A 208,453-nucleotide genomic window follows, 5' to 3' on the forward strand; every position below is an offset into this window, starting at 1 on the left:
ATCGAGGGGTTTCGTCTAACAAATGCCATTGGCAATTCAGCGGGTTTCTAGCTCGTATCGAGCTGGCAATGGGAGTATATTTAGTTATATCTTGAGTTATCCTATGGCGGATTGCCCAAGACAAGAAGAGAAATTGTTCTAGGGAGAGNANCATGAAGAGTGTTCAGAACGCGCTGAACCGTCGTAAGAAGGGCGAGAAGGGCTTCACCCTCGTGGAGCTGCTCGTCGTGGTCATCATCATCGGCATCCTCGCCGCTGTGGCCGTCCCGATCTACCTGAACCAGCGTAAGTCCGCGTGGCGTTCCTCGGTCCAGTCCGATGTGAAGAACGCATCGCTCGCACTGGAGACCATTTCCACTGAGAACAACGGCAAGATTAAGATCCCAACCGGCGGTCTGACATGCAACGCACCGTCTTGCGTCATTAGCGTCAATGCTACCACCGGTGAGTTGGCTACTGGGGGTACAACGGGTGAGACAATCACTGTTTCTAAGGACAACGGACTGAAGATTACCGCTGGTACAGACGCCAATAGCTATCAGATTGATGGTTGGAATACGAATCTCAGCGGAAGCGCATCCAGCCCTAACGTGAAGTACAAGTCCTCAAACGGCACGCTGTCCAACGCCAAGTGATTATCTCAGTCGGATTGGAATGCGCGGCAGTTTGTCACGCAAGTGAATGACCTGTATTGAGAGTTTGGCCCCGCACGTTACATGACGTGCGGGGCCAAACGTTGTTCTGAACGCTGTTGGCGACGATTCATGTCACCCGCCCATATACCCATACCGTCAGCAGTGCACGCGAATGCGCGGTAGACTGCTAGAAGGCCGGCAATGGAGTCCGGCAGAGACACGGAGGCGTTCTCATGGATGAGACACAACGCGCAAGCATGCGCACCACCGCTGAATCAGCGGCATCAGACGTATCAGACGCTACCGTCAAGGCGGCGGCAAGCACGCACCAAGCCGCACAACAACAACCCCCGGCAGACACGACTGCAACCAGCCCGCAATCCCTACCCGGCTCCAAAATTCGCGCATTCGCCATCGGCCAGTTCGGCTGGGCGCTCCTGTCCGGCATCATCTCCAACTGGCTCGTGTACTTCTATCAGCCGGACGCCGAAACCATCCGCCAAGGCCAAACCGTCTTCGTGCCGCAAGGCCTCGCCATTCTCGGCATCGTAACCGTGGTCGGCGGCATCACCGCCTTCGCACGGTTCTTCGACGCGTTCGTCGACCCGGCAGTCGCCAGCCTGTCCGACCGATGCCGGTCCCCGCGCGGCCGCCGCATGCCGTTCCTGCGCCTCGCCGCGCTACCGCTCGCCATCATCACCGTGCTCGTGTTCTGGAGCCCGATCAACGGCACCAGCTGGCTGAACGCGGCCTTCTTGTTCGTCGCCGTCATCGCCTACTACGTGGCGCTCACCTTCTACTGCACACCGTACAACGCGCTGATCGCGGAACTCGGCCACAATTCCAAGCAGCAGCTGGCCATTTCCACCGCCATCTCGTTCACGTGGGTTGCCGGTACTGCGCTGGCTTATGTTGCGCCCGTCATCTGGGGTGCGTTCGTGCCGATGATGGGCCGCGTGCCCGCCATTCGGCTCACCTTCACGTTGATGGCGATTGTCGCGTTCATCTGCATGCTCGTGCCGCCGCTCGCCATCGACGAGAAACGCTACGTGCGTTCGCAGCCGACCAGCGAATCGACCATCGAATCGTTGAAACAGACCTTCGGTGACGTGCAATTCCGCCGTTTTGTCGGTTCCGACGTGATCTACTGGGTAGCGATCACCACATTTCAAACCGGATTGCCGTTCTTTGTGACCAGCCTGCTGAAACTGCCCGAATCCGTAACCACCGTGTACTTCGTGCTGATGACCGCGGTATCCGTACTGTTCTACATGCCGGTGAATGTGCTCGCCAACCGCGTAGGCAAGAAGCGGCTGCTGTTGGCCGCGTTCGTGATATTCACGGTCGCGTTCGCCTTCGCAGGGTTGCTCGGCTCCGGCGTAATCAGCGCGATTCCGCCGATGGCGCAGGGCGTGCTGCTGTCAGTGGTCGGCGCGGTGCCGATGGCGGCGTTCGGCATTCTGCCGCAAGCGATCGTCGCGAACATTGCTGATGCCAGCGCCAAAACCACCGGGCAGGACCGTCAAGGCATGTTCTATGCTGCCCGCACCTTCGCCATGAAGATGGGACAGAGCGTGGCGATGCTGCTGTTCACCGGCGTGAGCACCATCGGTGCGGCGGCCGGGACCGGGTACCGTGTCGCGGCGATCTGCGCGGCCGTGTTGTGCGCAATCGGCGGCTTCATCTTCGCATTCTACGACGAGCACAAGGTGCTGGCTGTGCTGGAATCGTGAGTGTGGCGGCGGTGTGGATGTGTGCCGCGTTGCCGTTGTGCCGCGTTGCCGTTGTGCCGCTGCGTAGACGTGCCGGTGTGCCGTCATGCTGGATACCCACCCGCCGTGCGACTGTGTGGTTGCACGGCGGGTGGATTGGTTTGGTTGCCGGAGTGATTGGCGGGGTATCTGGCTGTGGTGCGGCTGCTGTGTTGCATGGCGGACAGGTAGGGCTGGTTTGGGGTTTGGTCGTATCGGTATCTGTCTGTCGTGTGACTGCGCTGTCGCACCGCGGACGATTGCATAGACAAGACTGACCGGTTGGCTGGCTCGGTGCTGCATCGTGTGAGGATTGGCTCACATAGTGCCGGTCTGGCGGTCGGAATCAACCCGCTTGTTGGTCCGAAAGTGTCTCCGTGTGAGGATTCGCTCGCACGGTGCCGGTCCGGCGGTGGGAATCAGCTGGATTGTTGGTCTGGGAGTGTCGTTGTGTGAGGATTGGCTCGCGCTGTGACGGTCAAGACCCCGCGGTTCCTGTAGCCGGGCGATGTCGGGTGTCACTGTGTGAGGATCCGCTCACACAGCGCCGGTCGGTGTGTCCCGTGAGCCGAACGGCTGGGATCTGAGTGGGAGTCAGCGGGACGCGCCCTGGGTGCTGGCGCCTGTCGGCATCGGTATCTCGCCTATCTGTAGTACGTCCCGAGACGCATCTGCGCTATCTGTGTTCGTCATTGCCCGATACCGTGAGTATGATCCGCGGAATATCAACGGTCGTACCCCAGATATCGGCCCGCGGTGAACCCTGATAAGCGAGATACCTTCCGGCAGGTACTACAAATACCGCAGATGCCAACAATTCCACGCGTGGTTTCCCGCTATGCCACATCGGCAATCGGCGAGATGGCGTCCGCGTTGCCCGTCATCAGCCCCGCGTCCCCTGCACTCGTCGTCAACGCGGCAGCTCACAGTCTCCCCAAAACCGCAGTATTTCAGGCGACACGCCGGAGTGTCTCCGATATCGGCGGATTGTCCCGTAGTTACGTCATGAGGAGCGGCGCCATGAAGTCAACAAGCGGCATCGCCCGACATGGAACCTACGGACTAAGGAGAAACTGATGGCACGCAATATCAAAGTCTGCGAATACTGGATTGAAATCCCCGATGGTGGTACTCGTCGTTACATCTGCCCGTTGGATGACGGGTACGGTATTACCGATTCCTTCGGCGACAGGGTTGTGTGGGAAGATTGCCGCGAAATGGAGAGCGTTCTCGACCAGCTTCGAGAACAATACGGCGAGTGCTACGAGTTTGGTTCTGGAATGGTCGAGCTTGATCCGAAGCCGAAATCATGGAATGATAACCCCGAGCCCGTGCCGGACATGCTGCAGCCGTACTACGAGCCGCTTCCCCCACATCATAACGGCACGGTCCATTCGACAACCCGCGCCGCACGCAACGAGACCGCTTTCCGCGACATGCTCAAGAACTCGGGCTCTCGCATGCGGAAGACCGCTGACGGCACGCCGAAGCCGCTTTCGGAAAACACCCAGAATCGGTATTGCTCGGTTCTGGCGCATTCGCACGCCGCTCTCAGCCGCATGGGATGTTCCCGCCGGACGATGAACGCCGTTCCCGACTCCATTCTCTCGTGCAGGACCCTGGATGATGTCCTGCGGGTCAGTGCGGTGCTGAATGCCGACAAGCATTTCCGCGAGCACAGTCGCGACATTGATCACAACAATCTGCGCACCGCGTTGGGCTGGTTCATTGAGTGCGTGAAGCTGGAAGGCCGCCGGTAGAACTGCGCTGTACGGGAGATGCGCAGTGGATGGGAGATGTGCAGTGGGCGGGACGTGCAAGGTGCGTTGGTCGCGAGGGATGGGCGGGAGACAAGCTGCGGGATTGGCATATGGCAATGGGGCAATGGTTTGCCGCGAATGGTGACGGTTGCTGACAACCATGTCAATGTTGCGGTTAATGCGCGAGGTGTCGGGACAAGCAGCGGCTGGGTGCGTTCAAACTCAGTGCATCAGCTGATGTCGCCCTACCGTGGGCGGAAGCTGCGGATTGTCCCGTAGATATCGGTGGCGGCGCTGATGGCTGACTGGTTGATGGCTGGTTGGCTGGTTGTTGTCGCCGCCGCGGCTGGCCCGAGGGGCTGTGCCGGTTGGGACGGCCTGTTGTCGTGTTCCGGGTTGGGAGTTATGCGACTTCGGGTTGTCTAGCCGGGGGATTCTGGTTGCTGTGTGACTGTTGGGTTGCATGGCAGCCGGATACCCGGCTTTACTCTTGGAATTTGGCGGTTATCCGCCCACTGGGCGACTGGGCTGTTGCACGGTGCGCGGGTACTGCCGTGATTTGGCCCACCGACTGGGATATCTGTCTGCCGTGCGACTGGGCGGTCGCACGACGGCCGGGTATCGCCGTGATTCGGCTCGTCGGCCCACTAAGCCCGCCGGACACCGCCCCACTAAGCCGCCGGCCCGCAACCGCCTCGCTCGCTACGCCGCAATCATCGGCCACAGCAGGTCGGTCATCTTCACCGCCCAGGATGCGCTCGTCTCTTCGGTGAGTGCATGGTTCGCCATCATCGAGCCGATGATGGTCGCGAAGATGAAGCTCAGATCCAAGCCGCTCCGGAACACTCCCGCCTGCTGCCCACGGGTGAAGAAGTCGCTGACGTGCTGCTTGACTGGCTGAATCACCTGCGCGACAATCTGCTCAAAATACCCGTTGCTCGCCGACAGCACCACGCCGACGGCTTTCAACCCGATTTCCTCATCGAACTGGCTGGTGATGGATTCGAGCATGCGACGCAGATTGCCACGATTCGGCTCGAGATCCGCGGTATCGAGGATGCTCTCGGGCCATTGCATGGTCCGCAGACGATGCAGCATGTCGTCGGTGTTGCGATACCGGCGGTAAATCGTGGTTTTGGCGACTCCACTACGCCGCGCCACTTCCTCGATGGTCACCGCACCGATGCCTTGTGACGCCACGATTTGCAGTGTCGCTTGCAGGATTTTCCGGTCGGTTTCCTCACGACGCCGTTCGCCGCGTTGCAAATGCGCTTGAATATGCGCTCGCGACTGGGCTCGTTGCGCCGCCCGTTCCGGAGTCTGCGCCGAAGCCACCGCCGTGACGGTCGCCTGTTCCAACGTGGTTGACGCGTCAAGCCGTCTCGATGCTGACGAATTGTCGTCCATGATGTTTCTCTCCCGCTCTCTTCTTACTCTCTGTTCGCTCGTCCGCCTGCCGCACGCTCCACCGTGCGACCGTCGCGCGAGCTGCCGTACGTTCCACCACGCGACTTGCCACATGACCTGCCGCGCGAGCCCCACGTACGGACTCGGTCTCCGCATCACCTACTGCGCATCACCTACTGGATGACATTGGTCGCCTCGAGCGTGTGCGCGTACCAGCGGTTGAACCGCATGACCGGCTTGCGGATCACCAGCCCCACCAGCAGCGCCGGGATGATGAACAGCGCTAACTTGCCCATGGCAATCCAATAGTCGTTGTTGTAGATGCCTGCAATCGCCGCTCGCATCGCCATAATCGAATGCGTGGCCGGCAGGAACGGGCTGATCCACGTGATGAAATCAGGCAGTACCTGCAACGGGTAGCCTCCACCGGAGCCGGAAATCTGCATGGCGAGCATGATGACGCCGATCGCCTTGCCGACGTTGTAGAAGCTCACGACCATCGCATACATGAAGAACGAGTAGACCAGCGAGCTGAGCCACCCGCTGAGCATGAACAGGAGTGGGTGCACGGCATGCACGCGCAGGAACAATAGCGTGCCGCCGCATGAGAAGGTACTTTGCAGCAGCCCCAGCACCGCGAACACTCCGTAATGCCCGAAGAACAGGACTCTGGGTTTCGGGTCGCCAAGCTCTTTGCGGATGCGCGCCGACACTTGCGTCTTGAGGGTCACCGCCATCAGCAGCGCGCCGACCCACAGGGGCAGGAAGGTGTAGAACGGCGTGAGTCCAGTGCCGAAGGTCTCCACAGGGAACAGTGCCTTACGGTTGAGTTTCACCGGTGCCGCAAGCGACGCGGCCAGCGTTTCCGGATTATTGCCGAGCACGCTGCGCACCTCGCTCATATCACCGCTGTTGAGCGCCTGCGCCAGCTTGCTGTTCAAATCATTCAGTTTGGTGCTGTTCTTCTCGAGCAGTTGCGCGGTGGATGTCAGCACGCTGCGCATGTTGGACAGCGCTTTGCCAGCAGTTTTTGACGTGGAATCGAGGTCGCTGAGCGTGGAGTCCAAAGTGTCCGATCCACTGGCGAGCGTGGATGTCACGCTGGAGATCGAATTGTTGATTGATGTGATTTGTGGCCTGATTTCCTTGGTATAGCTGGTTTTCAGGCCGCTGATGGACTGCTTGGCTTGTTTGGCGAGTCCGCTGATTTCGGCGCGTTTCGCTTCTGCATCGGTTTTCCCGGTGTCGATGGCGGTCGCCGCGGTATTGATGGCGTTTCGCACTTGGGTTTGCGCGCTGATCGCCGTGTCAAGCTGCTTGACGATGTTGTCGCGGGCGGTGACGAGCCGGTCGTGCGCCGCGGTGTCGGACATGTCGGGCACGGTGATGCCTGCGATGCTGTCCCTGAGCGCTTGGAATTCCGCGATTTGCTGGTCGACAATGCCCGCCTGTCGTTTGAGCCCCGCGGACGCGTCCGATGCACCTGTCCCCGCACTGTCGAGCGTGGAATCGATGGAATCGGCGACGGCCTGATAGCTTGAACTCGAGTTGGTGAACGCCGTGGTCAGGGCTTTCGACGCCGTGTTGAGAGCGCTGGTGATGTCGCTGATGCCCTGCTTGGTGTCTTTCAGCGAGCTGCTTGCGCTTTTCGCGCTCGCAGAGACGCTGTCCACGAGTTGGTCGGAACTGGAAATCAAGGATTGCGCGGTGTCAGTAAGCCCGGCGAAGGTGTTGAGCATGGATGCGGCGTCGCCCAGTTGCGTCGCCATATCGCCCACATTCGCGTTGAATGTGGTAAGCAGTTTCGATGCCTTTTCGCTGCCAAGTTCATCGGACAGGTCGCTGGCGACACTCAGCGCGACCGTAGCTATGGTCTGCGCGAAGGTCTGGTTGACCTGCGCAGCCACCTGATCGGCACCCTGTCCGGTGATTTTCGGGGCGACGGCGTTGATTTTCTCGTTCGTGTAGTAGGTGAGTTTCGCATGCTGCACGTCGTCGGAGAAGAACGTCATCATGTCCTTGCTGAAACTGGAGGGGATGACTACGGCCGCATAATATTTGCCGGATTTCGCTCCGTCAATCGCATCGTCCTTGGTGGTGATGGTCCAGTCGAGCTGATCGTTGGCTCGCAGCGCGTTGACCACGCTGTCACCGACAGTGACCTTCACCGGGACAAGGCTGCTCTTATACCCCTTGTCGGTGTTCGCGACGGCGATTTTCAGCTGATTGAGGTTGCCGAACGGGTCCCAAGCAGCGGCGACGTTGAACCAGGTGAACAGGCCGGGGATGACGACAAGCCCAATCACGATGATCACCGAGACAACATTGCTGAACATGCGCCGCATATCACCGGTGAAAAGTTTCCATGCTGTTTTCACTGTTTTCATGCGGAATGCCTTCCTATGCGGCTCGGGCGGCTGTCCTGTTCATCGAGCAGGATTTGCTGAATCGCCTCTTCGTCAAGATTGCCTAGGCGCGTCTGCCGTTCGATGTTGTCTTTGATGAGTTCGATGGTCATAAGGAATCCCATGATGAGCAGAATCCAAATCAGCCAGATGACCATGGCGTTGACCTTGCTGCTCGGCGTGAGAATGGACAGCACAACGGCGAGAATCACCGGCACGGCGATACCCGTGATGAGTGCGGCCCGCCTGAGTTTCGGGTACAGCATGGTGAAGCGGGCGGCTCTGCGTTCGATGCGCTCGCGGTACTCGTCCCGTCCGGCCAGTGCGCGGATGATTTGTGTCAGACCATACGTGCGGCCAGGCATCTCCATCTTCTCACTGACGACCATGTCGCCTTCCTCAAGTTCGCGCGTGAACAGGCGGTTGAGATTGGCGGTTTTCGGCCGCAACCACAGGCCGAGAATGAAGAACGCGACGGCGAAGATCATGAGTTTGGCAATGTCGTCGAGCCATTGACCGTCGTAGAAGCCGGCGATGCATTCACGCAGCGCGCCGATCGCGTAGGTGAACGGGAACAGCTGATACACCTTGCGGAAGAAGCTCGGCATCATCTCAATAGGATACAAGCCGGTTCCGCCCGGAATCTGCACCATAACCAAGGCGATGGCGATGCCTTTGCCGATGTGGAGGAAGGTGGTGGCCAGCGCGTAGATGATGCTGTGGTAGACGAGCGCGACGATGATGCCGGTGCCTACGAACGCGAACGGATTGACCGCCTGCACGCCGAGCAGCATTTCACCGACTGTCGTGGTGATGCCTTGCCCGGCGGCGAGGATGGCGAGCAGCAGCCATCGGCCCCAATAGCGTTCGCCTGGGGTGATGTTTTCGATGCCGTCGTCATCGGCTTCGGTGCGCAGAATCACGGTGAGCGCGAAAGCTCCCACCCATAGGGCGAGCGCGGTGAACAGGGGCGCCATGGCTGAGCCGTATGAATTCACCGGGAAGAGGGTTTTTGTGGAGAGCACGGTGGGGGAGAGCATGAAATCGGAGATCTTCTTGGCGTCAAGTTTGCCGTTCTCCCCGAGGATGTTGCTCAGCGCGTTGGATGTGCTCAGCGCGGTCAGATCCGTGGCCAGGGTGTCTACTTTGTTTTGTACACGGTCAAGGCTGTCGCCGGCGCTGCTGATGGCGCTGCGCGTGCTGGCAGCGGACTGGTCCAGCTGGTCGAGCACGGTGTTGACTTGTGTGATTAGTGAATCCTGCCCGGTGACCAGGGCACTCAGGGTTGCGCTGGTCGAGGCGAGGCTGCTTAGCCCGCTGTTGAGCTTTGGCAGGGCCTTCGTGTTGATGGTGTTGCGGGCTTTGTCGGTTGATTGCAGCGTGTTCTGCGTGGCGTCGTTGAGCGATTGTGATGCCGTAGTGCCGGCGGTGACCGTGTCGTTGATGTCGCGGTTCAGGTTGTTCAAATCGCTGATGGAACCTTGCAGATTGTCGTTCTGTTGTTGGAGGCGTTTGAGCGCTGCGGTGCCGGCGTCGGTGGCGACTCCGGCATGGTTCAGGTCGGTGTTCAGCTCAGTCAGTTCTGTGATGATGGTGGCGTTCGTGTCGCTGACGTTCTGGGCGGCGTCGAGCGCGGTCTGGACCGAGCCGTTCGCCTTGGTCAGCGCCGTGCCGAGGGCGGCGACGGTGAGACTGGTCTGCGAACTGGCTTGCGACAGCAGGCTTGAGCTGGTGTCAAGCGTGGTTGAGGATTCCGATGTGAAGGTGTTGATGCTGGTCTGCGTGGTTTTCAGTAGTTGCGAGGTGCCTGTCAGTCCGTTGCCGGCTTGGGCCGCCAGCTGGGTTGCGGTGTTTAAGGACGCGCGTGCTGCCGACGTTTTCGTGGGTACCTGCGCGAGTGTCGTGTCAAGGTCGGTCATGGTCTGGCGTATGGTCGCCAGGTTGTTGGACGTGGTCCTGAGATCTTTGGCCGCGCTCCCGCCTGCGGTGGACGCCTGGTCGTCGATGGTGTCGGCGGTTTTGTTGACGATGTTGACAATCGCTTTGCTTGCTGTGGACACGAAATTGCTGTTGATCTGCTGATCAAGCGTGTTGGCGCCGGTGTCGGTGACTTTGGTGGCCACGGAGTTGGCTTTTTCGTTGACGTAATAGCTCAGTTCGGGCCTATCGCCGCTGCCGGTGACCACGTTGACGAGCGAATCGCTGAAATCGGACGGGATGATGATCGCCGCATAGCAACGTTCGGATTCGACGCTTTCCAAGGCGTGGCTTTCGCTCATGAAGGTCCAGCCGATTTGCTTATTCTTCTTCAGCTCGGCCACGACCTGTTTGCCTGCGTTCAGGTTGCCGGTAAGCGTGCTGGTGGTGCCTTTGTCTTTGTTGGCGACGGCGACTTTGATGCCGTTGGTGTTGTTGTACGGGTTCCAGAAGCCGCGCACGTTGAACCACGCGTACATCGGCGGAATGAGGCACAGGCCGAAAGCAATCACCCAAGCAGTGGGGGCTTTGATCCAGCGCAGCAGATCGCGGCGCAGGATTTTCAACGCATTCCTCATATGGCGGCCCCTTGCTTGTTTGACGTGCATACCTTAATGGTAAAAGCGATACGCGACACGTAGCGCTACGAGATAAGTAGCGTAACGGCGGGTGTGGAAGAGTTCGCTGCCGGATTGACGCTTCTGCGCGTGTCGTCTCGGTGTGTCTAGATATGCTGCGTCCGGTTCTGGGGCTGATGATTTGTTCCGGGGTGGGTTCGGTGGGACTGATTCGGGGATTGGACTCCGAAATCGGATTTGGTCCGAGGAAAACACTGGAATCAATGTGCACCTGGCTGTGCGGCCGGTTGGCTGTGATCAAAGAGCCTTGGTGTCCCGCTGTTTTCGTGTGGACGCGGTTGGAACCGTCTGCCGCAGTGGCCGCTACCTGTGGACCAGTTCGGAGATTGGCCGTCGAGATTGGATTTGGTTCGGCTTCGGGGCTGTGGCCGGTTTGGCGGCTGGCTGATCATGGTCCGAGAACCGCGGGATTCCGCCGTTTCCGGATTGATACGGATTGCGTCCATCTGCCGGACCACCTGTTTCCGTGGACTGATTCGGGGATCGGATCTCGAGATCGGATTCGGTACGAGGGGAACACTGGAATCAGTGTGTGCCTTGCTGCACGGCCGGCCGATTTTAATCGACGAACCGCGGGATTCCGCTGGTTCCGGCTGTGTACGGGCGGCGATTGTCTGTCGCAGGCGCCGCTGTCTTGGACTGGTTCGGAGATTGGACCTCGAGATTGGATTTGGTTCGGCTTCGGAGCCGTGACCGGTTTGGCGGCCGGCTGCTCATGGTCTGGGAACCACGGGATTCCGCCGTTTTAGGATGAATGTCGATTGTGTCCGTCTGCCGAACCGCCTGTTTCCGTGGACTGATCCGGAAATCGAACACCGAAATCGGATTCGGGCCGAGGAGAACACTGGAATCGATGTGTGTCCGACTGTGCGACTGATCGGCGATAATCAAAGAACCTTGGTATTCCGCCGTTCTCGGCTGGGTACGGTTTGCGGGCGCGTGTTGCGACGGACGGCCGTGCGGACTGGATTGGGAATCAGACGTTGAAACCCGATCCAGTCCACGACGGGAGTGCGGCGGATATTGACGCATCTGAGCCCTGGTGTCGCAGCGAAGGTCGACGGCCTTGAGAACTGCCGCAGTCATGCGGATTCGCAGTCGCTGAAATCGTATAGTCGTGCGGTCTATGCAGACATGCAGATTGCACAGTCATGCAAATCATACAGTCGTGCGGATCATGCAGTCGCGTACGCCGTGCAGTCGTGCATATCGTGCAATCGCGCAGATTGCACAGTCATGCAAATCACGCAGCCGCGGCGCGCAATCGTGTGGACCCGCGCAGCCGCGTATTCCAAGGGGCCGCGTGGCTCGCATAGCCCGACCGCTCACTTGCGCCCGCCCACTCACTCACATGCTGCCGGTGTCGTTGAAGATGCTGCTTCCGCCAAGTCCGAGTCCAAGACTGCTGTCATCGCTGGACGAGCTTGAGCCGTCGCTTTCGGATCCGTTGCTTGATCCGCTGCTCGGCCCGGACCCGGAGCCGTTCGAGCTGCCCGGCATCATGCGCCCGTAGCTGTACGGCTGCACGATTTGCTGCTGACGACTGGGCGTGGCCGCGCGCACGATGAATCCGCCTGCAACGCCGCCGAGTAGTCCGCAGATCAGTGCCGCCACGGCCGCGAACACGATGGTGCCGGTGTTGAGACTGGCGAGGAAGGTGCGGATTTTTGACGGCTTTTTCGGCTTCTTCTGGGTGCCCGTCGGTGCGGGGTACGCTCCGGGAACCCCGTACGGCGACTGATATTGCGGTTGCTGTGGGTAGGGCTGCTGCGGGTAAGACTGGGGTGCATACCCGTACGGTGATGCTTGCGGCGGGACCTGCGCCTGACCTGCACCGGCTGCTTGACCCGCCCTAGCCGCTTGGCCGGCGCCGCTCACTTGTTTGTTCTGCTCTGGCGCCGGCGATGGCCGATGAGGCTGCCCGCCCGGGGCCTGCCGTGCCTGTGCTGAGGCTTTGGCGACGGCATCTGCCGGTTGCGCTTCGCCGCGATGCGTGGCAGCCCAGTTCCAGGAAACCCCGTCGATGCCCGGGGCTTCTGCGGTGTCGCCGTTCGCCGTGACACCGGTATTCGTCGTCTTGCCGTTGGACGGTTTGCCTGCGGGCGCATTCACGACGGATGCCTTGCCGCCGTTGGTTTTCCCGCCCGTTACAGATGCCTTCGCGTCGGTGATCGGCTGTGTCTGCTGCACGTCCTGAATCTGCTGGGTTTCCTGTGCGTCTTGGTTCTGCCGGTCTTGCGGATTCTGCTGATCTGCACTCATGCTATGTTCCCTTCAATGTCGGTTCGCTGTCCTCGCCGTGCCGCGGTAGTCGCGACTTGTCGCGGACCGCCGAGCCATGTTACCCGGCTTCCATATTGATTTCAGCTAACCTCATCAACCCTTGGATGCACTGCCAATCGGCGTATGAGCATCCCAAAAGTCGCACACGGCGGTCTGCCAAAATCATGGAGGAAACCTGAAAGCGCGGGATTGCCAGTGCTGGCGGCTCACTGGGCGAAACCGGTTGTCGCGCCGACGCAAACTGTCTACTCTGGGGGCATTGTCAGCGAAACCGGTTTGTGGGGTGATGCAATATTTCGCGCAATGTTGAGAACTAAGTCTGAAAATCTCTGTTCGCCGGCCGATTTTGCAAGATATTGAGAATTTCGCGTCTGTCTGGCTGGTCGCGCATGCGTCGCACAGTAAGGGCCGGGATGATGTTACGTTAGAAACAGTTACAACAACTAGGTACGCTGGCAACAGATGCATCGTGGCGACGCAGGCCCTTGCGGATTTCGGTTGGACGATTGGCTGGATAGGAGCAGCATATGGCAGGAACTGACAACGCCGGTCTTCAAATGGCGGGTGCGGATGGGGCGTTGTTGGTGAGCGGCTCCGACAACACTGCAAACGTATGTGATACCGCCGGCAAGGGCGATGATGGGGCAGTTGCTGGCAACGCCCCCAGCTCGACTGGCACTTCTGCAACCGCCGCCCCTGCAACCCTGTCCGCGGTATCTGGCGCCATCGCCGCGCTCACGATCTCCGACGCGACCCGCGAGGCGACAGCCAACCAATTGAGCGCCGACGAGGAATCATCCTCCCTGCTTGACGATGGCAAACACACGCTCCCGTTCATCACCCGTCTCTACGGCGGCTTGGTCATGCTGCTCGGCGTGTGCGCCATCCCGCTGATCATCTACGAACTCACCTACAGCATCCGCCAGATTCTTGACGGCAAGGTCACCATCGATGCGCTTGCGCTGCCGTTCATCCTCTCCTGTGTCGAAGTGGTGGTGCTGATCGCCGACGCCGCATGCATGGCGGTGTTCGGCATCCAATTGCTGCGCAGCCGCCGGCGTCATGCCGCCCGCTGGGCTTATGCGCTGATGCCGCTCACCCTGGCGCATGGCATGTTGTCGCTTGCATTGGAAGGTTTCGGCACAAACCTGCTCGGTCCGTTCATCCAGATGACTATCTTGGTCGCCCTGTCGGTGACGCTTGACCCGGCGCTGTTGCAGGAACGCCAGCTGCAATGGCATCTCAAACGTATGGACGACCATGAGGCGTATGACAAGGCCGTCCAAGAGAATATGCTCGGCCGCGACCAGAGTGGCAAAGGCTATATTTCCCTTGACTATTTCAATATTTTCTGGCTGTTTGTCGTCGGTTGCGTGGTGGGGCTGATTATCGAGACCATCTACCATTTTGCGCTTGTCCACGAATATCAAGATCGCGCGGGTCTGCTTTGGGGGCCGTTCTCTCCGATTTATGGTTGCGGTGCGGTGATTTTGACGGTGTGCCTGAACCGGTTGTGGCGTAAGAATCCGGTGCTGATCTTCTTCGCGAGCGCGGTGATCGGCGGCGCGTTTGAATTCTTCGTCAGCTGGTTCATGGAGGCGGCGTTCGGTATCACCGCATGGGATTACACCGGTCAATGGCTGTCGATTGGCGGGCGCACATCGGGTAAGTACATGGTGTTCTGGGGTTTGCTCGGGCTCGCGTGGATCAAGTTCGTGCTGCCGTACCTGTTGCGTCTGATCAACAGGATTCCGTGGAAGATCAGGTATTCATTGACCGCGGTGTGCACGGTGCTGATGCTGGTTGACATCGTGATGACGCTGATGGCGCTGGACTGCTGGTACAGCCGTGTTTCTGGCGTGCCGCAGAACGCTCCGGTCACGCAGTTCTTCGCCCAGCATTTCGATGATGCGTATATGCAGCATCGGTTCCAGACGATGACGATTGATCCGTCGAAGTCCGGGCGTATTGCCTGACTTCGACGGATCTGCGGCTGCGGGTTCTGACGTTCGGATTCCGACCTAGAAATCCCAATCGTCGTCGTCGGTTTCCTCGGCCTTGCCCATCACGTAGGACGAGCCCGAACCGGAGAAGAAATCGTGGTTTTCGTTCGCCGAAGGTGACAGCGCGGCCAGGATTTCCGGGCTCACCTGGGTTTCCTCGGCGGTGAAGCGTGTGGGATAGCCGAGGTTCATGAGTGCCTTGTTCGCGTTATATCGCACGAACGCAAGCACATCGGGCAGGAAGTCGAAGCCCGCGTACACGTCCTTGGAATACTCGATTTCCAGATCGTAGAGGCGGTCGAGCAGGTCCATCGTGAAGTCGTGCAGCATCTGCTGGTCTTCGGCGCTGCGGGTCTCAAGTCCGCGCTGGAACTTGTAGCCTGAATAATACCCGTGGATCGCCTTGTCTCGAAGAATGAGACGAATCATATCAGCGGTGTTCATCATGGTGCCGCGGGCTGCGAAATACAGCGGCAGGTAGAAGCCCGCGTACAGCAACAGCGACGAGAGCAGTGTGGCGGCGACCTTGCGTTTGAGCGGGTCGTCGCTCTCATACTGTTCGAGCACCGTATCGACGCGCTCCTGCAGGATGTCGTTGCCCACGGCCCAACGGTACGCCTCATCAATCTGCTCGCTGGAGCACAGCGTGGAGAAGATTGACGAATACGAACGCGCGTGAATGGACTGCATGAACGCGATATTCGTGTACACCGCCTGCTCGTGCTCGGTGCGCGCATGTTCGATCTGGCAGATTTCGCCGATGGTCGCCTGCGTGGTATCAAGCAGCGTGAGACCGGTGAACACGCGCACGGTAGTGGTGCGCTCGCGCTCGCTGAGCGCTCGCCAGTCGGGCACGTCGTTCGATAGCGGTACTTTCTCGGGCAGCCAGAAGTTGGCGACGAGGCGGTTCCACACTTCGAGATCCTTGTCGTCGATGATGCGGTTCCAGTTGATGGGGCGCACGCGCGAACCGTGATGGTATCGGTATTGCGCCGGGGTGATGGACGCGTCCATCATCGCGTCATCGGCGATGCGGACAGTGCGGGGTGCGGCGGGGGTGGTGGTCATGATGTTCCTTCGGTCGGTTCAATGGTTCATTGGTTCATGGGACAAGGATTGGCGGAATGACGCCGCTCACAGCATGCAGCTGACGCAGCCTTCGACGTCGGTGCCTTCGAGCGCCTGCTGGCGGATGCGGATGTAATACAGCGTCTTGATGCCCTTGCGCCACGCGTAAATCTGCGCCTTGTTGAGATCACGCGTCGTGGCGGTGTCGGGGAAGAACAACGTGAGCGACAGCCCCTGGTCCACGTGCTTCGTGGCTTCGGCGTAGGTGTCAATAATCGCCTTCCAGCCGATTGTGTACGCGTCCTCGAACATGCCGAGATTCTCGTTGGTCATGTATGGCGCCGGGTAATATACGCGGCCGGTCTTGCCTTCCTTGCGGATTTCGATGCGCGCGGCGATCGGGTGGATTGAGCTCGTGGAATGGTTAATGTACGAAATCGACCCGGTCGGCGGCACGGCCTGCAAGTAGGCGTTGTAGATGCCGTCGCGTAGCACTTGGGCTTGCAGCTCGCGCCAATCGTCGGCTGAAGGGATGGTCACGCCGAAACGATTGAACAGGTCGCGCACGGTGTCGGTCTGCGGTTCGGTGTGGTATGTGCCGTCGACATACTTGTCGAAATAGTTGCCTTCGCCGGCCGGTTTGGCATACGCGCTGTCGTCGAACCCAGCGAAACGGGTACCGCGTTCGGCGGCGATCGCATGCGAGGTGCGGTATGCGTGGTAGGCGACCGTCATGAAATACATATCCGTGAAATCAAGCGCTTCATCACTGCCGTACCGCAGGCCTTCGCGGCCGAGGAACCCGTGTAGGTTCATCTGCCCCAGGCCGATCGCGTGGCTTTCCTCGTTGCCGCGCCGGATGGACGGCACACAGTCCAGTCGCGTGTGGTCGCTGACTGAGGTGAGCGCGCGGACGGCGGTTTCGACACTCGCGACAAGGCCCCCGTCCATCGCCTTCGCGATATTGAGTGACCCCAGATTGCAGGAGATATCACGGCCCACATGCTCGTAGCCAAGGTCCTCGCGGTAGGTGCTCGGCTCCTGCACCTGCAGGATCTCGGAGCACAGGTTGCTCATGGTCACGCGGCCTTTGAGCGGGTTCGCGCGGTTCACGGTGTCCTCGAACAGCATGTACGGGTAGCCGGATTCGAATTGCAATTCGGCGAGCGTCATGAAGAATTCGCGCGCATCGATATACGTCTTGCGGATGCGGTCATCGGCCAGCATCTCGTCATAGTGTTCCGTGACCGAAATATCGGCGAATGGTACACCATAGACACGCTCTACATCGTACGGACTGAACAGGGCCATGCGTTCGCGGCGTTTGGCCAGCTCGAAGGTGATGTCCGGAATCACCACGCCGAGGGCCAGCGATTTGATGCGGATCTTCTCATCTGCGTTCTCGCGCTTGGTGTCGAGGAAGCGCATGATATCAGGGTGATGCGCGTTGAGATACACCGCGCCGGCCCCCTGGCGCGCCCCCAGCTGGTTCGCGTAGCTGAACGAGTCCTCGAGCAGTTTCATGACCGGGACCACGCCGCTTGACTGGTGTTCGATGCGCTTGATCGGGGCGCCCGCCTCGCGCAGATTCGTCAGCAGGAGTGCTACGCCGCCGCCGCGCTTGGACAGTTGCAACGCCGCGTTGATACCGCGCGAAATCGACTCCATATTGTCTTCGATACGCAGCAGGAAGCAGCTCACCGCCTCGCCGCGCTGCGCTTTGCCAAGATTCAGGAAGGTCGGCGTGGCGGGCTGGTAGCGGCCGGAAATGATGGCGTCCGCGTACTCGATCGCACGCTGCTCGTCACCGTCCGCAAGCTCCAGAGCGACGGCGGCACAACGCTGTGGGAAATCCTCCAGATACTGCGAGCCGTCAAACGTCTTGAGCGCGTAAGATGCGTAGAACTTGAACGCGCCGAGGAAGGTCTCGAACGTGAATCCCTGATGTTCTACATGGTCGTAGAAGTTGTCCAGAAAATCGTCCGAATACTGGTCAAAGACGCGACGGTCGTAATATCCCTGATCCAGCAGGTAGGCGAGGCGCTCGCGGGTGGAGACGAACCGCATGGTGCGCGGCTCGACCTGGTCTTGCATATACGCGTCGACAGCCTGATGGTCAGCATCGAAGCGAATGCGGCCGTTGTCATCGTATAGGTTGAGCATCGCGTTGAGGGCGTGATAGTCGGGAGCCGCCTGCGGAATGGTGAATTGGGGCGATGTGGCGGTTGCGGTCATGGTTGGCCTTTCTGGTTGGTGCGGTGATTGTGGATGAGGTGGGGGAGATGAGTGATGGTGGGGATGGTTGATTGGTTGCGGAGCTTTCAAGGGTTTCAGTCGGACCGGTCGGTTTCGGCCGCCGCGAGCCGCAGAAAGAAGCCGCGCAGCCCCTCACGGACCTTGCGCATGTCCTCGGGTGTGCCGGTCAGTTCGAAGGAATACAGGAACGGCACGTGGCATTTCGCGGCGATCACGTCACCCGCCGCGCAGAACGCATCGCCGAAATTCGTGTTGCCGGACGCGATGACCCCGCGCAGCAGTCGGCGGTTGCCGCGGTCATTGAGAAAACGGCGAACCTGCGGCGGCAGGGCTTTCGAAGTGTCGCCACCGCCGTACGTCGGCACGACGATCACGAACGGTTCGTTGACAACCAGCGGGGCGCTCTTCGGGCGCAGCGGGATGCGATACACGTTGAGTCCGGCCTCGGGTAGGTGGCAATTCGCGATGAATCTCGCGGTGTTTTCCGACGCGGAGGAGAAGTACACGACCGCGCCGATGTGGGTAGCGGTTGCGCTTGATTCCGGGGCACTCGGGCTTGGTGCGCCGGGTGTCGCGATACTGGAACCCAAGTCGTCCGTCATGCATGCGGATGTGTCGGTCATGCCCGGTTCCCGTCGATCGCTAGGGCGGATTGCGTGTCTGCGTTTGCGTTTGCATTCGTGTCTGTTGCCGTGTCTGCGGTCGCGAGCGCTCCGGCGAGCTGGTCGATGAGGTCCGGCCGGTATCCCGACCACGCGGCATCCGGCGTAATCACGACGGGCGCTTGGCGGTATCCGGCCTGGACCAGCTGCTTCAGCGTCGCGGGGTTCTCGCTCAAATCGACGGTTTCGAAGGTGATCTCGCGGTCGCGCAGGCGGCGTTTGGTCGCTTCGCACTGCTGGCATTGCGGTTTGGTGAACACGGTGATGGTCAACTGTCCTCCTTGGTCGAAAGCGTCATGACGGAAGCCGTCGTGGCGGTGTCGGAACTGTTACGCTACACGACTGGGTAGGAACAAAAAACCACCATCGCTAGTGGCGTGTCGAGCGTGTCGCTACTATATCTAGTGATTTCCGGAAGCCGTCCATCATAGTCGGGAGAACGATTCCGGGGTGTGCGCGTTCTGGGCGGCGACGATGCCGACCGGCAATCGAAATGTGAGGTATCCGACAAATCCGTGGTTCGGACTTGACATGTCCGTGTGCACGAGTGCGGGTATCGCGGACGCATCTCGTGTTTGCTGCCGTCAGGGCAATCCGCGGTACTGCTCAGGGCGTATTCGTGGAACGCAGTGGGCACTCCGCCCAAGGCTCGCGATAGACTGACAGCTGATGTACGCGGCGAACAGCCGCGCCTGCGAATGAACGCGTATGAACGTGTCATCGAACCTGTCATCGGACTTGGGAAAGGTAACGTAATGGCCGTAGAAGCTACTGCAAATATCGGCGTCGTCGGACTGGCGGCAATGGGCTCCAACCTCGCCCGCAACCTGGCGCATCACGGGAACACCGTAGCCGTGTATAACCGGCATTACGAGCGTACGGAAAAGCTCATCAACGAGCATGGCAACGAAGGCAAGTTCGTGCCGTCGAAGACCATCGAAGAATTCGTCGCCTCGCTCAAGCGTCCGCGCACCGCGATCATCATGGTCAAAGCGGGCGGCCCGACCGACGCGGTGATCAACGAACTCGCCGACGCCATGGAACCGGGCGACATCATCGTCGACGGCGGTAACTCCTACTTCGAGGACACCATCCGCCGAGAGAAGGAGATTCGCGCTCGCGGTCTTCACTTCGTCGGCTGCGGCGTGTCCGGCGGCGAGGAAGGCGCGCTCAACGGCCCGTCCCTCATGCCCGGCGGCACCGAGGAATCCTGGAAGACTCTCGGCCCGATCCTCAAGTCCATCGCGGCTGTCGCCGAAGGCGAACCGTGCGTTACGCATATCGGCGAGAACGGTGCCGGCCACTTCGTCAAGATGGTCCACAACGGCATCGAATACGCGGACATGCAGCTCATTGCGGAAAGCTACGATCTCATGCACCGCGGGCTCGGCATGGATGCCGCCGAGATCGGTGACGTGTTTGAAGAGTGGAACAAGACCGAGCTGAATTCGTATCTGATTGAAATCACCGCCGAGGTGCTGCATCAGGTTGACGCGAAGACCGGCAAGGCGCTGGTGGATGTGATTGTTGACCGCGCAGGCATGAAGGGCACTGGCACGTGGACTGTGCAGACCGCGCTGTCGCTTGCGATTCCGGTGACGGGCATCGCCGAAGCGGTGTTCGCGCGTGGCTTGTCCGGCATGACCGAACAGCGCGCCGAAGCGCAGAAGCAGCATCTCGCCGGCCCTGAGCAGAAGCTTGATGTCGCGCCGGCCGAACGTGCCGCGTTCATCGAGGATATCCGCCACGCGCTGTACGCCTCGAAGATCGTCGCCTACGCGCAGGGCTTCGATGAGATTCAGGCCGGTGCCAAGGAGTACGGCTGGAATATTGATTTGGCTGCGGTGGCTCGGATTTGGCGTGGCGGCTGCATTATTCGCGCGCAGTTCCTCAACCGTGTGGCTGAGGCGTTCGAATCTGGCGAGGCTGATATTTCGCTGCTGTTCGCCCCGTACTTCAAGGATGCGATTGCCAAGGCGCAGGATTCATGGCGTCGCGTGGTCGCTAAGGCTGCACTCAACGGCATGCCGACCCCGGCGTTCGCCAGCTCGCTGTCCTACTACGACGGCCTGCGTTCCGACCGTCTGCCCGCCGCCCTGATTCAAGGCCAGCGTGACTACTTCGGCGCGCACACCTACGGCCGTATCGACCAGCCCGGCGCCTTCCACACGTTGTGGGCCGAACCCGGCCGTCCCGAAATCACTGCGTGATTTCAGGACGGTAGGCACGGCCCGGTGGGCCGTGCCTAGGGTTCGGCTGCGGCGCGCGATAGTGCGCGCCGCAGTAAATATTGAGCCCGGCCGTAGGCCGGTCAGTAATTGCAGGGCCGGAGGCGAGCCGCATCGGCCCTTGCAAATCAATGCCTCCAAACTGGTTACGCTGACGACTCTCTCAGCGTAACCAGTTTGTGTAATTGGGGGCTCGTGCATATCGGCGGCTGTGTTGTCTTGATGTCGTTTTGCCTGCTGAACGTTGGCTGGCCCGGGAGTTTATGCTGATAGTCCTTGTCGTGCCCTAATCTCCCAGATTCTGCGGGAGTTTATGCTGATTTAGGCAATTCGCCGCTAAACTCCCGTGCCGGACGCGGGAGTTTACGAGAATCCGGCATTCTCATGCATGATTTCCCAACAAGAACGTTGGAATTCCGCGATTCATAAAAATCGGCTCCGAAGCCGTTTTTGGGAGAACTCCGCCAGATTCATGCTTTCGCGCTAAACTCCCGTGCGCATCCGGGAGTTTGCTGCCCTCGAGACGATTCATAACAGAACTCCCGCATCGGTCTTGGCAATTTGTCCAGCCGCATCCCGTTCCAGTACAGGGCGCTCGATGTCCAGCAGCCAATCTCAATAATCCCAATATTTTTCGGTTCCGCCCTCTCGCAGCGAGATGTTTAGAGAAAAGTCTAAACATCTCGCGTCTGAACGCCATCCGACGGACTATTGCAGATTCCGTGCCCATGCCGTCTCAAGCGCCTGTCTCGAAATCGTTGGAATTCCGCGGTTTTTATAGAATCGGTCGCGCAGGCGGCCATCCCGATTCCTCAATTTCTTCAGGAATCTGTCTTTTCCGCCGAGTTTTCCAGACTGAAATCTGAAAAACTCGTGATTTGCGCCTTCTGAACCGAGATGTTGAGATTTTCCCAAACTGGCTGCCGCAAACTGACAGCGCTCATTGTCCTGTCGGTGCAGCCAGTTTGCGGAATGGAAGACGTGTGCGGAGAGCAGCGCGCAGCGGTGCATAGTCCCCATGGTTTGTGGCCGTCCGCGGCTACTCCAGCGGTGTGCGATCCCACTGGTCGGCGCGTGGAATGGTGCGCAGGCTGCGCGAACTGACGATTAGCAGCATACTGACGAGCATCACCGCCCAGAACACCAGCATCGTCCCGCTGAATCCGAGAGCGGGCAGCAGACTTCCGGCCGTCGCTGAGCAGAACGCGGACAGTGCTTGAGCTGGCACGGTGAGCGTCACGGTGATACGCCCCTGCATCGTGTCGGGCGTCTTACCGAAAATGAACCCGAGTTGCAGCGCGTTGATGATCGGGAACGGCAGGCACATCACGGCGTTGGCGATAAGCAGCACCCAGTAGTTGTCGGTCAGCAGCATTGGCAGCGAAGCGATGCAGATGAACACGAATCCGCAGCATGTTACCGGCCCGACCGGTGCGGTATCACTGATCCGTCCGGCGATGAACGCTCCAGCCAACATCGCGAGGAATACGCCCGTATTCACGAATCCGATGAGCGTCGCGTTCATATCGGTGCGCATCAGATGCAGCTGAATCGCATACTGGAAGCCATTGACCCCGAAATTCGCCAGCGCGGACGACACCATCGTCAACACCAGCATCCTGCGGTGCAGCGACCACGACCATCCTTCGGCGAAATCACGGAAAAATGACGCGCCGCCCGCTTTCCCACCGTCATCGTCGCTATCGCCGTTGCCGCTATCGCTGCCGTTCCGTGGATTTCCGCCGACTCGGATACGTGTCGCAGCCACGCCTGCCAGCAGGTACATGACCGCAGCCGACAGGAACGGCAACCACGGGGCGATGCCGTACAGCAGGCCGCCGACTGGGCTGCCGGCCATGTTGATGGTCGCGTCGCGACCTTCGTTGAGACTGCGCGCTTTCGGATATGAGCGAATATCGACGATGGATTTGAGCATCGCATCCGAGGCGGGGCCAAGGAACCCGTTGACCGCGGACTCGAACACCGCGATAGCGAGCAACACGGGGAAGACCAGCTTGCCGGCCATGAGCAGCACGGCGACTGACCCCCAGCAGATGACACCCATAGTTGCGTTCACGATAATGAGCGTTTTGCGGTCGTGGCGGTCGGCGAATGTCCCGCCGAACACGGCGGTCACCTGCTGTGCGATCGCGGCCAGCGAGCCCAACCAACCCGCTGCTGTGGTCGATCCGGTGAGCTTGTATCCGATCAGAGAGACCGCCAGATACCGCAGGGCCACGCCGATGGCCGTCGCGCTGTCTGCGGTGAACCATGGCAGATAGCCTGGAATATTCCACAACCTGTTCTCGTGCTCGGGGGCAGCCTGGCTGCAGGCCTGTTGAGTCCGCATCTAGAGCCTTACAGTTGCGCAGCCGCGTCGGGCGTGGTGAACCAGACGAGTTCGTCGGTGGCGTCTGCGAAGGATGACGGCCAGGCGGGATCATTGCGCGTGGCGAATACGTGGGCCAGCGCGTCGGCTTTTCCGGCGCCGGCGGTCAGGAACCACATGCGTCGTGTTTGCGCGAGCAGCGGTGCGGTCATGCTCAGACGCAGCGGCGGCATCTTGGGGGAGTGATTCACGCCGACGACCAGTCGATCGGTGACGGACACCTCGGCATGCCCCGGGAACAGCGATGCGTAATGGCCATCCGGACCCATACCCATCACGGCGATATCCATCACCGGCACGACACCCAGCTTGCGGACCAGTTCGCGCTCGTACGCGCGCGCCGCCTCATCGAGCAGCGCATCGGTCGTCGTGTCGTCTGCCGCCGCGATATCCGCAGCATTCCGGGTATCCGCAGCCATCTCGTGGATATTGGACTCGGGGAGCCGCCCTTCGGCGACCAGCCGGTCGAGCAGCATGCGGCGGGCCTGCAACGCGTTGCGGTCGTCATCATCGGCGGCGATGAATCGTTCGTCCGCCCACCACAGGTGCACGCGCGCCCAGTCGATGGTGTCGGTCAACGGGTTGGATGCCATGTATTCCAACGCTTTGATGGTGTCCGAACCGCCGGTGAGCGCTACATCCACGCGGGTGCGGGTCTTACTGCCGGCGAGTCGTTCGCCGAGCAGGTCGGCGATGGCGAGCAGCAGCCGTTGCGCACCGGCTTGGGCGACCGCGTCTTTGGTCGGATATACCACGAGTGTGCGTTGAGCCATAATTCCTCCTGATTCCGCGTGCCTCAAACCAACGGTTGCGTTCGGCGGGCATGTTTTTCGATCTTCTTGCCAGCATAGTCGCAGCGCGGTAACCGGGCGGGTGACTGTCTGCGTGACTGTCTTCGTGGGACCGCCGGATCGCAGCATCCCCAACAGCTGGACGCTCGAAGGACCGGTCGATCTGCAAGCGCAGGCAGACTGGTATCGCAGCCTGTTCGACGCGATGGCCTCGCGTGACTGGGTCCGCGGCTGCGTGCTGTGGAGCTGGCCGCCGGTCCTGTACAGCGCCGACGCTGCAGCCTCCGACCGCTACTACGAGTTCTACAACAAACCCGCCGAATCCGTAATCCGCGAGGCCTTCGCCCGCTGATTGGCGATGGGAGAGCGGATTGATTATGCCGCTACATACCAAGAACGCCCGGTCATACAACACTTGCTCATCAGTGCTATACGACCGGGCGTTCCTGAGCCAGCATGCCTTACGCGGCAGAAATCTGCCTGGCTCAGTGCCAGATCAAATCCCAGCCCTTGTTGATGACGTCCGCGTAAACCTCATCGGGGTCCATTCGGCGCAGCTCCTCGGTCAGGCAGTCTTCGAGCGTACGCACCGGCACGCTGATCGGCTGCGGGGTCTGCCCGGGAACGCTGATAATCGACTGGTCCTCGTGCGGGCGTTCCAGCGACAGCACGCCGCCGTCCTCGCGGGTCAGATACACACCCGTGACTGCCTCCGCGTTCTCGTCGGCATCGAAATCAACCGGCACGTTGAGCTTGAGCCGCAGCCAAGCGCGCAGCAGATCCGCTGGCAGGAAATCGCTCGGCGCGGTGACGCGGGCGTGCACAATCGGGATGTGCGGCGGCTGGTCGACCATGGAGGCGAGCATGGCGCGCCACACGGTCAGGCGTGTCCACGACAGGTCCACATCCTGGGCGGACCAGTTGCGGCGGAGCCGTTCGATGGTGGCTTCCGGATTGCTGGAACGCATCGCGTCGGTGATGCGGCTGGACGCCATGGCGCCAAGCAGATCCTTTGACGGGTTGGACGGCGGGTTTGTCGGCCACCAGGCCACAACCGGCGCGTCCGGCACGAGCAGCGGGATGACGAGCGTGTCGAGGTGATTGACCAAGCCGTTGCGCGGGCGAAGCACGATGACTTCGCCGGCGCCGGCGTCCGCGCCGAATCGTACTTGCGCGTCGAGATTGGATTCGTCGGCCGCGTTTTCGCTCTCGGAGGTCGCTTCGCCCTCTCCGGAAACGATGGAGGCATGCGTGTTCGGCACAATCGCGATCACACGGCAGGGATGCTCACGGCTCGCCGCATTCGCGACTTCCAGCGAGTTCTCAAGCTCGGCGTCGTCGGTACGAATCAGCAGCGTGAGTACGCGCCCGGTCGCCGATTCGCCGCGCTCCTCATGCAGTTCGTCGATTTTCGCGGAGATTTCGCGGGTTCGAGTATTAGGCAGGTCGATAATCATGGCATCCTCCAATGGCGGCCGTCACGGGCCAGCATCTCATCGGCTTCCGTCGGGCCCCACGTGCCGGCACGATACGGCTGCGGCTGGCCGAGCGTCGACCAGAACTGTTCAATCGGGTCAAGGATCTTCCAGCTCAAATCCACTTCCTCGGTGGTCGGGAACAGCGGCGGATCGCCGAGCAGCACGTCAAGAATCAGGCGCTCGTAGGCTTCCGGGGAGCTTTCAGTGAAGGAACGGCCATAGCTGAAGTCCATGGACACGTCACGCACTTCCATCGCGGAGCCGCCGGGGACTTTCGCGCCGAACCGCATGGTCACGCCCTCATCCGGCTGCACGCGGATCACGACCGCATTGCTGCCCAGCTCGCGGACCGCGGTCTGCTCGAACGGCAGGTGCGGGGCGCGCTTGAACACGACGGCGATTTCGGTGACGCGCTTGCCCAGACGCTTGCCGGTGCGCAGGTAGAACGGGACGCCGGCCCAGCGGCGGGTGTCCACGTCGAGGCGAATCGCAGCATACGTTTCGGTGGTGCTTGACTTGTCGATGCCTTTCTCGTCCAGATAGCCGACCACCTCGTGCGAACCCTGCCAGCCGCGGGCGTACTGGCCGCGAGCCGTATTGGCACGCAGATCCTTGGGCAGGCGGACGGCGGAGAGCACCTTGGTCTTCTCGGCTGTCAGATCCTGCGCGGAGAAGCTGACCGGCTCCTCCATCGCGGTGAGCGCCATAAGCTGCAGCAGATGGTTCTGGATGATGTCGCGTGCGGCGCCGATGCCGTCATAGTAGCCGGCGCGGCCGCCGATGCCGATATCCTCGGCCATCGTGATCTGCACGTGATCCACGTAATTGGAGTTCCAGATCGGCTCGTACATTTCATTCGCGAAGCGCAGCGCGAGAATGTTCTGTACGGTTTCCTTGCCGAGATAATGGTCGATGCGGAACACCGAGCTCGGGTCGAAGACTTCGGAAACCACGCGGTCCAGTTCCTTGGCGCTCTGCAGATCGTGGCCGAACGGCTTCTCGATGATGACGCGCCGCCATGCGCCTTCGCTGGAGCGCGACAGGCCGGATGCGGCGAGTTGCTTGGATACGAGCGGGAATGCGCGCGGCGGTACCGACATGTAGAAGGCGTGGTTGCCTTGCGTGCCGCGGTCGCGGTCAAGCTCCTGCACGGTGTTGCTCAGCCGTTCGAATGCGGCGGGATCGTCGAAAGTGCCTTGTACGAAGCGGATGCCCTTGGCGAGGTTCTCCCACGTGGATTCCTTGAACGGGGTGCGGCAACGGGCTTTGACTGCTGTTTTGACGAATTCGATGAAATGCTCGTTGGTCCAGTCGCGTCGGGCGAAGCCGGTCAGTCCGAAGCTTGGCGGCAGCAGGCCGCGGTTTGCCAAGTCGTATACGGCTGGCAGGAGCTTCTTCTGAGCCAGATCACCGGTCACGCCGAAAATCACCAGGCTGCATGGGCCGGCGATGCGCGGAAGACGCAGGTCGCGCGGGTCGCGCAGCGGGTTGGTCCAGATTGGTGTGTTGCTCATGCCTCCATCGTACTTGCCGGGGGTCACGAGCCAAGTGATTGTCCGCGGTATGATGCGGGTTTCACGACTGGCGTATCGATTGCGGCGGGCTGGCGAGCGTGATGGTGAGGGCGTGATGTTCGATGAGATACCACCCTGTTATGCGACCGTTTGACCGCACAGCTGACGGATACCTGCGGATTCCAGTCGTGCCATAGGACAATCACTCCACTGTGTGACTGACGAGTCGCACAGCGTGGAGATATAGCAGGAATCCGGTTCTGTTTGGTGGCTAACTGTCAGCGGTGTGACTGCTGTGTCGCCCAGTGGCTGGATTCGGCGCGATCTCGTCGGACGCATCAACAACCCCGCCGAATGTCGCAACCGTGTCCGACGATCGAAGGTATGGAGACTCATCATCGCGTTGCGGTGCTGTGTGCGCTGCCGCTGGAAGCTGAACCCATTGTCGAGGCCTTGCAAGGCGCCGAACGGAGCCGGCGGTATGGCACGGATCTGGTCACCGGTCAACTCGGCGATGTGCCGGTCGTCGTATGCGTGGGCGGTATGGGGAAGGTCGCCGCTGGCGCCGCCGCCCAGATGCTCATCTGCGAATATCATCCGGAAACCTTGATATTCAGCGGTATTGCGGGCAGTCTCAATCCGCTGTTGGAGATCGGCGACATCGTAATCGGCCGTTCACTGGTGTATTTGGAAACCAACAACGACATCATCGCCGAATGCGACCCCTTCCTGCACACCTATGCGTCCGATGATCATCTTTCCGCGCTCGCCTGCCGGGTGCTGGACGAGCAGGGGTATCGTCGCGTGCCGTCATTGGCTGAAATGGACGGTACCGCCGCTGCTGTTGCCGCCACTGACAACGATCCCAACCGCCGGTACACGCTCGGCACAATCGCAACCAGCGACCAGTTCAACACCGATCCCGAGGTGCTTGATCACACCCGCCGCGTCTGGCATGGCGACTGCGAGGAGATGGAGGGCGCGGCGGTCGCTCACGTGTGCGCCAAAAATCGCGTCCCCTTCCTGGCCGTGCGCGCGATGAGCAACCGCTGCGGCGAGGCTTACGAAGACCTCAACCGTCACCAATCGGACATGACCCTCGCCACCCAAAACGCCGGGGCGGCGGTCCGGGCGGTCCTATCAGCGTTACATGTGGCACAAATCCACCACGCATAAGCCGAACTCTCGCGGAATTACCCGAAATTCACCGCACGCCACCACCCATACGGCCGGTCACCGAGGGAAGCGCAGAATCTGGTAGGCGAACACGCAAGCGGTACCGTAGGACGGGGTGATGGTGACGATGCGGGCGGTGTCATTGCCGTCCGAGCCGATGCTCAACGTGGTTCGCTGTACCTGCTTGTCGTCACACCGTATGGTGCCGCGTTTCGCGGTGCTACCGATTTCGTAATCAACCGTCAGATTTCCCGTGCCGATGCAGTACACCGTCAGCTGATACGTGCCCGCCTCAATCTGGAAGTTCTCCACGTTGTGCGCGACATTGGGCTGCCGCAATCCGTACGTTCCGGTGGAATAGCTGGGCGATGGGCCGAATTGCGTGACAAGCTCTGCGCCTGCGGACTCGCCGTCATCATTTTCGATTGCCAGCTTGCCGGCGTCGAGAGACTCCTCGATCTGTCGCGTATATGATGCCGGAAGCTCCGGGGCTGATGCGCGTTTGCCGCCGGCGCTGCCTTCGGACGCGCCACTCGCTGAGGCAGATGGGCTTGTCGAGACTGAGGATCTTGCCTCCGAGGAAATCTGCTCTTTCGCGACAAGTGCGCTCTGCCCGCCGCGCTCGCCATGTCCGCCGATGATACCCGTCAGCGCGACCGTCGCCGCGATAATCATTGCCGCGACGACTACCGCCGCCAAAGCCGTACGAATTGCTCTGTTGCGGTTGTTGCTGTGCTTGTCGTCCATCTTCGACCCCCACTCCGCGCTTCGGTTGTCGCAGCAATCCTCGGTGATTGCCGCTACGAACATACCGTGGTTGTCACAGTAGTCCCCCGCGGCCCACGTCGCAAGACTCGCCTCGCTTCTTGTCATGCTTATTTGTGTTGTGCAGATTCGCTGTCATCAGTCAGGAACCCGGCAAAATCGAAACAAATCGCCCAACAGCCATCAGGCGGAAGGGAAGGGGGAGTTCTCATCACTCTTGATACAGATATGCGGCCATCCTTGCCGCGTTTTGTATCATTTATTGTATCAACGCAGTTTGGGGAAGCAGTCCCATACGTGGCAGATTGGGGACAATCCTTGCGGGGGAATTTGCTGGATGTGCGGCGAATATACACCACATGCGAACTCAGAGAAAAGTGCCCCCCGTGGGACTCGAACCCACAACCCACGACTTAAAAGGACGCTGCTCTAACCAATTGAGCTAGAGGGGCAACACACGGTATTGTACACCATGCCGCGACCGCCACGCCGGTCATCGTCATGGAAGTGTGCAAGTGGCGGGGCTGTGGCAGGTCAACGCTTGTGACAAGCCGCTCTTCCCGCAGCTGCGTCATCACTGTGGAAAGAGCGGCTCGAGGCGAGCTTATGCTTCGACAGGCAGCGCACCCAGCTCCTGCAGCTTCGCCTTGATGTCGTTGGCCGACGGCTCCACCTGGAACGATCCGTCCGCATACTGGACGACCGGGATGTGCTTCTGTCCGCTGATTTCCACAGCCTTGTCGGCAGCGCCGTCCTCCTGCTCGATGTCGTGCCAGTCAAACGCCGCTCCGAAGCGGTTCAGTGCCTCTTTGGCCCGCTTGCAGTCGCCGCACCAGCTTGCGCCATACACGTTGATATCGCTCATACTTCCTTCTTTCGTTGCTATGATTGCCGAGGCTCCCGTCCGTTTGCCCCGCACATTGGTTGCCTATGCTATGGCATATCAGCGTCGGTTGCAGCTGTTTGATTCCAAGGTTCGCAGTCGGCGCAAAACGGACAGTTCCGCCGACTGTGCCAGTCCAACTGGCCTCGCCAGTCCCGCAGGCAAAAAGCCAGCCCGGCAAGCAAGGCCGTCCCGCCCAGCCGCATCAGCCCGGCCCGACCGCCTCACATTGTCCAGCGACCCCGCAATCAGCTGTGCGCCGCCAACCGCCGCTCGCACCAATGCTGCACCCAGGTGAGCACCGTGCAGAACAACAGATAGATCACCCCGACCTCAAGGTACAACGCGAGCGGCTCGTAATACACGGCGGTGATACGCTGCGCGGTCATGAACATCTCGACCACGGTGATATTCGCCGCAAGCGACGTGTCCTTAACCAGCGAAATAAACGTGTTGAACAGGGCGGGGAACGCCGACCGGAACGCTTGCGGCAACACAATGCGCCGCATGATGGTCACATACGACATATTCGTCGCATACCCGGCCTCGAACTGCCCGCGCGGCACCGCTTCAATCGCTCCACGCAGGGTTTCGGACGCGTACGCGCCCACATTGAGCGAGAACGCAATGATAGCGGAGGGAATCGCCGGGATGGTTACACCGATGGACGGCAAACCGAAGAAGATCACGAACAGTTGCACAAGCAGCGGCGTACCGCGGAACACCCACACGTAGAACTGCGCGATTTGCGTGAGCACAGGCGTGCGCGCCACGCGGGTGAGCGCCACGATAATCGCCAACGCGAGTCCGATGGCGAAGGAAACCAGGGTGAGTGGAATCGTCACCGTGATTCCCGGAATCAGTAGTTTGCCGAACGAATCGACGACAATCTGCCATACCCTGCCGTCCATTGCGGCTCCTTTCGTAATCTATGCCGGAATCCAGTCCTGCGCCGTCCGCGCTACGGTACGGCAATGCTACTTGCTGGAGATATCCTCACCGAAGTATTTCTTGGAGATCTTCTTGAGCGTCCCGTCTTTACGCAGCTTGGCGATGGACTTGTTGATCGCCTGGGTCAGGTCGTCGCTGCCTTTGCGCAGCGGGAAATGCGCGGCCGGGGTCTTCTCGCTCTTCACCGCGATTTTAATGTCGGCGTTCGGCTTCTGCTTGAGGTAGTCGAGCACAGCGAGCCCGTCGTTGACAATCACGTCGGCCCGCCCGGAGGTCAGGGTTTCCACGGCCTGCGAGAAATCGTTGACCTGGACGAGGGTCGCGCCTTTGTCCTGGGCGACTTTCGCCCAGTTGCTGCCGTTCTGCCCGGCGTCTTTCTTGCCTTTGATATCGTCGAAGGATTTGATGGAGTTGTCGTTCTTGCGGGTGACAACCACGCCGTAGGAGTAGGCGTATGGCTCAGTGAAATCGTATTTTGCTTTGCGCTCGGTGGTGACGGTGATTTCGTTGGCCACGCTGTCGGTTTTCTTGGAATCCACGCTGGCGAGCAGCGAGTCGAAGTTCGCTTCGGAGAATTCGGCTTTCACGCCGAGGTCTTTGGCGACGGCCGTGGCGACCTCCACGTCGTAGCCGGTGAGCTTGTTGGTTTTCGAATCATGGTAGCTGTAGGGCGCGTACGTGCCTTCGGTGCCGAAGACCAACGTGCCTTTGTTCTTGACTTCCTGCAGCGCGCTCGTGGACGAGCTGGAGGAGCCGCAAGCGCCCAGCGGCGCGATGGTGACGATTGCTGCGAGCGCTGCCGCGGCGAGCCGCAAGGCGTGGCGTGTATGTGTAGTGTGTGCGGTCATGGTTTCTCTCCTTATGTGTTTTATATGTTGATGTGTGGTTGATGTCGGGTGATGGCCTATGTGATGTCATGCCGGTCCGGGTGCATCTCCGGTATGGGTGCCGGCGCGGTGACCGGGTAGCGGACGGTGCGGTGCGTGTTGCGCGAGCCCGGCGGGTCAGTGGCCGGCTGGACGGACTGCGAGGGGCGTCAGTGTGTCAGGATGCGAAGGATTGCAGGAATTCCGCGGTTCTCGGCTGTGACGGATGATCGAAGATATCGCTTGCCGAGCCCTGTTCCACAATAGTGCCGTGCTCAAAGAACACGACGTGGTCGGAAGCCTCCCGGGCGAACCGCATCTCGTGGGTGACCATCAGCATGGTCATGCCGTCCGAGGCGAGTTGCCGAATGACTTCAAGCACGCCCCCGACCATCTCCGGGTCAAGCGCGGAAGTCGGCTCGTCAAGGAGTAAGAGCTCCGGTTTCGCGGCAATGGCACGGGCGATGCCCACGCGCTGCTGCTGGCCTCCGGACAGGGTGCTGGGGTAGCGGTCGGCGAAATCGGTGAGCCCGACCCGGTCGAGCTGTTCGCGCCCGATGGTTTCGGCTTCCTTGCGTGATTTGCCTTGCGCGTAGATCAACGGTTCGGTCACGTTTTGCAGCGCGGTCTTATTGGCGAAGAGATTGTAATTCTGGAAGACGAAACCGATTCGTGAACGGATGTCGCGAATCGTCGTCTTGTCGCGGGTCGCCAAATCAACAGGACCGTCGCCGAAATCGATGGTCCCCTTATCGGCATGTTCGAGCACGTCAATCACGCGAAGCAGCGTGGATTTGCCGGATCCGGACGGGCCGATGACGGTGACCGTCGCCGCGTGCGGAATATCAAGATCGATGCCGTTGAGCACGTCATGTTCGCTGTAGCGTTTGTGCACGTCACGGATAGTGATCATCGATGCTCCTTTCACGAGGATCCTCACGGCGGATTGCCTCATCCCACCTTAGAGGGTACGCGGGATGTGGGTAGCGGTGCGGCTATATCAATCCCCTATCGCCCGCTATCAACGCGAACGGCGTTCCCGCCCCCGTCCCCGCGCGGGTGTTGATTCTTTCGCGGACGGCGTTTTTTCTCATCCTGTCCCTGTCCCTGTCCCTGCGACGCCGATCCAGCCCATCCCGATGCCGTTCTACAGTGGAATCATGTCTTGTACTACGCTTCTTGTCGGAAAATCCGCGACTATCGACGGCTCCACCATGATCGCCCGCAACGACGATTCCGGTTCCGGCCGTTACGATCCGAAACGCTTCATCGCCGTGAACCCGGCCGACCAGCCGCGGCACTACCGCAGCGAGCTGAGCCACGTGAGCATCGAGCTGCCAGACGATCCGTGCCGCTACAGCATCGTCCCCAACGCGCTGCCCGGCCGTGGCATCCTCGCGGAATGTGGCATCAGCGAGCGCAATATCGCGATGAGTGCGACTGAGACGATTGCGGTGAACGAGCGGGTGCTCGGCGCTGATCCGATGGTCGAATTGCAGGCGGCGCAAGGCGAGCCAGGCGATGACGATTATCGGCCGGAAGTCCCTGGTGGTATCGGCGAGGAGGATTTCATTACGCTCGTGCTGCCGTATGTGCGTTCCGCGCGCGAGGGCGTCCGCCGGCTGGGGGAGCTGCTGGAACGGTTCGGCACGTATGAGGCGAACGGCATCGCCATTTCGGATGTGGACGACGTGTGGTATGTGGAGACTATCGGCGGACACCATTGGATTGCCAAGCGTGTGCCGGATGATTGCTATGCCGCGATTCCCAACCAGTTGGGGCTTGACGATTTCGATATAGAGGATGCGTTCGGCGATGCCCGTAATCATATGTGCAGCGCCGATTTGGTGGAGTTCATCCGTGATAATCATCTTGACCGTGGAATGGGCAGTGGCGGCAGTGGCGTTTGGCGTGCCGGTACGTTCAATCCGCGCACGCTATTCGGCACGCGTACGACGAAGGATCATATTTATAACACGCCTCGTGCTTGGTATATGGAACGCTACTTGAACCCGAGTGAGGATTGGGATTCGCCAGCCGCCCGCTATACGCCGATATCCGATGACATTCCGTGGTGCCGCCGGCCGGAGAACCGTGTGACGGTTGAGGATGTCGCGTTTTTGATGGCGTCGCATTTCGAGGACACGCCGTATGACCCGTACGGTTCGCGGGGCACGGATGAGACGCGGCGCCGCTATCGTCCGATTGGTATCAACCGCACTGGGCAGATGGGATTGCTGCAAATCCGCCCGTATGAGCCGGAAGCGAACCGGTCGGTGATGTGGCTGCAGTATGGTTCGGGTCCGTTCACTACGCTCACGCCGTTCTATACGAATGTGCGTGATACGCCCGCTTATCTGCGTGACACGGGCGCGGAGGTTTCGACGGATTCGTTCTATTGGACGAGCCGGATTATCGCGGCGCTCGCCGATCCGCATTATGTGTCGAACAGCAATGCGATTGAGCATTATCGTGAGAATGTCATGTCGCGCGGGCATGCGCATATCGCTCGCGTTGATGCCGCGCTGCGGGGTGCGACGAGTGCCGGTGCGAGCGCTGGTGCAGGCGCCGGGGCCGGACATGCCGTGAGCTGCGCCGATATCGAGGATGTCGAAGGCATCAAGCATAGCGGGGTGCGCGTGGATACCCCCGTCGGAGCGACCGACGATGCTGCTTCCGGAGAATCCGCCGATTGCCGTACTGCGTGCGACGCCCTCGAGCAGGCGAACCAGCAAATGGCGGATTACTTGCGCTCGCAAACCCAGGAGCTGCTCAGCAAGGTGCTGTACACGTCCAGCAACCTGATGCGTAACGCCTTCGCCATGTCCGACCGCTGACCGCTCCACCTTCTGCCGACGCTGAGTTGCCTGTGGGTGTCGGCAGAAGGTTTTCGTTCTGTTTCTGCCGACGCTGAGAAGGTCGCGAGCGTCGGCAGAAGGTTGCGCCGACACTCACGAGTTCGACTGAATCCGGCTGAATCCGGAGAGAACGGAACGAACGGAGCGAATCAGTTGAAACCGACCACGTGCTCGGCGATGCTGTATCCGTGCCGGATAACGAAGCGCCCGGTCCGCCCGTGCAGGTTGATCGCGCGCGAAACGAGCTTATGCCGCACATCATGGCCGATTTGCGGTGAAGCGGCATCAATCTCATGCCACAGCTGATCCTTCTGGCGATAATTCTCGCGGTCGCGCGACAAAATCAGGAAGACGCTGGTCACTACGCTGTTGATCGACAGGAAGTGGATCATATACCGGTACAGTCCGTCCGGCACAGTGCCGCGTTCGGGTGTCGCCTCGAGCATGAGATGGTTGACGAGCTGCAGCTGCCGCACACGCCTGATCATCACATCCGTTTGCACGGATTGGCCTTCGCGGCCGATGAAGTAGTGGTAGAACGGCGTATCCAAGTACATGAGCCTGCGCACCCACGGGAACGGCTGATACGAGTAGATGAAATCGACGTAGAACGTGTGCTCGGGCAGAATCATGCCGGATTTGCGCACGACCGAGGTGCGGAAGGTCAGCGCATGCATGATCATGTATTGCGCGATGCCGAAATGCCGCAAATCGTCCCAGCCGAGCCTACGGTTCGCATCCATGACGTTGCTGAAATGCACGACATGCTTGTTGCGTTTGCCAACTTTGTCATAGACGTAATCGGTGACCAGCAGGTCGATGGGCTCCCGTTCGAGGCGTTGCGCGCGCAGGGTTTCCATGACTTGGCCGAGTGAAGCCTTGCCGACCCAGTCGTCAGCGTCCACAACCTTGACGTACATGCCGGCGGCTTCGCGAATGCCGGTATTGACCGCGCCACCGTGCCCCTTGTTCGGCTGGTGGATCGCCCTGACCACGCCCGGATGCGCTGCCTGGAGCCGGTCGGCGAGCTCTGGAGTCGTGTCGGATGACCCGTCGTCGACGATGAGCACCTCGATATCGCCGGTATCGGGCGTGTCGAGCAGCGATGCGACGCAGCGTTCGAGGTACTGTTCCATGTTGTATGCGGGCACTACGAAGGTCAATGTTTTCCCTTGCGCGCGTCCCGCAGGCTGCTCGCCGTCATCGACGTCTGCCGACGGAATCGTTCCTCGTTGAAGATCCGGCTGCGGCTGCGGCGTGGTGTCCGTGAAATTGGTCATTGCTCCACCTTCTGTATGTCCCGTGCAAGGCTACCACGAGATGGAACTGCGTGTAGGCGGGATCACCCCATTTGCTGTGAAATCACCATATTCTGCATGATGATTTCACAGAAGCGTTACCGTCGGTTCAGACCACGGCAAGTCCGGGATTATGCCGCGTCTTCCGGGGACTTGGGATTCGCGGGGGTTGCGGGGTTGCGGTGTCTGTCGTGGTTGATTCGGCAGTGTCGGGAACAGTAGGGTCGGCAGCATTGCCGCTGTGCGTGTTGGTGGCGGACATGCCGAATTCGACCTCACCGCGCTGGCTTATCCTCGCCGGGGTCATTGTTGTCGGTGTCATTGTTTCCGTCGCCGGACGTGTCATGCCCAGTGGCGGCGCTATTCGCAGCCATGCTTTTGTCGGCGTCATCGGCTGAATCGTCCCCGTTCTCGGGCTGCTCGCTGTTCCCGTTCGCGCGCTTCGCCTTCTGTTCTGCCTTCTGCTCGGCTTTCTCGGCCGCTTCGCGCGCACGCTTGGCCTTCGTGCCCTCATAGCGCAGTTCCGGCTTGGCTTCGAGGCGGGACAGGCCGTGCCAGGCGAGGTTGACGATGAGCGCGGCGAGCTGTTCCTTGCCGAGCTTGGGTCGGTCGGCCCAATACTGGCCGGTGAACACGGTCATGCCGACGAGCATTTGCGCGTAGTATGGCGCGCTTTTGACGGGAAGATGCTGGCGTTTGAACCATTCGACGAGGATCTGCTCGACTTTTGAGCTCACATCGCCGAGCAGCGAGCTGAACGAACCGGTCGGATCAGTGCTCGGGGAATCCCGCACCAAGACTTGGAAGCCTTCCGGATTCTCCTCGATGTAGGTGAGGAGTGCGAGGGCAGCGCGTTCCACGATTTGCCGGGGATGGGCGTCCGTGTCGCTGAGCGAACCGATGAGCGCGTCGGTCAGTGCGCGCATTTCGCGGTCGACGACCACGGCGTACAGGCCTTCCTTGCCGCCGAAATGCTCGTAGACGATGGGCTTGCTGACTTTAGCGCTCGCGGCGATTTCCTCGACGCTCACCGCTTCGAACCCCTTGGACGCGAACAATGCCCGCCCGATTGCAATGAGCTGCTCGCGCCGCTGATACGACGTCATCCTCGAACTACTTGCCATAGTGTCTAGTTTCTCACTTCTTGTGGATTTCAGCTGTGGGGCAGGGGGATGGGCGGCGGGTGACGCGGCCGTCCGCAGATGTCTTCAGTACCAGCGCCCGACCGGTTCGCTCGGTGAGCTTCCAGGCCTCGCGCCGGCCCAACCGCTTGGCATCGCATCGGCGCCGACGCCGGGCGCCACGCCAACCCCGTTGCCAGGCCTCGCCCCAACCATCACCACTTCGCGCGATTTCACATACGTCACCACCGCGATGACCACATCCACGCAGAACAGGAAACCGGCAATCGCGAACACCACGCCTTGCCCGCCTGTCATACGTTTGCACCGCACCCCGGCAATCACCGCTGCAAGTTCATACAGTCCGCTCGTCACAATCAGCGTCGCATCGGCGACGAAGCAGAATGCCCACACGGTCAGCGTGATGAACGGTATCTTCAGCGAGAGCACAATCGATACCACGGCCAAGGCGAACACCAGCAGATAGTAGGGGATATGCACCAGTTTGATGATCATCGCATTCCGAGCAAGCGTACGGAATTCCCCGCCGCGGCTGAGCCACACGTATACCCCGCCCACGATGACGGTCGCGACAACCCAACAGATTGAAACCCACGGAATCGCGTCGAGGAATCTGCCGTCCTCGTCCAAGTTCATTTCGGGGAACATTACCAGCAGCCAGAACAGGTAGGGTTGCGCGGCTTCGAACACGGTCAGTGCGGTGAGCGAATGTTTGGTGTTCATATCATGTCCTGCCGTCGATGGTCTATATCTCGCGTCACATGCGGCTGTGCGGATACGGGAGCCGACGAAACGCAGCAGCATGGAAATACAGCGATGCGGAATACAACGATGTGCCTTCCGCTTAACCCAGTGTATCAAGGCGAGTCGAAGACGTTGTGCCGGGTGGGATCGGCGGGTGGGGGCGACGGATGCGTCCAGTCCGGTCTGTCCCTTGAAAACCATAGGCTGGGGGTATGGATACTCAACAGATTATCGCGATTGTTGTGGTGGCGGTTATCGCCATCGCGTTGATTGTCGCCGGCGTGCTTGCTGACCGTTCGCGCAAGAAGCGCATCGATGCGGCTGAACAGTCCCGTGAGGACCGTGAGGCTGCGGCGAAAGCAGCCGCCGACAAGGCGATTGCGGCGAAACAGGCTGCCGGTTCCGAAGCCGGATCCGCCGCCGGGACTGCATCGACGCCGTCCGACCAGAAGTCGGGAGCTGAATCGGCTGAATCGATGAAACAAGCCGAATCAGCGCAATCAGCGGCTTCGTCAACCGAATCCGCCGGTTCGGCCCAATCCGCCCAACCCGAGAGCCAGACCTCTCAGACCGCTGAATCCCAGCCGCAAACGCCGGAATCCGCGACCTCGCGTATGACCCGGCTGAAGGCGCGCCTTGCGAACAGTGCGAACCCCTTCGGCAAAGCGCTGTTCAACATCCTCGCCAAGGATCACCTGTCCGAAGCTGATTGGGAGGATGTCGAAGACACGCTGCTTATGGCCGATGTCGGCGCGGATGCCTCCGAACAGCTCGTCGATGAGCTGCGCAATGACGCCCGCATCACTGGCACGCATGACCCCGCCCAGGTGCGTGAGGCCTTGCGTTCCAAGCTGCTTGCGATGGTCGGCACGGATACTGATCGTCGTCTGAACGCCGACAAGCCCGAAGCGCACAAGCCAAGCGTCATCATCATGGTCGGTGTCAACGGCACCGGCAAGACCACGACCGCCGGCAAGCTCGCGCGCCTGTTCGTAGCCGACGGCAAGAGCGTTATGCTCGGCGCGGCGGACACCTTCCGCGCGGCGGCCGCCGACCAGCTGGAAACCTGGGGCGCGAAGGTCAATGTGCCGGTTGTGCGTTCCGACAAGGATGGCGCCGACCCGGCATCCGTCGCGTTCGAGGCGTCGCAGCGCGCGAAGAACGAGAACGCCGACGTGCTGATCATCGATACCGCGGGCCGCCTGCAGAACAAGGCGAACCTCATGGATGAGCTCGGCAAGATCCGCCGCGTCACCGAAAAGAACTTGCCGGTCGATGAGGTGCTGCTCGTCCTTGACGCGACTACCGGCCAGAACGGCATGGAACAGGCGAAGGTATTCGCCCAGGCAATCGGCATCACCGGTGTCGTGCTGTCCAAGCTGGACGGTTCCGCGAAGGGCGGCATCGTGATTTCCGTGCAGAAGGAGCTTGGCGTGCCTGTCAAGCTGGTCGGTCTGGGTGAAGGCCCGGACGATCTGGCGCCCTTCAATCCGGAGGACTTCGTCGACGGTATTCTCGCCTGAATGCAACACTCGGTGCCGCCGTATGCAGTGACGCTACGGCGGCACTACATACGGCTTACGTGTCCGGTTGCGGCCATCGGTCTCCTGATAGCTAGGCGCGGTATCGAGGTATGTGCAGCATCCCGCAGCATCTTGCATATCTGTAGTACGTTGCGGAACATATCGTTGCTACGAGGGTTCGCGGCCGATCAAACCGGCGAGTACAGACAGCGGATTTCCCATGGTTCTCTTGCGGTATTGACGCTCATCGAACCCTGATAAGCGAGTTGCTTTCCGGCATGTACTACGGATAGCGCGGATACACCCGCCGAATCTCGATTCAGCGGGTGTATCATCGGCTGGCCGCGCCGGCAATGGAATCCGGACGGGTCATAACATGTCAGGCGACTGGTGCAGCCATCCCGACCGCGCTGGTGTCCGCCGCCTGCACATCGATGATGTCCGCAGCTTCACTTTCGGTCTCGATGGCGGCTTCTGCCTTCGCGCTCCCAGCCTCAGCCGCATCATCCCGCGCCGGAGCCCCGTGCAACGCAGCCTTCAAGAACAGCGGCGCAATGAGCGTCACCAGCGAAATCGTGAAAATAATCGTCGAATAGTAGTCGTCCGACAGAATATGCTGCGAGAAGCCGATTTGCGCGGTGATCAGCGCCATTTCACCACGCGGAATCATCCCTGTGCCGATGACGATGGAGCTGCGCCCGTTGAACCCGGCCATCCGAGCGCCCAGCCCGCAGCCGACAATCTTCGTAATGACACCCAGCACGGTCATCACCACAATGAACCACACCAGATGCATGTCATGCACGGCCTCGGTGTTCAAACCGATGCTCACAAAGAACAGCGGCACGAAGAAGCAGTCGCCAATCGGCTCGATATCTCGATCCACCTGCTCGCGGTAGTCGCTGCGGCTCACAGCGATGCCCGCGAAGAACGCGCCCACCGCGTAGCTCAGCCCCACCAGCTCCGAGCACCAGGCCATCGCCAGGCAGATGATTGTCGCCATGATCGCAATGCCGCTCGGCGCTTTGAGCAGCGCGGCGAAGGTCATCAGCCACGGCGCCACCCACAGCACCACCACGACGGTCAGCGCGAAGAACGCGACCTGCTTGAGCGCGATCAGCCCGAGCTGCTGGAATGACACGCTGCCCGTGCTGATCAGCGTGCTCATGATGCTGAGCAGAATCACGCCGATCACATCATCCGCGACGGCCGCGCCCAGAATCGACGCGCCTTCCTTCGTGTCAAGACGCCCTGCTTCCTTCAAGACGGCCACCGAGATCGACACGGATGTCGCGGAGAACACGACGCCGATGAACAGTGATGACATGAGGTCGAACCCGAACACCATGCTCACCCCGCCCATGATGAGCACCGGCGCGACCACACCCATGCACGCCACAATGAGCGCCGCTTTGGAATAGCGTTTCAGCAACCCCAGATCGCAGCCCACCCCGCCTAGGAACATGAGCACGATAATGCCGATATTGCTGAACAATTCCGTCGAACTGCTCGGCTGCATCAGCCCGAGGACGGTCGGCCCGAACACGATGCCCACTACGATTTGGCCGACGACCTCGGGCAGCCCAGTTTTCCGGCAAATCGCACCGGACAGCATGGTCAGCACCAGGATCGCGCATAACGTTGCGACGAACACCGCCATCGGAACCTTCCTTCCCGAACGCCTTGGACATTTCGACCGTCGGCGCCCCGTCACTCCCAGCGTACGTACATAGCACATTTCGCGCGTATGATGCGCATGACATACTCGACGCGCATGGCACGCATACATTCAGCCCGTCTGCCGTCAATCGCCCGCAAACCGACATCATATATATGGATTCACTTACGGATTTACTGTAATCTCGCCGCGGTATCGACTGTTACACGAGCGCAATCTACGTGACCTGACCGTAACAAGGCGTGTGTTCCCAAGAAATCCGCCTGTTTAGCATGGTTGCCAGAATCCGGGACGCACAAGAGACGGGTTGAGGCCGGTTCTTCGGACACAGCGTCCACGCCCTTTGGATTCAGACGGTCATCCATAAGAGAGGAAAGGAAGTGGGTGCCATGTCATCGACCAATGTCATCTGGACATTGCTCGCCGCGACGCTGGTGTTCATGATGCAAGCTGGCTTCGCGATGCTTGAGACAGGCTTCACGCGAGCGAAGAACGCCGGCAATATCGCCATGAAGAACCTGATGGACTACTGTATCGGCACGGTTCTGTTCTGGATTTTCGGTTTCGGCATCATGTTCGGCCCGTCCATCGGCGGCATCATCGGCAAGCCTGATTTCTTCGTGACAAGCAGCTACCAGTACAACCAATACGTTCCGACGATGGTGTACCTGATGTTCCAGACCGTGTTCTGCGCGACATCCGCGACCATCGTCTCCGGCGCCATGGCGGAACGCACGAAGTTCTCCGCCTACCTGATTTACAGCGCCCTGATTTCCGCAATCGTCTACCCGATTTCCGGCCACTGGTGCTGGAACTCGGACGGCTGGCTCGCCCAGCTTGGCTTCCATGACTTCGCCGGCTCCACCGTGGTGCATATGGTCGGCGGCATCTCCGCACTGGTCGGCGCGATTTTCCTCGGCCCGCGTATCGGCAAGTTCGACAAGAACGGCAAGGCCCGCGCGATCCCGGGCCACAGCATGACACTCGCCATGCTCGGCATCTTCCTGCTGTGGATCGGCTGGTTCGGCTTCAACCCCGGCTCCACAATCACCGCTGACGGCAAGGACACCTGGGTGGAGATGGGCAGCATCTTCATCACCACAAACCTGGCGGCCGCTGTCGGCGCGCTCACCGCGATGTTCCTCGCGTGGAAGAAGTACGGCAAGCCGGATGTCGGCCTGACCATCAACGGCGCGCTCGCCGGCCTGATCGGCATCACCGCGGGCTGCGATGTGGTCAGCCCGGTCGGCGCCTTCTTCATCGGCCTGATTTGCGCGTTCATCTACGTGTACGCCGCATCCATCGTCGAAAACAAGTTCAAGATCGACGACCCGGTCGGCGCATTCGCCGCCCACGGTTGCTGCGGTGCCGGCGGCACTCTGCTGGTCGGCCTGTTCGCCAAGGACGGCGGCCTGTTCTACGGCGGCGGCTTGAAGCTGCTGGGCGTCGAACTGCTCGGTGTGGTCGTGGTCGCGGCATGGACCACGGTCACGATGATCATCATCTTCTGGGTCATCAAGCACACCATCGGGCTGCGCGTCTCCGCCAAGGAGGAGCTGTCCGGCCTTGATCTGCCTGAACACGGCCTGGTCGCCGCCTACGCTGATTTCGAGCCGAGCGTGCTCACCAAGAGTGAGGACTCCTATGAGGCCCGTATCGCCCGCGAAGCTGAAGCCGAGGCCGCTGGCGCACCGGCGAAGGAGGCCGCCGCCGCCAAGTAGCAAAGAGGCACGTCCTGTGGCCCCGCCACCTGTGGCACGCCGTCGGACAATGCCCACAATGTGGTCATCAAACTCGGCAGGGATTCCTGTCCATGGTTCCCCGCGAAGCGCGGAATTCGGGACAAGTCGCGGATAATTGTACAAGCGCTGTAACGTTGGCGTAACATTCCGTAACGTTTCGAAAACCCGGCGGGCGTTCCATAACCGTGTCAGTTCCCACATGGGGATTACAAGTGAGTGGTTCGCTCGCCCGCCCGCCTCGTCCAAGGCGGGCGCCGGAGAGGGAGGTAATGTATGGACACCGGAAATGCAGCGTGGATGTTGACATCCGCGGCTCTGGTCTTCTTGATGACGCCTGGTGTGGCGTTCTTCTACGGCGGCATGGTCCGCGCGAAGGCCGTCCTGAACATGTTGATGCTGTCGGCGGCCGCGATTTCGGTCACCGCAATCATTTGGACGTTCTGGGGCTGGTCGATCGCTTACGCAGGCAAGGATATCGGCGGGATCTTCGGCGATCCGGCCACCGGCTTCCTGCTCAAGGACTCCATGGTCGCCAAGGACGGCGTGTTCACCGCCGCCAACACGTCCGGGGATTATCCGGGCAGCATTGATGTGGCATTCCAGGCCACTTTCGCGATGATTACCGTCGCACTGATTACCGGCGCGATCGCTGAGCGTGTGAAGTACAGCACCTGGATGCTGTTCGTGGCGCTGTGGATCACCTTCGACTACGCCCCGATGGCGCACATGGTCTGGAACGGCGGCCTGCTGTCCCCGACGGGTGCCATCTCTCAGGCTCTCGGCGCCGCCGCGCATGATTTCGCAGGTGGTACGGTCGTCCACATCAACGCGGCTACCGCGGCTCTTGTCACCGTGCTCATCATCGGCAAGCGCAAGGGCTTCGGCACGCAGCCGATCCGCCCGCACAACGTTCCGTTCGTCATGCTCGGCGCGTTCCTGCTGTGGTTCGGTTGGTTCGGCTTCAACGCCGGTTCTGCGTTCGGCGCGAACGGCACCGCCGGCTACGCGTGGGTCAGCACGACCGCCGCTGCGGCCGCCGCAATGCTCGCCTGGGGCTTCACCGAGAAGGTGCGTTCCGGTCATTACACCGCGGTCGGCGCGGCATCCGGTATGGTGGCCGGTCTGGTCGCCATCACTCCTGCGGCCGATGTGGTCTCCCCGCTGTGGGCCATGGTGATCGGCGCAATCGCCGGTGTGGTCACCTGCCTGGCGTGCGGTCTGAAATTCAAGTTTGGTTATGACGATTCGCTCGATGTGGTCGGCGTTCACGGCGTCGGCGGCCTGATCGGTACCGTGCTCATCGGTTTCTTCGGTGTCGGCACTGGCCTGTTCACCGGTGGCAGCTGGCGTCAGCTGGTCGTCCAGATCCTGGTGGCTCTCGTCGCCATCCTCTACTCCGCTGTGGTGACCTCGATCATCGTCTTCGCGCTTGAGAAGACGATGGGCTGGCGCGTCACCGAAGCCCAGGAGGTTTCCGGCATCGATATGGCCGACCAGGGCGAGCGTGCATATGATTTCGCTGGCACTGCCAGCTCCGTCCTCAAGGAGGTGAAGTGAGATGAAGCTTATTACCGCTATTATTCAGCCCCATAAGCTTGATGATGTCAAGGAAGCGCTCGCTGCTGCGGGCGTGCACGGCCTGACCGTCTCGGAAGCCAATGGATATGGTCGCCAGCGCGGCCACACCGAGGTCTACCGCGGCGCCGAGTACACGGTGGATCTCATCCCGAAGATTCGCGTGGAAGTGCTCTCCGACGATGCCGACGCGGAAACGCTGGTCGGCGTGATCGTGAAGTCCGCGGGCACCGGAACCATCGGCGACGGCAAAGTCTGGGTCACTCCTCTTGACTCCGTCACCCGCGTCCGTACCGGCGAAACCGGTTCGGCCGCCATCTGAAAGCTCCCGTCCCCGGTGCCGCGGTTTCGTCTGTTTGCCGCGGCGCTGACGGTCGGGTATCGATAAGACAGGTCCCCGCACGTGCTGGCGCAGTGCGGGGATTCTTTATACGCCCGTATCTAGGTTCAAGCGGACTGTTGGCGGGCGGCGCGCCAGCGCATTCGTCACCCGTGTGGGGTGGGCCGCGTCTGATGCGTGGTCCGCCCAAATCGCGGGGAATATGGCTCGCTTGGAGGGGATATGGCTTCTGCGGTTGATGGATTGAAACAACGCTTCATGGACGTCAGCAAGCCGGATGACGACGGCGTCTACCGTCACGGCAAGGACAAACGCAAGCAGCGTACGCAAATCGCGATGACCAGCCTGCGCGAACTGTGGAAGGAAGCGGTCGAATCCGTGCCCTTCGACGTGCCCGAACATGGAGTGGGTCTTGCCGCGGTCGGCTCCCTTGCGCGCGGGCAGATCGGCCCGAGCTCCGACATTGACGTCGTGCTCATGGTCGAGCCGCACGCGTTGAAAGACGACCAGCTCAACCAGCTGGCGAACAAACTGTGGTATCCCCTGTGGGACAGCGGTCTTGACCTCGACCATGCGGTCCGCACCCGGCAGCAGTGCGAGTCGGTTACTGACCATGATTTGCCGGCTGCGATGGGTTGGCTGTTCGTGCAGCCGGTCGCCGGGGACACTGAACTCATCGAGAAAACGGCGAAATCCATTCTCGAACGCTGGCGTAAAGCGGCGCGCAAACGATTGCAGGAGTTGCTTGATTCGGCGTCGTCGCGGCTTGAGGAGTTCGGCCGGCTGCCGTACCTCAATCAGCCGGATATCAAGGAGGCGCGCGGTGGATTACGCGACACCGTGCTGGTGTCGGCGCTCGCCGCATCATGGCTCGCCGATCGGCCCCACGGCTCGTATGACGAGGCGGTCGAACGGCTGCTGGATGTGCGCGACTGCCTACACGTGGTCGCAGGTAAGGAAACCAACTTGCTGCTGCCCGCCTACCAGCCGAAGGTCGCCGCGATGCTCGGTCTGGCCGACCCTACCCTGCCGGAAGGCGAGCGTGAGGCTGATGCGGTTGAAGGGTTACAGACCCTGTTGGCCACGTTGGGTCGTCGTATTGCGTTCTCGTTGGATTCCACTGCTTCGCACGCACGGCACACGCTTACCCATGAAAAACCGCGGTTCGCGTTCTTCCAGATGTTCCAGCCCCGGGCGGGCGGCAAACGTGAGGCGCCGACCTTCAAAACCATCGCGCCCGGCGTCGTCGAGCATGAGCAGGAGGTAGCCCTCGCCGTGGGTGTCGAGCCGAGTGAGGACGCGACCTTGCCATTGCGTGTCGGGGTGGCGGCCGCGGAATACGGCCTGCCGATTAACCCGTCAACCCTGCTGAATCTCAAGCATTGCCCGGTCACCGATAAGAGCTGGGACCGCGAGACGCGCGAACTGTTCATCCGGTTCCTGGCAACGGGTCAGGCACTGCCGCCGGTGTGGGAGGAGCTTGATTTCGTTGATTTGCCGGGCAGGTGGATGCCCGAGTGGCTGGGCGTGCGCAACCGGCCGTCCGCGTCCGCGGCGCACCGCTATACGATTGACCGCCATATGATCGAAGTCGTCTCACAACTTGGACGTGAAGCGCCGAGCGGCATGCGCTACGACGACACACAATACGCGACACTGCTGTTGGCAGGGCTGCTGCACGACATCGGCAAGCGGCCGGGCGTACGTGACCATGCGGCCGAGGGCGCAAGGCATGTGCCGGTCATTCTAGGACGTATGGGCTACGACGACCAGGTGGTCAGCCGGGCGACACTGCTGGTGCGCGAGCATCTGACGCTCTCGCAATTCGCCACGGGCAAGGATCCGGAGGATCCCGCGGTTGGCCGCGAGCTTGCTGGGCGTGTTGAGAACGACCCGGTGCTGCTGGACATGCTGTTCGACCTGACGCGGGCGGACGGCTCGTCGCTGGGCGCCACATCCGGCGAAGCGATCACCAAGCAGTACGGCTGGTCGCGCTGGCGCGAAGCGACCGTGCGCATGATGTACCAGGCCGCGCGCGAGGCGATGGAGGACTGAGCGAGATTGGGCTGGGCTGACGGGCCGGGGCTGACGGGCTGGGGCTGACGGGGTTGTTGCGAAGCTTGCCGGAGTAGGCAATAGCCGGGTTGAACGATGGGTCGGCTGGCGGCAACGCTGGTTGGATCGGGCTGGATTGAGCCGGCTGGATTGAGTCGAGCCGTGCGGTGGGCTGAACGGTTGCGGCGGTGTTGGTTGGGTCGGGCTGATTTGATGGTGTTGGGCCGGCCTGGTGATCCGGCTGGCACTGCGTTGTGGTCGGAGCCGCCTAATCGGATCGGGCTGCCAAACTCGCGCAACTGTCCCCGCCCATGCCCAGCGCCCGCCGTAACAATCGTCCATTTTCGGAATTTCTGACGCCAGCGTCAATAATCCCGAAAGTTATGGGCTGTCGGATAGTTGATGTGCCAGTGGCTGGTCTTCGTGGTGTTCATGGGCCGTTGGAGTCTTGCGGTTTGTGGCACGGGTGTGGCCGCTGTGCGTGTGACGGTCGGTGCCCGTGTGGACTGGATTGGTTTTCGGTGCGTGTTCTCCGGTTCGGTCCGCGTTTCGGGTGTCTTTGGCGGTCGCGATGGCTGCGGCTGATTCCCGTGGTATCGGTGACCCCTGGTATTCCGCTGTTTTGCGGTGGTGTCGTGGTTGGTGGCCGTGTGACGGTCGGTGCCTGCGTGGACTGAACTGGTTTTCGGCTCGTGTTCTCTGGTTCGGTCCGTAGCTCGGGCGGGCTGGGCAGCTGATTTGATGGTTGAAGATTGTAGCTCAGCAAGCAGATACTTGGAATTCTGCGGTTTTGCGGTGGTGCGGTGGTTGGTGGCCCCGGTGCAGACAGGTTTGGGTATGGACTGGCTCCGGTTTCGGCTTGTGATTTCGGGTTCGGTCCGCGGGCTCGGGTGGTTGCGTGGCTGGCGCGCCGGTGGCAGGTCTTTGTGGTGTTGGGGGATCCTTGGTATTCCGCGGTTTTGCGGCACGGGTGTGGCTGCCGGGTGCGTGGCGGTCGGTGCCGGTGCGGACTGGATTGGTTTTCGGTGCGTGTTCTCCGGTTCGGTCCGCGTTTCGGGTGTCTTTGGCGGTCGTGATGACTGCTGCTGGTTATCGTGGTATAAGCGAATCCTCGATATTCCGCGGGTTTGCGGCAGCTCCGTGATTGGCGGCCCATTGCTGCCCGTCCCTGTTGAGGACTGATTGCGATTTCATCCCGTGTTCTCAGATTCGGTGCAGAGGCATCCGGCTGTCTGCCTAAATCCCATCCTTCTCTTCGCTGTCCTTTCTCGGTCCCGCCCCGGCAAACAGTCCGGATTGGACGACGAGACTGCCCAGGAAAGTGATGCCGCCATGCAAAGTCAACCTGGCAGAACGCAGACGGCGGCGCTGGTCTCGGTCAGCCTAATTGTGGGTCGGCCGGATTAAGCCGAACCGGCGCTGCTGCCTTGCCTGCGGCCTGACCTAGTCGCACCGCAGATAACCTATTGTTTTCGGAATTTCTAACGCCAGCGTCAATAATTCCGAAAGTTGTTGCCGCCATACAGGGAACGTGATAGTGATGGGCATTTGCGGATGACCGGCCGCAGGGCAGGCGGTGTGGTCGTGCGTTCCGCTGGGATTGTTGCGCATAGCACTTTGACGAGATTGATGCAAGTCGATTTGGTGTGGCCGGCGGATTGTCCCCAAGCTATCCACAGAATTATCCCCAATATGTGGATAATCACATACGTTATCCACACGGTTATCCCCACAATGTGGATAACTCGATTTTCTATCCACATTTCGTAGCATCCGCGTGTCGCACAGGTAAACGGTGTGCGAACCACATGCCGGAACGATGAACCGAAAGTGAATGTAGGCGTATCGGAACCAAAGGTATTGATGTAGACGTTCTGTCTGGTTGCGTATGCGGTGACATACGCAACCAGACAGAAGACACAGAGGAACGACAGAATCGCTTAGCATCTGCCGGCTCGTGTATGCCCAGACATACACCGCCGCGTTGTCGGCATGCGCGCGATTGGCAAACCCGGACCGCACGGCAGCCCGATTACATCCCCTGAGGCGGCGAAGACGCGGGGAATACAAGCCCAACGTCCCGACGCGCTTACCGCCCGCAACGCCTGCGGGGATGATAAGCAATCACTTCGGTTCCTATATGACGAATGCGCAGTCCTGAACATCCACACACCGGTTGTGTGCGAGGATTCGCTCACATACTCACCTCTCGCCGACTTGAAAACGGTTAATCGAACTGACTGACCCGTCATCGTGTGAGGATTGGCTCACGCGGTGGCGGTTCGGGTTGCTGGAATCGGCTATTTGGGACTGCTGGAGTGCCGTTGTGTGAGGATTGGCTCGCACGCCAGCCGCCGGGATGGCGGGGACGGCCATTGGGGCTGACGGAACCGTCACTGTGTGAGCATCGGCTCGCACAACGGCGGGATGGGTGACTGGAATCGTTGGTCGGGTGGCCCGACACCGTCAGTGTGTGAGGATTTGCTCACACACTCACCTCTCATCGACTTGCAGACGACCAATCGAGCTGATGGTACCGTCATCGTGTGAGGATTAGCTCGCACACCGGCCACCTGGGATGGTGGGAAACGGCCATCGGGCTGCCAGAACCGTCATTGTGCGAGGATTCGCTCGCACATTGGCGTACACGCAACCATCTCCTCGCTCCCCGCCCGCACCCGCCGATGACACGCGGGCGCGGGCGGGAGACTGGAGACATCGCACCGGCAATCGGCTTCGCATTGCACGGTTTCCACCACAGCAAACACTTGGCCGCTGATACTCAACGCCCCCTATACTCAAGGGTATGGCTGAAGGAAATCCTTGGGAAAATACCCGCACCGGTCGGCAATCGCAAAACACCGGCTATGTGAAGGGCGAGACGGGCACCCCGGTCCGCGACGCGGTGTTCGACCGCGTGCCCCCGCATGACGATGACGCGGAGATGGCCGTGCTCGGCGGCATGCTTATGAGCAAAGACGCCATCGGCGAAGTTTCGCAGATGATCAGCGTGTCTGATTTCTACCAGCCGAAGCACCAGACGATCTATCAGGCGATCATCGACTTGTTCTCAGCCTCGCAGCCGGTCGACGCCGTGCTCGTCGCGAATGAGCTGATGAAGAACGGGGACCTAGAAAAGGTCGGCGGCGCCGATTACCTCCACAGCCTGGTCGCCTCCGTCCCGACCGCCGCAAACGCCACGTATTACGCCGAAATCGTGCATCAGCGCGCGATTTTGCGCAATGTCATAGCGGCAGGTACGAAAATCGCGCAGCTCGGCTATTCGGCGGAGGGCTCGCAGGCTGAGGACGTCGTGAATATGGCCCAGGCCGAGGTCTACGAGATGAGCGTGGGCAAGGTCCGTCAGGATTATTCGGCCATCGGCCCGGTGGTCCATGATGCACTCGACCAGCTCGACAAACTGCAGAACGGCGAGGTCGAACGCGGCGTGCCGACCGGCTTCCGCGATATCGATGACGTGACGCAGGGCCTGCAGCCGGGCCAGATGATTGTCGTCGCCGGCCGCCCGGCCATGGGCAAGTCCACGCTCGGCGTTGATTTCGCGCGTTCCGCCTCGCTGCACCACAATATGACGACTATCATTTTCTCCCTTGAGATGAGCCGCGTGGAACTTGCGCAACGTATCATCTCCGCCGAGACGAACATTCCGCTGGTCGCGTTGCGCCGAGCGGATGACATCACGCCGGAACGGTGGAACACGCTGAATAATTTCTGGAACAAGATGCAGGACGCGCCCCTGTTCATCGACGACAGCCCGAATATGAGCCTGATGGAAATCCGCGCGAAATGCCGCCGACTCAAGCAAACGAACGACCTGAAACTCGTGGTAATCGATTACCTGCAGCTCATGAGTTCCGGCAAGCAGGTGGAAAGCCGTCAGCAGGAGGTTTCCGAATTCTCCCGCGCCTTGAAGCTGCTCGCCAAGGAGCTTGAGGTGCCGGTCGTTGCGCTGAGCCAGTTGAACCGCGGTCCGGAAATGCGTAACGACCGCAAGCCGCAGCTGTCCGATCTGCGTGAATCCGGTTCGATTGAGCAGGACGCCGATGTGGTGTTCCTCGTGCATCGCCCGGACTTCTACGATAAAGAGGATCGCCCTGGTGAGGCCGATATCATCATGGCGAAGCATCGTAACGGCCCGACAGAAACGTTCCATCTTGCCTTCCTTGGCGCCACATCGAAGTTCAAGGATATGCCGCAGGATTACCAGCAACAGCAGGAGGTGTGATATGACACAGCAGCTTTCTCCGGTATCGGGAGATCGGCAGGATTCCAACGTGACCGCCCAACCTGCGACCGCCCAGTCCGGTCAGCAACAGCCCGTCCAGCAGCAGACCGTGATTGCCCGACCCGCTTCCGCAGCCGAATCGACACCCGCGCCGAAGCGTCCGTGGTACGCGTTCGCAACACCGACAATCGGCAGGGCCGTGAGGCACGCGTCCCGCCTGCTGCATCATGGCGGCAGCGCGCTGCCCGGCAAGGTGGTTGAGCGCATCGACCCAGGCTTCCTCGCCCGCACCTTGAGCTCGCTACCCTACGGGGTGGTGCTGGTGTCCGGCACGAACGGCAAGACCACCACGACCCGCATGGTCGCCTCCATGCTGTCCGACATGGGGTTGCGCGTGTTCACGAACCCGACGGGCTCGAATTTCACGCGCGGCGTGGTTTCCTCGCTGCTCACTCAGGTGAGCACCTTCGGGCATCTGCACGCGGATATCGCGGTGCTGGAGCTTGACGAGGCGTACGCTGTGCATTTCGTCCGGCAGGTTCGCCCCCGCTACGCGCTGCTGCTCAACGTGATGCGCGATCAGCTTGACCGCTTTGGCGAAATCGACAACACGGCCCGCCTGCTCGCCCACGTGGCGCGCGCGACCACCGGGACCGTGGTGCTCAACCGCGAGGATCCGCGTATCGCTCGGCTTGCCAGCGAGGTGCAGCTGGGCGTGCAGGTGCGCTATTTCGGTCTGTCCCAGGCGTTGCGCAGCTATTTCCCATCCGACGACGACATGCACAATACCGATATGCAGGCCGCTGAAGTACAAACTGCTGAAGTGCAGGCTGCCACCTCTTCCGCCACTTACAACCCCGACCGCCTCAATGCCGACGTGACTCTCACCCACGTAGGCGACCACGAAGCCACGTACCGGATCGCCGACCGCGACATCGCCACATCCGTGAAACTCGAAGGCGTCTACAACCTGTTCAATGCAGCCGCTGCCGCGACGGTCGTGCGCGCGGTCACCGCCGACACCCCGCAAGGCGTCGCTTCGGATGACGATCTGATCGCATCGCTGTCCCGCGTGACCCCTGCGTTCGGCCGCGGCGAGACCATCAGCGTCGGCGGCACGCCCGTCGAGCTACTGTTGGTCAAGAATCCGATGGGCTTCCGCCTGTCGCTTGCCTCGTTCCCGCCCGCCGGGCACGACACGATGATCATCATCAACGACGAATACGCCGACGGCCGCGATATGAGCTGGCTGTGGGATGTTGATTTCACCGGCCTGCGTGGCACCGGAGTAGCGGCGGTGTCCGGCACGCGCGCCTGGGATATGGCCCTGCGCCTCGAATACGACCAGGTGCCGGTCAGCCATGTCGATACCGACCTCGAACAGGCGGTCGCTGATTTCGTCGCCGCCGACCCGACCACGCCGAAACGCATCTATTGCACCTACACGGCGATGCTGCGCACGCGCGCGAAACTCTCGCATATCACCGATGTCGCGGACGCGGGCGTCGGCAGATGACCGCGCCAACGACGCCATCGCCATCATGCATAGACGCAAAATGCATGGACGCAATCAGCGAAATATGAAGGAGCTTGTCATGCCAGCAATGAACGAAGCAACCCGGAACCTTGCGGATACCAAGGCCGACACGCGTCCGGGCCGCCGCATTGACGTCGTGTCCCTGTACCCGAAGGATATGAACATCTACGGCGATTGGGGCAACGTGCTCACCGTCATGCGCCGGCTGTCGCTGTACGGCTACGACCCGGTTCTCCACGAATACAACCAGGGCGACCCTTGGCCGGAACATGTGGACCTGATTCTCGGCGGCGGCGGACAGGACAACGGGCAGAAGAAAATCACAGACGACCTGTTCGCCCGCGCGGACACCCTGCGTGCGCTCGCCGCGGACGGCGTGCCGATGCTCATGATCTGCGGCCTGTACCAGCTGTTCGGCGAGTATTTCGAAACCGTGGACGGCACTAGGCTTGACGGCATTGGCATCCTCGGTGCGTACACCGTGGGCCGCGAACACCGCATGATCGGCAATCTGGTCGAGCACAGCGAGGAATTTGGCGACATCATCGGCTACGAAAACCATTCCGGGCAGACCTTCCTGACCGGCGACACCAAGCCCTTGGGCCGCGTGGACGCCGACGGTACCGGCAACAACGGCACCGACCACACCGAGGGCGCGCGGTTCGGCAACGTGATCGGCACATACATGCACGGGTCGGTTCTGCCGAAGAACCCTCGTCTGGCGGACGGTTTGATTCGAATCGCCGCTGAACGGCGGTTTGGCGCGTTTTCCCCTCAGCAGGACGAGCAGCAGTCCACCGAGCTGCGCAGAATCGACGATTTCGCGCAGCATGCTCGGGTTGTGGCTGCATCCCGGCCCAGATAAACGACAGACGGGGATTGACAGATGGAAGGCGGAAACGCCCATCGTCGTCATTCCAGGCCGGATTTTGCCTACGTGACGCGCGAATGGGAGTGTCATACCTCCCGTCCGTGACCTTCGTGGGGTAATGTTGGACGTACAAGGACCTGATACAAGGAGGTAATGATGGCTGACTTCAACTTCAACGACGGCCTGCTGCACAAGGTATTCCTCGCAGGTGTCGGCGCTCTGGCGACTACGGTCGAAAAGAGCCAGGAAATCGTGGATGATCTCGTGAAGAAGGGCGAGATTACCGTTGAACAGGGCAAGGCGCTGAACGCCGAGCTCAAGCACAAGGCTGAGGAAGCGAAGGCTGAGGAAACCAAGCCCGCTTCCGACGAGAAGAAGGACTGACTCCGGTCGGTTGCCATGCCGCCGTCCGCCTTCGTCGCGTGCTATGACATGCGGCAGGGCCGACGGCGGCATGTGGCATGCCCGGCGTCAGGCAGTAGCATATGGCTGATATGGCAGACGATCAACACGAGGTATCGCGCGATGTCGCGAAGCAGGAATCCGGCGGGCCGGTAGCGCCTGAGCCGGAGGAGCGCACGGAAACGCAGGGCGCGTCATCCCGGAGCGACGATGCGGCCACTTCCGGCGCTGCTGCTTTTGGTGCTGTTCCCGGTGCAGTCTCCGACAACGCGACTTCCGAGAACACTGTTCCCGGTGAGACCGCCGCCGGCAACACCGCCTCAGAAACCGCCGCGACTGGTGACGCCTCGCCTGACAATACGCCGCTCGCGCACGATGGTCCCCAGCGGGAGGCCTCGGGCGCCGCGCCCACATACGCCGGCGAAAAAATAGGCCTGTTCAGCGGCCGGAAGAACGATTTCTCCGAAAAATACCATCTCACCCGGCGCGGCAAACTCAAGCGTCTAGACCAGATCATCCGGATCGCCAACCAGTTCGACGCAATCCACGGACTCACGCCGGTCAAAATGCGTCTCATGTTCGAGGCGCTCGGCCCCACCTTCGTCAAAGTCGGGCAGATCCTGTCCATGCGCTCGGAGATTCTGCCGCAATCTTTCTGCGACGAACTCGCCAAACTGCGTGCCAACGCCGACCCGATGCCCTACCAGACCGTGCTGGACACCCTGTCCCACGAGTACGGCAAACCGGTCAAAGATATTTTCAAATCTATTGACTCGACTCCGCTCGGCTCGGCTTCACTCGCGCAAGTGCATCGCGCGACCCTCGTGACCGGGCAGGATGTGGCCGTCAAAGTCCAGCGTCCGGGCGTGCGTGAAACCATGGCGCAAGACGTGTCCATCATGCGCACCATCGCCAGGAGCGCCACGAAAATCATGCACAACGCGCAGGTCGTCGACTTCCAAGGCGTCGTCGAAGAACTGTGGGACACCTTCGAATCGGAGACGGACTTTCTGGTCGAGGCACGCAACTTGCAGGAATTCAAGCGGTTTTGCTCGCGATTCGCCTATATGGACTGCCCGAAACCATATATGGACCTGTGTACCGAACACGTGGTCGTCATGGATTATATCGACGGCATCTCGCTGTCGCATCCGGGCGCGCTTGTCGCCAAAGGCTACGATCTGAAGGAAATCGGCACCAAACTCGTCGATAATTACGCGACCCAGGTGCTGGACGAGGGATTCTTCCATGCCGACCCGCATCCGGGCAATATCATCATCTCCGGCGGCAAGATCATCCTGATCGACTTGGGTATGACCGGCAGGCTCAACAAAAAGACCCGCACGGTGATGAAGGATATGATTTTCGCCGTCGCCAAGCAGGATTCACCGGCGCTTGCCGACGGGTTGCTGCGATTCGCAACGACGGGTGCCGCGGTGGACAACTACCCGGAATTGCTCGCGGATCTTGATTTGATCGTCGAAGAATACGGCACGGTTGACCTTGATGAGCTGGATATCGCCAGTTTCATCACGTCACTCACCCAGCTCGCCCAACGGCATGGCATCGAGGTGCCGAGTTCGGTGACCACGGTCGGCCGGGCGTTGGTGACGCTGGAAGGGCTGCTGGACGAGTTCATTCCGGATGTCAATATGATTGAGATCATCTCCCAGCACATCGCCAACAGCAAGACAAACCTCGCCGAAATCGAGAATGAGGTCCAGACGCTCGGTATCGAGGGGCATAAGGCCTTGCACGGCGCGTTGCAGACGCTCGCCGAGATGAAAACCGCCTCGCGGATGCTCACTCGCGGCCAATTGCGTGCCAATATGCAGCTCGTCGGATTCGATGAGCCGTTCAAACTGCTGAGCGATATGGTCAATCGCTTGACGATGGCGCTGATTGTGGTCGGACTGTTCATCGGCTCGTCGATTGTGTATTACGCCGGCATGAAGCCGATTATCTTTGGTATCCCCGTGGTCGGGTTCATGGGGTATGTCATCGCGTTCATCTTGTCGGTATGGATTGTGTTCGACATCTATTTCAAGGGCCGCAAAAAGAAGCACTGAATCGAGCCGCCCTCTCGGCATCGCCACCCCGTGGCATCCCCAAACTATCTACGCTAGGTGGGCGATCGGCGGCGGGGTTTCTCACGGTTTGTCGGATGGTTACGCTGCGTTCACCGGATTCCTCGATATTGGTTCGGCCGGTACGGTAGGCTCGAATAAGCATGTCCACGAGGAGGAAACATGTCCGGTAATAAGCAACTGACGCATCTGCTGGTCGGCGCCGCCGCCGCGGCCGGAGCTGCGGCATGGGCCATCGCGCCTCGTTCGTTCAATGACAAACGCAACAATTTCGTACCCGTCGTGCCGCACGTATGGTACGCGCATCGCGGTCTGCATGATGCCGGTTCCGGCTTGACTGAGCAGTACGCTGCGGAAAGCGGTGAATACGTGGCGTTGGCGCGCCGCATGGCCATGCAGGCGGGGTACGGCTCGCCAGCGGTCGAAGGTCCGATCGCGCCCGAGAATTCTTTGGCTTCGTTCGCGGCGGCGTGCGAGGCTGGGTACGGTATTGAGCTTGATTTGCAGCTGACCCGTGACGGCCAGGTCGTGGTCGTGCATGACGGCGACCTGCTGCGTGTGGCTGGCGACCCGCGCAGAATCGAAGACCTCACCTATGACGAATTGACGAGGATCCCGCTCTTCCCAGCCCCAGCGGCCCCCGGTGACGCCGCCGCAGAGCGAATTGATTTCGCCGGTGGGCAGCCGTCCACCCCGCAAACCGCGCCGGACGGCTACTACCAGCATGTCCCGCTGTTCGCGGATGTTCTGCGCGTGGTCAACGGCCGCGTACCGCTGATCGTGGAGTACAAGTTCGACGACAACTCCCTGTGGGGCGAGCGCGACGAAGCCCTGATGCAGCGCGGCGACGAGCTGCTGCGCCGCTATGACGGCCAGTATGTGATCGAGTCCTTCAACCCGGCGGCGGTGCAATGGTATCGGAAGCACCGTCCGGAGGTGTGCCGCGGTCAGCTCGCCGAGCCCCCGCAGCCGGGTCAGTCCGACTGGAAGGGCTGGTTCGCTGGCCTGCTCGGTTTCGATTGGATGAGTCGTCCTGATTTTGTGGCCTATGACTGGCAAGGCGGCGACCTTCCGCAGATGCGCGCCACCCGCGCGATGGGCGCGACCGCCGTGTCGTGGACAGTTCGCAGCCGCGCGGAGCTGGAAATCAGCGACCGGTGGTTCGACCGTCACATCTTTGAGGCCTTCGTCCCCGAACGCGCGTCCGACAAGGCGTAACCGCCGATTCATCATCACTGCCGGGCTGAATTACTCCCGGCCGGAATGGACCGCAGTCGGAATGGACCGCAGGAAACGAGAAGCCGGGAACCCTTGCAACAGCGAGGATTCCCGGCTTTCTTAGGTTTCGTGAGTGGTTGTGCCGCTACACTGCCTAGTCAATAACGCCGTACAGACGGTCGCCGGCATCGCCGAGACCTGGCACGATATACGCTTTGTCGTTGAGCTTCTCGTCGACAGCGCAGACGACGACTTTGAACGCGATGCTCGGGTCGATCTGCTCCTGCACGAACTTCAGGCCTTCGGGCGCCGCGATGATGTTGATCGCGGTGATGTCCTTGGCTCCGCGTTCGGCCAGATAGTGGGTCGCGGCGACCAGCGTGCCGCCGGTGGCGAGCATCGGGTCGATCAGGAAGCACTGGCGTCCGGTCAGATCTTCCGGCAGGCGGTTTGCGTAGGTGATCTGCTTGGTCGGATTGTCTTCGTCGCGCTTCATGCCGAGGAAGCCGACTTCTGCGGACGGAATCATCTTGGTCATGCCGTCGAGCATGCCGAGGCCTGCGCGCAGTACCGGCACGATAATCGGGCGCGGTTCGGCGATGTGCTTGCCGATCATCGGGGCGACCGGGGTTTCGATGGGCTTGTCGACCACGTCAAGGTTGCGCGTCGCTTCGTAGGCTTCGAGCATGACGAGTTCGGAGATGAGTTCGCGGAAGGTGCTGGACGGCGTGTTTTTGTCACGCAGCACAGTGAGCTTGTGTTCCACCAGCGGGTGGTTGAGTACATGCAATTCCATGCTTCCCAGATTACCGCCATCTGCGTGATTGAGCGAGCCGGTCCGACGGCGTGGCGAATGACGACGATGCAGAACCTGTGTTGATGCGTGATTCGGCGGCCGTCGCGAAGAAGGGAAAACGAAAGAAATGCGCCGGACCGTGAAAGCGCCTGTCGGCGCAAACGCCGCTCGCAGCGGCAACAAATGGAGCCCGGGGCTTAAGCACGGCTCGACGCACAGCCCAGTATAGCGGTATCCGGAGGTTTTCTGTCACGGCGTGGCGTGCGCATTCGTGCCTATTCCGTGCAGATGCAGATTCCGCCGCACGGGCTGAATCGTTGTGTTACTCCAACCGCCCTCGACGCCACAGGTGCGCGCCCTCATGGAAGTCGCGCGACGTGGTCAGCAGATTCGCCGCGGTGTGCATGAGCCGTGCGGCGCGGGTCTGCGCGTCGTGCGACACCTCTTGTGCCCCTTGCATCCCGCCGTGTGCCGCTGCATCCTTCTGCGCCGCGGTGATCCGGTGCGCTTGAACACGCAACCCATTGGCGATGACATCGGTGAACGCGCTCGCCCGGTCCAACGCCACGGCGAAATCACCGGTGAACGCACCTGACAGAATGGAATCCGCGGTCCGGGCGATATCCTCGGCATCCGGCGTCTCATCGACCCCCACAATGGCGGAAGCCGTGGTCGCCACCGGTTCGCCGAGCCGCCACAATCGCGCTATCTGTTCACGATTGCGTTGCATCCATGTGCGCAGCAGATACAGGCGCCACAGAATACCCGGCAGGGAATCTGGTTCCGCATTGCTCCATAGCTGCGCGATGATATCCACGCCCTCCGTATCCACAAGCGTGATGACACGCCGCACAATCTGCGGATCTTCGGTGTGGTGCACGCGGTCAAGCAGCGCCGCCGCCGAAGCGTGGCTCATCTCGCTGATGACCTCCGGGTCGAGACCGCCCCCCAGATGGTCCAAAATAGCCGGGTCGAGCTGCGCCGGACGGGCTGGCCGCGCCGAGCCTGACGGTGAGGCGAGGAACCCCGATCTGCTGGATTGGATTGATCCGGAACTGGAGGAGTCAGTAGACAAGTGGGCTCACTTTCTGAATATCGATGATTTTTGGGCCGTCGCCCGTTTCGATGATAGCCAAGGCAATCGCGTTGCCGGTGGGCATATACGGCGATTTCGCGATGAGCCGTTTTGCCAAAGCCTCGGACGCGCACATCCCGCGCAGATGAGTGAACATGCCGCCGATGACCGGGCGGTGCATACAGATGGCTGTGTCCATGCCGGTGTCCAGCATTCGGTCGATTTCCTTACGGAACCGCTGCCATGCCGCATCAGGGTTCTCGGCGAACGCATCCTCGGTCAGCTCGTCGGCCGTGTCAACGGTCAGGCCGGTCTGCCAGGAGAAAATCTCGATGGTCTGCATGCATCTCAGCCACGGTGAGCTGACCAGACGGTCAGGGCTGTAGCACGCCAGTTCGCGGTTCAGCGCGAATGCAGCCGCGGCTCCACGCGGGGTAATCGGGCGGTCGCCATCCAACCCTTTCCACTGTTTGCGCGCCTCTGCTTTGCCATGCCTGACAATCAGCAGCGTGCGGCTTTGCGCTGCGCCGGCTTTGACTAGAGCCACGAACTTGTCGAGAATCGTACGGTCGAGGATATGGGTCAGCAGTTTGCGCGCGCGGGATACCGGCACCCACACCACCGTGTCGATTTCGTCCTTGTCCGCGGGCAGGACCGGGCCAAGCGCTGTGTGACGGCGCTTTTCGGCTTCTTCGGTGATTGGCGTCGCCATCCAAAACACGACATGTTTCTGGTCGACGGTTTTGTTTTTCACGCGACGCTTGCGTCGGCCCTCATCCGCCAGCGGGTACTCGATGTCCCCGATCAGCGCCCCCAATTCCACGGCGACGCCGGATTCCTCGCCCATTTCGCGTACCGCCGCGTGCCTGTGGGTTTCGTTGTTCTCCAGTTTGCCTTTCGGCCAGCTCCAGTCATCGTATTTTGGCCGATGCACGACGCATACTTCGATGGCGTCGAGCGCTGATGCGGGATTCGATCCGACGGGCAGTCTCCCGTCATCGGAGAACTTCATCACGCCCGATGCGGCTTGTTGCGGGCGGTAGATGATACCTCCCGCGGCTTCGACGATTCTTGGCATACTGATTCCTTTCCCCTTGACTATCAACGATACCGTCCGCGAGCGCTTGGATTCGCGCGGGTGATGTTTGCGCGCGGCGCGGATGCGATTGCGGATGCGAGTTGGACGTGAACGCGGACACGATTGTGAAAGCGGCTGCTGATGCAGCTACCGATGCGGTCGTGACGGCGAAACCCGCGCGAACAGGGCCCGGACATGAATGATGGCGGCCGAGCGGTTGCAATCGGCCGCCATCATCGTCGTGGTAATCGCAAGGGTGTCGTACGCGGCGAATCCCTCGCATCCCATTTCCTGATTTCCTGCGGGTTTACGCCGGGTGGGCTCAGTGCGCGAGCGTGTTGGTCCCCGGCTTGCGCTGATGCTTGTGAATCAGGTATTCCTGGCAATCGACCAGCGGCCGGCCTTCCTCATCGCGCGAATGCAGCACATATGCGCCGTCAGGCTGCATATGCCACGAAATGGTGGAGTCGGCCATCTGCAAATCGACGTAATGGATGAGCTCCTCCACCTGCTCCGGCGCGGTGATGCGTACAAGCGCCTCCACACGACGGTCGAGGTTGCGATGCATGAGGTCGGCGGAACCGATCCACACCTCAGGGCCGGAAATCGGGCCTTCGCCGATCTGCGGGCCGTCGGAGTTCGCGAAGGCGTAGATGCGGCTGTGCTCGAGGAAGCGGCCAAGAATCGAACGCACGCGGATGTTCTCGCTCAGGCCGGGAACGCCGGGCTTGAGCGCGCAAATGCCGCGCTCGACGATATCAATCTTCACGCCCGCCTGGCTTGCGCGGTACAGCGCGTCGATAGTCTTCTCATCGACAATCGAGTTGACCTTGATCTTAATCCATGCCTCCTTGCCGGCGCGTGCAGCGTCCTCCTCGCGGCGGATGCGCTGGATCAGGCCGGTGCGTACGGTACGCGGGGCGACCAAAAGACGGTGGAAGCTGGACTTCGGCGCGTAACCGGACAACTGATTGAACAGGCGGGTCAGATCCTGGCCGACCACCGGGTCGCAGGTCAGCAGGCCGAGGTCGGTGTACAGGCGGGCGGTCTTCGGGTTGTAATTACCGGTGCCCACGTGGCAGTAGCGGCGCAGGCCATCGGCTTCCTGACGGACCACGAGCGAGAGCTTGCAGTGCGTCTTGAGTCCGACGATGCCGTAGACCACGTGTACGCCCGCACGTTCGAGCTTGCGGGCCCACATGATGTTCGCGTCCTCATCGAACCGCGCTTTGATCTCGACGAGCGCAAGGACCTGCTTGCCGGCGTGCGCAGCGTCAATTAGCGCGTCGATGATCGGCGAATTGCTGGACGTGCGGTACAGCGTTTGCTTGATGGCGAGCACCTTCGGGTCGGCGGCCGCCTGGGCGAGGAACGCCTGCACGGAGGTCGAGAAGGAATCGTAGGGATGGTGCAGCAGGATGTCGCGCTCGCGGATGGCGGCGAAAATGTCCTGCGCATGGCTGGATTCGACTTCCGCAATCTGCCGGTTGGTGATCGGGATGAACGGGCGGTACTTGAGATCCGGGCGGTCGATGGCCTGCAGCTCGAACAGAACCGTCATGTCCAGCGGGGTGGGAAGACGGTAGACCTCGTCGGCGCTGACGCGCAGCTGGTCGGCGAGCAACTGGGAGAGGAACGGGCTTGTCGCGTCGGAGATCTCGAGGCGGATCGGAGGTCCGAAGCGGCGGCGCAGCAGTTCTTTCTCCATCGCGTTGAGCAGGTTTTCGGCGTCGTCTTCCTCGACGTCGATATCCTCGTTTCGGGTGACGCGGAAGGATCGCGCCTCCTTGATAATCATGCCGGGGAACAGGGATTCCAGATGGGCGATGATTAGGTTCTCCATCGTGATGAAGCCGTAGCGTTCCTCGCGGCTCTCCTCATCGGTCAGATCGTCGACCGGGACCAGACGGTTGAGGTTGCCCGGAATCTTCACGCGGGCGAAATGAGTCTTGCCGCTGGTCGGATTCTCGACGAGCACCGCGAGATTCAGCGAGTTGCCGGAAATGTAGGGGAACGGGTGCGCGGGGTCCACGGCGAGCGGGGTGAGCACGGGGAACACCTGCTGGCGGTAGTAGCGTGACAGGCGCTCCTGCTCGGCGGTGGTGAGCTTGTCCCAGCTCAGCAGGACGATATGCTGATCGGCGAGCGCCGGCAGGATATGGTCGATGATGTAATGCGCGTGCTCGTCTTGCAGGCGGTGGGCCTGTTCGCTGATGGCGCGGAACTGCTGGCGCGGGCTCAGGCCGCTCGGCGAGGTGACAGCGATGCCGGTGTCGATGCGGCGCTTGAGGCCGGCCACGCGGACCATGAAGAACTCGTCGAGGTTGGAGGCGAAGATCGCGCCGAAATTGGCGCGTTCGAGCAGCGGAACGTCTTCGTTCTCGGCGAGCTCGAGGACGCGCTTGTTGAACTTCAGCCAGCTGAGTTCGCGGTCGAAGAACCGGTCTGGCGGCAGCGGCTGCTCGCCTTCCTGGGTCTCCCGCTTGTCGTTCTTGTCTGTCTCGGCGATGTGCTCAGCAATCTGGCTGCGCAGAATCGCCTTCGAGGGTGCGTCAAAAATTTGTGCCATACCACTACTCTAGGCACTTGGCTGGGAGTTGTCGCGGCAAAGTCAGGAAAATTTAGCCGGTGTTTACATTTCGGCGTGTTGCGGGTGGGGTGGGTGCGGTGGTTGCTGGATGGTACCTGGTTGTGGTGCGATTGACGGGTCGCATGGCGGGCGTTGCACGGGGTGTTCTGGGACTTGGCGGTCGGTATCGGCCTGTGGTGCGACAGATTGATTGCAGGACTGAGGTATCCGGCGACTTGTAATTGCTGTGTGTTCATATCTGTCGGTCTGCGTATGTCATGGCATGCATGACTTGGAGGTTCCGGTGCGATTGAGCGTCGGTGCGTTTGGTTTCGGCACATGGTGTATGTCTTCACATACGTGAGATTGCCGATATCCCCGACCTGTCGGCAAAGAATCGAGTGACGGATAGCTCGGTGGTCGGCAGAGCATGCCGTCTCGCGCCTCGCTGATTGCTGTAGTGATCCGATGACGTCAATGGTGGAACAGAATGTGCGTTCTGGTACTGGTTTGTGCGGATATGGTTGGTTGGGAGAAGGGCTGCCGGACTGGTGCGACCGGCGTGTCTTTCGGTGCGCACATAATCGCACATGCGAACCGGTTCGATATGCACATGAATCCGCAAGATTGCCGCGTTTGGATGTGCCGTCGAACACTTGCGCAAATAAACGAACAATACCGCCGCAGATGCGATATCGGGTTGCGAGCTGCAAGAATCGGGGCATAATAACAAGTACAAGGAAAACTTAAGAGAGCAGAAGCCCACAGTAGTGTATAGCCACGAAAGGTTGTTACGTTGGACGGGCATTGGAAAGACTTACCGTTACAACGATGGTGTTGTGAAGAGATTCTGCTCATTAAGCCTTGTACGGAAGGCCCGCTTCGGCGGGCCTTCTCGTTTGTCCGAGGCCTTGTTCGATCGTATCCCCAAGCAATAGGCCAGTGTACGTTCAGTGTTTCGGTGGCTGGGCGGTGTGTGTGCCTGCTGCAGTCCTTTTCCCAAACTGGTTACGCTGGGGCGGTCGTTAGTGTAACTAGTTTGGGTGGTGGGATGGTCGGCCGGCACCGGTTTGCGTGTCTGGTGATTTGGTGGTGTCCGTTTGTCGCCGTCCCTTCTGCAAACTGGTTACGCTGGGAGGGTCGTTAGCGTAGCTAGTTTGGGTGGTTGGCCGGAATTGGGTGTGAGGGGTTGTCCTGTCAGGCGTGTCGCGGTTTTAAGTCCTCATGCCGTCACTTTCGAGCGCGGCCAGAGTGTGTGTCCGGAATCAGCGCGGACCTGTTGCGGCGCAAGGCATACGGGCGGTTCGAATGTGCCAGATTGGTGGAACGGGCACTCCGTGATGCCCCCAATGCCACGGCACCCCGACTGACCCACCACCGGATACACATTTTGTCCTATAACCCTCGGGAACGGTCTTGATACACCGCGATACCATGCGCTCGGAGCGGGTATCTGCGGTATCTGTAGTACTTGCCCGGTCGTATCTTGCGTATCTGTGTTCATCGGCGCCCGAGACCCGAAGTAGCGTCGTTGAAATTCCGCGGGTCGTACTCGCGGTATCGGACCTATTCGCACACAGATAACGCAGATGCAATCCGCGAGGTACTACAGCAAGGCGAGATGCACGTTGCCAGGCATCATCAAGTACCGCAAATACGCAAGATACCGATGTCAAACCACCAGTGCGGACCGCAGATGATTGCAAACGCTCCCGTCCGCAGCCTGACTCCGCCATCCGCCAACGCGTGAGAGCATCATCACTTGCGGTCCGTCCCGATTCGCGATACCAAGCGACCCTGAGACGCGCGAAACCATCGGCATCACGTGAGGGACAATCGCCCGCACGCCAGCCAGAAACCCAGCCACACCGCGGGAATCATCTTTCGACCACATTCCCGGTTCGAAGTGGCGCTCGAGCGCCCATACCGTGTTCGATTGGATGGTATGACATCACATACATCGCATATGACACATACAACACACATGAATACGCACCAATCTCAGCAGGTCGCCCGCCCTAACGCGGCGGTCAACGTCCCCTACCGGTCCGGGGCTGATTCGTTCGGCGTTCCATGCCCGTCGCCGGTGTATCGCGCGCCGAATGCGGCGATTGTACTGTCGGCGAGCGGCGGATTGGGCACGAGCACCTTCGCGGCGCTGCTCGCGCAAACACTGCACGGCCTATACGACGACAGGGACTTCGCCTTGGTAGACGCTGACTTGTCCGGCGGCGGACTGGATGTCCTGCTTGGTATGGAAAGCGAGCTTGGCGTCCTGCTCAATGCCGTCACGGCTCCGCTGGGCGAGGTGGACGGCGCTGCCTTGCGTCGCCGGCTTACCACGTGGGATGGCGTTGACGTGCTGTCCAGCCGCCCGTGGATTTGCCCGATGCCGCAGGATTGGGAGATCGCTGTGACGGTCTGCGCGCTGGCCGAGATGTATGACATGGTGGTTGTCGATGCGGGGCGTGCCGGGTATTCTCCCGGTGAGGCGATTCCGTTGCCGCTTAAAGGCTCCGCGATGATTCTGCTGGTTGAATTGTCCGTTCTTGGCACGGTCCGCGCGCAGGCGTGCATCGAGGCGTTGACCGGCCGGGGCAGTCGACGGTCGTCCGATCACCGCGCCGCGCTCGCCAATCGTACCGCTTCGGGAACGGTCACAGAGGACGATATCGCGCTGGTCGGGGTTCTGCCGCCGACCGCCCGTGCATCCGCCCGTGGTGTGATCGGCGTTGACGAGGCGGCGGAATACTTGGGCATCGACGTGCTGTGCAACATCCAGCCTGACACGCGGTTGTGCGCGGAGATACTTGAGGGGACCGGCTTGCTCAAGCCGAACCGGGCGAATGCGAAAGCATTGCGCACTGTGGCATCGTGGCTTGATGCTAGGCGGGCGGGGTCGGCGAGGCCGACGGGGAGTGGGGAGCGGCGATGACTGCGATGAATGCAACAGCGCCGCTAGCGTCAGAGTCAGTCTCGCCGTTTGTGTCAGTGCAAGCGCCAGTATCACCGCCAGTGCCAGTACCAACATCAGCCCCGCTGACAGCAACAACACCAACGGCCACACCAGAGGCCACCACACTGACTCCGCCGCCAGTAAGCGCGCCGGCTCAATTCGCCGCAACGAGGACATCGCATGAATCGTGATGATCCCCGGAACAACGCAAGCGCCAAAGTTGCAAGCCCGGCCAGCCCAGCCAGTCGAGCAAACTCAGCAAACCCAGCAAACCCGGAAATCCCCGCGCCCGCGGCGCCGCGCAGAGCATTGTCCATCGCGTTCGGCCCGTTGCAATGGCTGGCTCAGGACACCCAGATCACTGATATCGCGGTGACCTGCGACGGCGGGGTCTGGGCCGATCGCGGGGCGGGCATGCTTCCGTGTCGCATCGCCGTGCCGTTCCGCTCACCGCAGGTCGTTCGCGATTACGCCGTGCGGCTGTGCGCACAGATGGGTCGTCGTCTTGATGATGCTTGCCCGATTGCGGACGCGTCAACAGCTGACGGAATCCGCGTCCACGCGGTCATCGCGCCGATTGTGCCGCAAGGCGCCTCGATTTCGATTCGTCTGCCGGGAAGCCTGCCGCCAACATTGGAATCGTTGTGTGCCTCCGGCATGTTCCCGCCGGCATGGCTGGCCCTGCTGGACGGCTTGGTCCGCGGCCGTGCCACGATACTCATCACCGGCGGCACAGGCGCTGGGAAAACCACGCTGCTCAAGGCGTTGCTCGGTCGTTGCGAAATCGGCGAGCGTATCGTCAGCGTCGAGGAAGTCCGCGAGCTTGGCGAATTGGCGGCGGTTTCCGGCGGCAATCATGTGTCGCTGGTTGCACGGGAGGCGAATGTCGAGGGCGCTGGGGCGGTGGGCTTGCCCGAGCTGGTGAAGGCGACGTTACGGATGCGCCCCGACCGTGTGGTGTTGGGTGAATGCCGCGGCGAGGAGATCGCTGATTTGTTGCGTGCGTTCAACTCCGGGCATCGTGGTGGAGCCACGACCTTGCACGCCGATGGCGTGGAGCGTGTGCCTGCACGGTTGATATCGTTGGGGTTGCTGGCGGGGCTTGACGCTCGGGCTTTGGGTATGCTCGCACAGGACGCGTTTGATGCGGTAATCCATGTGGAGCGTACGTCGGTCGGGCGGCATATCGCGCAGGTGGGCACCCTTGCGGTGGTTCACGGCGCTTTGGTCGGGGTGCCGTTGTTGGCATGGGATGGTGTCGGCCGGCCGCTCGCGATTGAGGGGTGGCAGGATTTCGCGGTACGCTGGCTTGCGTCGGCGGCGACATCGTGGCAGGGCCATTCGCTGAAGGTGGTGGAAGCATAATGATTCTGTGGCCGTTGATCGCCGCAATCTGCTGTGCGGCGTTGCTGATGTTGCCGGTGTGGGATGGCGTGTCGTGCCGATGGCGGTTGCGCGATGCCGCTGATGGTCGGGCAGTGGAGCCGCCTGCCGCCGCGGGATTGGATGCGGCGCTGGCGATGTTGACTGCCGGGGTGCGTGCGGGAGGCACGTTGGAGGATTCGCTTTCCAGACTTTCCGGGCGGCAATCGGGGCAATCGAGCCAATTGCCAGGCCAGTCAGATCAGTCAGGTCAATCCAGCCGATTATCTGGCCTATCGGGGCACGCCGTGGACCGGTTTGCGGTGATTCGAGCGCTCGCTGCCCACGCTCGGGACGGCGAGTCGGCGTATCTTGAGCGGATTGCGGCGGAAGTGTGTGTCGTCGCGCAGCTGAGCGGTCGCTTGGGTTGCGAACTGGGGTCCTGCCTGGAAGCGGTAAGCGCTTCGTTCCGCCGCTCGGTGGGCCGTGACCAGCTGGTCGCCCAAGCGAGTGCGATGCCGAAGGCAACAGTGAAGCTGCTGCTCGTTTTGCCGTTCGGCACCTGGGGGTTCGGCGCCCTGCTTGGCGCGCATCCGTTGCAGACTCTGCTCGGTTCGCCTGTCGGTGTGGCGTGCCTGTGTCTGGGATTGTCCGGGTATGCGGCTGGTGCCGTGTGGGTGCGTTCCATGGTGCGTTCGGCTTTACAAGAAGCGTAACCGGGCTGCAGGGATGGAAGGGGAGCTGATGGGTGTGCAGGCTGCTGTGGCGTTTGCGGTGTTGGCCTCGTGTTGCGTGTCATTGTTGTTGATGCTGCGTAGGTCGGGACCGTGCATGATTGGCCGGATTGATGCGGCTCGCCGGCTTGCGGATGAGGGGCTACGCCCGAGCGATGCGCTTGTGGTGCAGATGCTTGCGGTCGCGTTGCGTAAGGGCGCATCGGTTCCATGCGCGTTGGACGCGGTGGGCGAGGTGACCGGAGGATTGACCGGGGACGCGCTGTGTACGGTCTCGCGACGGTTGTACCGGGGTACGTCGTGGGATGATGCGTGGCGGATCGGGGACGATGCCGGCATTTCGGTGTGTCGGCTGATTCGTGAGGGCTTGCGTGATTCGTGGGAGCATGGGTCTTCCCCGGTGCGCGGATTGGAATTGACGGTGCAACGCGCCGACCGTGACGCCCGCCATGCCATTGAGCAGGGGGCGGCGGGGTTGTCGGTGCGGATTCTATTGCCGATGGCGTTGTGTTTTCTGCCGGCGTTCGTTGTGATTGGCGTGGTGCCGACCGCGATGTCGCTGATAGGAGGCTGAGCGGGTCGTTTGTTGTTTCGATGGCGCGTTTCGCCTGGCGACTTGACGGAACCCGTCTGGAACCGACCGGAATGAGGGCGGAATCAGTGCGGATGACATGGACGGATGACATGGACAGGGATGTGGATAAGTCAATGTGGATAAGTCGATGTGGATAACAGTCGTCTTTCGACCACATTGCCCGTTCGAGCTTCCCTCGCGAGGTCCCGGTCGGGCACACTGGGGATACCGCCAAGGCAGGCGGTGCCCGGAGCCTCGGGCCATATCAGAAAGGAACAACCATGACCGGCATTCACCAACCCCTGATGCAAGGGAAAACAGGATTCATCACAGCCATGCGGAGCGCTCCGATAGCGGCGGCGCGCAAAGCCAAGGAACGTGCGTGCATGATTGACGCGAAAATCCGCCTGATGGCCGTCGAACCGCAGAAAGGTGCGGCGACCGCGGAATACGCGATGGTTCTCGTTGCTGCCTGCGGTTTCGCCGCCGTGCTGTTCGCGGTCATCAAATCGGATATTGTGAAGAATCTCGTGCTCGCTCTGATCAAGGGTGCTATGGAGTTGAAGAAGGGCTGAAATGGGATACGCATGTGAACGGCCCCGCATGAGGGAAGCCGGAAGCCACGGCGCCGTGCAGGGGATGAACGGCGCATCGGGCGCTCGCAGAAATGCCGATGGGGGATTCGGCGTGTCGGCGGCATGGCCCACTCGGTTGTCGGGGGAACAGTGGCCGGGGGAATCCGGTACCGTGCGAGGCCGTTCTCATGCCCCTGAACAACATGGGCAGCGGGGTGCCATCACCGCGGAATTCGCGATGGTGCTTCCCGTCGCGGCGGTGCTCATGGCGATGTTGCTCTCGCTGACGCATGTGGTGACCACGTCGATGGCGTGTCAGGACGCGGCATCTTCAGCTGTCCGCGAAGTGGTGGTCGCACGGGTGCCTGCGCACGGCGAACAGGCGCGGAACATCGCATCGACGGCTGTTGCCGCGGTCGCGGGGAAAGACGCTACGGCCACAATCTCGGAGGATGGGGGACTGGTCACTGTGCACACGCAGTGCCCGGTTGTGTCCGGGATGAGCAGCGTCTTGCCGGCATCGGTGCATGGGTCTGCGAGCGGAGCGTCCTCGTGACCGGTGTTCGCCGCCATACAACCTGTGAGCCCCATGGATCCCGCGAATCCTCTCCATCCCGCGAACAGGGGTCGGCGGTGGTGCTCATGGTGATGATCATATCCGTCGCATGCGTAGCGGCGCTTGCCGCCGCCGGCGTCGGCCATGCGAGAATCACCGGCAATCGTGTCAGATTGTGGGCTGATGATGCTGCGGTGTCCGCCGCAGTGGCGCTGAGTGAAGGCCATCGCGACCCATGCGCGGTGGCAGGGCGTGTCGTTCGCGCCGATGGGGCTGGTGTCACGGCTTGCACAGTCGATGGCGAGGACGTCACGGTGAGCGTGCGCTACGAATACCGGCAGGGTTTCGGCATGGTGATTATGAAAGCCTCTCGCGCCGGACCCGTGGCCTGTGGGTGAGGCGGTGTGGCGTGTTCTGCCGCAACGCTAGATTGGTGAAAGGGACACTGGTGGTCGCGGTGCGGTAGCCTGCGCCGCGTATGCTTGTAGGGCACGTTTGCGGCCTATGAAGGAGTTGGACATGGCGTTGGCATTGTATCGACGGTATCGTCCCGATACGTTCGACGGGGTCATCGGACAGGATCAGGTGACCGTACCGCTCAGCCGGGCGCTTGACCAGAACAGGCTCACCCATGCGTACCTGTTCTCCGGGCCGCGCGGATGTGGCAAAACCAGTTCCGCGCGTATTCTCGCGCGATGCGTCAACTGCGCGAAAGGCCCCACGTCTCATCCGTGCGGTGAATGCCCGAGCTGCAAGGATCTCGCCACAGGAGGACCGGGGTCCATCGACGTCGTGGAAATCGACGCCGCAAGCCACAACGGTGTCGATGATGCCCGCGAACTGCGTGAACGCGCAGGCTTCGCGCCCGCTCGCGACCGGTACAAGATCTTTATCCTCGACGAAGCGCATATGGTCACCCAGCAGGGGTTCAACGCGCTGCTCAAAATCGTTGAGGAACCGCCGGAACATGTCATGTTCATCTTCGCAACGACGGAACCGGACAAGGTGATCGGCACGATTCGCTCCCGCACCCACCATTACCCGTTCCGCTTGGTCCCGCCCGAAATCATGGGCCCGTACCTCGAGGGAATCTGCGAGAAAGAACAAATCAAGCCGGAGCCAGGCGTGCTCAAGCTCGCCATGCGCGCGGGCGGCGGCTCCGTACGTGACACCCTGTCGGTGCTCGACCAGCTGATGGTGGGTTCCGAGCATGGCGTCATTTCCCATGATTCGGCGGTTGCACTGCTCGGATTTACCCCGGATTCTCTGATCGGAGAGGCGATCGACGCGATTATCGACCGCAACGGTGAACAGCTGTATGGGGTCGTGCAGAAGGTTGTGGTCGGCGGATTCGAGCCACGACGTTTCGTGGAAGATTTGCTGGCGCGTGTGCGCGACCTTCTGGTGCTCACTTTGGGTGGAGACCGTGCCGAAAGTGTGCTCAGCGACGATGCGGCAGTCGAGGATATCGCCGATTTGCACCGGCAGGCGTCCGCCCTGGGATTGCGCTCGCTGACATCCATTGCCGACACGATTAACGACACGCTCGGCACGATGAGCGGTGCCACGTCGCCCCGTATGCGCCTGGAACTGCTGGTCGCCCGCCTGCTGGCAGGCCGTGAGGAAAGCGTATTCGGTCCGTCAGCCACGTCTTCGGCGAATATGACGGCCCAATCCGGTGCCCCGGTTCAGCAGCGCGCCGGCAATCCCCCGATGCACAGCGGTTTCATCGATTCGACCCGCAACAAGCGCAAGGGACAAGCCCAGACTGCCGTGTCAGGCAACACTGCCGCGCAACCGTCAAGCAATGCAGACGCTCAGGCGGCGGCACGCCAGCAGATCCCTGCCGCGCCATTGCCGGACCATGCTGTGACAGGCGTGCGGACGACGGAAACACAGACATCCGGTACATCCGGTACGCAAGCCGACGGCGTGCAGGCGTCTGCTGCACCCGCCACACAGCAGGCCGGTGCACCCACAATGCCGCCGACCGCTGGAAGCAATCAGGTCCCGCACACTGACGGCGCGGCCGCACCCGCCATGCCTGAGCCGCAGGATGCCCGCAGTGTCGAGGAACGTTGGCAGGCCGTTCTGACCAAGTTGCCGTCGGATATCCGCGAATACGTTGACCAACAGCGGGTGCCGTCCGTCCGGCTCATCGCCGGTCCCGCCGGGAAATCCAAGCTCCTCATGACTTTCGCGAAGCCCATCGACCAGCACGCCTTCGCGCTTGCGGTGTCGTCAGATGAAGCGTATGACGGCAAGAAAGCGGCTGTCGTGGTGCAGGATATCGTCAAGGAAATCTTCGGCGATGGCGCGCGCATTTCACCTACGCCGACCGCAGCGAACGGGGAAACTGTCGAATCCATCAGACGCATGTTGCCCGAGCAGGTCAGCCAGGTCAAACGTGAAATTGCGCTCGCGAAAGCGAAACAAAGCGCAGCCACTCTTACCGCGGTGACTGTCGGCATCCATACCGGTCCGACTGGCAAGGAGGCGAAGACTCCGGGGCAGTCCGGCGATGACACGCAGGACGCCGACGACCCCAGCCACCGAGGACGGGGAAGCGCCCAAGCGGCGGCGGTCGCAGCGCCGACGGCTATGATGACTCCGCCCGCGATGACGTCCGTCGCGCCCGCCCCCTCCATGATTCTGGCGGGTTCTGGGCCAATCGCGTCCGTAGATGCGACATTTGCCGAGGATGACCCGTGGCTGCAGCCTTTGCCGGGGCACAAGCCGACAGGAGACAATGGTTCGGTGCCGTCTGCGGGTGGCAAATCCCCGTCAAACCTGGTCGACCAGAGCAGCAGGGTCGGCCAGAGCGCCGCGCAGCCGCATCACGGCAAGCATGTGGCAGTGCCGGACATCAGCGATGGCATCGATCCGTGGGCGACACCTGCCACGACTGCGACACCTGCCACTTCAACCGCTCCAGCCGCGCCGAACGCGTCGAACGTATCCGCAACGCATACCGGACATGCTGCGCCGACAGTACGACTTGCCGCAGGTAACCCGGCATCGCCGTCCGCCGTACAATCAGGCTCGGCAACCCGGAGCAATCCCCGGACCCTGGTGCGCCAGGGCGAAGGCGATGTATGGGGTTCCATGCCGGCAGCAGGAGCACAGACCGCGGAGCCGCAGGACTATCCGGAACCGGTGGAGCTGCAGGACGACCCCTGGGCCCAGCAGCCGGGCGACCTCGGCGCACACAACCCGCAGCCGTACTCCGGTGCGTCGGGCGGCCCGCAAGTTCCCCCGGAGGAAGACGAGTACTCGCTTAACGACGAATCACTTGGAACCGCCACGGCACTCAGCGTCGAAGAGCTCAAAGAACTCTTCGAAGTGAAAACGGTCGAGCAATTCGCCCCCGACGACCCGAAGAATCCGAAGAACCTTCAGCCGCCGAACCGTCACAACGACATGGATGCTTCGTCCCAGAAATAACAGGCGGATAGCATGCAGAACCCCGCAATCGCCTGACCGGCGTATATCGCCGGGGTTCGGCGGGGCACCCGCTCAATCGGCAGATTTATCGTAAAAGGAGCCCAACAATGGCATTGGCATATGACGGTGCGATCCAACGTCTGATCGACGCATTCGCCAAACTTCCCGGCATCGGCCCCAAAGGCGCGCAACGCATCGCTTTTTATCTGCTGTCCGCCAACGACGACGAGGTACGCAACCTGGTCGAGGCGATCACTGACGTCAAAGAAAAAGTGCGATTCTGCGACGTGTGCGGCAACGTGTGCGAGACCAGCCCCTGCCCGATCTGCTCCGACCCAAGGCGCGACCAATCCATGATTTGCGTGGTCGAAGAGCCCAAGGACGTGATGAGCATCGAACGCACCCGCGAATACCACGGCCTGTACCACGTGCTCGGCGGCGCCATCAACCCGATGGCCAACGTCGGCCCGGCGGACCTCAACATCCCCAAACTGCTCGAACGCCTGCAAAACCCGGACATCAAGGAGATTATCCTCGCCCTCGACCCGAATATCGAAGGGGAGGCGACCACCAGCTACCTCAGCCGTCTGCTGTCGCCGCTCGGCATCAAAGTCACCCGGCTCGCCAGCGGCTTGCCCGTCGGCAGCGACCTCGAATACGCGGACGAAATCACCCTCGGCCGGGCACTCGCCGGCAGACGCGAGGCATAACGCGTAAAAACCTTGCCATCATGCCGTTCCGCATGCTGGTCACCGGGTATCCTGCCGGATTGCGTGACTCGTATAATCGTCTCACTTGCGTACAATACGAGCGCAGGACATTCCTTTAGAGAAGATAGGACAATCGTGGCTCTTATCGTGCAGAAGTACGGCGGCTCCTCGGTCGCCGATACTGACTCGATCAAGCGTGTTGCCAAGCGCATCATCGAAACGAAAAACGCTGGCAACGACGTCGCTGTAGTGGTTTCGGCTATGGGAGACACCACCGATGACCTCATCGACCAGGCGATGAGCATCGATTCGACCCCGCCGGCCCGTGAAATGGACATGCTCATGACCGCAGGCGAGCGTATCTCTATGAGCCTGCTGTCCATGGCGATTCACTCCGCCGGTTCGCATGCGTACTCGTTCACCGGGTCCCAGGCCGGTTTCATGACGGACGCGCGGTTCGGTGCGGCGCATATTCGCGCCGTCAAGCCTGACCGTGTCCGCCATGCGCTTGAGAAGGGAAGCGTTGCCATCGTCGCAGGCTTCCAGGGCATCAATGAGGACGGCGACGCCACCACGCTCGGCCGCGGCGGTTCCGACACATCTGCTGTCGCCTTGGCTGTTGCGCTTGGTGCTGACGTGTGCGAGATTTACACCGACGTTGACGGCGTGTTCACCGCCGACCCGCGTATCGTCCCGACCGCCCGCCGCATCCCGGTCATCGATTACGAATCCATGCTTGAAATGTCATCCTGCGGTTCCAAGGTGCTCGCCCTGCGTTGCGTCGAATACGCGCAGCGCTTCGGCATGCCGCTGCATGTGCGCAGCTCCTTCTCCCACCGCAACGGCACGCTGATTCTGCCCGAGGGCGTCAGTCCCGCATCGGTGCCGAACCTTACGCGCAAATAGCATCCGGAGGATTCCGGGGCGCCTGTGCAAGGCGCACGACACACGACATATCCATACCAACACAACTGTCCGCAACACAACCGCAAGTTGCACTGATTCGAGGAAACAATGAACGAGAACGATAACAAATCCATGGGCGACCTGTTCCCCGACCTCGGTCCCGAGACCCCGGTCATCTCCGGTGTCGCGCACGACCGCAGCGAGGCGCTGGTCACCGTGCGCCGCGTGCCGAACGAGCCCGGCATGGCCGCGAAGGTGTTCACCAAGCTCGCTGAAGTCGGCGTGAACGTGGACATGATCGTGCAGGCCAGCGCCTCCACCGGCACCGCCGATATCTCCTTCACCGTCCCGGAAACCGCCGTCAAGCAGGTGCAGGATTTGCTGCAGAACAAGCATGACGAGCTCGGCTACCAGTCCTTCGACGTCAACAAGAGCGTCGGCAAGGTCGCTGTGGTCGGCGTGGGTATGAAGACGCACGCTGGTTTGGCCGCAAAGTTCTTCAATGCGCTGAGCGACGCGGGCATCAACGTGCTGATGATTTCCACGTCCGAAATCCGCATCGCGGCTTTGGTCCCGCTCGACCAGCTCGATGATGCGGTGCGTGCGCTACACACCGCCTACGGCCTCGACGCCGATCAGGTGGAGGCCGTGGTCTACGGCGGCACCGGTCGCTGAATCGCCGGGCTGTGAGCTGCTGAGCCGCAAACTCGGTGATGCTCCTGCCTCGGGGCGGCAGGGTGTAGATGGGGCGAAGGCCCGTTGTCGGTTGTATGCCGGCGGCGGGCCTTTCCTGTTGTGGTTTGGGATTGTGTGTCGTTGGGGGTGGATGTTGAGGATTGTCTGGTGTGTCTGACGCGTCGGGTGTGTTCTGCCCGTCGTGTATGTCACGGCATGCGTGATTTAGACGGAACGGGCTGTTGGGTGGTGGACGTTGCCGTATGTGTCGCGTCGTGTATGTCTTGGCATGCGTGACCGGGTGGTTTGACGTACCAATGCGGCGGACGTTGCCGCATTTGGCATATGACGTATGTCACGGCATACACGATTCAAACGCACGGGTCGCTGGGTGGCAGAATGTTGGCGTATGCGTTGCGTTGTGTATGTCTCGGCATGCGCAACTGATCGAATGGACAAGCTGTAGCAACAACAAACGGCGGTATCCGCCCGCCCGCGTATGCCGTGACATACGTGAGAAGACGAATACCGCCGTTACCGCTGTCAGCAATCGTCGCTACTGAATCTTCATTATTGTCGGCAACCGTCATCGCAGCTGGACTGCAACAGCCGACAGACGTCCACCTGCTCTCAACGCTCGCCGACGCTGGTCTTACTTCGCTTCGATATAGCCGAGCGCGTGCAGCATCTCAGCGCATTCAAGCGCGCCGCCGGCCGCACCGCGCAGTGTGTTGTGCGCGAGTCCGACGAACTTCCAATCGAAAATCGAATCCGGGCGCAAGCGGCCGATGGAGATACCCATGCCGCCCTCGTAATCGACATCCAGCTTCACCTGCGGACGGTCGTCCTCGGTGAGGTACTGGATGAACTGCTTCGGCGCGTGCGGCAGGCCGAGTTTGGCGGCTTCGCTCGTGTAGTTCACGAGACGGTCGACGAGCTCCTCCTTGGACGGGTCCTTGCCGAAGTTGATGAACACGGTGGACGTGTGACCGTTGAGCACAGGCACGCGGATGCACTGCGAGGTGATGCGCAGCGGGCCTTCGAACGGCACAATCTGGCCGGTCGCGTCATCGACGTGGCCGAAGACCTTGAGCGGCTCCTTCTCGGATTTCGCTTCTTCGCCCGCGATGTACGGGATAATGTTGCCGACCATTTCCGGCCAGTCCTTGAAGGTCTTGCCGGCGCCGGAAATCGCCTGATACGTGCTGACGATGACCTCGTGCGGCTCGAATTCCTTCCATGCGGCGAGAGCCGGCGTATACGCTTGGATTGAGCAGTTCGGCTTGACGGCGATGAAGCCGCGCGTGGTGCCCAGACGCTTGCGCTGGTACTTGATCACGTCGAAATGCTGCGGATTGATTTCCGGCACGACCATCGGCACGTCCGGCGTCCAGCGGTGCGCGCTGTTATTGGACACCACCGGGGTTTCGGTCTTCGCGTACTGTTCCTCGATTGCGCGAATCTCGTCCTTCGGCATGTTGACTGCGGAGAACAGGAAATCCACATCCGCGGAGACGCCTTCGACATCCGCCACATCCTTGACAACCATGGACTTGACGAACTGCGGCATCGGGGTTTCCATCTTCCAACGCCCGCCGACAGCCTCTTCGTAGGTCTTGCCGGCGCTGTGCGCCGATGCAGCGAGCGTGACCAGCTCGAACCACGGGTGGTTTTCGAGCAGGGTGACGAAGCGTTGCCCGACCATGCCGGTTGCGCCGAGAATGCCGACCTTGATTTTCTGTGACATTATGGCCTTTCGATTGCAAGGGTAACTGCGCAGTACAATGCCCGAACCTTCGGTCGTGTACGTGTGCGAGCCATGCTAGCAGAACGCATACTCAGCAAGTGTCCGGTTTTCATATCGTGGTCGGTCGGTTTCGGCCCAGCAGTAAGGCTTTGCGCAGTTCGTACCATCGCGTCGTTGCGGTGGCACGAACCGGTTGCCGCAGGTATCAGCTCGCAGGCATCCGTTTACAAGTGTCCGTTCATGCGTGTCTGTCCACGCAGGATAGACACGCGTGAACGCATCGCACGGATTCGTTCACGCGTAAATCACGCATAGATATTGCGTGGACGCATGTCGTCAGGCAGACCGTTGAGCAGTGTGGTCACCGACCTGGACTCGAACACGGAACGGATGCCGGCGGCCAGCAGTGGCGCGACCGACAGGACGGTCATATTGGGCAGGCGCTTGCTCTGGGGCACGGGGACGGTATCCATAAGCACGATTTCGCGCGCCCCGCAGTCCTTGAGTCGGTCGATGGCGGGGCCGGACAGCAGACCATGCGTGGCAACCAGCGTGACGCTCTTCGCACCGGCGTCGCGCAACGTCCGCACAGCTTCGCAAATCGTGCCGGCGGTGTCGATCATGTCATCGACGACGATGCAATCGTGCCCCTCGACCTCGCCGATGATGCCGTGCGCGACCGCGTGGTTCGGGCGCGTAGTGTCGCGGGTCTTGTGGATGAACGCGAGTGGTAGGCCGCCGAGCTTCGCGGCCCACTGTTCGGAGACCTTGATACGCCCGGCGTCGGGGGAGACGACGGTCGCGTTCTCCATCGGCATGGAGCTGCGCACATAGTCAAGCAGCACCGGCATGGCGGTGAGGTGATCGACCGGACCGTTGAAGAAGCCCTGCTCTTGGGAAGCGTGCAGGTCCACGGTCATGATGCGGTCGGCGCCCGCCGTGCGGAACAGGTCGAACATCAGGCGCGCGGTGATGGGCTCGCGGCCTTGGTGCTTCTTGTCTTGACGCGAATAGCCCATGAACGGCGCGACCACGGTGATGGAGCGTGCGGAGGCGCGTTTGAGCGCGTCGACCATGATGAGTTGCTCCATCAGCCACTTGTTAATCGGGTCGGTATGCGATTGGATAACGAATACATCGGCGCCGCGAACCGGTTCGGTGAACCGTACGTACATCTCGCCGTTCGCGAAATCATATGCGGTGGTCTCCAGCAGATGCGTGCCCAGGTATTCGGCGGTTTCCTGAGCGAGCTGCGGGTAGGCGCGTCCCGTGACCACTGCTAATCGCTTGTCCGGTTTGCCTTCGAGAATTGCCGACATCTTGCGCCTTCCCGACCCTTTGGTCGATTGATGGGATTGAAACATCACCTAATATAACAAGGCAGGGGCATAAGACGGTACGGGTGGAGGCGGGATGTGCGTCAAATCCGGGGGAACGCGACAAATCAGGCGTGCCGCGCGACGCATGTCGAAAGTCAGGCATCGGGAGTATGCTGGCATGGTTGTCCGCAGCACCTGCGGGCAGTCGCATACACACTCCTGCCGTGGAAGGTCCACGGCCTTTAGTCCGAAGGAGGTGGGTGATGTCTGCGCATAAGTACGAACTGATGTTCATTGCCGATCCTGAGCTGGATGAGCGCGGTCTGAAGAAGCTGACCGAGCAGTATCTGGAGATCGTCACCAAGGAGGGCGGTTCTGTCGACGGCACCGATTACTGGGGTCGCCGCAAGCTCGCCTATGAGATCCAGGGCAACACCGAGGGCAACTACGTTGTCGTCAACTACACCGCTGAGCCGGCTACGAGTGACGAGCTCGACCGTCTGCTTAACCTCAGCGAGTCCGTTATCCGCACGAAGATTCTTCGCAAGGACAAGTAAGTCGTTCAGCACTGCTGAAGCAAGGCTCAACGAGCCGTCCGATTCACAAGTCCGGTCACATCCGATTCGCAACAGACGAGTCCGCAACAGGTAAGAAGGTAGCGTCATGGCAGGCGAGACAACAATCACCATCATCGGTAATCTCACCGGCGACCCTGAGCTGCGCACCATTGGCAGCGGGGCGACGGTCGCAAGTTTCACCATTGCATCCACACCGCGCTCCTACAACCGCAACAGCGGTCAGTGGGAAGACGGACAGGCGCTGTTCATGCGTTGCTCTGCGTGGCGTGATTTGGCGAACCATGTCGCCCAATCCTTGACCAAGGGCATGCGCGTCATTGCGCAAGGCCGTCTGCAGCAACGTTCTTATCAGGCGCAGGACGGGTCAAACCGTACTGTCGTCGAAATGCAGGTCGATGAGATCGGTCCATCCCTGCGATACGCCACCGCGCAGGTGACCCGTCAGAGCTCCGGCTCCGGGTTCGCTGGCGGCAATCGTGGCGGATTCGCAGGAAACTCGGGGAACGCCGGTAATGGCGGGTTCGCTGGCAACGGTGGCTACCAGGGTGGCGCAGGCTACTCGGGCGGCTACACCGGCGGCGCTTCCGTCGCTCCGGCTGCCCAACAGGCACCCGCCGCTCCGGCAGCGGATCCGTGGGGCACGTCGAGCTCCAGCCAGTCGGGGTCCAGCTTCGGATCGTTCGGATCCAGCGACGATTTCGGCGGCGATTCGGAAGAACCCGAGTTCTGACGCCGGACTTTGCTTCCAGCAGTAAATCAAGTTTGCACTAAGGAGAACATCAGATGTCACGCAAGAGGCCGCAACCGCCGGTCAAGCCGTTCAAGAAGAAGCCGAATCCACTCAAGGCCGCCAAGATCACCGAGATCGATTACAAGGACGTCGCGCTGCTGCGCAAGTTCGTGTCCGATCGCGGCAAGATCCGTTCCCGCCGTATCACCGGCGTGACTGTCCAGGAACAGCGCGAGATCGCGAAGGCCGTGAAGAACGCCCGCGAGATGGCTCTGCTGCCGTACGCCACCACCGGTCGCTGAACAGGAGGATATCGACATGGCTGAAACCAAGATCATTCTCACCCAGACCGTGGCCAACCTGGGCCACGCCGGTGACGTTGTCGAGGTGCGTCCGGGTTACGCCCGCAACTACCTCTTCCCGCAGGGTCTCGCGTTCAAGTGGACCAAGGGTGCTGCCGCTCAGATTGAAGCGATGAAGCGCGCACGCCAGGCCAAGGCCCTCGCCACCCGCGAGGATGCCGTCGCTGCCAAGGCCGCCATCGAGGGCACGGTCGTCGAGATCGCCGCCAAGGTGTCCGAGTCCGGCAAGCTCTTCGGCGCTGTGTCCGCTGACGCGATTGCCTCCGCCCTTGCTGACAAGGCTCCGATCAGCCCGAAGTCCATCAAGGTCGAGACCATCAAGACCACCGGCGAATTCCCCGCCACCGTGGCCCTGCACCCGGAGATCTCCGCTTCCTTCACCGTCAAGGTCGTCGCGGAGTAACCGATTCCAGACTCCGGCCATGCCGCCGATTTCGGCTCATGACATGGTCATAACAGTCTGAGCTTAAGCATGCGAAAGCCCCCGAATCCGGGGGCTTTTGTGTTGTTGCGTGGCGAAGGTCGCTGGGCTGTGTTGGCGGAAGACCGTGGTGCCGGGGCCGTGGGCGGTCGGTGCGGTGTCCTGATTCGGTTTTCGGGGTGTGATGTCGGATTTGGTGCGGGTCGGCGGGTTGTGGTGTGCGTGGGTTGTGGGTGAGATTGTTGGTGTTCTGCGGTTTTCGGTGTGCTGCCGGTCGTGGTGATGGGGCGAGGGCGGCCATGGCCGGGCCTGATTCTGTTTTCGGGTTTCGATCTTGGATTTGGCCCCGTGATGGTGGTTGCTGTGGTGTGGGTTGTGGGTGTGTGGCTTGGGTTTTGGCGGTATTCCGCGGGTTTGAGCATATGACTGGTTTGGGTGTGGGGTTGTGGGTGGTTGGGTCGGTGGCTCGAATCGGTTTTCGGGGTGCGATGTCGGATTTGGTGCGGGCCGGCGGGGTGTGGTGTGCGTGGGTTGTGGGTGAGATTGTTGGTGTTCTGCGGTTTTCGGTGTGCTGTCGGTCGTGGTGATGGGGTGGGGTCGGCCACGACCGGGCTTGATTCTGTTTTCAGGTTGCAATTTTGGATTTAGGCCTGCGGACCTCCGTCAATCATCAATCTGGCATCCTTGCAGCAATCATCAGAGTATGGGATAATCGTAAGGTCTGCACGAACCGTCGCGGCATCGCGGATTTACTTGACACAGCGCGCTTACTTGAAAAGTGCGTCTACTTGGCACAGCGCAGTGTGCTGCGCTGTGCGGAACGGATATGGTGTATCGAGCGTGAGGCGTGCGTGGCCGTATGAAGGGGATGCGTCGCGGCGGTGGCGATTCCGGAAGGGACATGGGAAAGGAACATGGCATGATGACAGACCGTGACGACCTGCCGACGCGCAGTTGCGTACCAGCCGGTCACGTGCAATCGAAATTCCAGCCCCGGTCCCAGTCACAACCCCAACCGGCGCAATCGCCCATACTTCGCTCTCAATCCCATTCCACGTCCCGAACGCTCGCCCGGCGCGTGGTCGCGGCGCTCATCATCATGATGTTCGCCGGCAGCTCCGTTCTGTTGGGATGCTTGGCCGCGTACGCGTGGTATCGCCGCGCACTGGCGGACTGCGTGGAATGGGGAAACACCTATCGGTTGATGGACGAGCATGTCGCGGCATTGTCTGAGCAAGCAACCGGCATCTCCGTTCAAGCCTCCCGTAGCGGGGTTGTGGACCGTGGTGCTGTGCGCAGACTCGACGGCACCGTGGCGCAGGCGGCGCAGCAACGTCGTCGAGCCGGCATATTAGTACAATCCGCCGTCGATGTTCCGTCGGCCTGCCGGGCGAAGCAGTCGCCGCTCATACTCCGAACGCGCGTCAACGCTTATCGTGACGCCGCGTTGACACTCAAGCCGTGGGTGGAAAAGTTGCACAGGGCACAGCGTCCGGTTGCGGCGCGCGTGCTGGCACACGACCGGCAAGCAGTAGATGAGGCCGCCGCCAGAATCCGCGCAGCATTGCCGGGCGTGCGTGAACTGGCCCGGGAAACCACCGGATTGCGAGATACCCACGCCGGTTACGCCTTACGCGTTGCCATTGACGACGCCCAGTCGGCATTGGATGGGGTGAATACGTCATATGGGACGCTGATAGATGTTGAACGGCGGATGTTTGCGGCGGCGGATGCGGCGGTCCGTGCCCGGAATGCCGAACGAGGCATCGACTGCGGCCGTACGGCTTGTGTCGCACTGACATTCGACGACGGCCCGCGAGCCGAAACGAGCCGTCGTGTCGTGCGAACGCTGCGGGACAAGGGCGACCGGGCGACGTTTTTCGCGATTGGCGGGGCAATCAACGATGCCACAATCCCGGTTCTGCGTGATGACACGCGCTACGGCATGCCGGTGGGAAGCCATACCATGTCGCATACGGATCTGCCGGCGATTATGCAGGCGGGAACCGAACGTCAGGAATTCGATGACGCTTCCGCGCGCATCAGCGAAGCGACGGGCCGCCCGGTCAATCTGCTCCGTCCGCCGCACGGCGCCGCGGACGAGGCGAGCCGGCGGTACCTGGCAGATCATCTTGGTGTGGGCATCGCGTTGTATGACGTCGATTCCTACGATTGGGCGGCAGGCGCATCCGCACGGTCTGTCCAGTGGAAGGTCACCGCGCAGGCGAGGCCGGGCTCGATCATCCTCATGCATGACATCCACGAACATACTGCGGCTGCGCTGCCGCATATCCTAGACGCCTTGCATGCCAAAGGCTATCGGATGGTGACCATCGACGAACTGACCGGGCAGTACCCGCGCCCGGGATACGTGTATTATTCGCGTGACAATATCATCCCCTGGTAGCCGGCGTGTCCCACGATGCCACCATGCCGATTCGTCTTGTCCCCGACAATGGTGTATACTCGCATACGCCTCCGCATGGCGTTACGTCACCCAACTCCCCCAGGGCAGGAATGCAGCAAGGGTAAGTGGCCTCTGACGGGTGTGCGGAGGTTTTTCTTTTTCCTCGTCGGCGGAAGCTGGGTGCCCGACAATGTGTCGTCTTTCAACCTTCTACCGACGCTTACGGGGTTCTCTGCGTCGGTAGAAGCAGGAGGGTGAGGTGGCGGTGGCTGTCGACGACCTCCGGATAATTCGGCGCCGGATTGCATGATCCCTGCTGCTGTCTTTTTACATGTCCTGATTGACTTGATGTGCCGCGGTTGTGAACAATCACTGGGAATTGCGCAAGCGTGCAGAAGCGCTGAAGGTATAGTCAGAGACTATGGACGAGAATGCACAAGACTCGCAATCGCAGGAACAGGACGTGATGCAACCGGTTCATGCCCCCGAACAGAATGCCGCACAAGGCGGGGCTGAGTCGCCTGCTGCATCTGCGCAATCCGCGGTACCACCGGCTTCGACCGTGCCTCCTGCCGTACCTGCGCCTGCGCCTCCGGCCGCCTCTGTGCCTTCGGAATATGCTGACTCAGCGCCTGCACCAGCGCCATCGACACCTGCAGCGCCACCGGTGCCGCCAGCTCCCCGCGTTCCTCCGATGCCTCCGATGCCAGCAATACATACCGCGCCTTCAGACCAGTCCGCACAGTTGCATCCCACTTCCGGGATTGCTTCATCGCAACCCGCGCACGATGCCGCCTCCGGTCGCGGAGATACCGTCCACACGGATACCGCGGAACAGTCCGCGGAACACTCACCGTCTCGGTCGGGGGCGTCAGAACGCCTGTCCGGCCCTACCGGCCCATCGCAGACAGCCCCGCAGCAATCGCAGCAGCTGCAGCACCCCAAGTCGTCCATGCTGTTCCCACAGACCGATGACGCGCAGGGCCAGACAACGCCCAGGACGCCAACGAAACCGATGTTCGCGCCGATTCCGGATGATGCCGATGCCGGCGACCTGGCCGATGCGCGCATGCGCAATCTTTGGCCGTCCGACCCGCTTGAAGCGTCTCCGTCATCCAAACGCGGACGCAATGCAGGCGCGCTCACCGGTGCCGGCGATAACGCAGACTCCGGATTATTGGCCGGAATATCAGCAAGTTCCCCGGCGGTTTCAGCAAAGGCTGCAGCCTCGGCGGATAGCGATCTCACGGTCGAAGGCATGGATTCGGGTCTTGCCCGACTTGACCCGCTCGCCGTCCACCCGCGGCTGTCCAGCAGAATTCTGTGCGTGGTGTTCGGGCTGTTGTTGCTCGCCGCGGCCGCTGGCGTGTGGTGGCTTGGCGTGCGCACGGCAAACGGGCAGAATTTCGATGACGAAGTGTGGCTTCGACTCAACACCTCGCTGCCGTCGTGGCTGCAATCGCTGGTGCATCTGCTTGCGGTGTCGAGTACGGTGATCGCCATCAGCGTCGTCTTCGCACTCGTCGGAATCGTTGTCGCCGCGGTCCGCAAGCGGTGGTGGCTGCTCGGCCAGCTAGTCGTATTCGCTGGCCTGTGCTACGGGTCTTCGCTGTTGAAAGGCGTCCTGCCTCGCCCGTACCTGCAGAATATCAATTCTTCAGCCAGCAATACTGCGCCGTCGGGGCATACGTTGCTCGCCGCGGCGGCTGTCGTGGTTCTGGTGTGCGCGGTGCCTCGCGCTTGGCGTGCCGCGTGCGCCGCAGTCGGTTCGGCCTATACGCTGCTCGTTGCGTTGTCCTTGGTCGCCGGAAAGTGGCATCGCCCTACGGATGTGGTGATGAGCCTGCTGATCGTCGGCGGATGGGCGTTGCTGGTGCTCGCCTGCACACGCACATCCGGCATGGATGAAATCGGCACCCGTTCGGCTTCGGCGAGTATCCAGATTGTCGGCAGCGTGATGATCACCGGTGGCATCATGATCAGCTTGTACGGGGCGTATCTCGTGTGGCAGATTGAACCGGGGCTTTCGCTGGGCGCGAGCTGGACGCAATCCGGTGCCTGCGCGGCGACGACCATGCTGGTGTGCGGCGTGTCGATGCTGGTATTCGGACTCGTGCTCGCGATGCGCCAACTCACCGCTTCACCGTTGACAAAACTCGGTCTGGTCGGCGCCCCGCCGGCCCCGCCGTCAAAGTAGCACGGCACACCAGATACGGCGTTGACCATACGCCGTGAGTATTATGGCGTTCCGTAAGCAGTACGTAAGGAGGGGCAATGACAGCCGGCACAAAGCTCGTTATCGTGGAGTCTCCGACGAAAGCGAAGAAAATCGCGGGATACCTCGGGGATGGATATACCGTGCTCGCATCGGTCGGTCATATTCGCGACCTTGCCCAGCCAAGCCAGGTACCCGCATCGAAGAAGGACAAATTCGGCAAGTTCGGCGTTGATGTGAATGACGGATTCGAGCCGTATTACATCGTCGGCCCTGACAAGAAGAAAACCGTGTCGCAGCTCAAGGACGCGTTGAAAAACGCCGACGAGCTCTATCTGGCGACTGATGAGGATCGCGAAGGCGAAGCGATTGCATGGCATCTCGTGCAGACCCTCAAGCCGAAGATCCCCATCAAGCGCATGGTGTTCCATGAAATCACGCCTGAGGCGATCAAGGCATCGTTGACCAACACTCGAGATGTTGACGACCATATGGTGGACGCGCAGGAAACCCGGCGTGTGCTTGACCGTCTCTATGGCTATGAGCTTTCGCCAGTGCTGTGGCGCAAGGTCGGTCCGGGATTGTCGGCCGGCCGTGTGCAGTCGGTGGCCACGCGCCTGATCGTCGAGCGGGAACGCGAGCGTATGGCCTTCGTCAAGGCCCCCTACTGGGATGTCGTGGCGACGCTGTCGGCGCCGGGTGCAGAAGGCGAACTGGTGCGCTTTGACGCGCGTATGGTGCAGCTCGGCGGTAAACGACTCGCTACATCCAAGGATTTCGGCGCGGACGGCAAGCTCACGCCGGCGGGCTTCGCGGACAATGTCTGCCAGTTGGACGCCGAAGGGGCCGCGGAGGTCGCGCAGGTGTTGCGCGAAGCGCCATTCACCGTGGAATCGATGGAATCCCGCCCGTACCGCAGGCGTCCGCTGCCGCCGTTCACCACATCCACTTTGCAGCAGACGGCCGGCAACCGGCTCGGCATGAGCTCCCGCCAGACGATGCGGGCCGCGCAGGGGCTGTACGAGAACGGTTTCATCACATATATGCGTACCGATTCCGTCACCCTGTCTCAGGAGGCGATCGCTGCGGCGCGCAACGCCGTCGAATTCCACTTCGGCAAGAAATTCCTCTCCGACGCCCCGAAACAGTACGCGACCAAGACCGCGGGCGCGCAGGAGGCGCACGAATGCATCCGTCCGGCGGGTTCCAGCTTCCGCGATCCTGACGATGTGGCGCGTAAAGTGCCTGCGGACCAGGCGAAACTCTATCGGCTGATCTGGCAGCGCACCTTGGCGTCGCAGATGGCCGACGCCACCGGTTCGACGGCGACCGTTCGCCTGAACGCAGCCGCCGGGTCCCGCGGCGAGGCGGTGTTCCAGGCCTCCGGCACGGTTATCGAGTTCCCAGGATTCATGCGGGCGACCGGCGAGGGCAAGCATCCCGCGCAATCGGCGTCCACCTCTGTGAGCGGAGCTTCGGCAAGCGGGGCGCAGCTCGCGACGCGCGGCAAGTCGGGCAAAGAGAGCGAAAACGTCTCCTTGCCTCCGATGCACCCGGGGGACGTGCTCGCCGCCGACGATGTCCAGGCGGATGGTCATGAGACGCAGCCGCCGGCCCGATACACGGAGGCTTCGCTGGTCAAGACTTTGGAAGCCAAGGAGATCGGCCGCCCGTCCACCTACGCGAGCATCATCTCCACGATTATCGACCGCGGTTACGTGTATGAACGCGGCCGGGCGCTGATTCCCTCATGGCTTGCGTTCGCTGTGGTCAAGCTGCTGGAGACGAATTTCCCCAAGTATGTGGATTACCAGTTCACAGCGGATATGGAAAACGGCCTCGACCGCATCGCCCGTGGCAAGGAGACCGGCAAGGAGTGGCTGACCCGCTTCTATTTCGGGTCCGGCGACGGTGCGGCGGCGAACGCCGATGAAGCGCATGAAGGCTTGCAACAGCAGGTCGCGCAACTGGGCGAGATTGATGCCCGTGCGATCAACACCATTGAAATCGGTGACGGCCTGCATGTGCGCGTCGGACGTTACGGCCCGTATCTCGAGGATATGAATCATCTGGATGCCGAAGGCAATCCCAAGCGGGCATCCCTGCCGCCGACGCTCGCCCCCGACGAGCTGACCGTCGAGAAAGGTCATGAGCTGATTGAAAGCAACGCCGGCGGTCCGCGTGAACTGGGCACCGATCCGGCGACAGGCGGCATTGTCGAAGTGCGCAACGGCCGATTCGGCCCGTATGTCTCGCTGACCATCCCGCAGTCGCAGGATGCGCAGAGCAAGGCGGCAGGGGCCAAAAGCAGCAAGAAGAGCAGCGCCCCGAAACCGAAGATGGCGTCGTTGTTCAAGTCGATGAAGCCTGAGACCGTGACCTTGGAGCAGGCGTTGCAGCTGCTGAGTCTGCCGCGTGTCGTCGGTACGGTCGAGGAGACGGATGCGAAGACCGGCGAAATCAAGCAGGCGACCATTTCCGCAAGCAACGGCCGCTACGGCCCGTATATGACCAAGACCACGGCCGATGGCGGTTCCGAGACGCGGTCGTTGGGCAGCGAGGACGAGATCTTCACTGTGGATTTGGCGAAAGCCCAAGAGCTATTCGCCCAGCCGAAGTATGGGCGTGGCCGCGGCCGTGGCTCCGCCAAACCGCCGCTGCGTACCCTCGGCAACGACCCGGAGACCGGCAAGCCCGTGACTATCAAGGACGGCTTCTACGGGGCGTATATCACCGACGGTGAGACGAATCGCACGCTGCCCAAGCAGTACACGCCCGAATCAATCGATCCGCAGGAGGCGTTCCGACTGCTCGCCGAGAAACGTGCTGCGGGCCCGTCCAAGCGGCGCACCCGGCGTGGTGCTTCGAAGTCCGGTTCCAAGACGACGGCGAAGAAGACGACGGCGAAGAAGTCTACAGCGAAGACCGCAACCAAGAAGACCGCAACCAAGAAGACCACCACGAAGAAAACCGCAGGCGCCAGCTCATCGGCATCCGGAACGAAGCGCAGCACGAAGAGCGCAGCCGCCACGAAGGAGCAGTAATGACCACACACGCCCCAGCAGGCCTGTTCATATCCTTCGAAGGCGTTGACGGGGCGGGCAAGACCACGCAGGTCGAACGTCTGCGCGACTATTTCGCGGGAATGGGCAGAAACGTCGTGGTGACGCGCGAACCCGGCGGGACCGAACTTGGCGTGCAATTGCGCACTATGCTGCTGCACGGGGGCGATATCGCCCCCAGGACGGAAGCGCTCTTGTTCGCCGCCGACCGTGCCCAGCATGTAGCGGAGATTATCGTTCCGGCGTTGGAACGCGGCGATATCGTCATCACTGACCGGTACCTCGACTCTTCGCTCGCGTATCAGGCGGGGGGAAGGGAACTGACCGTCGATGATGTGCGGGGTTTGAGCATGTGGGCGACCGGCGGATTGCTGCCGCGACGCACATACCTGCTCGATGTCGATCCGCAGGTTTCGCATAGGCGACTCACCCACGGCGAGGATCGGATGGAATCTGCAGGCTATGATTTCCAGCGTCGCACCCGTCAGGAATTCCTGAATCTCGCTCGTGCGGATTCTGCGCGATTCCTGGTGGTTGATGCGTCACAAGGAATCGAGGCCGTCTGGAATACTATTCGTAACGATGCCGAACAGCTGCTCGGGGGAGCGGCGGCATCCACGGGAATGCCGGAAATATCAGGAATTCCGGAAATATCAGGCGACGTACGGCAGACGGGGGAACACAGCTCATGAGTGTATGGGATTCGATTGTCGGGCAGCAGCCCGTGGTCAGTCAGCTGAGTGCGATTGCGGCCGGCGACCCCGCGGCCATCGCCCAATCATGGCTGATTTGCGGGCCTCCCGGATCGGGGCGCTCGAATGTCGCTAAGGCCTTCGCCGCGGCTTTGGAGAGCCCGGACCATGGACTCGGCGACGAACCGACGCGTGCCGCGCATCTGGTGTTGGCCGGAACACATCCGGATGTCACGGTCCTGTCAACCGACAAAGTGACTATCGGCATTGACGAAGTCCGCGAGTTGATTGGCATGTCGGAGCAGATGCCGAGCATTTCGCCGTGGCGCATCATCATCATTGAAGACGTCGACCGGATGCTCGAACGCACGACCAACGTGCTGCTCAAGGAAATCGAGGAACCCGCCGAGCATACGATTTGGCTGTTGTGCGCCCCGAGCGCGCAGGACGTGTTGCCGACGATTCGCTCGCGTACGCGTATTGTGAATCTGGCGGTGCCCTCGAATGCTGCGGTGGCGCGCTTCCTGGAACAGCACGACGGCGTCGATCCCGCCTTGGCGTCCCGTGCGGCGCGGCTCGCTGAAGGGCATATCGGCATTGCCCGGCTATACGCTGGCAATGATCAGGTGCTTGCCGACCGCGATGAGCTCGTGGTCGGGGTGCTTGGCATGCATCGGGCGTCGGACGCGGTGTTGCTCGCCGGACGGCTGACCGACAGTGCCAAGGCGCAAGCGCAGAGTGATGTCGACCGTCAGGCGCAGCAGGACGAACGCGAGTTCAGACGGGTCAACGGACTGGGGGAGAAGGACCGGATTCCGCCCAAGCTGCGTTCCGCCTACCATGCGATCAGCAAGAAGGATGATCTGAAACGCCGTGCCACCAGACGTACGCGTGATGTGCTCGACCGTGCGTTGACCACTGTGGCGAGTGTGTACCGCGATGTCGCCGTCATCCAGAACAACGCTGATGATGCCGTCGGATTGATCAATCTCGAGAATCGCACAGCCATCACCGAGCTTTCGGTCAGATTGACGCGCCGGGATGCCGTGCGGAGGCTGGAGGACATTGCGACGGCTCGTCGCAGACTCGCGGGCAACGGCAATCCGCTGCTGGTGTTCGAGGCGTTGTTCTGCGCTTTGCTCGTTTGAGCCGACTCGGTGTGTTGCCCTGCTAAGGGTTTTCCGCTGTAACGCCCTTTCCGCTCTGGCGCGCTTCCGTTTGCGCCCTTCCCGCGGGATGCTTCCGCCCTTGCGGCCGCCGATCTGCCTACTGCCTAGGCGCTGTTCTTGACGGGTGTTGCCGCTTCCGAGCGCGAAAGTACGCTAGGGTCATGTCAATCCAGGTGGTGTCAATCTGGGCAACATCAACTTGGGCCGTGTCAGTCCAAACAACGCAACCCAAACAACGTCAATCGTCGTTGGACTCGCGGGTGGATTGTCTGGCGATGACGAGGCGGGGGAACATCACATGACGCCCGAGCCGTGCCCCCATCTCGGTGTCGGATCCGTTCGCCTGAGCGTTGGCGATAAGCCGCAGACTCTCTGCAGCCATTTGCTGCAAAGGCGCACGCATCGAAGTCAATGCGGGCATGCTGGATGCTGCTGCCTCGTTGTCCTGCAAACTAACGACTTGAACCTGCCCGGGCACGTTGATGGAAAGCTGCCCAAGCGCGATGAGCACGCCAATCGCCGTGTCCGATGACGAGCAGATCACTGCTTCGGGGGTCTGGTCCGCCCCACGGCCGGCGAACATCCGCATGGTGTCGGAGAACCCACGTTGCACGGTTCCATCGGCGATGGTGATCCACTCGTTGTCGGCGCGCACGTGCAACAAATTGAGTGAGGATTGGAACGCGAGCAGGGTTTCCGCACCATCGCTGGAGGCGACCTCATCGCTCAGATACGCGACGGACGCCGCCCCGCGTTCGACGACATGGGTGACCGCCAATTCGACGGAAGCGCCGTTGTCGATGCTGATCCAATCGTGCCGAAGCAGATTGGTCGATCCGAGCAGTTGGATGATCGGAGTGTCCGTTGTAATGCCTCGGGTGAGCGATACGCCGGCGTGTGGGCATGGCAACACGATGATGCCGTCGGCGGGGTGCCGGCAGAATTCCTTGATTCTGCGGTGCTGTGCGGCTGCGGTGCCGTCGATGCCGACCAATAGTTGCATATGGGAGACGCTGACCGCTTCGCTGATGGCGGTGACCACGCTCGCGGCCATCAGCGTTGAGGTTGCCGGCATGGATAGGGCGATGGTGTTGCTCACGTCGCTGCGGAGTGCGCTCGCCGCGCTATTGGCTGAATAGTTGAGTTCGCGGGCGGCTTTGCGCACTCGCCGCGCGATATCGTCATCTTTGGTTCTTCTGCCTGACAGGACGCGCGATACTGTGGCGATCGAGACGTCGGCGAGGGCGGCGACGTTCGTGATTGACGCGCCGTTCTGTTTGCCGTGTGATGATGCCATGTGTGCTCCAAGTCAGTGATTGCCAGGAATCGGATGTTTTCGCAACCATTCCTTCCGCCGTGTGGATTATAGCGGTTCGAGGCGTCGGCGGTATGACCGTGCTCGTCGCGTTCGGCTGTACCGTGCGCGTGCGGCGGGGCCGCTGCGGTTTCGCGTTCCTATTGCGCGGCAAGACAGCGGTACCGCGGGTGCGGCGGCGCGATGGATGCCGGCATAGTTCCGTCCGCGGTCTGCGTTCCGGGCCGTATTGCCGTATGGCCGTATAGCAGTAAGCCGTCCCGGTATTGGGCGGGACGGCTTACTGCTGGTCGCTGGTCGCGGCTGGTTTAGACATGCCCGAATCGGTGGAACCGCCGGGTGTTGGCCTGCGTTCAGTCCTTGATCAGGGTTGCGACGAGATTGTCGGCGACAGCTTCGGCGTTGTCTCCGTCCACGGTGATTTCGATGGTGTCGCCCTGCTTGATGCCAAGTCCCATCACGGACAGGATGCTGCCGGCGTTGACGGCGTTGCCGCCCTGCTTGGCGATGGTGACGGTGCAGCCGGAAGCGGTTGCTGCCTGGGCGAATTCCGCGGCCGGACGAGCGTGGATGCCGACTGGATCGTTCACGGTTGCGGTACGGGTTGCGGTTGCCATATGAGACACTCCTTTGCGTCATGCGGATGCGGTATGTCATGCGGGTGCTTGACTGCACCTGCTGCACGCCACAACCTTGGCTGTAGCGTTCTGGAGTAATCGTACCACGATTTTCTGAAAAAGAGAAAACGTTTACCGGCGTTGCGTTGCGGATTTCTGGTATATAGTTATGCAGTATAGAAAAGAGACGCCTGCGATGGCGTGAGCGTCTCCCACTACGATTTCCGCCGGCGGAAACCGGTGCAGTACGAAAAGGAGTCCCCATGGTCATCACTGGTGTTGGAATCGGACGCGGCGTCGCTGTCGGTCCTGTTATCCGTATGGCAGCCCCGCTTCCCGAACCGGCGGACACGCCGAGGAACGCAAGTGTGAGCGCCGAAGACGAAATCGATCGCGCGATGAAGGCGCTCAATACCGTCAACGCCGATCTCAACCGCCGTGCCGAAGAAGCCGCGAACGGCGATGAGGCCACCAAGAAAGCCGCCCCGATTCTGCAAGCGATTGCCATGTTCGCCTCCGACCCGTCGTTGGCCGAATCAATCAAGAATCTCATCACTGGCGGTAAGACCGCCGAACGCGCGGTATTGGAAGGTTTCGGCCAGGTTGAGGAGATGTTCAAGGCCATCGGCGGCTACCAGGCGGAACGCGCAGCCGACCTGCATGATGTCGGCCAGCGTGTGATCGCGGATCTTATGGGGCTGCCTGCTCCTGGCGTTCCGCAAAGCGACACGCCGTTCGTGCTTGTGGCTGAGGACCTGTCCCCGGCTGACACCGCTGCGCTTGACTTGGACAAGACCCTTGCCATCGTCACCAGCCAGGGCGGTCCGACCAGCCACACCGCCATTCTGGCGCGTGCCCGCGGCATCGTGGCCGTGGTATCCGCTCAAGGCGCCGATGACATCAAGGACGGGCAGACCGTCGTGGTCAACGCCGCGAAGAGTGCGGTGATTGTCGATCCGAGCGAAGCGGAAATCGCCGAGGCGCATGAAGCCAAGGCGAACGCAGCCAAGGCCAAGGAGCTGCGCGGCAAGCCCGGGCAGACCAAGGACGGCCATCTCATTCCGCTGCTCGCCAACGTCGGCAAACCTGAGGATGCCGATCCGGCCCTCGAATACGGTGCCGAAGGCGTGGGCCTGTTCCGCACTGAATTCCTGTTCCTCGGCAACGAGGAGCCGCCGAGCGTCGAAGAGCAGACTGAGGCGTATGCCAAGCTGCTGAGCCGTTTCCCCGGCAAGAAGGTCGTGATCCGCATGCTGGACGCCGGCGCGGACAAGCCGTTGCCGTTCCTGACCCCTGAGGATGAGCCGAACCCGGCGCTCGGCCTGCGTGGCCTGCGGACGCTGCGCGTGCATAAGCAGGTGCTTGAGGATCAGCTTGAGGCCATCGCCCGTGCCGACGCCCAGACCAACGCGGACCTGTGGGTGATGGTCCCGATGGTCGCCGACCAGTGGGAAGCTGAGTACTTCGTCAAGCTTGGCAAGTCCAAGGGGCTCAAGAAGGTCGGTGTGATGGCCGAAGTCCCGTCGATCGCATTGATGGCGGACAAAGTCGCTCAGGTTGCGGACTTCGTGTCCATCGGCACGAACGATCTGACCCAGTACACGCTGGCAGCCGACCGTACGCTCGGCTCTGTGGCGCACTACCAGACCGCATGGCATCCTGCGGTGTTGCGCGCCATCAAGCTCATCGCCGACGCGGGCAACGCGAACGGCATGCCGGTGGGCGTGTGCGGTGAGGCTGCGGCTGACCCGGATCTGGCGGTCGTACTCGCCGGTATTGGCGTCAATTCGCTGTCGATGACCCCGGTGGCCTTGGACGATGTCCGTGCTCAGCTCGCTTCGGTCACCTTCGAGGAAGCCAAGGCGAAGGCTGCTGCGGCGCTGAATGGTGATTTCTACAAGCCGGAGCAGTGAGTGCTGGATTGAGCTTCTGATTTCGGGCTTCATGCTTGATGCTCCGGATATAGCTTCGGACGGGCCGGTTCCTTCGTGGGACCGGCCCGTTGCGTATATGGGTCGAGATGGGTCGAGAATTGCGCTGACTATTTCTTGTGCTCGCGTGTGGTCTCGAAGTGCCTGTCTTGCGGGGTGCGGGATTCGCTTCGGATTCGTGTTGTGCGTTGGGTTGTGACGTTTGCTGGATGTCGTTTGGAAAGTCGATGGGGGTGCGTTGTCGGCTGGTATCTGTCTGTGATGCGGTTGTATTGTCTCACGCCGCACCGGTAGCCTGTCGCCGGTGCCCGAGCGTGCCCTATCTGCCCGCGGTGTGATGGGTATTGCCGCCCAGTGGTGTTTTGCACGCACGTCATCACGATGCGCGATACTGAAAGCATGAGAATCTCCGCTGATTTTACTGTTGTGCCTGATGATTTCGCCAAGCGCGCGCCCGCCGAAAACCGCGCGGACGGCACGCCGATCGTCTCGTTCCCCTTCTATATCGACGATCTCGCCCCAGACGCGATGTTCCTGCATTGGGAACTTGTCGACCCGGATTCGATTCCGGTGTGCGGCTTCGAATGGATTCATTGGGCGGTCGCCAACGTGCCGGTCGATGCGCTCATGTTTGATTTCAACGATTCGCACGCCCTGCAAATCCCGGCCGACTTCTCCCGTTCGCTGCCTGCGATGATTCCTGAAGCCGTGCAAGGACGTACATCGGCGGCCAGCAAATTCGTCGGAGCCACGAACCCCGCAGTGACCATGCGTTACAACGGTCCGCAACCGCCGGACAAGGATCATGACTATCTGCTGCAAGTATGGGCGACCCGCGAAGAACTGCCCGGGCTGAATCAAGGATTCTGGCTCAACGAGATGCTGCACGGCCTGCGCAAGACCGACAGTCTGGTTGATCAGGGTGGCGCGTTCTTTACTGGCCGCGCGTAACAACCGGCCTGTCTTGCATCCCGCCGCCCGTCGTATGGCCCGCGTGGCACAATGCGCTTGGTAGATGCAATCGATGCAATCGGTTCAATCGCGCAATCCCAAACGTCACACGTCGTGCAATCACACGTTTGCGAAAGCCGGATACGCGCGAAGGCTTGGAAATTCGGCAAAACTGAAAGGAACACCATGGCCTGCACCACGATTTTGGTAGGTAAGGACGCGAGCTATGACGGCTCGACCATCATCGCCCGTAACGAGGATTCCGCCAACGGCGAATTCAATCCGAAGCGTTTCATCGTCGTTCGCCCGAGCGAACAGCCGCGGCATTACCGCAGCGTGCTCAGCCACGTCGAAGTCGATCTGCCGGACAATCCGTTGCAATACACAGCCGTGCCGAACGCTGACACCAAGGAAGGCATTTGGGGCGAAGCCGGTGTCAACGAAGCGAACGTGGCGATGAGCGCCACCGAGACGCTGACCACCAACGAGCGCGTGCTCGGCGCCGATCCGTTCGTCGAATTCGTCCCCGCCACCGGCAAGCCCGGCGAAGACGGGTACGAGCCCGAAACCGCCGGCGGCATTGGCGAGGAGGACTTCCTCACCTTGGTACTGCCGTACATCAAGACCGCGCGCGAAGGCGTGGAGCGTCTCGGCTCCCTGCTCGAACAGTATGGCACCTATGAAATGAACGGTGTCGCGTTCTCCGACGCTCACGAAATCTGGTGGCTGGAAACGGTTGGCGGACATCATTGGATTGCCAAGCGTGTGCCGGACGAGGCATATGTGACCATGCCAAACCAACTGGGCATCGACGAATTCGATTTGGATGATGCGCTGGGAGAGCAAGAGAGCCATATGTGCTCCGCCGATCTTGCCGAGTTCATCGAGCACAACCATCTTGACCTCGCTGTCGAATCGACCTCGCCGTTCAACCCGCGTGACGCGTTCGGATCCCATTCGGATTCCGACCACGTGTACAACACGCCGCGCGCATGGTACATGCAGCGTTTCCTCAACCCGTATGACGAGGTGTGGGACGGCAAGGACGCGGACCATACGCCGGAAAGCAACGACATCCCGTGGGCTCGCCAGCCGGAGCGCAAGATCACCATCGAGGACGTGAAATACGTGCTCAGCTCGCATTATCAGGGCACGCCGTTCGATCCGTACGGGCATCTGGGCGACGAACACACCCGGCATATGTACCGCACGATTGGCATCAACCGTCAGAGCCAGCTGTCGGTCATGCAGATTCGTCCGTACCGTCCGCAGTCCAACCGCGCAATCCAGTGGATTGCCTATGGTTCCAACCCGTTCAACACGCTGGTCCCGTTCTTCCCGAACGTGGATACGACCCCGAAGTACTTCGAGGACACGACTACCCGCGTGACTTCCGAGAACTTCTACTGGGAGAATCGCATTATCGCGGCGTTGTGCGATGCTGCTTTCTCCGACACCGCGAACGCTGTGGAACGCTATCAGGAGAAGACCGGCGGCATGGCCCACCGTCTGATCGCCGCGACCGACGAGCAGGTGTCCCGTCTCGGCGGTGAGAACGAGGCGAAGGCCAGGCAGCTGGAGGACGAGTTCGAAGCGGACAATCTCGATGGCGATGTGGAGCCGCTCGAGCCCGACCAGATCATTGAGGTTGTGCGCGATCAGGAGGTGCGCGACGTGCTCGCCGCCGCGAACCAGACCATGGCCGACCAGATTAAGGAAGAGACCGACAAGCTGCTCGACACCGTGCTGTACATCACCAGCATGAAGATGAAGAACGGGTTCAACCGCTCGGATAACTGACCTACGGTTGCTGCCGTGGCCATGCCGCGGGAATGCCGTGGTTTCCCGGCTGTCTCAGCCAGCCCGCGTGTCTGTGGTGTAGATATGACCACGCCCCGACACGCGGGTTTTTCCGTATCTGCCTGTTCGCCATAAGCGGTGTCTGTTTTCCGGACAACCCGGCGTTGCTGACAGGGCCATCGATTATAGTAAAGACATGCGCAACACGGGCTTGCGCATGGTTTCTTGCTTGTGGCTGTAGCAGCGCGTCTACAGTGTGGACTTGCCCGACCAGACTTGCCGTCGGCGGCCGCCGACGGTGCAGTATCACCGACAGGTAAGGAGACCCCATGACCGGTATCGAGGATTACACACGCCAGTACGGCTTGGTCCGCAAGATTGATGCGTACGGCTACCTCGACTATCTCAAGGCGCATCCCGAAGCGCCGCGCAAGCATGGCAAAATCGTGCTCGTCACCGCTGACACGCCACTGAAGGCATCCCGCGGCGAAGGCAAGACCACCACCACCATCGCGCTGATCGATGCGCTGCGTGCGCGCGGCATCGACGCAACCGCCGTGCTGCGCCAGCCGAGCATGGGCATCACCGCAGCCGGTTCCAAGGGCGGTGCGTCCGGCGGCGGCAAGGCATCCCTGACCCATCCGGAGCTCATCGATTGGGGTCTGTGCGGCGAAATGGCCGCGATCGAGGCGGCTCAGAACCTGCTCGTCTCCTTCGCAGAGAAGGCCGTGGATGAAGGCAAGCTCGACACCGTGCTCGTGCCGCGCGTTTCGGAGGTTCCGTCCCGTTCGCTGCGCAAGATTGTTGTCGACGCAGGCAAGAACAACGTTGCCGAGCGCGTGGTGCTCACCCCGACCTGCGAACTCATGCAGATTGTTGTGCTTTCCCGTTCGCTGGACGAAATCGCCGAGCGTGTCGCCGCGATGATCGCCGGCACGAAGGACGGCAAGCCGGTCAAGTTCGGCGAATTCATTGATTTGTGGCGTATCACCGGCATTCTGGGCGATGCCGTCAAGCCGGCCCTCACCGAGACGGTCAACGGCTCGCCGGTGTATGTGCACGGCGGTCCGTTCGCGAACGTGTCCATCGGCATCCCGACGCTTGTGTCCGTCGAACTCGCCTGCGCGCTGCATGACGTCGTCATCGTCGAAGCCGGTTATGGCGCCGATGCGGGCGCTCAGAAGTGGCTGGATATCGCCTGCCGCGAGTACGGCGCGCAATGGCCGTCCGCCGCGGTTGTGGTTACCCGTGCCACCACCTGGCGCGACGACCCGGCTTTGCAGTGGCGTTATCCGTTCCACGTGCAGCGTCTCGAAGGCTTGAACATCCCGACCTTCCCGCTGATCAACCTGTGGAGCGGCGAAGACGATCAGATTGATTCGCTGCGTGCGACCGCGAAGGACCTGAAGTTCCGCGACCCGATCATCGGCAACCTGTTCCGTGACGGCGGTGCTGCGCTGGCCCCGCAGCTCGATGCATTCGTGGATGTGCTGGGTGTCGGCGACGGCAAGGCTCCGGCCAGCCCGGACAGTCACAAGGGAATGCCGCTGATTGATGACATTCGTTGGGTTGCCGGCAATGCATACGGTGTGCCCGCCGAGCGTGTCGTCAAGCGCGACGGTTTCGACGAGTCGCTGGCTGCGGCCGAGCAGCTGTGCGCTGATGCCGGATTCAGCCTGAATGATCTTGCGCTGGTTGCTGTGAAGTCTCCGGCCACCATGACCGACAACGATTCCGCACCTGCTGACGAGCGTACCGTGACCCTGAAGAAGGTCGAGGTGCATGCCGGCGCCGGTCTGGTGCAGGTCAATCTGACCACCTCGCTGACCACGCCGATGCCGAAGATCGTCTGACGCTCAGATCGGGCTGGTTGTTTGCGGGTCGGCTGTTTGTAGACGGTCCGTCTGCTTGCGGGCCGTCTGTGGACGTTGCGGACGGGCTGTTCGTAGGTCGGCTGTGTGTGGACTGGTCGCTTGACTGAATCAGGTGTGCTGAGTCCGTTGTCCGCGAACCGATCTGCGGGTTGGACGCTTGACTCACGTCGCCGTTGTTACGCCATCGAGTCCATGCTTTGCGCCTGATTCCTGTTCGTGTCACCGCTTGACACGGGACTGGAATCAGACAACCCGGAACCAGTCTGCCGACACCCTGATGAGTGACGAATGCCCCGCGTACCGATTGGTGCGCGGGGTTTCTTATGCGGTGTAGTGATTGCCCAGGCCGGCGGTGGTCTGACTCGGACACCTGACTGGTGTCCGCCCGTGCAGATTGGTATCGGTTCCCGCATTGCGAGGCAATAGCCCGGAATCACCGAAGAGCCGTGGCGGTTCACCGTCTCACCCGTGCACGGATGGCTCCGAACGCCACAGCCTTAGCCGACTGGGAGCGAAGCTCCGTCCACCCGTGTGCGGATGGCTCTCAACGCTCTGTCGCTCGTGCCATCCGTTGTTGTCTGTGTAACCGTCTGCCGATGCTGACAGTGCTCTCAGCGTCGGCAGAAGTTTCTACCGACGGTCAGCCGGTCGTCATCGTCGGCAGAAGCAGAGTCGGATCTGGGGTGGATGTCATCAAGGTGCGACCCAAGTCATTGTCCGATGCAGTGGGTCCGGTGGACGACTGTGCGAGGATTCGCTCACACGCTGCCGGTTTGTGCGGTTGGATTTGTTGGTTAGCGAGCTGGGGACGCCATTGTGTGAGCCTGCGCTCACACGCTGCCGGTTTGGCGGTCGGGATCTGCCGGTCTGACGTGGCTTAGCCGTGGTTGTGTGAGGATTCGCTCACACGATGGCGGTTCGGATGGCGGTGGGTGGTGGTTTCGGTGGTGTCCGGCGATATGTGAGCGCATCCTCACACAATGGCCCCCTCACACCGGGCGGCAGGGACTGGATGGGTGATGTGTTGTGTTGCGTATGCCGGCGGATACGGGTGATGATGGTTGGTGGCGCTTGTCCGGGGTTTTGTCCGATGTGTTGGGTCGTGTATGCCGGGGCATGCGTTGCCCGGTGGTTGGATGTGTTGTTGGGGCTGTTGATGGTGGGTTCTGTCGGGTTCCGTATGCCGTGGCTTGCGGGTGGTGACGGTTTGGCGGGGCCGGCGATGGTTGGCCGGGTGTTGTGTCGTGTTGCGTATGTGGGGACATGCGCTGATTTCCCGATGATCGTTCCGAACGCCGGTTTGTGAGGATTGACTCGCACGATGCCGTTTCGGCGGGCGGGTTTTGCCGGTTCGGTGTGGCTTGACCGTGGTTGTGTGAGGATTTGTTCGCACGGTGGCGGGTGGGCTGATGGGGTTGGCTGATTCTGAGGCGCGCGGCGGTCATTGTGTGAGGATTAGTTCGCACGATGGCGGGTGGACTGGCAGGATTGGCTGATTTGGAGGTGAGCGGTGGCCATTGTGTGAGGTTTTGCTCGCACGGTGACGGGCGGACTGGCGGAATCGGTTGGCTTGGTGGGGTCGGGGTGTCATTGTGTGAGGATTTGTTCGCACGGTGGCGGGTGGGCTGATGGGGTTGGCTGATTCTGAGGCGCGCGGCGGTCATTGTGTGAGGATTGACTCGCACGGTGACGGTTTGGCGGTCGGGGTCTGTCGGACCGATGCGGCTTGACCGTGTCCGTGTGAGGATGCGCTCACACGATGACGGTTCGGGTGACCGGATTGCGGTGGCGACGTCACCTATGGGTGACTGTGTGAGGATTGACTCGCACGATGCCGTTTCGGCGGGCGGGTTTTGCCGGTTCGGTGTGGCTTGACCGTGGTTGTGTGAGGATGCGCTCACATACTGGCGGTCCGGGTAGGCGTGGCTGGCGGGTTGACTGGACCGGGGCGTCGGTTTGTGAGGATTGGCTCGCACGATGGCGGTCCGGGGTGCCGGGGTATGGTTCGGCCCCCGCCCGCATGGTGTGGACGGGGGCCGAAACCGGATTGGGCGCCGCTAGGGACTCAGACGCCGGGGAGCTCGGTAGGAGACGTAACTCAGCCGCCACGGCTCAGTAGGCGGCGCGGGCCTGGACGAGCTTCTCGAATTCCTTGCGGTCCTGGCAGCGTTTCTCGGCGATGTCGAGCTGCACGTCGCCCCGGTTGACCAGCCGCGCGAGGTCCTGGTCCAGGGTGTGCATGCCCAGGTCGCCGCCCGACTGCAACTGCGTGCGCACCTGATGCGTCTTGCCCTCGCGGATCAACGCGCTGATCGCCGGCGTCGCGTACATCACCTCGGTCGCCGGGACACGCCCGTGCCCGCTCGCCTTCGGCAGCAGCGTCTGCACGATCACCGCCCGCAACGTGGACGCGACCTGCACGCGGATCTGCTGCTGCTGGTTCTCCGGGTACACGTCGATCAGACGGTCCACCGTCGACCCCGCGTCCTGCGTGTGCAGGGTCGCGAACACCAGGTGGCCGGTCTCCACCGCCGTCAACGCGGTGCTGATCGTCTCCAGGTCACGCAACTCGCCCACCATGATGATGTCCGGGTCCTCACGCAACGCGTGCTTGAGCGCCTCCGCGAAACTCAACGTGTCCGTGCCCACCTCACGCTGGCTGACCACGCAGTTCTTGTGCCGGTGCACGAACTCGATCGGATCCTCGATCGTGATGATATGGTCGTGCCGCTCCGCGTTCGCCTTGTCCACGATCGCGGCCAGCGTGGTCGACTTGCCCGAACCCGTCGGTCCGCACACCAGCACCAGGCCGCGCGGCAGGAGCGCCAGGTCCGCGATCTTCTGGTCCAGGCCCAACTGGGTGACCGTCTTGATCTCCAACGGGATCGTACGCAACGCCGCGCACACGCCGTTACGATCCTGGTACACGTTCACACGGAACCTGACCAGATCCCCGATCGCGAACGACACATCCAACTCGAGCTCCTGCTCGAACCGCTGCAACTCCTCATCCGTCGTCATCACCTGCACCGCAGCCAACGTCCGCTCCTTATCCCAGACGGACGTGTTCGGTGTGGCGACGAGCTTGCCGTCCACACGCAGCATCGGATAATCGCCGACCACCAGATGCAAATCGGACGCGTTGAACGCCACGAGTTGGCCTATCGCGTTGATGAATTCAGGATCGGCATCCGGATGCTCGGAGTACATGGTCTGCGCGACCAGCTGCGCCTTGGCGATGCGTTCCTTGGTGACCGCGTCGTCTTTGCCCTTGTTATCGGGAACGACGAAGGTCGGCGTCTGCAAGTTGGCGGGCGGAACTACGGGCATTTGAGTCTGAGGCTGTGCCGGGCGCTCCATAGTCGGAACGTTGCCGTGCGGAGCCATGGGGTTCCATGCGCCGCGTTGGCGGGCAAGCTGCGATTCGTCCATGGTCGAACGCAGATGTTGCGCGTCGAGCACGCGTTGCGCCGCCGCCTCTGTTTCGGTCTGGGCCTGATTCATAGCGGATTGCTGGGCGGTCTGCGCGAGTTGATGCCCGCCGAATGCCGCCTGCTGCGCGTACCCAGCTTGTGTGGCTTGTACGGTCTGTACGGACGTCGCAGCTTGCGCCGTTTGCCCCATAGGTGCTGAAGCCTGAGCTACCTGCGCCTGAGCTGCCTGGTTCATCACTGTCTGACCCATCGCAGCCTGCCCCATCTGCGCCGCCTGCTGCATTTGCCGAATCCGTTGCGCCTGCATCATCTGCATCTGCTGCAGTTGTTGCTCCTCACTGAGCTGTTGTTGCTGCACATTGTCCTTTGATTGGGCTTGCGATTGGGCTTCAGCTTGGACTTGTGCGGCTTGCTGTGCTTGGAACTGTTGATAAGCCTGGGCTTGCGCCTGACGTGCCTGTTGCGCGGCCAGTGCTTGCAGCTGTGCTTGCTCCTTGGCTTGAGCCGCCGCAATCGCTTGCAACCGAGCCTGCTTCTGCGCTGCTTCCTGGGCTTTAGCCTGCGCCTCGGCTTCGGCTTTTGCCTTGGCTTCCGCTTCTGCCTTGGCTTGCGCTTCAGCTTGGGCGCGTGCGGCTTCTGCTGCGGCTTGTTGTGCCGCTTCGGCCTTGGCTTTCGCTTGTGCTTCGACTTGATCGATAAATGAGGACGCTGCAGCTAAGGCATCATGGGTGTCTTGTTTGGCTTGAGCTTCCGCTTCGGCCTTGGCTTTCGCCTCCGCCCTGGCGCGTTCTGCCGCTTCTGCGGCGGCCTTGGCCTCTGCAGCGGCCTTCTCCCGCGCTTCCGCTTCGGCTTTGGCCTTGGCAGCGGCCTCAGCACGGGCTTTGGCCTCTGCTTCGGCACGAGCCTTAGCTTCGGCGGCTTCCTTCGCTTTGGCTTCGGCCTCAGCCTTGGCCTTGGCCTCTGCTTCGGCGCGAGCCTTGGCGGCAGCTTCTGCGTCTGCCTTGGCTTTGGCTTCGGCGGCTTCCTTCGCATACCGCGCGGCGGCATCGCTGTTCGCTCGGGCGGCGGGATCGCGATGGTACGCGGCTTGCGCCACGGCATGGTCCATGGCGGCTTCCCAAGCTGATTTCTTAGGTTCTTGCTTGGTGTTCTTGGCTTCTTTGTGATTGTCGTCCGCTGCCGGGGCGGCTGCTTTTGCGTTCGAGTCGTCTTCCGATGATGCCGCTTGGTCGGCCTCTTTCGCCTGGTCCTGCGCATCCTGCTGATCAAGCATCTTCAGCAAGTCGCGCAGATGCGGATCGGAGGTGTCGAAGGTGTTTTCATTGGAGTTGTGTCGGCCGCGGTTGCCGGCATCACCGAACGACGGAGCGGTGCTCGGGATGGTGACGCCCTTGAGCCCGGCTAGATAGCCGTTGCTGTAGGTCCAGTCATCGGCGGTCGCGTCACCGTCTTGCGGCGTGCCCTCCGGTACTTCAGTAGTCCTGTCGTCTTCCATGATGGTTTCCCTCGTCCACAGTGATTCGAGTATTTTCAATTATAGGACATGACCATGATGTTGTGCGTGATGTTCACTTGCGATGATGACGCAGTCTTTTCGGCGATTTTTTCGTAACCATCCGCCCCGTGGCGCTATCTGTGAATCGGCAGGATGCATCGGGACGATTCGGATTGTCCGTTCTCAACAATCGCCGGGGACCGGTTGGGGTGCCGGAAATCCTGCGTCGGCACCCCGAGCGGCAGTCAGAAATTACCGCCGTTCCATCCCCAATCCGTGGTGGCCGTATATCGGATGTAGGTGCGGTCCTTGGGGATTCCCAGTTCGCGTTGCAGTGCATCCATGATCTGCCGGGTCAGCTGCTCCCAAGCGGAGCCGGGAACGCTGGCGCCGAAGACGTTCACTTCGACGTAGGCGGCGGGCTTGTCGTCACTGCCCGCGAAATAGATGGGCATATTATCTTCGAATGGGCACATCAGCCAACCTTCGGACTTACCGGGGACCGCGGTGATGGCCTTGCCGTATGCGGTCTTCAGCGCTTCGCGCTGCTCTTTGGTGGTGGGGACTGAAACATGGGTGTGGATCACTGGCATGGGATTCCTCCTGAAACGTGTCGGCCCGGGAATCGGACCGGCTTGTTGTTTCCAGTCTAGTTGCTCCGATCGGTTCGTCGCGGCGACATCAACACTGGTATCAATACCAACGTCAACGACGATACCAACCGGCGATTGGCTTTGGCATGGCCTTTCTCAAGGGCCTCGCACGCGTACGGATTGGTGAGGAACCGTGAGGATTCCCGGTTCCGCGTGGAATCGTCATCGTACGCGTGTTTAATGGTGGGTTGTGAAAAAACTCATCGAACAGCTCATGAAATTCGGCGTCGTCGGGGTTGTCGCCTTCATCATCGATGTTGGCGTGATGAACCTGCTGATGCGGTTCCTGCACATGCCGAATGTTGCGGCGAGCACGATTTCGTTCATCGTCTCGCTGATTTTCAACTATCTGGCGAGCATGAAATACGTGTTCAAGCACCGCGATGATATGGCCCGTTGGATGGAAATGCTGATTTTCCTGCTGTCCTCGGTGATTGGCCTGCTGATCAATGACGCGATTATCGCGGTGAGCACGCTTGGCATGGCCGCCGACGCCATCGTCACCCAGCACGCCGTATATGTGCTGCGTACCAATGCCGGTAAGCTGGTTGCCACTGTCGTGGTCGCGGTGTGGAATTTCGTCATCCGCAAATGGCTGCTGGACGATACCCATACGAATGCTGTGAACCGTCTGCGCAAGGCCGATAACAGGCTGACTCAGGAGGAGCTGGACGCCCGATGGAAACGCAGTTTCTCCCACCGCCTGGGCATGTGGTCGCTTGAGCATACGCCTGCGGGCTGGCCGAAGTAAGGAATTAAGAAATAACGGCAGGAGTGGGCACACCAAACAGATGTGCCCACTCCCTGCGTATTGAGACTCGCACTTAGGGTACCTAGGGCTGAGGTGATCACGCCCCGAGCCCGCCTCGCTCACACTTCGACTTCGGTTAGGGTGGGCGTTTCCGTACTCGACTTGATTTGCCGTATACCGGTCAGCGCGATGAGCAGCGAACCGATCGCCAACGCGGTGACGACGACGAATCCGCCGTGCGAGCCTGCCTTGTCGATGAACACGCCGGCAATCGCCGATCCGACGGACGAGCCGATGGAATTCATCGCGCCCATCCATGCCATGCCTTCCGTGAATCTTGAGGGCGGCACGAGATGCAGCATGAGCTGGTTGCCGTTGATCCACGTCGGTGCCTGACACACGCCGATCACCAGGTAAATCACCATGATGACCCATAGGTGTTTCGCGAACAGGAACGAGCCGATGCCGAGATTCACCACGGCAAGGCACACATAGAACCGTTTCCACAGCGGTATCATCCAGTCTTTCGCGCCGTAGACGAGCGCGCCGGTCAGGGAGCTCAGCGAGAAGCAAGCGAAAACGAATCCCGTGTACTGCTTCATATCCTGTTCCGTCGCGAATGCGATGATCGAGATGCTCGCGGCCGATTGGAATGCGCCGAGCCCGAACCAGGTCGCGCATACGGCAATCAGGCCCGGCCCCCAGATTGACCCATGCGAGTGCGTGGGTTTGCCTACTGGCTGGTGTCTGTCGGCGTTCGTGGCCGCATGTGCTTCCGCCGGTTGATGTGTCGCGGTGGTGGCATCCGCGTCGGCGGTGTGCGCCGAACGTGCTGTTTGCAGCGCTGCGGCTTTCTGCGCTTCGCGCTCGCGATACTGGGCGCGGGTGAGTCCCGCCTCGCGGGCGAGTTGCGTCTGCGACGGCGGTTCCGTGGTCCGCTCGGTCAGGAACATCAGCGCGCCGACGATCACGCACATGCCGGTGAATGAGAACGCGAGCAGTCCGGAAATCACCGCAAGCGTGGAGGCAAGCGGATTGCCAATCACCCACATGCATTCGTCGAGCACGCCGGAAAGCGACAACGCCCGGTCGGTGCGTGCGTGGTCGCCGCGCAACAGTCGAGCCCACCGCCCGCGGCTCATCGCGCCCCACGGCGGGATTGCGGCCATGAACGGCACAATTGCATACAACACCCATTGCGGTGCATGATGCGTGATTGCGGTGACTAGTGATGTCGAGGCGATGATCCACACGATGATGGTCGGAATCGACACCTGCCGCTGGCCATAGATGTCCACGAGCTTGCCCAGCAACGGCCCGACTAGCGCGGTCGCGATGGCTTGGATCGCCGTGAGCGCGCCCGCGAGCGAATAATTGCCATAATAGTGTTGCACGGAAATCGTGATGGTCATGCCGACCATGGGGAACGGCATGCACGCAATCACCGAGCCGATGGCGAATCGTGCGGTGTGCGGCATGCGCAGCAGCTCGGCGTATCCTCCGAACAGGCGTCGGGCGAGGTCTTTGACCCCGGCGGTGAATGTGGTCATATCGTGCGGCCTTCTGTTGTCGTGTCTTCTATGTGATTGTCGAAGCATTGTCTTCCGGTCTGTCCGTCGTGTGGCGGGGCATTGAGGCGGGGCATTGGGTGTCTGCCGGCCGGGCGTCTTGTGCCTGCGTGCCTGTCTGGCAAGTTGTTGGCGGCCGTGGACGACGGTTTGTCGATGTCTGTTCGCCTGTTGTTTACTGAAGCGCTACATCTATTGCGATGTAAGGTGTTATGGCGCTCCGCTTGTCACTGTTCGGACAGCCATGGCAACTTTAGCCCGGTGCCGTGCATGACACGCGGTACATTGGAAAAGCAGACGCCGGATTTCGGCGTCTCGTTATCGCATCACACCGCATACGCAGGAGGACCACATGCCGTCAACCACCATCCATTTCATCCGTCACGGCAAGGTCGAGAATCCCGATCACCTGTTGTATGAGCGGCTTCCCGGCTTCCATCTGTCTGATCTCGGCCGCCGCATGGCAGAGGCGACCGCCGATTACGCGGCCGCGGATCCTCAACTGTCCGACGTCGTGGCCGTATATTCCTCGCCACTTGACCGGACTCGCGAAACTGCGGGCATTATTCTCGACGCGCTCAACAAGGTCCGCGCTGAACGCGGGGAAGAGCCACTCGAACTGCAAACCGACAGCCGCATCATCGAAGCAGGCAACGAATTCCGTGGCAAGCGCATCGGATACGGCGAGGGGGCGCTGTGGCGCAACGGGAACTGGCGTCTCGTATGCAATCTGTGGAAGCCCAGCTGGGGTGAAAGCTATCAGCATATCGCCGCGCGGGTAGGGGATTTCGCCCAGGAGAAAGTCCGCGAATACGCCGGCAAACAGATCATCGCGGTCAGTCACGAATCGCCGATCTGGTCGTATCGCCATCTTCTGGAAACCGGGCATCCCGAGCATAATATGTTCCTGCGTCATACCGCGCTTGCCTCGGTCACATCCATCACCTATGACAGCGAAACGGGGAAGATGCTGTCCATCAGCTATGCCGATCCCGCGAAGGACGTGCGCTGAGCGCAAAGGCACGGCACGAAGGCAAGAGGCGGCAGAACGGTCGTGCACCTTCGGCGATGACGACAACGTGCTGACACGCCGCGAAAGTCTGCAGAAGCGCGGTAGTGTTGAATAAGTGCGAATATACGCGTTGGAATGTGGGCAAAGGAGCATGAGCATGACCATGATGGACGGACAAGTGCAAGATGCAGTGCGGCGGCTCGCCAGTCTGCCGGATATCCGCGATGCGGCGGGGCGTGGCGCCGCGTTGACGTCCCTATGGCCGTTGACCGATGCGATGATGATGGGCAACGACGCGAAATATGCGGAAAATCTGCAGGTACGGGAAAGTCTGGTGATTGCGCACGTGCTGACGGGGCTCGACGTGACCCGTGCCGATGCGGAATACGTCTATGAGGGCGCGGACACGATTCCTGGCCGTCCGCAGGATATCGTCGACGCGCTGTTGGCGGCGAATGACGCCTGTGATGCGGCTGCTGCATACCGCGGAAAGGCGGATTCTACGGTGTTCGCGGGTGTCGCGCAGGCGTTGGGGGCGTCTTGGAATGCCGAGATTGCGGGCGATATCGCGGATATTGTCCGGCGGGCTTCACAGTTTGCCGCTGATAATGTTGTAGCTCGCGATGGGGCGGATGATGCTGGAAATACAAGTGGCGCCGCCGAAAGCGGCACCGCATCCGAAGTGCTGCGTGTCGCCGGTGACTTGGCGGTATATACGCTTGCGGCAGCGGCCATGCTCCGTCAATCGGATGCCGCGCAGGCGGGTACGGCAGGGGCGTGCGCTGTGCTGCTCGCGTTGAACGAGTGGTGTGACAGCGTATCCTTGCCGCGGTTGTTCTATTCGCAGCAACTGCTGTCACAGCTGATGGATGCGCGTGAGGCCAACGGCGACGGTGTCTCCGACGCGTTCGTTTCGGTTATCGCCCAGGCCGCCGGCGCGGAATGGGCGCAGCATCGCGGCGATGTGCTGTGGGATCCGAAAGAGGCGAAACGTCAGGCGAAAGAGGCTGATGAGCGCCGGAATAAAGCCGAACTGTCAGCGAAATTCTCCAAATAGCATGGCCGACTTCGCCGACGCGTGAAGCGAATGCGCGTGCCGTTTGGTGCTGTGTGATGCCGTTTGGCATTGTGTGCGCACTCGCTTCACGCGGCGGACAGGGCATGTCACGCCTGGCTGTTGTGGCTGTTTTCGCTGTCTTGGTTGTGTTTGTTGTCTTGACCGGGAATGTCCCACGGGGTTGTCGGCGCTGCCGGGGATTGGGCGGTGGTGCTGGCACCGAAATCCGCGAAATTCGTTGGAATCGCTGGCGTGCCGGGGTTGCCCGGGGCCGTCGGTGCCGTGGTCGGCTGACCGGTGAACGGGAACTGCGGCTGTGCGGGGATGTGGACCTCATCGGTGGGGAAAGACACTGATTGGAGGGCCTGAGCCGGGTCGGTCGGCATGACTGGGGTTTGCGGGTCAGGCATGAAGCTGAAATCGGCGTCGGGTGTGTACGTTCCGGTTGGCATCTGGATACCGTGCACGGTCTGCGGCTTGACCGCGGGCATATCAGGCACGCCGAGGGAGGATGGCATGAACGTGACTCCTGGCATCGTGGCAAGGGCGGTGCTGGTGGTGTTCGCTTCGTCCGTCGTGGTCTGTGCGGTTGCCGACTGATCTGATGCTGACTGATTGGCTGCCGGTTGGTCGGAAACAGCGGCTGGTTGGGTGTCAGGCGGTTGCGCCGGTGCGGCCGGAGCTCGGAATGTGCCGTCTGACCTGGTGCTCGGCGTTGGCATTGGCGTGACGGTCCATTCGGCTTGTGCCGTTTGCATGGCCTGCAATTGTTGCGCCGGCGCCCCGAAATCAGGCATCTGTATCTGCGGGATGTTGCCGAACTGTGGGGTATCGCTAGACTGCGGTGTGCTGGCGGATGTCTGTACGCCGAACTGCTGGCCACCCGTAATGACCCCTACGCCGGCGACGGGATTCGCCGTGCCTTGCATATTCGGTGCGGCCGCGGGCATCGTATTCCCGCCACTTGCCTGAGCGGTCGGAGCTGTTGGAACCATTGGGGTCGTAGAAGCTGTCGGAGCGGGAATCGGGGCCATCGGCTGGTACGTCATCCCGGCTTGCATACCGAGATTCGTCGGCGTCACCTGGCTGCTGCCAGGAACCCAGACCATGCTGCTCTTGTCGAAACGCGCGCCTTCCGGCTTCGAGGAACCTGCGAGAAGCCATAGCCATGTTGCCATGGCAAGGATATAGCCAAACGCGAACACCACGACGCTACCGGTCACTGCGAACTCCGAGCTGTTGGGCTGGCTGATTCCTATGCCCAACATCAGTCCCCCAATCAGGCCGCATCCAATCGCCGGAACAGATGGTGCAAAAATCCACCAGCCGGAGCGGTTCGTGTCATGCAAACGCCTGAACGTCAACGTGATGATAGGGAAAACCAACGCGAACATCAGCAAATCAAGCACCAACGCCAGCATATTTTGGTGATGCTTCGTCGCGGTATCCACCGGATAGTAGAACACGGCGCACAAGATGGATATGTACAGGTACGCCCACCAGAATTCGCTTCGCGACGCGCGGCCGGAAAACACGAAATACTTGCGGTACATGCGTGCAATCGCCTTTGGGAACGAGCAGCCGTAGCAGGGCAGCTCTAGTTCCGAGCCTTGGTAGACAGGTCCATGCATCTGATTGAACGCGGCCGGCGACCATGCCGGGCCTCCCATCATTGGGTTGCCGCCATTGGGATTATTGCTTGGATTGCTCATAGGTGTTCCTTCTCTCAAGCCATAGCACAAGTATAAAGGAGAAAACCTGAATTCGATGTAACTTCATGACGAATTCGTGACTTTTTCATAAAAAGTCCGTTCACATGTTCGTTCGTCGTACGTCCCTCACGCGCGGCACAATAGAGCGTATGACCGAAGCTGACAACAAAGAAAGCAAGGATACCAAGCCTGAGCTGCCAAAGGACGTGCGTGTGCGCTTCTGCCCGTCGCCGACCGGCACACCGCATGTGGGCATGGTCCGTACCGCCCTGTTCAACTGGGCGGAGGCACGCCATACGCACGGCACCTTCGTGTTCCGTATCGAGGACACCGACGCACAGCGCGATAGTGAGGAAAGCTATAACCAGATTCTCGATGCGCTCAAGTGGCTGCATATCGACTGGGACGAGGGCATCGAAGTCGGTGGCCCGGACGGCCCGTACCGCCAGTCCGAGCGTACCCAGATTTACAAGGACGTTGCCGCCAAGCTGCTTGAGGCCGGGTACGCCTACGAGTCCTATTCGACTCCTGAGGAGATCGAGGCCCGTAATGTCGCCGCCGGACGCCCGAAGGCATTCGGCTACGACGGCTATGACCGAAACCTGACCGAAGAGCAGAAAGCCGCCTTCCGTGCTGAAGGCCGCAAGCCGGCGCTGCGCATTCGCATGCCCGACGAGGACATCGCTTTCGACGATCTGATCCGCGGGCGTATCGAGTTCAAGGCCGGGTCCGTGCCGGATTACGTGATCGTCCGCCCGAACGGCGACCCGCTGTACACACTCACCAACCCGGTGGACGATGCGATGATGCGCATCAACGTCGTGCTGCGCGGTGAAGATCTGCTGAGCTCCACCCCGCGCCAGATCGTGCTGTACCGCTATCTCATCAAGCTCGGTATCGCCAAGGAAGTCCCGCTGTTCGGCCACATGCCGTACGTCATGGGCGAGGGCAAGAAGAAGCTGTCGAAGCGCGACCCGGAATCCAACCTGTTCCTGCACCGCGAGAACGGCTTCATTCCTGAGGGTCTGCTCAACTACCTCGCCCTGCTCGGCTGGTCAATCGCGCCCGACCGTGACGTGTTCTCGATGGACGAGATGATCGAGAAGTTCGATGTGCGAGACGTCAAGGCGAACCCCGCCCACTTCGACCTGGATAAGGCGATTTCGATTAACGCGGAGCATATCCGCATGCTCGAGCCGCAGGACTTCCTCAACCGTTCTGTGCCGTACCTGCACCGCGACGGCGTGGTGTCCGCCGACAGCTGGGACGCCCTGACCGACCGTGAACGGGAAATCCTCACCGCCGCCGCGCCACTGGTGCAGCCGCGTGTGCGCCTGCTTGGCGAGGTGTCCGGCATGGTCGGCAGCCTGCTGAGCGAGGAGCCCTACATTGAGCCTGCCGCGGATGCGCGCAAGACGCTCAAGGATTCCGCCGGCGACGTGCTTGACAAGGCGATTGCCACGCTCGAGGCCGTGGACGAGGCCGATTGGAAGGCTGAATCGCTGCATGAGACCCTGAACAAGGCGCTGATCGAGGATGCCGGTTACAAGCCGCGTCTGGCGTTCGGCCCGGTGCGTGTCGCCGCATCCGGCCGCCGTGTGTCCCCACCGCTGTTCGAGTCGATGGAAATCATCGGCAAGCCGGTGACGGTGGCTCGTCTCAAGGGGTTGCGCGAGCATCTGTGACACCTGTACGCGGGGCTTGGCATGGCGGCGGCGATCCGAGGCTGGCCGCTAAGCCCTTGCGGCAGTAGTGATTGGGCGGTCTGGAGCATGATGTTCCAGACCGCTCTCCTTATTGCGACACGCCGATGCTGCCAGCGATTTGCGTGGCGGTGTCATCCGCTGTATATTATTCAACTGTTGCGTCGAGAGACGTAAACAGATAACTAAACGCCCCCGTCGTCTAGCGGTCTAGGACTACGCCCTCTCACGGCGCCAACACCGGTTCAAATCCGGTCGGGGGTACGACCGACGAAGCAGTTCCAAGAGCTGCGGCGCCTGCCAATTGGGGTATGGTGTAATTGGCAACACAGGTGATTCTGGTTCATCCATTCTTGGTTCGAGTCCAGGTACCCCAGCCAACGGAAAGCCACTGCAAACGCAGTGGCTTTTTTCGTATCCACCCAGATCAATCGTCAACATGCGTGTCCGCAGCAAGCAAACCGCGAGCACAATCGTCACAACCTTCTACCGACGCTGACTGCATCGTGAGTGTCGATGGAAGCGGGGCATAACCTTCTGCCGACGCTGGGGGATGTGAGCGTCGGTAGAAGCAGATGTATGCAACACGGTGTCGTCAACACGTATGCGGCTGGCGTCCCCGTTCCCAAACTGTCTATGCTGAGCCCTCCGTTAGCGTAGACAGTTTGTACCAGACCACAAACTGGTGACGCTGACGAGGGTATTAGCGTAGGCAGTTTGACAGGCAGGGTTTATTTCTTGCGTAGGGCACGACGCAGACGACCGAGCAATCCGGGTTTGCGCAGCAGGTCCATCGACTCGCCGATCTGGTCCGCCTCGCTTGCAATGGCGAACGTATACGTCTTATGCGAGTTGGGCTTGCCGACCAGATCGCCGAATTCCAGTAATTGCGTGCGCGGATGATACGGGTGCCGGATATCGAATTCGAACAGCCTTGCCGCCACGCGTGCAGGCGCAGGCCCATACGACCCGAATCCGCAAGTCGGGGAAGCGACCATCAGCATGCCATCGACTTCACCAGCGAAACCATTGCGGTGATCATGCCCTGCACAAATCGCGAAATATCGGTCGCCGTTCGCAAGAATCGCGTATTCCCCGCTGTCAGCATCAGGGCAGCTCACGCCTTCGCCCAGATAACTGCCAGGCAAGGTCTTGTCTTCGTCCAGAACATAGCTATGTCCAGAGAACACGCGATACCCTTCCACGGCGTGCGCCGCGTTCGGTGGCACCGATTTGAGCAGCCGGTAATACTGCGGGATGGGGAAATGCTGGAACACCATCATGCGAGTGTGCAGGACATCGGGCATGAGGCCAAGGAATTTCAACGCCGCGTCCGATGGCGAACCATACCCGCCGGAACGGGCATAGTCCCCGGAATCCACCACGGCCAGCCCCAGCACGGTGCGCTTGCGATCCACATCTATCACCGGCAGCGCGAGTGTCCCAGCCTCACACGGGTAGATGCGCTGGTCGGGGAGTCCGGAACTGGAGCGGGTGCGAGGTAAATCAGGCCGCGATGCGGTTGATTCGGCGTTGAGACACCCGGGAAACTCGCGGTAGATGGCGTCCATTTCCTCGCGACTCAGCCCGCACTGGCTGTCGTGGTTACCGTACGTGACCACCCACGGGATGCCACGGTCGATCAGCGGCTGGAGAAACTGCCTGATGCTCTGTCGTACCATGTCGCGCGTATGGTCGAGCTGCTCGCGGTTCGCCTCGTTCTGCCTGATGCGTTCCAGCGGGGTGCGCCAGCTGCGCTTGCGGAACGTATCGGCGTAAGCGCTGTCATACCCGGCGATCTGATTGCCGGTGAAGATGACGACATCCGGGCGTGCGGCATCTGTGGCAGCAGCGATCAGGCGTATCGTATCTCCCGATACCTTCGGGCCGTCTTGGATGTCGGAAAGCTGTAACACCCGGAATTTGCCGGATTCATGGAACTGCAGGCGTCCCAGACGTGCGGACACCGATGTCGGACGGTGTGTGGCGTTGCGTGTTCCATGATTGGGACGGCTGTCGGGACGTTGCTTGTCGCTCATGTCATCCACACTAGTGCACGCCGGCCCGGATTGCATGCCGAGTGGCCTGTTCGGCGAGGCCCAGTTTTGCCGTGGCGGGTCACGGAACCCTGTGCCATCTGGATGCATTTGGTCAGAATGCCCCCTACCGTTGCCCCAGGGGCGATTGCCGTCAGGCTGGACGAACCCGGGCATGAAGCTGAATGATCTGCCATGCAATTGGTAGCGCATACCCAGTGTGCTGCATCGTTGCCCCAGGCATCGGCTGGTTATATAAGAGCTACCGGCAAACGGAACCCCCTCGGAGCGAAGCGAACCGGTGAGGTTTCGTCCGAAGCCCCATAATTATAACTGAACCCTTCTTCTTCTCTTCTCTCTCCTTGGCCCCGGCGGAAACGTCGTGGCTTCTCTTTTGCCGCATGACAGGGCGGCAGACGCGCAATGATGGACAAGAACCCGCTGACGAGATATCTGAGCATGTCTCGGCTGCCATATCGCTTCGTTACCTCCAGCTTTTCCAAACTGGTTACGCCAACGGCCTTGTGGGCGTAACCAGTTTGCGAAGAATCGCGGTATCGTTCGACCACCTCGCCGGCTATCCGGCGGCGACAGTCTGTCAAAGAAAAACCTTCTACCGACGCTGACGAGCGTCTCAGCGTCGGTAGAAGGTTATCGGTGATGCCGAGATATCGGCGGACGGTTGCGATTGTTGGAGACCGTCTGACCAGACGGCAGTCTCTCAGCGCTCGCTCTCAGTCCTCTCCCTCAGCGCTCGCCGCTGGCACGCAGCAGGGCTTCGGTGAGGTATTTGCCGGCGGCCATCACGAGCGGGGCGTACCGGCGGCCAGGGGTCGTACCCATGCGGCCAGTCGGCCCGGAGATGGAAATCGCGGCGATGACCTGGCCGGAGGGGTTGCGAATCGGCGCGGAGATGGAGCATACGCCGTCTTCGCGTTCATTGACGGATTCAGCCCATCCGCGCTTGCGCACGGCGGCAAGCTTGGCGGCGGTGAATTTCGCGTGGCGCAAGCCCTGATGCAGGCGTTCTGAATCTTCCCACGCGAGCAGGATCTGCGCGGCGGACCCGGCTTCCATGCTCAGCAGCGCCCCGACGGGGATGGAATCGCGCAGACCACTGGCACGCTCCACGGCGGCGATGCACACGCGCTGGTCTCCCTGGCGACGGTAGATTTGTGCGGATTCGCCGGTGCGGTCAAGCAGAGTCTGCAGAATTGGGCCGGACGCGGTGAGCAGGCGGTCTTCGCCGGCGGCGGCGGCGAGTTCAGCGAATCGTGATCCGAGAACGAAGCGTCCATGCTGGTCGCGGATTACGAAACGATGGCGTTCCAAAGCAATGGCCAGACGATGTGCGGTTGGTCGGGCAAGGCCCGTTTCGTTGACCAGCTGGCCGAGGGTAGCAGGCCCTGATTCGAGCGCATCCAATATTTTGACCGTTTTGTCAAGTACTCCGACGCCGGAATGGATATCGCTATCGGCTTGCGGCGACTGATTTTGATCGAGGTTGGGACCCATGAAATCCTTGGTGTCAAAGCGTTCCGGTCCCACGGGGACGCGCAATGTGGAAGAAGTCATATTCCGGATTATGCCATCTCACATATCGAAACGCAAAAGCAGACACCCATCGAAAACCGACATAGTGGAGTACAGAGGGCCATGTGGAAACGCATGGCTGAAGTAATTTTAGGGCGAAAACGTTGAAATTCCGCCAAAGGAGACAGCATGGGAACCACATTGGCCGAAAAGGTATGGGCTGACCATCTCGTACGGCAAGGCGAAAACGGCGCGCCGGATCTGATCTACATCGACTTGATGCTGATGCATGAGGTCACCAGCCCGCAGGCGTTCGAGGGGCTTCGTCTCGCGGGCCGCAAGCCGCGTCACACGGATTTGCTGATTGCGACGGAAGACCACAACACGCCGACCGTCGACATCGACCGTCCGAACCCCGACAAGACTTCCGCGCTTCAGCTGAGCACGCTGGAGAAGAACTGCAAGGAATTCGGCGTCCGTCTGCACCCGCTCGGTGACGCCGACCAGGGCATCGTGCACGCTTTCGCCCCGATTCTGGGCCTCACTCAGCCGGGCATGACCATCGTGTGTGGCGATTCCCACACTTCCACGCACGGCGCGTTTGGCGCCCTCGCGTTCGGCATCGGCACCTCCGAGGTCGAACACGTGATGGCCACGCAGACGCTGTCGCTCAAGCCGTTCAAGACCATGGCCGTGAACATTGAGGGCGAACTGCCCAAGGGCGTGAGTGCCAAGGACATCATCCTCGCCATCATCGCGAAGATCGGCACCGGCGGCGGCCAAGGCCACGTCATCGAATACCGTGGCGAAGCGATTCGCAAGCTGAGCATGGACGAGCGCATGACCATTTGCAACATGTCCATTGAGGCGGGCGCCCGTGCCGGCATGATTGCTCCTGATGAGACGACCTTCGAGTACCTGAAGGGCCGTCCGCACGCGCCTGAAGGCGAGATGTGGGACAAGGCGGTTGCCTACTGGAAGACGCTCAAGACCGATGACGACGCCGTATTCGACAAGGAAGTGACGCTCAACGCCGCCGATCTGACGCCGTTCGTCACTTGGGGCACCAACCCCGGCCAGGGCGTGCCGATCACCGGCAATGTCCCCGATCCGGCCAATATCGCCGACGCTGAGCAGCGCGCAGCCGCCCAGTCCGCCATCGACTACATGGGCTTGAAGCCCGGCCAGCCGATGAAAAGCATCCCGGTGGACACGGTGTTCATCGGATCGTGCACCAACGGCCGCATCGACGACCTGCGTACCGCGGCGAAGATCATGAAGGGCCATCACAAGGCCGATTCCATCCACCGCGTGCTCGTGGTGCCTGCATCCTCCCGTGTGCGGCTTGAGGCCGAGCGTGAGGGGCTTGACAAGATCTTCAAGGATTTCGGCGCGGAATGGCGCAACGCCGGCTGCTCGATGTGCCTGGGCATGAACCCGGACAAGCTGGTGCCGGGCGAGCGTTCGATTTCCACCTCGAACCGCAACTTCGAGGGACGCCAAGGCAAGGGATCGCGTACGCATCTGGCGTCGCCCGCCGTTGCCGCCGCAACGGCGATCCGTGGCACGATTTCCAGCCCCGAGGACCTGTAAACCGCAATCCCCACGCCAAACAGGCTGAACAATTTAAGACGCATAAACGCGCAATCCGGCCGCTGACAACACGCCCGCGGCCGATGAAAGGAATCGTTATGGAAAAGCTGACCGTGGTGACCGGAACCGGCGTTCCGCTCCGCCGCTCGAATGTGGATACCGACCAGATCATCCCCGCCGTGTTCCTCAAGCGGGTCAAGAAAACCGGGTTCGAGGATGCGCTGTTCTACGCATGGCGTCGCGACCCTGATTTCGTGCTCAACCGCCCTGAATACAGGCAGGGCAAGATTTTGGTCGCCGGACCGGATTTCGGCATCGGCTCGTCGCGCGAACACGCGGTGTGGGCGCTGCGCGACTACGGTTTCCGCGTGGTCATCTCCTCCCGCTTCGCCGACATCTTCTACGGCAACACCGCGAAGAACGGTGTGCTGGCCGCAATCATGCCGCAGGAAAGCATCGAGCTGCTGTGGAAGTTGCTTGAAGAGGAACCCGGCCGTGATATGACCGTCGATTTGGGTGCGCGTACCGTGACTTGCGGCGACGTGACCCTGCCGTTTGAGGTGGGCGACTACGTGCGCTGGCGTCTGATGAACGGCTATGACGACATCGATCTGACGCTCCAGCATGAGGATGATATCGCCGCCTACGAGAAGATGCGCGCCGAGAAGTTCCCGTTCAAGCCGAAGACGCTGCCGGCCAAGCATTGGCCGGACGTGCCGATCCAGTCCGCGCGTGAGCCCGAGGAGACCAAGCCGTGGGCCGGGCCGATTGGTAGCCGGGAGTAGTCGGGGCATACGCTGTTGGCCGCGGAATTCGTGTGGGTTCCGCGGCCTTTTGCGTTGTTGGCTGATACGTGTGCGGCGGGAAGCCGCGGTTGCGGGGCGCATCTCGGCAATGGTGTATTTGGTGGGTTGCAGGACCTGACAGATGCGTTCGTATCTGCGGGTGACGAGGGCCTGTTGCTGACGGCGGTCCGGTGTTGGGTGGGTATCTTGGGGAGGATGCGGTCGGTCACTTGCGGCGGGTCGCGGATGGGTGTGTATCTTGGGGCTCCTGTTTTCGGCGGGTTGCAGGGACAACGATTTGGTCTTCCGGTTGCTGCATGTTGTGCCGTGTAGTCTGTAATCTGCCGTGTTCTGCGGTCGGCGCCGTGCGGGAACCGGCAGATAGGGCTGCAACGCGCGCTCGCCGTCGAACGGGCGGCGAACCTTGGGGGAGCGGGGAAGACGATGCCGCCGGCTGGCGATTCGCCTCGCCGGATACGGTACGCTTACGGGGACAGCGCAGCCGCATCCGGACGAAACAACCGGAGCGCGTCCCGACCGGATTGGAACAACACATGGCGAAATACGCGAACGTCGAGGAATATCTTGGCTCAATTGCCGATGAGCGGCATCGCGCCAAATTCAAGGAACTGCTCGACTGGGTGCAAGCCACATGGCCGCAGCTGGTCTGCGAAGTCAAATGGAACCAACCCATGTTCATGGACCATGGCACATTCATCATCGGGTTCACCGCGCTGACCAACCATGTGACCGTCGGCTCCGAACAACGCGCATTCGAGCATGCCATGCCGCTAATAGAGCAGCAGCATCTCAAGCGCGGCAAGAAAACCTTCCAGATTCCGTATAAGCGCAGTGACGCGTGGGAGGTGCTCGAGCAGATTATCGAATTCACCATCGCGGACAAGCGCGACGTGCAGACCTTCTGGGATCAGCGCCGTCCCGGATATTGATATCCGCGGTTTCGTGAGGTAAGCCGCGGGATTGCCTGCGTGGGTTGGCGGCGGATTATCCGCGGATTGTCCGCGCAGAACCCTAAGCACACGTCAGCTTTCTGTTTCTGCCGACGCTGAGGGCCTCGTCAGCGTCGGCAGAAACATAAAGCCGGGGGAGCCACAAACAGTATGCCCGTGCTGACCTGCTTGCCCGCTCTGATGGGATTGATCTACGCGGTTTGGTTCACGCGCCGATGGCAGCTTTGATGCGCCGGGCGAGCGTCGCATCCCACATGGCGCCGGTCGCGCTCATCACCGCATCTGCACCCGCCTCTCGGTACGCGAGGTAATGTTCCGGCTCGATGACCCCGCCGACGCCGATGATTGCGAAATCAAGCCCGAGGCGCTCACGAATCGCCGACAGGCGGCGGACCATGTCCAGTCCAGCCCCACGGATCGCGTTTCCGCACACACCGCTGCGGTCGCGCCCCTCGCCGGGAAGCGCCTGATTGCCGGAAGCGTCCACGAGTTTCGCGGAAATCGTGTTGATAGTGGAGAAACCTTGTGCCGTGCCATGTCCGACGGTTTCGCGCACCATGGTCTCGAGCTCGATATCCGAGGGGAAATAGGCGAGTTTGACGATGAGCGGCCGGTCGCCGATCTCGTTCTTGACTGCTTCGGTGATGCGGCCGACCAGATGCGGGTCGTGGCACAGCAGCCGGTTATGGCCTTCGTTCGGGCAGCTCGTGTTCATTTCCATGAGCTGTGCGCCGGTTTCGCATACGAGCCGTGCAGTGGCCACGTGGTCGGCGATGTACTCGTCGGTGCTCATGCCGGCGACGCGTGAGCCTTGGAAACTCGGCACCAACAGCTGTCCGGGGCCGGCGGCGGCGATGGCGTCACGCATATCCGGCTGCCATACATCAGGATCGCGCGACGGCACGCCGAAGGAATTGGAAATGGAAATCGGCAAATCATACTGGGTGTCCGCGAGCACGCCTTCATCGAGTTCGGGGCTGCCGGGGGTGAGCGATCCGTCTGCCGCCTTGGGGTGCACGGCCAGTACGTTCGGGAAAGGATTGCAGCCCCATGCGCGCGACCGTACGGTCTTGTACACAGCCAAATCGAATCCCATACGGAAGGCGGCGGTCGTGAACCGTGAGTTGAGCAGCGGGCCGGCGGGAATGCCGAACGGCAGATTCACCGGGAAACCGAGCACGGTTGCGGGTTCTGTGGGGGTTGCGTGTGTCGCAGCGGTTTCATCGGTTGCCGGAGCCGATTCGGAAGTCGCTGCGGAAGCCATCGTGCCGCTGTTGGACGCTGCAGCCTCGCCTTTCAGTGCCGAAGCCTCACCCGCCAGCGCCTGCGCGAACTGGCCGAACGGCCCGCGCCGGTAATTGTCGTCATAGGTGAGGTTGACGTCATAGAACGGCTCGAATTGCTGGTTGGTCATGCTTGCAAACTCCCGTCATTTGCCTTTTGGCACCCGTATTTGCTCCCAGTATATGGATTGGTGCGATTGGTCGTGGCGATGTGCGGCGCTGGTGAGACGATTTGCGCGGCTGATTCAGAACGACCGATTCGGGTGGTATCCCGAAACCGACCGCGCAGTCGATTCCGACCAACAATCACTCGCAGGCTACGCCGTCGCCATCGCGGTCGAGTTTCCTGGAATACCCCGGTTGCCCTTGATACAGCGGAGCCTTGCCCGCCGCGCGGACGGCCGAGCAGTTCTGGTAGTAGACATCCCCGCCGGATTGCTGCGCTGGAGCTGGAGCCGGTGCAGCCTGTGTCTGTGCCGGTGCTGGTGCCGGTGCGGGTGCGGCTTGTGTCTGCGCCGGTGCGGGCGCCTGCACCGGCTGGCTGTCTGCTTGCGCAGAGGCGGCCACACCGCCGCCATCGGGCACGGTCTGCCCCGGGCAGCCGGACAATACGTTGGTCATCGCGTCTTTCTCAGCCTGCGTCACCCACAGTGCGTACTTGTGTTTCACGCCGATCTGCCGTGCGACATACTGGCAGCGGAACGACTTGTTCGACGGCAGCCAGGACGCCGCGTCGGAATCGGATTTCTGCTGGTTTGCCGGCCCGTCCACCGCGAGCAGATTGTATGGGTCATTCGCCAGTTGCAGCCGCTGGTCAGCGTTGAGCTGCTGCGCGCCTTTTTGCCACGCGTCGGACAACGCGACGACATGGTCGATCTGCACGGCGGTCGACGTGTGCTGTCCGCGCACGAAATTGATGGTTTTCCCGGTGTACGGGTCGTTGAGCGTGCCGGTCTTGACCACGCAATCATGCGTGCCAGATTTGAAGGTCACGTTCGTCATATCGCGTTTGAGGATGTCGTTGCGCGTGTCGCAGCCGTTGTGATCGACGTCCGACCAGGCGGCACCGAATTGGGTGCGCGCGTATCCGGTCTTGGGTGCGCGCCCTTTAACCGGCAGGGTTGCCAGCATGTCGACGGCGGCGCCGGACGCGTTGTACAATCCTGAATTTGCGTCGGATTGCGCGGATGCGTCGTCTGACGGACTTGCGCTGGATTCGGACGTTTCGCTCGGAGAGGCGGATTCGGACGGAGTCGCGCTCTCCGACGCGGAATCGCTTGACAACGCCGATGTATCGCTGTCGGACCCGCCGCACGCGGACAACGGCACCAGCATTGTGCCTGCGAGGATTGCGGCGATCAGCTTGGTCAGCGAACGTCCCCTGGAAAAGACGCCACGCGTGATATTCGAATATTGGCGCTCTCCCGCGCCGCCGGAATTGCTCATGTGATGCTCCTCCACATGCTTGATCATTCCAAATCCCTCCGAAGCACCGCCCGATAGCGTGCTTCAACGAGACATTCTATGTCCGCAGGAAGGCTGACAACCGGCATCTCGCAAGCGTGTCATGGACGGTGTTGTCGTTGTTCTGTGGCGATTGGCGGAAAACCGCTTTTCACGTACGATTCGGCTGGTAGCATGTTCACCGCTTATGCACATGCGGTGTGGCACCATGGTGATACCAACCAGTAGTGTGTCAGCGTCGGCCGCCCATTGGGGCGACAGACGCGTCCGGGCAAGGGAATCGAAAGAGGTCGACGTGGTCGAAGAGAAAGACGATGTGCTCCATGTTGAGGGCGGCAAGCCGCTCCATGGCACGATCAAGGTTCGCGGAGCCAAGAATTTCGTAAGTAAGGCCATGGTCGCCGCCCTGCTCGCGCCCGGTAAGTCCGTCTTGAAGAATGTGCCGGAAATCCGCGATGTCCATGTGGTGTCCGATTTGCTGCGCCTGCACGGCGTGGACGTGAATGTGGACGGCAAGAACGGTATCGTCACCATCGACGCCACCCACGTCAAACTCGCGGATGTCGCCGATGTGGACACCTTGTCTGGCTCCTCGCGCATTCCGATCCTGTTCTCCGGCCCACTCGTGCATCGCTTGGGCGAGGCGTTCATCCCGGCGCTCGGCGGCTGCAATATCGGCGGGCGTCCAATCAACTTCCATCTCGACACTCTGCGCAAACTCGGCGCCGACGTCGACAAGGAACACAAGGACGGCATCCATATCACCGCTCCGAACGGCCTGCATGGCGCGAAAATCCATCTGCCGTACCCATCGGTTGGGGCCACCGAGCAGACCCTGCTGGCGGCTGTGCTCGCCGAAGGCAAGACGGAACTGTCCGGCGCGGCCATCGAACCGGAAATCATGGATTTGGTCGCGGTTTTGCAGAAGATGGGCGCAATCATCTCCGTGGACGTGGACCGCACCTTCCGCATCGAAGGCGTGGAAAAGCTCCAAGGCTTCACCCACACCGCACTGACCGACCGCATCGAAGCCGCTTCCTGGGCTTCGGCGGCGCTCGCCACCCGCGGCGACGTGTTCGTCAAGGGGGCCACGCAGGCCGACATGATGACCTTCCTCAACGTGTTCCGCAAGGTCGGCGGCAAATTTGACATCACCGACGAGGGCATCCGCTTCTGGCATCCGGGCGGCGATTTGCACCCGGTGGCCATCGAGACCGATGTGCACCCCGGCTTCATGACCGACTGGCAGCAGCCGCTCGTGGTCGCGCTGACCCAGGCGAAAGGCCTGTCGATTGTGCACGAGACCGTGTACGAGAACCGTTTCGGCTTCACCAAGCCGCTGGTGCAGATGGGTGCGACCATTCAGCTGTACCGTGAGTGCCTTGGCTCGCTGCCCTGCCGTTTCCAGCAGCGCAACTATAAGCATTCCGCGGTGATTTTCGGGCCGACCCCGTTGACTGGGCGCGATATTGACGTGCCAGATTTGCGCGGCGGTTTCAGCCATTTGATTGCGGCGCTTGCGGCTTCTGGACCGTCCGACGTCCATGGAATTTCGCTGATTGATCGCGGATACGCTGACTTCCGTGGCAAGTTGCTCGCGCTTGGGGCTGATATCGACTGACGTAGGCTTGGTGCTTGACGCTCGGTGCTCTGTGCTCGGCGGCTGGTCGGGTAGGTCCGGGCGGGGATGTTGCCGGGTTAGCTGATTCCGATGGCTGTTGGTACTGATGGTGCCGTTCTCCGATGTGGAGGGCGGCACCACGTGTTTTCGGGCGGTATCTGGCAGTGGTATCTGGGTGTTGTGCGACTCGGCGGTTGCAGGGCAGCTGGGTTGGAGGATGGTTCCGGCGCGGCATCTGGACGCGGTGCGACGTGGAAGTCACACGGCGGGCAGATGACGGATGACAGCAACGAGTCGATACCTATCATCAGCCGCGTGTCGCGATGTTAAGATGGCGCTCAGTTGAGAAGTACAGTCCGGAAGACGAGCGTTGTTGTTCGATAGGGTTCGGGGCGCTGAGACGAAGGGATTCGCCATGTATTGTGGGCACTGCGGATGGAAGAACACCGATGATGCCAAGTTCTGTGCGTCATGTGGCAACCCTCTGCGTCAATCGGGCACGGGGCAAGCAGCGGCGCAAATCGCGGTACAAACCCAGCCCGGTCAGGTGACGGCACCGGGTGGCTCTCCGGCTTCGGCTCCGGATTCTGTGCGTCCAGCAGCGTCGCCATCATCCATCGAACCGAATGTCACTGTGCCGGATGCCACTACGCCGAATACCACTGCGGCTGCCACACGCCGGTCCAAAGCCATCATTGCGGCGATTGTCGCAGCGGTGTTTGTCGTCGCGGCGGGTGTAGCGGCAGGCCTGACATACCATGCTGAACTCTGGGGCGGCAAGACCTTGCCTGATATCGCTGCCGCCAGTGCGAACGCCGGAAAACAATCAGGAAAGGCGAAAGCGGCCGTCACTGCGGATTCCGTGGTCGCGCGGTTGAAGGCCAAAGGCATAACTTCAGCCAAACACAGGGAATTTTCCGGAGCTGAGAAAGGCGCCTTCCTCGGGTATGGCAATGCCAAGGCAGGGCAACGCGTGCGGTCCGGCTCCAGCGTGGTCGTACGTGAATCCGCAGGGCCTGGGGTCCCGAGCAATGTCGAACATGCGAAAGCCAGCACGGCAGTCGCCACACTCAAGACTATGGGCGTGCCGGTCCACACCAAGCAGATCGCAGTGAGCTCCTCCTCGAAACTCGCCAGCGGCACGGTGATCGCGACCTACCCGCTGGCCGGTCAGGAGGTCACCGACGCAACCACCGGCATCTACGTCGGCGTTGCGGCGAAAACCGACGGCAAGACCCCGGCCATCCCCTATGACGCCATCGGCACGGATATCGCCAGTGTGAAAGACACGCTCGCCAAAGCGGGCGTGAACGTCACCGCCAAGCCTCATTTCTCGTCCAAGAAGAACGTCGGCAAATTGGTCTCTTCAAGCCCGGCGCCCGGCACTGTGCTGTCCTCGGGCGAAAGCGTGACGCTGTACTACGGTGTCGGCGCCGACAAGGTGCAGGAGGCGACTGTAGGGCAAAGCAATGCCCCGTATTTCTACGCTTCGGAACTCAACGACGCGGTGACCGGCACGTATTGCAAGAGCACTGTGACCGACGTTGCAAAAGATTGCATCACGCTCGCGCAGGACGAAAACGGCTCGGTATACCGCGTCACGGCGAAAGACACCGGAACAAGCAGTGATGAGCACAGCAGCGAGATACTTACCATGTGCTTCCCCTTCGCGGACGGCAACGCCGGTGACATCGGCACCTGCTCGTACGGCGGCTCACAACTGCCGGCAGGGGAGGGCGGCATGGCGAAGCGCCTGATTGCCAATCAGTGGGGCGCCTTCGATTTCGGCGAGCTCGGCGGCTCACCAAGCTGCGGCACCGCCATGTTCTCCCCGTACGACGAAGGCTGCAACGCCAGCAAACAGGTCGTGCAGGACCAAGACATGTCCGGAGCGACCTTCGACATGCATGACTTCTACGTGTTCTTCGCTGCCGGTGCGAATCTGGATGCCATAGAGAAGAGCGGGTATTTCGATGACAGCGCGCTTGCGGCGGCGAAGAAAAGCTCGAAGCCGGACACGTCTCGTCCGTTCATTCTCGCCCGTGACGCCTCACAATACGACACCACAAGCGTGCCGTACAACAAGGCACCGGTGCCGTCCGGGCAGACGCTGGTGCAGGACCCCTTCGTCCCCGGAGTCGGCGAGTTCTCTGCGTCCGTGAAGTTCAAGCCCGCCCCGACCGACGCGAACGCCTACTATCTCGTCGAATCCGGACAGCCCGACTGGCAAAGCCTGCCCGACTGCGACGCCAACGGCAAGGTATCCGAAGCCGCTGCGCAAGAGCAAGGGTTCTGGCGGCAAGTGAAGGGGAAGTATATATTCTCCGTTGGCGCCGGAGCATGGTCAACCATCATGACGGTTAACGCTGATGGCTCATTTTCCGCAGATTATCACGATTCCGACCTTGGGGTAACCGGCGACGGATACCCGAATGGATCCAGATCAATCGCATCCGGCACAGGCAAATTCACATACACCAAGCGGAACAATGACGGCTCGTTCAGCATGACATGCGACCAAAAGGCGTTCCACCAGAACGGCACCGTCGGCGACGTGACCATCAAGGACGGTGTCCGGGTGGAAACAGTTGACGGCATCTATGGGCTGACCCCGTGCAACACATTCACCGTGTATCCGACCGGATACGCGACCAGCGCGCTGAGTGACGACGTGAAAAGCTGGATGTATGGCGTGATCGGCAATCCGCTCCCATCGACGCTGGCCGGTCCGCTCATCGTCAATGACCGCGGTACGTTCGCCTTCATCTACGACCAGAACTGATGACGGAGTGGCTATCTTCTGGCAGTATATTGAAATCTTTTTTGCACTGATTGGTTCAGAATAATGATTCAAGGATCGGCCAGATTTTTCGTTAGCCCATCGGAACTGGTGAAGCGTTTGTCGATACGAGCATCCGCCTGTTGCGTGGCTTCGACGCTTGTCAGACTTTCCCGTCTGATTTGAACGGCATACCGTTCTCACGGATGGATTGCCGCGGAAATACGCTGAAAGGCAGGTGATATTCCGGGTAGGCCATTTTGCGCGTATTGCGATTCGCTTCCGGAAGATCTCGCGCGGTCCGTCCGAGAATGGGTAAAACTCCCGGATTCTCGCGGGAGTTTACAGCAGATATGCGAATACGGTGCTGTTCTCCCGAAATCGGCTTTTGGGTCGATTTTTCAGAACCGCGGAATTCCAACGTTCCTGTTGGGAGATTATCTGTCGGGGCACCGGATTGCGCTAAAATCCCACGTACCGTGCGGGAGTTTAGTCGCAAATCGCATGATTCGCCGAGTTCTCCCGCAGGAACGTCCCTTTCGGTGGCGACAGGGCAATCAAATCAAACCAAGCCGGCTGAACGCGTGTGCGAAACCGTCATCCTCCACGCTGTCGGTGACCATGTCCGCCGCCTGCTTGATCTCCTCAATCCCGTTGCCCATCGCGACGCTGGTGCCGGCCGCCAGAATCATCGCCATATCGTTGCCGCCGTCGCCGAGCGCGATGGTGTCCTCGATGCGATACCCGAGTGTGCGCGCGACCTGTGCCACGGCGGTACCCTTGTCGACGCCGGGGATCAGCAGTTCGCCGTGGTTGTCTGAAATCTTGCCGTACGTGCCCGGCACGGCGGTAAACCACCGGCTGAGCGCCTTGCATGTGTCCTCGAACGACGTCGGATTGCCACGATCAGCGAAATACGAGCCTTTGCTCGCCCTGATGGAAGCACCGAGGCTCTGCCCGTGTGTGTCGAGATCCTCGATGACATGCCAGCGGGACGCGAACTGCGGATCCTTCCACGCGGAGCCTTTCGCCTGCAGATACTGCATGTACCCGCGCGACACGTACATGCCGTCCGGCCCCTGCCACTGGTAGTTGCGGATGTCGTGCTCCCGGAAGTACGCGGTCGCCGCATCGATGGCCTCGGGGCTGATTAGATGTTCGAACAGTGTGCGGCCGTTGATGTCCGCCCGCGCCCCGGCGACCGAGACCACGCCATCGAAGCCGAGGTCGAGGATGCTCTGCTCGATTTTCATGAGCGACCTGCCAGTGCAGATGAACAGCAGATGCCCATTGCGCTGGGCCTGCCGGCACGCGTCGACGGCCGATTGTGGCACGTGATGGTGCTCGTCGGCCAGCGTGCCATCGATATCGATGAACACGAGCTTGCTGCCGGTAGGCGCATGCTGACCGGATATGCGCGGTTCGGCAGACACCTGTCGGTCGTCCGGTGACACATTGCTGCGATTTCTGCTGTCTTTGCTGTCTCTGTCGCCCTTGCCGCACATGCAGTTCACACAGTCCCTGCTGCCCATGTCGTCCCTGCGGTTCATGCCATTGGCATCACTGATATCGCTCATACCGCCACCGTACCGCCCGCCACAGTCAGATTCCTGGCGATTGAACGCCGGGAATCCGCACAACACCCGGTTTTCGATTGATACTGCGGTCCGCCGCTGACAATCAGTCGAATCCCGACGGATTGGCGGATTTCATGCGCTCGCAGCCCTCAGCCTCCTCTGCCTCTGCCTTGGCCGGCGGTTGCGGCACAATGGTGGTATGACTTCGAAAGGCAAACCATCGCCGCGCAGCGCGGTCAAGCCGCTGAGCGACGAACAGGTCGCGAAACTTGCGCAGCGCCATCATCTGGTCGATCCGACCAAGGAATACCCGACAGGCCCGCGTACCCCGAACGATGCGGAAATCAACGCGCAGAACCCGAAAGCCACCGCACGCCTGCTCAAAGGTGTGTCCGTGGTGCTCAGCCAGCGCAGCAAAGTGTACGCGTGGGGCCTGGAGCATGTTCCCGAAACCGGCCCGTTCATCACCGCCGCCACACACGTGACCATGTACGACGTCTTCGTCCCGATGATGAGCCTGTTCCACCTGGGCCGCCGCCCGCGGTTCATGGCCAAGGCGGAAATGGCGCATTGGCCGGTCATCGGCAAATGGTTCCAGACCGTTGGCATGCAGCCGGTCCCGCGGCGTTCAGGCAAGGCGAAAGCCATCGAAACGGAATCCATCAACATCCTCACCTCCGGCCGACCGCTGACCATCTGGCCGGAAGGCACCCTCACCCGCGACCCGCAGAAATGGCCGATGAGCATGAAATCCGGCGTCGGATACATCGCGCTCGAAGCCTCACGCCGGCTTGGCTACCAGATCCCCTTGTACTGCTCAGTCACATGGGGCGCGGCAAGCATCAACCAGTTCTGGCCGTGGCCGCGCAAGAACGTCGTCATGTGCTATGACGACCGGCTTGATTACGCCGATTTGCTTGCCACGCAGGATTCGTGGGGTGACGAGCCTCCTGTCGAACTCGCCCAGGCGCTCGCCGACCGTGTGCGTGCCCGAATGGAAGAGGTCATGGCCGAAATCCGCGGCGAACAACCGCCGGCCGAAGGATACTGGGATTACCGCACGATGAGCCGCAAGCCACGTCCGCAGATTTCTTTCCGACGCGAGGGCGGCGAGACGCCGTTCATCGCGGCCGCGCAGGGCGCCGCACCGGCTTCAGCCGCGTGATTTGGGCGTTCGCGCACGACTTTCTTCCAGTACTCTCACTTCGCATTCGCGCGTGCATAGGCGGGGGGAGTACCATGAAGCCCAGCACTACGGAGTCCGCCCGCAGCAGGCGGGCTCCGGCGGCGGCAGCGACAACCGCCACGACCACAATCAGACGCCGCAACACGTCTGCAAGGAGATTGACATGACAAACATCACCGTCCTGGGTGCAGGAGCATGGGGAACCGCGTTCGGCCAAGTTCTCGCCGACGCGGGCAACACCGTGACCATGTGGGCGATTGAGCCGGAAATCGTCACGGACATCCACGAGCATCACCGCAACTCGTACCGTCTGCCCAGCGTCGAACAGCTGCCGGCGACCATGGACGCAACCGGTGACCGCGCACAGGCGGTGGCGCATGCGGAAATCATTGTCGTCGCAATCGCGGCCCAGTTCGCCCGCGTCGCGCTCGCCGAATTCAAGGATCTGATCCCGTCCACTGCGCTTGTCGTCTCCCTGATGAAAGGCATCGAACGTGCCACCGGAAAGCGCATGGATCAGGTGGTTCGCGAATCCCTGAACCTTCCCGAGGAGCGGTTTGTCGCGATTTCCGGCCCGAACCTGAGCAAGCAGGTTGCCGACCGCCAGCCTGCGGCCACTGTGGTTGGCTGCGCTGACATCGACAACGCACGCACGGTCGCACAAGCCTGCGAAACCAAGTATTTCAAGCCTTTCGTCACCACTGATGTCATCGGCCTGGAAATGTGCGGGTCACTCAAGAACGTGGTCGCGCTCGCCGTCGGCATGGCTCGGGGAGCCGGTTATGGGGAGAACACGGCCGCGATGATTGAGACCCGCGGTCTGGCGGAATTGACGGCGTTAGGCAAGGCCGCGGGCGCTGACCCGAAGACCTTCGCAGGACTTGCCGGCGTGGGTGATCTGGTCGCCACCTGCGGATCCCCGCTGAGCCGCAACTACACCTTCGGCGCAAATCTGGGCAAGGGCCTGAGCGTCGAGGAAGCCACGAAGGCAAGCAACGGCGTCGCTGAAGGTGTGCCGACCACTGATGCGGTGGTTGCGCTTGGCCGTCAGCTCGGCGTACCGACCCCGCTCGCCAGCGCGATGAGCGATGTGCTGGGCAAGGGCATCTCCTGCGCCGACATGCTGGGCGAGTTGTTCGGCGGCGACATTACTGAGGAGTAACGCCACCGAGGAGTGACATTACTGAGGAGTGACGTCGCCGAAAAGCGACATCACCGAACAGTGCCGCCGCACAGGCAGCGGCACCGTAAAGGTTTCCGGCGATTCGCGCCCGCCAGCGACCGCCGAACCATGGTTCGCGCTATGGTTGCGGCAGACGAACACGCAGCGATCCGCCGCCACGAGGTCTATTCGAAGTCAAGGTGAGAACCGGGCGCCCGCGCGTAGGCGGGGAACAGCCCACAACGTAAAGGATGATTATGACGAAGCAACGCATTATGGTGCTGTACGGCGGCAAGGCCGACGAACATTCGATTTCCTGCATTTCGACCGCCGGTATGCTCAATGCGCTTGATACCGAGCGTTTCGAGCCGATTCCGGTGGGTATCACCAAGGACGGCAAGTGGCTGGTCGGAGGAACCGACCCGCGCACCTTCTCGCTGGACGGCGGTGAACTTCCGGTCGTCCAGGCCAGTGCCGAAGCGCGCGAAGTGGTGCTTGACCCGGCGCGTGGGGCGGATGGGTTCTTCGCCCGCGAACAGAACGGAACGCTGACTTCCCTCGGCCATATCGACGCGGTGTTCCCGGTGCTGCATGGCCCGTACGGCGAGGATGGCACGGTTCAGGGCCTGCTTGAGATGATGGGTGTGCCGTATGTGGGTTGCGGTGTGTTCGCTTCTGCCGCTTGCATGGACAAGCATTTCACAAAGGTGCTGCTCAACGCCGCCGGCATCGCCACGGCTCCGGGCATCACCCTCGACACCCGCGATTTCGATGCGGCCGACGGGTTCGCAGCACAAGGTGAGGCGCTGATCTGCCAGGTACGGGAGGCGGGGCTCGCATACCCGCTGTTCGTCAAGCCGTCGCGCGCCGGTTCAAGCTTCGGTGTGACGAAAGTCGAGCATGAGGGCGATGCCGCCGAACTGGCCGCTGCCGTGTTCGAAGCTTCCCACCACGACTGGAAGGTGCTGATTGAGCAGGGCATCGACGCGCGTGAAATCGAATGCGCAGTGTTCTCGCCCAAGCCGGGCGGACGGCCGCGCGCCAGCTGGCCGGGTGAGATTGTGCTCGACCGCCGCGACGATGGTGAGGACCAGTTCTACGACTTCGACAGCAAGTACATGGACGCGCAGGCATCTCACGTCGAGGTGCCGGCCAAGCTGCCGCAGGAGACGCTCGAACTGGTGCGCAGCACCGCGATCAAGGCGTTCAAGGCTGTTGACGGCGCCGGATTGAGCCGCGTGGACACCTTCGTGACGAAGGACGGCTCGGTGATGGTCAACGAAATCAACACGATGCCGGGATTCACGCCGATTTCCATGTACCCCAAGGCCTGGGCCGCGACCGGTCTGCCGTATGGCGAGCTGATTTCCCAGCTGATTGACGGGGTGCTCAAGCACTGAAACCGTCGTCGTACGCAAGCCGGCGGAACTTGCAACCGCTCGGCTTGCTTCGCGCTTGAAGCATCCCTTGCTATGATGAACCTCACCAGTGCTTTGCGGCGAGGGCTGAGCATGTGGACAGTGGTCGTACAACGCAAGGGATGCTCATGACGTGGATGAATGATAACAATCAGCCGGATGACAGCCAGCAAGGTGGCAGCCAACTGGACAGCAGCCGTCAGGACAACAACGGGACAACGGACTCTTGGCAGATGCCGCAGCCGGAACAGACGCCGCAGCAGGAGCCGGTTTCGCAGGAGCAGATGCCGTCTGAGCCGACGGGGCAGCCATATCCGCTCGCCCCGCACCAAGGGCCGGTGAATTCTGCGGCGCCATTCCCGTACGCTGTACCATATGCTGTGCCGCCGCAGTCACCGCAATCGCCGGTGATGCCAGTTGTTCCCGGTCCGCAGCCCATGGCGTATCCTCCGACGATGGGGTATCCGCCAATTCCACAACCCGCTCCGCAGCAGGTTCCTATGGCTCAACCGTACGGGCCGCAATACCGGGCAATGCCACCGCAATACCCTGCTGTGCCGCCGCAGATGCCGCAGTCTGCACCGCAACCGCAATTCCAGACCCTGCCGCCACAACCCCGGCCAGTGCCACAGCCACAACAAGTGCCGCAGGGGCAGCAAGCACCGCAATTCGAGCAGACGCCACAATCCCAGCAAGCGTCACAGGAACAGCAGGCACCACAATCCCAGCAAACCCCGCAGGGTCAGCAGATGCCGCAGTCATCTTTGCCTCCGCAGCAGCCGTCGCCGTCCCCGCAACCGCCCTATCAGCCGGCATACTCTGGATATCCAACGTATCCAACGTATCCGGCATACCCCACGTACCCGCCGTATCTTCCGCAGGTCTTCCCGCCCGCCCAGTTCGCGCAGATGCTTCCCCAGCAGTGGCAGGCATGGTGGCAGGCGAAACGCCGCACACAAGCGGCGAAACACGACTACTCAATCATCGGCTGGGCACTGATACTCATCATCGGCGTGTGGCTGGTCGGCGCGTCCCTCGTGACCGTCGGTGTCGCCTTGTCCCACAATGGTGAAAACATCTCCACCGGTTTGCTTCTTCTGCTGAGTAACCTGCCGTTGTATGCCATCGCGATGCCTCTGTCGTTGCTTGTGTTCCGCAACGTACCGAGGTTGGCGACCAAGCGGTTCGACATGTCGCCCGGCACATTCATCAAGCTGTTCGTCGCCATTGTGCCGATCATGTATATCGGCGCGATTATCGGCAATCTCGTCTCCGCACCGTTTTCAGGCGACGACCAGGATACGCTCGAATCAGCGTTGGCGAACACGGACTATTTCTCCCTGTTTCTGTTGACCTGCGTGTGCGCCCCGATTTTCGAGGAGTGGATCTTCCGCAAGGAAATCATCGACAGAACCCGCAAATACGGAGAAAAGACGGCGATTGTGGTGTCCGCGCTGTGCTTCGGACTGTTCCACGGCAATGTGCGGCAGTTCTTCTACGCATTCGGTCTTGGCTTGATTTTCGGATACATGTATGTGCGCACGTCGAAACTGTGGTATTCGATGCTCATGCATGCGCTGGTTAATCTCAACGGCGGAGTCATTTCGATTTGGGTGACGTCCCAGATCGACGACAAAGCGCTGATGCGCGCAATGGAGCAGTCCAACGATGCTGTGATGCGTGAGGTGCAACGCCAGATGGGCGGACTGATTATCGTCGGTGTCTATGTGCTAATCATGTTGGCGTTGTTCATCGCGGGCATCGTCATTCTTGTGCGCAACCGCAAGCGTTTCGTCTTCTTTGATGCGCCCGAGCAGCTTGAGCAGGGTACCGGCGTGAAGACGGCGCTCGGCAATCCCGGCATGATCGTGTTCCTCGTCGTCGGCATCCTCATGACCATCAGCGCGTTGGTGATGTCGAAGATTCCGGCGGAGGGATCGTTCGGCGTCGATGACGCGGGTTCGGCAACCATCCTGCTACAGATGCTCGGAGCACTGATCGGCTGAGGGTGCCGGCGTTCCGCCTGTGCCCTGTTGGAGTGTTGTTTGAGCTTGGACCGAAGCTCTGCTGGGTTTCCGCAACACCGTTTTCCCGCAGTTTTGATATCGCTGAAATCAATACCGCTGAACCCCGTTGTGTGAGGATTTGCTCACACACTCACCCCTCTCCGACTTGGAAACGACCAATCGAGCTGATGGCACCGTCATTGTGTGAGGATTGGCTCGCACAACGGCTACCGGGACAGCGGGAAACAGCCGTCAGGGCTGACTGAACCGTCATTGTGTGAGGATTCGCTCGCACAATGGGGGTCGTGGTGGTCGCGTTCTGTCGGATTAGCGGGTTCGCGGGTGGTTGTGTGAGGATTGGCTCGCATAGTGACGGGTCGGCGTATGGGTTTGGCTGGTTGGGTGGTGTTTGGGCGTCATTGTGTGAGGATTGGCTCGCACAACGGCTACCGGGACAGCGGGAAACAGTCGTCAGGGCTGACTGAACCGTCATCGTGTGAGGATTCGCTCGCACAACGGGAGGCGTGGTAGTCGTGCTCTGCCGGATTGGCGGGGTCTCAGGTAGTCGTGTGAGGATTTGCTCGCACAACCGGACGGATGCCTTTCAGCTCATTCCCCGGTCGCGGCGCGCTGCTCGAGGAACTCCTCGCCGGCCAACGACCGGACCGCCGCATCTCTCACGGTGGACGCGAAGATGCCGGGCTTGGCGAACACCATGATTTCGCCCTCGACCCCATACGGGGAGAAGCCGGTGAACTTGACAAGCGGCGGGTTCCCGTCCGCCGCATATTCCGCTGTCGCCTTGCCGACTGTGGCGATCATCCGCATGGAGGCGGAATCGAGGTCGGTTCCTGATTTCAGTGTGAACGGCACGGTGACGCACCCCTCGCTCGCTTCGGTCACGCGCTCGAGCGACGAGGTGTTCAGCACCGAATTGGGGATGACGATTTCATCGCCGCTGCGGGCTTTGACCACCGTGTGCCGCCATGTGATGTCTTTGACTACGCCTGTCGTACCGGCGACGGTGACCAAATCACCGGGCTGAATCACTTTGCCCAGCATCAGCCCGAATCCGCCGATGACATTCGCGATGGTGTCTTTCATACCGAGGGAGATCGCGACGCCTCCAACGCCGAGCGCGGTAATCAGCGTGGTCGGATTGATGCCGAACACCGGTTGCAGCACGATGGTCACGGCAATCACCCAAATCAGGACGCGCGCCAGATTGATGAAAATCGAGGCGCTTGGCACTTGCGAGCGGTTGAGCAGCGTGCGCAGCCCCCGGCTGACGAGTTTTGAGATGATGACCGCGGCGACGATGACGGTCGCCAGCCAGATGAGTTTGCCTGCGTTGGCGCTTAGCCACGCGATGATATATTCGACGATGCTCATATTCCCTCGATTCCCGGGTTGCCAACGCCGATGCAGTGCCGATACCGTATCGGATACCGTATCGGATACCGCATAAATCCGGCAGAAACAATCCGGCAAATCAAATCCGTTCCGTTCCCGTTCCAGTATCTTGTATCTTGCGCCATCGCGTCGCGACTGTGCGCCCGTTCGCGGCCGATTCGCACAGAATCAACGAATTGCCGGCGATCGTGTTGCGGGCATGGCTCGCAGAACTGGAAGAATCGCCGCCATGCCTTGTCACGGTGTCGAACGGTTCTCGATTACGATGATGGTATGGGCAACATCGTCGATTATGTGCGCACCGATTTCCGTACCTTCGCCGAGCATCCGTTCTCCGCTGTTGATTCCTTGGTGCTCAGCGAGCTGTCGTATATCCGCTTGCCGCTGGTGGTCCCGGTGTTCGGGGCGGCGCGTTCGATTGACACCATCGCGTTGACAGGATTGTTGCGGGCGGAGGATTTTCCGATGATGTTCGCCGCCGACTCCCAGCAGGTCAACAGCACTCGTCTTGATTTGCTGGTTGCCGTCGCTGAAAGCCCGAGATTCCGCGGCTTGCGCGTGGGCGAGTACATCCAGCGCGACGATGTCGACCGTGAGCAGCAGTTCGCCGCGATGACCTTCGACCTTGGTGATTGCACCGGAATCCGTGGGTTGTTCGGCCCGGGCGGTCTGTTGTATGTCGCCTTCCGCGGCACCGACGGCACGCTGCTCGGCTGGAAAGAGGATTTCAATATGGCGTTCCGCTGCCCAGTCCCGTCGCAGGAGTCGGCGGCGAAGTATCTTTCCTCAATTCTTGACCGGTCGGCGGGCGTGCCCGGCGGCGATGCCCCCGCCGTGATGGTGGGCGGACATTCGAAGGGCGGCAATATGGCGGTGTACGCGTCGGTTCGTATGGCTGCGCGCGATTTGGATGCCATGCAGTGGCTCGCGGATGAATCCGGCGAATCGCAGTTGCCAATGATTGAGGCAACGTCAATGGCGGGCCGCCGGACATCCGACAAGCAGTTGCGCATCGGTAGCGCCGACCCCGGTGACGCCGGTAATATCAGCCGAGGCGTCCAAGACAACCAAAACCTCCCCACTGACAGCACCACCCAACACGTCCAACCCGCCCAACGCAACCGGTATGCCGCGCGTATTTGCCGGGTGTTCTCCCATGACGGTCCGGGATTCCCCAAGCGGCTCGAATCCGCGGCGTTCGATGCGGTGGCGTCGCGCGTGGACAAAACCGTTCCGCAGTCATCGGTCGTCGGCATGCTGATGGATGACGGTCTGCCGCACCGGGTCATCGAAGCCGATGCCGTCGGTATCATGCAGCATCTGGGCATGTCGTGGCAGGTGCAGGATGGCGAGTTCGTCGCAGCGCCCGGATTGTCGGCGACCGCGATGTTCGCTGGCAGCACGGTCAACGCATGGATGCTCGGTATCGACCCGGCTGACCGTCGGAAGGTGATCGACGAACTGTATGTGATTTTCTCAACTCCCGGCTACCGCAGTTTCGGCGAGCTTGCTGAGCATTGGACGACAGCGCTCCCGGTGATTATCGATGCCGCGCGCAAGACGGACCGTGAGACGCGTCGGCTGGTCGCCGGTGTGCTGGCCGCGTTGCCGGCGACGGCTTGGCGCAACTTGCCGCAGGTTCCGCAACTGGTGATTGATTCGCTGCGTTGACGGTTCGCGATAACGAAACGTTCGTCGCGTCGGCAGCCGAGTCTTGGCAGCTGAGTCCAAGTAGCCAAGTCCTGACAGTCAAGCCCCGCCGGCCCTGTGAGCCGCCGACTATTGGATGCGCGGCGCGGCGGACGGGTTGAACACCCGCTTCCAATAGCCAAGCATGTCGGTTTTCGACAGGCTCAGATACATGCTCATCGCCAAGGCGGCGGTATCGTCGTTGAGCAGGTCTTCCGGCTTGATGCGGCCCGACAGTTCCGGCCAGCGCCGCAGAACGCCAAACATGCCGCCGATGGCGAAGTCAAGCATGAGGTCGGTTTTCAAATCCAGTTGCTGCGGGTCGATTTGCAGGATGCTCATCAGGTTGAGCCGCGAGAAGTCCCGCAGGGATGCAAGCAGTTCCGCCGAACCGTGCGGCCCGGTGACCAGGGACAGCCGGTCAAGCCGTTCGCGTTGCTCCGGCGACTGCAAAACATTGGCGACATTTGTCCGCCAAGCTGTTTCCGGGTCGGTGCCTGACTGCGGCAGCGAAACCGGTGTGTTTTCCACCATGTGCAAGATTGCGGCGTCGGCGAGTTCGGGCAGGCCGCTGAAATGGTAGTAGAAGGAGTTGCGGTTGACGTCGGCTTCGCGCACGATGTCGGTGACGGTGATCTTCCGGTATTCGCGTGATGCGAGGAGGTCCCAGAACGCGTTCTCCATGCGCTCCTTGGCGGGAAGGATTTCCGAGTCTCGGCGTGGCCTTGCCATACGTGCCTGCTCCTTTTCTTGGGATTGTGGCGTCCGCTGCACCACAGGTCACCATTGTCGCATTATTGATTGACGTTGCCGAAGATGGGCAAGAGAGGGGGTATTGGTCGCGACGTACTTGGAATCATGGGCGCATCGGTTGCGAACGTATGCAAATCACTGAAATTTCTGTATCATTCGTCAATCGTTGCACCTGAATGCAGTGCAGACATGTTTGCGTAAACAATCGTTTACACGCGCAAGTTTTCGCCCTGTAAACGTCCAACTCCATGATATACTCAGTTTTATATTGAGACACAACGGGGGAATCAACGGGGGTTCCAAGAACAGCCCCGGTTCCCGTTGCGAAATCGTTTGCATGGCGTGGTACCGGTGTGCGGGCGAGACAGAGGAGAAGAGCAATGGTCGCAGTGCATGGTGATCGTATATCCATCCACTCCGTGTGGAGGGCGGCTGTCGCGGCGTTGGTTGCCGCGGCCACGCTGTTCGCCTGCGCGGTCGTGTCGGCGCCGCAGGCGTACGCGGTTGAGCGCGACCTGTCGCAGTATATCGACAAAGACAACACTGTGGTCTCGATCAGCAAGGACAACGGCAGCACATGGGTGCCTTACTCCGAGGACATGTCGGTCAGTTACAACGACAAAATCAGGGTCTCCCTGCACTGGAAGTTCCCGAACACCATTAGGGTTAAGTCAGGTGACACCTTCACCTACAAGCTTCCGCATGGTCTCAAGCTCAATGAAGGTAAGAAGTACGACCTGTACAACAACGGTGCCGTAGACGGTAACTTCGTCATCAACGGCGACACACTTACGGTGACGTATACCAAAGACGAGGGGCAGGACGTCAGCGGTTTCGCCACGGTTGACGCCAATATCGACCAGTCCGCCGATCCCGATGGCACGGGCGGCAAGAAAAGCTTCGAGTTCCCCGGGTATGGGACGCTCACCTTCAACCTGCCGGCGACCGCGAGTGTATCAGCATCGAAGTCAAACGCGAAAACCGTTCCGGGCAATCCGGACAAATTCGATTTCATCGTCACGGTCACGTCCAAAGGCAAGACCAGCGGCGTGACCCTTGACGATTCGATGGGTGAGCTGCTCACCATCGACGAGACGACGCCGGTTATGGTGTATACGGACGCGAACTGCACCCAGCCATATACGGGGACAGTCACCGTCACCGGTAACACCGCGGGCAGCCGCGCGTTCACCACGGTCATCGATAATATGAACAACGGACAGACGCTGTATGTCAAGTACCGTGTGAACGCCGACCGTGACAAAATCTATGATTCGACGACATCCGACAGCAACGACACTGCCGGCAAGCGCACCAACACCGTGTCCTACTCCTGGAACGGAAACACCAATAAGCAGACGACCTCGAACAAGATTGACATCAACAACACGTGGAGTGTCGACAAAACAGGGAATTACGACAAGTCATCGAAGACCGTGACATGGACGGTCGTACTGCGACCGGGCGATTCCGGTGATATCTCCGGTGCAAAACTCAAGGATGCGCTTGGCAAGGGGCTTGAGTCTCCAAGCGGCAACATCACCATGGACTACTACGACGAGGAATGGTGGAACAATCCGGACCAGCACAAGGGCTCGGTGAGCGTCCCCTGGAGTCAGGTTGCCGATGGAAGTTATGCGGTCCCGTCCAGCGCGGCGGGGCATAAGCGGTATGTGCTCACCTACACCACCAAGGTCGACAACCCGCCATCGGACGATCAGGACGCGAAAACATACGACAACACGTTCACCATCACTCCCGCGCATCCGGCAAACGCGAAGGGGCAATCCAAAACCGGCAATGTGACCATCGGCAATACACAGCCGAAGGCGACGGTGTCAAAGCAGTTCTCGAGTGCCTCCGCGCAGGCCGACGGCCGCACGAAGCTCACATGGAAGACCACCGTCACCGCCAACCGCGATCTTACGAACCCGCAATTCGTCGATGTGCTCTCGGCCAATTCAAACACCGGAACACACAGCTTCGATTGCTCGAATATCGGCAGCGCTTTCACGGTCTCGATGCAGGGTGCCTCCGCGCCGCAATACACGGTCTCGAGCTGCGAGGCGGGCAAGGTCGTGCTGGACTTCGGGTCGACCATCCCCGCGGGCGCCACCATGACCATCACATACTCCACCTATGCCAGCGCTGACACGCCCAAAGGCACTACGGAGACGAACACAGCGGCCTTCGCGGGAATCAGCGCCAGCGCCAACTACACCATCCCGAAGAAGGAACAGCCGACGCTGAGCAAGGCGTTCGTGTATTATCCCGACAGCAATCCTTCTGCCGGCAGGCTTCCATGGAGTCTTAAAGTCAGCAATATCGATGCCAGCGCGAAGAAGGTTACCATCACTGATACGCTCCCGCAGGGCTTGAAATACGTGCCCAATTCGGTGAAACTGTCGAACTGCACCGGTCAGGGTGGTGATGTCCAGCAATGCGTAGCGGACAACATCAGTGTGGCAGCCAACGGCAACACCTTGGTGTTCACCTTGAAGAACCCGTCAATCGCATCCGGCAACAACAGTGTGACCATCACCTATACTACGACGTACAGCGATTTCGCCGCCGCGGCGAAGCAAAACACCGAATATGTCAACACCGCCTATCTGACCGTTGATGGCACCCAGTACGCGCCTGTGTCTGCGAATGTGTGGGCACAGCTGTCATCACTGGTGTCGAAGACCGCGGACTACACCGAGGAAACCGCACCGTACGCCAACTACACCATCGATGTCAACCCGGCGGCCATTCCGCTCAACGATGGTAACAAGCTTGTACTTGAGGACACCATCCCGGACAGCCTCGCCCTAGACGTCACATCAGTGAAAATCGCCAGCACATCCGGTTCGGATCTGCCTGGAGCGAGTTACACGTATAACCCTTCGACCCGTCTGCTGACGGTCACCGTACCTGATTCCACCGACGCCAAGGTCACCTACAGGGCCCGAGTGCTGCTCAAGCCCGGCAGCCAGATGAACGTCGACAACACGGCGGTACTCAGAGGGTACAGCGACGGCGGCGGCAAAAGCACGAAATCCCTGAATGGCTCTGTATACCAAGCCAAAGGCGGCACCACGTCGGACCGCTTCACGCTGAGGATCTACAAGTATGCCGACGGCGACACGAACCATGCGCTTCCGGACGCGGAATTCAGCATCTACCAGCTCGAAGTCAGCAATGGCAAGACCACGAAGCAGACCTTGACCGACACTGAGATCACCGACAAGAACGGTACCGTAGCATACGGAGCATTGCTGCCCAACACGGTGTACAAGATCAGTGAGACGAAGGCCCCGACCGGCTACCAGACCGCCAATCCGCTGTATATCGTCTTCCCTGATACCAAAGATGACATCAGCAAGTATCAGAACCAGACAGTGGACGGTCACCAGCTCATCGTCGCTTCTACTTCTGACGGCGTGGCATTGCAAACCTATTCATGGGATTGCGCCGACAAGGAAACGCCTCGATCCTACCCGGTCACCGTCAGCAAGGTCGATGCAACCGATTCCAAGACCAAACTCAAGGGTGCTCGCTTGCAACTGGTCCGTATGGACAATGGCACTGAAGGAACCGTTGCAGACGAATGGACCACTGATGGCAGCAATGACCATGAGGTGAAGCTCACCTCTTCCGGCGAATACCAGCTCAAGGAAGTCAGCGCGCCGCAAGGCTACGATCTCGCCGCTCCGATTGATTTCACTGTCAACTCGGACGGGACGATTGTGCACAACGGCAAGTCCGTCAGCGCGATTGTCATGACGGATACCCCGAAGACCACGTCGGTGAAGGCGACGAAAGTCTGGAACGACAACAACAACCAGGACGGCAAACGCACGGACGCTACCTTCAGTCTGTACCAGAAGGTCGGCGACGGCGCGGAAAGCAAGGTCAGCGGCAAAGACAAGACCGTGCTCGCCAACGCCACCGGCGATGCACTGACGGTCCAATGGACGGGACTTCCACAGTACGAGAACGGCAAGCCTGTCACCTATTCCGTCAAGGAAAGCACCGCGAATACCAATGGGTACAAGACAACGGTCGAGGGCGATTCCTCCAGCGGATACACCTTCACCAACACGTACACACCGCAGACCACCGCGATCAGTGTGCACAAGGTCTGGGAGGACTCGGACAACCAAGACGGTATCAGGCCGAACAATGTCCACGTGGAACTGTATGCAAACGGAGTAGCCACCGGGCGCACCGCGACCATCACCGGTGCCAACAACTGGACGGTCACTTTCTCGGGACTGCCCGTCTATGATTCCGGTAAGGCAATCGCGTACAGCGTGCGTGAGCAGGCCATCAACGGGTATACGACAAAAATCAGCGGAACCGCGGCAAATGGTTACACCATTACCAACAGCCATACGCCGCAGACCGTCACCATCCAAGGTACCAAGACCTGGAACGACGACAACAACCTGACCGGTAGCCGGCCGAAATCCATCACTATCGACCTGTACGCCGATGGGAAGAAAGTTGATTCGCGGGTCGCCACGGCCAGCGGATCATGGCGTTGGGACTTCGGCGAACAGCCTGCCTACAAGGCTGGAGCGCAAATTACCTATACTGTCGCCGAGGAGCCGGTGCCAGGCTATACCGCGCAAATCGACGGGTACAACGTAACCAACACCGTGACCAAGCACGAGGTCAAACTCCTGAAAACCGACGAATCCGGCAATCCGGTCGCCGGGGCGGTAATGCATGTCGCGACCGCGTCAGGCACCCAGGTCGGCGCAAGCTGGACAAGCGGCTCACAAGCCACGCCCATGCAGCTAGCCGCAGGTGACTACCGACTGGTTGAGGACGCCGCGCCTGCAGGATACCAGCTCGCCACGAGTCCTGTCGCATTCACGGTGAACGCGGATGGGACCGTCAGCGTGAATGGCGCCAAAGCAGATTCAGCCACGGTCACGATGTCGGACAAGCTTGACACCATTGACATCACCGGTGCCAAACAGTGGAACGACAACAACAATCATGATGGCCTGCGCCCCGATAGCGTGACCGTCAAGCTGCTCGCCAACGGGCAACCGGCAACGGACACCGCCGGCAAACAGCGCACGGCGGCTGTCACGGCAAACGACAATTGGAAGTTCAGCTTCACCAAACTTCCTCGTGTTGATGCGTCCGGTAAGACGATCGCATACAGCGTGGAGGAGCAGCCGGTTGCCGGATACACCTCCGCAGTCAGCGGCGACGCCACCAGCGGATTCACCATCACCAACACGCATGCCAACGAGACTGTCGATATCAGTGGTGTCAAGCAGTGGAAGAACGATACCGAAGCCACCCGGCCGCAAAGCGTCACGTTGCAGCTCTATGCAAACGGCACGCCGATGCTCGGCGATGATGGCAAGCCGGTCACTGCAACCGCCAGTGCGAGCGACAACTGGAAGTATGCCTTCACCGGTCTGCCCAAATACAACAAGGGCACCGCGGTGAATTACACGGTGGTTGAGACTTCTTCTTCGGCAAGCGACTACGTCGCCGAGGCAGGAACCGCCGACAACGGCTATGCCGTGACCAACACCTATGCGCCCGGCAAGCGTTCGCTCACCGTGACCAAGCAGTGGGTGGATGCTGCAGGTTCGGCGGATTCCGCGAATCGTCCCGACTCGATCAGCGTGCAGCTGTATGCCGACGGCGCTGCCACCGGCTCCCCGGTGAAGCTTGACGCGGACAACGGCTGGGCCTACACCTGGACCGATCTCGACGCGAAGAAGTCCGGCAAGAGCGTCGTATACACCGTCAAGGAAACGCAGGTGCCAGACGGGTATACCGACTCCACTTCTACGTCGGACGATGGCAATGTCGTCACGCTGACGAACACCGCACGCCGGTATGCAGTCACCATCGCGAAAACCGATGGCGATTCGCCGCTCGCCGGTGCCAAACTTCAGATCACCGACGTCAACGGCGTTCCGGTGTCAGGCAGCTTCACCAGTGGCGACTCCGCCACCGTTCACAACTTGTACCCAGGCGACTACCTGCTGACGGAACTGCAAGCCCCCGACGGCTACCAGATCGCCGATGCGATTGCCTTCAACATTGCGGCAGATGGCAAAGTCACCTACACCGGTGCGGACGGCAGCAAGAAGACCGCCAATAACGGCACCTTGACCATGGTTGACAAGTCCCAGACCACCAGCATCACCGGCAAGAAGGTCTGGAACGACGACGCCGACCAGGCGGGCAAGCGCCCATCCGCCATCACCGTCGACCTGCTTGCCAACGGGAAGGCCGCCACGAAGAACGGCAAGCCCGTCACGGCAAGCGTGAGCGCTGAGACAGGCTGGGCATTCAGCTTCGACGATCTGCCCGTTATGGCCAACGGGTCGGCAGTCACCTACACGGTCAAGGAAGAGCAGGTGACGGGATATACCGCCGACATCAGTGGTGACGCTGCAAACGGTTTCACCCTCACCAACACCATTGACCGGCATACCGTCAAACTCGCCAAAACGGACGAAAACGGAGCAGCGCTGGCAGGCGCGACCATGCGACTGACCGACCCGAATGGCGTCGATGTCGTCCAACCGTGGATTTCAGGCGGGCAGCCTTACGAAACCGAGCTGGCCGACGGGTCCTATGTGCTCACCGAAGCACAGGCGCCAGCACATTATGACATCGCCGAATCCATCCCGTTCAAGGTCAGCGGTGGCAAGGTGATCATCGGTGGCGAAGAACAAGACCAAGCCACGGTCACCATGCGTGACGAGCGCAGCCGCTTCCAAGTCAATATTGACAAGGCCAACGTGGCGGGTACGCGCGTGGAAGGCGCCGTCCTCGAAGTGACCACCTCAGACGGCAAGACCACTCTCGCCCAGTGGACCACGGATGGCGAAAACGCGCACGCGCTGACCCTCGAACCGGGCGATTACCGACTCGTGGAGACCCAGGCACCAGCCTCCGGCATGTACGCGAGCATCGACCCGATTAACTTCACCGTAGGCGATGACGGCACCCTGACTGTGACTGACAGCGACGGCACCCGCACGCTCGGCGGCAACACGATTACCGCGGTGGACAAGTACGCCAGCCACAAGGTGACGGTCTCCAAGAAGAGCCTGACCGAAGGAATCGGCGAAATCGCCGGTGCACAGCTCGAAATCAGTGGTGTGAACCTTGATGGTGAATCCGTTGAAGACCAGTGGACTTCGCAGCAGGGCAAGGACCATTCGACCGAGCTCAAGCCGGGAAGCTATACGCTTCGGGAAACCGCGGCCCCTGCGGGGTACACGGTCGCAGACCCCATCGATTTCACTGTTACGACCGGTGGCGCGCTCGAAATCAACGGCGAACGCCAGTACGGCCGGACCCTGGAAATGGTTGACGAACCGGCGACCACGCCAGTCACTTTGAGCAAGGTCGGCAGCGACAACGTGTCGCGCGAACTGGCTGGGGCGAGCTTGACGGTCACCGGCACGACCTTTGAAGGCGCCTCGTACAAGCACACGTGGACGTCCAAAGGCGATGGGCCGCTCGTGTTGCAGCTGCCCAACGGCACCTACACGATGAGTGAAACCAAGGCGCCGGACGGCTATGAACCTGCCGATCCGATTGATTTCACCGTCAATGCTGGAGTCGTCACCATCAATGGGCAACCGATGTCCGACGATACTGTGCAGATGCAGGATACGGCGGTTTCCAAGACCGCAGTGACCGCAATCAAGCAGTGGTCCGACGGCAATAACCGCGATGGCAAGCGTGCTGCGAGCGTCAAGATGGTGCTCAAGGCGAACGGCAAGACCGCCACAACGGGCAACGGTCTGGTTTCGGACGCCGACAGCGTACGCACGTTGAGCGCCGCGAACAACTGGTCGACCACATGGTCCGGCCTCACGCAAACTGACGCCAAGGGTAAGACCATCCGCTACACAGTCGAGGAAATCACCTTCGACAGCGCCAACTACCACGAGAGCACGCGTCGTGTGCCCCAGTCGGACGGTGTGCGGATTTACGTGACCAATATCCACCAGCCGGACACGGTCGCCATCAGCGGCACGAAGGTTTGGAACGACAATGACAACGCCGACGGCGTGCGCCCCGACCACATCGATGTCGTGCTGTACGGCAACGGGTCGCCGATGGTGACCACAGCCATCACTCCGGATGCCAACGGCAACTGGAAGTGGACCTTCGAAGGCATGCCGAAGAACGACAGCAACGGCAAGCCGATCGTCTACACGATGGCTGAAAAGCCGGTCGACGGGTACACGTCCTCCGTCGGCGGCGATGCGAAGCGCGGGTTCACCATCACGAATACACGCTCGCAGAACACCACCGACATCACCGTGAACAAGGTGTGGAACGACGATGACGATACCGCCCAGTTGCGGCCTGACGCCATCCGCGTGCAGCTGTACGCCAACGGCCGGCAGGTCGGTCGTTCGGTTCGGCTCACCGCGAAGGACGGATGGGTCCATACCTGGACCGCGTTGCCGGTGAATATCGACGGCCAGCCGGTCGTATACACCGTGAAGGAACTCGGCCGCGTGGAAGGGTACGCTAAGCCCGACATCACGGATACCGCAAACGGAGGGTTCACCATCACCAACACCATCGAACGGCATACGGTGAAGCTGAACAAGGCGGATGCGCTGGACAACAGCGTTCGTCTTGACGGCGCCACGTTGGCCGTCACCACGATGGACGGCAAGAGCGTCAAGGACGCCGACGGCAGCGACCTGACTTGGGTCACCGACGCCGACAAGCCTCGTGAGGCGTCCCTGTCTCCGGGTGACTACCTGTTGCATGAGGTCAAGGCGCCGAAGGGCTATCAGCTGACCGGTGACGTGTACTTCCAGGTGAAGGATGACGGGACCATCGACGCGCCGACCGCAGGGTCCGACGGCGTGGTGCTGATCAGCGATCTGAAATCCACTGTCCCACCGGTCATTCCTCCGGTGACGCCGCCGATTACCCCGCCGGTGACCCCGCCGACTACACCGCCAACCACCCCGCCGTCGACTCCGCCGACAATCACTCCGCCGACGCCAGGAACGACAACCACGTCAACGCAACGTCAGGAACAGCGGCTCGCGCAGACCGGTACCGCAATCATCTTGACTGTGGTGTCCGCTGCCCTGCTGGCAATGTGCGGCACCATGCTCATGGTTCTGCGTCGGCGTCGTGAGGGCGATGCGACGAGACACGGTCACGCGCAAACTTCGAGGAGGCAAGCATGAACGCCTACGGACAAACACCGCGACATGGTAATGTGTCGGCGCTCCGGCGCCTGTGGATGCGCCAGTGGCATACGGTGGCAAGGGGAGCGGTCGCCGTGGCGGCCTGTGCGGCGTTGACCGCGGTCGGACTGGTGGGGCAGCCCACCATCGCCGCGGCCAACGCGGCCTCGGCCCCCAAGAGGGCCCCGCAAAGCGATGTCACCGTCGTCGCGTTCCAGCAGTCGTGGAACACCATCGCCAAGGAGTGCACAGAAACCTACGGGCCTGAAGGTGTGGGGTATATCCAGGTCTCCCCGCCCGAGGAATCCATCCAAGGCACACAATGGTGGACCGCCTACCAGCCGGTCAGTTACCGTCTCGACTCCAAGTTCGGAACCGAGGCCGAATTCAAGTCGATGATCCAGCAGTGCAATGCGGCCGGTGTCAGCATCGCCGCCGACGCGGTGCTCAACCATACGACCGGCGCCGACGTAGCTCTGGTCAACGACCAGCAGGGCGTTGCCGGCTCCGCCTACAACGGCAGCTACGGGCGCTATCCCGCCATGGGTGACGGCTTCTACCGGTACAAGGAAAACGGTAACGGCCACCAATACGGCCTGACCACCGACGACTTCCACAACTGCACCGATACTATCGCCGATTACACCAACGCCGACCAGGTGCGCAACTGCCGCCTGTCGACCATGTGGGACCTCAACACCGGTTCGGAGCACGTCCAGAACATCCAGGCGGATTATCTCGCCCGACTTTGGCAGGATGGCGTGCGCGCGTACCGTATCGATTCCGCCAAGCATATCGACCCGTCGGATCTGGCTGCAATCAAGGCGAAACTGGCCAAGAAGATCGGTGTCGCCGCAGCGGACATCCCCTGGGTGCAGGAAGTCATCTATCACGAAGGCGAAGCCGACGCGCTGAACCCGAAGAATTACCTGCGCAACGGCAAAGTCATCGAATTCAGCTACGCTTACCAGCTCAAGCAGGACTTCGCCAGTTCGGTGGCCAAGCTCAAGAACATATCGAAAGGCCTTACGCCGTCCTCGAGTGCCAACGTGTTCGTCAGCAACTGGGATACCGAACGCTCTGACGAAACACTTACCCCAGCTTCGGGCGCACGATACGAGCTTGCGAACGCATTCCTGCTCGCCAACGACTACGGCTCGCCGAAACTCATGTCCTCCTACTGGTACGGCAGTGACGCCGCAGCCGGACCATCCGGCGCGACCGACACGACGGTACCGGATGTCGATATGAACACCGCGTGCAAGGCGGCCACAGGCAATGCCTCCGACCGCTGGCAGGACGGACAGTGGCTGTGCCAGCAACGCTGGACGTCAGTGCGTGGCATGATCGGCTTCCATAACGCGGTTCAAGGCACGAGCGTGGCCAACTGGCAGAACGACGGCGACAACAATATCGGTTTCGCGCGCAGCTCGAACGGCCAAGACCAAGGCTTCTTCGCGATTAACAACACCCTGCAGGCGCATCATGTCAGCTACAGCACGAATCTGCCGGACGGCGACTACTGCAACGTGTACGCTTCGCAGGATTGCTCCGTGCGTGTCACAGTGAAGGGCGGCAATCTCGACACGACCATCGGCGCCCGCAGTGCGGTTGCCATCTACGCCGGTGCAACGCCATCCGCCTGGGTGAACAGCTCCACGGGTGCGACGGATGCCTCCGACCCCGGATACCAAGACACCGCGGACGGCTCGAAGGTCGCTGACCGTTCGCTCACCGTCTACTACCGGGTGGACAAGAACTGGGGCAACGTCAATCTGTACTATTCGCTCGGCGGTTCCGACGCTACAAAGACCTTAGCTATGCGACAGGTTTCCGGTTATGACGGCTGGTACAGCGTGACCATCGCCGATGCCGGATTGAGTGGTGTGTCCTTCCACTTCGGCAACGGTTCTGGTGCGTATGACTGGCTCAACGGCAAGGAAGGAACGTCTTATCAGGCCGAGGCGGGCACGACCGTCATCGCCGTCCAAGGCCACCAGCCGAGCCTTGGGATGCCTTTCGCTACGAAGGGCGAGAACAAGACCCGCTTCACACTGCACGTCTCCGCTGATATCAATGCGACGCACGCGGAAGTGTGGGGAACGGATAAAACCGGCAAGACGCTTGCCAAGAAGAGCTACGCGTTCACAGGAACCGATTCCTTCGGCAACGTACTTACCCATGAATTCGCCGGCGACTACGCGGCCTTCAGCTTCCGCCTGACCGATGATTCAGGCGCAACCGTCATCGGCGGCGACTATTCGGCTGCGGCGCTCGACCATGTCAGCGGTGCCGTCGAGGCATGGGTGGATTCCAACGATCCGTCCAAGGCGTTCACCAGTTCGCCTGCGGCACGCACGGAAACCACAATTCCTACGGCCAACGACCAGAAGAATCCGAAGAACCTGCACGTGATCATCCACTACCAGCGTGCTGACGGGCAGTACCAGCAGTACAACCTGGATGATGACACATGGCAGGGCTGGGACGTGTGGTCTTGGCAGTACAACTCGGCAGGTAGCTCGTACGCGTTCGCCGACCATGATGATTTCGGTGAAATCGCGTCCTTCGACCTGAACTCCGCGAGCGGCGTGCGTGACGTTGAATTTCTGCTGCGAAAGGGCGGTAACGCCTGGCTTGCCAAGGATCCGGACAACTCCTCGAATCGTCAGATTCCCGAATCCCTGCTCAGCGTCGCCGACAGCGAGAACGGAACCGCGGAATTCTGGGTTGTCAGCGGCGACCCGACCCTCTACGCCTATCGTCCGACCACACATCTGGTCACCTTCGACGGCAACGGGGGAGAGCCCACGACCCGCGTGTCGGTAGCGGACCGGGCCTCGCAGGTGGGCACCGGCATCGCCGCGCCATCGGCACTTACCAGAACAGGCTACGTGTTCAGCAAGTGGACCTCCGACAAAGCTGGCAAGCAAGCCTATGACTTCGGCACGCCGGTCACCGACGATATGACCTTGTACGCGCAGTGGGATCCCGCATATACCGTCAATTTCGACAATGACGGATACGATTACCAGCCGTACACCGTGCAGCAGGGGAGCACCGCCACCAAGCCTGCGCAGGACCCGACGCGTGAAGGATTCCTCTTCGACGGCTGGTATGCGGACGCGGGGCGGACTACCCCGTTCGACTTCACCAAACCGTTGACTTCAGACGTCACTCTGTATGCGGGCTGGAAGAGCACGAACCATACGGTGGCCTTCGATTCGCAAGGTGGCAGCCCTGTCGCGCCGCAGACCGTCGTCGAAGGCAAGGCGACAACGGCACCGGCCGCACCGACCCGCAGCGGATACACCTTCGGCGGATGGTTCACCGACCCGCAAGGCGCGCAATCCTACAACTTTGCAGCCCCGGTGACCGGGGACCTCACCCTGTACGCCCTGTGGGTGGACAACGCGAGCCTGCCGCACAGCGTGACCTTCCACGCGAACGACGGTACCCAGAACACCAGCTGGATTAGGGTACCCGCAGGCTCGACGGTGCAAGCCCCGAACCCCGGCCCGACCCGTCAAGACTACCGGTTCACTTTCTGGTCGCTTGATGCTGCTGGCACCCAACCCTACGATTTCAGCACACCAGTGAACACCGACCTTGATCTGTATGCACAATGGGCCGGCATGCATACGGTGAGCTTCGACACTGGCACTGATGCGGGCATCGACCCGCAGCAGGTGTCCGACGGCGCAACCGTCGCCCGTCCGACGGATCCGACGCGTGACGGATATACCTTCACCGGCTGGTCGACTGATAAGGCTGGCAAGAACGTGTTCGACTTCAATACGCCGGTCACATCGGATTTGACACTGGTCGCGCAGTGGGCCGCGAAGCAGCAGACTGTGACGTATGATGCGCAAGGCGGTTCGGCGGTGGCAGACCAGCAGGTGGCCTATGGCTCGTCTGTCGCCCGCCCCGGCGAACCGACGCGTGACGGGTACGTGTTCGAAGGCTGGAGCACACAGACTGATGATCCAGATGGGTCGCATATCTACGATTTCAACGCTCCAGTCACCGGTGATGTCATCTTGTATGCGCTGTGGGCGCCGCAGGAGGCATCCGTGGCAGCCAGCAAGGTGGAAATCGTCATGCATGTCTATGAGGACGTGACCTACCGCGAACATGTGCGTAACGGGCGCAAGGCTGTCAAACCGGTGGATCCGATTCGTTCTGGGTACACGTTCACCGGCTGGACGACCGACAAGGCCGGCAAGAAGCCGTACGACTTCACGGCACCGGTAGCCGCGCCGCTGAGCCTGTACGCTCAATGGTCCAAGAACCCGGATTCCGGTTCATCATCGGATAACGGTGGTGAAACGGGCGGCAAGACGGATGGCGGTACAACGAATGGTGGTGCCACGGATGGGTCTGGATCTGACTCAGGGCAGACCGATGGTAACGGATCCGGTTCAACTGGAACCGCATCCGGTGGCGCAACCTCAGGAGGCACTGCTCCAAGCGCCTCTGGTGTGACCGCTGGTGGTTCGGTGAATCTGGCTCCGGCGGGTGCCGGTACGCAAGGCGGCAACCAGACGACCGGGCCCGCATCGGCCGGCGGCAAGCTCGCCAAGACTGGTGTCGGTGCGGTCACTGTACTGGCGGCGGCACTGGTATTCGCCGGGCTCGGTACCATGCTGCGCGCTGACAAGGCGAAGCATCGTCGGCCTGCAGGTGGACGCCATACCCGCCACTGATTGGCCGGTGGTTGACCTGTGGTTAGCCAGCGGCTCGGCCTGACCGGTTCGATGACAGACTAGTGCCCGGTAATACGCGAGGTATCACCGGGCACTAGTCTGTCCAATCGACATTGTCGTGTGCGTGGCCGGCGTGCCCGAGCGCCATCAGGTCATTTCCCGTGCAATACCGCCAATCAGCGTGCGGGCAGCTAGACTGGAATACGTTTGCATGAGTGCTCGCGACCGTACGCGAAGCAGGCTCGTTTCAGGAAAGGCAGGCGGCATGCAGGTATTGGAATTCGTGGAGCGGCTGTTCCTGACATGGGCGTTGTACAGCTGTATCGGCTGGATTTGGGAGACCGGGCTGTCAATCGTCGTGCGCCGTCGTTTCGTCGACAGGGGTGTTCTGATCGGACCGCTGTGCCCGATTTACGGTTTCGGAGCGCTGCTGGTACTGTTCCTGCTCAACGATGTGACCAATCCCGTCGCGTTGTTCCTCAGCAGCGGCGTTGTCGCATGTACGTTGGAATACATCTCCTCATACGTCATCGAAAAGCTGCATCACGTCAGATTATGGGATTACAGCAACAAGCCGTTCAATATCAACGGCCGCGTATACCTCAACGGCTTCATTGCGTTCGGAGCCGGTGCGACGCTGGTCAAACTCTTCGTGCAACCATGGTTCATGGGGATTGTCCGTCAGTGGACGCCGCTGGCCTTGCATATAGTATGCGGCGTCATCGCGGTGCTGCTCATTGTGGACGTCTCGTTGACCGCGGCATACTCGTGGAGCTTCGACACCAAGCTCAAACGCATCAGCGAAGATGTCAATGCGGTGCATGCCGAACAGGTCGCGAATCTTGACGAGAAGGTGGTCACGGCGAGTGAGCGTTTCGAGGAACGCAGGCGCGCTGTGCTCGATTCGCATGTGTCGCATACGCTCAATTGGCAACAGCGACGGTTGATGCAGGCGTTCCCCGCCATGCGTTCAGTGCGCGACAATGCGATCATCGACCAGCTGCGCGAGAGCATGGAAGGGTTGCGTTCCGGCCGTCGGACGCGCGATACACAGCATGACAGCGATGAATCGCGCGTCGACAAGTAAACCAAGTAACGCTTGCGGGCAGGGCGTCCCGTCGAAACCCCCGTGCAGCGCGAAGCCCAGAGTCGTCAGGCTTGCGCGCCGCCCTGTTCACGGCATGTCTGGCCCAAACGGCGGGACAAGGTGATCGGGTCAAGCAGTTGGTCGAGACGGCCGTCGGGCATGTCGGTGCGCTCGCCGGCGACTTCGCGGACCGTGCGCCTGGTACGCAACGCCTCTTTGGCAATGGCTGCGGCACGCTCATAGCCGATTTCGCTGTTGAGCGAAGCCGAGATAGACGGCGATTCGGCGGCGAACTGGCGCCCCTGCTCGAGGTTGACGGTGATGCCGTCCACGCAGTTGAGGCGGAAGGTGCGCATCGCATTGCCCAGCAGGCGGATGCCTTCGAGCAGCGTATGCACGGCGACCGGTTCGAAGGCATTGAGCTGCAGCTGGCCTTCGGCGCACGCCCAGTTGACGGTCGTGTCCATGCCGAACACGGTGAAGCAGCACTGGTCCACGCACTCTGGGATTACAGGGTTCACCTTGCCTGGCATAATGCTCGAGCCAGCCTGGCGCGGGGGCACGTTGATGTCGTTGAATCCGCAGCGTGGGCCGGAGTTGAGCAGACGCAGGTCGTCCGCCGCCTTCTTCAGGTGCACCGCGAGGTTTTTCAGCGCGGACGACGTGTTGACGAACGCGCTCATATCGCTGGTTGCGGCGATCGGGTCGGGCGCTGCGGTCACCGGATAACCGGTGATTTCACCGAGATGCTCGATTGCGGACTTGCGGAAGCGGATATCCGCGCAGATGCCGGTGCCGATGGCGGTACCACCCAGGTTCATCACCGCGAGTTCAGGCTCCAGCTTGTCGAGGGATGCCTTGTCGGCCTTGAAATACGAGGCGAAGGCGTGGAATTCCTGACCGTAGGTCATCGGGACCGCGTCCTGGAGCTGCGTGCGACCGATGGTCACATCGTTGATGTGCTTGTCGGCGAGCTTGTGGAAGGCGCGGGCGAGCAGCCGGCATTCCTCAATCATTGGCTTGAGTGCGGTGATCAGGGCGAGACGGCATGCGGCCGGGTACGTGTCGTTCGTGGATTGCGACTTGTTCACGTGGTCGTTCGGGTGGATGTACCCGTAGTCGCCGCGCTGGTGGCCGGCGAGTTCGAGCGCGCGGTTGGCGATGACCTCGTTCATGTTCATATTCGTCGAGGTGCCGGCGCCGCCCTGGCGTACGTCCACGGGGAACTGGTCGGCGAGCTCGCCGGCTTCGATGTCACGGCATGCCTGCCGGATGAGTTCGGCGCGCATCGGGTCGATCAGGCCGAGCTCCTCGTTGGCGTCCACGCAGGCGCGTTTGACTTGTGCATACCCGGCGATGAGTTCCGGATGCCTGCTGATGGGCGTGTCGGAAACAGGGAAGTTCTGGATGGCGCGCTGCACGTTGATGCCCCAGTACACATTCGCCGGGACCGGCATTTCGCCGAGGGAATCGTGCTCGATGCGCGCGGGGCCGCTGAACGGCAACGGCATATGGGATACTGTCGCGTCGCGGGGGTCGCGCAGTTGTTCTGTCGCGTCCTCGCTGACCGCCGCTGCGGCGGCTTTCGCGTCGGCGTCGTAGTCGATGCCTTTCGCGGTCGTGATGTCGCCTGCGGCGGCATCCGTGATGTCAATGGTGTCGTTGCTGGTAGCTGCTGTATCCATGGTTTCACCCTAGGCTTTCTTCGTTACCTATGATGCCGCATCGTAACACGACACGCTTGAAGCTGAAACTAGGCGGAAACGTGTCCGGGTGCAGGTGGCCGGTGGGGGGTCGATGTCGCGCATTTGACGGGAGTTACGCGAATCCGGTAGTCAACCTTATGCAAATCTGGAAGTGAGAGTTATGCAGATTCGGTAGTGAAAGTTATGCAAATCTGGTAGTCAAAGTCATGCAGATCCGGTAGAGGGAGGGCAGAAACGTTGGAATATGGCCGATTTCAGATGAGAACGAATCGTTGGAAAAGGTGCTGTAATTATGGGAATCCGGCTGTCTCATCGAAGCATTCGGACTCCGAAGAGACAGCCGGCTAGGCAGCCGGATTCGTGAATCCGCCAAACGGTGGTATTGACGTGCGTTATGCCGCGGTCTCGCTTGCGGTAGCCGAATCGCGCTGCAAGATGAGGAGCACGAGCGCCACGGCGAGCAGCAGGCCGATCGACAGCACGCCGAGTGACGGATTGCCGGTGATTGACGTGGTCGCCGCGACGATGAAGGTGCCGAGAATGCTTGCGGTCTTGCCGAAGATATCGTAGAACCCGTAGTATTCGTTGGCGTGCGACTTGGGGATGATCTTGCCGTAATATGAACGGCTGAGCGCCTGGATGCCGCCCTGGAACATGCTGACCAGAATCGCGAGAATCCAGAATTCGGTGGCCGAACGCAGGAAGAACGCGGCGAAACAGACAATGCCGAGGTAGGCGATGACCGCGGCCATGATCATCGGCTTGCACCCGAACCGCTTGGCGAGCCGGCCGTAGGCGATGGCGCACGGGAAGGCGACGAATTGCGTGACCAGCAGGGCGAGCACCAGCTGCGTGGAATCGATGCCGAGCTGGGTCCCGTACGAGGTGCTCATCGAGATAATCGTGTTGACGGCGTCGATGTAGAAGAAGAACGCGATCATGAACATCCACAGCGGCTTGTTGCGCGAGATCTCGCGGAAGGTGTGGCCCAACTCGGCGAAGGTGCCGCGCACGGCGTCGTGCATATAGTCGGCGGTTTCACGGTAATGGGTCTGGTGGTAGCCGCTGATCAGCGGGATTGTGAACGCGGTCCACCACAGGGCGGTGATGACGAAACTGGCGCGTGTACAGGCCGTGGTGCTCCAGCCGAATGCCGACGGACCGGCGAAAATCAGCGCGATGCAAGCGATGAACGGGATGGTGGAGCCGACATATCCCCATCCATAGCCGTGCGAGGAGACTTGGTCCATGCGGTCGTTGGTGGTGGTGTCGATGAGCATGGAATCGTAGAAGGTGAGCGAACCGTTGAGCCCGATGGTGGCAAGCATGCATACCGCGAGGAACGCAATCCAGCCCAGCGGCAGTGCCATCGCGCAGCAGGCGAGGACGCCGGTGCCGAAGAAGCCGATGAAGAATCTGATCTTCATGCCCTGCACGTCGGCGATGGAGCCCAGAATCGGCATAAGCAGCGCGATGATGAGGGATGCTATGGTCTGCATGTACCCCCAAGTGGACACGATGTTGGATTCGCCGGCGGCTTTGAGCAGGGAGTTCGCGTAGATGGGGATGACGGCGGTGGACAGCAGAACGAATGCGGAATTGCCGACGTCGTACAGGATCCACTGCTTTTCGCGGTGGTTGAAGTGGTTGGTGGTGGCGGCTTGGTCGGTGGCGGCTTGGTTGGCGGCGGCGTTGGAAGCGATGCCGATGATGCCATCCGTCGCGTTGCTGTTGGTTGGTGTGATGAGTGCGGTGGGCGTAGTCGGCACGGTCGCCGATTTGGCCGGTCGTTGCGCGGTGTCAAGAATATTGGTCATGGGGACTCCCGTCTGTCTACCAGAAGGGTATGTTTGCGCAAACAACAGATGGGGTGTAACAGATGAACTACCCATGAACAATGGGTGATTTTCTCGGGTGGCAGGTGACGAGGCGCGATTGGTGATGAGATGCGACCGGTGGTGGGAGATGGCTGGTCAGAGGGGACACCGGTGACGGAAGGCGCCAGGGTTGGCGGCGTCTGTCGTCACCGGTACTGCCGTGAAACCGCCGCTACGCTTGCGCGGAGGTGTCTGTGTCCCCTTCATGCTGTTTGATCAGCGCGATCGCATCCTCGACGGGCGGGCAGTCGGGCACGCCTGCCTTGTTGTTGCTGATGGCAATCGAGGCGGCCGCGTTGGCGATCCGCACCGCGTCAAACAGCGACCAACCTTGGGCGAGCATCGCGCACATCACGCCGGTGTGGCATGATCCGGCGGAACGCGTATGCGTCGATTTCACGGGGAAGCCCTCGAGGTGGATCACTTCGCTGCCGGGTACGCGCACCCACGCACCTCGCGCGCCGGCGCGCAGCACCAGCGGGGCGCGCAACGTGGTGCCGAGCGCGTCGCACAGTGTGGTCATCGCGTCATCGAATCCGCCGCCGATGGTCAGTTCGGCATCATCCGTCGGCGGAATGCCGAGCCGCTCGGCGAGTGTGTTGGCTTCCTGGCGGTTACATGACCATGTCGGGCGGCATAGCACGGTGTCCTCAATCAGGTGGTCGCTGACCAGATGCAGGGAATTCGTAGGATTGAGCACGATTGTGTACGGGCGCTGCTCGGGATTCGCACCGGCACGATGCAGAAATCCTTCAATGCCGGCCGCCGAGTGGTCCATCAAGGTATTCCCGCTGATATGGACGACATCGCCTGCCTCAGGCTCAATCGCGTCGAAGGTGCGCTCGTCGCCTTGCGCTTCGGCGCCGTACGTCGCGATGAAGGTTTTGTGTGATCCGTCGTTGAGCACCAGTCGGAATCCGGAGTCCTTGTCAAGCCGGTCACCGCCGATGTGCTGGATGCCATTCGCCTCGAATTCGTCGCGGATTACGGACGACCACAGTCCCGTGCCGACGATACCCGCGTGTTTGGCGGGCGATCCCGACCGCGCGGCTGCCTGCAACACGCGGAAACTCCCGCCCACCGACGGCGTCACCGAATCGGCGACGGCGAATCCGCCCGGCTGTGGAAGTTCTCCAACGCCCATCATGATGTCGACCCATACCTGGCCGAGCGAAATCACCGATGCTGCGCTCTGCTCCGGCTTGCGCGAGTTGAGGATATCGTGAAGCATACAACCTCCTGACTCATCCTTGTGCGATGCGTATGCGAGGCAACCGAGGCAACGTGGTTGCCGCAGACTCTCACATTCTATCGGTATTTCTGGGATTATTGTGGAGGTTGAAGTTAGACATGTTGCTTGAAAATGCCGGGATTTCGCTGCTATCCACGAATGCGGCACGCAGGTTTGCACTTGATCGGATTTGGTTGTAGTCTTGTGTAGTTGTGTGTTCGGCGGACGCATATGCGGCGGTCGGGCAGACACGACTTGCAAGTCAAAGAAATGTATAGGGAGTCCATCATGGCAGCTCGTTGCGCAGTGTGCGGCAAGGGACCGCAAACCGGTTTCACCGTGTCGCATTCGCATATTCGCAATAAGCGCACCTTCCGTCCGAACCTGCAGCCCGTCCGCACTACCATTGACGGTCAGAATGTCCGCCTGCGCGTGTGCGTGAAATGCATCAAGGCTGGCAAGGTTCAGCGTGTGGCCGCGTGAATCGCGAATGAAGAAACAAGACCCCGGAACTTCAGTTTCCGGGGTTTTTGCTTTTCTGGTGGCGCTGGGTTGGTGGTGATGCCCCGGATTGACGCGGGGGATTATCGTTGCACAGGCTTGCGTGTGATGATGTCCAGGACGGTGGTGTGGGAGTTTGTCGGAAAATCGGTGGGCTGGGGGTGATGTCCTGAATTTCCCGGGAGTTTATCGCGGATGCGTGGATTTGCCGCTGTTCTCCCGGTCTCGGCTTGTTGGTCGGTTTTTCTGAATCGCGGATTTCCAACGTTCCTGTTGGGAGATTATCCGCAGAGTGCCTGATTCGTGCAGAACTCCCGTGTCCTGTGCGGGAGTTTATGCGCGTTTCGTGCGGATCCGGCACTTCTCCCGGGAGCATTTCGTCCTCCGGGTGCTTTCCCGACCGACAAGCCGCGGACGATTCAGTGGCTCACCGGTAAGGGGCATCCTTGGACCATGACACTATGACACGCTTACCGCACAACGCCGACGGGGATGAGCGGTAATATCTGTGATTCCTACATGCCTATCTGCCTGCTGTGAGATTGGGCTGTCGCGCGGCGGTGAGATATCGACGGTTTCCGATGGCTGGTGGGGACTATCTGTCTGTGGTGCGATTGGGGTGTCGCACGGCGTTGGGATTGTCGTTGGCTCGCCCCGAGAAGTCGGGACTATCTGTCTGCTGTGCGACTGCGTTGTCACACTGTGACAGGGTGTCGACGGTTATCGGCGGGTGGTGGGGACTATCTGCCTGCTGTGCGACTCCGTCATCGCACGACAGGCGGGTTCCGTCGCCCTCCCCGCCGCGCAGAACCGAATGTGGGACAATAAGAGGTATGACCGTTTCACTGACCACCCCGCTAGCCAAGCCGTTGACCAACCGTCGTCGGGTCAGCGCGCTGAAAGGCCTTGGCTTGGTCACGTGCGCGGACGTCCTGACGTATTACCCGTTCCGGGTCACTGATCCAGTGCCCCTGCGGGCGGTGCGAGAAGGCCGAATCGGCGAGCCGATGGCTTTCGCCGGTGTTGTGCGCGATGTTCGCGTGATGCAGATGAACGCCCGCCGCGGCTATCGGGTCCAAGCCATGGTCGACGATTCCGCGTTCGCCGCCCAACGCCACGTGCCCGGCTCCGTCACCGCACTCGTATTCTTCTCCTACAAGCAGCAGTACGTCAATTGGCTCAGCGCCCGACTACACGCCGGCGCGTCGGTGGTCGTGTGCGGTACACCCAGCGAATACGACGGCATGCCACAGTTCACCCACCCAGAAGTGCTCACCGTTCCGCCCACCCCAACCGCATCGCAGGAATCCGCCCGCGGCCTGCGTTTCGACGCTGACAGCATCGATGACGCGTTGCGGCGCGTCTGCCGTCCGCGCCCGGTTTACCACGCCAATTCCCGTATTTCCAGCGAGCATATCCACGATTCCATCGTCACCGTGTTGCATGCGCTCGCTGCCGGAGACGATGACGAAGCCGAGCTGTCTACCGCGCAATCCGAAAGAACCGCGCAATCCACACAATCCGGAACACACGGAACGACCGGCACAACCGCAATATCACCGGAACCCGCGGAACCCCAAGAATCCGCACCATCACTATCCCGCGCATCTTCTCTCTCGTCAGCCCCCGACGGCATAGAGACATCCCCCAAAATCCCTACTGCCGCCTTGCGTTGCGCCATTCCCGACATCCTGCCCGAGAGCGTGCGTGAAGCATGCGGCCTGATGCATCGGGCCGAAGCCTTCCTTGCCATACATGAACCTGATTCGGTGGACTCGTTCCGGCAAGCCCTTCACACCTTGCGATATGAGGAAGCGTTCATCTCGCAGACCGCCGTCCTGCAAGAACGCGAGCAAGCGCGCAAAGCCGAGACCTTCCCCTGCACTGACGGCGACATGCGCGAAACTTTCATCGATTCGCTCCCCTTCACCCTGACCGGCGGGCAGACCAGCGTCATCGACGATATCGTCCAAGACATGGGCCGCGACTACCCGATGCAGCGCCTGCTGCAAGGCGAAGTCGGCTCCGGCAAAACCGTGGTCGCGCTCGTCGCGATGCTGCAAGCCGTCGGATCGGGCTATCAAGCGGTGCTTGTCGCCCCCACGCAGGTGCTTGCCGAGCAACACGCCGAAACCATCGGCGGCATGGTCAGCAAGGCGGGACTTGACATTCCGGTCACGCTGGTCACCGGCGGCATGAAGCTTGCGGCACGTCGCAAAGCGCTCGCGGCGGCGGCGAGCGGCGAGCCGGGCATCATCATTGCCACGCACGCCGCGTTCTCGAGGACATTCCAAGCGCCGAATCTTGCTCTTGCGGTTATCGACGAGCAGCACCGATTCGGCGTCGAACAGCGCGAAACCTTGCTGCAACGCGGTGAGAAGATCCCGCATCTGCTGGTTATGACGGCCACGCCGATTCCTCGCACGGCCGCGATGACATGGTTCGGCAGCCTTGATTTGTCGTGGCTGACGGAGCTGCCGGGCGGCCGCAAGCCGATCCGCACCTTCGTGATTCCCGAGGCCGACGGCCCGACTATGGCGAATATGTTCCGGCACATTCGCCGCAGGATTGACGCGGGGGAGCGCGCGTACATCGTCTGTGCGCGCATCGACGAGGATGAGAGCGACGACCAGGCCGGTCAGGATGCCGAACTGTTCGAAGAGCCGGACGATGCCTCCGGCTCGGGGGATGGCACCGGTGGGTCATCGTCCGCCCAACCCAAGCCCCCGCTGCATGCGGTCAGCGAAATCGCTGCGCGGCTTGAAGCACTCCCGCAATTTCAAGGGGTGCGGTTCGCGACCTTGACCGGGCGCGATGATGATGCGACCAAGCAACAGGTGATGGCTGATTTCGCGGCCGGCGTCACACCGGTCCTCGTGGCGACCACGGTGATCGAAGTGGGTGTGGACGTTCCGCAGGCCAGTTGCATCGTGATTTTCGATGCAGACCGATTCGGCTTGTCACAGCTGCATCAGCTGCGTGGGCGTGTCGGCCGCGGCGGCACGGATTCGTGGGCGTTTCTCGTGTCCCGGGCGGAACCGGGCAGTATCGCCGAACAGCGGCTGGCTGTGATTCAGGGTTCGCTTGATGGCGCGGAAATCGCGCAGGCGGATTTGGAGTTGCGCGGCGCCGGCGATGTGCTGGGCGATGCGCAATCCGGCGGAAAATCGGGCCTTAAGCTGCTGCGTGTGGTCAAGGATGCGAAGATGATTGCGGATGCCCGTGCCCGCGCTGAGCAGGTGCTCGCGGATGATCCGGGGCTCGACCACGAGGTGCAGCTCGCCGGAGCGGTCCTCGATTTCACGCGCGGCAACGAATCCCACCTCATTAGCAGCTGACTCTCTGTTTCTGCCGACGCTGGCGGGTGGCTGAGCGCCGGTAGAGGGTTATGCTCCTGCTTCTGCCGACGGTGAGTTGGGCTGAGCGCCGGTAGAGGGTTATGGTTCTATTTTTGCCGACGGCTCAAGATAGATGACCGCGGTTTCGCCGTACGTACGCGCGTCAGCCTCATGCCATCCCGCCGGGGGAGTGAGCGCATCAGACCGCACAGACCGCTCGACTACGATCATTGTGTCCGGGCCTGTCGTCGCTCCCTGCGCGAGCGCATCCAACAGCGTGTTGCATTCCTCGGTCGCATACGCGTACGGCGGGTCGATGAACACCAAGTCAAACGGCGCGCCATGATACGAGTCAACGAACACCTCAGCGCGCCGTCTCATCACCCGTGCAGACAATTCGGGACGCCACGCCTTGGAACGCTTGAGCTGGGCGAACGTGCCGTTGATGAGCGCCGCGGCGGGCCCGGCGGACTCCACAGCCACCAACGACCGTGCTCCGCGCGACAGCGCTTCGATACCGAGCGCTCCTGTCCCGGCGAACAGGTCCAGTACATTGGCTCCCCGCACCAGATTCCACGAGTCGAGATGGGAGAACACCGCCTCTTTGGTGCGGTCGGTGGTCGGTCGGGTTCCCGGCTTCGGCGTGGCCAACGCCATGCCCTTGAATCGTCCTGCAATCACGCGCATACTGACCACTCTACCCGCGCTCCGGTCACTGGCGTGCGTGTGACGTCGCCCACATATTCTGTCAGAGAAAACACGGGTGCCGAACCGGTCCGACATGTACCGTAAAACCAGCAGGACAGATGATAGGCCCGTTGCAACGGTACGCGCATCATCCATCCTCGGCAGCAGTCCGCTGAACCATATTATTCGTATCACCGAAAACCCGGATGACCGGAACACTCCGCAACTCCGCAACCGCCACTTTGGGAGGCACCATGTCCGCTTTTGTTTCCGCGATTTCCGCCCGTCGCTCGCAGTATGCGCTGTCTGACGCTGCCGCGCTGTCTGACGCCGAAATCGTCGATCTTGTCCGCTCGGTCGCCGGCGAAGTTCCCAGCGCCTTCAATTCCCAGCCGCAGCGCGTCATCGTGCTGTTCGGCGCGGAACATCACCGTCTGTGGACGATTGTGCACGACGCCCTGCGCGCCGTGGTCAAGGACGATACCGCGTTCGCCGCCACCGAGCAGAAGATCGCCGGTTTCGACGCCGCGCGCGGCACGGTGCTGTACTTCGATGACACCACCGTCACCACGAACTTGCAGGAGCAGTTCCCCTCCTACGCGGCGAACTTCCCGGTGTGGGCGCAGCAGGCGAACGGCATGCTCCAGTTCGCCGTCTGGTCGGCGCTCGCCGAGGCGGGTATCGGCGCGAACCTGCAGCATTACAACCCGCTGATTGATGACGCGGTCCGTGAGGCCTTCGGCATTCCCGAGAATTGGAAGCTGGTCGCGCAGATGCCGTTCGGCGAGGTCACCGCGCCCGCCGGCCCGCGTGAGCATATGCCGCTGGACGAGCAGGTCAAGGTGCGTGGCCTGTGACGCGGTATCACGGCTGAACTCTGGTAGCCTGCGGCAAATCTACAGCTAACCTACAGCTAACTTGCGGCCTGTCGGGAGTGATTCCGGCAGGCCTTCGTAATATCCCGGATACGTGTGGTGCGGGAATACTCAGCACACCTGGAATATGCAGCACATCTGGAACGCCGGAACGTCCAGAATACGACGGACGGCATGCCCAGTAGTCTAGCCGCTCGGCCGTCTACTCCCGATTCAGCCGCCGCGGATGCTCTGCCGAAACCTCCCAGCCGAGCGCCATCAGTGTTTTACGGTCGGCCTTGCTCAGCTGCGCACAATCCAGCTGTACAATCAAATCAGGCCGAATCGCATCGGTACGTGCCAACGCCTCATCGCGGCGGAAGCGGTCGACTTTCCCGTGGTCGCCCGAAAGCAGCACATCAGGCACGCCCATTCCGCGCCACACCGCCGGCCGCGTGTACTGCCGATGCTCGAGCAGCGCCTCGGAACCCGTATATGATTCCTCCACAATGGACTCCGGGTTTCCCATAAACCCGGGCAGCAGGCGCGTAATCGCCTCCAACATCACCGATACCGCGACCTCCCCGCCGTTGAGCACATAATCACCAATCGAATATTCGCGTACATCCACGCCCTGCGCCCGGTAGTACTCAGGAATGCGCGCGTCATAGCCCTCGTAGCGTCCGCAGCCGAACATCAGTCGTTTGGCGTGACTCAGTTCTGTCGCGTCGCGTTGGGTGAACAGGGGAGCGGAAGGATTGGGGAAGATCAGCACGGTGCCGAGATTGTGGGTGGGAGCCTGTGAATCGCTGTTGGGTACCGTATCTGCCGATGCACTGTCGGATGCCGGCAGATGCTCCGCGTCGCCGGTGCCGTCGCTCTCGGCGGCTGTCACAACCGTGCCGTTGCCCGGTGATCCGCCCGCTGCGGCGCTCGTCGTAACCGTGGCGTCAGCGCCGTCACAGACGCCTGCGCTGGCATTACTATTGCTGTCGCTCTCGCCATCGGCGTTCATCTCGCGCGGTTCTAGCCCGAGCAGATCGTCCAGGCATTCCGCCCAAACTTCCGGTTTCATGACCATGCCGGCGCCGCCGCCGACCGGGGTATCGTCCACGGAATGATGCACGTCATGCGTCCAATCGCGCAGATTGTGGGCGTGGACACTGACGAGCCCCTTGCTTTGCGCTTTGCCGAACAGGCTTAGGTTCAGCACGTCGAAGTATTCGGGGAATACGGAAACGATATCAATCTGCATGCCCACCACTGTACCGGCCTGCCGTCCCAAGACGCGGGAATACCGCCGCCGCGTGTTCAACGGTACCGATGCCGACGATTCGCGGACGGTATCCGTCGGGCGGGCCAGACGACGTGAGGGGTGTGCGCCCGGTTTGGAACACACACCCCTCACGTGTTCTGGTCTCTTGATGTCGCGTGACATTGATGATGACGAGATGCCGATATCATCGGGCGTCATGCGCCGGACGCAGATCGTCAGCCAGTCACAAGGCGGTCACCAGCCGGGAATCAGCCCTCCCGGCGGGTCGAGCGTCAAATACCCGTTCTCGAGGTCGATATCCGGCACCAGCTGGTCGACGAACGGCACCAGCGTGCTGGTTTCGCCGTCCACCGGCTTGGCGAGGCGGATTTTGAGCAGGTATTGGGCGCCTTCGATGACGTCCACGACCTTGCCGACCTTCTGTCCGGCTGGCGCGCCGAGCATGTTGTCCTCGGCGAACCGGGCTTCCAGCCCCAAGAGATCCTTCGGATACCATGCGTCCTCTTCGAGCATGTCCTCCGGATCGTCGGCTTCGCCGTACAGGACGGTGCCGTTGAGGGCTTCGGCGGCGTCACGGTCGTCGACACCTTCGAAATGGATAATCCAACGGTTCTTGAAGGTCCGCGAATGCGCGACCTCGAACTCCTGTTCGCTGTCACGCGTATAGAGCAGGGAACCCGGTTCGAACCGGTAGTCAGGCTCGTCGGTGAACACCTGCACGGTGACTTCGCCTTTGAGCCCTTGAGCGCGGCCGATACGACAGACCCTCAGCAGTTCGCGCTGCTGAGGGTCGTCGGAGTGTTGCTGATGCACCACGCTCTCGCTCACCTGCGTACGTCCATGATGTCGACACGCACTTTGTGGTCGGCGATGGCCTGCACGACCGTGCGAATCGCATTGGCCGTACGGCCCTTGCGACCGATGACACGGCCGATGTCCTCAGGGTTCACGCGCACGCGCAGCAGTTCGCCGCGCGCGTTCTCGTGGGATTTGACCGAAACGTCGTCCGGGAAATCCACGATGTTCTTGATGAGGTGTTCAACAGCTTGGGCGAGCATGTCACTCAGCCTTTTCCTCGGCCGGTGCTTCAGCGGTCTCCTCGGCCTTCTCAGCCTCGGCGGCGGCTTCGGCCTCAGCCTTGGCCTTGGCCTCAGCTTCGGACTTGGCGGCCTTCAGCTTCTGTGCCTGGGCTTCAGCGGCCTCGACACGAGCGGCGGCGTCCGGACCGGCTTCCGGGGTCTTCAGGGTGCCTTCGGCGCCCTCAATGCCCTTGAACTTCTGCCAGTCACCGGTGATCTTCAGCAGCTTGAGCACAGGCTCGGACGGCTGCGCGCCGACACCCAGCCAGTACTGAGCGCGCTCGGAGTCAATCTGGATAAGCGAAGGCTGCTTGTTCGGATCATAGATGCCGATCTCCTCGATGGAGCGGCCGTCGCGCTTATTGCGCGAATCCATGATTACTACGCGGTAGAACGCGTAGAACTTCTTGCCCATGCGCTTCAGACGAATCTTGGTTGCCAAAATGGCTCTCCTTGTATTGATAATGCGGGTTACAGCTTCTGTGTGGGGCACGGAAACCGAACCCACGTGTTCCTCATGACTGCGGAAAGAGAGGGCTCCGCACCCATGAATAACTGAACAAGTATAGCGCAAACCCCACGATGTTTCGGCGTGTCGTGCGCAGTGCCATCTCCTCTCCCACAAACTATCTACGCTAAGGCTCCTGTTTGCGTAGACAGTTTGTGGAGGGGAGGGAGGTTACCGCACACTCAAGGTGACGAGCAGCGCCCGATGATCGGTATCGCGCACGGTGATGGCTTGCCCCGAATGGAAGACCACGCCGCTGCTCGCCAACGCATGGTCGAGCTCGATACGTGGCCACGGCGTCCAAGAGGGGAACGTCAGCGTCGGGCCATGCGCAACATCAAGGCTCGCGTCATGCACTCCGGTGGCAAGTACATCACGCAGGCACCGGTGGTCAAGGCAGGCGTTCAGATCCCCGAGTACGACCACAGGCTCCGGACTGGTCGCGATGGCATCCAGCGCCCGCACGCCGTACGACCATTCCCGGCACCCGCGCATCGGCGATTTCGTGTGTGCGGCGGCGAACGTGACTTGGCGTCCTGGATCGCTTGGAGCGCCCGGTGTGCCGCAGGCGTCCACATCGATGGTGATGGCGGGAACATCCGCCGCGTGGATATTCAGGAACGTCGCAATCCGCCCGACCGGTTCGACACGCGACCAGATCGCGTTGAACCCGCCGTTGTCTCCGGCATGCTGCGCGCCCTGCTGGCAGTAGGGCAGCAGCGTGTTCAAGCCCGCGTGCGAGAGCCGTTCGACGAGCTCGTCAGTGAGTTCTTCAAGCGCAAGCACATCGATGTGCCGCTCCCGGACCAGCCGCACGATGTTCTCGGCATCGGCACGTCCATAGCGGCAGTTGAGCGTCATCGCGCGGATGACACCGTCGGCAGAGGCTCCCGAATGGCCGGTTCCATCGGCCGCGGTGTTCGCCGTTGCCCGCGACGTGTTGGCGGTTCTGCCGAACAGATGCCGATAATACGGGGATTCGCCCGCAATCACCAGAACGAGCAGCACCGCATACAGTGCCGCACCCCACCAGCAGCCGAGCGCCGCCGACCAGACCGCGCCGATGACTGCCGGCACCCACAGATGCCGGTCAAGCGCGGTGCTGTATGGCATTGGCATATGCGCTTCCACGCTCGCAGGCACAAAGCGCAGCAACCACCATATCAGCAACAGGACGGCGATTATCGTCAATACCACGGCCATTCGCGTTCGCTCCATTCACGTCTGTACAGTCCACCTGACCTGTGATGGGCATTATAGGGGAGATGGTGTGATGAGGCCCGCAAGCATCGTAAACGCTTGCGGGCCTCATGAGATTTGCTGATTCAACTGACTGGTTCAATCATTGACGCCGCCGCTGGGCGGTCATGAACCTGAATCGGCGTAGCTTCAGCCGAGCAGGTCGCCCAATCCATTGCCGAGATTCGGCGGCAGATCAGGCATGCCGTTCTCGCCCATCATCTCCTGCAATCCGGCAGGAAGTGCGGGGTTCTGTGGCTTCTTGGCGAATGCGGAACCGCCGGAGCTCTTGCCGCCGCCAGCGAGCCGCTGGCGCAATGCCTTCTCTTCGGCTTCGCGCTTCATCGGATTGCCGGACTTCGAGCCTTTCTTCTTCTTGCCGCCCTTCTTGTTCTTCTTGCCGCCGCCGGGGCCGCCGAATCCGGGGATACCACCCATACCGGCACGGTTCGTCATGCGGCGCATCATCTTGGATGCCTGCTCGAAGCGCTCCAGCAGACCATTGACCGCAGACACGGTATTGCCGGAACCATAGGCGATGCGGGCGCGGCGAGAGCCGTCGATGATCTTCGGGTTGCGACGCTCCTCAGGCGTCATCGAGCGGATAATCGCCTCGGTGCGGTCGATTTCATGCTCGTCGAGCTGCTCCAGTGCCTGACGATGGGCCGCCATGCCCGGAATCATGCCGAGCAGGTTCTTCATCGGGCCGAGTTTGCGCACCTGCTGCAACTGCTCCAAGAAGTCGTCAAGCCCGAAGGTGCCTTCGGACATCTTGGATGCCGCCTCGCGGGCCTGCTCCTCGTCGAACTGCTTCTGCGCCTGTTCGATAAGCGTGAGGATATCGCCCATATCGAGGATGCGGGACGCCATGCGATCGGGGTGGAAGACCTCGAAATCCTTGAGTCCCTCGCCGGTTGAAGCAAACAGGATCGGCTTGCCGGTCACGCTGGCAACCGACAGAGCGGCACCACCGCGGGCGTCACCATCGAGCTTGGACAGGACCACGCCGGTGAAGTCCACGCCTTCGTCGAAGGCCTTCGCGGTCTTGACCGCATCCTGGCCAATCATCGCGTCGATGACGAACAGGATTTCATTGGGATGCACGGCGTCGCGGATGTCGCGCGCCTGCTTCATGAGCTCTTCGTCAACGCCCAAACGGCCGGCGGTATCGATGATGACGACGTCGTACAGCTTGCGCTTGGCGAATTCGATGGAATCGCGCGCAACCTTCACCGGGTCGCCCGTGGTTTGGCCGGGGGCTGCGACCGCCTCGCCGCCGTCGGACTGCACACCCTTCTCGGGGGCGTACACCGGTACGCCGGCGCGCTCGCCGACGACCTGCAACTGGGTGACCGCGTTCGGACGCTGCAAATCGGCGGCGACCAGCAGCGGGGTGTGGCCGGCGTCTTTCAGCCAGTAGCCGAGCTTGCCGGCGAGCGTGGTCTTACCGGCGCCCTGAAGGCCGGCGAGCATGATGATTGTCGGCGGGTTCTTCGCGAAATTCAGCGGACGGTCGACGCCGGCGCCGAGAATCGCGGTCAACTCCTCGTTGACGATTTTCACGACCTGCTGTGCCGGATTCAGCGCCTGCGAGACTTCCTCGCCGAGCGCGCGTTCACGCACGCGGCCGGTGAAGGAACGGACGACTTCAAGCGACACGTCGGCGTCGAGAAGCGCACGGCGGATTTCACGGATGGTGCCGTCGATATCCGCTTCGGAAAGCTTGCCCTTGCTCTTCAAATGCTTGAAGGCATTCGAGAGCCGGTCTGTCAAAGAACTAAATGCTGCCATAATGCATTCCAGTCTAGCCGTGATGCGGGAAAAACCGCCACCCGCGCCCCTCCTGTTTCTGCCGATGCTGGGACCGGTGTGAGCGTCAGCAGTGGGTTGTGCTTCTATTTCTGTCGACGCTGACGGGTAGCTGAGCGTCGGTAGAAGCTTGCATACACAAACTAGCTACGCGTGGGCTCTTGTTAGCGTAGACAGTTTGGGGAGATGGACAGTCATGACTTTGCGCGATTGGGATTCCTAACCTCGTAGGACCTCAAACCTCGCAGGGGTCCTAACGCCGCGAGAATCCAAACGGCGCAGGAACCGAGTCGCTCGGAATCCTGCGCCGTTCGCATCGCCGCATCACTGTGCCGCTTACGCCGTTTGCGTCACTTGAGCGACCAGGTCGAGCCGGACGGCGTGTCCTCGATGGCGATACCGACCGCCGCAAGCTCGTCGCGAATCGCGTCGGCCTTCGCGAAATCCTTCGCGGCGCGCGCGGTCTGACGGGCCTGAAGCTGCTCGGAAACCAAAGCGTCGAGCGCGTCAGCGGCCTTGGAATCCCCGCCGTCTTCGGCACCGGCCCACGGTTCAGCCAGCGGATCGAGCCCGAGCGTATCGAGCATCGCGCGCACGGACACCAACGCCTCGCGCACCTGTGCCTGCACCGCGTCATCGGCATGGTCCTCAACCTGCGACAACAGCGTGTTGCCGGAGCGAATCGTGCTGAAGACAGCTGCGATGGCACCGGACACATTGATGTCGTCGTTCATCGCGTTGACAAAATCAACAGGCAGCTGATCGGCGCCCACCGCGATGATTTCCTCACGGGACGGCTGACCGCCGATGGCGGCGCCGGCGCGTTCGATGAAGTTGCTCACGCGCACAAATGCGGCCTGCGCTTCGGTGAGCGTCTGGTCGGACCATTCGAGCATCGACCGGTATTGCACGGATCCGAGCGCGTAGCGCACCACCCACGCGCTGTGCTCGGCGAGCACAGCCGGCACGGACAGTCCGTTGCCCAATGATTTGGACATTTTCTCGCCCTTGGCGGTCACCCACGCTGAATGCATCCAGCGGGCCGCGGAATTCCAGCCGGCCGCGCGGGTCTGTGCCATCTCGTTCTCATGGTGCGGGAAGCGCAAATCAAGCCCGCCGCCATGGATGTCAAACGCCTCGCCCAGATAACGGTGGCTCATCGCGGAGCACTCGATATGCCAGCCGGGACGCCCCACACCGAACGGGGTCGCCCAGCGCGCGTCCTGCGGATCGGTGGCCTTCGGCGCCTTCCACAGCGCGAAATCACGGGGATCATGCTTGTCAGGGGAGGCATCTGCCGGGTCAACGGGGTTGTATTTGTCGGTGCCTGCCGCGTCCACGCTCGGACCCATGCGGTCGGCGACCGCCGCGGCCTCATCCGCCTCGACGGCGCCCTGCTTCTGATGCGTCAATTCGCCGTAGTGCGGCCAGCTTGCCACATCGAAATACACGTTGCCGGTCGGGTTGCCGTCGGCGTCCTTCACCACGTAGGCGTGCCCGTTGCGGATAATCCGCTCGATGAGCTCGACCATGTCGGGGATATGCCCGGTCGCACGCGGCTCGACTGTAGGCGGCAGCACGCCGAGCGTATCGTAGGCGCGGGTGAACTCACGCTCGTAGTAGTACGCGCGCGCCCACCACTGCTGTCCTGCGGCGGCGGCCTTGTCGAGAATCTTGTCGTCGATATCGGTGACGTTGCGCACGAAAGTCACGTCATAGCCCAGACGCAGCATCCAGCGGCGGACGATGTCGAAGGCGACGGCGGCGCGGATATGCCCGATATGCGGGGAGCTTTGCACTGTCGCACCACACACGTAGATCCCCACATGGCCGGGACGGATCGGCCTGAACGGCGACACGGCATGCGAGGCAGTGTCGTACAGATTCAGCCCGGCGGCGGCTCCTGCGAGCTCATGTGCGCCGGAAATGTTGGAATTCTGCGGTTCTTCGACGTTTCCCATACCCATGAGCGTATTCGATTTGCCAGACAAAATCGGCCGGGTGTTCGCATGTTTACATAGGCAATGCCACAATGGTGTGTATGACGCAACCAGAAGTGCTTATCGTGCAGCATGTCCCGTGGGAGAAGCCGGGGCGTATTTTGGATAGCCTTGAGGACTTGCAAATCCCGACGCAGACCGTCAACATTGTCAAGGAAAAGAAGCCCGACCTGCCGGATTTCAAGGAGCTCGCAGGCGTGGTGATTATGGGCGGGCCCATGGGCGCCCAGGACTATGACGAATACCCGGGTCTGAAGGCGGAGGAGAAGCTCGCGCGAGCCGCGATCAGCGTCGGCAAGCCGGTGCTCGGCATTTGCTTGGGCCATCAGATCATCGCCGGGGCGCTGGGCGCGAAGCTCAGCCATGGCAAGGAGCCGGAAATCGGTTTCGCTCCGATCAAGCGCGTTGACAAGCATGATTACTTCTCCATGTGGGGCAAGGAACTCAACGTTCTGCACTGGCACAACGACGTGGTCGGTCTGCCGGAGGGCGCCCAGCTGCTCGCCCGGTCGGCGAATACGAAAAACCAGGCGTTCCGGGCGGGCTCGGCCTTGGGCTTGCAGTTCCATCTGGAGGTCACGGCCACGCTGCTTGACGAATGGCTCGCCGAACCGGCCATGGTCGAGGGGATGAAGAAGTCGCAGATTGCCAAGATCCGCGATGATTTCGCCGAATACGACCCGCAGCTGCAGCCTTTGGCCGACCAGGTCTTCTCCGGGTTCGCGGCGCGTTGCAACACGTATATCCGCACGTTGCACGGACGCTGATGCCGCTGCCGTGTCATCGGCGGCCGGACTCGTCTGCCCGGGCGTGCCTATGCTGGGCGATACCATGGGGGCATTATGCCGACTTATGATCTTGGATTGGAACACGTTTCGCTTTCGTTCGCCACGAAAACCATCTTCACCGATGTGACGCAAGGGGTATTCGAAGGCGACCGCATCGGTATCGTCGGACGCAACGGCGACGGCAAATCCACGTTGTTGCGCCTATTTTCCGGGGAGCAGCAGCCCGATTCCGGCCGTGTAATCACACGCAACGGGCTGACCTTCGGCATGCTCAGGCAACGTGATCCGCTGGACGACAACGCGACGCTGCGCGAGGCGGCGCTCGAGGGACGCGAAGACTACGAATGGGCGTCCGACACGTCATCGCGCGAAATCGTCGAGGCGCTGCTCGGAGGCATGAGCCTTGACGCCAAAGTCGGCTCGCTGTCCGGCGGCCAGCGCCGTCGCGCCGATCTGGCCCGTCTGTTGCTCAAGGACTGGGATATCCTCGCGTTGGACGAGCCGACCAACCATCTTGACGTCGTGACGATTCACTGGCTTGCCGAACACCTGAAGAACCGTTGGGCGTCCGGTCAGGGTGCGCTGCTGCTGGTCACCCACGACCGGTGGTTCCTTGACGAGGTGTGCGAATCGATGTGGGAAGTGCACGACGGGCTGATCGACCCCTTCGAAGGCGGGTACAGTGCGTACATGCTGCAACGCGTGGAACGTGACCGTCAGGCCGATGTGCGTGAGGAACGCCGACGCAATCTCGCCCGCAAGGAGCTCGCATGGCTGTCCCGCGGCGCGAGGGCGCGTTCGACCAAACAGAAGTTTCACGTGAAACAGGCGCGCGAGCTCATCGCCGATGTGCCGCCGATGCGCAACACGTTGGAATTGAAGCAGATGGCGACATCGCGATTGGGCAAACAGGTCGTCGATCTGATTGATGTGACGCAGATTTATTCGCAGGATGACGAGCGTCGGCTTGATGCCGATGCTGCCGCCGTCACCGCGGCATCCGGGCGTGTGGACGTGGTTCCGCCGCTGTATGCCGAGCCGATTGTCACCGGTTCGGTCCAGCTATCCGTCGACCCGGATGCGCCGATTCCCGGCACAGGGGAACGCGAGACTTCCGCTCATGTGTCCGAGGCAAGCGATGCGGATGGGACGCCGGTCGCCGATACCGCCGCCGCACGTACGGTGACCGTATCCGGGCGCAAAATCCTTGATGATGTGACCTGGCTGATCGGCCCAGGCGACCGATTCGGCATTGTCGGTGCCAACGGCGCCGGCAAATCCACGTTGCTCAAGATCATCGACGGCACCCTCACCCCGACGTGCGGGCACGTGAATATCGGCAAAACCGTGAAATTCGCGGTGCTTTCGCAGCGGCTCGACGAGCTGGAGAAACTCGGCAAATACAAGATCAAGGAAGTGCTCAGCCGATACAAGCCGAGCTATATTGTCGACGGCAAGGAAGTCACTCCTGCCCAGCTTATGGAACGGCTCGGCTTTTCGTCAGCCCAGCTTATGACACCGATCAGGGACTTGTCAGGCGGCCAGAAACGCCGGATGCAGCTGTTACTAATTTTGCTTGACGAGCCCAATGTTCTCATCCTCGACGAGCCGGGCAACGACCTGGACACCGACATGCTCGCGGTGATGGAGGATCTGCTCGACACTTGGCCGGGCACGCTGATTGTCGTATCGCACGATCGGTACTTGTTGGAGCGTGTCACCGACGAGCAGTTCGCGTTGATTGGTGGTAAAGTCAGGCATCTGCCCGGCGGCGTCGGCGACTACCTTGATATGGTCGAACAGGCCAGGAAAGACGGCGATTGGTCGGCGATTCTCGGCACCGGCGATGACCGGAAGGGCGGCACTGGTACCAAGGGTGGCTCCGCCGCCTCGGACGACGGCAAGCAGTCGGATGCCGACCAAGCCAAGCCCCAGACACACAAGCTGGGCGGCAAGGAATTCCACCAGGTATCCAAGCGGGTGTCCGCCATCGAGCGCAAACTGGCGAAACTCGAGGAAAGCCGCGCTGACATCGAGGCGAAGATGGCCGCGCATAATCCCAGTGATTTCGCCGGACTCAACGAGCTCAACACGCAGCTCAACGTAGTGACGGACGAGAAAGACTCGCTTGAAGCTGAATGGCTGGAACTATCCGAAGAGTTGGAAGGCTGACCGGCGGGCAAACGACATCTGAGCTGGACAGTCATCCAGTTCAGATGCTGCATGCCAATCGTTTGGTGGACAGACGGCCCTCCTGCCAGACGGACATCTGCTAGGCGGGCGACCTTTCAAGCAGCCAATCTCGCTTGCCTATGAAACAGCCCCGTGAAACCCAAGGCTTCACGGGGCTGTTTCATAGGCAAGCGTACGGCTCGCACGGATCGTACACTTCGCACAAATCGCTGATAATCAGCGGCCGGTAATCTCCGAACCGATGACCTTCTCGCTCAGCGCCTTCGGACCGCGGGTCACCGCGACCGCGCCGGAACGGACCAGCTCAATCACGCCGTAATGCTCAAGCAGACCGAGCAGTGCGTCAATCTTGCCTTCCGCGCCGGTCGCTTCGATGGTCAGCGACTCCGGGTTCACATCGACCACACGCACACGGAACAGACGCACGATCTCGAGCACGTCGGAACGGTTGGATTCGTCGGCGCTGACCTTGATGAGCACAAGTTCGCGTTCGACTGTGTTGTTCGGATCCAGCTCGACGATCTTCAGCACATGCAGCAGCTTGTTGAGCTGCTTGATAATCTGCTCCAGCGGTACCGCCTCGACATCGGCTGTCACCGTGATGCGGGAGATATCCGGGCGTTCCGTAGGCGAAACAGACAGCGAGTTGATGTTGAACGCACGACGGGCGAACAGGCCGGCCACGCGCGCGAGCACGCCAGGACGGTTTTCGACCAGCACGGACAGGGTGTGACGCTCGGAACCGGGCTGTGATGCGGGATAGTTTGCCATGATGACTCCTCTAAACCTCGATGCCTTCCTTGCTGGACTCACGCCGCGTCCGCGGCTGCGACGGAATTGCCAGTGCTGCCGGCTGCGGCCTTCGCCTGTGCGGCGGGGCTGAGCAGCGGTCGGACACCCGGACGGTAGGCGACCTCGTCGTTCGAGGCACCAGCCGGAACCATCGGCCATACCATCGCGTCCTTCCAGACGCGGAAGTCGATGAGCACCGGGCGGTCGTTGATCGCATTGGCCTTCTTGATTGCCTCAAGCGCCTCATCCTTGGTGAATGCGCGCATGCCGACGCAGTCGTAAGCCTCCGCCAGCTTCACGAAATCAGGCACATCGACGATATCGTCGCGGTTCTCGCCGTCGTTCAGGCTTGTCGCCGAATAATGATGGTCGAAGAACAGGGTCTGCCACTGGCGGACCATGCCGTACACGGAATTGTTGATGATCGCGATCTTAATCGGCGTGTGGTCGAGCAGGGCGGTCGCCAACTCTTCGGAGGTCATCTGGAAGCTGCCGTCGCCGTCGATAAGCCACACCGGCTTGCGTCCGTTGAATTCGCGCTGCGAGCCGACTTTCGCGCCGATTGCGGCGGGCAGGCCGAAGCCCATTGTGCCCAGGCCGCCGGAGGAGATCCACGAATGCGGATGCTCGAAGTCGATAAGCTGCGACGCCCACATCTGGTGCTGGCCGACGCCCGCGACCCAGATGGTCTCGGGATCGGCGTTCTTGGACAGCTGTTCGACAACCCACTGCGGGGAGAGTGATCCGTCCACGGGGGCGTCCTGCGGCTCGTCGTACGTGGTCGGATACTTTTCACGCCATTCGTTGATCTGTGCCCACCACGGCTTGAGGTTTGGCTTGCTGTGGATAGCCTGCTGACGCTTGATTTCGGGGATTAGGTCGTCAAGCACTTCGGCCACGTCGCCGACGATTGGCACGTCTGGCTGACGGTTCTTGCCGATTTCTGCCGGGTCGATGTCGATGTGGATGACGCGGGCGGCGGGAGCGAAGGAATCAAGCCGGCCGGTCACTCGGTCGGAGAATCGCGAACCGATGGCAACCAGCAGATCGCAACGCTGGACTGCACCGGTCGCGGCGATGGTGCCGTGCATACCGAGCATGCCGAGCACCTTCGGATCGGAATCCGGGACGATGCCGCGTGCGGGAAGCGTAGTGACGATTGGTGCGCCCGTCAGATCGGCGAGTTCCTTGACCTGCTTACCGGCGTTGGAGCGGACCGCGCCGCCACCTACATACAGCACCGGGCGGTAGGACTGCGAGAACAGCTTCGCAGCATCCGACAGCACATGGCCATGCGCCTTGGTGGTGGGGTTGTAGCCGGGAAGAATCATCCGCTGCGGCCAGGAGTAATACATCTGGCCGTTTTGCGCGGTCTTCGTCAAATCGACGACCACCGGGCCGGGGCGGCCGGAACCGGCGATGTAGTAGGCTTCGGCGAGCACGCGCGGAACATCCTGCGCATTCGTGACCAGATATGAATGCTTGGCGACCGGGTAGGTGATGCCGACGATATCGGCCTCCTGGAAGGCATCGGTACCGATGGCGCCCACGCCCACCTGGCCGGTGATGACGACCATCGGGATGGAATCCATATTGGCGTCCGCGATGGCGGTGACCACGTTCGTGGCGCCCGGGCCGGAGGTGACGATGCACACGCCGACCTTGCCGGTCGCGACGGCGTATCCTTCTGCCGCATGGCCTGCAGCCTGCTCATGACGGGTCAGCACGAAGCGGAACTTGGTGTGCTGGTTGATGGCGTTGTAAACAGGCAGGATGGCTCCGCCGGGGATGCCGAATACGTCCTTGACGCCCAGATCCTCCAGCGCACGGACCAGCGCCTGTGCGCCGGTCATTTTCTCACCGTCGACGATGGACTGTTTCTCCGTTGCGGGTGCCTTAGGCACGCCGCTGAATGCCTGAAGTGGCGTTGGTGTAGCCATGATCCCTCTCATGTGTGTATTGGTGGTGCTCCGCTGCGGCGTCGCCCCTGGTGAGGCGCAACCCGGTGAGGCTCCTGTGCCGCTTGTCCCGCTTGTGGCGGTCTGGCAGGCAAGATAGTTGTATTGGTCTTATCGTAATCGCCTGTGGAGAGATAATCGCCGGACCGACCACATGATGGTAACGGTTCGGCGATTATCTCTATAGAGGTGTTGTGGCTGGGTGAGGGCGTTGCGGCTGCCTGCGGGGCTGGCCAGCACGTTGCCTGCGGAGACCACCTGTGCGCCTGCCTGCAACGGTGGCGTGTACGGGCCGTCAGGCGGCGTCGGTTGCGTGGTCGGTGCCGGTGGTTGCGGTGCCGTCGTCAGCGTTGCTGTTGCCGCTGATGCCCTTACCGTCGTTGCTGCCATTAACATCTGCGGTATCGCTGGAGCCTGCATGGGCGCGCATACGATTGCAGTCACGTTCGCGTTGTTTGAGCGTATGCCACGCCTGTTCCGCCGCGGCAAGTTGCGCCTTGCGCTTGCTGGTCCCCGAACCGGTCCCCAGCAGCGGGTCCTCGCCTTCCTGCGCGATCGAGCCATGTTCGTCGCGGATCGGCAGTGTCCAGCGCTTGCCATATCCGCCGGGAAGAATGGCCCGGGCGGTGAACTGTTGCGCATATTCCGGACCGCTGACCGACATGCGGTACACCGGCTCGGTCAAATCCATGTGATGGGCGAGCACGGTCAGCGAGGTCTTCCAATCCAAAGCCGGGCCTTCTGTGGCGACTTCCCGGAGCGTATCGTCCACCAGTCGGTGAACCACCTCACGCGCCCCATCGATGCCGTGTTCGACGAAAGTGGCGCCGATCAGGGATTCAACGATGTCGCACAGAATGGAACTTTTATCAGCTCCGCCGGATTCGGATTCGCCGTGGCCGAGCAGAATGAATCGTCCGACATGGAGTTTGTCGCGCGCAATGGCCGACAACGATTCCTCGGACACCGCCTTGGCGCGCATCTTCGCCAGCTGCCCTTCCGTCATGTCGGGATGCGCCTTGAACAGGGTCTCTGTGGAGACCAGTTCCAGCACTGCATCGCCGAGGAACTCCAGCCGCTCATAGTTGGGGGCGCCGGGATGCTCATGGGAGAACGAGCGGTGCGTCAACGCCTGGACGAGGAGCTCAGGGCTGATGGTGGTGCCGAGTGCGTCGAGCAGTTCCTTGGTCGGCGCCTGATCTGCCGCTTCCTGTCCGGAAACGCCGACATGATGCCGTTGCTGGGACATCTCGTCGGTATGGTTTGCGGGCGATGCGCCGGATGGGTGACGCTTGTGTTGGTGTTGATGTTCTGATGTGCCGTCGCGGTTGATAGCCATGCTGGCCCCCTGTCTGTGTCCTGTTCTGCCGTCACGCATGTGCGTGACGGCTCGGCGGCTTCCGGTGTTCTGCTGACGGCCGAATCAGGGGATGTCCCCGTTGTGGTAGCCGGCAGGATGCCTGAAGTCCATGTCTTGATGGCTTGCGCGTCGGGGATTGCTCGTCGGTTGGCAGGCATTCCTTCTGTGCAAGACCTGACCACTATCATACCGGCGGTCGTGATATTGCCGGTCCGCGGCGCAACGCACCCAGAGGGGACGGGTGGGGTATTTGCTTGGTATGCTGCGTCTCGGTCGCAACGCGGGCGGAATCGTCGCAGATACGACAGAACCCTGCCACCCGTCGATGGCAGGGTTCTGATCTACTGAATTACCTCAGCTGCTCCGGAGCGCTCACTTGGTGTGGGCGGACTGGATGGCGTCACGATAGACGCGGCCGCGGAAGGATCCGCAGCTCGGGCAAGCCACGTGCGGCAGCGTCGGAGCGCCGCAGTTCGGGCAGGTGACGGTCTGCGCGGCAGACGCTTTCCAGTTCGCGCGACGCGAATGCGTATTGGCGCGCGAGGTCTTGTACTTAGGCAGTGCCATGGTGTAATCCTCTATTTCGTTCGAACGATTGAGCTTAAGCGTTCAGAATTGTACCGCATAGCTCGTACAACGTCCATCGGGGCGGCATGGCGCCGGTCAGCGATCCTTCGTTTCCCGCTCAAGCTGTTCCTTGAGCCCGGCAAGCGCCGCGAATCGGATGTCTGTGGTGTCGTGCTTGTGTTCGGGATGCTCGTTGAGGTTGATGCCGCATTGCGGGCACAAGCCTTTGCAGTCGGGCTGGCACAGCGGTTGCAGCGGCAGGCTTTCGGCGAAGGTGTCGCGCAGCAGGGCCTCGAGATCGGCGAAGCAACCGTCGGGGCTAAGCGGGTAGGTGTCTTCGGATTCCTCTTCTCCGGCGATGATGTCGGTATCGTCGTCCGTTTCGTCTTCCTTGTAGGAGTAGGGGAAGAACGCGGTGACGTCGGTGCCCCAGTCGTGTTGCAGAGGTTTGAGGCAGCGGGTGCATTCCGCGTGGACGGGGGCGGTGATGTGGGCGTGGAATACCAGGCCGTCAATGATAGAGTCGAATGCTCCGTTCACATGAATCGGCTCACCTTCGGTCACGCCGACAATGACGTCGCCGATTCCGCTCGGGGCGGGGAAGTCCGCGTCCACGGGGGAGCTTTGCCCCGGTCGTGAGGCGACTTGCGCCACGGATACTGCCCATGCTGAATCTTCTGGACGTGCCATATCAAGCCTCCGGATAGTCGTCTGATTGGATGTGGTCAAGCCGTGCGCTCGCTTCGCGTTCGCGCTGGTCGAGTACTGTCAGGCCGCCCCGCACATCTTGGCTGAGCTTGTCGAGCTGGTCTTGCAGACCTTGCATGACATCGGTGCAGTACTGGTTGGCGCCGCTGGTGAGTTTGTCGGCTTGTGTTTGTGCCTGGTCGAGGATAGCACGCGCTTTCTGCTTCGCGATATTGGTGATGTTGTCCTGCCCGGCGAGGAACTGTGCCTGCTCCTGGGCGTCCCGCACGATGTCCGCGGCGCGGCTTTGGGCGGACGAAACGACCGCGTTCGCTTGGGTTTGCGCGTTTTCGAGACGGCGTTCCGCTTCGCGCATCAGCGCCGAGGCGCGTTCCAGCTGGACGGGCAGCATGGCTTTCAATTCGTCGAGTTGGCTTGCGAATGCGTCGCGGTCGATTCTGACTTGGGAAGGGGCGAAGATGCTGCTTTTTGCCTCGTCAAGCTGTTGTTCAAGGGAGTCGATGATGTCGTAGACGGTGGTGAATTCCGCGCGGCTCTGGTCCTCCGGATCGGCGTGCGGGTCAAGGGCGTGCGGATCGGTGGCATGCTGGTCGCGTCGCGAGTTGGCACGCACATCATTGCGACCGGTGGAAGCGTCTGCGCGGTCGTCGTCCCCGGGAGTGTCTGAGTTAGCGCCGCCGTGGCTCGACGGGTCGCGCAAATCCGGCAGGGAGGACATATCGAACGGGGAGAACACCGGTTTCGCCGTCGGTTTCGTGTTTTCGGGGTGTTCTGCGACTTGTGCGGTACGAGTGTTGCCGTCATGGGGGACACCGCTCGGGGCACTCCCCGCGGCGGGTTCGTCTTGCCTGACGTCGGCGGATGGTGCCGATGCCGAAAGCGGTGTGGTCTGGTGTTGTGCGGGAGTCTGGGCGTTTGCTGACATGCTGGCTGACGCGCTGGCTGGTTCGCTTGCCGGATTGCCCGTCTGGCCGTCGCTGGTATCGGTTGCGTGCTGAGGATCGTTGGCGTTGTTGGCTTCCTCGCCTGTCATGCTGTCTCCTTGCTACCTGTGGTGTCCTGTGGCTGTCAGTGCCGGTGTGCGGTCGGTCGCGCTCGCCGCATCCGCAATGTTCTGCTGCCACATTGTTGCGTCTTCCTCTATCGTAGGCGATACGTCGGCGGTGTCGGGATCGTTTGCCGTGGTGTGTTACCGGTTATTTCCCGGCTTGTTGACCCTGTTCTTCCTCATGCAACGCCCGTTCGAGCAGGGGGATGACGCAATCGGGGACCATGCCGGTCACATCGCCACCATGGCGGGCGACATCTTTGACGACGGAACTGGAAATGTGCTCAAGCACCGGGTCGGCGGGCAGAAACAGGGTTTCCACGCCGGCGAGTTTGCGGTTGACGAGCGCCATGCCGAGTTCCGCTTCGTAATCGCCGTTCTGCCGCAGGCCTTTGACGATGACGGTCGCACCCACTTTCTTGCAATAATCGGTGATAAGGCCGTCGGTGGATGCGACGGTCACGTTGTCGCAGGTTCCTCCGAGGGCCTGACGGATGATATCAACCCGGGTGTGTTCTGAAAACATCGGTGTTTTCGCTGCATTGACGGCTACGACCACATGCACTTGCGTGAAGAAACGCGAGCAGCGTCGGATAACGTCAAGATGTCCGGCGGTTACCGGGTCGAACGAGCCGGGGCATACTGCGATAGTCATAGCACAAGCGTACCGCGTTTCCCGCCGGGAGCGTCAGCCGTCTCAACGTCGGTAGAAGGTTGTGCCGACGCTGAGTGGCTGGTGAGCGTCGGTAGAAGGTCGCGCTTCTGTTTCTGCCAACGCTGAGTGGGTCGTGAGCGTCGTTAGAGGGTTGTGCCGACGCTGAGTGGGTCGTGAATGTCGGTAGAAGGTGGCGGGGCGACGGGCCGTGGGCGCTTCCGGCGATGTGCCGCCGCCGTCGGATATCTCGCGTGACTATGATGGTGACATCGACGACAATCCGGTGGAAGGCGGAAACTCATGAACAGGTACGGAGAAAGCATCAGTGGCAACAAGAATATGCTCGTGGAAGAATCCTTCGATACGCTCAAGGCATCGGGCTCAGCGGCAGGCATAGCAACGGGCCAAGCTGCGGGCGCCACGGCCGAATTCTCTGCGGGTTCCGTGGTGGGGCTGATCGCACGCGATGCGGATGAGGCGGTCTCCCCGCTGTCGAATCCGGATTCCGCGACCGGCACGGCGGTGTTGGAGCGCCCGCAGGCGGAAGAGAAGCTCAAAGGCACTGATGACGGCGACGCGGACCGTTTCGCACATTATGTCTCCAAGCGCCGCATGGAGCAGTCGCGCCTGACCGGTCGTCCGGTGGTCGCGTTGTGCGGCAAGATCTGGGTGCCGAAGCATGATCCGTCGCAATATCCGGTATGCCCGGAATGCAAGCGCATCTATGAGCAGATGATGGGTGGCGCCGGCAACGGGGGTGAGTGAGCCCAGTTTCCTGCCGACATGCCTTCCCGCGTGCGAACGATATCAATATGACGAATACGATGGGCCGGCTGTGGGGTGTTGAAACGTCCTCGCAGCCGGCCCATCGTGCATATGGATGCAAAACCATGCGCTGATTGACGTCACCTGCTCACCGCATCGCAGCAACGGCGACAATCATTGCGCTACCAGCACCATCGCAGCGCTGACGACGCCGGTCAACCATCAATCACAGTCACAGCACCGTCGTTTCGGTCGGGATCGCCGGATCGCCCTTCATCAGGCTTTGCGCGGTAATCGGCAACTCGGCCAACGCCTTCGCGCGGTAGTTGTGTGCGTTGACAATCGCGTCATGACCCTGGTAATCATGGTTGATTTCGCCATGATCCACGTACTGCACGAGCAGGTCCTTCCAATCCTCGGGCGCCTGAAAATCGGCCAGCTTGCTCTCGGAACCGGATATGACGTGTTCGCAATCCGCGAGATTGTACTCATAGGAGCGGTAGGCGAGTTTACGCCCGGGCACGGTCGCTTTGTCCTTGGATTTCTTGGCGACCGGCTCCATGATGCCGTCTGCGTTCTCGCGCTCGGTCAGCTTGTAGACCATCGCGCAGGTCGGGGCGCCGGACCCGGTGACGAGCATCGTACCCACGCCATAGGAGTCGACCGGTGCGGTCTGCAGCGCGGCGAGCGCGTATTCGTCGAGGTCGTTGGTGACAGTAATGGTCGTGGAAGTCGCGCCCAGGGCATCCAGTTCGTTGCGCACGCGTTGTGCCATCGCGGCCAGGTCGCCCGAATCGATGCGCACACCGCCGAGATCAGGGCCGGCGACTTCGACGGCGGTTTTCACGGCTTCCTCAATGTTGTACGTGTCGACCAGCAGCGTGGTGCTCTTGCCAAGCGCGTTGATTTGCGATTCGAAGGCCTCGCGCTCGCTGTCATGTACGAGGGTGAAGCAGTGGGCCGCCGTGCCGATGGCTTTGAGTCCGTACAGCTGGGCGGCCAGCAGGTTCGCGGTGCCTTGGAAGCCGCCGACGACCGCCGCGCGTGCTGCGGCGACCGCGGCCCATTCGTTGGTGCGCCTGCCGCCCATATCCATGCAGGGGCGATCCTTGGCGGCGCTGACCATGCGGGAGGCGGCGGAGGCGACGGCGGAATCATAGTTGAGGATGGACAGCAGCAAGGTTTCGAGCAGCGTGCACTCGCCGAAAGTGCCCTCGACTTGCAGGACCGGTGAATTCGGGAAGAACATCTCGCCTTCGCGATACCCCTTGATTGAGCCGGTGAAGCGGAAGTTCTTGAGCCAGTTGAGCGTCTCCTTGCTCACGATTTTGCGGTCGGCGAGGAATGCGAGGTCGTCATCATCAAGATGGAAGTGTTCAAGCGCGTCGAGGATGCGCCCGGTGCCGGCGAGCACGCCGTAGCGGCGGCCTGCGGGCAGATGCCGGGTGAAGATTTCGAAGACGCATGGGCGGTTTGCGGTTCCGTCCTTGAGCGCGGCGTCCAGCATGGTGTATTCGTACATGTCGGTCATCAGTGCCGGTGAGTAATCAACCATGATTTGTCCTTCTCGTGATGTTCTCGTGATTGGGTCCGTTGCCGGTTAGCGTAGTCCGACGGCACTCGCCGTGCAAGCGTCGGTGGAAGGGTCTGCCGACGCTGAGGGGCGGGTAAACGTCGGTAGAGGGTTGTGCCGACGGTGAGGCGGGGCGGGCGTAAGCTGACGGTATGAGATTCATTGCGGGTGTCTGGCGTCTGGCAATTGCCGCGCTGTGCTTCGTCGGCACATACGAGGCGTGGACGATTCCCAATCGATGGGTGTATTTCACATTCCAAACCGGGTTCATGCTCGGCATCGTCATGCTGTGGTCCGGCGCCGCGAGCCTGCTCAAAGGCATCCAACCGCCCGCATGGCTCAAAGGCTGCCTGACGGTGTACGCGATTATCACCGCGCTGGTCGCGTTCCTGCTCATGCCGCCGGATGATCCGCATTACGTGCCCCAAGTGCTCGGCATCATGACCAATACGATGCTGCATCGTATTGCGCCGGTCATGGCCGTGGTTGATTTTCTGTTGTTCGACCCGCACCGGCGGTTCAAACCAAGTTATGTGCTCAGTTGGATGGGCTACTTTCCAATCTATCTCGCCTTTGTGGTGATTCGCGCACAGTTGTGGCCGCATTCGGGCCCGTCGGTTGGCGGCAACCCGTACCCGTACACCTTCATCGATTTGGGGCAGCTAGGGTGGAGCCAGTTCATCGTCAACATCGTGGGCCTTGTCATCGGATTCCTGCTGGTCGCGCTCGCCGTGTTCCTCATTGACCGGATCCTGCCTGAGAAGTCGCTGTTGTGCTCGCAGTGAGCGGTGCCGCACGGTGACTGTCTCGGACATGCGGGCGTTGCGCTGTGCTAGGTTGAGAGCGTATGAAGGATGATACGCCGGTAGGCCCGGCACATTGCAGATAATTGCAGATAACAGAACGCGAGGCAGACATGACACAGACGGATTTGGCGCACAAGAACGAGATGGATACCAAGGATGACGCGCAATCACGGATCGCCTTGGAAGTCGATATGAACCTCACCCGCGCGGACGGGCGGAAAGTCAACGAACTTCGCCCGGTGCACATCACCCGGCATTTCACCGAACCGCCGGAGGGCTCGGTGCTCATCGAATGCGGGCATACGCGCGTCATGTGCACGGCGACCTTCACGCCGTCCGTGCCGCGTTGGCGCAAGGACAGTGGGCTGGGCTGGGTGACCGCGGAATACGCGATGCTGCCGCGCGCCACCTCGGAGCGCACCGATCGTGAATCCGTCAAAGGCAAGATCGGCGGACGTACCCATGAAATCAGCCGTCTGATCGGGCGTTGCCTGCGCGGTGTCATCGATATGAAAGCGCTGGGGGAGAACCAGATCCAGTTGGATTGCGATGTTCTGCAGGCAGACGGCGGCACGCGTACCGCATCGATCACCGGTGCATATGTCGCGCTCGTCGACGCGTTGCGTTGGGCCGAAAAGAACGGGCACATCAAATCCGCTGACAAGGTGATTAAGGATGCGGTGTCCGCGGTGTCTGTCGGCGTGATCGACGGCAAGCCGATGCTGGATCTGCCGTATGTGGAGGACAGCAAGGCGATGACCGACATGAACGTTGCCATGACCGGTTCCGGCGCGTTCATTGAGATTCAAGGCACCGCTGAGCATCGCCCGTTCACGCGCGCGGAGCTCGGGATCCTGCTTGACCTCGCCGAAAAGGGCAACCGCGAATTGCAAGCCGCCCAGGCTGCGGCGCTCGCCCAGGACTGATTGGTTTCAGGCTGATTTTGCCTCAGGCTGGTCGGTTTCGAGCCGATTGGTTCTGGGTGATTGGTTCTGGACCGACCAATCCGGCCGCCGCCGTGCGCAACCCAACCCAAATCGATGAAAGGAATCACGTTGGCACTCACCATCGTCGTCGCCTCGCATAACGAAGGCAAACTCGCGGAAATCCGCCGAATTCTCGCAGAAGACCTCGCTGGCGCGCCGATCGAACTCGTCTCCGCGGGCTCGCTTGGTCTGCCCGACCCGGTCGAGACCGGCGTCACCTTCCAAGAGAACGCGCTGCTCAAGGCGCGGTTCGTCGCACAACGTTCCGGCATGCCCGCGATTGCCGACGATTCCGGGCTGATTGTTGACGTAATGGGCGCGGCCCCCGGCATCCTGTCCGCCCGCTGGGCCGGTGAACACGGCAATGATGCGGCGAACAACGAGCTGTTGCTCAAGCAGATTGCTGATATCCCCGACGACAAGCGCACGGCCCGGTTCCGTTGTGCGGCGGCGCTCGCGGTGCCCGGGCCGGGTGCGGACGCCGACGGACTGCATCCAATTGTCTCCGACCACGTGGAAATCGGCGAGATGCCCGGCCGCATTATCCGCAAGCCGCGCGGGGAGCATGGTTTCGGCTACGATCCGCTGTTCGTGCCGGATGATCAGCCTGCCCGGGCGTCGGGCGGCCCCGAGCTGACATCCGCCGAGATGAGCGCGGATGAGAAGAACGCGATATCGCACCGCGGCAAGGCATTGAAGGCTCTGGTTCCGGCCATCGCGCAACTGGTGACGCGGTAGGGGGATTACGCTCCGGGGCTCATAAGCGACTTAGCCGAGCAGCGCCATCCGCGCAACGGTCATCAATGTCAACGACACCACTGCGGTCAACGCGAGCGAGAACCCGGCAAGCCGCGCATTGCCCAGCACCTTGTCGGTGAACATCGTGGAGAACACCGCAATCGGGGCGAGGCAGCACAGCGCGACCGCTTGCCGGACCTCGGCACCGAACGGCAGCAGGAACCAAGCGGCTGCGGCGAACGCGATGCCGCACGGCAGCCGCCACAACAACACCTCAGCTACGGCTCGGACATCCGCACGGCCGGCCGGCACGTCCATGAGCATGCCAACCATGAGCATCGCGCACAGTGAGTTCGCGTTGGCGAAAGGTTGCGCGATATCGGCAATACCGGACGGAATGCGGACGCCCGCGATCATCAGGACGATCATCACCATATACACGTCGAACGATACCGATGAGACGAATCCGCGCACGATACGACGCCCCAACGTGCGCCGGGCGAGTCGTTTGGCATCCCGGTCTGACGGGCGTCGGTAGGGCAGTGTCGGCGCGTCGCCCGCGTGCTGCTCGGCAAGCGTCATTCCCGGCGCGATATGCAGCAGCGTTTGGGTGAGCACATTCGTTCCCGCGGCTACCATGATGCAGTTGCCGATGTCGAACATCGCGGCAGGCACCAACGCCGCAGACCCGTAAAATGCCTGCAATACGGGGAAACAGAAGCAGCCGACATTGAATCCGGCGCCGTTGAGCATGATAAAAGCGCGCTGGGAAACCGGGCGGTGACGGGTAAACAGGAAAATCAGCATGGGTGGTACCGCAGCTGCGGCGAACCCGAAGAGCGAAATCCACAGCAGGCGGATGTCATGCGGCTGCGTGGCGAACGAGTAGATGATGGCGCCGGGCAAAATGAGATCGAACTCCGCGGTCTGCAACACCCGGTAATCGCGCGGCCCGAACAGTCCGAAGCGTTTGAACGCGTAGCCCACCATGATGATGAGCAGCAGGGTGACCGGTTGGATGAGTGTGTGCACGTCTTTCCTCCCTGCGATGTTGCGATGCCTGACGGACGGTGACGCTGTTCATCATAGGATTCGGCTGCGTCGGCGCGCGGGATGTGTCCGTCGTGCGGTGGGGTGCGGGTGTGAGTGCGGCGTGCGTGCGGGCGTGGTGGAATAGTGCCCGAGACGTTGCTGTAGGCTGCGTTTTCGGTCGTATAGGAAAAAACGTGGTGCTCATGATGTGACTGAGTCCTGACGGAAGTAAGCGTGTCGTGAGGTGATTCATCGTGCGCTTATTCATCCCGGCATATCGGCGGTGCAGCACCACCCGACGCCGTCGCATGCTCGTCACCGGACACATCCGTTGTCCCTCAACCCGATGCCTCGGTTCAGACAATCACTCTACAAACTGGTTACGCTAGCGCCTCGCCCAGCGTAACTAGTTCGTGAAAAAACAATGATCGGCACACTCATTACCGAGCCGCCGCGCCAGACACACATTTTGTGATGCAACCCATTTCCCGAGGCTTGGCGGATACCATTGCATGCGAAAACGGGATAAAACAAAAACGGCACGCCCAACGACGTGCCGTACCGGAGCCACTTGACAGAATCGAACTGTCGACCTGCTCATTACGAGTGAGCCGCTCTACCGACTGAGCTAAAGTGGCATGTTGCCCGAGAAGCATACGCTCCTCGCGCACAAGTCCTTTACTATACCGGAACCTCCAGATATTGCAAAATCGACGGCGTTGTCGCACCAATTTCCCTTGGTATGAGCCCCAAGACAATCATCACAATCATTCTGCCGATGCCGGGGCACATACACCAGTGCGCGCGAAGGGACTTGAACCCTCACGACAAAGTCACAGGAACCTAAATCCTGCGCGTCTACCAATTCCGCCACGCGCGCGACCTGTCCAATGTACCACTGGGCCAAGCCAGCCGCATCAGAGTGCAGACAACCGCAGAATTCCAAGCGAAACACGCTGACGCACAACGGCACGGCGATTGGTGGAGCCCCAAATCGTGCAACATCCGAAAGCTCCGAAAGCACAATCAAAATCATGCCGATAACGGGAACTGCACGCCACGACGCAATGTGTTGCCCACGTTGTGCCCACAGTTTGCCCACGATTTCGGTCAGACGGCACGAATCGCGCCCCCGATTCCGTGGTCGTGGACGCGCAGTCGATTCAGTCTTGCAACCCGCTTGCTGCAGTGCATCACACGCATTCAACACGGCACGCTCCATGAATCCCTCTGCGCGCACAGCGAAACACACTCACCAATCACCACTGCAAACGATGGCGGTTGCACTTCTGCCGGCATCCTCGCATACCGACAGGATGTCGGCATTCACAAGGATAGAAACGTTGTCATCAACCGGTTGGTTACGCAATCATTTCGTAAAATTACCGTGAAATCAGCCTTCCACTCACGCAGCCGAAGCGCCGGTCGGGTATATTCATGATTGCGCGATTCATGCGCATTGCCGGATAATCCCGACGCATCCAACCATTATCAATCGAGAAAGGAAGGACAGACCATGACTGAGCAAATACTCAGAATGGATTCGACGCTCGCCGCGCTCGACCGACTTATGTCGGAAGACAGCGACAACGACGACGATCATGAGGAGGCCTGAGAGCCTCCTCATTTTTTATCCGGTCTTTCTGGTCTTTCCAGCGCTTTCAGATTCCCGCACTTTTAGCTTTCTCGTCGTTTTGGCCTTCCAGCCGTTGCAGTCATAGCTTCAGGCTCTTATCGAACACCCCTCATCTGCAGCGACACAACAATCGGTCCGACGTCGGAACCGTTAACCGCATCCGGCAACGGCATGGTCAACCGCGTCTGAAACCGCGCATCAAACCGCATCGTCAATTTGTCTTTTCCGGCATATAGAAACCGAAGGTATTGCTTTAGGCATTCCATTTCTTCGCGTATGCGGCGGCATACACAACCAGACGGAAGGTGCCGGGGAACGACGGGATCGCCTGGCATTCGCCGGCCCGCGCATGCCCGGGCATACGCGGCGCCCCGCTACCGGCATATCAGGCCCGTCGGGCGCTTGCTTCCGGCGTACGGCGTATGCCCTAGCATACGCGCGATTGACAACCCCCGGCCTGCACGGCAAACTCGGTTCCATCCCCTGCGGCCGGCAAGGACACGGGATGCAAGTCCGCTGTCTCGACATGCTTCGACTCATGCCATTCGTTTCCGTATCCATTCCGCCTTGAGCACCCGACGCCGATTGCCCGGGCACCATACCAAAGTCTCAATATCTCCCGTTCGAGCCGCGATGTTGAGAGATTGTTCGAAAAAAGTCTCAACGACTCGCGCAAACGGCAATTTAGACGAGATATTGAGATTTCTCGATGTGTCGAGCATGATGGTCAGTCGCGAAAAAGCCTGGAATTTCAACGATTCTTGACTGCTCGCCGTCTGTGATGCCGAGTGCGGAATCTCAATAAATCGGGAAAATCCGGATTCGCAAGGAGATATTGAGACTTTGTTCTGAAAATCTCGATGACATGGTGTAAATCGTCGAGATATTGAGATTTTTGCCGTTCTGTGTACATTACGTTCTGCGACATTCCATTTCGCGGATTTCGTCCCCTCAAATATTTTTCTCCTTCGGAATCGCGCCCCCGGTCTCACAACACGCCAGAAGTTCGTGATTGAAAGCACATGTCATCAGCATCGCAGTATTTCTATACCGCATTCCTGTGCCATACGCTTGTGCCACAATGGAGCCATGAGCAGCATGATCGACGCGAATGCACAGAATGCGCAGCACGGTGAACCGCAAGATACTTCGGGCATGGCGACGGAACGGCAGGAACCGCAGTCGCTGAGCGGGCGCGCGGAAGCGAATGAAAACCAGGATTTCTACGCGGTGATTCCCGCCGGCGGCACGGGAACCCGCCTGTGGCCGCTGAGCCGCGAGGCCAAACCGAAATTCCTCTACGACCTGCTCGGCCAGGGTCGCACGCTGATCCAATCCACCTACGACCGGCTGGAACGCGTTGCGGGGCGGGGCCATGTCACGGTGAGTACGGGTTGGCGGCATGTCGCGGCGATCCGCGAGCAGCTGCCGCAACTTGACGGCAACGACATCTTCGCCGAACCGGTGCCGCGTGATTCCACCGCCGCGATTTGCCTCGCCGCCGCCGTGTTGGCTCGCCGTCACGGGGAGCGCGTCGTGGTGGGGTCGTTCGCCGCGGACCATGTGATTCGTGGCGCTGCCTCCTTCGCCCGCGCGGTCCGTGAGGCCGTCGCCACTGCGCGCGCCGGCTATGTGACGACCATCGGCATCGCTGCGTCCCGCCCGTCCACGGCGTTCGGCTACATCCATCAGGGCCGTTCCCTGGCCGCGGACGTGCCCGAAGCCCCGAGTGCACGGCTGGTCGAGCGGTTCGTTGAGAAACCCGATGCCGCGACCGCCCAGGCCTACTTGTCCACCGGCGAATACCGTTGGAACGCCGGCATGTTCGTGATGCGCGCGGATGTGCTGCTCGGCCACTTGCGTGAATACAAGCCGCGTATGTACGACGCGATTTCAGCTATCGCGGACGCGTACCTTGCCGGCGGTGATGCGGTCGACGAGGCGATGGCGACTCACTGGTCGGGCATCGAGAAAATCGCATTCGATTACGCGGTCGCCGAACCGCTGAGCGTGCAGGGCGGCGTGGCGATGATCCCGGGTGATTTCGGTTGGGATGATATCGGCGATTTCAATTCCGTCGCCGCATTGCTGCCGAGCGCGAACCAGCAGAACATCAAGATTCTCGGCGATCGCGAAAACGTGTCCTATATCGATTCCGCCGGCGATGTGGTGGTGCCCGCCGCAGGACGAACGATTGCATTGCTCGGCGTGAACGACATGGTCGTGGTCGACACGCCGGATGCTTTGCTCGTCGCGCCGCGTGCACGCAGCCAGGAAGTCAAGAATATGGTGGCGCATCTGCGACAGGAAGGCCGTGACGAGCTGCTGTGACCGGCTCCGCCCGGACGGCATCGAAGACTGTCCGGTTCTGTCCTATTTTGTGAGTATCTTGTCACATGGAAGCAAACGATGTCATTCCACGTCGCGTGCCTGCCACGCAAGCGGGAAGATATCGCTTCGATTATGAAGAAAGGACCAAGTATGGCCATCAATCCGCCAGTTGACGCCACCAAGACTCCTGAGTGGGCTGCCCTGCAGAAGCACTATGACGAGCTGCAGAACGAAGGCATCAGCCTCAAGAAGTGGTTCGCCGAGGATCCGAGCCGTGTGGACCAGCTGAGCTTCGATGCCGGCGACCTGCACTTCGATCTGTCCAAGAACCTGATCAAGCCGGAAACCCTGAAGCTGTTCGCAGACCTCGCCAAGGCCGTCAAGCTTGACGAGCGCACCAAGGCCATGTACACCGGCGTGCACATCAACAACACCGAAGATCGCGCCGTGCTGCACACCGCGCTGCGTCGCCCGGTCGAAGATGAAGGCAAGTACATCGTCGACGGCCAGGATGTCGTCAAGGACGTGCGCGACACGCTCGATCGCATCTACGCCTTCGCTGACAAGGTCCGTTCCGGTGAGTGGAAGGGCGTCACCGGCAAGAAGATTGAAACCGTGGTCAACATCGGCATCGGCGGTTCCGACCTGGGTCCCGTCATGGTGTACGAAGCGCTCAAGCCGTACGCTGACGCCGGCATCTCCGCCCGCTACATCTCCAACATCGACCCGAACGATCTGGCCGAGAAGACCAAGGGCCTCGACCCGGAGACCACCCTGTTCATCATCGTCTCCAAGACCTTCACCACGCTTGAGACCCTGACCAACGCCCGTGAAGCCCGCACCTGGCTGCTCGAAGAGCTCAAGGCCAAGGGCGCCATCGACGGCTCCGACGCGCAGAACGCCGACGCCATCAAGAAGCACTTCGTCGCCGTCTCCACCAACTTGGAGAAGGTCGAGGAGTTCGGTATCGACCCGTCCAACGCTTTCGGCTTCTGGAACTGGGTCGGCGGCCGTTACTCCGTGGATTCCGCTGTCGGCACCTCCCTTGCCGTGGTCTTCGGCCCGGCCCGCTTCGAGGAGTTCCTGCACGGCTTCCATGAGATCGACGAGTACTTCGCCAACACCCCGTTCGACAAGAACGTGGTCGTGCTGCTCGGCATGCTCAACGTGTGGTACCGCAACTTCTTCCACGCCGCATCCCATGCGGTGCTCCCGTACGACCAGTACCTGCACCGCTTCCCGGCGTACCTGCAGCAGCTGACCATGGAATCCAACGGCAAGTCCGTGCGCTGGGACGGCACCCCCGTCACCTCCGACACCGGCGAGATCTTCTGGGGCGAGCCGGGCACCAACGGCCAGCACGCCTTCTACCAGCTGATCCACCAGGGCACGCAGCTGATTCCTGCCGACTTCATCGCGTTCGTCAACACCCCGAACCCGACCAAGGACGGCGACCAGGACGTGCACGAGCTGTTCCTGGGCAACTTCCTCGCGCAGACCAAGGCGCTCGCGTTCGGCAAGACCGCTGACGAGGTGCGCGCCGAGGGCACGCCTGAGGACATCGTCCCGGCCCGCGTGTTCACCGGCAACCGCCCGACCACGTCGATCTTCGGTGTGGCGCTGACCCCGTTCTCGCTCGGCGAGCTGATCGCCCTGTACGAGCACATCACCTTCGTCGAAGGCACGGTGTGGGGCCTGGACTCCTACGATCAGTGGGGCGTCGAGCTCGGCAAGCAGCTGGCCAAGCAGATCACCCCGGCGATTTCCAAGGACGACGATGCGCTCGCCGCCCAAGACGCCTCCACCCAAGGCCTGATCAAGTTCTACCGCGCCAACCGCGAGTTCTGATTCGCTGCGTGGTGTATGGCGGCCAGCGTAGCCTGACCTGCCGGTAGACCAAGCCAACAGGATCCCGCCATCCGTTACCGTTACGGATGGCGGGATTTTTGTGTTGGTGGGGTCTGTTCGGTGGGAATCTGTGTGCGTATCTGCTCGTGGTGTGACTGCCGGGTTACGCGGCGGCGGGGTATCGGCTGCATCCGGATTGGCCGGTGGGAGTATCCGCCTGCGGTGCGACTTGCTGGCCGCATGGCAAGCGGATACCAGCTACCGCGACGAGTCAGTCGGCCCTTGATGCCCCTGACACGCCTGATGTCCCAGGCGCGCCCGATGACCGAGCCGCCGTCATGTCCGCGCAGCCACAGTCTGTACACCCCAGTCTGCATGCGTCATAATCCGCACGATCCCAGTCCGCACATCACAGTAAAATGAACCTTTGCTATGCCGAAAAACGGGACGCCGCATAATCCCGTCTTTCTTTGGGTCCAGCCGGAACACTTACGTGGTGGCAACGCCATGATTCCGGCGGATTGGCACCCTTCGCAGGCGAACCTGCGAAGACATTTCAGCTGAACGGAATCCCGAAGGGGACCGTGCAGCCCCGACCAATCGTCGGTATGCGGCGGCGATGGAGGAACATCATGGTTAATGCCATCGAAGCATTCGACGCCAAGCATCTTAAGCCGGCGGAGGAAATCCCTGCGTTCCGTCCTGGCGACACCGTCGAGGTCAACGTCAAGATCAAGGAAGGCAACAATTCCCGTCTGCAGGCGTTCACCGGCGTGGTGATCGCTCGTCAGGGTGCTGGTGTGCGCGAGACCTTCGTGGTGCGCAAGATTAGCTTCGGCGTGGGTGTCGAGCGTCGTTTCCCGCTGCACTCCCCGTCGATCGATTCGATCAAGCTGGTGCGCAAGGGCCGTGTGCGTCGTGCGAAGCTGTACTACCTGCGTTCGCTGCGCGGCAAGGCTGCTCGTATCGTCGAGCGTCGCGACAACAGCGAGAAGTGAGTTTCGCGCTCATCGCATGAACCGGACAGCCCGGCGACCAGTAACGGTCGTCGGGCTGTCTGCGTTTCAAACAGTGTGGACGGCGCGGGCGTGGCGGATGCACCGGCGGCCCGTGCCGCTTGTGACAACACGGATTTGCAATACTGGGGCATTCCGTAGCAAGCCGCAAGTCGGAATAGCCGCGGGGTATGGACTTGGTTTTCGACTGTCCGATAAGTCCTCACTTGCGGAGAATCGGCGGGTACGAGCAGACGTGCTGGTAACGTATGCGACAGCACCGGTCAAGCTGGGGTGGCGATAGCATGGTCGAGCCAATACGGTGAGCGACTGACAGCGCGGCCTGCGGACGCTCCGGTAGGGCGTGCTGTCAGCGCGATTTGGTGGACGTTCGGCATCCTCCCGGCGTGCTCCGGCAGGATGCCCCGGCATCGCACTCGGCACGGTGCCTGACAAGGCTTCGCCGACAGCAGATCGGCAGATGGGAGAATCATGACGCAGCAGATGTCTCGGTCGTCAAGCGACCAGCGCGGTGACGCGGATTCCCACATCCTTTCAGTCGCCGAACGCGGCATCAATCCCGCCCCTGTCACCGCAACGACACAAGCCACCGCAACGACACCAGCCTCGGCATCATCACAACCCCCGGCTTCCTCTCAGACTTTCTTCCAAGATTTTTCCCCGGAGTTTTCCCCAGCGAACGCCCCAGATGATGTATCATCCCGACACGCCCGGCACGCAGCGCGCGCAGCCCATGCGGCCCACGCATCCGGCTCGTCGTCCCGCGGCGGTGCCCCGCGACGCTCTGCAAGCGCATCGTCAACCTCCGAGAACGCCCGCGAATGGCTGCTGTGGTGCGGTATCCCGGTACTGATCGTGCTGCTCATGCGCGTGTTCCTGTTCGGTTTCTATGTGATTCCTTCAGGCTCCATGCTGGATACCATCGAAATCAACGACCGGGTCATCACCACGAAACTTGCGCCCGACCTCATCAAGTTGCAGCGCGGTGACATCGTGGTGTTCAAAGACCCCGCCAACTGGCTGCAATCCGAATCATCAATGGGCAGCGATGATCTGATCAAACGGCTTATCGGCCTGCCGGGCGACACCGTGGCATGCGCTGGCGCCGGCCAGCCGGTGACCATCAACGGCGTGGCCATCGATGAAAGCTCGTATCTCAAACCCGGCGTGCAACCCAGCGATTTTGCCTTCAACGTCACTGTGACCGAGGGCCATATTTTCGTGCTTGGCGACAATCGCGCCAATTCCGCGGATTCCCGCTATCACCAGGATGACGGGTCGAACGGTCTCGTCCCGATTAGTGATGTGCTCGGCGTGGCGATTGTGCGCAACTGGCCGCTCAACCGCATCGGCAGACTTAATTCCCATCACGAGGTGTTCGCGAATGTCCCCAACCCAGCATGACGAGCCCAGCAGTTCTCAAGACACTGCTCATACCGCGCACACAGCGAATGCCGACCAGCCCGTGCGCACCGCAACGGCAGCGCACACTGCGCGCAGCAATCGACGCATCGGTCAACGCAGTACGATACACGTTCGCCCGGTTCCCACACTCGAGCTGGAACGCACCCTGGCCGCCCAAGGCTACGATGTGATTGTCGGATTCGATGAGGTTGGCCGAGGCTCCCTCGCCGGTCCAGTGATGGTCGGCGCCACCGCGATTTGGGCGCGTGACTTGCCGACATTGACGGTGCCTGAAGGGGTCGCGGACTCTAAAATGCTGACGGAACATCGCAGGGAGGCGATATTCCACCCGTTGCGCCGGTGGTGCGCCTCAAGCGCGGTCGGTCAGGCGAGCAATACCGAAATCGACGAATGGGGCATCACCTATGCGCTCGGTGTAGCCGCCCTGCGTGCGTTGGACGAGCTGGAACGCCAGCTTGGTATCGGCGGCGCGACACAGACGCCCCAAAGCGCCATCCGTGTCGGTGGGATTCTCGACGGTCCTAACGATTACATCACCGCCGCTCTCGGCACCTTCGACGCGCCGGACGTTCCGGTGCCCGCCCACATCATCACTAAAGTCAAAGGCGATCAGCATTGCGCCACGGTTGCCGCGGCGGCGGTCATCGCGAAAGTCACCAGGGACCATCTGATGGTGGATATCGCCGAAGGCAATCCGGCGTATGAGCCATACGGTTGGGCGCGCAACAAAGGGTACGGCTCGCAGGTGCATCGCGATGCGATCGCAAAGTATGGGCCGACGCCCTTGCACCGGTTGAGTTGGCATCTGGTCTGAATACTGACAATTCAGCCGTGCGACAATTCAGCCGGGGCGCCAGCTCGATTGGCACCAGTAGGGAGCCAGCCCACCTAGGTTGACGACACCACCCGCATATATCAACCGGATTGGCTACACCAGCCAGATAGACGCCAGCAGCATCAACACCATGAAGAAAGGAGACGAATTCGATGGAGCACCATCGCCGCACCGCCCGCCCGTCAATGAAGGATGTGGCCGCGCTGGCGGGAGTCAGCTATCAGACCGTCTCCCGTGTGATCAACCATTCGCCCGACGTGTCAGTTGACACACGCAATCGTGTGCGCCAAGCCATCCAGCGGCTCGGCTATCGCCCCAGCAATTCCGCGCGAGCCCTCGCATCGAGCCGTTCCCGCATCATCGGCGTGATTATGGGAGGCGACCAGTTCCATGGCGAGGTGCAGACCTTGCAAGCGATTGAAGCTGCTGCACGGTCTCGCGGCCTGTTCGTCGCCGTGTCGATGATTCGCAAGGCCATGTGTTCGCAAAACGATTTCAACCATCTGTGTGACGGCTTTGACGAACTCAACGTGGACGCGTTCATCATGATGGTGCCGACGGATGTCCTGTTCACTGCGGCGTGTCGCGCCCCGGTCACTAGGCCGCGGATTTTGCTGACGGCGACACACGGCGGAACCAGCATTAGCACCGGGCTGAGCATGATTCATGACGAAGCTCAGCGCGACCGGACGGCGGTCGTGGGCATCGACCAATGGGGGGCCATGGACCGGCTGCTCAGCATGATCGCCGGCTATGGGCACCGCACGGCCTTGTATATCGCAGGGCCTTCTCAGTGGCGTGATGCGACGACACGGCTCGAAGCGTGGCGTGAACTGTCCGCGCAATACGCGATTTCCTCGAATGTGGTTCGATGCCGCTCTTGGCAGTCCGATGAAGCGTACGCGCAAATGAACCATGTGCTGGAATACTTCGGCTCATCAGGCGCCAAACTGCCGACGGTGATTGTCACGGCAAGTGACGCTCAGGCCATCGGCGTGGCTCGTGCGTTGCGTGAGCACGATATTCGCATTCCGCAGGACGTCAGTTTGGCCGGTTTTGATGACATTGCGGTGGCCAGCGATACGTTCCCGCCGTTGACGACGATTCGTCCGGACTACAGCCAGCTTGGCGTTGCCGCGATGCGTGAGGCGCTGTTCCTGATGGGGGAGGGGCCGGAACCCGGCTATCCGGTCTCCACGTACGGTGTCGGCCAGGTTGAGGCGAAAGTCGTCAAACGAACCTCACTGGCGGGCGTATCGCTGGGACGGTGACTGTCCGCTCAGTTGCGAAACACCGGAGCCGGAAGCGGAGAGCTGGGAGTGGTTGGAGCCAGAGCAAGCGCATCCACCAGTTTTGCGGTTCCGCCCGCCTTCGCACGGGATGACGCGGGATTATGGAGTATTGGTCGCGGTTTGCGGAAACTCTGGTGGATGCCGAGACAATCAGCTACAATACCCCCATTGTGATCGTGACCGTATGCGGTTGGCATGCAGCGTCCCCGGATCGTCTGAATCCCAAGTTTTCAGGCCTTCACAGCATGGTGCCCCCATCATGCGCGGACCGCTCCGCCGGCTGCCGGACGCATCGACCGTCACCGGATGGTGTCGACCAACCCCGTTGCCGTGCGACCGCTACGAAGCGGACAACACGGCAGACAGGCGGCGAGGTCCCCGGCGCAGGCCGCTCAGCTCCAGGTCAACGGGTCCAGTGAGATGTTGTCATGTGATTCGCGTACGCGGAAAGGGGTCGGCATGTTCGATAAGCGGCTGTTTTCGTTGACGCCGGGCATCAAGCGCTTGGTGGCTGCGAAGGTGGTATGCCTATGGGTGTCGCTGTTGGCGGATATCGGATTCGCCTATGTTCTGGTTGGTCTGCTCGGCAACATCCTCGGGTATGTCGAGCCGCTTGACGCGTCCAAATGCACCCAGCTCAACGCGATCGGCAGGTGCCTCAACCCTGCGCAGACACAGGGTGATTCGGCACTCGAATCCGGCAAACATGCCCTGTCGGCGTACCCGGACAATTACGGCATGTTCATCCTGTTCATCGCCGTCATCGTTGTCGTGAAATACGTGGCCACCCGCTGCTCCGCCTATTTCGGCACCCGCGCCAGCGAAAGCGTCAAACTCGCCCTGCGTGAGAAGCTGTACCGCAAAATGCTGCAACTGGGCCCCTCCTACGCCCAGCGCGTACGCACCTCCGACGTGGTCCAGTCCGCAGGCGAGGGCATTGAGCAAATCCAAAGCTTCTTCGAACTGTTCCTTCCGCAACTGTTCTATTCGATTCTCGCACCGATCACCCTGTTCATCTTTGTTGCCCCCGTCAATTTGCCTGCCGCGCTGGTGCTGCTGGTGTGCGCTCCACTGATTGTCATCATCGTGGGGCTGGTCGCGATGAGCGCCTCCCGCGTGTTCAAGAAGTACTGGGGCAAGTACACGGATATGGGCGCTGCGTTCCTTGACGACCTGCAGGGTTTGGAAACGCTGAAAACCTTCGATGCCGACGGGCGTGCGGCCGAGGACATGAACCGCAAGGCCGAGGAATTCCGCGTGATGACCATGCGTGTGCTGCAAATCCAGTTGCGCTCGCTCTCGGCGATGGACCTGGTGGCGTACGGTGGCACCGCGGCCGGTATTGGCGTGGCGATTTGGCAGTTCATGATCGGCCAGATCTGGCTGCCGGCTGCCTTGGTGGTCGCGCTGCTGTCGGCGAGTTTCTTCCTGCCGTTGCGCCAGTTGGGGTCGTATTTCCATGTGGCGATGAACGGCATGACGTCCACGAAGCGCATTTTCGCGCTGCTGGATGCCCCGGTGCCGCATCACGGCAGCATTCGTCTGCCTTCTGTCGCGGATTCCGTGTCAGTGACTTTCGACCATGTCGGATTCGCTTACGGCTCTGGCGATGATAAGAACATTGCTCTGCATGATGTTGATTTCTCCGCGCAGCCGGGCCAGTTGACGGCCATTGTCGGCGTGTCCGGGTCCGGCAAGTCCACGGCAGCAGGTCTGCTGGGCGGTTCGTTGGTCGGCTATGACGGCTCGATTCGTCTCGGTTATTCTCTGCTCGGCACATCCGCGGATGTGGAACTGAGTGATGTTGCGGAGCAGTCGCTGACGGGCGCGGTCACGGTCGTCAGCGCCCGCAGCCACTTGTTCGCTGGCACACTGCGTCAGAATCTGGTGATGGCCAAGCCCGGCGCCACGGACAACGACCTGTGGGTCGCGCTGCATCAGGCGCGTATCGATGATTTCGTGTGCGCCCAGCCCGGCGGTCTTGACATGAAAATCGAGCAGGATGCGGCGAATCTGTCAGGCGGCCAGCGCCAGCGCTTCGCGATTGCCCGCGCCTTGCTGCGTGACAGCGCGATTTATGTGTTCGATGAGGCAACCAGCAGTGTAGACGTGGAAAGCGAGAACCGTATTCTCGCTACCATCCGCGATTTGGCGGACCGCAAAACGGTGCTGATGATTACGCATCGTGTTGCGAATGCGGTGCTCGCCGACCAGATTGTGGTATTCGACCATGGCACGGTCGCCCAGACTGGCCAGCACGATGCGCTGGTGGTCACGGATGGCGTGTACGCGAAACTGTTCCGGGCACAAGCGGTGTTCGAGCATGTCTCCCACCGTGATGACGCACGGATGATGGTCGGTAGCGAGCAGATGCGCCAGCTGGCGGGTATGGGCAGCCGTGCTGCGGCATCCGGTGCTTCCGCCCTGTCTATGGGCGACACATCTCAATCGGCCTCTCAATCGGCGGCTGAGCCGGTATCTGAGCCTTCGTCAACGGATACGGCGGCGAACGCCAACAGTGCTGACACCAGCCCGGATACCGCCCCGGGAACCGCCTCCGCTGTCGGTGACACGCCCGGCAAGCGCCCCGGCTCAATGTCGTTGATCGGCCGTTTGCTCGGCGAAGTCCGGCCGTTGAGCTTGTACATGGTCCAAGCATGCCTGTATGGCACTATCGGTCATCTATCGGCGACATTCCTGCCGGTGTTCGGCGTGTGCGCCCTGTTCGCTCATCTCGGTCATCCGGTGTGGGAGCTGTCGTCCCGCACCGCGGTGATCTGCATGGTCGTGTGCGGTGTGTTGCGCGGTATCATGCGGTACGCGGAACAGTATATGAACCATAATGTGGCGTTCCGCCTGCTGGCGCTGTTCCGTTCCAAGGCCTTCGCCGCGCTGCGCAGGCTGGCTCCTGCCAAACTCGCAGGCAAAGGCAAGGGCGATTTGATCTCGCTGATTACCACTGATGTCGAATTGCTGGAGATCTTCTTCGCGCACACGATTTCGCCGGTTGTCATCGCCGTGGTGACCACGGTGGTGTTCGCGGTCGCGGCCTTCACCCTCGACCCGTGGTTCGCGTTGCTGCTGGTCGTCTCTCATCTGATTGTCGGCGTATTGCTTCCCCGTCGTTTCGCGGCGAGCGTGCGTACGCTTGGCCCGAAGATTCGCAAGTATTCCGCGCAACTTGACGATGTCATGCTTGACGATATGCACGGTCTGGACGAAATCATCCGGTTCGGGCAGGGCAGTAAGCGGCTGGGCAACATCGTCTCAAGAACCCGCCGCCTGTGGTCGGAACGCTCCCGCCTGAGCCGCCGTACCGGTCGTTTTACTGCAATCGGCGGTCTGCTGGTTATCGCAGCCACGGTGGGCGCGGTCATGGTCGCCTTGCGTGTGTCACAGGGCAATCCGTTCTCCATCCCGAACGCGGTGGTCGCCGTGGTGCTGATTGCCAGCTCGTTCGGTCCGACCCTCGCCTTGAGCGCGCTTCCGGCGAATCTGACGCAGACCTTCGCCTCCGCGAGGCGTCTGTTCGCCCTGCTTGATGAGCAGCCGGCGGTTGTGGAGACGGGAACCGACAAGCCTGAGTATGACGGCATGGCGTTCGAGCACGTGGACTTCTCATACCGCCCTGACCAGCCGATTGTGCGCGACCTGTCCCTGGCTGTTCCCAAGGCCGGCATCCTCGGCATTCAGGGTCCGTCCGGGCGTGGCAAGTCAACAGTGCTGAAACTGTTGATGCGCTATTGGGATCCGAAGCGCGGCCAAGTCCGCTTCTCCGGTGTGCCTCTTCCGCAGGTGGATGCGGCCTACCGCCGTCGTGTACAAACCATGATGAGCCAGGAGACATATCTGTTCGATGGGTCGATCGCGCAGAATCTGCGCATCGCCGACGAACATGCGAATGACGAGCAGCTGCGCGAGGCGTTGCGAAAGGCTTCTGTGCTGGATCTGGTCGATTCGCTGCCTGACGGGCTGGATACGCAGGTCGGCGAGCTTGGCGGGCGCCTGTCCGAAGGCGAACGGCAGCGCATCGGCTTGGCACGTGTCTTCCTGCGCAAGGCGGACTTGGTGCTGTTCGATGAGCCGACCAGTCGTCTGGACGCCTTGAACGAGGCGGTGATTCTCACGTCAATCAATCAGATGGCCGCCGAGCGCGATGTCGCCATTGTGCTGGTCTCGCATCGGCAGTCGACGATGCGTGTCGCCGACGTGGTTGTGCGGGTCTGATGTCGATCGGACGGCGTCAATCCACTGGCGCCGTCCATCTAAATCCATCTAAATCCATCTAAATCCGTCTAGGTCAGTCAATGAGCTGTCGCTCATCTACCGCGCCCATCGCCCCAAGCTCTCAGCCTGATGTGCGTGGTGGAAACGGAAACGTGGAATAACGGTGGACATCCCCGTCCAGCTGCCAGTTGCGTTCCCCGGGTGCGGGATAATACGATGCGGGATATTTTCAGTTGGATTGCATCGGTGCGGCCCAAGGTGTGGCATAGCCGTACCGGGCTGCATACCGGGGATTGGTGAGGAGCAAGATGAGCAGACATACCGCGCAGCACGGCAATATGCCCGGTGTCCATGGGGGCAGGCGCAGGCATATCTGGCCATGGATTGTACTGGCTGTTCTAGTGGTCGTGGTTGCAGCCGCAGGCATCACGGCATACACCTTCTACAAGCAGGCCATGGAAGTCAAAGCCCACGAGGAGAAGGCGATTTCGCTGATGTCCGGCCTGAAGGGGCTTTCGGGATCAGGTGCGTCCGGCATCAGCAAAGACACGGTGGATTCCATCAACGCGGTGTTGCCGCAACTGCAATCGGAAACCGCCACCGCCGAACAAATCACGAACGGCAAGCTGTGGACGCTGGCATCCCACATGCCGGTGTACGGCGATGACATCACAACTGTCCGCGGCATGACACGCATCGTGCATGCGCTGACCACCGAGTCGATTCCGCAGCTGAGCTCCACACTGGGCACGTTGGTCAACACACCGCTGACCACGGACGACGGGTCGCTGAACCTCGAGCCGATCACCCAGGCGGCCACATCCATGAAGGCCGCGAACGAGCCGCTCCAGAATCTGGTCAAGGAATATGACGCCCTGCCGCAACCCAAAATCGGTAAGGTCGCTACGGCGTACGCCAGCGGCAAGAAACAGTTGAACGCGGCGGGAACGACCATCAACAATCTTTCCAGCGCGCTGGATATCATCCCCGGTTTCCTCGGTTCCGGCGGCGCGAAAACGTATGCGATCATGGCGATGACCACGTCCGAAGCGCGTTCCAGTGGCGGCCTGCTGGGTTCGGTGGGCGTCATGACCACCGACAACGGCAAGATTTCCATCGGTGATTTCCATTCGAACAACGAGTACATTCCGTATGGTGCCGGAGACCCGACCGCGGACGAGCAGCGGATTTTCAATCAGTGGGGGCCTCTGCAGATGTCCTTCGACATGCGTGATCTCGCGGTGTACCCCGATGCGCAGCGTTCGGCGGAAGGCATGCGCGCGATTTGGCAGCGCACCCCATGGGGGGCGAGCCAGAACTTGGACGGCGTGCTCATGGTCGATCCGGTGTTCCTGCAGAAGATGGTCGCGATCAACGGGCAGGTCACCTTGTCGGACGGCCGCGTACTCGACGGCACCAATACGGCGGAATTCTTGCTCAACACCGTGTACAAGGAATATCCGGTGAGTATGCAGGACCGATATTTCACCGAGGTCGCAACTCAGTCGATCAGCGCGATGTTCTCGAATATCAACCTTGAGAAGCTCACCCAGGTCGGTCAGGCGATGTCCTCGCTTGCACAGAACCGGCACTTCTCCATGTACAGCTTCGATGAGGCGACGGAAAACTCGTTACTGTCCGCCGGCTTCACAGCATCCACGCCGAGTGACGAGGCCAACCCGAAGATCGGCGTGTACATCACCGAGCAGAACCCGTCCAAGATGGACTGGTACGTGCACCGCACGACCAAGATCACGCGCACGTCGTGCAATAGTGACGGTTCGCAGACCTACCATGTGGAATACACGCTGAACAACACAATGACGAATGCCGAACTGGCCAAGGTACCTGATTACATCGCCGGTGGCGTCCAAGTGCCGAGTCTGGCGCGCGGTATGGCCGCCGAGAAGATGCTGATTTACGCGCCTGCCGGCGGGTCGATTTCGAATATCACCACAAGCGGGAACGGCACGGTGTCCGTGGCGCCGAAGCAGACCACGTTGAACGGCAAGGGCGTCACCACGACGCTGGTGCTGTTGAACCCCGGAAAATCGATGACCTACTCCTTCGACGTGACCACCTCCACGAAGGCTACGGCAGACCTTGGTGTTGACCAGACGCCGATGGGCTGGGAAGATCCTGGAGTGAGTGTGGATACCTCGGCTTGTGCCATCGGGACGAAGTAACGCAGGTACAACCGGAGGCAGCAACGGCACCTGTACGACTCATTATCCAAGCCGTCCAGGTGCCGTTTGCCATAACGGTCTAGAGACCCGCGGAAAACCTATTTGCGGAACACCTTGGTGTAGGAGCCTTCTGCCCGCGGCCTGACCACGATCGAGTCGATATCGACGGTATCGGGCTGGTCAAGCGCCCAACGGACGCATTCGGCGATATCCTCGGCCTTCAGCGGGTCCGGTACCCCGGCATACACAGCTGCGGCCTTGGCAGCGTCGCCGTGGAAGCGATGCATCGAGAACTCATCGGTATGCACCATGCCGGGGGAGATATCGACCACGCGAATCGGCTCGCCGATCATCTCGAGCCTCAAGACGCGGGCCATCACGCGTTCGGCGAATTTCGACGCGCAATACCCGGCACCACCCTCATACGGTTCGATGCCTGCGGTCGAGGAGATGACGAGCACGGTTCCGGCAGACTTCTTGAGCGCGGGGAGCAGTTTCTGCGTCATGCGCAGCGTGCCGAGCACGTTGAGTTCGTACATTGCCCGCCAATCGTCGATGCTCGCGGTGGCGACCGGATCCTTGCCGATGGCCCCGCCGGCACAGTTGACGAGCGCCTTGACTGGCCCGCCGGCGAGTATTGTCTCTACGGCTGCCTGTGTGCTTGATTCGTCGGTGATGTCGGCGGCGATCGGCTCGACTGCATCGCCGAGTTCCTGAGCCAATGCGTTGAGACGCTCGGCCCTGCGTGCCAGTGCCACGACGTGCCATCCGTCTGCGACCAGCGCGCGGACCGTCGCCGCGCCGATTCCGCTGGATGCTCCGGTCACAACCGCGCGCTGGTCGCCGTCAGCCGGCTGTGGGGTTGATTGTCCTGCAGGTGATGTCGTAACTGGCGTTACATGCCGTGTTGCCGTTGGTGTTACTGATTGCGTTGTCTGTTGTTCTGTCATGGTCATCCTTCCTGCTGCTTTCGCAGCGGTGTCATGCTCGTCCGGCTGGTTTCAGCATCCGGCAGCGGTCATCGCTTTGTCAAGCCGGGCGACGCCTTCGGCTGCTTCCTCGGCGCTGATTACGCAAGGCGGGGTCACGTGGATGCGGTTGTTGTGCACGCCGAGCACCAGGTTCAGTTTGTCTGCCTCCGCCACGATCCGCTGCATACTGGCGTCATCAAGCGGCTCTTTGGTTGTCCGGTCGGCGACCAGCTCCACCGCCCAGAACACGCCCTTGCCACGCACCTCGCCGATGGTCGGGTGATGCTCGGCAAGCGCCTGAAGACCCGGCCCGAGCACGTCTTGGCCGACATCGTGAGCATTGTCGACGATATGCTCGCGTTCCATCGCCTCCTGCGTGGCCACAATCGCGCCCATCGCCAGCGGGTGTCCGGAATATGTGAGGCCGCCCGGGAACACGACGTCGTCGAAATACTTGGCGACCGGGTCGGACATGATTACGCCGCCAGCCGGGACATACCCGGAATTGCACCCCTTGGCGAAGGTGATGATATCCGGCGTGTAATCGTAGTCGTCGAGCGCGAACCAGAATCCGGTTCGCCCGAAGCCGGCCATCACTTCGTCGGTGATCATCAGAATGCCGTATTTACGGGTGATTTCGCGCACACCCTTGAAATAATCCTTCGGCGGGATGATGATGCCCGCGGTGCCGGGAATGGATTCGAGCAGTACGGCGGCGATGGTGTCCGGCCCCTCGAACTGAATCACATGCTCGAGATGAGTGAGCGCGCGCTCGCATTCCTCCTCCTGCGTGGTGGCGAAGAATTCGGAACGGTACAGGTACGGTGTGAAGAAGTGGACGTGGCCGCGCGCGTAATCGTTCGGTTTGCGCCGCCAGTCGCCGGTCGCGCTGATTGCCGCGCCCGTATTGCCGTGGTAGCAGCGGTAGGAGGAGAGAATCTTGTCGCGCCCGGTGACCAGACGTGCCGCGCGCATGGCGTTCTCGTTCGCGTCGGCGCCGGCGTTTGTGAAGAACACCTTGTCGAACCCTTGAGGTGCGCGGCGTGCAACAAGCGAGGCTGCCCGTCCGCGGGCGAGGTTCGCGTAGTCGGGGCCGATGGTGGCGAGCAATTCGGCCTGTTGCTTGATGCCTTCGACGACCGCGGGGTGCTGGTAGCCGATATTCACGTTGACCTGCTGGCTGGTGAAGTCCAGCATCTCGCGGCCATCCGCGTAGTTGAGCCACACGCCGTGGCCGGTGACCACCTCGGTTGGGTGGAGGTTGCGCTGTGCGTGCCAGGAGTGGAAAACGTGCGCGCGGTCCAACGCGTAGGCGTCGTCCCAGATCGTCTCATCTGCCGAGCAATCGTGTCCCATGATGTGTCCTTTCCTAGGATGGGTTCCGGCGTCGGGCCGGCTGTGTTCATTTGGCATCGCATGTGACGCCATGTGACGTTGCAATTGGCATTGTGGGCAATGAACATTTCGCGTTTTACGTGGACATTTCCTGTTGTGCATCGTCTTGAAACACCGGAATAACCGCGATTGGCGATACTAGGCGTGTCATATGAAGCGTGTGCGCGTGGGCCGCGGAGAGTGCAGAAGGCGAGAAGGCGAAATGATCACAGACAATAAGCACAATGATTCGAGGATTCGTCATCCGGACGATGTTAAGTCCGGTGCCGGCAGCGGCAGCGGACTGGTAGATTCCCGTGATTCCAGTGGCTCCCTTGCCCTCCAAGGTCCACAGCAATCTCAGGACGGGCAGGAGCCCGATGATTCCGCGGGAACTCCCGTGTTGGCCGGCGCTGCGGATTCTGGCGCGTCCGGCATCCGGGCGGGGCATACGCTGGTCGTCGAGGCCGAGCGCCTTGCAGGATTCGTCCGTACCCAGACCGCGAGGGCGACTCCGCAACGCATTGTCGAATCGCTGACCACGTTGGTCTCCACTGAAGTTTTGCCTGAAGGAACCCGTCTGCCGACCGTTCGCGCACTTGCGGCGGCACTCCGCGTGAGTCCGGCCACGGTTTCCGCCGCGTATCATATGCTCGCCCGTTCGGGGGTCATCCATTCGCGGGGTAGGGCGGGCACGTTCGTGCTTCCGCAGGCGCTGTCCGAAGTAAACATTCCGCCGGCTTCGGCTGCGTCATTCGCAGGAGGCGCGGATGGCTGGGGAGCGCGTACGGCCATGTCTTCGGTGGCGGGTGCCCGAGCCGTGTTCGACATGTCTGATGCGGGCCAAATCCTTGAGATGCCGGGCGATGAGGAAGAATCCAGGCAACATAACAGCGAAGATGCTGGACTCGACGGAGAGCGTGATGCCGGACGGGCGGCCGGGCGTGCTGACGGAATGGACGACGGAATGAGCGAGGGGCATGCCGACGGACGTGATGCCGGGCCGAATCATGGTCGAAAATCCGGGCGAAATAACGACGCGTATGCTTCTCGCACATCGGGCGCCAGCGCGTCCGGATTCGACAGGCGTGCATCCGGTCAAATGCGAGGCTTCGCCGCCGTCCACGCCCCGGTCATCGACTTGTCCCGCGGAACTCCGGACAATACGCTTCTGCCGCCAATCCGCCCATATTTGGCCCGGCTTGGCAACCGGCGGGCATTCGTGAACTCGTACACCGGGCCGACAATTCTGCCGATGCTGGAGGAGGAATTGCGCGGCGATTGGCCGTATGATCCGCAGGCGATGACCATGGTGTCCGGGGCGGGGGATGGGCTGGCGCTTGCCATCGCCACATTCGTGCGCCATGGCGATGTCGTGATTGTCGAATCGCCCACGTACCCGTTCATTCTTGATGTGCTGCGCGAAAGCGGGGCAATCGCCGTCGGCGTGCCGGTTGATGCGGAAGGCATGGATCCCAATCTTTTGTTCGAGGTGCTGGAGCGTTTCAGCCCGTCCGCGGGACCGACGCACGACCAGGGCCGTCGCATCGGCATGATCATCATCCAGCCGCGGGCGCAGAATCCCATAGGTATCAGCTATACGCCCCAGCGGTTGTCGGTGATCGCCCGGGTGTTGCGCATGTGGGAGCAGGAAGCCGCCGGGCGTGAGATTCCGCCGATTCTCGAGGATGATAGCAGCGGCATGGTTGCTGATGTATTCGCGGTGTCCCTAGGGTCCCTGTTGCCTGACCGGGTGATTCATATCCGCAGTTTTTCGAAGTCGCATGGCCCCGATTTGCGGCTTGCGGCGTTGTCGGGGACGCGTGAAGCGGTTGATGCGATTGTGGAGCGGCGACGGCTGGGAGCCGGCTGGGTGAGTCGGTTCTTGCAAGAGCTGCTGTGCGAGATGCTTGCGGATCGTCAAGCGTATTCGACCATTGCAGGCGCACGCCACACCTATGCGCTCAGGCGCAAGACGATGGCTGCGCTGCTGGAGCGTTTCGGGATGCAAACCGTGCCGGGCAGCGGATTCAATATGTGGTTGCCGGTGCGCGATCCGGCTGCGGCGAGGCGGATTCTCGCGCAGGAGCATATCCGTGTGGCGGAAGGCGGACGGTTTCTGCCGGAATTCCGCGTCTCGGCAAGTGATGACGATTCGCGTGTGCAGGAGTGTGTGATCGGCGGCGACGATTGGGTGGATGGTGGAATCGTCGGGAGCGATGTGATTGCTGGGGTTGTAGGTGTTGAGAGGACTGCGGGCGTTGATGTCGCTGGTGCTGGCGGTGACGCTGAGGTTGGTGGTGTTGCTGGGACTGGTGGGGTCAGCGCTGCCAGTGTCGGGGATGCTGGTTGCAGGGCTGGTCGCGAAATCGGTGACGCCGCCTATCATGTTGCCGACACCGCAGGCATCGGAACTGTTGGAGCAGGCGGTTTCAGCCGTGCTTCGACTATTGGTATTGATGGCACGGCCGCAACGCTGCTGACTGATGCGGGTGTCACCCAAGGCAATGCGATGCGAGTGACGATTTCGCAACCCGAAGCAATCACCGAGCACGTCGCCCAATGCCTGGTCCAAGCTGCAACTGCCTGAGCTAGGGCGGTGAGGTCCCGCGCAGCTGCCCGGATTCACATCTCCGCCGCGTCCCTCGATCCAAACCGCAAACTCCTCACCGTGTGAGTGAATCCTCACACGGTGGCCGCTCAGCTGATGCGGGTGGCTGGTTCTGGTCGTCGATCCGGTCACTGTGTGAGTCAATCCTCACACGATGACCCTTTGGAATGCCGGTACTGCTAGTCCCGACCGCCGGCATGGTCATTGTGTGAGCTGATCCTCACAAACTCGCCCTTTGGCTGGCCCGTGTGGCCGATTCCGGTTACTTGCCGGGCCGTTGTGTGAGTCAATCCTCACACGATGCCCCTTTGGAATGCCGGTACTGCTAGTCCCGACCGCCGGCATGGTCATTGTGTGAGTGAATCCTCACACACTCTCCCCTCGGGTTGTTGATATTGCTTGCCCTGACCCCTTGTCGGGTCGTTGTGTGAGCTGATTCTCACAAACTCGCCCTTTGGCTGGCCCGTGTGGCCGATTCCGGTTACTTGNCAGGCCATTGTGCGAGCCAATCCTCACATAGTGGAGCCTTTGTGCTCCCATCCACTGCGACCTGTGTCGGCTCGGTGCTGGCGTTC

141 protein-coding genes, 5 tRNA genes, 1 other RNA gene and 1 pseudogene are annotated in these 208,453 nt (G+C 61.1%); 83 read left to right on the top strand and 65 right to left on the bottom strand.

Going from position 1 to position 208,453, the window contains the following annotated elements:
- Positions 1 to 152 precede the first annotated feature (152 nt).
- The 4 genes from CQR48_RS01075 to CQR48_RS01085 all read left to right on the top strand — a co-directional run bounded on the left by CQR48_RS01075 (position 153) and on the right by CQR48_RS01085 (position 4,146).
- Positions 153 to 635 (top strand): type IV pilin protein, encoded by a 483-nt coding sequence (locus CQR48_RS01075; RefSeq protein ID WP_101451697.1) that lies wholly within the window; start codon positions 153 to 155, stop codon positions 633 to 635.
- 257 nt (positions 636 to 892) lie between these two features.
- A complete protein-coding gene (locus tag CQR48_RS01080; protein WP_425513404.1) occupies positions 893 to 2,368 on the top strand; it encodes an MFS transporter in 1,476 nt (491 codons plus the stop codon).
- 825 nt (positions 2,369 to 3,193) lie between these two features.
- Positions 3,194 to 3,463, top strand: coding sequence for a hypothetical protein (locus CQR48_RS09230; protein ID WP_143252443.1), 270 nt, complete (start codon positions 3,194 to 3,196; stop codon positions 3,461 to 3,463).
- On the top strand, positions 3,463 to 4,146 hold the full coding sequence (locus tag CQR48_RS01085; protein ID WP_101451698.1) for a hypothetical protein: 684 nt from the start codon (positions 3,463 to 3,465) through the stop codon (positions 4,144 to 4,146). Before CQR48_RS09230 ends, CQR48_RS01085 begins: the two co-directional genes overlap by 1 nt.
- A gap of 702 nt (positions 4,147 to 4,848) precedes the next feature.
- Here CQR48_RS01085 and CQR48_RS01090 read toward each other — a convergent pair.
- The 4 genes from CQR48_RS01090 to CQR48_RS01105 form a co-directional block, all read right to left on the bottom strand.
- Complete coding sequence (locus CQR48_RS01090) at positions 4,849 to 5,553, bottom strand: TetR/AcrR family transcriptional regulator (protein WP_180334482.1); 705 nt, start codon at positions 5,551 to 5,553, stop codon at positions 4,849 to 4,851.
- Between the two features lie 173 nt (positions 5,554 to 5,726).
- Positions 5,727 to 7,931, bottom strand: a complete 2,205-nt coding sequence (locus tag CQR48_RS01095; RefSeq protein ID WP_180334495.1) for a YhgE/Pip domain-containing protein — start codon at positions 7,929 to 7,931, stop codon at positions 5,727 to 5,729.
- Between the two features lie 5 nt (positions 7,932 to 7,936).
- Complete coding sequence (locus tag CQR48_RS01100) at positions 7,937 to 10,513, bottom strand: YhgE/Pip domain-containing protein (RefSeq protein WP_101451701.1); 2,577 nt, start codon at positions 10,511 to 10,513, stop codon at positions 7,937 to 7,939.
- A 1,407-nt stretch (positions 10,514 to 11,920) separates the two neighbouring features.
- Positions 11,921 to 12,835, bottom strand: coding sequence for a hypothetical protein (locus CQR48_RS01105; protein WP_101451702.1), 915 nt, complete (start codon positions 12,833 to 12,835; stop codon positions 11,921 to 11,923).
- 548 nt (positions 12,836 to 13,383) lie between these two features.
- On the opposite strand from CQR48_RS01105, the gene CQR48_RS01110 reads away from it, so the two are divergent.
- Complete coding sequence (locus tag CQR48_RS01110) at positions 13,384 to 14,832, top strand: putative ABC transporter permease (protein WP_101451703.1); 1,449 nt, start codon at positions 13,384 to 13,386, stop codon at positions 14,830 to 14,832.
- Positions 14,833 to 14,877: 45 nt separating this feature from the next.
- On the opposite strand, the gene nrdF is transcribed toward CQR48_RS01110, so the two are convergent.
- The 4 genes from nrdF to CQR48_RS01130 all read right to left on the bottom strand — a co-directional run bounded on the left by nrdF (position 14,878) and on the right by CQR48_RS01130 (position 19,117).
- Positions 14,878 to 15,873 carry a class 1b ribonucleoside-diphosphate reductase subunit beta gene (gene nrdF / locus CQR48_RS01115; RefSeq protein WP_218971676.1) on the bottom strand — a complete coding sequence of 332 codons (996 nt, stop codon included), beginning with the start codon at positions 15,871 to 15,873 and terminating at the stop codon, positions 14,878 to 14,880.
- A gap of 120 nt (positions 15,874 to 15,993) precedes the next feature.
- On the bottom strand, positions 15,994 to 18,162 hold the full coding sequence (nrdE, locus tag CQR48_RS01120) for a class 1b ribonucleoside-diphosphate reductase subunit alpha (RefSeq protein ID WP_101451705.1): 2,169 nt from the start codon (positions 18,160 to 18,162) through the stop codon (positions 15,994 to 15,996).
- Between the two features lie 95 nt (positions 18,163 to 18,257).
- The gene (nrdI, locus tag CQR48_RS01125; RefSeq protein ID WP_180335088.1) at positions 18,258 to 18,785 is read right to left on the bottom strand and encodes a class Ib ribonucleoside-diphosphate reductase assembly flavoprotein NrdI; all 528 of its coding nucleotides are present in this window, start codon (positions 18,783 to 18,785) and stop codon (positions 18,258 to 18,260) included.
- Positions 18,786 to 18,802: 17 nt separating this feature from the next.
- Entirely contained in the window at positions 18,803 to 19,117 is a 315-nt protein-coding gene (locus CQR48_RS01130) for a glutaredoxin domain-containing protein (protein ID WP_101451707.1), read from the bottom strand.
- Positions 19,118 to 19,600: 483 nt separating this feature from the next.
- On the opposite strand from CQR48_RS01130, the gene gndA reads away from it, so the two are divergent.
- Positions 19,601 to 21,055, top strand: coding sequence for an NADP-dependent phosphogluconate dehydrogenase (gene gndA / locus CQR48_RS01135; protein WP_101451779.1), 1,455 nt, complete (start codon positions 19,601 to 19,603; stop codon positions 21,053 to 21,055).
- Positions 21,056 to 22,112: 1,057 nt separating this feature from the next.
- Here the strand turns inward: gndA and CQR48_RS01140 are convergent.
- Entirely contained in the window at positions 22,113 to 23,423 is a 1,311-nt protein-coding gene (locus CQR48_RS01140) for an MFS transporter (protein WP_101451708.1), read from the bottom strand.
- A gap of 8 nt (positions 23,424 to 23,431) precedes the next feature.
- Complete coding sequence (gene pgl, locus CQR48_RS01145) at positions 23,432 to 24,235, bottom strand: 6-phosphogluconolactonase (RefSeq protein ID WP_101451709.1); 804 nt, start codon at positions 24,233 to 24,235, stop codon at positions 23,432 to 23,434.
- 112 nt (positions 24,236 to 24,347) lie between these two features.
- On the opposite strand from pgl, the gene CQR48_RS01150 reads away from it, so the two are divergent.
- Positions 24,348 to 24,605, top strand: a complete 258-nt coding sequence (locus CQR48_RS01150; RefSeq protein WP_143252444.1) for a glycoside hydrolase family 113 — start codon at positions 24,348 to 24,350, stop codon at positions 24,603 to 24,605.
- Between the two features lie 133 nt (positions 24,606 to 24,738).
- Here the strand turns inward: CQR48_RS01150 and CQR48_RS01155 are convergent, their stop codons facing one another.
- Both CQR48_RS01155 and zwf read right to left on the bottom strand, forming a co-directional pair.
- The gene (locus CQR48_RS01155) at positions 24,739 to 25,710 is read right to left on the bottom strand and encodes a glucose-6-phosphate dehydrogenase assembly protein OpcA (RefSeq protein ID WP_101451711.1); all 972 of its coding nucleotides are present in this window, start codon (positions 25,708 to 25,710) and stop codon (positions 24,739 to 24,741) included.
- Positions 25,707 to 27,245 carry a glucose-6-phosphate dehydrogenase gene (gene zwf / locus CQR48_RS01160; protein ID WP_101451712.1) on the bottom strand — a complete coding sequence of 513 codons (1,539 nt, stop codon included), beginning with the start codon at positions 27,243 to 27,245 and terminating at the stop codon, positions 25,707 to 25,709. The genes CQR48_RS01155 and zwf overlap by 4 nt, the downstream gene beginning before the upstream one ends.
- Positions 27,246 to 27,629: 384 nt before the next feature.
- Here zwf and CQR48_RS01165 point away from each other — a divergent pair, with 384 nt between their 5' ends.
- Positions 27,630 to 28,421, top strand: a complete 792-nt coding sequence (locus tag CQR48_RS01165; RefSeq protein ID WP_244898874.1) for a 5'-methylthioadenosine/S-adenosylhomocysteine nucleosidase — start codon at positions 27,630 to 27,632, stop codon at positions 28,419 to 28,421.
- A 57-nt stretch (positions 28,422 to 28,478) separates the two neighbouring features.
- On the opposite strand, the gene CQR48_RS01170 is transcribed toward CQR48_RS01165, so the two are convergent.
- From CQR48_RS01170 to CQR48_RS01195, 6 genes are all read right to left on the bottom strand, one after another.
- Complete coding sequence (locus CQR48_RS01170) at positions 28,479 to 29,294, bottom strand: hypothetical protein (protein WP_143252445.1); 816 nt, start codon at positions 29,292 to 29,294, stop codon at positions 28,479 to 28,481.
- 270 nt (positions 29,295 to 29,564) lie between these two features.
- A tRNA-Lys gene (locus CQR48_RS01175) sits at positions 29,565 to 29,638 on the bottom strand.
- 152 nt (positions 29,639 to 29,790) lie between these two features.
- Positions 29,791 to 30,051 (bottom strand): mycoredoxin, encoded by a 261-nt coding sequence (locus tag CQR48_RS01180; RefSeq protein WP_101451715.1) that lies wholly within the window; start codon positions 30,049 to 30,051, stop codon positions 29,791 to 29,793.
- 266 nt (positions 30,052 to 30,317) lie between these two features.
- Entirely contained in the window at positions 30,318 to 30,980 is a 663-nt protein-coding gene (locus tag CQR48_RS01185) for an amino acid ABC transporter permease (protein WP_033506597.1), read from the bottom strand.
- Between the two features lie 66 nt (positions 30,981 to 31,046).
- Positions 31,047 to 31,868: a transporter substrate-binding domain-containing protein gene (locus CQR48_RS01190; protein ID WP_101451716.1), complete on the bottom strand. Its 822-nt coding sequence runs from the start codon at positions 31,866 to 31,868 to the stop codon at positions 31,047 to 31,049.
- 196 nt (positions 31,869 to 32,064) lie between these two features.
- Positions 32,065 to 32,799, bottom strand: a complete 735-nt coding sequence (locus tag CQR48_RS01195; RefSeq protein WP_101451717.1) for an amino acid ABC transporter ATP-binding protein — start codon at positions 32,797 to 32,799, stop codon at positions 32,065 to 32,067.
- A 247-nt stretch (positions 32,800 to 33,046) separates the two neighbouring features.
- Here CQR48_RS01195 and CQR48_RS01200 point away from each other — a divergent pair, with 247 nt between their 5' ends.
- A complete protein-coding gene (locus CQR48_RS01200; protein ID WP_101451718.1) occupies positions 33,047 to 34,723 on the top strand; it encodes a C69 family dipeptidase in 1,677 nt (558 codons plus the stop codon).
- Positions 34,724 to 34,893: 170 nt separating this feature from the next.
- Here the strand turns inward: CQR48_RS01200 and CQR48_RS01205 are convergent, their stop codons facing one another.
- From CQR48_RS01205 to CQR48_RS01215, 3 genes are all read right to left on the bottom strand, one after another.
- Entirely contained in the window at positions 34,894 to 36,024 is a 1,131-nt protein-coding gene (locus CQR48_RS01205) for a glycosyltransferase family 2 protein (RefSeq protein ID WP_101451719.1), read from the bottom strand.
- 293 nt (positions 36,025 to 36,317) lie between these two features.
- Positions 36,318 to 37,148 carry a TetR/AcrR family transcriptional regulator gene (locus CQR48_RS01210; RefSeq protein WP_244898875.1) on the bottom strand — a complete coding sequence of 277 codons (831 nt, stop codon included), beginning with the start codon at positions 37,146 to 37,148 and terminating at the stop codon, positions 36,318 to 36,320.
- A 102-nt stretch (positions 37,149 to 37,250) separates the two neighbouring features.
- Positions 37,251 to 37,907, bottom strand: coding sequence for a DUF6652 family protein (locus tag CQR48_RS01215; protein WP_143252446.1), 657 nt, complete (start codon positions 37,905 to 37,907; stop codon positions 37,251 to 37,253).
- A 233-nt stretch (positions 37,908 to 38,140) separates the two neighbouring features.
- Between CQR48_RS01215 and ftsY the strand changes: the two genes are divergently transcribed.
- The gene (gene ftsY, locus CQR48_RS01220; RefSeq protein WP_101451721.1) at positions 38,141 to 39,451 is read left to right on the top strand and encodes a signal recognition particle-docking protein FtsY; all 1,311 of its coding nucleotides are present in this window, start codon (positions 38,141 to 38,143) and stop codon (positions 39,449 to 39,451) included.
- Between the two features lie 379 nt (positions 39,452 to 39,830).
- Here ftsY and CQR48_RS01225 read toward each other — a convergent pair whose 3' ends face one another.
- Positions 39,831 to 41,111, bottom strand: a complete 1,281-nt coding sequence (locus CQR48_RS01225) for a cation:proton antiporter (protein ID WP_244898876.1) — start codon at positions 41,109 to 41,111, stop codon at positions 39,831 to 39,833.
- A 407-nt stretch (positions 41,112 to 41,518) separates the two neighbouring features.
- Here CQR48_RS01225 and CQR48_RS01230 point away from each other — a divergent pair, with 407 nt between their 5' ends.
- The 10 genes from CQR48_RS01230 (at position 41,519) to CQR48_RS01280 (ending at position 57,202) form a co-directional block, all read left to right on the top strand.
- A complete protein-coding gene (locus tag CQR48_RS01230; RefSeq protein ID WP_101451722.1) occupies positions 41,519 to 42,850 on the top strand; it encodes an ammonium transporter in 1,332 nt (443 codons plus the stop codon).
- Positions 42,851 to 43,144: 294 nt separating this feature from the next.
- Positions 43,145 to 44,428, top strand: coding sequence for an ammonium transporter (locus CQR48_RS01235; protein ID WP_101451723.1), 1,284 nt, complete (start codon positions 43,145 to 43,147; stop codon positions 44,426 to 44,428).
- A 1-nt stretch (position 44,429) separates the two neighbouring features.
- Positions 44,430 to 44,768 (top strand): P-II family nitrogen regulator, encoded by a 339-nt coding sequence (locus CQR48_RS01240; protein ID WP_015449732.1) that lies wholly within the window; start codon positions 44,430 to 44,432, stop codon positions 44,766 to 44,768.
- A gap of 240 nt (positions 44,769 to 45,008) precedes the next feature.
- Positions 45,009 to 46,841, top strand: coding sequence for a [protein-PII] uridylyltransferase family protein (locus tag CQR48_RS01245; RefSeq protein ID WP_101451724.1), 1,833 nt, complete (start codon positions 45,009 to 45,011; stop codon positions 46,839 to 46,841).
- 2,806 nt (positions 46,842 to 49,647) lie between these two features.
- Entirely contained in the window at positions 49,648 to 51,087 is a 1,440-nt protein-coding gene (dnaB, locus tag CQR48_RS01255) for a replicative DNA helicase (protein ID WP_015449735.1), read from the top strand.
- A gap of 1 nt (position 51,088) precedes the next feature.
- The gene (locus CQR48_RS01260) at positions 51,089 to 52,603 is read left to right on the top strand and encodes a Mur ligase family protein (protein ID WP_101451726.1); all 1,515 of its coding nucleotides are present in this window, start codon (positions 51,089 to 51,091) and stop codon (positions 52,601 to 52,603) included.
- 88 nt (positions 52,604 to 52,691) lie between these two features.
- On the top strand, positions 52,692 to 53,489 hold the full coding sequence (locus CQR48_RS01265; RefSeq protein ID WP_101451780.1) for a type 1 glutamine amidotransferase: 798 nt from the start codon (positions 52,692 to 52,694) through the stop codon (positions 53,487 to 53,489).
- A gap of 162 nt (positions 53,490 to 53,651) precedes the next feature.
- Positions 53,652 to 53,879, top strand: a complete 228-nt coding sequence (locus CQR48_RS01270) for a phasin family protein (RefSeq protein ID WP_015449738.1) — start codon at positions 53,652 to 53,654, stop codon at positions 53,877 to 53,879.
- A gap of 110 nt (positions 53,880 to 53,989) precedes the next feature.
- Positions 53,990 to 55,966 carry an ABC1 kinase family protein gene (locus tag CQR48_RS01275; protein ID WP_180335084.1) on the top strand — a complete coding sequence of 659 codons (1,977 nt, stop codon included), beginning with the start codon at positions 53,990 to 53,992 and terminating at the stop codon, positions 55,964 to 55,966.
- 180 nt (positions 55,967 to 56,146) lie between these two features.
- Positions 56,147 to 57,202, top strand: coding sequence for a glycerophosphodiester phosphodiesterase family protein (locus CQR48_RS01280; RefSeq protein ID WP_101451727.1), 1,056 nt, complete (start codon positions 56,147 to 56,149; stop codon positions 57,200 to 57,202).
- Positions 57,203 to 57,356: 154 nt separating this feature from the next.
- On the opposite strand, the gene upp is transcribed toward CQR48_RS01280, so the two are convergent.
- The 4 genes from upp to CQR48_RS01300 form a co-directional block, all read right to left on the bottom strand.
- On the bottom strand, positions 57,357 to 57,998 hold the full coding sequence (upp, locus tag CQR48_RS01285; protein WP_015449741.1) for a uracil phosphoribosyltransferase: 642 nt from the start codon (positions 57,996 to 57,998) through the stop codon (positions 57,357 to 57,359).
- A gap of 322 nt (positions 57,999 to 58,320) precedes the next feature.
- The gene (locus CQR48_RS01290) at positions 58,321 to 59,043 is read right to left on the bottom strand and encodes a hypothetical protein (RefSeq protein ID WP_180334499.1); all 723 of its coding nucleotides are present in this window, start codon (positions 59,041 to 59,043) and stop codon (positions 58,321 to 58,323) included.
- A 19-nt stretch (positions 59,044 to 59,062) separates the two neighbouring features.
- The gene (locus tag CQR48_RS01295) at positions 59,063 to 60,151 is read right to left on the bottom strand and encodes an NUDIX hydrolase (protein ID WP_033493779.1); all 1,089 of its coding nucleotides are present in this window, start codon (positions 60,149 to 60,151) and stop codon (positions 59,063 to 59,065) included.
- Positions 60,152 to 60,473: 322 nt separating this feature from the next.
- Positions 60,474 to 62,720: an RNA degradosome polyphosphate kinase gene (locus CQR48_RS01300; RefSeq protein ID WP_015449746.1), complete on the bottom strand. Its 2,247-nt coding sequence runs from the start codon at positions 62,718 to 62,720 to the stop codon at positions 60,474 to 60,476.
- Between the two features lie 1,984 nt (positions 62,721 to 64,704).
- Here CQR48_RS01300 and CQR48_RS01305 point away from each other — a divergent pair.
- From CQR48_RS01305 to CQR48_RS01355, 11 genes are all read left to right on the top strand, one after another.
- On the top strand, positions 64,705 to 65,655 hold the full coding sequence (locus CQR48_RS01305; protein ID WP_101451729.1) for a CpaE/TadZ family protein: 951 nt from the start codon (positions 64,705 to 64,707) through the stop codon (positions 65,653 to 65,655).
- 336 nt (positions 65,656 to 65,991) lie between these two features.
- Positions 65,992 to 67,041: a TadA family conjugal transfer-associated ATPase gene (locus CQR48_RS01310; RefSeq protein WP_244898886.1), complete on the top strand. Its 1,050-nt coding sequence runs from the start codon at positions 65,992 to 65,994 to the stop codon at positions 67,039 to 67,041.
- Positions 67,041 to 67,754: a type II secretion system F family protein gene (locus tag CQR48_RS01315; protein WP_015449750.1), complete on the top strand. Its 714-nt coding sequence runs from the start codon at positions 67,041 to 67,043 to the stop codon at positions 67,752 to 67,754. The genes CQR48_RS01310 and CQR48_RS01315 overlap by 1 nt, the downstream gene beginning before the upstream one ends.
- Before the next feature lie 115 nt (positions 67,755 to 67,869).
- Complete coding sequence (locus tag CQR48_RS01320) at positions 67,870 to 68,346, top strand: type II secretion system F family protein (RefSeq protein ID WP_160264798.1); 477 nt, start codon at positions 67,870 to 67,872, stop codon at positions 68,344 to 68,346.
- Between the two features lie 281 nt (positions 68,347 to 68,627).
- Positions 68,628 to 68,921, top strand: coding sequence for a DUF4244 domain-containing protein (locus tag CQR48_RS01325; RefSeq protein ID WP_015449752.1), 294 nt, complete (start codon positions 68,628 to 68,630; stop codon positions 68,919 to 68,921).
- Position 68,922: 1 nt separating this feature from the next.
- Positions 68,923 to 69,477 (top strand): TadE/TadG family type IV pilus assembly protein, encoded by a 555-nt coding sequence (locus CQR48_RS01330; RefSeq protein WP_101451731.1) that lies wholly within the window; start codon positions 68,923 to 68,925, stop codon positions 69,475 to 69,477.
- Complete coding sequence (locus CQR48_RS01335) at positions 69,474 to 69,875, top strand: Rv3654c family TadE-like protein (RefSeq protein WP_272867199.1); 402 nt, start codon at positions 69,474 to 69,476, stop codon at positions 69,873 to 69,875. The genes CQR48_RS01330 and CQR48_RS01335 overlap by 4 nt, the downstream gene beginning before the upstream one ends.
- Positions 69,876 to 69,996: 121 nt before the next feature.
- Positions 69,997 to 72,921: a DNA polymerase III subunit gamma/tau gene (dnaX, locus tag CQR48_RS01340; RefSeq protein ID WP_101451733.1), complete on the top strand. Its 2,925-nt coding sequence runs from the start codon at positions 69,997 to 69,999 to the stop codon at positions 72,919 to 72,921.
- Between the two features lie 107 nt (positions 72,922 to 73,028).
- The gene (gene recR / locus CQR48_RS01345) at positions 73,029 to 73,631 is read left to right on the top strand and encodes a recombination mediator RecR (protein WP_033506663.1); all 603 of its coding nucleotides are present in this window, start codon (positions 73,029 to 73,031) and stop codon (positions 73,629 to 73,631) included.
- Between the two features lie 135 nt (positions 73,632 to 73,766).
- Positions 73,767 to 74,537: an aspartate kinase gene (locus tag CQR48_RS01350; RefSeq protein WP_015449757.1), complete on the top strand. Its 771-nt coding sequence runs from the start codon at positions 73,767 to 73,769 to the stop codon at positions 74,535 to 74,537.
- A 108-nt stretch (positions 74,538 to 74,645) separates the two neighbouring features.
- The gene (locus CQR48_RS01355) at positions 74,646 to 75,212 is read left to right on the top strand and encodes an ACT domain-containing protein (protein ID WP_026650708.1); all 567 of its coding nucleotides are present in this window, start codon (positions 74,646 to 74,648) and stop codon (positions 75,210 to 75,212) included.
- 652 nt (positions 75,213 to 75,864) lie between these two features.
- Here CQR48_RS01355 and asd read toward each other — a convergent pair.
- Positions 75,865 to 76,959: an aspartate-semialdehyde dehydrogenase gene (asd, locus tag CQR48_RS01360; protein ID WP_033494054.1), complete on the bottom strand. Its 1,095-nt coding sequence runs from the start codon at positions 76,957 to 76,959 to the stop codon at positions 75,865 to 75,867.
- 305 nt (positions 76,960 to 77,264) lie between these two features.
- Positions 77,265 to 78,278, bottom strand: a complete 1,014-nt coding sequence (locus CQR48_RS01365; RefSeq protein WP_101451734.1) for a ribose-phosphate diphosphokinase — start codon at positions 78,276 to 78,278, stop codon at positions 77,265 to 77,267.
- Between the two features lie 263 nt (positions 78,279 to 78,541).
- On the opposite strand from CQR48_RS01365, the gene rpsF reads away from it, so the two are divergent.
- The 10 genes from rpsF (at position 78,542) to CQR48_RS01420 (ending at position 89,893) form a co-directional block, all read left to right on the top strand.
- Positions 78,542 to 78,835 carry a 30S ribosomal protein S6 gene (gene rpsF / locus CQR48_RS01370; RefSeq protein ID WP_015449761.1) on the top strand — a complete coding sequence of 98 codons (294 nt, stop codon included), beginning with the start codon at positions 78,542 to 78,544 and terminating at the stop codon, positions 78,833 to 78,835.
- Between the two features lie 106 nt (positions 78,836 to 78,941).
- Positions 78,942 to 79,586 (top strand): single-stranded DNA-binding protein, encoded by a 645-nt coding sequence (locus CQR48_RS01375; RefSeq protein ID WP_015449762.1) that lies wholly within the window; start codon positions 78,942 to 78,944, stop codon positions 79,584 to 79,586.
- A 53-nt stretch (positions 79,587 to 79,639) separates the two neighbouring features.
- Positions 79,640 to 79,888, top strand: coding sequence for a 30S ribosomal protein S18 (rpsR, locus tag CQR48_RS01380; RefSeq protein ID WP_015449763.1), 249 nt, complete (start codon positions 79,640 to 79,642; stop codon positions 79,886 to 79,888).
- Between the two features lie 16 nt (positions 79,889 to 79,904).
- Entirely contained in the window at positions 79,905 to 80,351 is a 447-nt protein-coding gene (rplI, locus tag CQR48_RS01385; protein WP_026650709.1) for a 50S ribosomal protein L9, read from the top strand.
- A gap of 937 nt (positions 80,352 to 81,288) precedes the next feature.
- Complete coding sequence (locus CQR48_RS01390; RefSeq protein ID WP_180335085.1) at positions 81,289 to 82,776, top strand: polysaccharide deacetylase family protein; 1,488 nt, start codon at positions 81,289 to 81,291, stop codon at positions 82,774 to 82,776.
- A gap of 62 nt (positions 82,777 to 82,838) precedes the next feature.
- An RNA gene (gene ffs, locus CQR48_RS01395) (signal recognition particle sRNA small type) lies at positions 82,839 to 82,935 on the top strand.
- 544 nt (positions 82,936 to 83,479) lie between these two features.
- The gene (locus tag CQR48_RS09275; RefSeq protein WP_244898887.1) at positions 83,480 to 84,973 is read left to right on the top strand and encodes a phosphatase PAP2 family protein; all 1,494 of its coding nucleotides are present in this window, start codon (positions 83,480 to 83,482) and stop codon (positions 84,971 to 84,973) included.
- Positions 84,974 to 85,050: 77 nt separating this feature from the next.
- Positions 85,051 to 88,035: a type I DNA topoisomerase gene (gene topA, locus CQR48_RS01410; protein WP_101451736.1), complete on the top strand. Its 2,985-nt coding sequence runs from the start codon at positions 85,051 to 85,053 to the stop codon at positions 88,033 to 88,035.
- On the top strand, positions 88,035 to 88,745 hold the full coding sequence (tmk, locus tag CQR48_RS01415) for a dTMP kinase (protein ID WP_081814830.1): 711 nt from the start codon (positions 88,035 to 88,037) through the stop codon (positions 88,743 to 88,745). The genes topA and tmk overlap by 1 nt, the downstream gene beginning before the upstream one ends.
- Positions 88,742 to 89,893, top strand: a complete 1,152-nt coding sequence (locus tag CQR48_RS01420; RefSeq protein ID WP_101451737.1) for a DNA polymerase III subunit delta' — start codon at positions 88,742 to 88,744, stop codon at positions 89,891 to 89,893. The genes tmk and CQR48_RS01420 overlap by 4 nt, the downstream gene beginning before the upstream one ends.
- A gap of 259 nt (positions 89,894 to 90,152) precedes the next feature.
- On the opposite strand, the gene CQR48_RS01425 is transcribed toward CQR48_RS01420, so the two are convergent.
- Together CQR48_RS01425 and CQR48_RS01430 are read right to left on the bottom strand one after the other, a co-directional pair.
- A complete protein-coding gene (locus tag CQR48_RS01425) occupies positions 90,153 to 91,211 on the bottom strand; it encodes a LacI family DNA-binding transcriptional regulator (protein WP_101451738.1) in 1,059 nt (352 codons plus the stop codon).
- 371 nt (positions 91,212 to 91,582) lie between these two features.
- On the bottom strand, positions 91,583 to 91,846 hold the full coding sequence (locus CQR48_RS01430) for an HPr family phosphocarrier protein (RefSeq protein ID WP_101451739.1): 264 nt from the start codon (positions 91,844 to 91,846) through the stop codon (positions 91,583 to 91,585).
- A 263-nt stretch (positions 91,847 to 92,109) separates the two neighbouring features.
- Here CQR48_RS01430 and ptsP point away from each other — a divergent pair, with 263 nt between their 5' ends.
- The 4 genes from ptsP to CQR48_RS01450 all read left to right on the top strand — a co-directional run bounded on the left by ptsP (position 92,110) and on the right by CQR48_RS01450 (position 98,381).
- On the top strand, positions 92,110 to 93,759 hold the full coding sequence (gene ptsP, locus CQR48_RS01435; protein ID WP_101451740.1) for a phosphoenolpyruvate--protein phosphotransferase: 1,650 nt from the start codon (positions 92,110 to 92,112) through the stop codon (positions 93,757 to 93,759).
- Positions 93,760 to 94,176: 417 nt separating this feature from the next.
- Positions 94,177 to 94,728, top strand: a complete 552-nt coding sequence (locus CQR48_RS01440) for a YbhB/YbcL family Raf kinase inhibitor-like protein (RefSeq protein WP_101451741.1) — start codon at positions 94,177 to 94,179, stop codon at positions 94,726 to 94,728.
- A gap of 186 nt (positions 94,729 to 94,914) precedes the next feature.
- Entirely contained in the window at positions 94,915 to 96,528 is a 1,614-nt protein-coding gene (locus CQR48_RS01445) for a C69 family dipeptidase (RefSeq protein WP_101451742.1), read from the top strand.
- A 329-nt stretch (positions 96,529 to 96,857) separates the two neighbouring features.
- Positions 96,858 to 98,381 carry a formate--tetrahydrofolate ligase gene (locus CQR48_RS01450; RefSeq protein WP_033494030.1) on the top strand — a complete coding sequence of 508 codons (1,524 nt, stop codon included), beginning with the start codon at positions 96,858 to 96,860 and terminating at the stop codon, positions 98,379 to 98,381.
- A gap of 2,133 nt (positions 98,382 to 100,514) precedes the next feature.
- Here CQR48_RS01450 and CQR48_RS09380 read toward each other — a convergent pair.
- Positions 100,515 to 103,331, bottom strand: coding sequence for a type IV pilus twitching motility protein PilT (locus tag CQR48_RS09380; protein WP_272867200.1), 2,817 nt, complete (start codon positions 103,329 to 103,331; stop codon positions 100,515 to 100,517).
- Positions 103,332 to 103,576: 245 nt separating this feature from the next.
- Positions 103,577 to 103,924: a phenylpyruvate tautomerase MIF-related protein gene (locus CQR48_RS01460; RefSeq protein ID WP_033494168.1), complete on the bottom strand. Its 348-nt coding sequence runs from the start codon at positions 103,922 to 103,924 to the stop codon at positions 103,577 to 103,579.
- A gap of 250 nt (positions 103,925 to 104,174) precedes the next feature.
- Here CQR48_RS01460 and CQR48_RS01465 point away from each other — a divergent pair, with 250 nt between their 5' ends.
- Entirely contained in the window at positions 104,175 to 104,735 is a 561-nt protein-coding gene (locus tag CQR48_RS01465; protein ID WP_180334486.1) for a GtrA family protein, read from the top strand.
- Positions 104,736 to 104,854: 119 nt separating this feature from the next.
- Here the strand turns inward: CQR48_RS01465 and CQR48_RS01470 are convergent, their stop codons facing one another.
- Positions 104,855 to 106,285, bottom strand: coding sequence for an MFS transporter (locus CQR48_RS01470; protein ID WP_101451743.1), 1,431 nt, complete (start codon positions 106,283 to 106,285; stop codon positions 104,855 to 104,857).
- Positions 106,286 to 106,655: 370 nt separating this feature from the next.
- On the opposite strand from CQR48_RS01470, the gene CQR48_RS01475 reads away from it, so the two are divergent.
- Positions 106,656 to 107,315: a histidine phosphatase family protein gene (locus CQR48_RS01475; protein WP_101451744.1), complete on the top strand. Its 660-nt coding sequence runs from the start codon at positions 106,656 to 106,658 to the stop codon at positions 107,313 to 107,315.
- A gap of 151 nt (positions 107,316 to 107,466) precedes the next feature.
- Positions 107,467 to 108,372, top strand: coding sequence for a hypothetical protein (locus CQR48_RS01480; RefSeq protein ID WP_143252448.1), 906 nt, complete (start codon positions 107,467 to 107,469; stop codon positions 108,370 to 108,372).
- Between the two features lie 107 nt (positions 108,373 to 108,479).
- Here CQR48_RS01480 and CQR48_RS01485 read toward each other — a convergent pair whose 3' ends face one another.
- Complete coding sequence (locus CQR48_RS01485) at positions 108,480 to 110,084, bottom strand: DUF805 domain-containing protein (RefSeq protein ID WP_101451746.1); 1,605 nt, start codon at positions 110,082 to 110,084, stop codon at positions 108,480 to 108,482.
- Between the two features lie 149 nt (positions 110,085 to 110,233).
- Here CQR48_RS01485 and gltX point away from each other — a divergent pair, with 149 nt between their 5' ends.
- The 3 genes from gltX (at position 110,234) to CQR48_RS01500 (ending at position 112,167) form a co-directional block, all read left to right on the top strand.
- Entirely contained in the window at positions 110,234 to 111,769 is a 1,536-nt protein-coding gene (gene gltX, locus CQR48_RS01490) for a glutamate--tRNA ligase (RefSeq protein ID WP_101451747.1), read from the top strand.
- A 209-nt stretch (positions 111,770 to 111,978) separates the two neighbouring features.
- A tRNA-Glu gene (locus CQR48_RS01495) sits at positions 111,979 to 112,051 on the top strand.
- Between the two features lie 41 nt (positions 112,052 to 112,092).
- Positions 112,093 to 112,167, top strand: a tRNA-Gln gene (locus CQR48_RS01500).
- A gap of 351 nt (positions 112,168 to 112,518) precedes the next feature.
- Here the strand turns inward: CQR48_RS01500 and CQR48_RS01505 are convergent.
- Together CQR48_RS01505 and CQR48_RS01510 are read right to left on the bottom strand one after the other, a co-directional pair.
- Positions 112,519 to 113,826 (bottom strand): metallophosphoesterase, encoded by a 1,308-nt coding sequence (locus CQR48_RS01505; RefSeq protein WP_101451748.1) that lies wholly within the window; start codon positions 113,824 to 113,826, stop codon positions 112,519 to 112,521.
- 744 nt (positions 113,827 to 114,570) lie between these two features.
- Positions 114,571 to 115,338 (bottom strand): IclR family transcriptional regulator, encoded by a 768-nt coding sequence (locus tag CQR48_RS01510; RefSeq protein WP_015449792.1) that lies wholly within the window; start codon positions 115,336 to 115,338, stop codon positions 114,571 to 114,573.
- A gap of 207 nt (positions 115,339 to 115,545) precedes the next feature.
- Between CQR48_RS01510 and leuC the strand changes: the two genes are divergently transcribed.
- The 3 genes from leuC (at position 115,546) to CQR48_RS09080 (ending at position 118,684) form a co-directional block, all read left to right on the top strand.
- Positions 115,546 to 116,949, top strand: a complete 1,404-nt coding sequence (gene leuC, locus CQR48_RS01515) for a 3-isopropylmalate dehydratase large subunit (protein WP_015449793.1) — start codon at positions 115,546 to 115,548, stop codon at positions 116,947 to 116,949.
- Between the two features lie 98 nt (positions 116,950 to 117,047).
- Positions 117,048 to 117,734: a 3-isopropylmalate dehydratase small subunit gene (leuD, locus tag CQR48_RS01520; RefSeq protein WP_101451749.1), complete on the top strand. Its 687-nt coding sequence runs from the start codon at positions 117,048 to 117,050 to the stop codon at positions 117,732 to 117,734.
- 554 nt (positions 117,735 to 118,288) lie between these two features.
- Positions 118,289 to 118,684 carry an iron chaperone gene (locus tag CQR48_RS09080; RefSeq protein WP_180334487.1) on the top strand — a complete coding sequence of 132 codons (396 nt, stop codon included), beginning with the start codon at positions 118,289 to 118,291 and terminating at the stop codon, positions 118,682 to 118,684.
- A 226-nt stretch (positions 118,685 to 118,910) separates the two neighbouring features.
- Here CQR48_RS09080 and CQR48_RS01530 read toward each other — a convergent pair whose 3' ends face one another.
- Both CQR48_RS01530 and CQR48_RS01535 read right to left on the bottom strand, forming a co-directional pair.
- Positions 118,911 to 120,119 (bottom strand): beta/alpha barrel domain-containing protein, encoded by a 1,209-nt coding sequence (locus CQR48_RS01530; RefSeq protein WP_101451751.1) that lies wholly within the window; start codon positions 120,117 to 120,119, stop codon positions 118,911 to 118,913.
- A 175-nt stretch (positions 120,120 to 120,294) separates the two neighbouring features.
- A complete protein-coding gene (locus CQR48_RS01535; protein WP_420867350.1) occupies positions 120,295 to 121,434 on the bottom strand; it encodes a GmrSD restriction endonuclease domain-containing protein in 1,140 nt (379 codons plus the stop codon).
- Positions 121,435 to 121,747: 313 nt separating this feature from the next.
- Here CQR48_RS01535 and murA point away from each other — a divergent pair, with 313 nt between their 5' ends.
- From murA to CQR48_RS01545, 3 genes and pseudogenes are all read left to right on the top strand, one after another.
- On the top strand, positions 121,748 to 123,073 hold the full coding sequence (gene murA / locus CQR48_RS01540; RefSeq protein WP_015449799.1) for a UDP-N-acetylglucosamine 1-carboxyvinyltransferase: 1,326 nt from the start codon (positions 121,748 to 121,750) through the stop codon (positions 123,071 to 123,073).
- 415 nt (positions 123,074 to 123,488) lie between these two features.
- Positions 123,489 to 123,554 (top strand): annotated as a pseudogene (locus tag CQR48_RS09430) (zinc-ribbon domain-containing protein); the annotation flags it as partial.
- Between the two features lie 66 nt (positions 123,555 to 123,620).
- The gene (locus tag CQR48_RS01545; RefSeq protein WP_244898878.1) at positions 123,621 to 125,855 is read left to right on the top strand and encodes a PASTA domain-containing protein; all 2,235 of its coding nucleotides are present in this window, start codon (positions 123,621 to 123,623) and stop codon (positions 125,853 to 125,855) included.
- Positions 125,856 to 126,409: 554 nt separating this feature from the next.
- Here the strand turns inward: CQR48_RS01545 and CQR48_RS01550 are convergent.
- Positions 126,410 to 127,429: an HAD family hydrolase gene (locus CQR48_RS01550; protein WP_101451753.1), complete on the bottom strand. Its 1,020-nt coding sequence runs from the start codon at positions 127,427 to 127,429 to the stop codon at positions 126,410 to 126,412.
- 199 nt (positions 127,430 to 127,628) lie between these two features.
- On the opposite strand from CQR48_RS01550, the gene CQR48_RS01555 reads away from it, so the two are divergent.
- From CQR48_RS01555 to CQR48_RS01575, 4 genes are all read left to right on the top strand, one after another.
- Positions 127,629 to 128,594, top strand: coding sequence for a lysophospholipid acyltransferase family protein (locus tag CQR48_RS01555; RefSeq protein ID WP_101451754.1), 966 nt, complete (start codon positions 127,629 to 127,631; stop codon positions 128,592 to 128,594).
- Between the two features lie 184 nt (positions 128,595 to 128,778).
- Positions 128,779 to 129,777, top strand: a complete 999-nt coding sequence (locus CQR48_RS01560) for an NAD(P)H-dependent glycerol-3-phosphate dehydrogenase (RefSeq protein WP_101451755.1) — start codon at positions 128,779 to 128,781, stop codon at positions 129,775 to 129,777.
- Positions 129,778 to 130,034: 257 nt separating this feature from the next.
- Complete coding sequence (locus CQR48_RS01565; protein ID WP_101451756.1) at positions 130,035 to 131,177, top strand: D-alanine--D-alanine ligase family protein; 1,143 nt, start codon at positions 130,035 to 130,037, stop codon at positions 131,175 to 131,177.
- A gap of 146 nt (positions 131,178 to 131,323) precedes the next feature.
- Positions 131,324 to 133,201, top strand: a complete 1,878-nt coding sequence (locus tag CQR48_RS01575) for a CPBP family intramembrane glutamic endopeptidase (protein ID WP_180335086.1) — start codon at positions 131,324 to 131,326, stop codon at positions 133,199 to 133,201.
- A gap of 609 nt (positions 133,202 to 133,810) precedes the next feature.
- On the opposite strand, the gene CQR48_RS01580 is transcribed toward CQR48_RS01575, so the two are convergent.
- Positions 133,811 to 134,593 carry a mechanosensitive ion channel family protein gene (locus CQR48_RS01580; RefSeq protein ID WP_033493811.1) on the bottom strand — a complete coding sequence of 261 codons (783 nt, stop codon included), beginning with the start codon at positions 134,591 to 134,593 and terminating at the stop codon, positions 133,811 to 133,813.
- A gap of 294 nt (positions 134,594 to 134,887) precedes the next feature.
- On the opposite strand from CQR48_RS01580, the gene CQR48_RS01585 reads away from it, so the two are divergent.
- Entirely contained in the window at positions 134,888 to 136,285 is a 1,398-nt protein-coding gene (locus CQR48_RS01585; protein ID WP_033493812.1) for an Mbeg1-like protein, read from the top strand.
- A 108-nt stretch (positions 136,286 to 136,393) separates the two neighbouring features.
- Here CQR48_RS01585 and CQR48_RS01590 read toward each other — a convergent pair whose 3' ends face one another.
- Positions 136,394 to 137,035: a TetR/AcrR family transcriptional regulator gene (locus CQR48_RS01590; protein ID WP_029576864.1), complete on the bottom strand. Its 642-nt coding sequence runs from the start codon at positions 137,033 to 137,035 to the stop codon at positions 136,394 to 136,396.
- Between the two features lie 401 nt (positions 137,036 to 137,436).
- Between CQR48_RS01590 and CQR48_RS01595 the strand changes: the two genes are divergently transcribed.
- The 3 genes from CQR48_RS01595 to CQR48_RS01605 all read left to right on the top strand — a co-directional run bounded on the left by CQR48_RS01595 (position 137,437) and on the right by CQR48_RS01605 (position 152,052).
- On the top strand, positions 137,437 to 146,259 hold the full coding sequence (locus CQR48_RS01595; RefSeq protein ID WP_101451760.1) for a Cna B-type domain-containing protein: 8,823 nt from the start codon (positions 137,437 to 137,439) through the stop codon (positions 146,257 to 146,259).
- On the top strand, positions 146,256 to 150,965 hold the full coding sequence (locus tag CQR48_RS01600; protein ID WP_101451761.1) for an InlB B-repeat-containing protein: 4,710 nt from the start codon (positions 146,256 to 146,258) through the stop codon (positions 150,963 to 150,965). The genes CQR48_RS01595 and CQR48_RS01600 overlap by 4 nt, the downstream gene beginning before the upstream one ends.
- Before the next feature lie 265 nt (positions 150,966 to 151,230).
- A complete protein-coding gene (locus tag CQR48_RS01605) occupies positions 151,231 to 152,052 on the top strand; it encodes a putative ABC transporter permease (RefSeq protein ID WP_101451762.1) in 822 nt (273 codons plus the stop codon).
- 65 nt (positions 152,053 to 152,117) lie between these two features.
- Here the strand turns inward: CQR48_RS01605 and CQR48_RS01610 are convergent, their stop codons facing one another.
- The 3 genes from CQR48_RS01610 to CQR48_RS01620 form a co-directional block, all read right to left on the bottom strand.
- Entirely contained in the window at positions 152,118 to 153,563 is a 1,446-nt protein-coding gene (locus CQR48_RS01610; protein ID WP_101451785.1) for an aspartate ammonia-lyase, read from the bottom strand.
- A 587-nt stretch (positions 153,564 to 154,150) separates the two neighbouring features.
- The gene (locus CQR48_RS01615; protein ID WP_244898879.1) at positions 154,151 to 155,575 is read right to left on the bottom strand and encodes an MFS transporter; all 1,425 of its coding nucleotides are present in this window, start codon (positions 155,573 to 155,575) and stop codon (positions 154,151 to 154,153) included.
- Between the two features lie 232 nt (positions 155,576 to 155,807).
- The gene (locus CQR48_RS01620) at positions 155,808 to 156,854 is read right to left on the bottom strand and encodes a PfkB family carbohydrate kinase (RefSeq protein WP_371836370.1); all 1,047 of its coding nucleotides are present in this window, start codon (positions 156,852 to 156,854) and stop codon (positions 155,808 to 155,810) included.
- A gap of 300 nt (positions 156,855 to 157,154) precedes the next feature.
- On the opposite strand from CQR48_RS01620, the gene rpmB reads away from it, so the two are divergent.
- A complete protein-coding gene (gene rpmB, locus CQR48_RS01625; RefSeq protein ID WP_015449820.1) occupies positions 157,155 to 157,349 on the top strand; it encodes a 50S ribosomal protein L28 in 195 nt (64 codons plus the stop codon).
- A gap of 851 nt (positions 157,350 to 158,200) precedes the next feature.
- Positions 158,201 to 160,705 (top strand): ATP-dependent DNA helicase RecG, encoded by a 2,505-nt coding sequence (locus CQR48_RS01630; protein ID WP_101451764.1) that lies wholly within the window; start codon positions 158,201 to 158,203, stop codon positions 160,703 to 160,705.
- Between the two features lie 99 nt (positions 160,706 to 160,804).
- On the opposite strand, the gene rsmD is transcribed toward CQR48_RS01630, so the two are convergent.
- Positions 160,805 to 161,392 carry a 16S rRNA (guanine(966)-N(2))-methyltransferase RsmD gene (gene rsmD / locus CQR48_RS01635; protein ID WP_101451765.1) on the bottom strand — a complete coding sequence of 196 codons (588 nt, stop codon included), beginning with the start codon at positions 161,390 to 161,392 and terminating at the stop codon, positions 160,805 to 160,807.
- A gap of 254 nt (positions 161,393 to 161,646) precedes the next feature.
- Between rsmD and CQR48_RS01640 the strand changes: the two genes are divergently transcribed.
- Positions 161,647 to 162,249: a nitroreductase family protein gene (locus CQR48_RS01640; RefSeq protein WP_015449823.1), complete on the top strand. Its 603-nt coding sequence runs from the start codon at positions 161,647 to 161,649 to the stop codon at positions 162,247 to 162,249.
- 220 nt (positions 162,250 to 162,469) lie between these two features.
- Here CQR48_RS01640 and trmD read toward each other — a convergent pair whose 3' ends face one another.
- The 7 genes from trmD to cysS all read right to left on the bottom strand — a co-directional run bounded on the left by trmD (position 162,470) and on the right by cysS (position 170,118).
- Positions 162,470 to 163,501, bottom strand: a complete 1,032-nt coding sequence (gene trmD / locus CQR48_RS01645) for a tRNA (guanosine(37)-N1)-methyltransferase TrmD (protein WP_101451766.1) — start codon at positions 163,499 to 163,501, stop codon at positions 162,470 to 162,472.
- Positions 163,502 to 163,756: 255 nt separating this feature from the next.
- Entirely contained in the window at positions 163,757 to 164,338 is a 582-nt protein-coding gene (gene rimM, locus CQR48_RS01650) for a ribosome maturation factor RimM (RefSeq protein WP_033506859.1), read from the bottom strand.
- A gap of 8 nt (positions 164,339 to 164,346) precedes the next feature.
- Complete coding sequence (locus tag CQR48_RS01655) at positions 164,347 to 164,580, bottom strand: RNA-binding protein (protein WP_015449829.1); 234 nt, start codon at positions 164,578 to 164,580, stop codon at positions 164,347 to 164,349.
- A 1-nt stretch (position 164,581) separates the two neighbouring features.
- Positions 164,582 to 165,043: a 30S ribosomal protein S16 gene (gene rpsP, locus CQR48_RS01660; protein WP_033493826.1), complete on the bottom strand. Its 462-nt coding sequence runs from the start codon at positions 165,041 to 165,043 to the stop codon at positions 164,582 to 164,584.
- A gap of 237 nt (positions 165,044 to 165,280) precedes the next feature.
- Positions 165,281 to 166,312: an endonuclease/exonuclease/phosphatase family protein gene (locus CQR48_RS01665; RefSeq protein ID WP_180335087.1), complete on the bottom strand. Its 1,032-nt coding sequence runs from the start codon at positions 166,310 to 166,312 to the stop codon at positions 165,281 to 165,283.
- A gap of 186 nt (positions 166,313 to 166,498) precedes the next feature.
- Complete coding sequence (gene ffh / locus CQR48_RS01670; protein WP_015449832.1) at positions 166,499 to 168,139, bottom strand: signal recognition particle protein; 1,641 nt, start codon at positions 168,137 to 168,139, stop codon at positions 166,499 to 166,501.
- A 368-nt stretch (positions 168,140 to 168,507) separates the two neighbouring features.
- Positions 168,508 to 170,118, bottom strand: coding sequence for a cysteine--tRNA ligase (cysS, locus tag CQR48_RS01675; protein WP_101451787.1), 1,611 nt, complete (start codon positions 170,116 to 170,118; stop codon positions 168,508 to 168,510).
- A gap of 80 nt (positions 170,119 to 170,198) precedes the next feature.
- On the opposite strand from cysS, the gene CQR48_RS01680 reads away from it, so the two are divergent.
- Complete coding sequence (locus CQR48_RS01680; protein WP_015449834.1) at positions 170,199 to 170,924, top strand: type 1 glutamine amidotransferase; 726 nt, start codon at positions 170,199 to 170,201, stop codon at positions 170,922 to 170,924.
- A 75-nt stretch (positions 170,925 to 170,999) separates the two neighbouring features.
- A complete protein-coding gene (locus tag CQR48_RS01685) occupies positions 171,000 to 173,117 on the top strand; it encodes an ABC-F family ATP-binding cassette domain-containing protein (RefSeq protein ID WP_101451768.1) in 2,118 nt (705 codons plus the stop codon).
- Between the two features lie 237 nt (positions 173,118 to 173,354).
- On the opposite strand, the gene ilvN is transcribed toward CQR48_RS01685, so the two are convergent.
- The 7 genes from ilvN to coaD all read right to left on the bottom strand — a co-directional run bounded on the left by ilvN (position 173,355) and on the right by coaD (position 180,226).
- Positions 173,355 to 173,909 carry an acetolactate synthase small subunit gene (gene ilvN / locus CQR48_RS01690; RefSeq protein ID WP_015449836.1) on the bottom strand — a complete coding sequence of 185 codons (555 nt, stop codon included), beginning with the start codon at positions 173,907 to 173,909 and terminating at the stop codon, positions 173,355 to 173,357.
- A gap of 38 nt (positions 173,910 to 173,947) precedes the next feature.
- Positions 173,948 to 175,870 (bottom strand): acetolactate synthase large subunit, encoded by a 1,923-nt coding sequence (locus CQR48_RS01695; RefSeq protein WP_015449837.1) that lies wholly within the window; start codon positions 175,868 to 175,870, stop codon positions 173,948 to 173,950.
- A 313-nt stretch (positions 175,871 to 176,183) separates the two neighbouring features.
- Positions 176,184 to 177,137 (bottom strand): ribonuclease III, encoded by a 954-nt coding sequence (rnc, locus tag CQR48_RS01700; RefSeq protein ID WP_101451788.1) that lies wholly within the window; start codon positions 177,135 to 177,137, stop codon positions 176,184 to 176,186.
- 483 nt (positions 177,138 to 177,620) lie between these two features.
- The gene (rpmF, locus tag CQR48_RS01705; RefSeq protein WP_015449839.1) at positions 177,621 to 177,815 is read right to left on the bottom strand and encodes a 50S ribosomal protein L32; all 195 of its coding nucleotides are present in this window, start codon (positions 177,813 to 177,815) and stop codon (positions 177,621 to 177,623) included.
- Between the two features lie 96 nt (positions 177,816 to 177,911).
- Positions 177,912 to 178,505 (bottom strand): YceD family protein, encoded by a 594-nt coding sequence (locus CQR48_RS01710; protein WP_101451769.1) that lies wholly within the window; start codon positions 178,503 to 178,505, stop codon positions 177,912 to 177,914.
- 1 nt (position 178,506) lies between these two features.
- A complete protein-coding gene (locus CQR48_RS09280) occupies positions 178,507 to 179,556 on the bottom strand; it encodes a cell division protein (RefSeq protein ID WP_244898880.1) in 1,050 nt (349 codons plus the stop codon).
- 163 nt (positions 179,557 to 179,719) lie between these two features.
- Positions 179,720 to 180,226: a pantetheine-phosphate adenylyltransferase gene (gene coaD / locus CQR48_RS01720; RefSeq protein WP_033493832.1), complete on the bottom strand. Its 507-nt coding sequence runs from the start codon at positions 180,224 to 180,226 to the stop codon at positions 179,720 to 179,722.
- A 444-nt stretch (positions 180,227 to 180,670) separates the two neighbouring features.
- Between coaD and CQR48_RS01725 the strand changes: the two genes are divergently transcribed.
- Positions 180,671 to 180,991, top strand: coding sequence for a DUF3039 domain-containing protein (locus CQR48_RS01725; protein WP_033493870.1), 321 nt, complete (start codon positions 180,671 to 180,673; stop codon positions 180,989 to 180,991).
- 232 nt (positions 180,992 to 181,223) lie between these two features.
- On the opposite strand, the gene CQR48_RS01730 is transcribed toward CQR48_RS01725, so the two are convergent.
- Complete coding sequence (locus CQR48_RS01730; RefSeq protein WP_257467929.1) at positions 181,224 to 182,576, bottom strand: nicotinate phosphoribosyltransferase; 1,353 nt, start codon at positions 182,574 to 182,576, stop codon at positions 181,224 to 181,226.
- Between the two features lie 140 nt (positions 182,577 to 182,716).
- Here CQR48_RS01730 and CQR48_RS01735 point away from each other — a divergent pair, with 140 nt between their 5' ends.
- The 3 genes from CQR48_RS01735 (at position 182,717) to CQR48_RS01745 (ending at position 185,094) form a co-directional block, all read left to right on the top strand.
- Positions 182,717 to 183,349, top strand: coding sequence for a Pr6Pr family membrane protein (locus CQR48_RS01735; RefSeq protein WP_101451771.1), 633 nt, complete (start codon positions 182,717 to 182,719; stop codon positions 183,347 to 183,349).
- Between the two features lie 164 nt (positions 183,350 to 183,513).
- Positions 183,514 to 184,296: a ribonuclease PH gene (gene rph / locus CQR48_RS01740; protein ID WP_371836371.1), complete on the top strand. Its 783-nt coding sequence runs from the start codon at positions 183,514 to 183,516 to the stop codon at positions 184,294 to 184,296.
- 114 nt (positions 184,297 to 184,410) lie between these two features.
- Positions 184,411 to 185,094 (top strand): non-canonical purine NTP pyrophosphatase, encoded by a 684-nt coding sequence (locus CQR48_RS01745; RefSeq protein WP_101451772.1) that lies wholly within the window; start codon positions 184,411 to 184,413, stop codon positions 185,092 to 185,094.
- Positions 185,095 to 185,124: 30 nt separating this feature from the next.
- On the opposite strand, the gene CQR48_RS01750 is transcribed toward CQR48_RS01745, so the two are convergent.
- From CQR48_RS01750 to CQR48_RS01760, 3 genes are all read right to left on the bottom strand, one after another.
- Positions 185,125 to 186,126, bottom strand: a complete 1,002-nt coding sequence (locus CQR48_RS01750) for an AEC family transporter (RefSeq protein ID WP_029576890.1) — start codon at positions 186,124 to 186,126, stop codon at positions 185,125 to 185,127.
- A gap of 565 nt (positions 186,127 to 186,691) precedes the next feature.
- Positions 186,692 to 186,764 (bottom strand) — tRNA-Thr (locus tag CQR48_RS01755).
- Between the two features lie 161 nt (positions 186,765 to 186,925).
- Positions 186,926 to 187,006: transfer RNA gene (locus tag CQR48_RS01760), tRNA-Leu, on the bottom strand.
- A 1,911-nt stretch (positions 187,007 to 188,917) separates the two neighbouring features.
- Between CQR48_RS01760 and CQR48_RS01765 the strand changes: the two genes are divergently transcribed.
- The 8 genes from CQR48_RS01765 to CQR48_RS01800 all read left to right on the top strand — a co-directional run bounded on the left by CQR48_RS01765 (position 188,918) and on the right by CQR48_RS01800 (position 202,922).
- The gene (locus CQR48_RS01765; protein WP_081602342.1) at positions 188,918 to 190,093 is read left to right on the top strand and encodes a mannose-1-phosphate guanylyltransferase; all 1,176 of its coding nucleotides are present in this window, start codon (positions 188,918 to 188,920) and stop codon (positions 190,091 to 190,093) included.
- A 150-nt stretch (positions 190,094 to 190,243) separates the two neighbouring features.
- A complete protein-coding gene (pgi, locus tag CQR48_RS01770) occupies positions 190,244 to 191,941 on the top strand; it encodes a glucose-6-phosphate isomerase (protein WP_015449853.1) in 1,698 nt (565 codons plus the stop codon).
- Between the two features lie 632 nt (positions 191,942 to 192,573).
- Complete coding sequence (rplS, locus tag CQR48_RS01775) at positions 192,574 to 192,939, top strand: 50S ribosomal protein L19 (RefSeq protein ID WP_015449855.1); 366 nt, start codon at positions 192,574 to 192,576, stop codon at positions 192,937 to 192,939.
- Positions 192,940 to 193,428: 489 nt separating this feature from the next.
- Positions 193,429 to 194,361 carry a signal peptidase I gene (gene lepB, locus CQR48_RS09085; RefSeq protein WP_033493842.1) on the top strand — a complete coding sequence of 311 codons (933 nt, stop codon included), beginning with the start codon at positions 193,429 to 193,431 and terminating at the stop codon, positions 194,359 to 194,361.
- Positions 194,342 to 195,196 carry a ribonuclease HII gene (locus tag CQR48_RS01785; RefSeq protein WP_240932258.1) on the top strand — a complete coding sequence of 285 codons (855 nt, stop codon included), beginning with the start codon at positions 194,342 to 194,344 and terminating at the stop codon, positions 195,194 to 195,196. Before lepB ends, CQR48_RS01785 begins: the two co-directional genes overlap by 20 nt.
- Before the next feature lie 173 nt (positions 195,197 to 195,369).
- Positions 195,370 to 196,488: a LacI family DNA-binding transcriptional regulator gene (locus CQR48_RS01790; RefSeq protein WP_101451773.1), complete on the top strand. Its 1,119-nt coding sequence runs from the start codon at positions 195,370 to 195,372 to the stop codon at positions 196,486 to 196,488.
- Between the two features lie 480 nt (positions 196,489 to 196,968).
- The gene (locus CQR48_RS01795; RefSeq protein ID WP_101451774.1) at positions 196,969 to 200,736 is read left to right on the top strand and encodes a thiol reductant ABC exporter subunit CydD/CydC; all 3,768 of its coding nucleotides are present in this window, start codon (positions 196,969 to 196,971) and stop codon (positions 200,734 to 200,736) included.
- A 308-nt stretch (positions 200,737 to 201,044) separates the two neighbouring features.
- The gene (locus tag CQR48_RS01800; protein WP_101451775.1) at positions 201,045 to 202,922 is read left to right on the top strand and encodes a DUF4012 domain-containing protein; all 1,878 of its coding nucleotides are present in this window, start codon (positions 201,045 to 201,047) and stop codon (positions 202,920 to 202,922) included.
- 98 nt (positions 202,923 to 203,020) lie between these two features.
- Here CQR48_RS01800 and CQR48_RS01805 read toward each other — a convergent pair whose 3' ends face one another.
- Together CQR48_RS01805 and CQR48_RS01810 are read right to left on the bottom strand one after the other, a co-directional pair.
- Entirely contained in the window at positions 203,021 to 203,872 is an 852-nt protein-coding gene (locus CQR48_RS01805) for an SDR family oxidoreductase (protein WP_244898883.1), read from the bottom strand.
- A 51-nt stretch (positions 203,873 to 203,923) separates the two neighbouring features.
- Entirely contained in the window at positions 203,924 to 205,249 is a 1,326-nt protein-coding gene (locus CQR48_RS01810) for an aspartate aminotransferase family protein (protein ID WP_101451777.1), read from the bottom strand.
- Positions 205,250 to 205,490: 241 nt separating this feature from the next.
- Between CQR48_RS01810 and CQR48_RS09090 the strand changes: the two genes are divergently transcribed.
- Positions 205,491 to 207,857, top strand: coding sequence for an aminotransferase class I/II-fold pyridoxal phosphate-dependent enzyme (locus tag CQR48_RS09090; RefSeq protein ID WP_180334491.1), 2,367 nt, complete (start codon positions 205,491 to 205,493; stop codon positions 207,855 to 207,857).
- Positions 207,858 to 208,453: the final 596 nt, after the last annotated feature.

The organism is Bifidobacterium thermophilum (assembly GCF_002846655.1).
Taxonomy (GTDB): Bacteria; Actinomycetota; Actinomycetes; order Actinomycetales; family Bifidobacteriaceae; genus Bifidobacterium; species Bifidobacterium thermophilum.

What these genes read in the sequence shown, in the direction of transcription:
- CQR48_RS01075 (WP_101451697.1), top strand. Translation starts at nt 153, where the DNA reads ATGAAGAGTGTTCAGAACGCGCTGAACCGTCGTAAGAAGGGCGAGAAG.
- CQR48_RS01080 (WP_425513404.1), top strand. Translation starts at nt 893, where the DNA reads ATGCGCACCACCGCTGAATCAGCGGCATCAGACGTATCAGACGCTACC.
- CQR48_RS09230 (WP_143252443.1), top strand. Translation starts at nt 3,194, where the DNA reads ATGCCAACAATTCCACGCGTGGTTTCCCGCTATGCCACATCGGCAATC.
- CQR48_RS01085 (WP_101451698.1), top strand. Translation starts at nt 3,463, where the DNA reads ATGGCACGCAATATCAAAGTCTGCGAATACTGGATTGAAATCCCCGAT.
- CQR48_RS01090 (WP_180334482.1), bottom strand. Translation starts at nt 5,553, where the DNA reads ATGGACGACAATTCGTCAGCATCGAGACGGCTTGACGCGTCAACCACG.
- CQR48_RS01100 (WP_101451701.1), bottom strand. Translation starts at nt 10,513, where the DNA reads ATGAGGAATGCGTTGAAAATCCTGCGCCGCGATCTGCTGCGCTGGATC.
- CQR48_RS01105 (WP_101451702.1), bottom strand. Translation starts at nt 12,835, where the DNA reads ATGAGTGCAGATCAGCAGAATCCGCAAGACCGGCAGAACCAAGACGCA.
- CQR48_RS01110 (WP_101451703.1), top strand. Translation starts at nt 13,384, where the DNA reads ATGGCAGGAACTGACAACGCCGGTCTTCAAATGGCGGGTGCGGATGGG.
- nrdF (WP_218971676.1), bottom strand. Translation starts at nt 15,873, where the DNA reads ATGGACGCGTCCATCACCCCGGCGCAATACCGATACCATCACGGTTCG.
- nrdE (WP_101451705.1), bottom strand. Translation starts at nt 18,162, where the DNA reads ATGACCGCAACCGCCACATCGCCCCAATTCACCATTCCGCAGGCGGCT.
- nrdI (WP_180335088.1), bottom strand. Translation starts at nt 18,785, where the DNA reads ATGACGGACGACTTGGGTTCCAGTATCGCGACACCCGGCGCACCAAGC.
- gndA (WP_101451779.1), top strand. Translation starts at nt 19,601, where the DNA reads ATGGCCGTAGAAGCTACTGCAAATATCGGCGTCGTCGGACTGGCGGCA.
- CQR48_RS01140 (WP_101451708.1), bottom strand. Translation starts at nt 23,423, where the DNA reads ATGCGGACTCAACAGGCCTGCAGCCAGGCTGCCCCCGAGCACGAGAAC.
- pgl (WP_101451709.1), bottom strand. Translation starts at nt 24,235, where the DNA reads ATGGCTCAACGCACACTCGTGGTATATCCGACCAAAGACGCGGTCGCC.
- CQR48_RS01155 (WP_101451711.1), bottom strand. Translation starts at nt 25,710, where the DNA reads ATGATTATCGACCTGCCTAATACTCGAACCCGCGAAATCTCCGCGAAA.
- zwf (WP_101451712.1), bottom strand. Translation starts at nt 27,245, where the DNA reads ATGAGCAACACACCAATCTGGACCAACCCGCTGCGCGACCCGCGCGAC.
- CQR48_RS01165 (WP_244898874.1), top strand. Translation starts at nt 27,630, where the DNA reads ATGGAGACTCATCATCGCGTTGCGGTGCTGTGTGCGCTGCCGCTGGAA.
- CQR48_RS01170 (WP_143252445.1), bottom strand. Translation starts at nt 29,294, where the DNA reads ATGACAAGAAGCGAGGCGAGTCTTGCGACGTGGGCCGCGGGGGACTAC.
- CQR48_RS01180 (WP_101451715.1), bottom strand. Translation starts at nt 30,051, where the DNA reads ATGAGCGATATCAACGTGTATGGCGCAAGCTGGTGCGGCGACTGCAAG.
- CQR48_RS01185 (WP_033506597.1), bottom strand. Translation starts at nt 30,980, where the DNA reads ATGGACGGCAGGGTATGGCAGATTGTCGTCGATTCGTTCGGCAAACTA.
- CQR48_RS01190 (WP_101451716.1), bottom strand. Translation starts at nt 31,868, where the DNA reads ATGACCGCACACACTACACATACACGCCACGCCTTGCGGCTCGCCGCG.
- CQR48_RS01195 (WP_101451717.1), bottom strand. Translation starts at nt 32,799, where the DNA reads ATGATCACTATCCGTGACGTGCACAAACGCTACAGCGAACATGACGTG.
- CQR48_RS01200 (WP_101451718.1), top strand. Translation starts at nt 33,047, where the DNA reads ATGTCTTGTACTACGCTTCTTGTCGGAAAATCCGCGACTATCGACGGC.
- CQR48_RS01205 (WP_101451719.1), bottom strand. Translation starts at nt 36,024, where the DNA reads ATGACCAATTTCACGGACACCACGCCGCAGCCGCAGCCGGATCTTCAA.
- CQR48_RS01210 (WP_244898875.1), bottom strand. Translation starts at nt 37,148, where the DNA reads ATGACGTCGTATCAGCGGCGCGAGCAGCTCATTGCAATCGGGCGGGCA.
- CQR48_RS01215 (WP_143252446.1), bottom strand. Translation starts at nt 37,907, where the DNA reads ATGAACACCAAACATTCGCTCACCGCACTGACCGTGTTCGAAGCCGCG.
- ftsY (WP_101451721.1), top strand. Translation starts at nt 38,141, where the DNA reads ATGGATACTCAACAGATTATCGCGATTGTTGTGGTGGCGGTTATCGCC.
- CQR48_RS01225 (WP_244898876.1), bottom strand. Translation starts at nt 41,111, where the DNA reads ATGGCGGTGTTCGTCGCAACGTTATGCGCGATCCTGGTGCTGACCATG.
- CQR48_RS01230 (WP_101451722.1), top strand. Translation starts at nt 41,519, where the DNA reads ATGTCATCGACCAATGTCATCTGGACATTGCTCGCCGCGACGCTGGTG.
- CQR48_RS01235 (WP_101451723.1), top strand. Translation starts at nt 43,145, where the DNA reads ATGGACACCGGAAATGCAGCGTGGATGTTGACATCCGCGGCTCTGGTC.
- CQR48_RS01240 (WP_015449732.1), top strand. Translation starts at nt 44,430, where the DNA reads ATGAAGCTTATTACCGCTATTATTCAGCCCCATAAGCTTGATGATGTC.
- CQR48_RS01245 (WP_101451724.1), top strand. Translation starts at nt 45,009, where the DNA reads ATGGCTTCTGCGGTTGATGGATTGAAACAACGCTTCATGGACGTCAGC.
- dnaB (WP_015449735.1), top strand. Translation starts at nt 49,648, where the DNA reads ATGGCTGAAGGAAATCCTTGGGAAAATACCCGCACCGGTCGGCAATCG.
- CQR48_RS01260 (WP_101451726.1), top strand. Translation starts at nt 51,089, where the DNA reads ATGACACAGCAGCTTTCTCCGGTATCGGGAGATCGGCAGGATTCCAAC.
- CQR48_RS01265 (WP_101451780.1), top strand. Translation starts at nt 52,692, where the DNA reads ATGAACGAAGCAACCCGGAACCTTGCGGATACCAAGGCCGACACGCGT.
- CQR48_RS01270 (WP_015449738.1), top strand. Translation starts at nt 53,652, where the DNA reads ATGGCTGACTTCAACTTCAACGACGGCCTGCTGCACAAGGTATTCCTC.
- CQR48_RS01275 (WP_180335084.1), top strand. Translation starts at nt 53,990, where the DNA reads ATGGCAGACGATCAACACGAGGTATCGCGCGATGTCGCGAAGCAGGAA.
- CQR48_RS01280 (WP_101451727.1), top strand. Translation starts at nt 56,147, where the DNA reads ATGTCCGGTAATAAGCAACTGACGCATCTGCTGGTCGGCGCCGCCGCC.
- upp (WP_015449741.1), bottom strand. Translation starts at nt 57,998, where the DNA reads ATGGAATTGCATGTACTCAACCACCCGCTGGTGGAACACAAGCTCACT.
- CQR48_RS01295 (WP_033493779.1), bottom strand. Translation starts at nt 60,151, where the DNA reads ATGCCAAGAATCGTCGAAGCCGCGGGAGGTATCATCTACCGCCCGCAA.
- CQR48_RS01300 (WP_015449746.1), bottom strand. Translation starts at nt 62,720, where the DNA reads ATGGCACAAATTTTTGACGCACCCTCGAAGGCGATTCTGCGCAGCCAG.
- CQR48_RS01305 (WP_101451729.1), top strand. Translation starts at nt 64,705, where the DNA reads ATGAATACGCACCAATCTCAGCAGGTCGCCCGCCCTAACGCGGCGGTC.
- CQR48_RS01315 (WP_015449750.1), top strand. Translation starts at nt 67,041, where the DNA reads ATGATTCTGTGGCCGTTGATCGCCGCAATCTGCTGTGCGGCGTTGCTG.
- CQR48_RS01320 (WP_160264798.1), top strand. Translation starts at nt 67,870, where the DNA reads ATGATTGGCCGGATTGATGCGGCTCGCCGGCTTGCGGATGAGGGGCTA.
- CQR48_RS01325 (WP_015449752.1), top strand. Translation starts at nt 68,628, where the DNA reads ATGACCGGCATTCACCAACCCCTGATGCAAGGGAAAACAGGATTCATC.
- CQR48_RS01330 (WP_101451731.1), top strand. Translation starts at nt 68,923, where the DNA reads ATGGGATACGCATGTGAACGGCCCCGCATGAGGGAAGCCGGAAGCCAC.
- dnaX (WP_101451733.1), top strand. Translation starts at nt 69,997, where the DNA reads ATGGCGTTGGCATTGTATCGACGGTATCGTCCCGATACGTTCGACGGG.
- recR (WP_033506663.1), top strand. Translation starts at nt 73,029, where the DNA reads ATGGCATTGGCATATGACGGTGCGATCCAACGTCTGATCGACGCATTC.
- CQR48_RS01355 (WP_026650708.1), top strand. Translation starts at nt 74,646, where the DNA reads ATGAACGAGAACGATAACAAATCCATGGGCGACCTGTTCCCCGACCTC.
- asd (WP_033494054.1), bottom strand. Translation starts at nt 76,959, where the DNA reads ATGTCACAGAAAATCAAGGTCGGCATTCTCGGCGCAACCGGCATGGTC.
- CQR48_RS01365 (WP_101451734.1), bottom strand. Translation starts at nt 78,278, where the DNA reads ATGTCGGCAATTCTCGAAGGCAAACCGGACAAGCGATTAGCAGTGGTC.
- rpsF (WP_015449761.1), top strand. Translation starts at nt 78,542, where the DNA reads ATGTCTGCGCATAAGTACGAACTGATGTTCATTGCCGATCCTGAGCTG.
- CQR48_RS01375 (WP_015449762.1), top strand. Translation starts at nt 78,942, where the DNA reads ATGGCAGGCGAGACAACAATCACCATCATCGGTAATCTCACCGGCGAC.
- rpsR (WP_015449763.1), top strand. Translation starts at nt 79,640, where the DNA reads ATGTCACGCAAGAGGCCGCAACCGCCGGTCAAGCCGTTCAAGAAGAAG.
- rplI (WP_026650709.1), top strand. Translation starts at nt 79,905, where the DNA reads ATGGCTGAAACCAAGATCATTCTCACCCAGACCGTGGCCAACCTGGGC.
- CQR48_RS01390 (WP_180335085.1), top strand. Translation starts at nt 81,289, where the DNA reads ATGATGACAGACCGTGACGACCTGCCGACGCGCAGTTGCGTACCAGCC.
- CQR48_RS09275 (WP_244898887.1), top strand. Translation starts at nt 83,480, where the DNA reads ATGCCAGCAATACATACCGCGCCTTCAGACCAGTCCGCACAGTTGCAT.
- topA (WP_101451736.1), top strand. Translation starts at nt 85,051, where the DNA reads ATGACAGCCGGCACAAAGCTCGTTATCGTGGAGTCTCCGACGAAAGCG.
- tmk (WP_081814830.1), top strand. Translation starts at nt 88,035, where the DNA reads ATGACCACACACGCCCCAGCAGGCCTGTTCATATCCTTCGAAGGCGTT.
- CQR48_RS01420 (WP_101451737.1), top strand. Translation starts at nt 88,742, where the DNA reads ATGAGTGTATGGGATTCGATTGTCGGGCAGCAGCCCGTGGTCAGTCAG.
- CQR48_RS01425 (WP_101451738.1), bottom strand. Translation starts at nt 91,211, where the DNA reads ATGGCATCATCACACGGCAAACAGAACGGCGCGTCAATCACGAACGTC.
- CQR48_RS01430 (WP_101451739.1), bottom strand. Translation starts at nt 91,846, where the DNA reads ATGGCAACCGCAACCCGTACCGCAACCGTGAACGATCCAGTCGGCATC.
- ptsP (WP_101451740.1), top strand. Translation starts at nt 92,110, where the DNA reads ATGGTCATCACTGGTGTTGGAATCGGACGCGGCGTCGCTGTCGGTCCT.
- CQR48_RS01440 (WP_101451741.1), top strand. Translation starts at nt 94,177, where the DNA reads ATGAGAATCTCCGCTGATTTTACTGTTGTGCCTGATGATTTCGCCAAG.
- CQR48_RS01445 (WP_101451742.1), top strand. Translation starts at nt 94,915, where the DNA reads ATGGCCTGCACCACGATTTTGGTAGGTAAGGACGCGAGCTATGACGGC.
- CQR48_RS01450 (WP_033494030.1), top strand. Translation starts at nt 96,858, where the DNA reads ATGACCGGTATCGAGGATTACACACGCCAGTACGGCTTGGTCCGCAAG.
- CQR48_RS09380 (WP_272867200.1), bottom strand. Translation starts at nt 103,331, where the DNA reads ATGGAAGACGACAGGACTACTGAAGTACCGGAGGGCACGCCGCAAGAC.
- CQR48_RS01460 (WP_033494168.1), bottom strand. Translation starts at nt 103,924, where the DNA reads ATGCCAGTGATCCACACCCATGTTTCAGTCCCCACCACCAAAGAGCAG.
- CQR48_RS01470 (WP_101451743.1), bottom strand. Translation starts at nt 106,285, where the DNA reads ATGACCACATTCACCGCCGGGGTCAAAGACCTCGCCCGACGCCTGTTC.
- CQR48_RS01475 (WP_101451744.1), top strand. Translation starts at nt 106,656, where the DNA reads ATGCCGTCAACCACCATCCATTTCATCCGTCACGGCAAGGTCGAGAAT.
- CQR48_RS01480 (WP_143252448.1), top strand. Translation starts at nt 107,467, where the DNA reads ATGAGCATGACCATGATGGACGGACAAGTGCAAGATGCAGTGCGGCGG.
- CQR48_RS01485 (WP_101451746.1), bottom strand. Translation starts at nt 110,084, where the DNA reads ATGAGCAATCCAAGCAATAATCCCAATGGCGGCAACCCAATGATGGGA.
- gltX (WP_101451747.1), top strand. Translation starts at nt 110,234, where the DNA reads ATGACCGAAGCTGACAACAAAGAAAGCAAGGATACCAAGCCTGAGCTG.
- CQR48_RS01505 (WP_101451748.1), bottom strand. Translation starts at nt 113,826, where the DNA reads ATGAGCGACAAGCAACGTCCCGACAGCCGTCCCAATCATGGAACACGC.
- CQR48_RS01510 (WP_015449792.1), bottom strand. Translation starts at nt 115,338, where the DNA reads ATGGGTCCCAACCTCGATCAAAATCAGTCGCCGCAAGCCGATAGCGAT.
- leuC (WP_015449793.1), top strand. Translation starts at nt 115,546, where the DNA reads ATGGGAACCACATTGGCCGAAAAGGTATGGGCTGACCATCTCGTACGG.
- leuD (WP_101451749.1), top strand. Translation starts at nt 117,048, where the DNA reads ATGGAAAAGCTGACCGTGGTGACCGGAACCGGCGTTCCGCTCCGCCGC.
- CQR48_RS09080 (WP_180334487.1), top strand. Translation starts at nt 118,289, where the DNA reads ATGGCGAAATACGCGAACGTCGAGGAATATCTTGGCTCAATTGCCGAT.
- CQR48_RS01530 (WP_101451751.1), bottom strand. Translation starts at nt 120,119, where the DNA reads ATGACCAACCAGCAATTCGAGCCGTTCTATGACGTCAACCTCACCTAT.
- CQR48_RS01535 (WP_420867350.1), bottom strand. Translation starts at nt 121,434, where the DNA reads ATGAGCAATTCCGGCGGCGCGGGAGAGCGCCAATATTCGAATATCACG.
- CQR48_RS01550 (WP_101451753.1), bottom strand. Translation starts at nt 127,429, where the DNA reads ATGAGCGATATCAGTGATGCCAATGGCATGAACCGCAGGGACGACATG.
- CQR48_RS01555 (WP_101451754.1), top strand. Translation starts at nt 127,629, where the DNA reads ATGACTTCGAAAGGCAAACCATCGCCGCGCAGCGCGGTCAAGCCGCTG.
- CQR48_RS01560 (WP_101451755.1), top strand. Translation starts at nt 128,779, where the DNA reads ATGACAAACATCACCGTCCTGGGTGCAGGAGCATGGGGAACCGCGTTC.
- CQR48_RS01565 (WP_101451756.1), top strand. Translation starts at nt 130,035, where the DNA reads ATGACGAAGCAACGCATTATGGTGCTGTACGGCGGCAAGGCCGACGAA.
- CQR48_RS01575 (WP_180335086.1), top strand. Translation starts at nt 131,324, where the DNA reads ATGACGTGGATGAATGATAACAATCAGCCGGATGACAGCCAGCAAGGT.
- CQR48_RS01580 (WP_033493811.1), bottom strand. Translation starts at nt 134,593, where the DNA reads ATGAGCATCGTCGAATATATCATCGCGTGGCTAAGCGCCAACGCAGGC.
- CQR48_RS01585 (WP_033493812.1), top strand. Translation starts at nt 134,888, where the DNA reads ATGGGCAACATCGTCGATTATGTGCGCACCGATTTCCGTACCTTCGCC.
- CQR48_RS01590 (WP_029576864.1), bottom strand. Translation starts at nt 137,035, where the DNA reads ATGGCAAGGCCACGCCGAGACTCGGAAATCCTTCCCGCCAAGGAGCGC.
- CQR48_RS01595 (WP_101451760.1), top strand. Translation starts at nt 137,437, where the DNA reads ATGGTCGCAGTGCATGGTGATCGTATATCCATCCACTCCGTGTGGAGG.
- CQR48_RS01600 (WP_101451761.1), top strand. Translation starts at nt 146,256, where the DNA reads ATGAACGCCTACGGACAAACACCGCGACATGGTAATGTGTCGGCGCTC.
- CQR48_RS01605 (WP_101451762.1), top strand. Translation starts at nt 151,231, where the DNA reads ATGCAGGTATTGGAATTCGTGGAGCGGCTGTTCCTGACATGGGCGTTG.
- CQR48_RS01610 (WP_101451785.1), bottom strand. Translation starts at nt 153,563, where the DNA reads ATGCCGTTGCCGTTCAGCGGCCCCGCGCGCATCGAGCACGATTCCCTC.
- CQR48_RS01615 (WP_244898879.1), bottom strand. Translation starts at nt 155,575, where the DNA reads ATGACCAATATTCTTGACACCGCGCAACGACCGGCCAAATCGGCGACC.
- rpmB (WP_015449820.1), top strand. Translation starts at nt 157,155, where the DNA reads ATGGCAGCTCGTTGCGCAGTGTGCGGCAAGGGACCGCAAACCGGTTTC.
- CQR48_RS01630 (WP_101451764.1), top strand. Translation starts at nt 158,201, where the DNA reads ATGACCGTTTCACTGACCACCCCGCTAGCCAAGCCGTTGACCAACCGT.
- rsmD (WP_101451765.1), bottom strand. Translation starts at nt 161,392, where the DNA reads ATGCGCGTGATTGCAGGACGATTCAAGGGCATGGCGTTGGCCACGCCG.
- CQR48_RS01640 (WP_015449823.1), top strand. Translation starts at nt 161,647, where the DNA reads ATGTCCGCTTTTGTTTCCGCGATTTCCGCCCGTCGCTCGCAGTATGCG.
- trmD (WP_101451766.1), bottom strand. Translation starts at nt 163,501, where the DNA reads ATGCAGATTGATATCGTTTCCGTATTCCCCGAATACTTCGACGTGCTG.
- CQR48_RS01655 (WP_015449829.1), bottom strand. Translation starts at nt 164,580, where the DNA reads ATGCTCGCCCAAGCTGTTGAACACCTCATCAAGAACATCGTGGATTTC.
- CQR48_RS01665 (WP_180335087.1), bottom strand. Translation starts at nt 166,312, where the DNA reads ATGGCCGTGGTATTGACGATAATCGCCGTCCTGTTGCTGATATGGTGG.
- ffh (WP_015449832.1), bottom strand. Translation starts at nt 168,139, where the DNA reads ATGGCAGCATTTAGTTCTTTGACAGACCGGCTCTCGAATGCCTTCAAG.
- cysS (WP_101451787.1), bottom strand. Translation starts at nt 170,118, where the DNA reads ATGGGAAACGTCGAAGAACCGCAGAATTCCAACATTTCCGGCGCACAT.
- CQR48_RS01680 (WP_015449834.1), top strand. Translation starts at nt 170,199, where the DNA reads ATGACGCAACCAGAAGTGCTTATCGTGCAGCATGTCCCGTGGGAGAAG.
- CQR48_RS01685 (WP_101451768.1), top strand. Translation starts at nt 171,000, where the DNA reads ATGCCGACTTATGATCTTGGATTGGAACACGTTTCGCTTTCGTTCGCC.
- ilvN (WP_015449836.1), bottom strand. Translation starts at nt 173,909, where the DNA reads ATGGCAAACTATCCCGCATCACAGCCCGGTTCCGAGCGTCACACCCTG.
- CQR48_RS01695 (WP_015449837.1), bottom strand. Translation starts at nt 175,870, where the DNA reads ATGGCTACACCAACGCCACTTCAGGCATTCAGCGGCGTGCCTAAGGCA.
- rnc (WP_101451788.1), bottom strand. Translation starts at nt 177,137, where the DNA reads ATGTCCCAGCAACGGCATCATGTCGGCGTTTCCGGACAGGAAGCGGCA.
- rpmF (WP_015449839.1), bottom strand. Translation starts at nt 177,815, where the DNA reads ATGGCACTGCCTAAGTACAAGACCTCGCGCGCCAATACGCATTCGCGT.
- CQR48_RS01710 (WP_101451769.1), bottom strand. Translation starts at nt 178,505, where the DNA reads ATGGCACGTCCAGAAGATTCAGCATGGGCAGTATCCGTGGCGCAAGTC.
- CQR48_RS09280 (WP_244898880.1), bottom strand. Translation starts at nt 179,556, where the DNA reads ATGACAGGCGAGGAAGCCAACAACGCCAACGATCCTCAGCACGCAACC.
- coaD (WP_033493832.1), bottom strand. Translation starts at nt 180,226, where the DNA reads ATGACTATCGCAGTATGCCCCGGCTCGTTCGACCCGGTAACCGCCGGA.
- CQR48_RS01735 (WP_101451771.1), top strand. Translation starts at nt 182,717, where the DNA reads ATGAGATTCATTGCGGGTGTCTGGCGTCTGGCAATTGCCGCGCTGTGC.
- rph (WP_371836371.1), top strand. Translation starts at nt 183,514, where the DNA reads ATGGATACCAAGGATGACGCGCAATCACGGATCGCCTTGGAAGTCGAT.
- CQR48_RS01745 (WP_101451772.1), top strand. Translation starts at nt 184,411, where the DNA reads ATGAAAGGAATCACGTTGGCACTCACCATCGTCGTCGCCTCGCATAAC.
- CQR48_RS01765 (WP_081602342.1), top strand. Translation starts at nt 188,918, where the DNA reads ATGGCGACGGAACGGCAGGAACCGCAGTCGCTGAGCGGGCGCGCGGAA.
- pgi (WP_015449853.1), top strand. Translation starts at nt 190,244, where the DNA reads ATGGCCATCAATCCGCCAGTTGACGCCACCAAGACTCCTGAGTGGGCT.
- rplS (WP_015449855.1), top strand. Translation starts at nt 192,574, where the DNA reads ATGGTTAATGCCATCGAAGCATTCGACGCCAAGCATCTTAAGCCGGCG.
- lepB (WP_033493842.1), top strand. Translation starts at nt 193,429, where the DNA reads ATGACGCAGCAGATGTCTCGGTCGTCAAGCGACCAGCGCGGTGACGCG.
- CQR48_RS01785 (WP_240932258.1), top strand. Translation starts at nt 194,342, where the DNA reads ATGTCCCCAACCCAGCATGACGAGCCCAGCAGTTCTCAAGACACTGCT.
- CQR48_RS01790 (WP_101451773.1), top strand. Translation starts at nt 195,370, where the DNA reads ATGGAGCACCATCGCCGCACCGCCCGCCCGTCAATGAAGGATGTGGCC.
- CQR48_RS01795 (WP_101451774.1), top strand. Translation starts at nt 196,969, where the DNA reads ATGTTCGATAAGCGGCTGTTTTCGTTGACGCCGGGCATCAAGCGCTTG.
- CQR48_RS01800 (WP_101451775.1), top strand. Translation starts at nt 201,045, where the DNA reads ATGAGCAGACATACCGCGCAGCACGGCAATATGCCCGGTGTCCATGGG.
- CQR48_RS01805 (WP_244898883.1), bottom strand. Translation starts at nt 203,872, where the DNA reads ATGACAGAACAACAGACAACGCAATCAGTAACACCAACGGCAACACGG.
- CQR48_RS01810 (WP_101451777.1), bottom strand. Translation starts at nt 205,249, where the DNA reads ATGGGACACGATTGCTCGGCAGATGAGACGATCTGGGACGACGCCTAC.
- CQR48_RS09090 (WP_180334491.1), top strand. Translation starts at nt 205,491, where the DNA reads ATGATCACAGACAATAAGCACAATGATTCGAGGATTCGTCATCCGGAC.